General features: G+C 35.6%; 195 protein-coding genes, 5 tRNA genes, 6 rRNA genes, 3 pseudogenes and 1 riboswitch (1 of these 210 running past the window's edge). Of the genes and pseudogenes, 108 read left to right on the forward strand and 101 right to left on the reverse strand.

Annotated elements, in window-relative coordinates:
* From cysI to sat, 4 genes are all read right to left on the reverse strand, one after another.
* A protein-coding gene (gene cysI, locus J4T76_RS05475; RefSeq protein ID WP_267355966.1) for an assimilatory sulfite reductase (NADPH) hemoprotein subunit crosses the window boundary here: on the reverse strand, positions 1-122 show its 5' end (the start). The gene continues 1,645 nt to the left of window position 1, outside the view; only the first 122 of its 1,767 coding nucleotides appear in the window; it begins with the start codon at positions 120-122; the stop codon falls past the left edge of the window.
* 47 nt (positions 123-169) lie between these two features.
* Positions 170-1,963 carry an assimilatory sulfite reductase (NADPH) flavoprotein subunit gene (locus tag J4T76_RS05480; protein WP_267355968.1) on the reverse strand — a complete coding sequence of 598 codons (1,794 nt, stop codon included), beginning with the start codon at positions 1,961-1,963 and terminating at the stop codon, positions 170-172.
* A 139-nt stretch (positions 1,964-2,102) separates the two neighbouring features.
* Positions 2,103-2,738, reverse strand: a complete 636-nt coding sequence (locus tag J4T76_RS05485; RefSeq protein WP_267345858.1) for a phosphoadenosine phosphosulfate reductase domain-containing protein — start codon at positions 2,736-2,738, stop codon at positions 2,103-2,105.
* 45 nt (positions 2,739-2,783) lie between these two features.
* Positions 2,784-3,944, reverse strand: coding sequence for a sulfate adenylyltransferase (gene sat / locus J4T76_RS05490; RefSeq protein WP_267355970.1), 1,161 nt, complete (start codon positions 3,942-3,944; stop codon positions 2,784-2,786).
* 360 nt (positions 3,945-4,304) lie between these two features.
* On the opposite strand from sat, the gene J4T76_RS05495 reads away from it, so the two are divergent.
* The 3 genes from J4T76_RS05495 (at position 4,305) to ggt (ending at position 8,325) form a co-directional block, all read left to right on the forward strand.
* Positions 4,305-5,582 carry an MFS transporter gene (locus tag J4T76_RS05495; protein WP_267341143.1) on the forward strand — a complete coding sequence of 426 codons (1,278 nt, stop codon included), beginning with the start codon at positions 4,305-4,307 and terminating at the stop codon, positions 5,580-5,582.
* Between the two features lie 9 nt (positions 5,583-5,591).
* A complete protein-coding gene (gene pdxY / locus J4T76_RS05500) occupies positions 5,592-6,458 on the forward strand; it encodes a pyridoxal kinase PdxY (RefSeq protein ID WP_267355972.1) in 867 nt (288 codons plus the stop codon).
* 127 nt (positions 6,459-6,585) lie between these two features.
* Entirely contained in the window at positions 6,586-8,325 is a 1,740-nt protein-coding gene (gene ggt, locus J4T76_RS05505) for a gamma-glutamyltransferase (protein WP_267355974.1), read from the forward strand.
* Positions 8,326-8,698: 373 nt separating this feature from the next.
* Here the strand turns inward: ggt and J4T76_RS05510 are convergent, their stop codons facing one another.
* Positions 8,699-8,962 carry a TM2 domain-containing protein gene (locus J4T76_RS05510; RefSeq protein ID WP_267341151.1) on the reverse strand — a complete coding sequence of 88 codons (264 nt, stop codon included), beginning with the start codon at positions 8,960-8,962 and terminating at the stop codon, positions 8,699-8,701.
* Between the two features lie 597 nt (positions 8,963-9,559).
* Here J4T76_RS05510 and J4T76_RS05515 point away from each other — a divergent pair.
* Both J4T76_RS05515 and J4T76_RS05520 read left to right on the forward strand, forming a co-directional pair.
* A complete protein-coding gene (locus tag J4T76_RS05515; protein WP_267355976.1) occupies positions 9,560-10,381 on the forward strand; it encodes a hypothetical protein in 822 nt (273 codons plus the stop codon).
* Positions 10,382-10,531: 150 nt separating this feature from the next.
* Positions 10,532-10,769: pseudogene (locus J4T76_RS05520) on the forward strand (RtcB family protein); the annotation flags it as partial.
* Between the two features lie 343 nt (positions 10,770-11,112).
* Here the strand turns inward: J4T76_RS05520 and J4T76_RS05525 are convergent.
* The 4 genes from J4T76_RS05525 to J4T76_RS05540 all read right to left on the reverse strand — a co-directional run bounded on the left by J4T76_RS05525 (position 11,113) and on the right by J4T76_RS05540 (position 14,837).
* Complete coding sequence (locus J4T76_RS05525; RefSeq protein WP_267355978.1) at positions 11,113-12,882, reverse strand: DUF2326 domain-containing protein; 1,770 nt, start codon at positions 12,880-12,882, stop codon at positions 11,113-11,115.
* Positions 12,873-13,100 (reverse strand): ABC-three component system middle component 6, encoded by a 228-nt coding sequence (locus J4T76_RS05530; protein WP_267355980.1) that lies wholly within the window; start codon positions 13,098-13,100, stop codon positions 12,873-12,875. Before J4T76_RS05530 ends, J4T76_RS05525 begins: the two co-directional genes overlap by 10 nt.
* Positions 13,101-13,117: 17 nt before the next feature.
* Positions 13,118-14,071 (reverse strand): ABC-three component system protein, encoded by a 954-nt coding sequence (locus tag J4T76_RS05535; RefSeq protein WP_267355982.1) that lies wholly within the window; start codon positions 14,069-14,071, stop codon positions 13,118-13,120.
* 70 nt (positions 14,072-14,141) lie between these two features.
* A complete protein-coding gene (locus J4T76_RS05540; RefSeq protein WP_267355984.1) occupies positions 14,142-14,837 on the reverse strand; it encodes a JAB domain-containing protein in 696 nt (231 codons plus the stop codon).
* A gap of 152 nt (positions 14,838-14,989) precedes the next feature.
* Here J4T76_RS05540 and J4T76_RS05545 point away from each other — a divergent pair, with 152 nt between their 5' ends.
* Positions 14,990-15,685, forward strand: coding sequence for a hypothetical protein (locus tag J4T76_RS05545; protein WP_267355986.1), 696 nt, complete (start codon positions 14,990-14,992; stop codon positions 15,683-15,685).
* An 89-nt stretch (positions 15,686-15,774) separates the two neighbouring features.
* Here the strand turns inward: J4T76_RS05545 and J4T76_RS05550 are convergent, their stop codons facing one another.
* From J4T76_RS05550 to J4T76_RS05600, 12 genes are all read right to left on the reverse strand, one after another.
* A complete protein-coding gene (locus J4T76_RS05550) occupies positions 15,775-16,518 on the reverse strand; it encodes an Imm52 family immunity protein (protein WP_267355987.1) in 744 nt (247 codons plus the stop codon).
* Positions 16,506-16,772, reverse strand: a complete 267-nt coding sequence (locus J4T76_RS11860; protein WP_416380718.1) for a Tox-REase-5 domain-containing protein — start codon at positions 16,770-16,772, stop codon at positions 16,506-16,508. The genes J4T76_RS05550 and J4T76_RS11860 overlap by 13 nt, the downstream gene beginning before the upstream one ends.
* 82 nt (positions 16,773-16,854) lie before the next feature.
* Positions 16,855-17,574: an Imm52 family immunity protein gene (locus tag J4T76_RS05555; RefSeq protein ID WP_267355989.1), complete on the reverse strand. Its 720-nt coding sequence runs from the start codon at positions 17,572-17,574 to the stop codon at positions 16,855-16,857.
* A gap of 153 nt (positions 17,575-17,727) precedes the next feature.
* Positions 17,728-18,447, reverse strand: a complete 720-nt coding sequence (locus J4T76_RS05560) for an Imm52 family immunity protein (RefSeq protein ID WP_267355991.1) — start codon at positions 18,445-18,447, stop codon at positions 17,728-17,730.
* 9 nt (positions 18,448-18,456) lie between these two features.
* Positions 18,457-19,290 carry a Tox-REase-5 domain-containing protein gene (locus tag J4T76_RS05565; protein ID WP_267355992.1) on the reverse strand — a complete coding sequence of 278 codons (834 nt, stop codon included), beginning with the start codon at positions 19,288-19,290 and terminating at the stop codon, positions 18,457-18,459.
* A 9-nt stretch (positions 19,291-19,299) separates the two neighbouring features.
* Positions 19,300-19,641 (reverse strand): hypothetical protein, encoded by a 342-nt coding sequence (locus J4T76_RS05570; protein ID WP_267341168.1) that lies wholly within the window; start codon positions 19,639-19,641, stop codon positions 19,300-19,302.
* A complete protein-coding gene (locus tag J4T76_RS05575) occupies positions 19,638-20,147 on the reverse strand; it encodes a DUF4123 domain-containing protein (RefSeq protein WP_267354719.1) in 510 nt (169 codons plus the stop codon). The genes J4T76_RS05570 and J4T76_RS05575 overlap by 4 nt, the downstream gene beginning before the upstream one ends.
* 6 nt (positions 20,148-20,153) lie before the next feature.
* Positions 20,154-22,892, reverse strand: coding sequence for a type VI secretion system Vgr family protein (locus J4T76_RS05580; protein ID WP_274460539.1), 2,739 nt, complete (start codon positions 22,890-22,892; stop codon positions 20,154-20,156).
* Between the two features lie 414 nt (positions 22,893-23,306).
* Positions 23,307-24,989: an alpha,alpha-phosphotrehalase gene (gene treC / locus J4T76_RS05585; protein WP_267356214.1), complete on the reverse strand. Its 1,683-nt coding sequence runs from the start codon at positions 24,987-24,989 to the stop codon at positions 23,307-23,309.
* 91 nt (positions 24,990-25,080) lie between these two features.
* Positions 25,081-26,508: a PTS trehalose transporter subunit IIBC gene (gene treB / locus J4T76_RS05590; RefSeq protein WP_267356216.1), complete on the reverse strand. Its 1,428-nt coding sequence runs from the start codon at positions 26,506-26,508 to the stop codon at positions 25,081-25,083.
* A 180-nt stretch (positions 26,509-26,688) separates the two neighbouring features.
* Positions 26,689-27,651: a trehalose operon repressor TreR gene (gene treR / locus J4T76_RS05595; RefSeq protein ID WP_267341961.1), complete on the reverse strand. Its 963-nt coding sequence runs from the start codon at positions 27,649-27,651 to the stop codon at positions 26,689-26,691.
* Positions 27,652-28,001: 350 nt separating this feature from the next.
* Positions 28,002-28,337 carry a winged helix-turn-helix transcriptional regulator gene (locus tag J4T76_RS05600; RefSeq protein ID WP_267356218.1) on the reverse strand — a complete coding sequence of 112 codons (336 nt, stop codon included), beginning with the start codon at positions 28,335-28,337 and terminating at the stop codon, positions 28,002-28,004.
* Positions 28,338-28,526: 189 nt separating this feature from the next.
* Between J4T76_RS05600 and J4T76_RS05605 the strand changes: the two genes are divergently transcribed.
* The 3 genes from J4T76_RS05605 to J4T76_RS05615 all read left to right on the forward strand — a co-directional run bounded on the left by J4T76_RS05605 (position 28,527) and on the right by J4T76_RS05615 (position 32,283).
* Entirely contained in the window at positions 28,527-29,162 is a 636-nt protein-coding gene (locus tag J4T76_RS05605; RefSeq protein ID WP_267341963.1) for an NAD(P)-dependent oxidoreductase, read from the forward strand.
* Between the two features lie 325 nt (positions 29,163-29,487).
* On the forward strand, positions 29,488-30,855 hold the full coding sequence (gene allB, locus J4T76_RS05610) for an allantoinase AllB (RefSeq protein ID WP_267356220.1): 1,368 nt from the start codon (positions 29,488-29,490) through the stop codon (positions 30,853-30,855).
* Between the two features lie 45 nt (positions 30,856-30,900).
* Positions 30,901-32,283, forward strand: coding sequence for an NCS1 family transporter (locus J4T76_RS05615; RefSeq protein ID WP_267356222.1), 1,383 nt, complete (start codon positions 30,901-30,903; stop codon positions 32,281-32,283).
* A 49-nt stretch (positions 32,284-32,332) separates the two neighbouring features.
* Here J4T76_RS05615 and flhA read toward each other — a convergent pair whose 3' ends face one another.
* The 5 genes from flhA to flgA all read right to left on the reverse strand — a co-directional run bounded on the left by flhA (position 32,333) and on the right by flgA (position 37,205).
* The gene (gene flhA / locus J4T76_RS05620) at positions 32,333-34,423 is read right to left on the reverse strand and encodes a flagellar biosynthesis protein FlhA (protein WP_267341968.1); all 2,091 of its coding nucleotides are present in this window, start codon (positions 34,421-34,423) and stop codon (positions 32,333-32,335) included.
* Between the two features lie 17 nt (positions 34,424-34,440).
* Entirely contained in the window at positions 34,441-35,571 is a 1,131-nt protein-coding gene (gene flhB, locus J4T76_RS05625; protein ID WP_267341969.1) for a flagellar biosynthesis protein FlhB, read from the reverse strand.
* Positions 35,572-35,722: 151 nt separating this feature from the next.
* Positions 35,723-36,157 (reverse strand): flagella synthesis protein FlgN, encoded by a 435-nt coding sequence (locus tag J4T76_RS05630; protein ID WP_267346299.1) that lies wholly within the window; start codon positions 36,155-36,157, stop codon positions 35,723-35,725.
* A gap of 22 nt (positions 36,158-36,179) precedes the next feature.
* Positions 36,180-36,479 (reverse strand): flagellar biosynthesis anti-sigma factor FlgM, encoded by a 300-nt coding sequence (gene flgM, locus J4T76_RS05635; RefSeq protein WP_267341971.1) that lies wholly within the window; start codon positions 36,477-36,479, stop codon positions 36,180-36,182.
* Between the two features lie 78 nt (positions 36,480-36,557).
* Positions 36,558-37,205, reverse strand: coding sequence for a flagellar basal body P-ring formation chaperone FlgA (gene flgA, locus J4T76_RS05640; protein WP_267341972.1), 648 nt, complete (start codon positions 37,203-37,205; stop codon positions 36,558-36,560).
* 166 nt (positions 37,206-37,371) lie between these two features.
* On the opposite strand from flgA, the gene flgB reads away from it, so the two are divergent.
* The 9 genes from flgB to flgJ are packed head-to-tail and all read left to right on the forward strand — an operon-like array spanning position 37,372 to position 44,573.
* The gene (flgB, locus tag J4T76_RS05645; protein WP_267341973.1) at positions 37,372-37,782 is read left to right on the forward strand and encodes a flagellar basal body rod protein FlgB; all 411 of its coding nucleotides are present in this window, start codon (positions 37,372-37,374) and stop codon (positions 37,780-37,782) included.
* A 5-nt stretch (positions 37,783-37,787) separates the two neighbouring features.
* Positions 37,788-38,192 carry a flagellar basal body rod protein FlgC gene (gene flgC / locus J4T76_RS05650; RefSeq protein ID WP_267356224.1) on the forward strand — a complete coding sequence of 135 codons (405 nt, stop codon included), beginning with the start codon at positions 37,788-37,790 and terminating at the stop codon, positions 38,190-38,192.
* A gap of 13 nt (positions 38,193-38,205) precedes the next feature.
* A complete protein-coding gene (gene flgD, locus J4T76_RS05655; protein ID WP_267356226.1) occupies positions 38,206-38,919 on the forward strand; it encodes a flagellar hook assembly protein FlgD in 714 nt (237 codons plus the stop codon).
* A 16-nt stretch (positions 38,920-38,935) separates the two neighbouring features.
* Positions 38,936-40,147 (forward strand): flagellar hook protein FlgE, encoded by a 1,212-nt coding sequence (gene flgE, locus J4T76_RS05660; protein ID WP_267341976.1) that lies wholly within the window; start codon positions 38,936-38,938, stop codon positions 40,145-40,147.
* A 14-nt stretch (positions 40,148-40,161) separates the two neighbouring features.
* Positions 40,162-40,917 (forward strand): flagellar basal body rod protein FlgF, encoded by a 756-nt coding sequence (locus J4T76_RS05665; RefSeq protein ID WP_267356228.1) that lies wholly within the window; start codon positions 40,162-40,164, stop codon positions 40,915-40,917.
* Between the two features lie 11 nt (positions 40,918-40,928).
* Positions 40,929-41,711, forward strand: a complete 783-nt coding sequence (gene flgG, locus J4T76_RS05670) for a flagellar basal-body rod protein FlgG (protein ID WP_039126475.1) — start codon at positions 40,929-40,931, stop codon at positions 41,709-41,711.
* Positions 41,712-41,733: 22 nt separating this feature from the next.
* On the forward strand, positions 41,734-42,411 hold the full coding sequence (locus J4T76_RS05675; RefSeq protein ID WP_267341981.1) for a flagellar basal body L-ring protein FlgH: 678 nt from the start codon (positions 41,734-41,736) through the stop codon (positions 42,409-42,411).
* Between the two features lie 11 nt (positions 42,412-42,422).
* Complete coding sequence (locus J4T76_RS05680; RefSeq protein ID WP_267341983.1) at positions 42,423-43,532, forward strand: flagellar basal body P-ring protein FlgI; 1,110 nt, start codon at positions 42,423-42,425, stop codon at positions 43,530-43,532.
* A gap of 15 nt (positions 43,533-43,547) precedes the next feature.
* Positions 43,548-44,573, forward strand: coding sequence for a flagellar assembly peptidoglycan hydrolase FlgJ (gene flgJ / locus J4T76_RS05685; RefSeq protein ID WP_267341985.1), 1,026 nt, complete (start codon positions 43,548-43,550; stop codon positions 44,571-44,573).
* A gap of 128 nt (positions 44,574-44,701) precedes the next feature.
* On the opposite strand, the gene flgL is transcribed toward flgJ, so the two are convergent.
* The 8 genes from flgL to J4T76_RS05725 form a co-directional block, all read right to left on the reverse strand.
* Positions 44,702-45,640, reverse strand: a complete 939-nt coding sequence (gene flgL / locus J4T76_RS05690; RefSeq protein ID WP_267341986.1) for a flagellar hook-associated protein FlgL — start codon at positions 45,638-45,640, stop codon at positions 44,702-44,704.
* Positions 45,641-45,655: 15 nt separating this feature from the next.
* The gene (gene flgK, locus J4T76_RS05695; RefSeq protein WP_267341987.1) at positions 45,656-47,299 is read right to left on the reverse strand and encodes a flagellar hook-associated protein FlgK; all 1,644 of its coding nucleotides are present in this window, start codon (positions 47,297-47,299) and stop codon (positions 45,656-45,658) included.
* 162 nt (positions 47,300-47,461) lie between these two features.
* On the reverse strand, positions 47,462-48,355 hold the full coding sequence (gene motB, locus J4T76_RS05700; RefSeq protein ID WP_267341988.1) for a flagellar motor protein MotB: 894 nt from the start codon (positions 48,353-48,355) through the stop codon (positions 47,462-47,464).
* Positions 48,355-49,242: a flagellar motor stator protein MotA gene (gene motA, locus J4T76_RS05705; RefSeq protein ID WP_267341989.1), complete on the reverse strand. Its 888-nt coding sequence runs from the start codon at positions 49,240-49,242 to the stop codon at positions 48,355-48,357. The genes motB and motA overlap by 1 nt, the downstream gene beginning before the upstream one ends.
* 43 nt (positions 49,243-49,285) lie before the next feature.
* Positions 49,286-49,891 carry a flagellar transcriptional regulator FlhC gene (gene flhC, locus J4T76_RS05710; RefSeq protein WP_267341990.1) on the reverse strand — a complete coding sequence of 202 codons (606 nt, stop codon included), beginning with the start codon at positions 49,889-49,891 and terminating at the stop codon, positions 49,286-49,288.
* Positions 49,892-49,906: 15 nt separating this feature from the next.
* On the reverse strand, positions 49,907-50,227 hold the full coding sequence (gene flhD, locus J4T76_RS05715; RefSeq protein ID WP_086271528.1) for a flagellar transcriptional regulator FlhD: 321 nt from the start codon (positions 50,225-50,227) through the stop codon (positions 49,907-49,909).
* A 190-nt stretch (positions 50,228-50,417) separates the two neighbouring features.
* Positions 50,418-51,134, reverse strand: coding sequence for an RNA polymerase sigma factor FliA (locus J4T76_RS05720; protein ID WP_267341993.1), 717 nt, complete (start codon positions 51,132-51,134; stop codon positions 50,418-50,420).
* A 175-nt stretch (positions 51,135-51,309) separates the two neighbouring features.
* Positions 51,310-52,122, reverse strand: coding sequence for a flagellin N-terminal helical domain-containing protein (locus J4T76_RS05725; protein ID WP_267341994.1), 813 nt, complete (start codon positions 52,120-52,122; stop codon positions 51,310-51,312).
* A gap of 333 nt (positions 52,123-52,455) precedes the next feature.
* On the opposite strand from J4T76_RS05725, the gene fliD reads away from it, so the two are divergent.
* The 3 genes from fliD to fliT are packed head-to-tail and all read left to right on the forward strand — an operon-like array spanning position 52,456 to position 54,636.
* Positions 52,456-53,889 carry a flagellar filament capping protein FliD gene (fliD, locus tag J4T76_RS05730; protein ID WP_267346305.1) on the forward strand — a complete coding sequence of 478 codons (1,434 nt, stop codon included), beginning with the start codon at positions 52,456-52,458 and terminating at the stop codon, positions 53,887-53,889.
* 9 nt (positions 53,890-53,898) lie between these two features.
* Complete coding sequence (fliS, locus tag J4T76_RS05735) at positions 53,899-54,276, forward strand: flagellar export chaperone FliS (protein WP_267341996.1); 378 nt, start codon at positions 53,899-53,901, stop codon at positions 54,274-54,276.
* Between the two features lie 12 nt (positions 54,277-54,288).
* A complete protein-coding gene (fliT, locus tag J4T76_RS05740) occupies positions 54,289-54,636 on the forward strand; it encodes a flagellar protein FliT (RefSeq protein ID WP_267341997.1) in 348 nt (115 codons plus the stop codon).
* A 240-nt stretch (positions 54,637-54,876) separates the two neighbouring features.
* On the opposite strand, the gene fliE is transcribed toward fliT, so the two are convergent.
* The gene (fliE, locus tag J4T76_RS05745; RefSeq protein WP_267356230.1) at positions 54,877-55,182 is read right to left on the reverse strand and encodes a flagellar hook-basal body complex protein FliE; all 306 of its coding nucleotides are present in this window, start codon (positions 55,180-55,182) and stop codon (positions 54,877-54,879) included.
* Positions 55,183-55,357: 175 nt separating this feature from the next.
* Between fliE and fliF the strand changes: the two genes are divergently transcribed.
* From fliF to fliR, 13 genes are all read left to right on the forward strand, one after another.
* Complete coding sequence (fliF, locus tag J4T76_RS05750; protein ID WP_267341999.1) at positions 55,358-57,070, forward strand: flagellar basal-body MS-ring/collar protein FliF; 1,713 nt, start codon at positions 55,358-55,360, stop codon at positions 57,068-57,070.
* Positions 57,070-58,068: a flagellar motor switch protein FliG gene (gene fliG / locus J4T76_RS05755; protein WP_267342000.1), complete on the forward strand. Its 999-nt coding sequence runs from the start codon at positions 57,070-57,072 to the stop codon at positions 58,066-58,068. Before fliF ends, fliG begins: the two co-directional genes overlap by 1 nt.
* Positions 58,061-58,813, forward strand: a complete 753-nt coding sequence (locus J4T76_RS05760; protein WP_267346309.1) for a flagellar assembly protein FliH — start codon at positions 58,061-58,063, stop codon at positions 58,811-58,813. Before fliG ends, J4T76_RS05760 begins: the two co-directional genes overlap by 8 nt.
* 8 nt (positions 58,814-58,821) lie before the next feature.
* Positions 58,822-60,186, forward strand: coding sequence for a flagellar protein export ATPase FliI (fliI, locus tag J4T76_RS05765; protein WP_267346310.1), 1,365 nt, complete (start codon positions 58,822-58,824; stop codon positions 60,184-60,186).
* An 18-nt stretch (positions 60,187-60,204) separates the two neighbouring features.
* Positions 60,205-60,666 carry a flagellar export protein FliJ gene (gene fliJ, locus J4T76_RS05770; RefSeq protein ID WP_267342003.1) on the forward strand — a complete coding sequence of 154 codons (462 nt, stop codon included), beginning with the start codon at positions 60,205-60,207 and terminating at the stop codon, positions 60,664-60,666.
* Positions 60,656-61,858 (forward strand): flagellar hook-length control protein FliK, encoded by a 1,203-nt coding sequence (locus tag J4T76_RS05775; RefSeq protein WP_267356232.1) that lies wholly within the window; start codon positions 60,656-60,658, stop codon positions 61,856-61,858. Before fliJ ends, J4T76_RS05775 begins: the two co-directional genes overlap by 11 nt.
* A gap of 171 nt (positions 61,859-62,029) precedes the next feature.
* Positions 62,030-62,497 (forward strand): flagellar basal body-associated FliL family protein, encoded by a 468-nt coding sequence (locus J4T76_RS05780; RefSeq protein WP_267342005.1) that lies wholly within the window; start codon positions 62,030-62,032, stop codon positions 62,495-62,497.
* Between the two features lie 5 nt (positions 62,498-62,502).
* Complete coding sequence (fliM, locus tag J4T76_RS05785; protein ID WP_267342007.1) at positions 62,503-63,549, forward strand: flagellar motor switch protein FliM; 1,047 nt, start codon at positions 62,503-62,505, stop codon at positions 63,547-63,549.
* Entirely contained in the window at positions 63,542-63,922 is a 381-nt protein-coding gene (gene fliN / locus J4T76_RS05790) for a flagellar motor switch protein FliN (RefSeq protein ID WP_416380268.1), read from the forward strand. The genes fliM and fliN overlap by 8 nt, the downstream gene beginning before the upstream one ends.
* Positions 63,923-64,017: 95 nt before the next feature.
* Positions 64,018-64,356, forward strand: coding sequence for a flagellar biosynthetic protein FliO (gene fliO, locus J4T76_RS05795; protein WP_274460540.1), 339 nt, complete (start codon positions 64,018-64,020; stop codon positions 64,354-64,356).
* A gap of 69 nt (positions 64,357-64,425) precedes the next feature.
* Entirely contained in the window at positions 64,426-65,103 is a 678-nt protein-coding gene (fliP, locus tag J4T76_RS05800; protein ID WP_324123805.1) for a flagellar type III secretion system pore protein FliP, read from the forward strand.
* Positions 65,104-65,125: 22 nt separating this feature from the next.
* Positions 65,126-65,395, forward strand: coding sequence for a flagellar biosynthesis protein FliQ (fliQ, locus tag J4T76_RS05805; protein WP_267342010.1), 270 nt, complete (start codon positions 65,126-65,128; stop codon positions 65,393-65,395).
* 5 nt (positions 65,396-65,400) lie between these two features.
* Complete coding sequence (fliR, locus tag J4T76_RS05810) at positions 65,401-66,201, forward strand: flagellar biosynthetic protein FliR (protein WP_267346316.1); 801 nt, start codon at positions 65,401-65,403, stop codon at positions 66,199-66,201.
* A 226-nt stretch (positions 66,202-66,427) separates the two neighbouring features.
* Here the strand turns inward: fliR and J4T76_RS05815 are convergent, their stop codons facing one another.
* The 11 genes from J4T76_RS05815 to parE form a co-directional block, all read right to left on the reverse strand.
* Positions 66,428-66,763 carry a zinc ribbon domain-containing protein YjdM gene (locus tag J4T76_RS05815; RefSeq protein WP_267342012.1) on the reverse strand — a complete coding sequence of 112 codons (336 nt, stop codon included), beginning with the start codon at positions 66,761-66,763 and terminating at the stop codon, positions 66,428-66,430.
* Between the two features lie 902 nt (positions 66,764-67,665).
* Positions 67,666-68,850: an elongation factor Tu gene (gene tuf, locus J4T76_RS05820; RefSeq protein ID WP_267342169.1), complete on the reverse strand. Its 1,185-nt coding sequence runs from the start codon at positions 68,848-68,850 to the stop codon at positions 67,666-67,668.
* A gap of 69 nt (positions 68,851-68,919) precedes the next feature.
* Positions 68,920-71,022 carry an elongation factor G gene (gene fusA / locus J4T76_RS05825; RefSeq protein ID WP_267342091.1) on the reverse strand — a complete coding sequence of 701 codons (2,103 nt, stop codon included), beginning with the start codon at positions 71,020-71,022 and terminating at the stop codon, positions 68,920-68,922.
* A 109-nt stretch (positions 71,023-71,131) separates the two neighbouring features.
* Positions 71,132-71,602 carry a 30S ribosomal protein S7 gene (gene rpsG / locus J4T76_RS05830; protein ID WP_065737965.1) on the reverse strand — a complete coding sequence of 157 codons (471 nt, stop codon included), beginning with the start codon at positions 71,600-71,602 and terminating at the stop codon, positions 71,132-71,134.
* Positions 71,603-71,702: 100 nt separating this feature from the next.
* Positions 71,703-72,077 carry a 30S ribosomal protein S12 gene (gene rpsL / locus J4T76_RS05835; protein WP_025316630.1) on the reverse strand — a complete coding sequence of 125 codons (375 nt, stop codon included), beginning with the start codon at positions 72,075-72,077 and terminating at the stop codon, positions 71,703-71,705.
* Positions 72,078-72,959: 882 nt separating this feature from the next.
* On the reverse strand, positions 72,960-74,270 hold the full coding sequence (locus tag J4T76_RS05840; RefSeq protein WP_267342086.1) for an NCS2 family permease: 1,311 nt from the start codon (positions 74,268-74,270) through the stop codon (positions 72,960-72,962).
* A 199-nt stretch (positions 74,271-74,469) separates the two neighbouring features.
* Entirely contained in the window at positions 74,470-76,044 is a 1,575-nt protein-coding gene (locus J4T76_RS05845; protein WP_416380574.1) for a TerC family protein, read from the reverse strand.
* A 143-nt stretch (positions 76,045-76,187) separates the two neighbouring features.
* On the reverse strand, positions 76,188-77,633 hold the full coding sequence (locus J4T76_RS05850) for a TrkH family potassium uptake protein (RefSeq protein WP_267355238.1): 1,446 nt from the start codon (positions 77,631-77,633) through the stop codon (positions 76,188-76,190).
* Between the two features lie 14 nt (positions 77,634-77,647).
* Positions 77,648-78,499, reverse strand: coding sequence for a co-chaperone DjlA (djlA, locus tag J4T76_RS05855; protein WP_267342084.1), 852 nt, complete (start codon positions 78,497-78,499; stop codon positions 77,648-77,650).
* 4 nt (positions 78,500-78,503) lie between these two features.
* A complete protein-coding gene (gene parC / locus J4T76_RS05860) occupies positions 78,504-80,729 on the reverse strand; it encodes a DNA topoisomerase IV subunit A (protein ID WP_267342082.1) in 2,226 nt (741 codons plus the stop codon).
* A 27-nt stretch (positions 80,730-80,756) separates the two neighbouring features.
* On the reverse strand, positions 80,757-82,646 hold the full coding sequence (gene parE / locus J4T76_RS05865) for a DNA topoisomerase IV subunit B (protein WP_267342081.1): 1,890 nt from the start codon (positions 82,644-82,646) through the stop codon (positions 80,757-80,759).
* Positions 82,647-82,884: 238 nt separating this feature from the next.
* On the opposite strand from parE, the gene J4T76_RS05870 reads away from it, so the two are divergent.
* From J4T76_RS05870 to ubiA, 5 genes are all read left to right on the forward strand, one after another.
* Positions 82,885-85,338: a DMSO/selenate family reductase complex A subunit gene (locus J4T76_RS05870; protein WP_267356239.1), complete on the forward strand. Its 2,454-nt coding sequence runs from the start codon at positions 82,885-82,887 to the stop codon at positions 85,336-85,338.
* A 19-nt stretch (positions 85,339-85,357) separates the two neighbouring features.
* On the forward strand, positions 85,358-85,972 hold the full coding sequence (locus tag J4T76_RS05875) for a DMSO/selenate family reductase complex B subunit (protein WP_267355232.1): 615 nt from the start codon (positions 85,358-85,360) through the stop codon (positions 85,970-85,972).
* A gap of 1 nt (position 85,973) precedes the next feature.
* Positions 85,974-86,813, forward strand: coding sequence for a dimethyl sulfoxide reductase anchor subunit family protein (locus J4T76_RS05880; RefSeq protein ID WP_267342076.1), 840 nt, complete (start codon positions 85,974-85,976; stop codon positions 86,811-86,813).
* Between the two features lie 53 nt (positions 86,814-86,866).
* A complete protein-coding gene (locus J4T76_RS05885) occupies positions 86,867-87,436 on the forward strand; it encodes a TorD/DmsD family molecular chaperone (RefSeq protein ID WP_267342075.1) in 570 nt (189 codons plus the stop codon).
* Positions 87,437-87,564: 128 nt separating this feature from the next.
* Positions 87,565-88,395, forward strand: coding sequence for a 4-hydroxybenzoate octaprenyltransferase (ubiA, locus tag J4T76_RS05890; RefSeq protein ID WP_267346340.1), 831 nt, complete (start codon positions 87,565-87,567; stop codon positions 88,393-88,395).
* A gap of 770 nt (positions 88,396-89,165) precedes the next feature.
* Here the strand turns inward: ubiA and folP are convergent.
* From folP to rlmE, 3 genes are all read right to left on the reverse strand, one after another.
* Entirely contained in the window at positions 89,166-90,002 is an 837-nt protein-coding gene (folP, locus tag J4T76_RS05895) for a dihydropteroate synthase (protein WP_267342072.1), read from the reverse strand.
* 104 nt (positions 90,003-90,106) lie between these two features.
* On the reverse strand, positions 90,107-91,990 hold the full coding sequence (gene ftsH, locus J4T76_RS05900; RefSeq protein WP_416380259.1) for an ATP-dependent zinc metalloprotease FtsH: 1,884 nt from the start codon (positions 91,988-91,990) through the stop codon (positions 90,107-90,109).
* Between the two features lie 75 nt (positions 91,991-92,065).
* Positions 92,066-92,692, reverse strand: coding sequence for a 23S rRNA (uridine(2552)-2'-O)-methyltransferase RlmE (rlmE, locus tag J4T76_RS05905; protein ID WP_267342071.1), 627 nt, complete (start codon positions 92,690-92,692; stop codon positions 92,066-92,068).
* A 98-nt stretch (positions 92,693-92,790) separates the two neighbouring features.
* Between rlmE and yhbY the strand changes: the two genes are divergently transcribed.
* Positions 92,791-93,084 (forward strand): ribosome assembly RNA-binding protein YhbY, encoded by a 294-nt coding sequence (yhbY, locus tag J4T76_RS05910; RefSeq protein ID WP_267342069.1) that lies wholly within the window; start codon positions 92,791-92,793, stop codon positions 93,082-93,084.
* A 40-nt stretch (positions 93,085-93,124) separates the two neighbouring features.
* Here the strand turns inward: yhbY and greA are convergent, their stop codons facing one another.
* Positions 93,125-93,601 (reverse strand): transcription elongation factor GreA, encoded by a 477-nt coding sequence (greA, locus tag J4T76_RS05915; protein ID WP_065559646.1) that lies wholly within the window; start codon positions 93,599-93,601, stop codon positions 93,125-93,127.
* A 347-nt stretch (positions 93,602-93,948) separates the two neighbouring features.
* On the opposite strand from greA, the gene J4T76_RS05920 reads away from it, so the two are divergent.
* The 3 genes from J4T76_RS05920 (at position 93,949) to hslO (ending at position 96,809) form a co-directional block, all read left to right on the forward strand.
* Positions 93,949-95,442 (forward strand): hypothetical protein, encoded by a 1,494-nt coding sequence (locus J4T76_RS05920; protein ID WP_267342065.1) that lies wholly within the window; start codon positions 93,949-93,951, stop codon positions 95,440-95,442.
* Between the two features lie 103 nt (positions 95,443-95,545).
* On the forward strand, positions 95,546-95,944 hold the full coding sequence (hslR, locus tag J4T76_RS05925) for a ribosome-associated heat shock protein Hsp15 (RefSeq protein WP_267342064.1): 399 nt from the start codon (positions 95,546-95,548) through the stop codon (positions 95,942-95,944).
* Positions 95,916-96,809, forward strand: a complete 894-nt coding sequence (gene hslO / locus J4T76_RS05930; protein WP_416380575.1) for an Hsp33 family molecular chaperone HslO — start codon at positions 95,916-95,918, stop codon at positions 96,807-96,809. Before hslR ends, hslO begins: the two co-directional genes overlap by 29 nt.
* 314 nt (positions 96,810-97,123) lie before the next feature.
* Here hslO and tsaA read toward each other — a convergent pair whose 3' ends face one another.
* The 4 genes from tsaA to metN form a co-directional block, all read right to left on the reverse strand.
* Complete coding sequence (gene tsaA, locus J4T76_RS05935; protein WP_416380576.1) at positions 97,124-97,840, reverse strand: tRNA (N6-threonylcarbamoyladenosine(37)-N6)-methyltransferase TrmO; 717 nt, start codon at positions 97,838-97,840, stop codon at positions 97,124-97,126.
* Positions 97,841-97,958: 118 nt separating this feature from the next.
* Positions 97,959-98,858, reverse strand: coding sequence for a methionine ABC transporter substrate-binding lipoprotein MetQ (gene metQ / locus J4T76_RS05940; RefSeq protein WP_267342059.1), 900 nt, complete (start codon positions 98,856-98,858; stop codon positions 97,959-97,961).
* 14 nt (positions 98,859-98,872) lie between these two features.
* Positions 98,873-99,514: a methionine ABC transporter permease gene (locus J4T76_RS05945; RefSeq protein WP_416380577.1), complete on the reverse strand. Its 642-nt coding sequence runs from the start codon at positions 99,512-99,514 to the stop codon at positions 98,873-98,875.
* Positions 99,515-99,626: 112 nt separating this feature from the next.
* Positions 99,627-100,658 carry a methionine ABC transporter ATP-binding protein MetN gene (gene metN, locus J4T76_RS05950; RefSeq protein ID WP_267355222.1) on the reverse strand — a complete coding sequence of 344 codons (1,032 nt, stop codon included), beginning with the start codon at positions 100,656-100,658 and terminating at the stop codon, positions 99,627-99,629.
* 116 nt (positions 100,659-100,774) lie between these two features.
* Between metN and gmhB the strand changes: the two genes are divergently transcribed.
* The 6 genes from gmhB to rrf (J4T76_RS05980) all read left to right on the forward strand — a co-directional run bounded on the left by gmhB (position 100,775) and on the right by rrf (J4T76_RS05980) (position 107,036).
* The gene (gene gmhB / locus J4T76_RS05955; protein ID WP_267342056.1) at positions 100,775-101,311 is read left to right on the forward strand and encodes a D-glycero-beta-D-manno-heptose 1,7-bisphosphate 7-phosphatase; all 537 of its coding nucleotides are present in this window, start codon (positions 100,775-100,777) and stop codon (positions 101,309-101,311) included.
* A 552-nt stretch (positions 101,312-101,863) separates the two neighbouring features.
* A 16S ribosomal RNA gene (locus J4T76_RS05960) occupies positions 101,864-103,401 on the forward strand.
* 56 nt (positions 103,402-103,457) lie between these two features.
* Positions 103,458-103,534 (forward strand) — tRNA-Ile (locus J4T76_RS05965).
* A 57-nt stretch (positions 103,535-103,591) separates the two neighbouring features.
* Positions 103,592-103,667: transfer RNA gene (locus tag J4T76_RS05970), tRNA-Ala, on the forward strand.
* Positions 103,668-103,869: 202 nt separating this feature from the next.
* Positions 103,870-106,768: ribosomal RNA gene (locus tag J4T76_RS05975) — 23S ribosomal RNA — on the forward strand.
* Between the two features lie 152 nt (positions 106,769-106,920).
* Positions 106,921-107,036: ribosomal RNA gene (gene rrf / locus J4T76_RS05980) — 5S ribosomal RNA — on the forward strand.
* The 16S, 23S and 5S rRNA genes sit together here with 2 tRNA genes alongside, the layout of an rRNA operon.
* A 986-nt stretch (positions 107,037-108,022) precedes the next feature.
* On the opposite strand, the gene J4T76_RS05985 is transcribed toward rrf (J4T76_RS05980), so the two are convergent.
* The 11 genes from J4T76_RS05985 to J4T76_RS06035 all read right to left on the reverse strand — a co-directional run bounded on the left by J4T76_RS05985 (position 108,023) and on the right by J4T76_RS06035 (position 122,872).
* Positions 108,023-108,817 (reverse strand): ABC transporter ATP-binding protein, encoded by a 795-nt coding sequence (locus J4T76_RS05985; protein ID WP_267341178.1) that lies wholly within the window; start codon positions 108,815-108,817, stop codon positions 108,023-108,025.
* On the reverse strand, positions 108,810-109,763 hold the full coding sequence (locus J4T76_RS05990) for an ABC transporter permease (RefSeq protein ID WP_267341179.1): 954 nt from the start codon (positions 109,761-109,763) through the stop codon (positions 108,810-108,812). Before J4T76_RS05990 ends, J4T76_RS05985 begins: the two co-directional genes overlap by 8 nt.
* A 60-nt stretch (positions 109,764-109,823) precedes the next feature.
* Complete coding sequence (locus J4T76_RS05995; RefSeq protein WP_416380302.1) at positions 109,824-110,774, reverse strand: ABC transporter substrate-binding protein; 951 nt, start codon at positions 110,772-110,774, stop codon at positions 109,824-109,826.
* 251 nt (positions 110,775-111,025) lie between these two features.
* Positions 111,026-111,985: an ABC transporter substrate-binding protein gene (locus J4T76_RS06000; RefSeq protein WP_267341183.1), complete on the reverse strand. Its 960-nt coding sequence runs from the start codon at positions 111,983-111,985 to the stop codon at positions 111,026-111,028.
* Between the two features lie 182 nt (positions 111,986-112,167).
* A complete protein-coding gene (gene fdhE / locus J4T76_RS06005) occupies positions 112,168-113,076 on the reverse strand; it encodes a formate dehydrogenase accessory protein FdhE (protein ID WP_267341184.1) in 909 nt (302 codons plus the stop codon).
* Positions 113,077-113,181: 105 nt separating this feature from the next.
* Positions 113,182-113,877, reverse strand: coding sequence for a formate dehydrogenase subunit gamma (locus J4T76_RS06010; RefSeq protein ID WP_267341185.1), 696 nt, complete (start codon positions 113,875-113,877; stop codon positions 113,182-113,184).
* Positions 113,870-114,844: a formate dehydrogenase subunit beta gene (gene fdxH / locus J4T76_RS06015; protein WP_274460379.1), complete on the reverse strand. Its 975-nt coding sequence runs from the start codon at positions 114,842-114,844 to the stop codon at positions 113,870-113,872. Before fdxH ends, J4T76_RS06010 begins: the two co-directional genes overlap by 8 nt.
* 19 nt (positions 114,845-114,863) lie before the next feature.
* Positions 114,864-117,932: a formate dehydrogenase-N subunit alpha gene (gene fdnG / locus J4T76_RS06020; protein WP_267341187.1), complete on the reverse strand. Its 3,069-nt coding sequence runs from the start codon at positions 117,930-117,932 to the stop codon at positions 114,864-114,866.
* A 323-nt stretch (positions 117,933-118,255) separates the two neighbouring features.
* The gene (gene plsB / locus J4T76_RS06025) at positions 118,256-120,673 is read right to left on the reverse strand and encodes a glycerol-3-phosphate 1-O-acyltransferase PlsB (RefSeq protein ID WP_267345988.1); all 2,418 of its coding nucleotides are present in this window, start codon (positions 120,671-120,673) and stop codon (positions 118,256-118,258) included.
* A gap of 454 nt (positions 120,674-121,127) precedes the next feature.
* Positions 121,128-121,892, reverse strand: a complete 765-nt coding sequence (gene aroD / locus J4T76_RS06030) for a type I 3-dehydroquinate dehydratase (RefSeq protein ID WP_267354984.1) — start codon at positions 121,890-121,892, stop codon at positions 121,128-121,130.
* 104 nt (positions 121,893-121,996) lie between these two features.
* Positions 121,997-122,872, reverse strand: coding sequence for a shikimate dehydrogenase (locus tag J4T76_RS06035; RefSeq protein ID WP_267345989.1), 876 nt, complete (start codon positions 122,870-122,872; stop codon positions 121,997-121,999).
* Between the two features lie 851 nt (positions 122,873-123,723).
* Here J4T76_RS06035 and J4T76_RS06040 point away from each other — a divergent pair.
* Together J4T76_RS06040 and rsmB are read left to right on the forward strand one after the other, a co-directional pair.
* The gene (locus J4T76_RS06040) at positions 123,724-125,067 is read left to right on the forward strand and encodes a Na+/H+ antiporter family protein (RefSeq protein ID WP_267341192.1); all 1,344 of its coding nucleotides are present in this window, start codon (positions 123,724-123,726) and stop codon (positions 125,065-125,067) included.
* Between the two features lie 35 nt (positions 125,068-125,102).
* A complete protein-coding gene (rsmB, locus tag J4T76_RS06045; protein ID WP_267356042.1) occupies positions 125,103-126,395 on the forward strand; it encodes a 16S rRNA (cytosine(967)-C(5))-methyltransferase RsmB in 1,293 nt (430 codons plus the stop codon).
* A 298-nt stretch (positions 126,396-126,693) separates the two neighbouring features.
* Here rsmB and J4T76_RS11865 read toward each other — a convergent pair.
* Positions 126,694-126,968, reverse strand: a pseudogene (locus J4T76_RS11865) (NAD(P)H-dependent oxidoreductase); the annotation flags it as partial.
* A 167-nt stretch (positions 126,969-127,135) separates the two neighbouring features.
* Between J4T76_RS11865 and serB the strand changes: the two are divergent.
* Complete coding sequence (serB, locus tag J4T76_RS06050; RefSeq protein WP_267341195.1) at positions 127,136-128,110, forward strand: phosphoserine phosphatase; 975 nt, start codon at positions 127,136-127,138, stop codon at positions 128,108-128,110.
* 9 nt (positions 128,111-128,119) lie between these two features.
* Positions 128,120-129,496, forward strand: coding sequence for a DNA repair protein RadA (radA, locus tag J4T76_RS06055; protein ID WP_267341196.1), 1,377 nt, complete (start codon positions 128,120-128,122; stop codon positions 129,494-129,496).
* A gap of 76 nt (positions 129,497-129,572) precedes the next feature.
* Here radA and ppnN read toward each other — a convergent pair whose 3' ends face one another.
* Positions 129,573-130,949: a nucleotide 5'-monophosphate nucleosidase PpnN gene (ppnN, locus tag J4T76_RS06060; protein WP_267341197.1), complete on the reverse strand. Its 1,377-nt coding sequence runs from the start codon at positions 130,947-130,949 to the stop codon at positions 129,573-129,575.
* 525 nt (positions 130,950-131,474) lie between these two features.
* A riboswitch (molybdenum cofactor riboswitch) is annotated at positions 131,475-131,600 on the forward strand.
* Here ppnN and moaA point away from each other — a divergent pair.
* Positions 131,597-132,571, forward strand: a complete 975-nt coding sequence (moaA, locus tag J4T76_RS06065; protein ID WP_267341199.1) for a GTP 3',8-cyclase MoaA — start codon at positions 131,597-131,599, stop codon at positions 132,569-132,571. Its footprint overlaps the riboswitch before it by 4 nt.
* Here moaA and gluQRS read toward each other — a convergent pair.
* The 3 genes from gluQRS to folK form a co-directional block, all read right to left on the reverse strand.
* Positions 132,556-133,440 carry a tRNA glutamyl-Q(34) synthetase GluQRS gene (gene gluQRS, locus J4T76_RS06070; RefSeq protein ID WP_267341200.1) on the reverse strand — a complete coding sequence of 295 codons (885 nt, stop codon included), beginning with the start codon at positions 133,438-133,440 and terminating at the stop codon, positions 132,556-132,558. The genes moaA and gluQRS overlap by 16 nt on opposite strands.
* Positions 133,441-133,474: 34 nt before the next feature.
* Positions 133,475-133,930 carry an RNA polymerase-binding protein DksA gene (dksA, locus tag J4T76_RS06075; protein ID WP_267341202.1) on the reverse strand — a complete coding sequence of 152 codons (456 nt, stop codon included), beginning with the start codon at positions 133,928-133,930 and terminating at the stop codon, positions 133,475-133,477.
* A gap of 136 nt (positions 133,931-134,066) precedes the next feature.
* Positions 134,067-134,552 (reverse strand): 2-amino-4-hydroxy-6-hydroxymethyldihydropteridine diphosphokinase, encoded by a 486-nt coding sequence (gene folK, locus J4T76_RS06080; RefSeq protein WP_267341203.1) that lies wholly within the window; start codon positions 134,550-134,552, stop codon positions 134,067-134,069.
* 209 nt (positions 134,553-134,761) lie between these two features.
* Here folK and J4T76_RS06085 point away from each other — a divergent pair, with 209 nt between their 5' ends.
* Positions 134,762-136,120: an MmgE/PrpD family protein gene (locus J4T76_RS06085; protein ID WP_267341204.1), complete on the forward strand. Its 1,359-nt coding sequence runs from the start codon at positions 134,762-134,764 to the stop codon at positions 136,118-136,120.
* A 38-nt stretch (positions 136,121-136,158) separates the two neighbouring features.
* On the opposite strand, the gene J4T76_RS06090 is transcribed toward J4T76_RS06085, so the two are convergent.
* The 7 genes from J4T76_RS06090 to syd form a co-directional block, all read right to left on the reverse strand.
* Positions 136,159-136,911, reverse strand: coding sequence for an amino acid ABC transporter ATP-binding protein (locus tag J4T76_RS06090; RefSeq protein ID WP_267341206.1), 753 nt, complete (start codon positions 136,909-136,911; stop codon positions 136,159-136,161).
* Positions 136,912-136,922: 11 nt separating this feature from the next.
* The gene (locus J4T76_RS06095; RefSeq protein WP_267341208.1) at positions 136,923-137,594 is read right to left on the reverse strand and encodes an amino acid ABC transporter permease; all 672 of its coding nucleotides are present in this window, start codon (positions 137,592-137,594) and stop codon (positions 136,923-136,925) included.
* On the reverse strand, positions 137,591-138,373 hold the full coding sequence (locus J4T76_RS06100; RefSeq protein WP_267341209.1) for an amino acid ABC transporter substrate-binding protein: 783 nt from the start codon (positions 138,371-138,373) through the stop codon (positions 137,591-137,593). Before J4T76_RS06100 ends, J4T76_RS06095 begins: the two co-directional genes overlap by 4 nt.
* Positions 138,370-138,894: a GNAT family N-acetyltransferase gene (locus tag J4T76_RS06105; RefSeq protein WP_267345994.1), complete on the reverse strand. Its 525-nt coding sequence runs from the start codon at positions 138,892-138,894 to the stop codon at positions 138,370-138,372. Before J4T76_RS06105 ends, J4T76_RS06100 begins: the two co-directional genes overlap by 4 nt.
* Complete coding sequence (purB, locus tag J4T76_RS06110; RefSeq protein WP_267341212.1) at positions 138,891-140,252, reverse strand: adenylosuccinate lyase; 1,362 nt, start codon at positions 140,250-140,252, stop codon at positions 138,891-138,893. Before purB ends, J4T76_RS06105 begins: the two co-directional genes overlap by 4 nt.
* 294 nt (positions 140,253-140,546) lie before the next feature.
* Positions 140,547-141,722, reverse strand: a complete 1,176-nt coding sequence (locus tag J4T76_RS06115) for an amino acid aminotransferase (RefSeq protein ID WP_267341214.1) — start codon at positions 141,720-141,722, stop codon at positions 140,547-140,549.
* Positions 141,723-141,860: 138 nt separating this feature from the next.
* Positions 141,861-142,394, reverse strand: coding sequence for a SecY-interacting protein (gene syd / locus J4T76_RS06120; RefSeq protein ID WP_267341216.1), 534 nt, complete (start codon positions 142,392-142,394; stop codon positions 141,861-141,863).
* A gap of 744 nt (positions 142,395-143,138) precedes the next feature.
* Between syd and rne the strand changes: the two genes are divergently transcribed.
* The 7 genes from rne (at position 143,139) to pgi (ending at position 153,391) form a co-directional block, all read left to right on the forward strand.
* On the forward strand, positions 143,139-145,844 hold the full coding sequence (rne, locus tag J4T76_RS06125) for a ribonuclease E (protein ID WP_267356039.1): 2,706 nt from the start codon (positions 143,139-143,141) through the stop codon (positions 145,842-145,844).
* Between the two features lie 78 nt (positions 145,845-145,922).
* Positions 145,923-146,858, forward strand: coding sequence for an ABC transporter permease subunit (locus J4T76_RS06130; RefSeq protein ID WP_267345999.1), 936 nt, complete (start codon positions 145,923-145,925; stop codon positions 146,856-146,858).
* Positions 146,851-147,711, forward strand: a complete 861-nt coding sequence (locus J4T76_RS06135; RefSeq protein WP_267356037.1) for an ABC transporter permease subunit — start codon at positions 146,851-146,853, stop codon at positions 147,709-147,711. Before J4T76_RS06130 ends, J4T76_RS06135 begins: the two co-directional genes overlap by 8 nt.
* 2 nt (positions 147,712-147,713) lie before the next feature.
* Positions 147,714-148,703 (forward strand): putrescine export ABC transporter ATP-binding protein SapD, encoded by a 990-nt coding sequence (sapD, locus tag J4T76_RS06140; protein ID WP_267341220.1) that lies wholly within the window; start codon positions 147,714-147,716, stop codon positions 148,701-148,703.
* A 19-nt stretch (positions 148,704-148,722) separates the two neighbouring features.
* Complete coding sequence (locus J4T76_RS06145; protein ID WP_267341221.1) at positions 148,723-149,538, forward strand: peptide ABC transporter ATP-binding protein; 816 nt, start codon at positions 148,723-148,725, stop codon at positions 149,536-149,538.
* A gap of 207 nt (positions 149,539-149,745) precedes the next feature.
* Positions 149,746-150,678 (forward strand): homoserine O-acetyltransferase MetA, encoded by a 933-nt coding sequence (gene metA, locus J4T76_RS06150; protein WP_267341222.1) that lies wholly within the window; start codon positions 149,746-149,748, stop codon positions 150,676-150,678.
* A gap of 1,063 nt (positions 150,679-151,741) precedes the next feature.
* Positions 151,742-153,391, forward strand: coding sequence for a glucose-6-phosphate isomerase (gene pgi / locus J4T76_RS06155; RefSeq protein ID WP_267341223.1), 1,650 nt, complete (start codon positions 151,742-151,744; stop codon positions 153,389-153,391).
* Positions 153,392-153,471: 80 nt separating this feature from the next.
* On the opposite strand, the gene crr is transcribed toward pgi, so the two are convergent.
* The 4 genes from crr to J4T76_RS06175 all read right to left on the reverse strand — a co-directional run bounded on the left by crr (position 153,472) and on the right by J4T76_RS06175 (position 156,514).
* Positions 153,472-153,975: a PTS glucose transporter subunit IIA gene (gene crr / locus J4T76_RS06160; protein ID WP_267341225.1), complete on the reverse strand. Its 504-nt coding sequence runs from the start codon at positions 153,973-153,975 to the stop codon at positions 153,472-153,474.
* A gap of 9 nt (positions 153,976-153,984) precedes the next feature.
* Entirely contained in the window at positions 153,985-155,712 is a 1,728-nt protein-coding gene (gene ptsI, locus J4T76_RS06165; RefSeq protein WP_267341227.1) for a phosphoenolpyruvate-protein phosphotransferase PtsI, read from the reverse strand.
* Between the two features lie 51 nt (positions 155,713-155,763).
* Complete coding sequence (gene ptsH / locus J4T76_RS06170) at positions 155,764-156,021, reverse strand: phosphocarrier protein Hpr (protein WP_025316545.1); 258 nt, start codon at positions 156,019-156,021, stop codon at positions 155,764-155,766.
* 139 nt (positions 156,022-156,160) lie between these two features.
* Positions 156,161-156,514, reverse strand: a complete 354-nt coding sequence (locus tag J4T76_RS06175) for a hypothetical protein (RefSeq protein ID WP_267341229.1) — start codon at positions 156,512-156,514, stop codon at positions 156,161-156,163.
* 123 nt (positions 156,515-156,637) lie between these two features.
* Here J4T76_RS06175 and J4T76_RS06180 point away from each other — a divergent pair, with 123 nt between their 5' ends.
* Entirely contained in the window at positions 156,638-157,180 is a 543-nt protein-coding gene (locus J4T76_RS06180) for a UPF0149 family protein (RefSeq protein WP_267341230.1), read from the forward strand.
* Positions 157,181-157,220: 40 nt separating this feature from the next.
* Positions 157,221-158,531 carry a Xaa-Pro aminopeptidase gene (pepP, locus tag J4T76_RS06185; protein WP_267346003.1) on the forward strand — a complete coding sequence of 437 codons (1,311 nt, stop codon included), beginning with the start codon at positions 157,221-157,223 and terminating at the stop codon, positions 158,529-158,531.
* Between the two features lie 79 nt (positions 158,532-158,610).
* Here pepP and J4T76_RS06190 read toward each other — a convergent pair whose 3' ends face one another.
* On the reverse strand, positions 158,611-159,423 hold the full coding sequence (locus J4T76_RS06190) for a TonB family protein (RefSeq protein WP_267341233.1): 813 nt from the start codon (positions 159,421-159,423) through the stop codon (positions 158,611-158,613).
* Positions 159,424-159,577: 154 nt separating this feature from the next.
* Between J4T76_RS06190 and ispB the strand changes: the two genes are divergently transcribed.
* Both ispB and J4T76_RS06200 read left to right on the forward strand, forming a co-directional pair.
* The gene (ispB, locus tag J4T76_RS06195; protein WP_267341234.1) at positions 159,578-160,564 is read left to right on the forward strand and encodes an octaprenyl diphosphate synthase; all 987 of its coding nucleotides are present in this window, start codon (positions 159,578-159,580) and stop codon (positions 160,562-160,564) included.
* Between the two features lie 120 nt (positions 160,565-160,684).
* Complete coding sequence (locus J4T76_RS06200) at positions 160,685-161,557, forward strand: EamA family transporter (RefSeq protein WP_267341235.1); 873 nt, start codon at positions 160,685-160,687, stop codon at positions 161,555-161,557.
* A 95-nt stretch (positions 161,558-161,652) separates the two neighbouring features.
* Here J4T76_RS06200 and ffh read toward each other — a convergent pair whose 3' ends face one another.
* Positions 161,653-163,020: a signal recognition particle protein gene (gene ffh, locus J4T76_RS06205; RefSeq protein ID WP_267341236.1), complete on the reverse strand. Its 1,368-nt coding sequence runs from the start codon at positions 163,018-163,020 to the stop codon at positions 161,653-161,655.
* Between the two features lie 188 nt (positions 163,021-163,208).
* On the opposite strand from ffh, the gene J4T76_RS06210 reads away from it, so the two are divergent.
* The 5 genes from J4T76_RS06210 (at position 163,209) to galU (ending at position 167,052) form a co-directional block, all read left to right on the forward strand.
* Positions 163,209-163,592, forward strand: coding sequence for a Rid family detoxifying hydrolase (locus J4T76_RS06210; RefSeq protein ID WP_267341238.1), 384 nt, complete (start codon positions 163,209-163,211; stop codon positions 163,590-163,592).
* Positions 163,593-163,856: 264 nt separating this feature from the next.
* Positions 163,857-165,050 carry an amino acid aminotransferase gene (locus J4T76_RS06215; RefSeq protein WP_267346004.1) on the forward strand — a complete coding sequence of 398 codons (1,194 nt, stop codon included), beginning with the start codon at positions 163,857-163,859 and terminating at the stop codon, positions 165,048-165,050.
* 25 nt (positions 165,051-165,075) lie between these two features.
* Positions 165,076-165,225: an entericidin A/B family lipoprotein gene (locus J4T76_RS06220; RefSeq protein ID WP_267341241.1), complete on the forward strand. Its 150-nt coding sequence runs from the start codon at positions 165,076-165,078 to the stop codon at positions 165,223-165,225.
* Between the two features lie 62 nt (positions 165,226-165,287).
* On the forward strand, positions 165,288-165,695 hold the full coding sequence (locus J4T76_RS06225) for a hypothetical protein (protein WP_267356033.1): 408 nt from the start codon (positions 165,288-165,290) through the stop codon (positions 165,693-165,695).
* A gap of 442 nt (positions 165,696-166,137) precedes the next feature.
* Positions 166,138-167,052, forward strand: a complete 915-nt coding sequence (galU, locus tag J4T76_RS06230; RefSeq protein ID WP_267341243.1) for a UTP--glucose-1-phosphate uridylyltransferase GalU — start codon at positions 166,138-166,140, stop codon at positions 167,050-167,052.
* Between the two features lie 69 nt (positions 167,053-167,121).
* Here the strand turns inward: galU and J4T76_RS06235 are convergent, their stop codons facing one another.
* The 5 genes from J4T76_RS06235 to orn all read right to left on the reverse strand — a co-directional run bounded on the left by J4T76_RS06235 (position 167,122) and on the right by orn (position 172,985).
* Positions 167,122-168,543, reverse strand: a complete 1,422-nt coding sequence (locus J4T76_RS06235; protein ID WP_267341245.1) for a cation:dicarboxylate symporter family transporter — start codon at positions 168,541-168,543, stop codon at positions 167,122-167,124.
* 103 nt (positions 168,544-168,646) lie between these two features.
* Positions 168,647-169,978: a CoA-disulfide reductase gene (locus tag J4T76_RS06240; RefSeq protein WP_267341246.1), complete on the reverse strand. Its 1,332-nt coding sequence runs from the start codon at positions 169,976-169,978 to the stop codon at positions 168,647-168,649.
* Positions 169,979-170,176: 198 nt separating this feature from the next.
* Positions 170,177-171,136 carry a ferrochelatase gene (hemH, locus tag J4T76_RS06245; RefSeq protein ID WP_267341248.1) on the reverse strand — a complete coding sequence of 320 codons (960 nt, stop codon included), beginning with the start codon at positions 171,134-171,136 and terminating at the stop codon, positions 170,177-170,179.
* 8 nt (positions 171,137-171,144) lie between these two features.
* Positions 171,145-172,416 (reverse strand): lipid IV(A) 3-deoxy-D-manno-octulosonic acid transferase, encoded by a 1,272-nt coding sequence (gene waaA, locus J4T76_RS06250; protein WP_267341250.1) that lies wholly within the window; start codon positions 172,414-172,416, stop codon positions 171,145-171,147.
* 5 nt (positions 172,417-172,421) lie between these two features.
* Positions 172,422-172,985 carry an oligoribonuclease gene (orn, locus tag J4T76_RS06255; protein ID WP_267354970.1) on the reverse strand — a complete coding sequence of 188 codons (564 nt, stop codon included), beginning with the start codon at positions 172,983-172,985 and terminating at the stop codon, positions 172,422-172,424.
* 79 nt (positions 172,986-173,064) lie between these two features.
* On the opposite strand from orn, the gene rsgA reads away from it, so the two are divergent.
* A complete protein-coding gene (rsgA, locus tag J4T76_RS06260) occupies positions 173,065-174,093 on the forward strand; it encodes a small ribosomal subunit biogenesis GTPase RsgA (protein ID WP_267346010.1) in 1,029 nt (342 codons plus the stop codon).
* Between the two features lie 124 nt (positions 174,094-174,217).
* Here rsgA and J4T76_RS06265 read toward each other — a convergent pair whose 3' ends face one another.
* Positions 174,218-174,760: an HdeD family acid-resistance protein gene (locus tag J4T76_RS06265; protein ID WP_267341254.1), complete on the reverse strand. Its 543-nt coding sequence runs from the start codon at positions 174,758-174,760 to the stop codon at positions 174,218-174,220.
* Positions 174,761-174,951: 191 nt separating this feature from the next.
* On the reverse strand, positions 174,952-176,625 hold the full coding sequence (dauA, locus tag J4T76_RS06270) for a C4-dicarboxylic acid transporter DauA (RefSeq protein ID WP_267341255.1): 1,674 nt from the start codon (positions 176,623-176,625) through the stop codon (positions 174,952-174,954).
* A 229-nt stretch (positions 176,626-176,854) separates the two neighbouring features.
* Between dauA and J4T76_RS06275 the strand changes: the two genes are divergently transcribed.
* Positions 176,855-178,216: a histidine-type phosphatase gene (locus tag J4T76_RS06275; protein ID WP_267341257.1), complete on the forward strand. Its 1,362-nt coding sequence runs from the start codon at positions 176,855-176,857 to the stop codon at positions 178,214-178,216.
* A gap of 62 nt (positions 178,217-178,278) precedes the next feature.
* Here J4T76_RS06275 and dtd read toward each other — a convergent pair whose 3' ends face one another.
* The 4 genes from dtd to rpsT all read right to left on the reverse strand — a co-directional run bounded on the left by dtd (position 178,279) and on the right by rpsT (position 180,562).
* Positions 178,279-178,713, reverse strand: a complete 435-nt coding sequence (gene dtd, locus J4T76_RS06280; RefSeq protein ID WP_267341259.1) for a D-aminoacyl-tRNA deacylase — start codon at positions 178,711-178,713, stop codon at positions 178,279-178,281.
* Between the two features lie 7 nt (positions 178,714-178,720).
* Positions 178,721-179,560: a virulence factor BrkB family protein gene (locus tag J4T76_RS06285; protein WP_267346012.1), complete on the reverse strand. Its 840-nt coding sequence runs from the start codon at positions 179,558-179,560 to the stop codon at positions 178,721-178,723.
* Positions 179,561-179,570: 10 nt separating this feature from the next.
* Entirely contained in the window at positions 179,571-180,188 is a 618-nt protein-coding gene (locus tag J4T76_RS06290) for an SPOR domain-containing protein (protein ID WP_267346013.1), read from the reverse strand.
* A 110-nt stretch (positions 180,189-180,298) separates the two neighbouring features.
* Positions 180,299-180,562 (reverse strand): 30S ribosomal protein S20, encoded by a 264-nt coding sequence (rpsT, locus tag J4T76_RS06295; RefSeq protein WP_025316521.1) that lies wholly within the window; start codon positions 180,560-180,562, stop codon positions 180,299-180,301.
* Between the two features lie 228 nt (positions 180,563-180,790).
* Here rpsT and pgk point away from each other — a divergent pair, with 228 nt between their 5' ends.
* The 22 genes from pgk to J4T76_RS06405 all read left to right on the forward strand — a co-directional run bounded on the left by pgk (position 180,791) and on the right by J4T76_RS06405 (position 209,557).
* A complete protein-coding gene (gene pgk / locus J4T76_RS06300; RefSeq protein WP_267354968.1) occupies positions 180,791-181,954 on the forward strand; it encodes a phosphoglycerate kinase in 1,164 nt (387 codons plus the stop codon).
* Between the two features lie 78 nt (positions 181,955-182,032).
* On the forward strand, positions 182,033-183,112 hold the full coding sequence (gene fbaA / locus J4T76_RS06305; RefSeq protein WP_267341263.1) for a class II fructose-bisphosphate aldolase: 1,080 nt from the start codon (positions 182,033-182,035) through the stop codon (positions 183,110-183,112).
* 180 nt (positions 183,113-183,292) lie between these two features.
* Positions 183,293-183,721, forward strand: a complete 429-nt coding sequence (gene rplK, locus J4T76_RS06310) for a 50S ribosomal protein L11 (protein WP_034884321.1) — start codon at positions 183,293-183,295, stop codon at positions 183,719-183,721.
* Positions 183,722-183,724: 3 nt separating this feature from the next.
* Entirely contained in the window at positions 183,725-184,426 is a 702-nt protein-coding gene (rplA, locus tag J4T76_RS06315; RefSeq protein ID WP_065603964.1) for a 50S ribosomal protein L1, read from the forward strand.
* 230 nt (positions 184,427-184,656) lie between these two features.
* Positions 184,657-185,154 carry a 50S ribosomal protein L10 gene (gene rplJ, locus J4T76_RS06320; protein ID WP_025316516.1) on the forward strand — a complete coding sequence of 166 codons (498 nt, stop codon included), beginning with the start codon at positions 184,657-184,659 and terminating at the stop codon, positions 185,152-185,154.
* 60 nt (positions 185,155-185,214) lie between these two features.
* Entirely contained in the window at positions 185,215-185,583 is a 369-nt protein-coding gene (gene rplL / locus J4T76_RS06325) for a 50S ribosomal protein L7/L12 (RefSeq protein WP_025316515.1), read from the forward strand.
* 248 nt (positions 185,584-185,831) lie between these two features.
* A complete protein-coding gene (rpoB, locus tag J4T76_RS06330) occupies positions 185,832-189,860 on the forward strand; it encodes a DNA-directed RNA polymerase subunit beta (protein WP_267341264.1) in 4,029 nt (1,342 codons plus the stop codon).
* A 90-nt stretch (positions 189,861-189,950) separates the two neighbouring features.
* Positions 189,951-194,168 (forward strand): DNA-directed RNA polymerase subunit beta', encoded by a 4,218-nt coding sequence (gene rpoC, locus J4T76_RS06335; RefSeq protein ID WP_267341265.1) that lies wholly within the window; start codon positions 189,951-189,953, stop codon positions 194,166-194,168.
* 83 nt (positions 194,169-194,251) lie between these two features.
* Positions 194,252-194,563, forward strand: a complete 312-nt coding sequence (locus tag J4T76_RS06340) for an antibiotic biosynthesis monooxygenase family protein (RefSeq protein WP_267354966.1) — start codon at positions 194,252-194,254, stop codon at positions 194,561-194,563.
* A 403-nt stretch (positions 194,564-194,966) separates the two neighbouring features.
* Positions 194,967-195,566 (forward strand): LemA family protein, encoded by a 600-nt coding sequence (locus tag J4T76_RS06345; RefSeq protein WP_267341267.1) that lies wholly within the window; start codon positions 194,967-194,969, stop codon positions 195,564-195,566.
* Between the two features lie 5 nt (positions 195,567-195,571).
* Positions 195,572-196,474: a TPM domain-containing protein gene (locus tag J4T76_RS06350; protein ID WP_267356031.1), complete on the forward strand. Its 903-nt coding sequence runs from the start codon at positions 195,572-195,574 to the stop codon at positions 196,472-196,474.
* A 340-nt stretch (positions 196,475-196,814) separates the two neighbouring features.
* Positions 196,815-197,324 carry a 23S rRNA accumulation protein YceD gene (gene yceD, locus J4T76_RS06355; RefSeq protein WP_267354962.1) on the forward strand — a complete coding sequence of 170 codons (510 nt, stop codon included), beginning with the start codon at positions 196,815-196,817 and terminating at the stop codon, positions 197,322-197,324.
* 4 nt (positions 197,325-197,328) lie between these two features.
* Positions 197,329-197,496 (forward strand): 50S ribosomal protein L32, encoded by a 168-nt coding sequence (gene rpmF / locus J4T76_RS06360; protein WP_025316508.1) that lies wholly within the window; start codon positions 197,329-197,331, stop codon positions 197,494-197,496.
* Positions 197,497-197,529: 33 nt separating this feature from the next.
* Positions 197,530-198,576: a phosphate acyltransferase PlsX gene (plsX, locus tag J4T76_RS06365; RefSeq protein WP_267341272.1), complete on the forward strand. Its 1,047-nt coding sequence runs from the start codon at positions 197,530-197,532 to the stop codon at positions 198,574-198,576.
* Between the two features lie 4 nt (positions 198,577-198,580).
* The gene (locus tag J4T76_RS06370) at positions 198,581-199,534 is read left to right on the forward strand and encodes a beta-ketoacyl-ACP synthase III (RefSeq protein WP_267341273.1); all 954 of its coding nucleotides are present in this window, start codon (positions 198,581-198,583) and stop codon (positions 199,532-199,534) included.
* Positions 199,535-199,568: 34 nt separating this feature from the next.
* Complete coding sequence (gene fabD, locus J4T76_RS06375; protein WP_267341274.1) at positions 199,569-200,504, forward strand: ACP S-malonyltransferase; 936 nt, start codon at positions 199,569-199,571, stop codon at positions 200,502-200,504.
* A 19-nt stretch (positions 200,505-200,523) separates the two neighbouring features.
* Positions 200,524-201,258 carry a 3-oxoacyl-ACP reductase FabG gene (gene fabG / locus J4T76_RS06380; protein WP_267341275.1) on the forward strand — a complete coding sequence of 245 codons (735 nt, stop codon included), beginning with the start codon at positions 200,524-200,526 and terminating at the stop codon, positions 201,256-201,258.
* A gap of 150 nt (positions 201,259-201,408) precedes the next feature.
* The gene (acpP, locus tag J4T76_RS06385; RefSeq protein ID WP_034948180.1) at positions 201,409-201,642 is read left to right on the forward strand and encodes an acyl carrier protein; all 234 of its coding nucleotides are present in this window, start codon (positions 201,409-201,411) and stop codon (positions 201,640-201,642) included.
* A gap of 147 nt (positions 201,643-201,789) precedes the next feature.
* Positions 201,790-203,034: a beta-ketoacyl-ACP synthase II gene (gene fabF, locus J4T76_RS06390; protein WP_267341276.1), complete on the forward strand. Its 1,245-nt coding sequence runs from the start codon at positions 201,790-201,792 to the stop codon at positions 203,032-203,034.
* A gap of 1,454 nt (positions 203,035-204,488) precedes the next feature.
* Positions 204,489-207,971 (forward strand): DNA polymerase III subunit alpha, encoded by a 3,483-nt coding sequence (dnaE, locus tag J4T76_RS06395; RefSeq protein ID WP_267356029.1) that lies wholly within the window; start codon positions 204,489-204,491, stop codon positions 207,969-207,971.
* Between the two features lie 237 nt (positions 207,972-208,208).
* A complete protein-coding gene (gene accA, locus J4T76_RS06400) occupies positions 208,209-209,168 on the forward strand; it encodes an acetyl-CoA carboxylase carboxyl transferase subunit alpha (protein ID WP_267341278.1) in 960 nt (319 codons plus the stop codon).
* 20 nt (positions 209,169-209,188) lie between these two features.
* Positions 209,189-209,557 carry a diacylglycerol kinase gene (locus tag J4T76_RS06405; protein ID WP_267341279.1) on the forward strand — a complete coding sequence of 123 codons (369 nt, stop codon included), beginning with the start codon at positions 209,189-209,191 and terminating at the stop codon, positions 209,555-209,557.
* Between the two features lie 109 nt (positions 209,558-209,666).
* On the opposite strand, the gene J4T76_RS06410 is transcribed toward J4T76_RS06405, so the two are convergent.
* The 4 genes from J4T76_RS06410 to metK form a co-directional block, all read right to left on the reverse strand.
* Positions 209,667-210,509, reverse strand: a complete 843-nt coding sequence (locus J4T76_RS06410; protein ID WP_267341280.1) for a 23S rRNA (adenine(2030)-N(6))-methyltransferase RlmJ — start codon at positions 210,507-210,509, stop codon at positions 209,667-209,669.
* Positions 210,503-210,877 carry a hypothetical protein gene (locus J4T76_RS06415; protein WP_267341281.1) on the reverse strand — a complete coding sequence of 125 codons (375 nt, stop codon included), beginning with the start codon at positions 210,875-210,877 and terminating at the stop codon, positions 210,503-210,505. Before J4T76_RS06415 ends, J4T76_RS06410 begins: the two co-directional genes overlap by 7 nt.
* A 258-nt stretch (positions 210,878-211,135) precedes the next feature.
* Positions 211,136-211,591 (reverse strand): SprT family zinc-dependent metalloprotease, encoded by a 456-nt coding sequence (locus J4T76_RS06420; protein ID WP_443135240.1) that lies wholly within the window; start codon positions 211,589-211,591, stop codon positions 211,136-211,138.
* Between the two features lie 31 nt (positions 211,592-211,622).
* On the reverse strand, positions 211,623-212,774 hold the full coding sequence (gene metK / locus J4T76_RS06425; protein ID WP_267356027.1) for a methionine adenosyltransferase: 1,152 nt from the start codon (positions 212,772-212,774) through the stop codon (positions 211,623-211,625).
* Positions 212,775-212,988: 214 nt separating this feature from the next.
* Between metK and murI the strand changes: the two genes are divergently transcribed.
* The 8 genes from murI (at position 212,989) to J4T76_RS06465 (ending at position 219,908) form a co-directional block, all read left to right on the forward strand.
* On the forward strand, positions 212,989-213,813 hold the full coding sequence (gene murI, locus J4T76_RS06430; protein ID WP_267341284.1) for a glutamate racemase: 825 nt from the start codon (positions 212,989-212,991) through the stop codon (positions 213,811-213,813).
* Positions 213,814-214,198: 385 nt separating this feature from the next.
* Positions 214,199-215,736 (forward strand): 16S ribosomal RNA (locus J4T76_RS06435).
* 56 nt (positions 215,737-215,792) lie between these two features.
* Positions 215,793-215,868 (forward strand) — tRNA-Glu (locus J4T76_RS06440).
* Positions 215,869-216,077: 209 nt separating this feature from the next.
* Positions 216,078-218,976 (forward strand): 23S ribosomal RNA (locus J4T76_RS06445).
* A gap of 152 nt (positions 218,977-219,128) precedes the next feature.
* Positions 219,129-219,244 (forward strand): 5S ribosomal RNA (gene rrf / locus J4T76_RS06450).
* 32 nt (positions 219,245-219,276) lie between these two features.
* Positions 219,277-219,353 (forward strand) — tRNA-Asp (locus J4T76_RS06455).
* 8 nt (positions 219,354-219,361) lie between these two features.
* Positions 219,362-219,437: transfer RNA gene (locus tag J4T76_RS06460), tRNA-Trp, on the forward strand.
* A gap of 132 nt (positions 219,438-219,569) precedes the next feature.
* Positions 219,570-219,908 (forward strand): DUF413 domain-containing protein, encoded by a 339-nt coding sequence (locus tag J4T76_RS06465; RefSeq protein WP_267345450.1) that lies wholly within the window; start codon positions 219,570-219,572, stop codon positions 219,906-219,908.
* A gap of 5 nt (positions 219,909-219,913) precedes the next feature.
* Here J4T76_RS06465 and J4T76_RS06470 read toward each other — a convergent pair whose 3' ends face one another.
* The 3 genes from J4T76_RS06470 to znuC form a co-directional block, all read right to left on the reverse strand.
* Positions 219,914-221,437, reverse strand: coding sequence for a YifB family Mg chelatase-like AAA ATPase (locus J4T76_RS06470; RefSeq protein WP_267345449.1), 1,524 nt, complete (start codon positions 221,435-221,437; stop codon positions 219,914-219,916).
* A gap of 126 nt (positions 221,438-221,563) precedes the next feature.
* A complete protein-coding gene (znuB, locus tag J4T76_RS06475; RefSeq protein ID WP_267340134.1) occupies positions 221,564-222,364 on the reverse strand; it encodes a zinc ABC transporter permease subunit ZnuB in 801 nt (266 codons plus the stop codon).
* A gap of 40 nt (positions 222,365-222,404) precedes the next feature.
* On the reverse strand, positions 222,405-223,142 hold the full coding sequence (gene znuC / locus J4T76_RS06480; protein WP_267340133.1) for a zinc ABC transporter ATP-binding protein ZnuC: 738 nt from the start codon (positions 223,140-223,142) through the stop codon (positions 222,405-222,407).
* A 93-nt stretch (positions 223,143-223,235) separates the two neighbouring features.
* Here znuC and znuA point away from each other — a divergent pair, with 93 nt between their 5' ends.
* The 5 genes and pseudogenes from znuA to tolB all read left to right on the forward strand — a co-directional run bounded on the left by znuA (position 223,236) and on the right by tolB (position 230,564).
* On the forward strand, positions 223,236-224,198 hold the full coding sequence (gene znuA / locus J4T76_RS06485) for a zinc ABC transporter substrate-binding protein ZnuA (RefSeq protein ID WP_267355521.1): 963 nt from the start codon (positions 223,236-223,238) through the stop codon (positions 224,196-224,198).
* A 28-nt stretch (positions 224,199-224,226) separates the two neighbouring features.
* Complete coding sequence (gene mepM / locus J4T76_RS06490; RefSeq protein WP_267340130.1) at positions 224,227-225,588, forward strand: murein DD-endopeptidase MepM; 1,362 nt, start codon at positions 224,227-224,229, stop codon at positions 225,586-225,588.
* A 159-nt stretch (positions 225,589-225,747) separates the two neighbouring features.
* Positions 225,748-228,048, forward strand: a pseudogene (mrcB, locus tag J4T76_RS06495) (bifunctional glycosyl transferase/transpeptidase); the annotation flags it as partial.
* Positions 228,049-228,058: 10 nt separating this feature from the next.
* Complete coding sequence (gene mutM, locus J4T76_RS06500) at positions 228,059-228,868, forward strand: bifunctional DNA-formamidopyrimidine glycosylase/DNA-(apurinic or apyrimidinic site) lyase (RefSeq protein WP_267345443.1); 810 nt, start codon at positions 228,059-228,061, stop codon at positions 228,866-228,868.
* Positions 228,869-229,268: 400 nt separating this feature from the next.
* Positions 229,269-230,564, forward strand: coding sequence for a Tol-Pal system beta propeller repeat protein TolB (tolB, locus tag J4T76_RS06505; RefSeq protein WP_416380257.1), 1,296 nt, complete (start codon positions 229,269-229,271; stop codon positions 230,562-230,564).
* Positions 230,565-230,686 lie beyond the last annotated feature (122 nt).

Here is a 230,686-nt window from a genome sequence, read left to right on the forward strand (position 1 = left end):
TAATTACTTTCTCGCTTAAATCGTTCAGAATCCGATAAAGGCAGATCAGAGACATCATTTTGTGGCGGTGTTAAATTGACGGTTTGAGTCAGGGTAACGGTTTTAGATTTATTGTTGCTCATATTACATCACTCGATAAATTAAAATTAGTTGTGGTATCTGTTTATCATTAGTAAACATCTCGTTGATAGCGTTTTTGACTTCTTAATTCATCCAAATAACTGATAGCTTGTTCTTGACGATATTGTGCTTGAGTCATTAAAATTTGTTGAAGCGCTAAATCAACCGCTTTTGCCATACGTTTAGCATCCCCACAAACATAGATAAAGGCACCTTCTTGTAGCCATTGCCAAATATTACTGGCTTGAGCCATTAATTTATCTTGTACATAGATTTTCTCGGCTTGATCTCGTGACCAAGCAAGATCGATGTGAGTTAACAGACCTTCTTTAACATAGCTCTGCCATTCCACTTGATAGAGAAAATCGGATATAAAATGTGGATTACCAAAGAATAACCAATTCTTACCGGTAGCACCTTGACTCGCACGCTGTTGTAAGAACGCCCGAAACGGGGCAATGCCCGTACCGGCAGCAATCATAATGATTGGTGCATGAGTATCATCAGGTAATCGAAAATTATCATTATGCTCAATAAAAATTTTGACTTGATCTTGATCAGCAATTTGATTTGCTAAGAATCCAGATGCGCCGCCCATACGGATCTTATCGTCGACCTGATAACGTACTACATTTACGGTAAGATGAACTTCTGAGCCAACTTCATCTTGCGCAGAAGCAATGGAATAGAAACGCGGAGTAAGAGGCCGAAGCAATCCAACGAAGACCTGTGCCGCTATCTTGCCGCGATAGCGGTTAAGCATATCAACCAGTGGTAATGTTTGACTCATTTCCAATAAGGCTTCTCGATCGCCAATTAAGGTAAGAAGTTCGGGATGTTGAACGGCTTGAGCGTATTTTTCAATAATGATCGGCGTATTTTGAGTCAATTCAACATATTCAGTCAGAACCGTTTTTAAAGCGATCTGTTGTCCATGATGTTCAACTGGCGTTTCACCTGCAAGCTGGGTGATACTTAGTATCTCCTCCACAAGTTCATTACTATTTTGATACCAAACACCTACCGCATCACCAGGTTGATAATGAAGATCCGAATCGGACAGGTCAAGCTCAATATGACGAATATCGCGATCTGAATCACATGAGGTGATTTTTTGATTAACGTTAACGGTTGCAATAAATGGATTATCGCGGTGATAAAGGCTACTGTTAACGGCTATACTGGTTGAATTTTCTGTTGGCGATTGTGTGTTTGATGGTTGTAATTGACTAAGTTTATCAATCACTGCCTGTCGCCAAGAGGTACTTACGGTTTGAAAATCTGTATCAGCATCTACACGTACTAGCAGGCGCTGAGCATCTAATTCAGCAAATCGTTGATCAAAGTCTTTAGCGGCTTGACAAAATTTTGGATAAGAAGCGTCGCCTAAGCCAAAAACCGCAAACTGTAAATGAGTTAATTTAGGCGCTTTAGCGGCAAACAGATATTTATAGAGCGACAACGCTTCTTCCGGTGGCTCGCCCTCACCTTGGGTTGAGGTCACCAATATTAATATCTCTTCCTGACTGAGTTTTTTAGCTTTATATTCTCCTGCCGGCAGATGAGTCACCGCAATACCCAAACGTTCAATATCCTGATTTAACTCGTTAGCGACTCGGCGGGCATTACCGGTTTGTGATGCCGATAGGATTGTGACTTTTTTCGGTTGCTCCGCTTGTGTCATATTGGAGGGGAGGGTGGTACTCGGTAAAGCTTGTTCGATGGAACTTTTTTCTGCCACTCCCCATAAATAACCCGATAACCAAGCTAGCTGCTTATCGTTGCAATTTTCAATAATTTTTTTTAACTCATCACAATTAAAAGGAAAATGTTGTGTACTCATACGATGACCTTATCTGATAGCGTTTAGGCTATCGTTAAATTGCTATTGGCTCGCAACCTTAACGAGTTAGGGTAAATCTAACCAATATTGTTTTACTCATCTTCTGTTGGTAAAGTCCAATGTGGATCGATCCTAAAAATCAAAAAGTTATTTTATGTAAACCGCACTCTCTACCTTGTGGTCCTTTGGTTGGATCGACGTAGTCCATTTCGTTAGGCAAATTAAGCTTTTGGATATAATTCTGCATATCTTGACTTGTCCAATCGAGTAGTGGGGCGATCTTAAATAAATTGTCCCCTGCTTTTGTTACAATATTGAGTTCTTGCCTTAGCGCAGATTGTTCACGGCGTAGTGCAGTAAACCACAATGTGGGTTTGAGTGTGGACAAAGCACGGTTAAACGGTTCAATTTTAACAATTTGTGTAAACTCGGTGTGTTCCGGCGTATCAAGTTCAGGTAGCCCACCATATCGCACATTTAAATAAGCGGTCGTCCTTTGTGGGACAAAAATATGCAGATTAAGATTAAGTTGCTTAGTAATTTCATTGGCTACGCGATAAGTTGCATTGGTGGCATAGCCGTTATCGACCCAAACAACCTTAATATTTGGATCGATTTGGGTAACAAGGTGCAAAAGTACTGCCTCATAAGGGCCAAAATGGGTACTGATAATACTTTTAACGGGAATATCTTGTTGTTTTTTCAGTGCCCATTCAATAATGGTTAACGGTGACTGATTTTGCAATTTTTGGTTAACTTTAGTTAAATCTAGCATGGCTTTTCCCTTTATTGATTGATGAATGATTAACTATTTAACAGATTACTGATTTACCCATTGATATAACTCAGCAACGACTTCTGGCCGACTAAATGTTTCTGGTATCGGCTCTTTGGCTTGTAAACGTCGTCTGACCTCTGTGCCTGAAATAAGAACGCGATCAGCACTACCGTGTGGACAAGTTTTCGTTGATGCCATACCGTCACATTTGTGGCAATAAAATGTCCAGTCAATCTTAATTGGCTTAATGAGTAAATCGTCATCCTGCAAATGGCTAAAGATCTCTTGTGCAGCAAACGGTGAGTAAAAATCCCCGACCCCAGCATGATCGCGGCCGACGATAAGATGACTACAACCATAATTTTGTCTAAAAAGGGCATGTAGTAACGCTTCTTTCGGCCCAGCATAGCGCATATCTAAAGGGTAACCGGAATGAATAACGGAATCTGGCACAAAGTAATTGTGAATTAAACTATTAATTGCTTTAAGACGAATGTTGGCCGGTACATCGCCGGGTTTTAAGTTACCAAATAATGAATGGATAAGCACACCATCAAAAAGTTCTAACACGGTTTTAACTAAATATTCGTGTGAACGATGCATTGGATTACGAGTTTGAAAGGCCGCTATTTTTTTCCAACCTAATTGATTAAAGCGTTCCCGTGTCTGTTGTGGCGTTAAAGCATATTGACCAAATTGTGCTTTAAAGCCATTATCGTGCAGAACCCGGACTTTACCACCTAAATTAACCGGTGGTTGAGCCATCAGCATTGCAACACCAGGATGACTTGGATCTGTCGTTGTAAACACCTGATTAGCTTCATATTGTTTATCTGGACGATAAATACTATCCACATTCAAAATACCGATTATCTGCCCATCTGGTGTTTTTAAAGCGATTTCATCACCTAATTTTAGGGTATCAGCTTGAGCATCGGTCACCGATACGGTTATGGGAATTGGCCAAAAAACCCCGTTCGCTAAATGCATATTATCGCACACGCTACGCCAGTCCTCTTCTCGCATAAAGCCATACAGAGGTGTAAAACCCCCGACGCCTAACATCACTAAATCCCCTGTTTCACGACTGGATAAGGTGATGGCTGGTAAATTTTTTGCATATTGTTGCAGGGCTAGCCGTTCATCGTCATTAACCTGTAAAGGTTGTAAACTGTCACTAGCATGAGGCGCGATCAATCCCATAATGATTCCTTACCTATCTCGTTATTTTTATTATGTCTAATTAAAAGCGATTATCGACAAATAAGGAAATATCAATTTTATATACCATTATGCGATTTGTGCATATTCATTGGTTAACGTTGATTGAAGATGCTATCACTACAATAAGATGAAAGTTATCGGGAGCCCAAAGCTAAAGTGTTATAATCAATTTGTCTGCATCAAGTTGACTGTACTCAACAAAATAAAAGTATTGTTAAATTTCAATATATATTTTTTATTCTCTTTTCCGATAACAAATTGTGATGTTGAGAGTTTTGTGCTAGTTTCATTATTCATTACTGGCTATGCCATCGTTATTGCTCAATCCAAGGTTTACTTATGTCAAATTCATCTGCAAAAAAAGTGGCGTTTGCTGCTTTTATTGGTACTACTATTGAATGGTATGATTTTTATATCTATGCGTTAGCATCGGTATTGATTTTTGGTCAGCTATTTTTTCCGTCTGATAACGAGTTTGTACAAATTTTAGGGGCGTTTGCTACCTTTGCAGTAGGTTTTTTATCCCGTCCTTTCGGTGCGATGTTATTTGGGCATATTGGTGATCGCTTAGGGCGCAAAAAGTCGTTAATTATTACGTTAGTGTTAATGGGCGTAGCCACAACCTGTGTCGGGTTATTGCCCTCTTACCAACAAGCTGGAGTGATATCGCCAATTTTATTGGTTGCATTGCGAATTTTACAAGGTGTTGCCGTTGGTGGTGAGTGGGGGGGTGCCGTGTTGATGACGAATGAACATGCGCCGAAAGGATTGAAAAACTTCTTTTCATCCTTTGCTCAGTGGGGAAGCCCAGCAGGCAATATTTTAGCATTACTGGTTTTTTCTTATATTATTCGTTTACCTGTTAATGAACTGATTGATAGTGGTTATTGGCGTATTCCTTTTTTAGCCAGTGCGATTTTGTTAATTATTGGCATTATTGCTAGAGTGACGTTAACCGAATCCCCGGTTTTTGTTGAAGCATCTAAAAAACAGGCAGACTTAAAGCAAGAGTCAGCACCGATTATTGAAGTATTTAAAAAAGCATTGCCATTATTAATATTAGCGATTGGTGCTAATGTGCTGTCATTTAGCGGTATCTTTTCCAATACCTTAATGATTGGTTATACTACTTTGGTACTTGGTGTCGAAAAATCAGTGATAGTTGATGCACTGTTTTGGATCGCTATTGTCCATTTTGTTGCTCAACCGTTTATCTCTTATTGGTCTGAAAAATTCTCGGCAACTCGCTTTTTGATTTGTACAGCAATGTTGGCAATGGCATCGGTATTCTTGTTATTCCCGATTATAAATTCAGGCACAAAAACCAGTTTTATTATTGGGATTTCGTTAAATGTGATTTGTTATAGCGGCTTTTATGGTGTGATAGCTGGGTATTTAAGTCGTATTTTCCCTGCCAGAATGCGCTATACCGGGTTATCAATGAGTTATCAAGGATGTGCGGCTATTTTTGGTAGCTTAATTCCGATGATAGGTGGTTATGTTATTTATACCTTCAAAAGTTTTTGGTTACCCTTAGCCTTGTTTTATTGCGGTTTAGCACTGATATCCATTATCTGCATCTACTTGTTAAGCAAATATCGTTATTATGATGAATAAGGTCAATATATGAAAACCGTTTTATCAATTCAGTCCAATGTTGTTTATGGTTATGCCGGTAATAAAGTGGCGACGCTAGCGATGCAATTGCAAGGTGTCGAAGTGATGCCAATACACACCGTTCAGTTATCGAGTAATACGGTTTATCCACATTATGACGGCATTGTGCTGGGCGCTCAGCAAATCACTCGAATCGTCAATAGTTTGGAAAAAATTGGCGTATTGTCATCCATTGACGCCATTATTTCGGGCTATATTGGACTTGCCGAACAAGGTGAAGAGATCCTTGAAGCCGTAAAAAAGATTAAATTTTATAATCCTAATGCGATTTATGTTTGCGATCCGGTTATGGGGGGCGACATCAATAAAGGCAGCTCTCTGCCACAAAATATTATTGATTTCTTCACTAAGCAAGCAATCAAATACGCTGACTTTATTACACCTAATTTATTGGAGTTACAGATATTATCGAATCTGGAAATCAAAACCTTTAACGATGTGCTTAACGCAATAAAAACACTGCAAAATAAGCCGATTCAAGCCATATTGGTTAAAAATCTGCTACATGCCGGTAAAACGACGGAATTATTTGAAATGATTTTAGCCACACCATCGCAAAGCTATCATCTGGCTCGACCATTATATGATTTTTCACACCGTCCATTGGGCGTGGGCGATTTAATTTGTAGTCTGTTTACTGCCCATTTAGTGAATGGACAATCCCAATTAACCGCCTTTGAACTCGCCGCCAATGCCGCCAATCACGTGCTTGATATCACCAAACAACAAAATGCCCGAGAGCTGGCGATTATTGATGCTCAGCAGTGGATTAAACAGCCGGATTTGAAGTATCGTGCGACACCGCTAGCATTATAAGGCAATTCAGATCGGTATTATCGTTATTGGTGATAATCATTTTAGCTGCAAAATTTAAATAGTTTATTCTTGGCACAGAAAATGCATTCCTCAAAATGTTACGGTTAACAATTGAGGAACATCTAAAATGTGGAAAAGATACCCAATATTAATAAGTTTATTGCTTATTAGTCATTTATCTGGCGCTGTTGATATACCGCTATCAGAGACAGGAAAGTACTGTGATACCCCTTCGCGTTGTCTTAACCCGATAACGACCAATGTTATGGTAACGTCCCCCAATTATTTAGCGACTCAAGCTGGAATTGATGTATTACGCAAAGGAGGCAATGCGGTTGATGCAGCGATTGCCGTAGCCTCAACGCTTGCTGTTGTTTATCCTCAAATGAATACCATTGGTGGCGATAACTTTTGGTTAATTTACAACGCTAAAATCAAAGAACTAAAAGGGCTAAATGCCAGCGGTCGTTCTGGTAGTTTGGCCACGATAGACTATTATAAAAATCAAGGTTTCCATAAAATTCCGTCGCGAGGCTATCTGGCAGCCAATACCGTTCCAGGGGTGGTTTCCGGTTGGGATGAGGCGTACCAATATGCCTCTAAAAATATGAAAAATGCACTACCGTGGCACACGTTATTCGCATCAGCAATTGATTATGCCGAACATGGATTTTCGGTTTCACCTAGCTTAAATTATTGGACAACAATCAATATTGATCCAAAAGACAAAGAGTTTCGGGAGTTACAGCGTTTTTCGGAGTTTAAAAAAGTATTCTTAAAAGACGATGGGCAAGCTTACCAAATTGGCGAAATCCTTAAACAACCCGATTTAGCTAACACATTAAAAACCATAGCAAATGAAGGAGCTAAGGAATTTTATCAGGGTGATATTGCTAAAAATATTGTCAACGATCTGCAAAGCCATGGTGGTGTATTGACTTTAGATGATTTTGCTAAGCATCGTGCTACATGGGTAGCCCCGATCCATGTTAATTATCGACAATATACCGCCTATAATCTACCACCCAATACACAAGGTATGGCATCGTTAGAGATTCTAAATATACTCAATAATTTTGATATAAAATCCTTGGGTGAAGGTAGCGTTGATTATTACCATTTAATAATTGAAGCAACAAAACAAGCATTTGCTGATCGAGATAAATATCTTACTGATCCCGATTTTAATCAGATTCCGCTTGATCTCTTATTATCTACCCAACATGGTCAGCAACAAGCAAAACAGATTGATATGCAAAAGGCACGTGTAGAGACAAAGCCATTAGATCCTAAAGGTGATACCGTTTGGTTTGGTGTTGTTGATGCAGAAGGAAATGCGGTATCTATTATTCAAAGTATTTATCATGATTTTGGTTCTGGCATTGTTGCTAAAGATACAGGAATTTTATTGCAAAATCGTGGTAGTTTTTTCTCCTTAGATCCTAACCATATTAATCGTTTAGAGCCAAATAAACGCACCTTTCATACGTTAAATCCAGCCATGCTTTTAAAAGATAATAAACCTTATCTGGTTTATGGCACCATGGGCGGAGAAGGACAACCACAAACGCAAGCGGCAATTGTGACACGAATTGTTGATTATGGCATGACACCACAAGATGCCATTAATGCACCAAGATGGTTACATGGCCGCACATGGGGTGCATCATCCAATAATCTTAAAGTGGAAGGGCGCATACCTAACGATGTAATTCATTCCCTCAAATTACGTGGGCATGATGTGCAAATTGTTGATGATTACACCGATACCATGGGTCATGCCGGTGCCATTCTTATCGATACAAAAAATCATCTACTAATGGGCGCCACCGACCCGAGAGGGGATGGTTTAGCGGCTGGGTATTGATACTATTTGGCGAGTGAGTTTATCTTTATAATATAATAGGACTGCCGAATACCACAAACAAGGTTGTACTTAAGATGTGATGATAAAAACAATGGCTATATGATTTAACACAGCAAATTGATTAATGAAATAGGGTTTTTGTGTTATTGAATAATAAAGAGCTACATTACTATCATTTAAAGTTGAACGATTAATTTAAATAAAATTTCAATCTGTTAAGAAGGAAGTTATTCCTCAGTTGGATCTGACTTTATTAAGAGGAACTTTCCTTTCTATAATCGTTGTAAATTACTACTAAAGATAAAACTAGAGTTAATAAAACAAACTTCTAGTTTTATCTTTAGTAATTATAGTTTTGTTAAAAATTTTAAATTTAAGGCATTTTATTTATTTTTGGTGATTTTAGTATGCTAACTAAATCAATTATCCACCAAATAAAAAGTCCAATTAATATAAGAATACCGATTATTATAGGGATAGTAATAAAGCCAATTATTGTTAATACAAGCATTAAAATACCTGTTCCGACTTTACCTAAATACATCCTATAAACACCAAATGTACCGAAGAAAAACCACAATAAAAGAGTTACAACGACAGAACGGTTACTCCCTACAAACTCAGATTTAGTTTCCATGAAAATTCCTTTTTTTAATTAGATGATTAAAAAAATACAAATAAAAGAATAAAAATTTATTGATTGTGTAGCGCAAAAAATAATTACGCAACAATTTTATTTTTAATGCTGTAAACAGTTAATACTATGAAAAAATATTCGATTTTATTGTAATTTTAAACTCTACTTCATTATTTTCCTGTAGTAGTATTATACAGGAAAGTGGATGAATTCTATACGCTGATTATTTATTTGTAAAGGATAAATTGATGAAGTTTATTTAAATCTTAAAAGGTGTTATTGATGGTCAACCTTGGCAGATTGATATGCAAAAAACAGCAGATCATTTTGGGTGATGATTTGTATTTTTCAATCCAAATATTGGGAAGGTTTTCCTATGCTTTCGAAATTTGGCTTTGGGCTTAGGCAAGTGTTAACACACTATTTGCTTGCTAAAGATTAGCACGTGACTTTTAATGACGGATCGAAGCTAATTGCAGTAAAAGAAAAACATCACATCACTGCTGAATCTGATCATTTATCGCAATGAGTTAAACTCAATGGCTAGAGGGTTCACTCGTGCTAATTCAAAGTAAAATAGACAAATACGGTGATTAAATGGACAAAAAAGCAAAAAAGATTCTGTTTCAAACCTATTGGAAAAATGGCTGGAAAGACAGAAAGGAGATAAAAACAGAGCCGAACGACTTCGCGTATGCGAAAGAAAAAGGATTAATGTTTGATCCCATTACCATATCACACGATGATTGTGTCAATAAAATCATAAACATCGTCGCCACAATCACACTTGAACACGTTGCCAAAGTATTTTTGAGCAGCTTATCAACGCGGCGACTTGATTGGCGCTCAGGTATTGCGTCATACTTTATCGCCAAATTAATGACAGCGCATCAATATACGCCAGTCGTGTCTGGTCAATCTTATCAAGATGGTCAAATGAGTCATTCATCCTATACGTGTCAGGTCTGCCGAGATCTCAAATATGGCATGATAGGTAATGAAAACTACGTCGAAGCAGATTTAAATATCTTAAACTTTGAACGAATAAAGTGGGGAGGAGTGCGTCATGGTGATTTACTTTATACCTACTTTGATCTCATGCAATTCACTAAACAGGCAATCTCTGAACCGACCAAAGATGATATAGCTATTTTAAAAGGGATATTAGCCATTATTGCATCCTGTCAGCAAGATGATTACCCGGGTTCACTGAGTGATAAACTGACGGATGTACCTAACTTTAAATCCAATCAGGATGAACGTAACACCGTTATTGAAATTTTGGCTTGTGTGGGGATTTTACAACCCGCTTCTTATGAACGCCCAACAAGGGGAAAACACGATTGGGTATATGCCACTTATTGGCGTAGTCAGGATAAATACAATCAACAAATGGTGAAGCAATTATTTGGTCTTTAATGCGTAATCTCTAATTTGCTCTAGGGGCTGTTGAATCTCATCCCAACTCAGCCCACCAAATATTTTTTCAGCCTGTCGGCATCATTACTCTTCTGTTTTTTCGTTCTCGAAACTGCAAAAAGCTCTATTTTACAATAACTGGTCAAAGCAGATAGTTTCTGCTCCTGTTCACATTGTGTTGTGAATGATAAACCCAACAGCGACGAGAAACAGATTTACCATTAAAGATCAAATCAAAGCAACGGCACATGTCGAATGTCGAAAAGATGCTAATGTGATTAATGAAATCCCAATGGCATACAAAGATATTGATGCTGTTATGGCTGCGCAAAATGCATTGGTCGAGATAATGCATCAATTAAGGCAAGTGGTGGGTGTGAAGGGGTAAAAATGATCGAGGAGCGATCCTCAATATTTATTTAATATTTACTTCTATTAATTTCAAGTCACTAAATTCAAAAAGCACCATAATTACAAATATATTTTCTTTAAGAATATATTTGCAGATTCTCCTATAGGTTAGTGCAATATTGTTATTCAAATGTTTAGGCGATGATAGGTTAGCTATCATCTCAAACTCCTTTGTTCCTCTATGTGTAGGATGTAAGGGTAAATATTTGATAGATATACGGGATGTTAATTTATATATTAATGGAATTTCGAAGAATGACAGTTAAGAAAATACTTATTTAGAAAAAATGACTTTAATTAAAACCATTTCAAATTTGAAATTAATCAAGTATTTTTTCTATTCTAAATAATTTTTCTTGTTGGGAAAGTTTTACAACAAAATACTCCTCTTTATTAAGCGCATCCGGTAGCTTATCTTTAAGGATAGAAGCTACAAACTGTACATTGTCTTTTTTTCTTTGAACTAATTCTGCTATCTTTTCTAGCTGATTATTATGCATCAATTCTTTTTTATCGTTCAGAAGAAAATGATAGCATGGTATTTCTTCTTCATCCGCAAATAGAGTATAAGCAATATCAAAACAGGTAATTTCACCTTGTTTTTTACCATCACTAAAATTTCGGTTAAAGGCACTGAATTTATATAATCTTTGACCTTGCTTATTTTCTGCTTTATCAAATTTTAATGCATACTGTTCTGCATAGAGTTCTTGAGAAATGGCAGTAAAATGAATATTAAATTTGTTTATCTGCCCTTGCAATTTTTCTTCAAAATCTTTAGAGAACAGTTCATTATCAATATGTAACAAATCTTTATTCAAACATTTTATTTTTTCATCAACAATATCAATTTGAGAGATGATTGCTTCATATTCACCTTTGAGCTTATATTTATTATTTAAGTCAATATTAATTTTTTCGATTTCTTCAAATGTTGAGCTTTTTGATAATTTTTCTTTTAACAGTTTTTTATGCTCGAGTAGCTCTAAAACTAAACGTTGGTATTCAGATAATTCTTTATTTAGAACGGGTAAATCTTTTGCAATATATCTAGATTTTTCTTCAATCATTTTGTTGTGAAAATTAACAAGATCTTCAAATGTTTTTTGGATGTCAGAAAAATGATTTGTGACTTCTGAATATAAACTATTCAATTCAGCAAAATCAATATTTGCTGAACTTGAGTTAATATTTTCAATCGCTTCTGTAACAAGTTCTTTACGAAGCATTAATTGACTAATTTTAGAATTATAATTTTTTATTTTATATTTGACTTCATTTAATTGTTGTAAATCATTTTCAAAATTAGGATTAATCCATAATAGTGATTTTTTGTTTTGTAAGTTTACAATATCTATTTCTATTAACGATAATTCTGATTTATATGTTGAATAAGTTTGTTTTGCTTCCAAGCGTTTTTTAAATGTTTTTTCTAGTTTGATAGATGATATCAAATTTTGTTTTTCATCACCTTTATCAAAATCACAGCCGAGTAAAAATAAATAGAGTGTTTCGTATTCTTCATCTTTTGTAAAAGGACTTAATATTTTTAAGGTATTTTTAAGACTTAAATCTTTAAATCTCATGTTGTGAGAAATAATCTGTGGAAATGTTGGTTTTTTACCATAATGATCAGGAAAAAGTTGATTGGTAAGTTCACATTCAAACTCTTCACTTGTTTTTTGCTCACCATTGATTTTCCTTATAGCTTTATTTCTTGGTAAAAAATTACGCTCAATGATTAATTCTTCAGGATTTTCTTCATTAAAAGAAGATATTAAATTTAAACAAACACATACATGAGTGTTAATTAAGAATTCTTTTACTAAAAGATATTCATTTTTTTTGTTTTCTGGATCTGTATAAATATCTTTAGCATCACCACCTAAACAAAAATTAATTAACTTTAATACCGTTGTTTTGCCAACATTATTTCCAGTGGTGATTTCAGAATCGTTAGTAGAACAATCTTCCGTTTTTGTTAAAAAATTAATAGGGGTTTCATCCACAATAAGATTTAATCCTGGATGAAAAACAATATTTCTAATTAAACCTTCTTGATTAGATATTTTTAGCGATTTTAAAAACATAATGTAATATTTCCAACAGAATTAAAAGAAACTAATCCGACAAGATATAACCAGTCTAATGTTAATACAAAAACTGGCATCGATATTTGATGAAAACCTTTAACTCTAAAGTAGAGTTCAATCATACTTAAATCGTTTTCTTTTTTTAATGCCTTTAAAATATAAGCACCATTAAAATATAAAGAATTTTGAGGGTGAATATTTTCTGGTAATAACATACTAAAAATTCTCTAATTTATTTTATATTTGGGTTTTGAAAAATCTGACATCGAATAAATGCATCAACGACAATAATATTAACACAAAACTCAAGCTCATCTAACGGAATCGAATTATGATTTGAGCTATTTTGAATACTTTTTACAAGTTCGTTTATAATTCTAAAAAATAAATCATCGTTGGCGTAGTTTTGAGAAAGTCTAATATAATGATTACGAATAAATCTTAATACTGATAAGCTTTTGTTTTTTCCTGCCTGATCAAAAGTATTATAAATACCATCAATTAATGAACTATATGCTTTATAGTCTTCCACTAATAAGGCTGAGCGCTTTAAATCATTAAACGATATTTTATCATCAATATTGAAAGGAACTGTTGGGTTAGATGAATTCGTAATAGATAAATTTTCTGATGCCAATCTATTTATAATTTCGGCAATGTTAGTATAAGTTTTTGCCGGGTCATTATATTTTGCTGCTAACTCGGCTTGGAGAAATTGGGCAATTTTCTCCTGACTATGAACATCAAGATGAAGAATTTTATTTAATAGCCTAGTAACATCATAAATATCTTTTTCAGGATCAAATTTCAATAAATGAGGATTATTATATGACCCTTTTCTCAAATGTTTAGCTTCTTTCGATATGCAAACAAAAATAAAATTGTATCCTTTATAGGATGACAAATCCTTGCTTAACGACGAATTAACTTTATCTCTTGTTGCCGTTGCCGTTACTTGAAGTATTATTTTGTTACTTTCATCAACTAAATCTAGGCCTTCTTCATTTTGTGAAAACTCATTAATATTTATTAAGGAATAACCATAAAGTAGATTTAAAAAGTAAACATAAAAATCTTCAGCATGAATGTTAAATTCCAAACAATTTAATTTATTTCTCGTTTCTATCCTCCGACATAACTGAATTAGCAAATCTTCTGCTATGGTAAAATATATCGATCTATTCATATTAATAAAACTCACACAATATAAAAGTAAATTGAAGTTATATAAAAAATTAAATTATTGTGTATTCAAATTAATTAGTACTTTTAACAACCCTTTCCACCGCCTTCACCGAAATCCCCAAAATCTTAGCAATATCTTCGATTGATACACCTTTATCACGTAAAGCAGTCGCTGTTGCGTGTTCTAATTTTTCTCGTCGTTCCTTTTCCGCTTTCGCTTTCTGTTGAGCTGTTTTTGTCTTATCCTTTTCAACCGCCAACTTCTCTTTAGCAATCAATTTTTCTTCCTTACGGATGCGTTCAACCACTTGATAAGTTGGGATGTATTTTAGGCTTTGTTCTAACTCGTCCATAAGTTTAGTACTGCGGAAGCTGATATAGGTTTTTGGGGTGATGATTAGGTGGTCGATTAGGTCGATATTTAAAATACGGCCAACTTGAATGAGGCGATCGGTGATATCTTTATCGGCATCCGACGGCGTCAGCGATCCTGACGGATGGTTGTGAACTAATATCACGCGTGAGGCGTTTTTCATTACCGCAACACGAAATACATTCATCGGTTCAACGTCGACCGATTTATAACTGCCAAGCGCAATCAGTTCGATGTACAGAATATAACCAGCTTGATTCATACCAATCATCCAAAGATGTTCTTTTTCTTGGTCGATTTGGTTATCACGCAATAACACACGTTGCATAATGCTGTAGACATCGTCTGTGCCTTCAATATAGCGTTTGTCATGCTTAGTCAGTTTAATATCCATCGTATCACCTTGTAAAATCAGTTAAAAAATAATATAGCATATTCTGTTTAGGCTGGGCAGTCGTTAATTAAACAATTCCAAGAGTTTACTTTTTAGGTTATAGTGTTTGTAAAAATTATTGAGGAGTCTATACCGTTATAAGGAGCGTAATAATGTATCATGCAATTTTACCGAGTAAGCAACAGCCTGCTGCTGAGCGATTTTTGCAACAGTTGCCCAATTTCGTTGCAGCAAATCCTTTATACCAGCGCCTTAAACCGACATCATTGCTGATTGATATTGCTCCGTACACCTTAACGGCTCAGCCCCACAGTTTTATTGCAGCTCAGTTCAACCTGTCACCACGAGCAGCTCGTAGACGGGATAATGTTATTCGGCAATTGCTGGAACAGCATGAGCCTGACCTTTATCAAGCGGTATTAGACCTTGAGAAAACCACCCCTAACCAGGTCAGTCAGCAAGCGCAAGCATTTAAATCATGGCTTAAAGATTTGCTCAGTACATCCGTCATGCCTTGCGATTATTGCCAATCACCTCTGACGGTTCGTATTGGTCACCGCCTTAATTTTCGTTGCCGAAGCTGTCGACGTACGTTTAATCCGCTCAAAAAATATCAATTAAATCATTTATCCCATTGCGAACTGTGGTTGCCTTTTGTTGACTTATTGCTACAAGGTGAAACCCTTAAAACCGCCAATCAACAATTAGGGATTAGCCCCAATACCGCTGCTAAATGGCAGTCCTGTTTTCTGTGGATAATGGAAAAGCAAGGGTTTTCCATATTGGCGAATTATTGCCGAGTAAAGCGACGCCAACGTTATCGGGTGGGCAATCACAATTTTGTGTGATCGCTCATGTCTATCGACAAAGGTAATGAACGCTTTTTTAGTTAAGTTGATAATCACATTGAACAGAGTAGCTTGTCACATAATATCCCTTATAAATCACTTCTTATTGGTAATAAATCAGCATCGCGCAATCTTAAATCAATCCGATTGATTGTTTTCACATCTTCGGTGTTTTCAATACTTGGTAAATGATCAAGCGATACAATCACAGTTCCCACCTGTTTATCGTCTTTATCAATCGGGATCACTTGATGGGCTTCGGGATAGTCGCTAGCTTTTAAGGGACTTGGAATATAAGCAATTAATGAGACACCAATCCGTTTTACAAATAGCGCATTCACTTTCGAAAAGGTCTGCATCAAATCGATTTCAATATAGCTATCGGTAAAGACGTTTGCCAGCTCGGTAACAAAAAACGTGATTTGTTTTAAAATTTGAGGCTCGTTGGGTTCAGTGAAAAAAAAGTCAATATTAGATTGAACAAACGAGTTATCTAAGGATTTAGATGCATCATAAGTAATAACTTTTCCGAAGGTATTGTGTTCACCATCAATAAATGAAATGAGCGTATCACCCTCTTTATCGATTTTTTTGTGAGCGAAAGAGAGTTTTTTTAAACCAAACTCAGTAAAACCATCGGGACTATGGACTAGCGCCTCGGGTTTTACTTTCACCGTATTTTTGAGCAAATACCAAGTCATTTTGGGGTCAAAACAGTGTTGATAAACCTTTAAGGCCTTTTCCAAACGGTGACAAAAATCAGCGTAGGTAATGAAGGTGACTTTCGGTAAATAAATGATTATATCAAACTGAACATCTATTATTTCTTGCATAAAATATCCTCTATAACTAGGGTAAGGGAACCCAAGTACGCCCATGGTGTCATAAAAATCCAACAACATTTTGCAGGAGGATTAAAATCGCATACCTTATTTTGTCTTTTAGCTTGACTAACTAAAGAATTGTAATAACCTCGAGCCCAATTATTTAACACCGGCTTTCTTAACCCTTTTTGAAATAAAAAATCATAACGCGCTTTAACCTCTAAAAATAGACAAAACCGCGGAAGCCATCCATCAAAATCCACTGGCGGATCACCCGGCCCCTTAAAATAAACCCACTCAGGAATTAAATTTGATTTTTCTTCCCTCTAATTCAGAATAAATAGTTTACATGTCTGTATACAATGGCAATAGATCTAACTCACGTAGCCGAATATCAACTCGATTTACCGCTTTAATATCATCTGCATTTTCTTCATCAAAAAAATGAGGCATCGTTACCACCAGCGTTCCGGTTACCAGTCCATCCTCATTTTTGACACTTACCACATCCGACGACTCGGGCACCATTTCGTGCGTTAATTGAGCCTTGGGTAGGTATATCATCCAGCCTGCAGATAGTCTGTCGGGAAAAACAGCTTTTTGGGGTAAATAATTTCCATTAACCATAATATAGGCACTATTAAATTTCTGAACTAAGGCTAAAATAAACGCAGTGACTGTTTGAGATTTAGTAATCGTTATATCTATTGTAAAACTTAAATAAATTTTAAGGAAAAATCTTTTCTCAAAAGTTTTCTCATATAAAAAATAACTTAGAGCTGCCTCTTCAGTATCTTTATCCCAAACAGCCAAATCAAAACTATTATGTTCTTTTTTATACCCAAGAGTCAGCTTTTTCAAACCAACTTCGGTTATACCATTTTCATCAAATATCTGATAAATGGATGATTTTTTCTTAGAGGCGCCACATAAGTACCAATTTTCACTTTTATGAAGATAGTTATGCTGGATTTTTAATATCTGTTCAATTTGCGCAATACACACAGAGAGTGGTAAATAGGCTTCAGGTTTAAAATACATCTCAACAGCTAATTCTTTTTTCATAATGGCTTCCTAATAGAAAGATAATGGAACAAAAATAGACAAAACCGCGGAAGCCATCCATCAAAATCCACTGGCGGATCACCCGGTCCCTGAAAATAGACCCACTCAGGAATTAAATTTGATTTTTCTTCCCTCTAACTCAGAATAAATAGTTTACATGTCTGTATACAATGGCAATAGATCTAACTCACGTAGCCGAATATCAACTCGATTTACCGCTTTAATATCATCTGCATTTTCTTCATCAAAAAAATGAGGCATCGTTACCACCAGCGTTCCGGTTACCAGTCCATCCTCATTTTTGACACTTACCACATCCGACGACTCGGGCACCATTTCGTGCGTTAATTGAGCCTTGGGTAGGTATATCATCCAGCCTGCAGATAGTCTGTCGGGAAAAACAGCTTTTTTTGGTAAATAATTTCCATTAACCATAATATAGGCACTATTAAATTTCTGAACTAAGGCTAAAATAAATGCAGTGACTGTTTGAGATTTAGTAATCACAATATCTATTGTAAAATCTAATTCAATTTTAAGGAAAAATCTTTTCTCAAAAGTTTTCTCATATAAAAAATAAATTAGAGCTGCCTCTTCAGTATCTTTATCCCAAATAGATCCACTAAAAGAATTCTTATTTTTCTTATATTTTTGAGTTAATTTTTCCAATCCAACTTTAGTTACGCCATTTTTATTAAATAGCTGATAAATGGATGACTTTTTCTTAGAGGCACCACATAAGTACCAATTTTCACTTTTATGAAGATAGTTATGCTGGATTTTTAATATCTGTTCAATTTGCGCAATACACACAGAGAGTGGTAAATAGGCTTCAGGTTTAAAATACATCTCAACAGCTAATTCTTTTTTCATAATGGTTTCCTAATAAAAAGATAATGGAACAAAAATAGACAACAAATGTGGAAAATTACGCTTTATGTTTTCAAAGTGAAGATACGCTTTTGGTGTCATCCACACCCAACAACATTTTGCAGGAGGATTAAAATCGCATACCCTATTTTGCCGTGCTGCTTGATCTATTAATCTTTCGTAATAATTTGAAGCCCATTTATTTAACACAGGCTTTCCTAACCCTTTTTGAAATAAAAAATCATAACGCGCTTTAACCTCTAAAAATAGACAAAACCGCGGAAGCCATCCATCAAAATCCACTGGCGGATCACCCGGTCCCTGAAAATAGACCCACTCAGGAATTAAATTTGATTTTTTATTACCTTCCTCAATGTACCACTCAACATCACAAATCGCTGATTGATAATCGAGTGACAGTAAGCTCATACCTCGACGTATTGGTTTTAACTTAACCCGCTTATAGGTATCGGGTGGGCAATCACAATTTTGCGAGGTTACTAATGTCGTTATAAGTGCTAAGGTTTCTGCTCGTAGCCGTGCTTTTTCATCATAGCTAATTCGACTGTACTCTTGTTCAAGGCCAATTGATTGCGAATGCAGCTCTCGTTCAATAATTTCGTCTATTGAAGCGTCAGCACTGTAGTTAAATAAATCGCTTTGTGTAGTTTCACCGCTTTTTGAAGAATCCGTTTCAGAACTATTAGGCCAAGTTGGCTTTGAATCAGTCCTAGTACCGGATTCTTTATTCATTGTTTGATCTGCATAAATAATCGCTGCACCAGTAGCTATAATATATAAAGCCAACTCTTCTAACGCAATACCAATCACAATAGGTACTACCATATTTTCTCCTTATTGCCATGATTGAATTTTACTGGCTATTCTTAATAAATCTTCAAATTGATTTTCAGGAATTCCGTTAGGCTTTTCTATCCAAGCTTTGAATTTTGGATTATCTCTAAAACCAGGCGTTGTTGTTTCGGCACATAAAAATGTTTCTATGAGCACCTTTTTATCAAACCCCAACTCCATAAGATAGTTATATGTTTCTTTTAATCGTTTAAACAGATCGTCAATTTGTTCATCAGGTAATTTCAAACGTTTATCATTTTTAAATTTATGTATCAGATCCCAAAGATATTCATCTTTTTCTTGCTCTAAAATTTTGTTAATTTGTTCTGTACTAAATTTCATGATAATCGTCCTGTCATCAATGAATAATAATGATTGTTAAGGTAAAAGATCCACTCATTAATTTGTAACGTAAAGAGTTTAAATTGTTCCGGTGTGAATACGCTAGGGAGTCTATTTAATACTCGTGGATCGTAATAACGAAGTAACGCATAACGATTCTCTTCCAAGGTTAAATGCAATCTTCTTTCTAAATGATTCAATAAATGGTTAAAAGATAACGATGAGATTATCCATGACACCGAGGGATACGTTTGTTCAAGTTTAATGACTTGGCTTTTTAAATCATCACTCAATTGCGAAACATTGAAAATCCAAGGCCCTGCAAAAGCAACATCTTGATTATTAGGTTGAATGAATAACGGAGCCACTCCTTCACTTTCAACGATTTCATCTCGAAATAAACGCTCATATCCAAGGCCATCGATTAAAGCATAAAGGTGTAATTTATATCGTGACTGTTTTTGGCGTTCTAATTTTATTTGATTGACAATATGGATGTTTAACATGACGAATTAATTCCCACTAACTACAAACATTTCACCATTCTCAGCAGCTTGAATTAAACAGCGTAAACAAATACGGTTTGTCGTGGCAGATAATGGGCTAGGCAGAGAAGGGGGCGATACATTGATGGTCGCCGGTCCCATTTTTTGCAGAGCATTGCTTTTTATATACACATTATCCGCTGTGCCCAGCTCAATGCCCTCACGGCTGATTTTGATAAAAGAGCCACCACACATTAACGTCAGCTCTTCGCTTGCTGTGAGGGTGAGTTCACCGTCCACACTGTCGATGCGGATATCTTGTTGAGCCGCCATATTCAAGTTGGCATTTTGCGCTTGCAGGTTGATTTCCCCCTGGTTGGCCAACAGTTTCATGCCCGATTTATGGGCAAATAAGCCTATGGCTTCGCCGGATGTGACTGTGATGTTTTTCAGGGCATGGATGTCGGTTTGGTGTTCACTGGTTAAGGAAATACTGTTACTCGAGGACAGTTGGATATTTTCCGGACTGGTTAACGCAATGCCTGCCTGTGCATAAGCTAAGATGCCACTTTCAGTGAGCGTCGTTAACGCTGCTTTAAGCTGGTCCTGACTGGCGGTGTCAGCACCGTGTGCGTCGCATTGATTGGCAGCCTGTTGCAGCGCTTTGGCTATCGATAAGGCATTTTCCAGCTGGGTAATGGCGCCTTGCATATCCAGTTGCTGACCTTGCGCTTTGGGCTCGGTTTGTGTCGTCAGGTATAAGCCTTTTTCAGCCGCTATCGCCCCCCATTCATCGGTGCGCAGTTCAAACCCTTCGCCCCGTAACGCTTTTTTTTGGTTGACTAAGTGTCCCAGATTGAGTTGCGTTTTGCCGTATTCGGTCGCCAGCTTGATGTGCTCCTGCCCCCGTTTGTCTTCCATGCGCAGTTTGTTATTGGTGGGGGTGCGAATCACATTGCGGTGTTTGTTTATCGTGGTCACCAGGTCAGGGTGCGCACTGTCGTGCAGGGCATGGGCGATATACGGTCGGTCCGGATTGCCGTTGGTGAAGGCGACCGCCACTTGCGTGCCGTCAATGAGCGGAAAGTGAATGCCATAGGTGCTGCCGGCATACGGTCTGGCCAGTCTTAACCATAGGCTCTCTTCCCCGTTTTTCCACGCTTTTAAGTCAAAGTTAAATTTAACCCGATAACGACCCTGTGTATCAATGTAACCGTAAGTGTCATTATCCGGACTGCTTACCCGTGCCGGCAGGGTGCCGTGCACCGTCGGCGCCGGCAGCGGTGCCGGTCGGTAAGGTTTTAAGGCGTGATACGGTATGGCGGTAAAACGCAGTTCGTAAGCTTCGGTGCGGTTGCCTTGCCCTTCCACACTTAATATTATGACGCCCTCATCAATGTCCATCCATGGACTACCGTTAATCTGTATGCGTTGACCCGGTGTCAGATTGGCATGATTGCTTTTCCCGTGGATGACGGTTTGTTGACTGATGGCGTGTTCATGACGCATTCGCGCATACCAGTTACCACTTTCCACCGCATTGTCGTAAGGATTGTCGCTGTTATGATGGCTCTTGTCATTGTCATTGTCATTGCTATTGCTATTGCTATTGCTATTGTGATAATTGTTGTTATTGTCGTTATTGTTGTTGTTATCTTCCTCTTCCCCGTCTTTCTCTGCCTGACCGTGTGTGGTCAGACCTTTGTAATGCTCATCATAACGGTAATCGGTGCCATAAGTGGTGGTGTCTTTCGGCTGGCTGTTGATTTCACCAACGAAACTGGCGTTGGCATCGCGGTAGTTATAATCCTGCACCTTAACCGAGGATTCGACGACCTGACTGCGCAAGGTGATGTCCCAGACACTTTCCCGTCCACCATCCAGGGTGCCACTGGGCGGTTGGTAACGGATATCCGACGCCTGCCCATACCCCTGCTCGTTATCACTGATGACCATCACATCACAATGATGCTCGCCATGCGTTTCAAACCGGAAATACACCCCCACATCCGCCAGCAGTCGTTGAATGAATGCCAGGTCACTTTCCTGCCATTGCGTGATGAATTCTCGCTCCGGATAGTGATGGTTTAATTCCAGACGATAATCCACCCCCGTATAGCCATGACTGCGCAGCACTTCTTCAACCACACTTATCACGCTTTGTTTCTGAAAAATGGCATAATTGTGACTTAACCCCAGTCTTGCCAATGGTGAGGATAAGACCACCTGATAGCGGACCTCGTCGTGACTGACCGATAACTGTCCAAATGTGGTTATCACACCATAGAGCGTACGTGATGCACCTTGTGAGAATAGGGCGTTCAATGAATTGAGTGGCGTGTTTTGCTTTAACCCGTTTAAGGGCGCTGTCGCGCTTTGAGGATTGACCGACGACTCGGAGGGTTTTAATTCGTGCAATGCATCAAATGGGGTGCTGGCGTTCAGTAAGTCTGAGGCACCCAATGCCAAAGAGGTCAAATCGGCATGAACAGGATTGAAACGAAACCAGGCTTTTTGATTGAGAAACGATTCCGCATCCAGATGTGGATGTGGGCTGGTAAAGGTGATGGTGTAATGCCAGGGCTGGTTGAGTTGTTCATTGCCGGCAACCTGTAAAACCGAAATCGGCGCGCTTTGACCATCGACAGTTAAGGTATAGCGATTATGGGCGGTGCCTTTCTTCAGACTGCGCTTTAATCCATGTTTTAAACCATGACTTAAACCATTTTCCAATGGATTGATCAGATGGGTTAATCCTTTATCCATGTTATCCTCTTTTAGTATTTCATGCTTACGAAATATAGATTATTGTTATTATTGTTGTTGCTATTGTTATGAGTAATGATTTAGCTTTGCTGCAATTTGATTATTTTTTAGATATCAACATCATTGAACATCCGGAATTGATTAACGTCAAAAAATCATTGAAGAGTGAATATAAAATACACGGTTTCATGTATTTTGCAACTTTTTTTTGAAAAATCTTAAATTAAAATAGATAGATAATTTACGAGAATGAGTAATACGTTGAAGAAAGAGTACTATAGTTTTAGGACCATATTTTAGTAAAAATGCTTTTTATTTAGTCGATTTTGGTCGTTAGTTTCAAACAACGCTATTAAAGCGTAATCTTGGCTAGATTACGCTTTTTAATCGTTAATGATATTGAAAGATGAACGGCTAATTTAATCCATCCACTTTCAGCAATAAATACATTGCCTGATAAGGTTTTAAGGTTATTTCAGACTCCAACGCATTGCTGTTTGTATAATTACCGAATAATTGTTGCCAATGAATCTGTTGCAGATCTTTTGGCAATGTCCAGTGAGTTGTTTTATTCGTCAAATTGATTATTACCAGAAGTTTTTGATTATTCCAATTGCGAACATAGCACCAATAATCGGCAATATCTGGCGTTAAATCTTGATAATCACCCAAAATAAATATTGGGTACTCCTTCCGCAATCTGATTAAGGTTTGATAGCAATAAAAGATGGAATTGGGATCGTCAAGTGCGGCTTTTACGTTAATCTGTGGATAATTGTTGGCAACAGCTATCCACGGTTCGCCTTTGCTAAAGCCAGCATGAGCGGAGTTATCCCACTGCATCGGTGTTCGGCTATTGTCGCGTGATTTGCTGGCTAAAATAGCTAGCATTTCCGCTTTCGACATGCCTTCGGCGATTTTTTCATGGTAAATATTTAAGCTTTCTACATCCCGATATTGTGATATATCAGTAAAATGAGGATTGGTCATACCAATTTCTTCACCTTGATACAGGTACGGCGTACCTTGTAGACCATAGAGCAACATAGCCAGCATTTTAGCTGATTCGGTATGATATTGGGTCTCATTGCCAAAGCGTGATACGATGCGGGGTTGATCGTGATTACACCAGAAAATGGCATTCCAAGCCTTACCGTGCATGCCAGTTTGCCAATACCCCATGATTTTTTTTAATTCTAATAAGTTGGGCTGTGCCAATGACCATTTGTAACCATCAGGATAATCAACTTTTAGATGATGAAAGTTAAATGTCATGGTCAGTTCTTTACCGTCTAAAGCAGCATAGTGTTGGCAATTTTCAAGGCTAGTTGAGGACATTTCACCCACGGTAATAAGTTGATTAGGTTGGAATACCTCTCGGCTCATCTCTTGTAGAAATTGATGTATTTTGGGACCATCAGTGTAATATTTTCGACCATCGCCGTTGTTATCATCCGCAAAATCTTGTTGTTTTGAAACTAAATTAATGACATCCAATCTTAAGGCATCCACCCCTTTATCCGCCCAAAATTGGCAAACTTTTTTGATTTCTTGTCGGACGTTGGGATTTTCCCAATTCAGATCAGCCTGTTCTTTAGCAAATAAGTGTAAGTAATACTGGTGAGATGGTTCATGCCATTGCCAAGCCTTACCGCCAAATTTTGAACGCCAGTTATTAGGCTCAGCACCATCGGATTTGGCATCTTTCCAAATATAAAAAGATCGATAAGGGCTGGATTTATCTAAAGCAGATTTAAACCATGGGTGCTCAGTTGAAGTATGATTAAATACCATATCCATCATAATACGGATACCGCGAAGATGGGCTTGCTGTACCAGCAATTCAAAATCCTCCATGCTGCCATAGGCGGGATCAATATCATAATAATCAGAGACATCATAACCATTATCAATTTGTGGTGACGGGTAAATAGGCGTTAACCAAATGGCACTAATCCCGAGTCTTTTTAGATAATCTAATCGACTGATAATACCTAATACATCCCCAGTTGGACTTGCGCCGCTGGCTTGAAAGCTTTTGGGATAGATTTGATAAATAGTACCGTTTTGCCACCAAGGAATATCAATTTTATTCATTGCTTGCTCTTCATAGTAATTTTTAAAAAACGTTAATTTAAACAATTGATTAACTGTTCTTATGCCAGAACGGTTAACTTTTATAGACTATTTAGCGAATATCTAACGTACCTTGTTTAAGCTTTATTTTATAAACGGTAGCCGTTAAAACGATCGGTACAACAATCGCCACAATCATTGCTAAGGCATAAATCGACCAATATACCGATTTAATCGATAATATGCCCGGCAAACCACCGACACCGATACCATTAGATAAAACGCCAAATAAACCACAAATTAATCCAGCTAAAGCTGCACCGATCATGGCACATAGCATTGGGAATTTATAGCGTAAATTGATGCCGTACATTGCCGGTTCAGTTACACCTAAATAAGCCGAGATGGCAGCTGGAACCGAGACTTCCCGCTCATTATGTTTTTTACTTACTAATATAATACCCACTACCGCGGATGCTTGGGCAATATTAGATAAAGCAATAATTGGCCAAAGCGGAGTGCCGCCCATACTTTCGGTCATCTGCATGTCGATAGCGAGTGTAGTATGGTGAATACCGGTAATGACCAGCGGTGAATAGAAAAATCCAAAAATAGCTGAACCAATAAAAGCATAATCGCCGGTCATTAAATATTTAACAACCGTAGCAATACCGTTACCTAACATTCGTCCAAATGGTCCCAATAAAAAGTGAGCTAAAAATACTGATGCTAGCAGCGCAACAATCGGCACAATTACTAGCGTTAAGTAGTCAGGCACAATTTTGCGTAATCGTGTTTCGATCCACCCTAGTGCTAAACCTGCAAAAATGGATGGGATCACTTGTGCTTGATAGCCAACTTTTTCGATACTAGACCAACCAAAATCCCAGACTTCCGGTATTTTGCTTCCAAGGTCATAAGCGTTCATTAGTTGTGGTGAAACTAAAGTAATACCCAGTACAAGACCTAATACTGGCGAACCACCCATTTTTTTCACCGTAGACCAGCAAATAGCAACCGGTAAAAAGTGGAAAATCGCTTCACAAGGTAGCCAAAGAATATTATAGATAGGTTCTAACCAATGGTAAGTTTGAATCAGTGGTTTATCATCAATAGTTGGCATTTCACCGATGATATTACGTAAACCAAGTAATAGACCTCCGGCAATTAAAGCCGGTAATAATGGCACAAAAATTTCGGCCAAATTGGCAATAAGTTGTTCAAAGAAAGACATATTTTTCTTAGCAGCGGCTTTGGTCTGTTCTTTGCTTGCTTCGTCCAAATTTAATTGTTGGGTTAAAGTTTTGTAATAGCTATCAACATTCGTCCCAATGATAACTTGAAATTGCCCGGCGTTGTTAAAACAACCTTTGACAAAAGGAAGGGCTTGTATGGCATCAACATTGGCGATGTTGGGATCGATCAACGCAAATCTTAATCTGGTTAAGCAGTGGGTAACACTGGCAATATTTTCTTTCCCACCAATCAAATCGACCAGTTGCGTTATTGATTCGGTTGATATTTTTGAATCTTTAGCCATAAAAGTCTCCTTGTAATTAAAACTTTAGCTGATTTGTTTCATCAATAGTTTGGCTATTATTTAATATGAATCAAGCTTAAATTGATTTTAATAAATAATAAATGGGAACGTTCCCTATTTGTGACTGAACTCACAATTTTTTACTTGGATTGTGAGGCGATTGATTAATCGAGGCTGATTTTAAATCATTAATTTACAAGGTACGGTAGTGGTTTTAAATGAAACGGTATTTTGTAACATGCTGAGTAATGCTTGGGCGGCATAGGTACCGGCTTTATCAAACCCAAGCTCAACTGAAAGCGTATCAGGGAACAAAAAATTAAGTAACTCACTGTTGCCAATGCTCGCGACCACAATATGTTCTAATTGATTCTGCTGTAAATATTTGTTTAATCCTAAAGCGATGGCGTCAGTCGCACAAACGATTGCTGTTGGCGAGTGTGATAAAATTGATTCAGCAAGTTCATAACCTGAACGATAACTCAAATTGCCTAAGTAAGCATTTGTACTGATTTGATGTTTGTGGCAATAATCCATATAGGCTTGATAGCGTAATGCACCTGTTGTTTGGTCTTGTTGATCAATACCAATAAAGCCAATATTTTGATGTTTTCTTGATTGATGTAAATATTTCAGTAAGGTTGTGACTGCACCAATGTCATCGTAGCAAATGCAAGTATATTCCTGAAATGATCTGGCGATTATCACACTTTTATTTTGCCAAAATGATAATAATGAGTGTTCTAACCCAGTGAAAGCAAACACAATCACACCATCTGCTTGCTTTTCTTTCAATATGGTTAAATGTTCGTGGACTTTATTAACACTAAACTGGCTTTCAAGGATGATAGGATCGTAACCATGCTGGTATAAAATTGGCAGTATAGCGCGCACTGCTTGATTTTCAGACATCGAATCAAGACGAGTGACAATAATACCTATCACTTTATTTCCATAACCACGCATTGCTCTTGCTGACTTAGAAGGGATAAATTGATACTGTTCAATGATTGTCATCACTTTATTACGGGTGGTTTCTTTCACCATTGGATCATGATTAATTACCCGTGAAACGGTCGATTTGCTCACACCGCTTAATTTAGCAATGTCTTTAATGGTTAGATGGTTAGACAACGCACTCATAATCACTTCATTATACGAAAATCAATGAAATCATAGTAATATAGATTGACCAAAATTGCGATATTCCGATTGAATAAGATGTTTATGAATAGAGATATCATGTTCAATTGATCTGTTCAATCATTCTTCAATGATTCATGCATTATTGTTCAAATAAATCCTAAAAAACTTTGTTTTTCCGTTGGAAAAAGTAGTGTACTTTCAATAGGTTGTTGAATAAAATGAATAGTGTGCAAAAATGATCCACTTTTTTATTTATTACGGTATTCGATTTTTACACGATTGACTGTTAATGCCATTACCCAATGTATTTATCTCGTTACTATAAGAAATGGTTTTTATGATTTTATTCATTCACTGTTTGATATTAATTTTTGATAAGTTTTTCCCCACGCTAACATCGCATCATGCACTTGTTTTAAACTTTGTCCAACTTCGGTTAAGGTATATTCAACTTTTGGTGGTACTTGTGCATAAACTTTGCGGGTGATTAAGCCATTTTTTTCCATAATGCGTAAATGAGAAGTGAGGACTTTTTGTGAGATGCCATTTAGGGATTTTTTTAATTCGCCAAAACGTTTGGTTCCAGTCAGTAAATCACGCACTATTAATACTTTCCATTTATCACCCATTAACATTAATGTGATTTCAACAGGACAAGGAGGCAAATTTTCATTTAATAACATTGTTAATAATTCCTTTAAATTCAATGATAGTTTCCTAAAAGATACTATATTACATAACGGTACCTACTTTACAATAGATACTTTGAATATTAATCTAAAACTTGCCATTGAGTAAAAGATTTTTTATATAACAGACATTTATTCGAATCAAATTGAATTTTAATTTAAATAATAGGAAAGGAGTAAATAATGAAAATAGCTGTAATTGGTGCAAATGGTAAATCAGGCTCATTAATTGTTAAAGAAGCACTTAACCGTGGTCATGCCGTCACGGCAATTGTCCGTAGAGCTGATGCTAAAGTTGATCCTAAAGCTGACGTATTGGTTAAAGATCTTTTTGAGTTAACTTATGATGATTTAAGACCTTTTGATGTTATTGTTGATGCATTTGCCACCTGGACACTCGAGTCACTGCCTTTACATCAAACAAGTTTAAAACATCTTACGGATATTTTGATGGATAAACCTAATCGATTATTAGTTGTTGGTGGTGCAGGTAGTTTATATGTCAATCCAGAACATTCTATTCGTTTAGTTGATACTCCCCAATTCCCTGAAGAGTTTAAACCATTAGCAAATAATATGGCAAAAGCGTTAGATGCACTCAAAAAATGTAACAATGTGAACTGGACATACTTAAGCCCTGCTATTGAGTTTATTGCTGATGGTCCAAGAACAGGTCATTATACCACTGGTGGTGAGCAGTTTATGATTAATAGTCAAGGCAAAAGCCAAATTAGCTATGCTGATTATGCTATTGCTATGGTTGATGAAGCTGAAAATGCTAAACATATTCAGCAACGTTTCACAGTTGTTGCTCAATAGTTTATTAAGCCTTACATTAAGATGGTCTATAATCAAATTACTAGGTTGTATGTAAGGCAAATGATTTAATCCGCAAGCATCAGAAATTTTTGATAACGTGTATCTATTTTCATTCTAATATCACAAAAATGTGGCAAAATGTTATATAGCTACACATTGTTGGATCCTTTTAGTGCATCACGAATCGAAATTTTCAAATCACAATATCGATCCTTACCAATTGATTCATTGGCATATTTATTGCATTACTGTTCTTATCACTTTTTCATAATTCTTTTAGTTGTACTGTCTTTGATTCGTTGTTACTTTACTTGGAAAAAATGTTATGCAATACGATCTGATCATAAAAAATGGTCTTGTTATTCTCGAATCGGGTGAAGTCTATACCGATATTGCAATAAAAAATGGCAGAATTGCGGCTATTGGCTTGGATTTGGAGCAAGCTATTAAGACTATTGATGCTCAAGGCTTAGTTGTCAGCCCAGGTATGGTTGATGTTCATGTGCATATTAGTGAGCCTGGCGGTGTTCGTCATGAGTGGGAAGGCTATGTGACTGGAACAAAAGCATGTGCAAAAGGGGGCGTAACAACCTTTGTTGAAATGCCTCTTAATCAACTTCCTGCCACTACCAGTGCTGAAACTCTTCATCAAAAATACGCTGCTGGTCAAGGAAAACTTTATGTCGATGTTGCTTCCTATGGGGGATTAGTTCCTTATAACTTAACCAATAATGGTATTGCAGAACAAGTCGAAGAAGGTGTTGCGGCATTTAAATGTTTTATGGCAACTTGTGGGGATCCAAATCTTGAAGGTGATTTTGCTAATGTGAATGATTATGCATTGTGGGAAGGAATGCGCCAAATTGCTAAAACCGGTAAAGTGCTAGCTATCCATGCAGAAAATGCCGCAATTACTGATATTTTAGGGCAACAAGCTAAAGCACGAGGCGAAAGTAAATTATCACAATATGTAGCAACCCGTCCGGCATTTACTGAAGTTGAAGCAATTCGTCGAGCAATCTTTTTCGCTAAACAAACTGGGTGCCCGATTCATATATGCCATGTCGCTTGTCCAGAAGGAGTTGAAGAGGTTATCAAAGCACGCCAAGAAGGCATTAATGTGACGTGCGAAACCTGTATCCATTACCTCTATTTTACTACAGACCAATTGGATGCTATTGGACCAATTGCAAAATGTTCACCACCAATCCGCGATCAGCAAGCTCAAGAAGGATTATGGAAATACCTCTTTGCAGGACACATTATTACCGCCGTATCCGATCATTCACCTTGTACCTATGATTTAAAAAATAAAGACAATGCTTTTGATGCTTGGGGCGGCATTTCTGGTGTTCAAAATAATGTGGATATATTTTTTGATGAAGCGGTACAAAAACGGGGTATGTCATTAAAGCAATTTGCCGATATTATCGCAAAAAATCCTGCCGAAAGATACAACTTACCAACCAAAGGCGCCATTCAAGTTGGTAAAGATGCTGACATTATTTTTATAAAACCTCGTTCATGCTATGTATTAAAAGCTCAAAATCTTGAATATCGCAATCAATTTAGTCCTTATGTGGGTAGGCAAATTGGTGCACAAGTCGTACAAACATTGTTACGAGGAGAAACCATTTATCAGATTGATTCTGGTATTGATTCAACACCAAGAGGAACCTTTATTCGCTGTTAATCATAAAGACATAAGTAAAAACTCAGGTAATTAAGGGATAGGATTATGAAAAATCATACAAAGCAATCATCATCTGAATCACTAACCATTAACAGATCATTACTACCTAAGACCAATAAAGATCGAACCATGAATTGTTTTACCTATGGATTTATGTGGATAGGTGATGGTATGAATTTAGGTAATATGACTTTAGGCGCAAGCTTGGTAGTAGCAGGAGTTGCGACTATGAATACTCTTCAAACTTTCATTGCAATGTTCATCTCAATCTTAATTATTACCACAATTTTTGTTTTAAATGATCGGTTAGGATATCGCACTGGAATTCCTTATGTGATGCAACTGCGCATGTCATTTGGAATAAAAGGAGCTGTTGTTTCATCGTTGCTACGTGGTATTCCTGCTATTGTTTGGTATGGCTTTCAAAGCTGGATTGGCGCAACAGCCCTTAATGAAATCATTAAAATATTATCGAATGGCGGATTTAATCAGGTATTTGTCTGTTTTCTTATTTTGCAATGTTTCCAAATCGCCTTGTCGCTATATGGGTTCCATGCAATAAAATGGGTTGAAACCTTAATTTCGGTTGTTATTCTTTGTGCATTAGTTTATGTTTTTATTATACTACTCAATGATCATCAAGATATTGTTATAGACAAATGGGTGAAGCCTAAAGGAACCTGGGGACTGCCTTTTTATGGCTTTATTATGATGTTTTTGGGCAATTATTCTGCAATTTTTCTGAGTGCAGCTGATTATTCTCGAGAGCTCAAATTAGGCTTTAGCCATCGTCAAAGAGCGTTACTTTATTTTCTACCGATTTTTATTGCTTATGGTTTTATTATAACTATTGGCGTGATGTTGGCTTCTGTCACTGGTAACGCTAATCCAGTGAAAGCCTTTGCAATCGTGGTAGATAATTCCTATATCACTATTATCGTATCAACCTTTATTGTGTTAGGTACCATTGCGGTAAATATTGTCGCTAACATTATTCCGCCAGCTTACGTGATTACCTTGTTAACGAAAGCCAATTATCAATTATCCGTAACAATTACCGGTTTATTAGCTATCGCTTCTTTCCCTTGGATTTTAGTGCAAGATACATCAGCACAAGGATTAGGCTTATTTATTCTCATTTACTCCGCATTTTTAGGACCAATTGTTGCAATACTATTGGTGGAATATTATTTATTACGTCGCCAGCAAATTAATATACATGCTTTATACAATAATAAAGGTCAGTTTGCAGGTTATAATCCTGCGGCTATTTTAGCGATGCTTATTGGTTCTGCTTCGGCATTTTATGAAGTAAGTTTATCATGGATTGTCGGTTTTTTTGTTGGTGGAATAAGTTATATCTTATTAACCAAATACAGGTTTATGCAATCTCCTTTCAAAAAAGGGACAATCTTTGAAAAGAGATAGAGAATTTTATGTGGCTATCGAAACTGACCATTTAAACTTCCTGTTTTTATTAGGTTTCACTGCCAATTTGACATGTGACTTTGATCTCTCGATTATTCGGAATTTCTAAATTTGACAATACCGCTAATTGAGGAAAATTAGGTCTTAAAAATTGAGCAAGCATGGCTCGTAACGAGTGATTAACCAATAAAACCGGTGGAGCACCGATTGCTTCTTGCTGATGAAGAGCTTGTTGTAGTTGTTGAATGATATGTTCAGCTAAACCCGGCTCAAAGTTACTGGTATTTTGCAGTGTTTGCAGTAACAAACGCTCTAAATTGACATTTAAGCAGATCACATTGATTTGCTCACTATCAGAAAACCATTGTTGAGTGATTACGCGCCCTAATGCAATTCTAACCATACTAAGTAATTGATAAGCATCATTCTGAGTTGGTGCATGTTCACAAATGGTTTCTATAATGGTGCGCATATCACGAATTGAAACTTTTTCAGCAATCAAATTTTGCAATATTTTATGAAACGTTGTTAATGTTATGACTCCTGGAATAAAGTCTTCAACAAGTTTTGGTACTTCTTGCTTAATTCGATCGAGCAGTTCTTGAGTTTCTAACCGACCAAGTAAATCACTGGCAAATTGTTGTAACAGGTGATTAAAGTGCGTTGCAATCATGGTGCTAGTATCAACAACGGTATAACCTAATATCTGCGCATTTTCTTTATCGTTTTTATCTATCCAAATAGCCGGCAATCCAAAAGCAGGTTCAGTAGTAGGTGTGCCTTTAATGGTTTCAGTTACATTACCTGGATTAATGGCTAACCATTTATTATTAACAATTTCACCTTTTCCAATTTCACCACCTTTAATAAAGATTTTATATTGATAAGGCGCTAATGAAAGATTATCGCGAATATGCACTTGAGGAGGTAAAAAGCCTAACGTTTGAGCAAATTTTTTACGTAAACTACGAATTTTACCCAATAATTCGCCGTTTTGTGTTTGATCCACCATAGGGATAAGTCCGTATCCGACTTCCATGGCTAAAATATCTTCAATATTTACATCCGACCAAGTGGCTTCTAAACTTGCTGGCGTCGTTGCCGGTGCTTCTGTGGTTTTTGTGGTATTTTGTGGCTCAGCATTTTTATGTTTGTTTAGCCACCATGCCAGCACGGTTAAAAAACCGGTGAACATTAAAAATACAATATTGGGCATGCCTGGAATCAGTCCAAGTAAGCCAATTACAACCGCTGTCAAAATCAATACTTTAGGGCTATTGAATAACTGGTTAAGCATTTGTTCACTGATACTATCTTGCGAGTTCACTCGAGTAACAATAACACCTGCTGCAGTTGAAATAATTAATGATGGTATTTGCGCAACTAAACCATCACCAATTGTCAGTAATACATAAGTGTGGCTTGCATCAGCAAACGTCATACCATGTTGCATAACACCAACTAATAAGCCACCGATAATGGTAATTGCCATAATGAGCAACCCAGCAATAGCATCACCGCGAACAAATTTACTGGCACCGTCCATTGAACCGTAAAAATCGGCTTCTTGGGTCACTTCTGCTCTTCGTGCTTTAGCTTCATCTTCACCAATTAACCCCGCATTAAGATCAGCATCAATTGCCATTTGTTTACCTGGCATGCCATCTAATGCAAAACGAGCCCCCACTTCAGCAATTCGTCCAGCTCCTTTGGTAATCACCATGAAGTTAATGATGACCAGAATAACAAATACAACGATACCAATAGCAAAATTTCCACCAACTAAAAAGTGCCCGAACGCTTCAATAACCCGCCCTGCCGCATCACTGCCGGTATGACCTTTTAATAATACTACCCTTGTAGAGGCAACATTGAGCGATAAGCGCAATAAAGTTGCAAATAATAAAACCGTTGGAAATGCTGCAAAATCAAGCACTCTTTTAGTGAATAAAGCGACAATTAATATAATAATGGATAAGGCAATATTAAAAGTAAAAAATAGATCTAAGATAAAAGCTGGCAAAGGTAATACCATCATCGACAGAATCAATAATATGAGTATTGGTCCCGCTAAAATTTGATATTGACCATTTTTTAAGGTATTCAATGACAATAATGTCTGTAGCTTTGATTTAATCATAAAATTAGTAATTACGGTTATTTATATTCGGATAGCGATTCAGGTACGGGTAAATTATTCGGTGCTATTGGCTTATCACCGCCATATTTATACCAATGTTTTAATTGATATACCCAAGCTAAAATTTGTGCCACAGCGGTATAAAGCTCGGTTGGAATCGTTTCACCAATTTCACCATGGTGATATAAAGCACGAGCTAAAGGTGGTGCCTCTAATAAGGGTATATTATGTTCGCTTGCTATTTCTTTAATACGCAGCGCAATGTTATCCGTACCTTTGGCTAATAATTTTGGAGCAGCCATGGTTTTATCATCATATTGTAAAGCAACAGCGTAATGGGTTGGGTTAGTTACAATAACATTGGCTTTAGTCACATCTTTCATCATTCGACGTCGGGCCATTGCTTGTTGCATTTGGCGAATACGACCTTTTATTTGTGGATCACCTTCTTGTTCTTTAAACTCATCTTTAATTTCTTGTTTGGACATTTTCAATTTTTTCAAATTACTCCAAATTTGATAAAAAATATCAAAACCAACCATTGGTATTAAAGATAACACACTTAAAATTCCACAAATAATGACTAATTCTATTGCATTTGTTAATGCGTTATTTAAATACATATTGGGTAAGGAAAGTATATTGGGAAAATAGTGTAATAAAAATAGAGCTACCGTGGTTGAAATCAGGGTAACTTTAAGTATGCTTTTAAGCAGTTCCGAAAAAATTCTAATGCTAAATAGTCGACCAAACCCAGCTATAGGGTTGAGTTTTGAAAATTTTGGTTTGATTGATTGCAGGCTAAAGAGTAATCCCCCAACACCAAGTGGAGCAAACATGGCAGTAATTACCAATCCTATAACAATTGGCACAATAGACCAAATACCTGCTGTGATCAAATTAACTAAATGTAAAGTAATTAATGTATCATCTTTTGGTGAGTGTGATACTTTGATCGCCATTTTTATAATAGTGATCAGTTGATTAACTGTATAAGGTCCTATTATTAAAAGTAGTGAAATACCTATTAATAGAATAAACAAGGATGTTAATTCTCGAGATCGTGGTATCTGCCCCTTTTCCTTAGCTTTTTTTATTTTGCTATCCGTGGGTTGTTCGCTTTTATCTAGATCACTCTCATTAGCCATGGTGGGAATAAAATTATACTGTTAAATGCATTTTTTAATGATAACAGTATGAACTTATTATTTGAGAATTATTGCTTTGAAAAGGCGATGATTTATGGGGTATTTATCTCGTTTAACGGATTTTAATATCAATAGTTTGTTTGTTTTTATTTTACACTTTCGCCCGTTTGGATGAAATAACTTCAGTTTGCTGATAGCCATTATTTGTATAAACTGCTGGATTATTTAAATTTTTAAGATAATTGATTGACTGTTCTGTCATGTTCATGCGATTTTGAATAATCAAACCATTATCGTGATTAATCTTTGCCAATAATTTGGTAGTATCGGTAATTGATTGCCAGTGAGCCGCCACGGCTGGATTTTCATTATAAGGGGGTTGTATTGCTAGTTGTTGACTCAACTTAACTCGTTTTTCATCCAATAATTTTAATTGAATAAGTAACTGACTTTTTTTATCAATAATATCAGCTAATTGATTGATTAACTTATTATCAATCAGTATTTGTTGCTCTGTTTGCAGAATTTCTGAGAGAGTTTGTAACATTTCTGTGATGTTGTTTAAAATATCCTCTAATTCTAACATGTTTATATTCCTTAAATGTTCATTAGCTTTCAATGTTTTGTAACATTTGCTGAATCAGTTCTTTAGCAATTTTTCGTGAATCAATCACTAATGAACCATCGGCAATGGCTTGTTTTATTTTATCAACTTTTTTTACGTTAATATCATTGTCGATTGTGCGTAATAGTGTTACTGAATTTTGTGATAGGTTTACATTAGCACTTACCTTGGTATCATTTTGGGCTGGTATTACCGCTGTCTGATTTTTCTGTTGCTCAGAAATTACATCACGACTCATAAGTCCTGAAATGGCGGTAATAGATTTTGTTGCATCAATACTCATAAGGTACCTTTGATCATATTTACGATTTGTATAATTTGTTTAGTTCCATTATCGGCAAAAATAGAAAAATCATTAATTTTATTTGTTGAAAATGATTACACCTTGATTTGTTAATACTCCATCAATAACATTACCTGAATTAAGTTTAACACTAATTTTCTCATCTAATGTGGCATTATTGAGTGATTTACCATTTGTGGTTATTTGATAACTTTCGCCATCAATAATGACTTTAACGATTTGACCAGCTTTAACCTGCCAATTTTTTTGTAGCATTGCTTTTTTTATGGTTTCACTCTGATTGATATTACGTGTAGCAATATGATTAAGGGCATCGGATTTATTTAAAATAACTGAGGAGGGGAGCTTATCTAACCATCCAAATTTTAAATCTATCAAATCTTCTGTGATAACTGAGCCAGCCATGATTGGTTGTTTGGCGATAAGGTAATGTCCGCTAACTGCAACATAAATGTGCATAAACCTTTTTTTATTATCACACTGTACACTGATGGTCATATTGCCCCACGGTTTTTTGGTATTAAGTAAAGATAAGGTGGGGTTGTCGCAATTCAATTTAGGCATATCATTGGTATAACTAATCGTTACAGCTTCAGGATTATGGCTAAATTGCTGAGTAATGAGATCGTTAATCTGTTTGCTAAGAGAGTTAGCTAAGACGATATGGCAGCTAAATAAGATAAACATACCAATTATTAATTTCACTATTCTAATCATGCTTATTTTTTCTATATTATTTATGATGTAAATTTTACTTTATGCTCAGAAAGTCTGAATGTTGAAATAAGGACAATTTTAACCGTTATTTGTACGATGATTTTTTTTAGCTTCACTTAAAATCCTTTCTATCAAAAAAAATTAGGGTGATTTTATGTTTGATAAATTGGATAACTGGGTTAATTTTCACAGTCAGGCACTCAATGTGCGTGAAATGCGGCAAAATATTCTAGCCGCCAATATTGCTAATAGTGATACACCTAATTATCAAGCTCGAGATATTGATTTTAAAGCAGAGTTAACTAAAGCCATAAAAAATGAAGGTAATGCAAATAATATTGCACTTCATATTACTTCTAATGGTCATATTCCAATGTCAATGCCAATGATGACAAATCAAAATCTATTGTATCGAATACCTTATCAAGCTTCAGCAGATGGTAACACTGTAGAGATGGATCAAGAGCGTACAGCGTTTATGGATAACACTATTCACTATCAAAGTAATCTTACTTTTTTAGGTGAACAATTTAAAAATGTGATGTCAGTATTACAGCAAGGATAATTGTCATGAGTTTTTCTATTTTTGCCATTTCCGGTTCAGCACTAATGGCACAGACCCAACGTATGAATATCAGTGCCAGTAATTTAGCCAATGCTGAAAGTATTACCAGCACAACAGGTCAAGCTTATCGAGCTAAACAAGTTATTTTCCAATTTGATGATAATGGTTACCAAAATAGCGTAGCAGGCGTAAAGGTGTCACAAGTGATTGAAGATCCAGCGCCAATGAATTTAATCTATGACCCGAATCATCCTTTAGCAGACGAAAAAGGTTACATTCAAAAACCAAATGTTGATGTAGTGGCAGAGATGGTCAATACCATATCAGCATCTCGTAGTTATCAAGCAAATGTAGAAGTCATCAATACAGCAAAAAGTTTAATGCTTAAAACCCTTACCTTAGGGCAATAGAAGGATGTAATTCATGGGTATTTCGAATGTAGCAGTGTCAGAAACATCAAATATGACGAGTCCAGTCAGAAAAGGGACATCTGATGGTAATTCTAGTCAGGAATTACAAGATAATTTTTTAACATTACTTATCGCCCAAATGAAGAATCAAGATCCCACCAATCCCATGGACAACAGTCAGTTGACTTCACAACTTGCTCAGATTAATACGTTAGCAGGTATTGAACGACTTAATACGACATTAGGTATGGTTTCTGGTCAGATTGACGACAGTATGTCAGTGAATGCAAGTAATATGATTGGTAAAGGTGTCATGGTTCCAGGTAATAAAATTTTGGTTGCCACATCGGAAGTCGAAGGCTCAGAAACAGAAAAAGAGACCATTACCACACCATTTGGCTTTGAACTTATGCGTGATGCTGATTCAGTGGTTGTTACCATAAAAGATGAAAACGGCAATGTTGTGCGTGAGGTTGATCTCGGTTCGATTCCTGCTGGGGTCAGTTCTTTTACTTGGGATGGTGAACTTAATGATGGAACACTTGCGCCTGATGGTAGCTATACGTTTTCAGTTAATGCCAGCTACGATGGACAAAAAGTATCTGCAACACCATTATCTTATTCCGTGGTGTACGGAGTAATTAATAGCAAAGTTAACAATAAAGTATTACTAGATTTAGGGATACTGGGTTCAATTAGTATTGACGAAGTGCGTCAAATTCTTTAAAGGGGAATAAGTTCATATGGGGTTTTCTCAAGCAATTAGTGGTATGAATGCCGCTTCAAAACAATTAGATGTTATTGGTAATAATATTGCCAATTCTGCAACAGTTGGCTTCAAAAGTGCTAGTATCTCATTTGCTGATATCTATGCCGGTTCAAAAGTTGGAATGGGGGTTAAAGTTGCATCTGTTATGCAAAATTTTAATGATGGCACGACAACCTCTACCAATAATAGTTTGGATGTTGCTATTTCTGGTAATGGATTTTTTCGGTTAGTGGATAGCAGTGGGCAAATCTATTATACCCGTAATGGTCAGTTCCAATTAGATGCTGAGCGTAATATTATCTCTGCCGATGGATTACAATTAACGGGCTATTTAGCGACAGGTACGCCACCACAAATCCAACAGGGATCTGCGCCTGGCCCATTAAAAATTTCGCAAGAGATGTTAAATGCTTCAGCAACCAGTAAGGCCTCTTTGCAAACAAATTTAAATTCAAACAGTAAAGTTCCTGAAAAACAACCGATCAGTGCAACAGATGCTGACACATTTAATTATTCAACCACCATCACCACTTATGATTCCTTAGGTAATCAACGTAATGTTCAGCTTTTTTATGTTAAAACAGCAGATAACCAATGGGATGTTCATTATCTTGATAGCAGCGATCCTAACGCAACGCTTCAGACCTTAGGGAAAATGGAATTTGATTCATCCGGTAAATTAATTAGTGATCCAGAAATGACGATCAATATTAATGGTCTAAATGGTTCGGCAGATAACAGCTTTACATTATCACTTGCAAGCAGTACCCAACAAAATATGGGTAAAGAAGTCGGTAGCATTAAAACCCCTATTATTGATGGTTATGCCGCTGGTGATCTAGTTGGCTATAGTATTAATGATGACGGTACAATTTTCGGTGTTTATTCTAATCAACAAACCATGTTATTAGGTCAAATTGCCATGGCAGATTTTGCCAATGTTAATGGATTAGAATCAGCGGGCAATAATAATTGGCGATCAACGCTTAATTCTGGATCAGAAGTGTTGGGTACCGCCAACAGTGGGACGTTTGGTTCACTAGCCAGTGGTGCGGTAGAGGCTTCTAATGTTGATATGAGTCAAGAGTTGGTCAATATGATTGTCGCTCAGCGTAATTATCAATCGAATTCACAAACCATTAAAACTCAAGACCAAATACTCAATACATTGGTTAATTTGCGTTAGTTTAAGGATTATTTATGGATCGGGTTATTTATACTGCAATGTCGGGCGCAAGCCAAACGCTTAATCAGCAGGCGGTTACTTCACATAATCTGGCAAATGTATCAACGGTGGGATTTCGAGCTCAATTAACAGCAATGAAAGCTGTGCCAATAGTAGGCAATGATATGCCAACACGAACGATGGTTGTTGCAACAACACCTACTTACGATTCAACAATGGGAGCATTTAATTATACTGGTCGAAATTTAGATGTCGCACTATCTCAAGACGATTGGCTAGCAGTACAGTTAGCAGATGGAAGTGAGGCTTATACCCGTAATGGTGCAATTGAGATTGATGAAAACGGTGGACTTTATATCCAAGGCCATCCATTAATGGGGGATAATGGTGTTTTAACTGTACCACAACAATCTCAAGTAAGTATTAGTCGAGATGGTACCCTTTCTGCTTTAGGCGCAGGAGATAAACCGACCACTATAGCCCAAGTCGGTAAAATAAAAAAAGTCCATCTTTTGCCACAAGAAATGGTACGTGGCGATGATGGTTTTTTTCATTTAACACAGACAACATTAAATGAACGTGGTGCGGTAATGCCTGATAATCCAAAAGCTCAGTTAATGTCAGGGGTATTAGAAGGCAGTAATGTGAATCCTGTTACCGCTATGGTGGATTTAATCTCTCATGCTCGTCAATTTGAAATGCAAATGAAAGAAATCACTACTGCTGATGAAAATGCTCAAAAAGCGAATCAAATTTTATCACTTACTTAGGAGGGAATAGCATGATTAAATCATTATGGATTGCTAAGACAGGATTAACTGCTCAACAAATGAATATGGATATTATCTCTAATAATTTAGCCAATGTTAGTACCAGTGGTTTTAAAAGACAGAGAGCGGTATTTGAAGATCTGCTTTATCAAACGGTTCGCCAACCAGGGGCACAATCATCTGAGCAAACAACATTACCATCCGGGTTGCAAATTGGTACAGGTGTTCGTCCAGTTGCGACCGAACGTATTCATAGCCAGGGAAATTTGGAAGCAACGGATAATAGCAGTGATGTGGCAATTAATGGACAAGGTTTTTTCCAAGTTTTATTACCCGATGGTACACAAGCGTATACGCGTAATGGTGCGTTTCAAGTCAATCAAAATGGACAATTGGTTACAGCTGCTGGTTATGAAATTCAGCCAACCATTAATATTCCATCTAATGCCATCAAAATGACCGTTGCACGTGATGGTGTGGTCAATGTGACCTTAGCCAATCAATCAACACAAGTCCAAGTTGGGCAATTAACCTTACATACGTTTATTAACGATACAGGACTAGAAAGTATGGGTGAAAACTTGTATTTAGAAACCGAAAGCTCAGGTGCACCAACTGAAAATACTCCTGGACTAAATGGAGCAGGATTGCTCTATCAAGGTTATACTGAAACGTCTAACGTTAATGTTGCCGAAGAGTTGGTTAATATGATTCAAGTACAACGTGCTTACGAAATTAACAGTAAAGCCATTTCTGCATCGGATCAAATGCTACAACGTTTAAACCAATTATAAATCTAATAGCATGATAAATATAGTGAAATATCTTTATATTCTCATAGCACTTTTTCTTTTTAGTTGTGCTCAGTTGCCTAAAAAAGCCTTGGTTGAAGGGCAAACAAGTATCGTGCCGAGAATGCCTGATATTGTCAATACCAGTGGTTCAATCTATCAGGCAGCCCAACCGAGCAGTTTTGGCTATCAACCCATGTTTGAAGATCGTAGGCCGCGCAACATTGGTGATGTTTTAACAATTGTCTTACAAGAAAACGTTAGTGCAAGCAAAAGCTCATCAATTAATGCCGGTCGTAATGGGGCTTTAAATGTAGGGGTAAAAACCGTTCCTCACTTTTTAGATGGACTGGTTGGCCGAGGTAAAGCCGATACGGATATCTCAGGTAGTAATGATTTTAAGGGATCAGGCGGTGCGAATGCTAAAAATACCTTTAGTGGCACCATCACCGTCACTGTGCAAAATGTCATGATTAATGGCAATTTGAAAGTTATTGGTGAAAAACAGATTGCCATTAATCAAGGTACAGAATTCATAAGATTTTCGGGTGTAGTAAATCCAAGAACCATTAGTGGTAATAATACTGTTATTTCAACGCAAGTTGCTGATGCCCGTATTGAGTATGTCGGTAACGGCTACATTGATGAAGCACAAACTATGGGCTGGTTACAGCGCCTATTTTTAAATTTTTCACCATTTTAATGAGTATCATTATGCTAAATAATTTACGCATTTTTATCAATTTACTTGTTATGACATTGTTGGTTGTTCCTGTTTGTTATGCAAAACCCATTCGTGATCTTGTTACCATTCAAGGGGTAAGAGAAAATGCTTTAGTGGGTTATGGTATTGTGGTTGGACTTGATGGCACAGGCGATCAAACTTCACAAACACCTTTTACTATCCAAAGTATCACAAATATGTTATCGCAATTAGGGATAACGGTGCCATCAGGCAGTAACATGCAATTGAAAAATGTAGCAGCCGTAATGGTAACCGCCAAATTACCTTCTTATGCACGAGTTGGACAACAAATTGATGTGGTGGTTTCCTCTCTTGGGAATGCGAAAAGTTTGCGTGGCGGAACATTAATTATGACTCCACTAAAAGGCACGGATAATCAAGTATATGCTATTGCACAAGGTAATTTGTTTGTTGGTGGAATGGGGGCAAGCAGCAAGGGTTCAAGTGTCAGTGTTAATCAAACTGCTGGAGCGACCATTCCTAATGGTGCAACAATCGAACGAGAGCTTGCTACTCGTTTAGATGAAGAAGATACGATTCATCTACATCTTAACCAATTTGATTTTACCCGTGCCTTAAAAATATCTGAGGCAATTAATAAGTTACAAAAAAATATAGCTGTTGCGATGGATGGTACAACCATTACTGTAACAATGCCTAAGGATAATCAGGCGCGAGTAAAGTTATTGTCACGCATACAAAATCTTGAAATTGGTCATACACCTATTTCAGCTAAAGTGGTAATAAATACACGTACTGGTGTTGTGGTGATGAATCAAAAAGTTAAATTAGACAATTGTGCCGTTGCTCATGGTAACTTGTCGGTTGTAGTCAATAACAAATTAAAAGTTAATCAACCTAATACACCATTAGCGGGAGGCAACACCGTAGTTGTTCCTGATAATGATGTTAGCATCGAGCAAGATGGTGGCGCATTACATAATTTGACTTCAGGAACTGACTTAAACCGAGTTATTCATTCACTTAATTTATTAGGGGCAAATCCCACAGAGTTAATGTCGATACTTGAAGCATTAAAAACCGCAGGTTGTTTACATGCCTCATTGGAAACGATTTAAAGCAGAATTATTAATATGAAGAATCAAATTAATCAGTCTATTAACCGTTTTGCTTATGATTTTTCAAACATTAGCCAATTAAGACGCAATGCCGTTAGTGGATCAAGGGAAAGCATCAAACAAGTTGCCGATCAGTTTGAAACATTGTTTGTGAATATGATGATGCAATCAATGCGAAAAGCCGTTCCTAATGGTGGGTTATTTAATCAATCTGCCATGCAGTTATTTACCTCAATGTTTGATCAGCAAATTGCACAACAAACAGCAGGAAAAGGGCTTGGACTTGCCGATATTATTGCTAAACAATTAATTAATCAGTCTCGTTCTACGGTTAGCATTAATGCACAATCTCAAGCTAATCATCAACAAGCTAATATGCAATTGGCACAATCTTTATTCAGTAATAATTCTTCTAATTTATCTCCAGCCGCATTAGGTCAAATGCTCTACCAGCAACATAAAACTCATGAAATAACCCAAAAAAATGTTAATAAATTGTCACTATCAACATCACTTAATCGTCTTGATGAAGATCCTATTACACAATTTGTGGTTGAATGGTTTGAACCCGCTAAACAGGCTGCCAAAGTTTCAGGTATTCCTTATGAGGTTATTATTGCTCAAGCCGCATTAGAAACAGGTTGGGGTAAAAAACAGATAAAAACAACTGATAATCAGCCAAGTTATAACTATTTTGGTATAAAAGCATCTTCATCATGGAGAGACAATTCTACTCGGTTAACGACGCAAGAATTTCTCAATAATAATAAAGTTAAAATTCAAGATGATTTTAGAGTGTATAACAGTAAACAACATGCGATCACCGATTACCTTAATTTACTCACTAAAAATCCACGTTATCGTGCTGTAGTCAATGCACCCGATGCAAGAACAGCGGCCAAAGCATTACAAGATGCTAATTATGCAACCGATCCTAATTATAGTGAAAAATTGATTCAAATTATCAATCGTATTGAGACAATAGCTAAAAATACATCACAAAAATCCATGTCTGGTTTCAGTCAAATTGCCTTTAAATAGTATTTAATAAACTGTTTTAAGTTTAAAGAAAGTGATGATTAGGAGGCTTTTGCCTCCTATTTTTTAGGATGTATATTTAAAATATAAGGTATGAAGGTTTTGTATAAGTAAAGTTTAGTGGTGATCAGTTATTTCATTTGAAATAACGACATGCTTTGCATATTCATAAATGTATATTGTGCTGCTTGTAAATTTGCTTGTAACATCACATAATCTGAAATTGCCTCATACCAATCAACGTCTTCAATTTGACTAATTTGCGTTTCAAAATCGATGTCCAATGTCTTACCAAGAGCAGTTAATCTTTCGACTTCTGCGAGTACATTACCGCCCGATGATCTCACTGTGGATATGTTTTCAAACGAGTTATCAACCCCTTGGCTGGCTTTGGATAACCCTTTTCTAAATTGCGCAATCGAATCAGGATCATTGTCGTCTAAACCAATTTGTAATGCATCAATTGCATAATCAAGACTGGCAAACACATCACTTTCAGCAGCGCTATTGGCACCGGTCATAAAAATTTGTTCGCCCGTAAAACTCAATGATACTTCACGCGTTTCATCAATAAATATATTGATGGTTGTTGAGCCACCAACATAATTAACAATTCCATTTTTATCGACAATAAAAGGAGGTGTGTCATTTTTATTACCCGCAAAGAGATAGTTTCCATTTGTATCTTTGGCATTGGCTAACGAAATGAGTTGATCTTTTAATCCCTGTAGTTTGTTGGCTAAATCAAGTCTGTTTTCGTCATTTAGCGTTTCATTACCTGCATAAACTAAAGTTTCTTGAATTGATTGGATAACGGTATTGGCTTCTTTTAGTACGGTATCTTGGCGACTTAACGAGTTATTAGCACTTTCACGCGCAGCTTGAAACTGGTTATTTCTCGATTGGGCCTGTTTTAATATTAACGCTTGTGATGAGCCCATTGGATCATCCGACGGCGATAAGATTTTTTTACCGGTTGCTAAATGTAATCCTGATTTTTGCCATTTATTATTGGTATTTAAAATACTATTTAAATTTTTTTGATACATTGCATTCGTACTAACACGCATATTTTAATCCTTTTATCATTTAGCCAAACCTAAAATGGTATCAAATATTGTAGTTGCCGCATCAATAATCTTTGCATTAGCTTGATAATACTGCATATAAACTTGCATAGAAATGTATTCTTCTTCAATATTCACGCCCGAGATTGATTGATTTTGCTCATAAATTTCTTGGGTAATATTCTTACTGGATTGTGCTGAAATTTTAGCAGTTTGTGTTTCACTTCCCACATAACTTATCAACGCGTTATAAGCACTTTTTAAAGTTTTTGTACCATTAATTAATTTTTCATTTTGAATCTCAAGCATTTTAGCAACATTACGGTTGTCACCATTACCATTTTCATCATCGTTTATACCTGTTGCGAATTTATTCACATCTTTCACTAATAATTGTAATGATGATGCAACATCTGCAACAGGTTTGAGTAAAAAGCTATCACCTGCTACTGGATTGCCATTTATTTCAATAGATAATCCATCAAACAATAATTTACCATCTTCAAATTGTGGGGTAATTTGCTTATTATCAGATAATCTGGTTACTACCCAATCACGACCATTGAACTCAATTTTATAATCAGACGCTTTTATATCTGTCACTGAGTTGTAATTAATTTTAGCCGTAGCATTGCCTTGATTTTTGGTGCTAGCAATACTACTAGGAGACTGATAGTCAAACAATTTTTCACCAGCATCGCCATTAATATCTACACCCGACATATGCACTTCATTAAAGCGCTCAGCTAGGTTTAATGCAATTAAACCTAGCTGATTACGTGCTTCAACGAGTTGTCCATCACGAAAAGCTAATAATCCATTTAATCGACCTGATGCAATATTTTGGCCTGTCAGTTCTTGAGTTGCACCAGAATTATGTGTGTAGATAATGGTATTTAATGCAGGATCATCCTTAGATGGTTGCACAGATAATTGCGTTGCCGATGACCCTTGCACTAAACTTAGCCCATTAGGGAGCGAAATATTATATTCTCCATTTTGTTCTGTAACCGTTATTCCGATCATTTCACTTAACTCATTCACCAATTGATCTCGCTCATCGAGTAGTGCATTGGGTTCATGACCACCGCTCACTGCCTGTAATCTTGCGATTTTTTGATTAAGATCGGCAATTTGTTTAGTGTATGAGTTAATCGTATCAACATTATTAACGATTTCAGTATTGATATTGGCAATCTGATTTTTTAAATTTAATTCTGTTTTATTGAATTGACTAACTAACGAGCTAAGATCATTAATGACTGTCTGTTTGGATGCAGCATTGCCCGCATCAGAGGAGAGCTTATTTAAACTAGTAAATAAATTATTTAATTGTGAAGAAATACTGTTTTCGTTCTCAGCCAATAAATTATCGATTTTTGATAATTCATTGTAGTAAGCTTTTATCGAACCATTTTGTGATTGCGCTTGACGTAACTGTCCTACTACAAAACTATTGTATGCTCGATTAACGGATGAAACCGATACGCCATTACCAACAAATCCATAATTATATTTAGTACCATTTGCCTGACGCAAAATTTGCTGTTGGCGATTATAACCAACGGTATGTGCATTACTAATGTTATTACTTATCACATTAAGCATATTTTGTGCTGCATTTAATCCACTAATACCTGTGTTCATCAATGAATTTGACATAATAGCTCCTAAATATAATTTCCGTTAATAACCAAACTACCACCCCTAGGGTTATCTTTTATATCGGACTAAAATCGTAAAACTTTAGTTTTTTTTAGATAAAATTGGATTTTTTCTAATTTTCATTTTTTAGCGTACTCAATCAAATTATTTTTATTGGCATTACTCTGATTTAATTGGTTGTGCTTGTTTTAAAAAATCGATTCCCGTCATCGTATTTTCATCTTCAATATATTGTTGTGCTGACTTATTCAAAATCAAAATACTAATTCGACGATTGGCATCTTTGCTGTAATTTTGATTATTGAGACTTACCGTATCAGCAAGAGCAATAATGCGAATAATCTTGCCAGAATCTAATCCGCCAGCAATAAGTTCTCTTCTTGATGAATTTGCTCTATCAGCAGATAACTCCCAGTTACTGTACCCTCGATCACCGGTTATATACTGACGCTCATCAGTGTGACCTGATAAAGTCATTTTGTTTGGCAAAGAATTTAAAATTGGCGCAAGCGCATGCAAAATATCTTGCATATCAGAACGAATTACGGCGCTTCCTACTTCAAACATGGGATTATCATCCGTTGCCAGAATTTGTATCCGTAATCCCATTTCGGTCAATTCAATGATCAAATTGGCGGCTAATTTTTTTAATCTAGGATCAATTTGGAAGACTTCATAGATTTTTTGAGCTACTTTTATCAGCTGTAATTTTTCAACTTGTTTGGATTCTGATTCTGTCAGGTTTTGGCTTAAAAATGTATTTTTTTCTTCGCCTAATTTTTTACTAACATCATCACCACCACCTGGAATGGGGCTTTCACTGTCACTTAGGTTTTTACCGCCATTTTGCCCCAAAATAATCGGTGTTCTAAAGTATTCTGCGATACCTTGTAATTCTTGTGGACTCGATTTGGAAATTAACCACATAACCAAAAAAAGTGCCATCATCGCTGTCATGAAGTCAGCATAAGCGATTTTCCACGAACCACCATGGTGACTGCCACCATGCCCTGATTTTTTTTTAGTGATTATTCTTACAGATTTGTCTTTCATTATTCGTTATTTTCATTTGAGTTGGCATTTTTATCTTTTACATCTTGTATGTATTTTTCTAATTCAAAAAAGGATGGTCTTTCATGAGAAAATAACGTTTTTCTCCCAAATTCAATACAAATTTGTGGGGCATAATCGTGCATACTAGCAATGAGTATTACTTTGGTACACTCTAGTGTTTTGATCACACCGGTGTTTCTTTGCTTTAATAATGCGGCTAATGGGGAAACAAATCCGTAAGCCAATAAAATACCTAAAAAAGTTCCTACCATGGCATGCGCAATAAGTTCACCCAACTCACTCGCTGGTCTGTCCGCTTGTGCTAAAGTATTAATGACACCCATAACGGCTGCCACAATACCAAAAGCTGGTAATCCATCCCCAACACTGGAAATTGCATCAGCCGGTTTTTCTAATTCGTGAGTATAAGTCTCGATCTCTTCATTCATCAGCGCTTCAATTTCAAATGCATCCATATTGCCACTGATCATTAATCGCAAATAATCAGTGATAAAATCACAGATTTGAGGATTGGCTAAAATAATTGGATACTTTTTGAATAACTCGCTCTCTTTTGGATTATCAATATCAGATTCAATGGATAATGTACCATTTTGTCGAATTTTAGTAAGAATGGTGTACATTAAATTAATCAGTGTTAGATAAAGTGTTTTATTATATTTGGATGATTTAAATAATTGGCCTAATGCTTTAAGTGTCGCTTTTATTACTTTCTTTTCATTACTGACAATAAAAGCCCCTATTGCTGTTCCACCAATAATCAGAAATTCTAATGGTTGAAAAAGTACTGCTAAATACCCTCCACTTAGCACATAACCAACTAAAGCAGAAGCGATAACAACAATATATCCTATAATTATTAACATTGGTTTTCCTTTTTCTCCATAATTAATGTTTCTAATACTGATTTTAAACTGTCATTTTTTTAGCAATTGCTGAATGAAAATTGTTTGGTACTGATAGTACCTGTAAACACTTTGCATGGTTTTCTTTCGGTGTTTTATTATTTTTTTCTGCCCTTGATGGTGGCTGACATAAACTGCAAATAAAACTGTTGTATGGCTGATAAGCATGCGTAATAAATCGTCCATGACATTCTTTACAACATGATTGTTGCATGATATTACTTTCAACAAATTTTACTAAGATCCAAGCACGGGTTATTCCTAAAATGGGCTCGTGTTCATGTGAGAATGAACATTGCTCTAAATAAAGTTGATAGGCTTTTAAAATCGTTTGTATACCAGGCTTTGTGCCATGTTTCACCAAAAAATGGTAAGCATTGTAAAATATACTAGAATGAATATTGGGTTCCCACGTCATAAACCACGTGGTGGAGAATGGTAATAAGCCTTTGGGTGGAGGGCAACCTTGAATCTCTTTATACAGTTTTATTAGTTTACCTCGACTTAAATTCGTTTCACTTTCTAGCATTTGAATTCTTGCGCCAAGTGAAATTAATCGGGTAGCTAATTGAACTTCCTTATATTTTTGAATGATACTTGAACACTTCATCCTGATTCCTTTTCGCTACTTATTTAATGAATCCAAAAGTAAACTTGATAAAAGTATACCCGTATGCATTTGTTTTATATCACTTATGCGGGAATCTTCTGTGAGTTTTTTCATCATTTCTGCGTTTTCAAATCGCAATTGAAATGTTAATTGATTCGTTTCTGATAAAACCAACATTTGTGAAGTATTTAAACTGCTAAGTATGTCGGCTGTTTCTTCATCAATGCCTAGTCGATACATTGCCATCACTTTATCTTTTTCAAGCATCTTTTGACTTAACAAGAGTGTTGAAAGATTCAAATGATGTATACATTTCAAAATATCGTCATCGAGTATATTTCCCAATTTAATCACCCATTCATATCCATTTATGTTCGTATAAAAAAACGAATAATTAATAAAATAAAACAAAAATAATTTTTTTGTACTTAAAATTACATTTTTAAATGGAAAAGGTCAATAAAAAAATCATTTCAATTTATTTTCAATTTATTTTTTTGTGTTTTACTGTTTTAATTCTGTTTTGTTATAAGGTAATTTTACTTTGTATTCGTTTAATTGCTTGACTATGTAACTGGCTAACTCGAGATTCGCTAATATTCATCACGTTACCAATCTCTTTTAAATTCAATTCTTCTTGGTAATAAAGTGCTAAAACCATTTTTTCTTTTTCTGGTAATTTATCAATTTGTTGAATAATAATATGGCGAATTTCATCACTAATAATTGATGAAAAGGGATTATTGTCCGTACCTGATTCAATTAATGCATCAAAATTATCGCCTGATTTTTTTTGTATTTCATCATAGGACAATATCTGACTGTAATTTGTATCTAATAATACTTTGCGATATTCAGTCAGGGATAATTGCAAATATGCCGCTATTTGGTGATCATTGGGAGTGACGCCTAGTTTTTTTTCTAACTCATTTATTGCATTTGTCACTTCTTTAATTTTTTTCCGCGTTTGTCTCGGCAACCAATCTCGACTACGCAGTTCATCTAGCATAGCACCTTTTATTCGAGGAACAGCAAATGTGGTAAAAGAATAACCTTGGGAAGCATCATACCGTTTTATGGTTTCTAACAAACCGATATAACCGACTTGTAATAAGTCATCAAGTTCGATAGTTGTTGGCAAACGAACCGCTAATTTAAGTGCTTCATTACGAACTAAATAGATATATTGTTGCCAATCAATTTGATTCACTATACCTTGAGAGTTATACAGGCTATCACTCATTTTTTGAACCAATGTAAAAAAATGCTAATAAGTATTATGACGATAATTGATTAAGTTAATGGCTAGAATAAGATAAAAAAAATTGGTAATTAACCTTATTAGCAATAATGGTATTAAAAAATACCATTATTGCTATAGTACAAATTAGAGTGACCATGAATTCTAATTGTATACCTTATTGTAATAAAGAAAGTACTGATTGAGGTACTTGATTTGCTTGTGCTAAAACTGAAGTACCTGCTTGTTGTAAGATTTGACCACGAGTCATATTAGATACTTCTTCTGCATAATCTGCATCTTCAATACGGCTACGCGCTGAACTTAGATTATTTACAGTATTGTTGATATTAGTTACCGTTGACTCAAAACGATTTTGTACCGCACCAAGCTCACCACGTAATTCATCAATTTTTGATAATGCCGCATCAATGGTTTTTAATGGAGTTGCTGTTGGAGTATCTGATACATTGAAAGCATCTAAACCTAATTTTTTGCTATCAATTTGTTTTAAGTTGATAGTAATGACTTCACCATCATTTGCACCTACTTGAATGTTAAGAACTTTATCTTCTGATAATACTTTTGTTCCATTAAAATCAGTTTGTGCTGATACACGGTCGATCTCTTGTAAACGTTGATCGATTTCGTTTTGAATTGATACAAGATCGCTTTCAGAGTTAGTGCCGTTAGCCGCTTGAACAGTTAACTCACGAATACGTTGTACGTTATTGTTGATTTCGTTCAATGCACCTTCAGTAGTTTGTGCAATTGAAATACCATCATTTGCATTACGTGCTGCTTGAGTTAAACCTCGAATACTTGAAGAAAAACGATTGGCAATTGCTTGACCTGCTGCATCATCTTTAGCACTGTTGATACGCATACCTGATGATAAACGTTCAATTGCTGTTCCAAGAACGCTTTGAGAATGATTAAGATTGTTTCTTGCCATTAAAGACATAGTATTAGTATTAATTACTTGTGCCATTTTTATCTCCTTTAATATGATAAGTTTCATCAACACGAAATTGAAAAATAATTCAAAACGTTTGCTGATGATTTAGTTATCGGTTTTAAAAAAAGAAACTTTAGTATTTTTTCCACGAATATTGGTTTTAAAAAAAATTATTTAAAAAATATACAACATTATGTTTATATTTCAATTGGTTATATCAATATTATTTCCACAAAATATATCCTACTGTATTAAATAACCTCAGATTTTCACTTTTAATCTATGAATTGATTATCAATACTAAACTTTTTGTTACATCGGCCGATAAAACAAGATATGAAAGAATTTATATTAGGATAATCAATCATGGCAATGAGTATTTTAGGTATTGGTTCTGGTATTGATTTAAATGAAGTATTAGATCAATTAGAAGCCGTTGAAAAAAATCGTCTTACCCCAATAAAAGCTCAGCAAAAAGCAATAAATAATAAAATAAGTGGTTTTGGTAAGTTAAAAAGTGCCTTATCCACATTTAATAGTGCGACAGCAAAACTGCAAAAAAAAGAACTCTTTCATGCTCGTACAGTATTAGGTCATGATAATTATTTTACGACTAATGTAAGAAGTAATGCTCAACTGGGTAATTATGCCGTTAGTGTGGAACAGCTTGCTAATGCACACAGCCTTGCAACCAACGCGGTAAACGATAAAAAAGCAGTGTTAGGCAACGATAATGAAACTCGAACCGTCACTATTGAACAAGCCAATGGGCAAAAGTTAAATGTTACTTTATCCAAAGATGAGACGTCTTTAGAGTCGATTGCCAATGCGATTAATCAAGCGAAGGTGGTTAATGAAGATGGTTCAACCAGTGAGTCAACCGTCAATGCAACAATTGTGCGTTCAGGAACCGATAATTATCAGCTGGTTATTACATCAAAAGAAACCGGTGAGCAACAAACCATTACTTCAATTTCATCTGATGATGAAAAGCTTAATTCATTTATTGGTTTTGATATTCATCAAGCAGAATCATCGGCAATGAGTGAAGTGGCTAAAGCGCAAGATGCTAAATTTAGTTTCAATGGTATTACAATCAATAGTGAATCAAACACGGTTAAAGATGTTATTCCTGGTGTTGATATTACTTTAAAAGCTGTAACAACCACATCACAAAATTTAACTATCGGTGCCGATAATGAAAAAAGTCAAGAAGCACTTAAAGAGTGGGTGGACGCATTTAATCAATTGCAATCAATGATATCAACTTTAACTCAATTCACCGCTAGTGATGCCAACTCAGATGAATTAAATAGTAATAATGGACCACTGATTGGAGATTCAACACTGCGTAATATTGATCAGAGCATTCGCTCTATCTTTTCGAAAGGTCAAGAAGGCGAATTATCGGTATTGTCACAAATTGGTATCAATATGGACAGCAATGGCAAACTGGTAATTAAAGAAAATGAATTAGAAAAAGCCCTCAAAGAAAACAGTGAAGCAGTCGCCATGCTATTTACTGGTGATGGTGAAACGACAGGCATTGCTAACGAAGTGTTTACCAAAGTCAATAGCTTTATTGATAGTGATGGCATGATTGATACTGCAACTAACGGTTTAAATTCAACGTTAAAATCATTAGATAAACGCTATGACCAAGTCAGTAATTCCATTGACCAAACCATTGAGCGATATCGAACGCAATTTACCAAATTGGATATCTTGATCAATGAATTAAATGGTATGAGCAACTATTTAACCACCCAATTTGAAATGATGGCTAATTTAAAAAAATAAGGGATAACAATGTATAAAATGGGATCTCAAGCGTATAGGCAAGTTAATTTAGAAACCAGTGTCAGTCAGGCATCACCACATCAGCTTATTGTTTTGTTATTTGATGGAGCTCTTAATGCCATTCGACTCGCTGATTTATACATACAAAAAGGTGATATTGCCGGTAAAGGAAAAGCAATCTCAAAAGCGATTAATATCATTGATAATGGACTGAAAAGTTGCCTTGATTTAGAGCAAGGTGGTGAAATTGCAGAAAACTTAGACCAGCTGTATCACTACATTAGCCAGCAATTGGTTTTAGCTAACTTACATAATGATAAGGAAAAACTGCAAACCTGTTTTGATTTGCTTGATAATATTGCACAAGCTTGGCGAGAGATAGCTTAGAGGACGAATGCTGTGAATACTGATTTTTTATTAGAACAATATGAACAACTTAATTATGTTGTTGAACAAATGCTAATTGATACTCAAAAAGAAGATTGGGAATCTTTAATTCGTTGGCAACCAAAATATCACCAATTAACGCAGGAACTTAAACTCTCTGAGGGGTTTACTGTTATTAAAAAAATGCCTTTACAATATCAAGATATTATTAAAATGTATTTCAACAATATAATTAGCTATCATCAGCAATTAACCCAATTAATTCAAGCACGGCGGAGTGAGCTAAGCCAGCTTATTGGTAAACAAGTTGATTATCAAACAAAGATAAACAGCTATCAAAACGTTGCTAATTTGGTATAAGTTGGTAATTTAATGCTTTTAAATTAGATTTGCTGATAAGCAAGTTATAACACAATCAGTTAAATAACGAGTGTTGAAACAGGTTATTTAACTGTTTTAACAAGCTAATAAATTGTTTATTCACTTTTTTATTAGAAAAAGTTGCTGGGAAACTGGGCATAGTTACCTTAGTCTAACAATTTATTATAAAGGATAGACTGTCATTGAGGACAAATTTAGAATTGCATCGTTATCAATTAGTTAAACATTCATATTCATGATTTCTTGATATGCTGAAACGAATTTATTCCGAACTTGAATGCCAAATTGCAATGAAACCGCCGATTTTTGCATATTAACCATTACTTCATTTAGAGAAACATTCGGTTCTCCCATTTCAAAAGCTTTTGCAGAATTACTGGCTTTTATTTGCAATTGGCTAATATTATCTAATGCGGTTTTGAGCTCATCAATAAAATTATTCTCAGTTGTTAATTGAGGCTTTGTTGCATATGATGCATTTAAATGCATAAGTTCGTTTGTATTTAATGTATTGATGGTTGTCATAAAGGTTTGGTTATTGGTTTTATTTTATTACTTTAAGGTGCAATTTATCATACAAAGTAAAAACTAAATGGCGTAAGTAAGGGACAAATGCTGTGTTTTTTTAGCTATTGATTTTTATTAATACAAAGATAATAGACCATAGAATTTATCTAATCAGTTTAGCATTAGGATATTTATGGCTAGCCAAACAGTCGATGGTAAAGGCGAATCAATATTAAATAAGTTACCTTTTATAAATCAAATAAAACAAAATGCCAAAATGGCATGGTCAATTGCAGCTGTTATTGCTATTGCTATTATCAGTATTATCTATTTATGGGCTAAAGATGACTCTTATAGTGTTTTATTTAGTAATTTAAATGATAAAGATGGTGGCGAGATTATCAGCCAACTCGATAAGATGAATATCCCTTATAAATTTTCATCGTCCGGCTCTACTATCTTAATTCCTGAAGATAAAGTTTATGATACGCGTTTGCGTATTGCACAACAAGGACTGCCTAAAGGTGGCGCTGTAGGTTTTGAATTGCTTGATAAAGAAAGTTTTGGTATGAGTCAATTCAACGAGCAAATCAATTACCAACGTGCTTTGGAGGGCGAACTATCCAGAACAATCTCGATTATCAGTAGTATTGATGATGCTAGAGTGCATCTGGCGATGCCTAAACCATCCTTATTTGTCAGAGAAAGAAAATTTCCTTCCGCATCGGTGGCATTAACGTTATTACCTGGCCGCAGTTTGTCACAAGGTCAAATTGATGCCATTATCCATTTAATTTCGAGTAGCGTACCAGAATTACAGTCGGATAAAGTAACGATTATTGATCAACACGGTCACCTATTAACGGGTGAAAATTATCGTGACCGAAACGCCAATGTGGCGCAATTAGAATTTAGTGAGCGCATCGAAAACAGCGTTCGTGAACGAGTTGAAAAAATTATTATTCCTATTTTGGGTAAACATAATGTTCGGGTACAAGTTAATGCTGAGGTTGATTTTAGTCGACAAGAATCAACTTCAGAAATTTATGATCCTAATAGTGATATTGCTAAACAAACTATTCGCAGTAAGCAGTTAACGGAAAATCGGCAATTGATTAAAAGTTATGGAATAGGTGGTGTGCCAGGAGCTTTATCCAATCAACCTGTACCTACATCGAGTGCACCTATTGATGAAAAGAATGAAGACACAAACATTGCTGATAAACAGCAGCCGAGCAACTGGCAATCTAATAATACTTTAAATTATGAAGTTAATCGGCAAGTTGTACACAGCAAGATACCGGAGGGGCGTATTAAACGCTTATCTGTCGCGGTGCTAGTTAACTATAAGTTTGTGACCAATGCATTAGAAAATAATGAAGCAGATGAAAGTGATGGTGAAAATAAGTCGTTACTTCCAACGGAACAATGGGTAAAACTGGATAGTAATGAATTAACTAATATCGAATTATTAGCTCGTCAAGCTATGGGGTTTTCTCAATTACGCGGCGACAGTTTGACTGTTGCCAATTTGAAATTTACCGATCAAGAATTTGATGACAATAGTGGTATCGCGTTTTGGAAAACGCCTGAATTTTACGATTCTATTAAAACAGGCGGTAAATATTTAATCTATATTTTCATCATTTGGATTATTTGGCGAAAAGCATTGCGTTCAGTATGGCTAAAACTACAACGACAGTACTTGAGTGTTAATAATAAAACGGCTGATTCTCAAATCACGCTGGATGAGAAATTAGATTATAAAGCACACAGTAAGCAGCAGCAGAAAATATTTGAAGATAATATGCAGCAACAACAATATATTCGCAAAATTGTCGAGAAAGACCCTCGGGTAATGGCCTTAATTATTCGTGGTTGGATTAATAAGGAGGACACAGAATAATGAATTTAAGTGAATCTCAAAAAGCCGCCACAGTATTGATGATATTGGGTGAAAATCTTGCTGCAAAGGTGATGCAATATCTTAGTTCTAAAGAGGTGCAGCACATCAGTAGTGCGATGATGTCATTACCACAGCTTTCGCAAGAGCAATTAAAAAATGTCCTTAATGAATGTCAATTTACACTTGAAAATTGTGCTGTTTTAACTTCCGATACAGATAGTTATTTACGTTCAGTTCTCGAAAAATCTATTGGTAGCGAAAAAACTGAACGTTTACTTGATGAGTTATTAGAAACGGATCGCGAAGAAGCCACCGATGGTCTTGAAATGCTTAACTTTGTTGATGCTGCAAGGGCAGTTGATCTGGTTAAAAAAGAACACCCACAAATTATTGCTACTATTTTAATTCATTTGAATCGGGATTTGGCTGCTGACATTTTAAATCTTTTTGATGATGAATTACGTAATGATGTTATGTTACGTATTGCAACATTTGGAGGCGTTGAACCATCAGCATTACAAGTTTTATCGACATCATTATCAACATTATTACATGGACAAAATCTTAAACTTAATAATATGGGTGGCATTCGTACTGCTGCTGAAATCATTAACTTAATGAAATCTCAGCAAGAAGAGCTTGTTATTAGTGCGTTGCGTGATTATGACAACGAACTTGCTCAAAAAATTATTGATGAAATGTTCTTATTTGAAAATCTGGTTGAAGTCGATGACAGAAGTATCCAACGTCTACTTAAAGATGTTGATAATGAAACATTAATTATCGCCTTGAAAGGTGCCTCAAGCACATTACGTGATAAGTTGTTAAGTAATATGTCACAACGTGCCGCCTCTATTTTACGTGAAGATCTGGAAAATAGACCGCCAGTGCGCTTATCACAAGTTGAAACTGAACAGAAGAAAATTTTGGTTATTGCGCGTCGCTTAGCCGAAAGTGGTGAGGTGATCTTAAGTAGTGGTGATGATGAGTATGTATAATCAACTCAGTAGATTAAACTGGAAACCACTTAGTTTTCAGGATTTAACTTCGGCAAGATTACCACAATTAAGTACCAACAGCAGTACACAAGAAAGTGATATTTGCCAGCCTGAACAAGAGGTAGAGTTAATTGAATCAAATGAAGAACCGGATATTGATCAAGAAATACTTGATCAGTTAAAGCAAGAGGTTAAAGCACAAGCTTATCAAGAAGGGTTTTCTTTAGGTCAAACTGAAGGTTTTGATGTCGGTAAACAGTCGGGCTATGAGCAGGGATTTGCTTTAGGACAGCAAGAAGGACGTCAAAAGATAGAGCAGCAACTGAGTGATGAGAAGTTAAAAGCTGTTGAGAGCATAGCTGATCTAATCCAAAATTTTCAGCAGTCAATTAGTGAAATAGATGAATTGATAGTACCTAAATTAGTTGATTTAGCATTGCTAGCTGCACAAAAAACCGTTGGCACACTTTCTAAGGTCAAACAAAAGCAGTTGGTTTTTACTGTGCAGAGGCTTATTGAGCAATGTTCAATGTTATCAGAACCGATTTCTGTGCATTTTAACCCTGATGATTTGCTGTGGTTAGAGCCAATAATCAATGAAGAGATTAAGCAATATCATTGGCAGCTTATTGCGGATCCCAATATTGAAAGTGGTGGCTGTAAAATTTTTACAGAAACCAATGAAATTGATACTAATGTTACGGACCAGTGGCAAATTATGTCTGATTTTTTACATGATAGGTGAGCATTAACATGACATACTCATCCCAATGGATCAATAAAATTAGCCAAGCTACACAGCAACTTCAATCCTTGTCCTTAATACGCCAATATGGACGGTTAGTTAAGGCATCGGGATTAGTACTTGAAGCTGTGGGATTGAAATTACCATTGGGTTCAAACTGTTTTGTTGAACGACAATCTCATGGTCAACTTGATGCAGTTGAGTGTGAAGTGGTTGGATTCAATGGTCAGACGTTGTTTTTGATGCCATTTGAGGCAACCGATGGCATTTTATTAGGCGCTCGTGTTTATACCTCACAGTATGATTTAGCTCATTTTAGCCATAAATTATTACCGGTAGGTATGGCGTTATTAGGTCGAGTGGTTGATGCCATGGGTAAACCTTTAGATGGTAAGCCATTACCAGAAAATATTGAAAATGCTGGTTTGGTTAATAAAACACTCAACCCACTCAATCGCACTCCCATTCATCAGGTTCTTGATGTTGGTGTAAGAGCCATCAATGCGTTATTAACGGTCGGACAAGGACAACGAATGGGGTTATTTGCTGGTTCGGGCGTTGGTAAAAGTGTTTTACTCGGTATGATGGCTCGTTATACACAAGCAGATATTATTGTGGTAGGCTTGATTGGTGAACGAGGTCGAGAAGTTAAAGATTTTATCGAAAATATTTTAGGCGAAGACGGTTTAGCACGTGCTGTTGTGGTCGCTGCCCCCGCTGATGTATCACCATTATTACGTTTGCAAGGTGCTGCCTATGCAACAAGAATTGCTGAAAGTTTTCGCGATCAAGGTTTTAATGTGTTATTAATCATGGACTCTTTAACTCGCTATGCTATGGCACAACGAGAAATTGCCTTAGCAATTGGAGAACCTCCAGCAACTAAAGGTTATCCTCCTTCGGTATTTGCAAAATTACCAGCACTTGTAGAAAGGGCGGGCAATGATGAACATGGTAAAGGATCTATTACTGCTTTTTATACGGTTTTAACCGAAGGTGATGATCAACAAGATCCGATAGCTGATTCGGCCAGAGCAATTTTAGATGGGCACATTGTTTTGTCACGTGCACTTGCTGAGTCAGGTCATTATCCTGCTATTGATATTGAAGCATCCATTAGTCGAGTAATGACCGATCTTACCGCACCGGAAGATGAAAAGAAATCACGTTTATTTAAACAGCTATTTTCCAGTTTTCAACGTAATCGCGATTTAATTAATGTTGGCGCCTATGTGTCAGGTACCGATCCTTTGTTAGATAAGGCAATAACTTTATATCCAGCTATGCAGAAATTTTTGCAACAAGGTATTTACGAACACTGTGGATATCAAGAGGCGTGTCAACAATTGGCTGCGATTGTGAGCCAACATTAAACGGTTAGGAAAGTACTAATGAAAAAAAATCCTTCACAATTAGCCTTTTTAACATTAAAAAAGCTAGCGCAAAAATCTGTTGACGATAACTTAGTTAGGTTAAAAAAAGCAAATGAAAATAAGGGTAAAGCACAGTCACAACTTAATGTCTTACATGATTACTATGTTGAGTATCAACAAAAATTGAATGATGCTTTATCTGGTGGCATAAAAGGATATGAATTAAATAATTTTAATGCTTTTATTGCCACTATTGAGCAAGGAATAGAACAGCAAAAAAAACTGTTATTAACCTTGGATATCCAACAAAAGCAGATTACTAACCAGCTTAATCAATCACAAAAAAGTTTGAATACCTATACAACATTATTAAATAAGCAATATAACAAATATTTACAACAGCAAAATCGTTTGCAACAAAAACTGACCGATGAATTTGCCCAACAGCAATTAGCAAGGAGAATATTGAGTGAGTATTAATTTGATTGGTAATGTAAACTTAATGCCAGTGCATCAATCAGAGTTTGTTTCTAATGATACTATCGATAATGATGGTGATTTATTTGGGCAATTGCTGTTACAAAGTGAACAGCATAGCCACATTGCTAATAAGTCAGATTCGACGAAATTGAGTGATAGGGGTAATGGAGAATTAGATGATGATAAATCTGTTGATGATGAGTTAACTGTCGGCTGTTATCCAGGTGCTATTGAATATTTTGAACAGGAAAAGTGGACTATTATCAGTGCGACAGAAATAAACGCTACAGAAAACAGAAATATACCAATTAACCATTATTCACTGCCAACGAATAACATAAATTCTGACATATTCGAAGCCAATTTTTTGCTCAATTTACCCGCAAATCCATTAGACAGTAAGCCAACTCACGAAGTCATTAATAACGAAGGGAAGGTCATTAATTCGATAATGCAACAAAATGATTTTATGTCGTTATTTGAAGAAAAACGTCAAGCAAACACAACACTGATTCATCGAAAAATCTCTGATATTAGTCATAACGTTAGCAATTATTTTTCTAATTCATCCACTCATTTATCCAGTATTGGTGATGTTATGTCAAAAGTGACCCCTTCTCAAACTGATTTTACGATGAATTTAGGAAGTCACCATGTGATGGTGCCTATCCATCAAATCTCATCTTTGCCATCAATAACCCATGACCCCAACTTGATAACGCCAGCTAATTCGACTGTTTCTTCTTACACAATGGATTTATCTACGCCTGTTGATGTTGTGCAATGGCAACAATCGTTAACTCAGCACATCATGATGTTTAATCGTCAAGGTATACAAACAGCCGAAATTAAATTACATCCTCAAGAATTAGGTTCGTTACATATTAAACTTGCTATGACCGATGATAATATCAATCTGCATATGATGGCTGCACACAATATGGTAAAAGGATTGTTAGAATCGGCATTACCATTTTTACGAACTTCGCTGCAAGAACAAGGTTTTAACTTACAACAAACCGATATCAGTGATTTTTCGATGATGAGTGATGGTGATCACTCAGCGATGCATCATCAAAATAATCACCGTCACCAATCGAATGCAGTTGTATCAAAAACAGTAGACAAAATTAATGAGCAGTCAAACAACCAAAAATATTTTGTTCAATCAGGATTGAGTGTATTTGCTTAAAATTTAATTTGTGATTTATTGTCAGCAAGTATCTTAAAAACAAATTGAAAACGTTAAATAGGTAATATTTTTGTTGCCTATTCTTCAAATCAATTCTGCGAGTTTGATTTATTATTCTTCTTATTATTACCATTTAATGGTTATAAATTTTTTATTGAGATAAGAATAAATATGCCAACTACCCCTAAAAAAGTGAATATTTTGAACTTAATACTTATTCTCATCACGCTGTTCGCATCAGGTACAGCTGTTTATTTATGGTTCCAAAATCAATCAAAAACCACGGCTAAAAAGCATGATGAAATAACTATCGTATCGCCAGTTTTTTTAACTTTAAAGCCGTTTACTGTGTCGTTACCTACATCAGAAGATAATGGTGATATTAATAAAATTCTTTATGTTGGTATGGTACTGCGTGTTGCCGATGAAGCCCAAAAAATTGCGTTATTAGAATACTTACCTGAAGTTAGAAGTGATATACTTCTTTTATTATCTAAACAATATGTTAATAAATTAAAACAAGAATCAGGTAAATTTGAATTACAAGAGCAGATAAAAAATACATTATCACGTCAATATGATATTAAACACTCAGTAAAAATTGACGAAGTACTCTTTACTGATTTTATTATACGGTGATTGTTATGTCTGATAAGCGTGAACCGATAACAGACATTAATGCCGACAATGATACTTTGCCAGTATCAGAAAGCTCCATTGCCACTGAGGGTAACGTTTTTGATACTAATGTTATCTCATTACCATCAGGGAAAAAAGCCGATGTTAAACCTTACGATTTATCGGTCAAACATAGCTTTATTCCTGAACGTTTAACGGCATTAGAAATCATAAATGAACGTTTTGCTCGTCAGTTCAGAATAGGATTATTTAATCTATTACGTCGTAATACAGATGTAATTGCTTCCCCAATTGGCACACAAACTTTCAAAGAATTTTCTAATATTTCATCTACATATCATTTGAATTTAGTGCATCTCAATCCTTTAAGAGGCTCTTGCTTATTTTCCTTTTCACCCGAATTAGTATTTATTGTGGTTGATACTTTATTTGGTGGGGATGGGCATACAAACAAAGTTGAAACAGAAGATCGTGAGTTTACTCATACAGAGCAACAAATCATAAAACGAGTACTAGAGTTAGCATTAAACATTTATCAAAGTGCTTGGGCAGATATATATTCAGTTGAAACTGAGTATATCCGCTCTGAAATACAAAGTAAGTTTACTAATATTACTACTTCGCCTGATGATGTAGTTTTAACCACCAAATTTAAGATTGAAATTGGTAGTTTTAAAGCGACGTTTTATATTTGTATTCCTTATGCCATGGTTGAGCCAATCAAAGAATTATTAATAAAACCACCTATCGAGCAGCAAACTTATCAAGATGATAATATCTGGATGAGTTCATTAACCTCTGGCATCAAACAATCAACTGTCGAATTAGTCGCTAACTTTACTCGTATTCATACGACTGTCTCTAAACTATTAGCATTAAAAACGAATGATATTTTAGTCATCGACAAACCGACAAATTTAGATGTTACTGTTGGTGGAGTGCCAGTATTAAAAGGTCATTACGGTAAAGTTAATAAACAATATGCAATTCAAGTTGAACAGGTTATTAATCCTGTAATTGAACAATTAAATGAGGGAATGCAAAATGACTGATATCAAACAAGATAGTGAAGATATCCCAAAAGTCGATGTAAAAAGTGATGAATTATCCACTAAGGACGTTATTTTTGAAACATTATCACCGCAACAAACTGAAGAACAAAAGCAAGATATTAATCTTATTTTAGATATTCCAATTGATTTGAGTGTCGAACTTGGTCGAACTAAGATGGCAATTAAAGATTTATTGAATCTAACTCAAGGATCGGTCATTGCATTGGATGGTCTTGCTGGTGAACCTTTAGATATATTAATTAATGGTTATTTAATTGCCCAAGGCGAAATCGTGGTTGTCGGTGATAATTATGGCGTACGCATTACCGATATTATCACTCCATCAGAGCGTGTACGTAGGTTGAGTCGTTAATGGATATAAAACACGAAAATAAGGCTCAGCCTTCGTCAACAACAGATACAATTTCGCTAACTTCTATATCACCGGAATTCAAAGTAAACACACAAATGGCTACATCAATTGGGATATCGCTTATTGGTGTGATTGTCCTGATCTTATTGTTAGGATGGATAGTAAAACGCTTCAATTGGAAGAGTCCTAATAAACAATTAATTGAAGTCAAAGCAACTTATAATATAAACCCTAAAGAAAGAATCGTTTTGGTTCATGTCGATCATCAATTATTAGTTGTTGGTGTGACTGGACAGCAGATGACCCTACTGCATACCATAAATGAACAACGAACCGATATGTTGCTAGCAGAACCATCAGCAGAAAAAGACCTTTCAAAAAATAAGTTATTTGAGCAAATGTTACAGTCCATTTTGAAATTGAGAAAGGAGTAATTGGTAGTGCGGTTAAAATCTGTTATTTTGCTAGGCTTATTGTCGATTAGCCAATATAGCTTTGCTGAAATTTCACCGTTATCTATCATTACCCGTACTACTTTGGATAATGAACAAAGCTGGTCGTTACCGGTTGAGACTTTGGTCTTTTTAACCTTACTTACGTTTATTCCTGCAATATTACTATTAATGACCAGCTTTACCCGCATTATTATTGTGTTGGGTTTATTGCGTAATGCTCTAGGAACACAATCTGCTCCCCCTAACCAAGTTATTTTAGGTATTGCCCTTTTTATGACATTTTTTATTATGTCACCGGTGACTGATAAAATTTATCAAGATGCTTATATACCTTATTCACAAAATCAAATCACCATGCAAGAAGCCTTATCCACAGCAACTAAACCATTACAGGCGTTCATGCTTACTCAAACCCGAGAAAATGATTTAGCGTTATTTGTGAATATGTCTCATCAAAATGAAATCCAAAGCCGTGAAGATATTCCCTTGAAAGTTTTGGTACCGGCTTTTGTGGTTAGCGAGTTAAAAACCGCTTTTCAAATAGGTTTTACGATTTTTATTCCTTTTTTAATTATTGATTTAGTGGTGGCTAGTACACTTATGGCATTAGGGATGATGATGGTTCCACCGGCAACCGTTTCATTACCATTTAAGTTAATGTTGTTTGTATTGGCCGATGGTTGGCACTTATTACTAGGTTCATTAGCACAAAGCTTTTTTAGTTAAGAAATTTTAGTTTAGGAACAGTATGTCACCTGAGTATATTAGTACTTTGGCAATGCAAGCCATAAAAGTTGCAGCATCCCTTGCAGGTCCTTTATTGTTAGCCGCTTTATTTACTGGTTTGGTCATTAGTTTATTGCAAGCGGCTACGCAAATTAATGAAATGACATTATCATTTATTCCTAAAATTTTAATGGTCATTGTGGTTTTAATTATTTTGGGTCCCTCTATGTTGTCAACGATGATTGACTACATTCAAATTGTGATTACCGATATTCCTAATTTAACTCATTAAATGTAATGGATATTAATATTAACAGTCTATTTAATATTGATTTCTTTGCTTGGGTTAAAGATATCTTTTTCCCGTTTGTGCGCATTTTAGCATTAATTATGGTCGCGCCAATTTTTGGTGAAAAAGAAGTGCCAAATCGCATAAAAATTGGTTTAGCGTTAGTAATTGTTATGCTTCTACCTCTTCCTAATCTTGATGAGAATATAGAACTTTATTCTCTAACGGGGATATGGGTTCTTGCTCAGCAAATAATGATTGGAGTGTTGATCGGTTTTACTATGCAATTGGCGTTTATAACAGTCAGAATTTCGGGTGAATTAATTGGTATGCAAATGGGGCTGGGTATGGCTACATTTTTTGATCCAATTGGAGGACCTTCTACATCAGTTTTGTCACGCTTAATTAATATTATAGCTTTACTGATTTTTCTGAGTTTAGATGGTCATCTATGGTTACTATATGGTATTTCTAATAGCTTTGATATTGTTCCAATTCGACTTATGCCACTGCCTGCAAATGGCTATTTATCTTTAATTGATGTCAGTAACCAACTCTTTATTAATGGTATTATGTTAGCTCTTCCTTTAATGACTTTATTGTTAATCATTAATATATCATTGGGCTTATTAAATAGGATTACACCACAATTATCCATTTTTGTTGTTGGTTATCCTTTAACACTATTGTTAGGATTAATCATGTTAAGCTATTTAATTTCGATGTTGCCAGCATTTACAGAGTTTATTTTTGAACAAATATTCAATCACATTTCAGCTATTTTATGGTTTTTGAGTGATGTTCAGTAGTGTAATTTTGATTATATGACTGGATAATTTATCAATTTTATTCTTATCTGAATTAGTCTGCTTACTAACCTTCCTTCAAATAGGTCTTTTTGTAAAAAAATTTGAGGTTAACGATACGTTTGAATATAAAAATTGGCTGAATTCCACTAAACGTAAATTAAAAAAATATTAGTGGAAACTCAATAAGAAAGGAATGCTGATATAATCAGCATTTTATTTATATCAATTAAGCTTTTTTTACAAAACAGGCTTTAAGCATGATTTTCATGCCATCAATTTTACAATCAATCTCATGATCACCTTCGACTAAACGAATCCCTTTTGCTTTAGCCCCTTTTTTCAAAACAGTAGAAGATCCTTTTAATTTAAGATCTTTAATTAAAATAATATCGTCGCCATCAGCAAGTAAATTACCATTACTGTCTTTCACTTGTAAACCTTCATTTGTTGAAGCAACATCATTCGGATCCCATTCGTGGGCACATTCAGGGCAAACATAAAACGAACCATCATGATAAGTATGTTCAGACTGGCAAACAGGGCAGTTAGGTATAGATTCCATGGGTATGATTAATCCAAATTAAATAAAATGGCGTTTACTATAGCAAAAAAACGGTGTTAAGTCATGGTATTCCTATTTTAGGTAGCGTTAAAGAGGCCGTCAAATTATTCCATAGAAGCACTAGCGATAAAAAATTGGTTAAAGACAAAATGATCCGCCATGAATCACACCTTTATTTTGCTATACCTTTATTTTAACAGAGGGAGGTTCATGTGTATCGCAGTACTCATTTAGGTGATGAAACGATGTTTGGTATTTTAAATCATTATCATTTAGTAGTAATTGCTGCTATCTTTTGCCTCATTATCGTTTTCCAATGTCGATTAAAGCCAAAATAGGTTATTGGGTACGATTGATTGAAAAACCGAGTTTACATCAATTTTATAAAACTCATCCCATTATTATGCGACGGTTTATTAATATGCTTCAGTACTAACTGTATAGGAACAAATAGATAATAATATTAGGTATTTAATATTAAGCGCCTTACAATAGCATTTGGTTATTTGTTTATTGATATTATGTTCGGATAACGCTCATCAATTTATATTGTCTAGCGCTCGTGATCTTTTAGCAACAAAGTTAGGTATTGGTTATGAATCGTTAAGTTGATTGATGTGGCACTATCGAAACCAAAAAATTATTTAAGTTGAAACTCATTGAGTTAATATACTAAAAGTATTTTATTTGAAAGAACGGATTTCTCCTTATCAACGTTTATTCAAAAAAGCTGTTGGTATTTAGGAAAATTGTTCTACAAAGAACAAGTAAAGTACATTCAAATTAAAATGGCAAATTGGTTTTTAAAAGGAATTCTGATAAACCTAAAAAAGGCGCGTATTATACGCGCCTTTTATACTGATCAAGAGCATTAAGGATAATGCTCTAAATAGTTAGTAAGATTATTTAATAACCTTAGCAACAACACCAGCACCAACAGTACGACCACCTTCACGGATAGCAAAGCGTAAGCCTTCTGCCATTGCGATTGGGTGAATTAATGATACAGTCATTTTGATGTTATCACCTGGCATTACCATCTCTACGCCTTCTGGTAACTCGATTGTTCCAGTTACGTCAGTTGTACGGAAGTAGAACTGTGGACGGTAGCCTTTGAAGAATGGAGTATGACGACCACCTTCATCTTTACTTAGAATATATACTTCTGATTCGAAATCAGTATGTGGTGTGATTGAGCCTGGTTTTGCTAATACTTGACCACGTTCGATTTCTTCACGTTTTGTACCACGTAGTAAGACACCAACGTTTTCACCCGCACGACCTTCGTCTAGCAATTTACGGAACATTTCAACGCCAGTACAAGTTGTTTTTGTTGTTGGTTTGATACCAACGATTTCAACTTCTTCACCAACTTTGATTACACCACGTTCTACACGACCTGTTACCACTGTACCACGTCCTGAAATTGAGAACACGTCTTCAATTGGAAGTAGGAATGGTTTATCGATATCACGCTCTGGTTCCGGGATATAGCTGTCTAAAGCTTCAGCTAATTCAACAATTTTTTCTTCCCATGCTGCATCGCCTTCTAACGCTTTTAACGCTGAACCACGAATGACTGGAGTGTCATCACCTGGGAAATCGTATTGAGATAGAAGTTCACGTACTTCCATTTCAACTAATTCTAATAATTCTTCATCATCAACCATATCGCATTTGTTTAAAAATACGATGATGTATGGAACACCTACTTGACGACCTAAAAGAATGTGCTCACGAGTTTGTGGCATAGGACCATCTGTTGCTGCTACTACTAAGATAGCACCGTCCATTTGTGCCGCACCAGTGATCATGTTTTTAACATAGTCAGCATGGCCCGGGCAGTCTACGTGTGCGTAGTGACGAGTCGGGGTATCGTATTCAACGTGTGAAGTGTTGATGGTGATACCACGTGCTTTTTCTTCTGGTGCATTATCGATTTGATCGAATGCACGTGCTTGACCGCCGTATTTTTTAGAAAGTACAGAAGTAATTGCTGCTGTTAAAGTTGTTTTACCATGGTCAACGTGGCCGATTGTACCAACGTTAACGTGGGGTTTTGTACGTTCAAATTTTTCTTTAGACATCTTAATGTTCCTTTATTAAATCACTTCCCTTCTCAATAAAAGGGAAGTGTTACTTTATTTATATAAAAATTATTTCGCTTTACGAGCTTCTATAATTGCTGTAGCAATATTTGTTGGTGCTTCATTGTACTTTAAGAATTCCATAGAGTAAGAAGCACGGCCTTGTGTTTGAGAACGAAGATCTGTTGCATAACCAAACATTTCTGAAAGTGGAACTTGTGCTTTAACTGTTTTACCAGTAGCTGTATCGTCCATTCCTTCGATCATACCACGACGACGGTTTAAATCACCAATTACGTCACCCATATAATCTTCTGGAGTTTCAACTTCTACTTTCATAATTGGTTCTAAAAGCACTGGTTTTGCTTTCATGAAGCCTTCTTTAAATGCCATTGAACCAGCAATTTTAAATGCCATTTCTGATGAGTCAACATCATGGTAAGAACCATCAAAGATAGTGACTTCAACATCAACAATTGGGTAACCAGCAAGAACACCATTTTTCATTTGTTCTTGACAGCCTTTATCAACTGCAGGAATGTATTCTTTAGGAACTACACCACCAACAATTTCATTATTGAATTTGTAGCCTTCGCCACCAGCTTCCAATGGTTTGATTTTTAACCATACATGACCATATTGACCACGACCACCAGATTGACGAACAAATTTACCTTCTTGTTCAACTTCATTACGAATGGTTTCACGGTAAGCAACTTGTGGTTTACCAACATTTGCTTCCACTTTGAATTCACGTTTCATACGGTCAACGATGATTTCTAAGTGAAGCTCACCCATACCAGAAATAATGGTTTGACCTGATTCTTCATCTGTATGAACACGGAATGAAGGGTCTTCTTGTGCTAGTCGACCTAAAGCAAGTCCCATTTTTTCTTGGTCAGCTTTGGTTTTTGGTTCTACTGCAACTGAGATTACCGGTTCAGGGAATTCCATTCTTTCAAGAATGATTGGTGCGCTTTCAGCACAAAGAGTATCACCAGTAGTCACATCTTTAAGACCGATTGCGGCAGCAATGTCACCCGCGCGAACTTCTTTAATTTCTTCACGTTTGTTAGCATGCATCTGAACGATACGACCAAAACGTTCTTTTTTGTCTTTAACAGAGTTAAGAACAGTATCACCTGAGTTTACAACACCTGAGTAAACACGGAAGAATGTTAAGTTACCAACAAATGGGTCAGTTGCAATTTTGAATGCTAATGATGAGAATGGTTCATCATCACTTGAATGACGTTCAGCTGCTTCACCATTTGCTAATTCACCTTTAATTGCAGGTACATCAGTTGGTGCAGGTAGATATTCAATAACTGCATCGAGCATGAATTGAACACCTTTATTTTTAAATGCACTACCACAAGTAACTAAGATGATTTCATTAGCAAGTACGCGTTCACGTAATGCAGCTTTAACTTCTTCTTCAGTTAACTCTTCACCGCCAAGGTATTTTTCCATTAACTCTTCACTTGCTTCTGCTGCAGCTTCAATTAAGTAAGCACGCCATTCTTCGACTTGCTCAACCATGTCAGCAGGCACATCTTCATAAGTGAATGTTACGCCTTGATCAGCATCATTCCAGTTAATTGCTTTACGTTTAAGTAAATCAACTACACCAGTAAAGCCTTCTTCAGCACCGATAGGTAAAACTAAAGGAACAGGTACCGCGGCTAAACGAGTTTTGATTTGATCAACAACACGTAAGAAGTTAGCACCCATACGGTCCATTTTGTTTACGAAAGCAATACGTGGAACTTTATATTTGTTTGCTTGACGCCATACTGTTTCTGATTGAGGTTGAACACCACCAACCGCACAGTAAACCATTACTGCACCATCAAGAACACGCATAGAACGTTCTACTTCGATGGTGAAATCAACGTGTCCAGGGGTGTCGATAATGTTGATACGGTGTGGTTCAAATTGTTGACCCATACCAGACCAGAATGCAGTTGTTGCAGCAGAAGTGATAGTAATACCACGTTCTTGTTCTTGTTCCATCCAGTCCATGGTAGCTGCGCCATCATGAACTTCACCAATTTTGTGACTTACACCAGTATAAAACAAAATACGTTCAGTTGTTGTTGTTTTACCTGCGTCAATATGTGCACTAATACCAATATTGCGGTAGCGTACTATAGGGGTTGTACGAGCCATATTAATCCTCTACTTAGAATCGTTTGCTTAATAAAATATCATTTAGGTTGACTGACAGTCGGTAGAGACTGTCAGCCTAATTCTCAACCATGTAATTGAATGGTGAAAATTACCAACGATAATGTGCAAACGCTTTATTAGCTTCAGCCATACGATGAACATCTTCGCGTTTTTTCACAGCGGTACCTTTGTTTTCAAAAGCATCCATAAGTTCATTCGCTAGGCGCAAAGCCATTGATTTATCGCCACGTTTACGTGCCGCATCTACAATCCAACGCATTGCAAGTGCATTACGACGAACAGGGCGCACTTCAACAGGAACTTGGTATGTAGAACCACCAACGCGACGAGACTTAACTTCTAGAGTTGGTCTTACGTTATCTAATGCAACTTCGAAAGCTGCTAAGTGGTCTTTTCCACTACGCTCAGCTAATTTATCAAGAGCTGAATATACGATTGATTCTGCGATAGATTTTTTACCATCTATCATTAAAATATTTACAAATTTCGCCAGCAAATCTGAACCGAATTTCGGATCAGGTAAAATTTTTCTTTGACCAGCAACATGACGACGTGGCATTGGAATACTCCGTTTATATGTTATAAATTTTTCAGGTTTACCCAAAACTCAACTGAGTTAAATGGAATTATTTAGTTTGGCCTTACTTAACGGAGTCCCATTAAGCTTTAGGTCGTTTCACACCGTATTTAGAACGGCTTTGTTTACGATCTTTAACACCTGCGCAGTCTAATGCACCGCGAACAGTATGATAACGAACACCAGGTAAATCTTTAACACGACCACCGCGGATTAAAATCACACTGTGTTCTTGTAAGTTGTGACCTTCACCACCGATATATGAAGTTACTTCAAAACCGTTGGTTAAACGTACACGGCATACTTTACGTAATGCTGAGTTTGGTTTTTTCGGTGTAGTAGTGTAAACACGTGTACAAACACCGCGTTTTTGCGGGCATGCTTCAAGAGCAGGAACGTTACTTTTTACTTCCTTAAGTGCTCTAGGTTTGCGTACCAGCTGATTAATTGTTGCCATTAATAAGCTCCTGATTAATTAAAATAAATTTAAAATTGCTTTTTAGATACGTAATTAATAACTGTAGACCAAAAACTATGTATATAAGTTTTGGGTCGCAAGATTCTAGACCTCAACAGCCATAATGTCAAGTATTACCACAAGTTCTTTGCCTGTTTCAATTAAATTTTATTAGTATTAAGTAGAAATAATAAAAAAGTTTTAATTTTATTTTGTTACCCTTTTTGTGGATGAAATGCATCTGTTACAATTTATACTTATTTTGATGTTACTATGTTTGTTTAATGGTTATAAAGGTAGTGAAAAGTTAATTCGAGCTAATCGTATTTTTTGCAAAAGTGATCTGTTTTATTCAATGTCGGTTAACATTATATGATTGTACTCAAATTACGTTAAAAAACAGTAATAGTATACTGGTTATGAACATATTATTTAATGCCTAATAATGATGAATAGTGAAGAATGAATTACATAAAGTTGTTTTATTATTTAATGTAAATAATATCTACGATCGATACATTTTTAGGAGTATTGCTAAAATTAATTAATATTTACTGGAATATTTATATCTCTGAAACTGAATCTTAGGTATTTAATTATGAATCGGTCCAATTGCGTTTTTGCATTTAATAATATTGTGGTCTCTGAATCAGCTATGTTGGATGCAAATTACCTGATGATTTTTGATCGAAAATAATTTTGTGTAATGATACATTGGCAAAATGTTAAATATTGATAATTCAGATTTTTTAACCTAATTTGAATTTTAAATTTAGAATAACTGGTTAAAATCCCACTAATAAGTTCAATGAACAGCAAGCTAGGTGAGGATAACCGATTGGATTATTTCTACCGTTACAAAACGGTAGAAATAAAATTGAATTAATGATGATCAATGAAGATAAATTTTAAAGCAAATAATAGGGCAAAAATAATAACACATAAGTTGAGTTCTTTAAATTTACCTGTACAGGTTTTTAATACGACATAAGAGATAAAACCAAGGGCAACTCCTTCTGTAATAGCAAAGGCAAATGGCATCATTAAGGCAGTAATAAATGCTGGTGTTGCATCGGTTAAATCTGACCAATTGACTTTAACTAAGCTTGAAACCATTAAGATTCCAACAAAAATAAGCGCACCTGAAGTAGCATAACTTGGCACAAGATGAGCTAATGGTGATAAAAAGGTCATCATTAAAAATAAGAGTCCAACAATCACAGCGGTTAAGCCTGTACGACCACCAACAGAGATACCTGAAGAGCTTTCAATATAGGTCAATACAGATGACGTACCAAATAAGCCACCTAATGATGAGCTAAAACTATCAATTAATAACGCTTGACGCATTTTTGGAAAGCGGCCTTTTTCATCACAAATACCAGCTTTATCGGTTAATGCCAAAATGGTTCCAGACGAATCAAATAAGCTGACAATCATAATCGAGAAGATAACACCCATAATACCGATGTTAAAAGAACCAGCAAGGTCAACATGACCGACAACAGATGTTACACTTGGTGGGATGGATGCTATACCTTGATAACTAATATTTGGATCTAACCAAAGTGCCAATATCGTGACAACAAAAATTGAAATAAGTACTGCAGCATGAAAGTTACGAGCAGCTAAAATTATAATAATAAAAAAACCCAATGAACCGAGTAATACTTTTAGCGATAAAATATTCCCCATGGTCAATAGTGTTGTTGGCGAAGAAACGACAATGCCCATATTTTGAAAGCCCATAAAAGCAATAAATAATCCGATACCTGCACTAATACCTATGCGTAAGCATGGTGGAATGTGTTCAATTAACCAATGGCGAACTTTAAATAATGATAATGCAAAAAATACAAGTGATCCCCAAAATATCGCTCCCATACCTATTTGCCATGAGTAACCCATTGCGCCACATATTCCATAAGCAAAAAAGACGTTAAGTCCCATGGCTGGAGCTAAAGCGATGGGTAAATTGGCAAATAAACCCATTAAAATAGTGGCACAGGCTGTAACGACGCAAGTTAATACAAACACAGCAGACGTATCCATACCGGATGCAGATAAAATGGAAGGATTGACGAAGATGATATAGACCATGGTAAGAAAAGTGGTGCAACCAGCGATAATTTCAGTACCGACAGTTGTTTTTTTTTCTTTCAATTGAAATATTTTTTCGAATATTGAATTCATAAGTTAAAGCCCAATTTTGGTTGTCAAGAATGAACGTATTTCACGTTGTACTATTTATTTTTTACCAAAAGGAAAAAATAAAAAAGATGAGGCGTTATTACTCCACATCTTTTAAAAAGAAATTTTACCGCATAATTATTGCTTGTTATTTATTTAGGTCAAGCGTTATTCTACTCCGCGCAATGCGCTAGGCAGTGTTCTACTCAGATACAGCATCAAGTTTATTCAAAGTAATTTTGACTTTAAGAATACGGTGACTTTCTATCTCGGCAATTTCGAATAGATAATCGCCAATTTGAATTGTCTCACCAACATTAAGTAAATGTTGAGCTTTTTCCATGAGCAGTCCTGCCAGAGTATGATATTCGCGTTTATCGTCAATAGGAATTGGCACAAAACGAACTAATTCTTCAACAGGGATGTAGCCATTAGCAATCCAGCTATGATCATCTACACATTGAATATCATGTTTAGCATCAATTTCCTCCTCCTCTGTTGGAAAATCACCTGCAATGGTTTCAATAATGTCTGTCACAGAGACAATACCTTGCATTGAACCAAATTCATCCACTACAAATGCAAAGTGAGTTTTAGCCTTTTTAAATTGATCTAGCGCAACTAATAAAGATACCGTCTCAGGGAAGATAAGTGGCTGTTTTATCAGTGAATGAATATCAATGGGTTTTTTGCTTTGGATCATATCTTTTAATAGATCGTTTACTTGAATAATACCTAATGGTTCATCAATTGAGGCATTATCAGTGACAACTAAACGTGAATGTGGATTATCAAAAATCTCTTTTAATATGATTTCACGGTCATCATTAATATTTACCATATCAACATCTAATCGTGATGTCATAACGCTACTGACCGAGCGTTGAGCTAGACCCAGTACCCGTTCGACCATGTTCAATTCTTGGTGATTAAATACGGAGGCTTTTTTGTTATTATCTGATATCACATCAATAGTGTGAGTTTCAGGATCTTCTTCTGCATCACCTTTAAGTAAATGCAAAACAGCTTCGGCGGTACGTTCACGTAATGGTTTTTTATTTAATATTTTACGACGATTAAAAATAGCTAATTGATTGAAAAACTCAATCATAATTGAGAAGCCAATCGCTGCATACAAATAACCTTTAGGAATAACAAATCCTAGCCCTTCTGCAACTAAACTAAAACCAATCATCAGTAAAAAGCTTAAGCAAAGAATGACAATAGTTGGATGTGAGTTGACAAAATGAGCTAAAGGTCTACTGGCAACCATCATAATGCCAATAGCAATACAAACCGCAATAATCATTACTGGAATATGTTCAACCATACCTACAGCGGTTATTACTGAGTCTAAAGAAAATACGGCATCAAGTACCACGATTTGGGCAACAACTGTCCAAAAATGTGAAGTTTTTTTTGGTTTTCCTTCTTCATGGACAGAGCCTTCAAGGCGTTCATTGAGTTCCATCGTTGCTTTGAAAAGCAAAAATATCCCTCCAATAAACATAATTAATTGACGAGCATTGAAAGTAATACCAAATTTTGAAAATAATGGCGTGTTAAGAGTAACTAACCAACCCGTTATCATTAATAATAAAATTCGGGTAATTAATGCAAATGCAAGACCAGTTATACGGGCCTTATCTCGTTGATGTGGCGGAAGTTTCTCGGCAAGAATGGCTATAAAAACAATATTATCAATACCAAGGACGATTTCAAGTACAACCAGAGTGGATAAACCAATCCAGATTGTAGGATCCATGATCCATTCCATATGTCAGGTGATTACCTCTAGTGATCACAGCACATGCTGCCGTGTAATTCTGGCTGTAATTGACTAAATAATCAATAAAATATTTATAAAAATTGTTTATTTTGTCAAAAAGTTTGAGGTTAACTATACGTTTCAGTATAAAATTAGCTTCGCCAGAAAGTAGGTGTAAATAAAACAAGTAAAGTAAATATTTCTAATCGACCAAATAACATATCAACTATCATGACCCATTTAACCATATCGCTAACACTAGCAAAATTATCACTTACACTGCCAAGACCAATACCTAAATTATTGAGTGAAGATGCTACAATATAGAAAGAATCAGATGCCGCAATACCTGTTGCCATAATGATAAATAAGCTGACTAGAAAGACTAAAGCATATGCCGAGAAAAATCCCCAAACAGCTTCAATAATTCGTTCTGGTACAACACGATTGTTGAGTTTCAATGTATAGATAGCATTGGGATGAATAAGGCGTTTTAGCTCTCGCGAACCTTGCATAAATAGTAATAATGTCCGAACTACTTTCAAACCTCCACCAGTAGAACCTGCACATCCACCAATAAATGATGCGCATAGTAAAAAAAGAGGAAGTAATGACGGCCAGGTATTGATATCATCAATAGTAAATCCTGCTGTGGCTGCGACAGAGACAACTTGTAATATAATTTTGTCTATACTTAATTTGTGTTTTATTTGATAAAAATAAACTCCACATGCACAAATCACAATTAAAATAAGTAAAATAAAGATAAAAGTTCTAAATTCTTGGTCTCGCCAGTATACTTTAATCGATAATCCATTTAATGCAGCAAAATGTAATGCGAAATTACAGCCCGATAAAATTAAAAAAATAGTAATAATATAGTTGATGGTAGCGCTGTTAAAATAAGCAAGATTATCATCGTGAGTAGAAAATCCACCCATTGATATGGTTGAGAAACTGTGTGAAACCGCATCAAAAATATTCATTCCAGCAGCCCATAAGCAAATTGCACAGAGCGTTGTGAGTAAAATATAAATTGACCAAAGTGTTTTTGCCGTTTCGGCAATACGTGGACGCATTTTACTGTCTTTTTGTGGACCAGGGATTTCGGCCCGATAAAGTTGCATGCCCCCAACACCCAATAATGGTAAGATTGCAACCGCTAAAACAATAATACCCATACCCCCCAACCATTGTAATAATTGTCGATAGAAAAGTAGGGCTTTAGGTAGATGATCAAGATGTACAATTGTTGTTGCACCTGTCGTCGTTAGGCTGGAAAACGATTCGAAAAATGCTGTGGTTAAATTTAAATTAATATGGGTATCAAAAATAAAGGGAAATGCTCCTATTGTACCGAGTACAACCCAAAATAAAACGACGATAAAGAAACCTTCTCGAGTATTGAGCTCATGACGTTGGTGACGATTGGGTAACCATAGTAAACAGCCTAATATTAATGCTGCGAAAAAGGAACGAACAAATATGGCACCTGCGCCATCACGATAGATTAAGGCAATCAACGCTGGTAGTAACATGAATATTGACAATAGTGCAATTAATAAACCTATGATTCTAAGAATTGAGCGCCAGTGCATCATATGGATCGTCTCTATTTAAAACCACGAGAGGCTTTGATTAAATCATAAGCTGCTTGAATTTCTTGTGCGCGTTTTTTAGCCGCTTCAAGCATCTCTTTTGGTAAACCTTTAGATACTAACTTGTCAGGATGATGTTCATTCATCAATTTACGATAAGCTCTTTTTATTGTAGCAATATCGGCAGATGGTTCAACGCCTAGAATTTTATAAGCATTCTGTAAATTTAGTTGTGAAGAGTTGTTTTGATAACCACTATAGCGATGATTACTATTTTCTCGATATTGATTATTCTGTTCGTGTTGGTAGTTATAATTCTGTTGATGAAAATGATAACTCCCCATCATCATTTGTATGTAAACTGCCATTTGATGATGAGGAATATTGAATTCCTCGGCTACGATAAAGAGTATTTGTGACTCTTTGTCATCTAAATGACCATCGATTAGTGCTGCCTGGATAAGCTGCTCACAGAAAATATTTAACACATTACGTCTATAACGATATTGATTATATAACTCTCTTAAACGTTCCCTAAGTGGATAATCACTTGCTTTACCACGATTAAAGGAGTCTTGAGCAAGTTGACGACTATTGCTATCTAGCTGCAATTGGGTCATAAATCTACGTGCCAAATTAATATCATCTTGCGTAACAACGCCTTTAGCTTTACTTAAATGACCAAGTACTTCAAAAACTACGGTTAAGTAAAGTCTTGGGTTTCCTTTTGGTCCTTGTTCGGTTAACTTATTACAAAACGCATGGTAAAGTTTTGGGCCAATAAATAACCCAAGTAAAAACCCCCAATTTGATTTTAATATAATGCTTAAAACAAAGCCTGTAATTATCGCCCAAATAAAAGACATATTATTAAATTACCTCAATTCGATCTATTTTTTGTAATCCACGTGGTAAAGCTGTTCCTTTACGTGCACGTTCCGATTTATATTTTTCTAAATCAGCTGGATTAAGCGTAAGTTTGCGTTTACCAACATATAAGGTTAAGGATGTATCTGGTGTGATTAATTGTATGTAAGCAAGGCGGTCATCTGCACCTGATAATGATATGATTTTGTTGCCTTTACCTTTTGCAAGCTCAGGTAAATCTTTTACAGGGAAGATGAGCATTCGTCCTGCTTGAGTAATGGATAATAATAAGCTATCTTCAGATAGAATTTCAATTGGCGCTAGCACTTTAGCTTCATTTGATAAATTGATGATCGCTTTACCATTACGATTTCGAGTAACTAAATCACTGAATTTACAAATAAAACCATAACCAGCGCTAGAGGCTAATAAGAATTTTTTATTTTCATTAGTGGACATTAATATATGTTCAATTATTGCTCCAGCAGGAAGTGCTAGTTTACCCGTTATTGGTTCACCTTGTCCGCGTGCTGATGGTAGTGTATTTGGTTCAATAGCATAACTTCGACCAGTCGAATCAATGAATACTACTGGTTGATTGCTTTTACCTTTGGCCGCAACTTTAAAACTATCGCCAGCTTTATAACTTAAACCAACAGGATCGATATCATGTCCTTTTGCTGATCTAACCCAGCCCATTTCAGATAACACAATGGTGATAGGTTCTGATGGTATGAGTTCTTGTTCTGTAATGGCTTTTGCTTCACTTCGCTCAACGATAGGTGAACGGCGCTCGTCACCATATTTTTCGGCATCTTGTTGAAGCTCTTTTTTAATTAAATGATTTAATTTTCGTGGTGAAGCTAATAATGCTTGTAATTGATCTCGTTCTTTAGCAAGTTCATTTTGTTCGCCTTTAATGCGCACTTCTTCCAATTTGGCTAAATGACGAAGTTTTAGTTCTAAAATAGCTTCAGCTTGAATCTCGGACAGGGCAAAGCGATGCATCAACTCAGCTTTTGGATCTTCCTCATTACGAATAATTTCAATCACTTCGTCAATATTCAAGAAAGCAATTAATAGACCATCTAAAATATAGAGTCGTTTTAATACTTTATCTAAACGATAATTTAATCGACGTATGACTGTTGTTCGGCGGTATTCCAGCCATTCAGTGAGAATTTCAAGCAAACCTTTTACTGATGGGCGATTATCTAGCCCAATCATGTTCATGTTGACTCGATAGCTTTTTTCAAGATCGGTAGTGGCAAAAAGGTGATTCATTACTTGTTCTAAATCAACACGATTAGAACGAGGAACGAGGACCAGTCGAGTTGGATTTTCGTGATCAGACTCATCGCGTAAATCTTCTATTAACGGCAATTTTTTAGCGCGCATTTGCGAAGCAATTTGCTCTAAAATTTTTGCCCCGGAAACTTGATGTGGTAGATCGGTAATAACAATATCACTGTCTTCTTTTTTCCATACTGCACGCATGCGAATTGAACCACGACCCGTTTTATATATTTTAGCAATATCGTCAGGCGAAGTTATAATTTCGGCTTCGGTCGGGAAGTCTGGTCCTTGAATGTGAGCCATTACTTCACTTAAAGTTGCATTTGGGTTATCGGCTAACATAATAGCGGCGTTTGCCACTTCACGAATATTATGTGGTGGAATGTCCGTTGCCATACCAACAGCGATCCCCGTGGTACCATTTAATAAAATATTGGGTAATCGAGCCGGTAACATTTTAGGTTCTTGCAAAGTACCATCAAAATTAGGCGTGTAATCGACAGTACCTTGTCCTAATTCACCTAATAATAATTCAGCATATTTTGATAAACGTGATTCGGTGTAACGCATAGCTGCAAAGGATTTGGGATCATCTGGTGCCCCCCAGTTCCCTTGTCCATCAACCAATGGATAACGGTAAGAAAATGGCTGCGCCATTAACACCATCGCTTCATAACATGCACTATCACCATGCGGGTGATATTTACCGAGCACATCACCCACAGTACGTGCTGATTTTTTAAATTTTGCTTGAGCATTTAACCCTAATTCTGACATGGCATAAACAATACGTCGCTGCACGGGTTTTAGACCGTCACCAATAAAAGGTAATGCGCGATCCATAATGACATACATTGAGTAGTTTAAATAAGCACTTTCTGTAAATGTACGTAGTGACTGGATTTCTACTCCGTCATGAGTCATTTCACTCATTATTGTTCCTCTAAATCATTCTTTATGTTAGACATCAAGTTCGACTTGATCACCTTTTTCTTGTAACCATTCACGGCGATCTTCTGAACGTTTTTTGGCAAGTAGCATATCCATTAATGCCATGGTCTCTTCTGTATTATCAAGTGACAACTGAACTAATCGGCGGGTATTCGGATCCATCGTTGTTTCACGGAGTTGCAGTGGATTCATTTCACCCAACCCTTTGAAACGTTGTACATTTGGTTTGCCTTTTTTGCGTTTTAGTTGATCTAAAATACCTTCTTTTTCTTCTTCATCTAAAGCGTAATGGACTTCTTTGCCAAGATCAATACGATAAAGCGGTGGCATTGCTACAAAGACATGACCACGTTCAACCATAACACGAAAATGACGAACGAATAGCGCACAAAGTAAAGTGGCAATATGTAATCCATCAGAGTCAGCATCGGCTAAAATACAAATTTTACCATAACGTAATTGGCTTAAATCATCACTATCTGGGTCGATACCAATAGCCACTGAAATGTCATGGATTTCCTGCGAACCTAAGACTTCGTCAGATGAAACTTCCCAAGTATTTAATATTTTACCTTTTAACGGCATGATAGCTTGATACTCACGATCTCGCGCCTGTTTAGCTGATCCTCCCGCAGAATCCCCTTCGACTAGAAATAGTTCCGTACGGCTTAAGTCTTGTGAGGAACAATCTGCTAATTTACCTGGAAGAGCAGGACCGCTAGTAAGCTTTTTACGAATAACTTTTTTTGATGCTCTTAAACGTTTTTGGGCACTGGTAATGACCAGTTCTGCCAATGATTCAGCGATCTGTACATTTTGATTTAACCATAAACTGAAGGCATCTTTAACAACAGCAGATACAAATGCTGCGCTTTGTCTTGATGATAGGCGCTCTTTAGTTTGCCCGGCAAACTGTGGTTCTTGCATTTTTACCGATAATACATATGCACAACGTTCCCAAATATCATCAGCAGTAAGTTTTAAACCCCGCGGTAATAGGTTTCGAAATTCGCAAAAATCTCGCATAGCATCAAGTAATCCTTGGCGTAAACCATTAACATGCGTACCGCCTTGTACGGTCGGAATTAAGTTAACGTAACTTTCTGTTAAAAGTTCGCCGCCTTCTGGCAACCAAAGTAAAGCCCATTCGACCGCTTCTGTTTCACCCGTATGATTACCAGTAAATGGCTCCTCTGGTAATAGTGTGTAACCACTAACAGACTCCATTAAATAATCTTTTAAGCCGTCTTGATAGCACCAGCGTTGTTCGGTATTGTTAATTTTATCTTTAAAGATAATTTCCAAACCTGGACAAAGTACAGCTTTAGCTTTTAGTAGATGAGACAATCGTGGTACTGAAAATCTTGGTGAGTCAAAATATTTTTCATCAGGCCAAAAACGAACCTTGGTTCCAGTATTACGGCGTCCACACATACCAGTAACATGCAGATCTTCTACTTTATCACCATTTTCGAAAGCGATTTGATACACTTGCCCATCTCGATTAACGGTAACTTCTACTCGTTTGGATAAAGCATTAACCACTGAAATACCTACACCATGCAAACCACCAGAGAACTGATAGTTTTTGTTTGAGAATTTTCCTCCAGCATGTAAACGGCAAAGTAGTAGCTCAATGGCTGGCACACCTTCTTCAGGGTGAATATCAACGGGCATTCCACGTCCATCATCAATGACCTCAAGTGAATTATCTTCATAAAGAGTGACTTTCACTTGACGAGCATGCCCCGCAATAGCTTCATCGACACTATTATCAATGACTTCTTGCCCTAAATGATTTGGGCGAGCAGTGTCAGTATACATTCCTGGGCGATGTCGGACAGGATCGAGGCCCTTTAAGACTTCAATATCGACGGCATTATAAGTAGATTGTGACATAGCGTTTCTAGTTCATTCAAATAAATGGAGAGTATTATACCAATCTTTCTTTAAGATGCATGATATTAAATTTATAATGAAATACAAATAGCGTTTTATTATGTTGAATGAGTTGATAATAATTCTTATTCAATTAATTTATTTGAAATTAATCATGATTTATACTGTTTATACCATTTTAATATTCCATCAATAGTATTATGATAAATAAATTCCACATAAAAATTAAGGGAATTCAATGAGCAAGTCAGAAAACAATAAAATGAGTCGACGTGATTTTTTACAAAAATCGATGGCAATTGGAAGCATTGCAGCTTTGGCAAGTAATATGCAAATGCCTTTTGTTTACGCCAAGTCGGATAAAAATACCAGTGACAATGAAATTCCTAACCCTACTAACCAAGAAAAAATTTTTTATAGTGCCTGTTTAGTTAATTGTGGAAGCCGTTGTCCACTAAAAGTCCATGTTAAAAACGATATTATCACTAAAATTTCTGCTGAGGATGGTGTTAATGATCCTATCTTTGGTCAGCATCAAATTCGCCCTTGTTTACGTGGGAGAGCCGTTCGTTGGCGTACTTATGATCCTGATCGTTTAAAATATCCAATGCTACGCGTTGGTAAACGTGGTGAGGGTAAATTTAAGCGAATTTCATGGGAAGAGGCCATCAGTTTATTAGCGGATAAATTAAAATATACGATTGATAAGTATGGTAATGAGGCTATTTATTATCAATATGGTACAGGTACAACAGGCGCAAATATCCCTGGACGTAATGCCTGTAAGCGGTTTTTAAATACTATTGGCGGTTTTTTGAATTACCATGGTGATTATTCAAGTGGACAAATAACAGCAATTAAACCTTATCTTTATGGTAATGCTAACGAATCTTTGTTAGACCAAATAAAACATTCTGATTTGGTTGTGATGTTTGGTCAAAATATTGCTGAAACTCGAATGTCCGGTGGTGGGCAGGTTACGGAGTTATTCAATGCTTTATCACAAAGTAAGGCAAGAGTTATTATTATCGATCCACGGCATAGTGAAAGCGTAGTTGGTTATGATGCTGAATGGATCCCAATTATCCCAGGTACCGATGCCGCATTAGTTGCTGCAATTGGTTATACTTTACTTGAAGAAGATCGTATTGATGATGAAATGCTCAATCGATACTGTGTTGGTTGGAACGCCGATTCATTACCTGATACGGCACCTCCTTTTAGCGATTTTAAATCTTATATTCTTGGGTTAGGCGATGATAGGACACCGAAGACACCTGAATGGGCTGCTCAAAAAACAGGAATTCCAGCAAATCAGATTCGAAAATTAGCAATCGATATTGTCAGTGCTAAGGCTGCATGGATTTCTCAAGGTTGGGGTCCTCAACGTTGGCAGAATGGTGAGCACACTACAAGAGCAATTATGATATTACCTATTATTACTGGTCAATTTGGTAAGCTAGGAACAAATATAGGAACTTGGGGTGGTAGTGTAACTTATCCAGTTCCAGGTTTAAGTCTTGTGAACCCAGTTAAAACCAGTATTCCATTTTTTTTATGGACTAAAGCCATTGATGATCCATTTAGTATGACGGCCACAAATGCTTATATAAAAGGTAAAGATAAATTAGATGTAGGCATTAAATTTATCTGGAGTTATGCAAGTAATGTTATTGGTAACCAGCATGCTGATCTCAATCGGACTCACCAAATTTTACAAGATGAATCAAAATGTGAGTTTATTTTAGTCTGGGACACACATATGACCGCATCGGCTAAGTATGCCGATTTACTATTACCAGATGTGTCTTCGGTCGAAAGTAATGATTTGATTAATAATTCTTATGCATCAGGTGCTTATCATTACGTTATTCGTATGCAACGAGCAATTAAGCCGCTTTGGGAAAATCGTTCATCATATGATGTGTTAACAGATTTATCGGAAAAGATGGGAGTAAAAGATAAATTCACGCAAGGTCGTAGTCAGGATGAGTGGATAGAGTATTGTTATGAGAAACTTCGAAAACAATATCCTAATTTACCTAGCTTTGATGAAACTGATGGTATAGGAGTGATTGATCGTAAGTTAGCTAATAGCGATACACAAGTTGCTTTACAAACATTCAGAGATGATCCTCTTAAAAATCCATTAAATACGCCATCAGGAAAAATTGAAATTTATTCTGAAGCATTGGCCAAAATTGCCAGTGAATGGGATTTTGATGAAGATGATAAACTTTATCCAATCCCAGCTTATTTACCCGCTATTGAAGGAAGTGAAGATAGACAGCAGAAACAAAAATATCCATTACAATTAATTGGTTTTCATATTAAAGGTCATTGTCATTCAAGTTATAGTAATTTACCGCAGTTACGAGAAGCTGTGGCGAGCAGTATTTGGATTAATCCATTTGATGCAGAGCAAAGACAGATTAAGCATGGACAATTAGTTGAGGTTTATAATGATCGTGGTCGATTGTATATTTCTGCTAAAGTCACACCACGTATATTGCCAGGTGTGATTGCGATTCCCCAAGGTTTGTGGGCAAAAACTAATGCAGAAGGTATAGATATTGGTGGTTGTGTTAATCGTTTAACTTCAATGCGTCCATCAGTTCTAGCTAAATCCAATCCACAACATACTAACTTGGTTGACATTAAACCATTGTCAGTTATGTCAACAGCATCGTAATTAAAGGGAGATGCATGAAATGCAATATGGATTCTATATTAACTCTTCTAAATGTACGGGCTGTAAAACCTGTCAATTGAGCTGTAAAGATGAGAAGGATAACTCTTTAGGCATCCATTTTCGTCGTGTGTATGAATATGGTGGTGGTGAATGGCAACAAGTTGATGGTCTTTGGCAAAATAATACTTTTACTTATTATTTGTCGATTTCTTGTAATCACTGTGATCAACCGACTTGTGTACATGGGTGTCCAACGGGTGCAATGCATAAACGTGAGGAAGATGGTTTAGTTGTGGTGAATCAAGATGTTTGTATTGGTTGTCGATACTGCGAAATGCGTTGTCCTTATGGTGCACCACAATTCGATCACCAAAAAAAAGTAATGTCTAAATGTGATGGGTGTTATGAGCGTGTATCTGAAGGATTAAAGCCTGTATGTGTTGAATCATGTCCACAACGAGCTTTAGACTTTGATGAAATTGGTAAGTTGCGTGAGCAATATGGTGATGAACGTAATATTGCACCATTACCAAATTCACAACTGACTAATCCTAATATTGTCATAAAACCACATGCACAATCTAAAGCATCTGGTGATACACAAGGTAAAGTACTCAATCCGGAGGAGGTCTAAAATGCATGAATTACCACTGGTATTTTTTACCATATTTGGGCAACTATCTGCTGGAATGGTGCTTTTAAGCGGTTTAAATTATTTATTGAATCGATCATCCCATAATGTGTTAATTATCGAAAAAATTAATTTAGTAGCCCTAATTTTTATGGCATTAGGTATGTTACTGGCGTCATTCCACTTAGGTAAGCCTTTACGTGCTTTGAATGTGATTTTCGGTATTGGTCGTTCACCAATGAGTAATGAGATTTTTACCTTTGGATTATTATTTGGTGTGACATTGGGTTGGGTAATACTTGCTTACTTTTCTCATCATAATAATTCAAATCGGTGGGAATTGATTAACGCTCTATGCCAGCGCATTAATCAAATTCCACATATTGGCAAAATTCTTGCTGTATTGTTAGTGATCTTAAGTTTAATTTTTGTGTGGACAATTGTGTTAACTTACATGTTGCCGACGGTTAAAACTTGGGGTTCTTACTATACGGTAATTCAAATGTATACCGCAATGTTAGTATTGGGTGGGAGTATGGTTGTCATGTTCGGATTCTATCGAACAGGGAGTATTGCCTTTTTTATTGGTGTTTTGTTAATACTGTTATTAAAGATTCCTTATATTAACTTAATGGTCGAAATCGCGCCTCAATTAGCTTATGATCAGTATCATTGGTTTGCACTACAGTGTGGATTATTGTTGGTAGCTCTAATTTTGGTGGGCTTAAATAGTTGGCGAAACAAAAAAATAACTATGATTTATCTAGTTGGTTTTTTATGCACTTTAGTTGCTGAACTTTGTGAACGCATGGCCTTTTATAATTTATGGACAATACCATTATAATTATCAAAAATATTATCAATTAGCGATAATATCTGAATATGAGAATAAGTAATTTGGATAATCTAACTTTAGTCACATTAGCAAAACTATTGGGTGCATTTTTCTATTATTCCCCCAATAGCGAGACAGTTAGGCCATTGATTGATGGGCTACTGCATATAGATAATTTGGCAAACTGGTCAGATTATAAATTAATTAATGAACAGTGCCAAATATTAGCTAATCAAATACAAACCCCTGATCTTGATTTTCAGTTTTCAGTGTTATTTGAAGGGCAGGGTAATATGCCTGTCCCTCCTTGGGGTTCAGTTTATCTTGATCAAGAAAAATTATTAATGGGAGAATCTCAAGAGCGTTACCGTCAATTTTTACAACAAAATGGTCTAACGCTTAATAGTGGTATGAATGAACCAGAAGATCAATTTGGGTTAATGTTAATGGCTTTCGCTATATTAGTTGAAAAAAAACAATTCGTGGTGGCAAAGCAATTAATGACTGATCATTTATTGCTATGGAGTTCAACTTATTTAAATCATTTAAAACAAAACGAAATTAGTTTATTTTATCAAGCCTTGGCTGTGATTACTGAACAGTATTTACAGATGTTATTAACGAGTATTTAATTAAATCTGTTCTAACCAACTGAAAATTCAATTTTGTGCAAACAGTAATTTTATACATTATACCTAGCGTTGCAGCTTTTAGGATTAACGTTATAATTCTCCAATAATTTATTCGGATAACTTTATTTATGCTAGCTTATTTACAACTGATGCGATTAGATCGTCCAATTGGTACATTGCTGTTATTATGGCCAACTTTTTGGGCTATTTGGCTTGCTACCAATTATCCTCCTATTTATATCATCGTTGTCTTTACTTTAGGTGTGCTGGTCATGCGTTCAGCTGGATGTGTGGTTAATGATTATGCTGATAGGCATTTTGATGGTCATGTTGATCGTACTAAGAATCGTCCATTGGCGCGTGGGGTATTAACTGAAAAAAACGCATTGTGGACGTTATTACTATTATTAGTTGTGGCATTAGGTCTTTTGTTAACTTTAAACAAACTTTCATGGTTGATTGCTTGTTTAGCATTGTTAACGGCGATGGTTTATCCTTTTATGAAACGTTATACCCATTTTCCTCAAGTTATCTTAGGTATTGCCTTTAGTTGGAGTATTCCGATGGTATATGCAGCAACAATTGAAGAATTTCCATTAACGTGTTGGTTACTTTGTATTGCAAATATTTGTTGGACAGTTGCTTATGATACTGAGTATGCCATGGTTGATCGTAATGATGATATAAAAATTGGTATTAAGTCGACGGCAATTTTATTCGGTCGTTATGACAAGTTCATCATTGGAATGCTACAGACAATAATGATTATTAATTTATTGGCTATTGGTAAAATCAACCGGTTATCTGCTTTTTATTATTTTGGTCTATTTCTGACAATATTACTGTTTATCAATCAACAATGGTTGATTAAAGATCGTGACAGAACAAATTGTTTTAAAGCTTTTATGAATAATAACTATGTTGGTTTGGTCGTGTTTATCGGGATATTTTGCGCGTAAAAATGTATTGGTCATAATGTTGTTATTAATTTTATAATAAAATGAGGAACAAAATAAATAATTTTAATATTATAATAAGTTAAAAGCATTGAGGGTTTCTATCCAACGATTTTTTATATTGTTTGTTCATTTTTTATATTAAATAAGCCATAACGAATTTCAATTCTGTTGCTTTTTGACAAGATTGATTAATGGTATCCATTCATTCAAAAAATATTTACTAATATTCTCATAAAAAAACGTTTACCGGCACTAAATCAAAATCCAATAACACTCATTTTCTTGTTCAATAGATTTTTACTGTATTCTTTTTTTATATCCTATTGTTTTTTTATAATTAGAAAATTAATAAGATTATTTAAAATAAAGCACTTTTCAATCGAACCTAAAAATTTTAACTCATTTATTTTATTTGATATTCTTTATAAACTCTTTTCTACACTTCTTCATATTCTACATTACGTTAAAGATGAATTATCAATGAATTTCTTTGTAAAAAGGAAGGATTTGAAGTGAATGTAGCATTAGTGAGAACAAAATTAGTATGGGCAGTTACCAGTATTGATAGATAGGAAAAAGTAACACGAACTAATCTTACAATATGAGTAAATATCTTATACTAAATAATATTAGCTATTCTAAATTTATTGCTTACTTGATCATCAAAATTATTTTGAAGTAAAAACAATAACTCTAATATATCTAATTTAGAAAAATTTAAAAAAAGATATCAATAGATAATATTATTTATTGTGTATTTGGTTTCAAATTTATCCTTGTTCTACTAATGTTGCTTGCACAATCCTCAGTGCATCAAAGGTCTCTTTAACGTCATGAACACGAATAATTTGTGCTCCTTGCATAGCTGCTATTACAGCACAAGATATACTGCCTATCATGCGTTCTTGAGGGGCAACATTTAATACTTGTCCTATCATTGATTTACGTGACATTCCGACTAATAACGGTAAACCAAAATGGTGAAAACTGTTTAATTTAGCTAATAATCGATAGTTGTGTTGTAGCGTTTTACCAAAACCAAAACCTGGATCGAGAATGATTTTTTGACGTTCTATTCCAGCTTTCATACAACGATTAATGTGTTGGGTAAAAAATTGGTCCACTTCTTGGTAAATGTCTTGCTGATAATGTGGAGCATTTTGCATAGTTTTAGGATCGCCTTGCATATGCATGATACAAATTGGTAATTGTGTTTTTGCTGCCGCTTCGATAGCACCTGGCTCGGTAAGTGCTCGAATATCATTAATTAAATGAGCTCCAGCTTTTGCCGACTCAGTCATTACTTGTGGTTTAGAAGTATCGACTGATATCCAAATGTCAAAATAATGTGCAATTTTTTCAACCAAAGGTATAACACGATCTAACTCTTCTTCAACCGATACTTCAGCCGCTCCTGGGCGTGTTGATTCGCCACCTACATCAATAAAAGTCGCGCCAGCTTGAATCATATTGTCAACTCGGCGCATAGCATCATCAAGATTATTGTAATTACCCCCATCAGAAAATGAATCAGGCGTCATATTAACAATACCCATTACTTGTGGAAATGAAAGGTCCATTATCTGATTTTTAAATCGAATTTCCATAATTGTGCCTTATTTGATTGAATCTTAATAATCACGTTTTTAATTTATATTTTTTACTATGAAAAACGCACCGTAGCGCGTTATATTTATACCTTTTGAACAAATTAACTTTCTGATTGAGGCGGTAGTGTGCTACTGCCTTCATTTGGAATTTTGTTAGCTGCTTTTTCATCACTTTCTGTCCAATCATCCGGCGTAGTAATTGGACGGCGGGCAATTAAATCTGCAACCTGTTTTGAGCCAATAGTTTCATATTTCATTAATGCATCTTTCATTGCATGAAGTACATCAATATTATCAGTTAATATTTGACGAGCTCGTTGGTAATTGCGATCGATTATGGCTTTGACCTCTTCATCAATGATTCGAGCTGTTTCATCTGAAATATCTTTAGGACGTCCATAAGCTGAATTTTCATCCATTTCATAAAATAATGGTCCTAAACGCTCAGAAAACCCCCACTGTGTTACCATTGCTCTCGCATATTGAGTTGCAACTTTAATATCATTTGATGCACCTGTTGATACTTTATCTGTACCATAAATTAACTCTTCTGCAAGTCGACCACCATACAGTGTTGCAATATCGCCTTCTAATTTTTCTCGACTCTCACTTACTCGGTCACCTTCAGGTAAAAAGAAAGTCACACCCAAAGCTCGTCCACGAGGAATAATGGTCACTTTATGGATAGGGTCATGATCAGGCATTAAATAGCCAATAATCGCATGCCCAGCTTCGTGATAAGCTGTTGAAACAAGTTGTTCTTGGGTCATGGTTAACGAACGTCTTTCTGTGCCCATATTGATTTTGTCTTTGGCTTCTTCAAATTCATCCATGGTGACAAGACGTTTATTACGTCGGGCAGCAAATAAAGCAGCTTCATTAACTAAATTAGCTAATTCTGCACCTGAATAACCTGGAGTGCCTCGCGCTAATACCGATAAATCCACATCAGGACCTAGTGGAATTTTACGCACATGGACAGCTAAAATTTGTTCGCGACCTTTCATATCAGGTAAACCAATTTGTACTTGTCGATCAAAACGACCAGGACGAAGTAAAGCTGGATCAAGTATATCTACTCGGTTAGTTGCAGCTATAATGATAATTCCACTGTTGGTTTCAAATCCATCCATTTCAACTAACATTTGATTTAATGTTTGTTCTCGTTCATCGTGACCACCCATAGAGCCAGCACCACGTTTACGTCCAACGGCATCAATTTCGTCGATAAAAATAATACAAGGGGCATGTTTACGTGCTTGATCAAATAGATCCCGTACACGGGAAGCGCCAACACCCACAAACATCTCAACAAAGTCAGAACCTGAAATACTAAAGAATGGTACATTGGCTTCGCCAGCTATAGCTTTTGCCAATAAAGTTTTACCCGTACCTGGAGGCCCAACCATTAAAATTCCTTTTGGAATTCGACCACCTAATTTTTGATATTTACCAGGGTCACGTAAGAAATCAACGACCTCAGTGACCTCCTGCTTAGCTTCTTCACTACCAGCAACATCGGCAAATTTGGTTTTGACCTGATCGGGGGTTAACATGCGAGCTTTACTTTTGCCGATCGACATTGGTCCACCTTTACCGCCTCCATTCATTTGGCGCATAACAAAGAACCAAAGACCAATAAATACCACCATTGGAAACCAAGAAATTAATATATTGGCTAATAAACTTGGTCTTTCATCTGGCTGGCCATATACTGCGACTTTATTGAGCACCAAATCATCCATTAATTTATCGTCATAATAAGGAATATAGGTAACATAATTTTCGTTACCGTTGGTTGTAGCAGTAATTTCACGTCCATTGATATGCACTTCTTTGAGCTTTTTGTTGGCAATATCAGAATTAAATTGGGTATAATTAACTTGAGGGAGGCTATTAGATATAGCGCTAAATTGGTTAAATACAGCAATTAGCACTATAGCGATTACTCCCCAAATCAGTAAATTCTTTACCATGTCGTTCAAAAGAAAAACCTCTCATAAAAATAATAGTTACGACCAAAATTAACGAAGTATGGTACTACAAAATTATTCAACTGGCTACTTCATACCCATTGCAACAATATAAACTTCTCGAGATCTTGCCCGAGAGGCTTCAGGTTTACGAATTTTGACTGTTTTAAACATCGATCGGACTTGTTTTAAGTACTCTTCAAATCCTTCACCTTGAAACACTTTTACAATGAAATTACCATTAGGTGCAAGCACATCTCTACACATATCAAGTGCAAGTTCGACTAAGTACATTGCTCTAGGTATATCAACTGCCGGTTGCCCACTCATATTTGGTGCCATATCAGACATAACAACTTGAACTTTTTCTTCGCCAACTCGTTCTAATAGCGCTTTCAATACAAGTTCATCTCTAAAATCACCCTGTAAAAAATCCACGCCAACGATTGGATCCATAGGTAGCAGATCACATGCAATAATGCGACCTTTATTACCAATCAGTGAGGCAACATATTGTGACCAACCACCAGGTGCTGCACCTAAATCAACTACGGTAATACCTGGTTTGAATAATTTATCACTTTTTTGAATTTCTTCTAGTTTGAACCATGCTCTTGAGCGCAGTCCTTTTTTTTGTGCTTGTTGCACAAATCGGTCATTAAAATGTTCATTGAGCCAACGCGTTGAACTTGCTGAGCGTTTTTTGTTACTCACAGATAATAAATCCTTAGTATAAGATGATTACTTCAATTGATTACTCATATATATAAGGGTAAAATAATAAAATTACAACTTAATGTGATAAAAAATTAATGAATTTATCGAATAAACAAAAACAGTATTTAAAAAGTGAAGCTCATCACCTTAAACCTATTGTGATGATTGGTGCTAATGGATTTACCGAGGGCGTTTTAGCAGAAATTGAAAATGCCCTGAATTTTCATGAATTAATCAAAATTAAAATATCCGCGGAAGATCGTGAAACTAAAAAGCTAATTTGTGATGCAATTATTCGCGAAACTAATGCGTTACCAGTGCAACAAGTAGGTTCTATCTTTACCATTTTTAGACCAAGTGATGAGAAGAAAATCTCATTACCTAAATAGATATTATAACAGGGCGTATAAGCCCTGTTCATTTTTTTATTTAAATATATTCAACTTTCACAATATCAAATTCAACATCACCACCTGGTGTTTTTATTTGTACTGTATCACCATCTTCTTTACCTATTAAGCCTCTTGCTATTGGAGAGTTAACTGAAATAAGATTTTGTCTATAGTCCGCTTCATCATCACCAACGATACGATAGGTAGTTTCTTCATCAGTATCTACGTTGATTACTGTAACTGTTGCGCCGAAAATTATTCGTCCAGTATTTTTCACTTTAGTAATATCGATAATTTGGGCTTGTGATAATTTACCTTCGATTTCTTGAATACGCCCTTCGCAAAAACCCTGTTGTTCTCTTGCTGCGTGATATTCGGCATTTTCTTTTAAATCCCCGTGCGCTCTGGCTTCGGCAATGGCTGCTGTAATTTGCGGCCGTTTAACATTTTTCAGCTCTTCCAATTCCGCACGTAATAATTCTGCTCCCTTTACCGTCATTGGGATTTGTTTCATCTCTGTTTCTCCCGTTTTACTTATTAATAAATATAAATAACGATCCTATCATTGTATTAAAGCAGGAAAGTTATTTATTTTATTTGTTATTTTAAATACACCTATTTTTATATATTAACTTTAAAACTGATACAATCACAAATCATTTGTATCGAAATCAGATGCTATTTTGGTTAAAATGGGGTATCGTAATGTAATTATTAAATAATTTATTTTAGTGATTTAGTCTATTTATGCGGCGATTAAAACTTTTTATAATTATTTTTTTGACTATTGTTTGTTTTTTGGTTTTTTTGCCTTATTTTTTGCTACAGACATCATTTGGCGCAAAAATAGTTAGCCAACAATTGTCAAAATTAAGCTCTTATACTATATCAATTGATAATATGCATCACTCATTTGCAAATTTATATGAATTATCATTTGATAATGTCATTATTAAAGATGAAAAACAGGAACTAGTTAGAATTCCTAAATTAGTTATTGGGTTGGATAAAAATCACCTTTGGCAATTTAATCATTTTAAGTATATTACTGTTATAAATGGTGAAATTAATCATAATCAAGATATTAAATATGATAATTTTACAGCAGATACGTTAAAATTAGTTGATTCTATTGTTAATACTTCCTTTAATAATGGGCAAATAAATTTATCTTTACAGCAGTTAAATGGTGGTATCAAACCATTTAGTTCATCCGGTGATATAAAATATCAGTTTGATTTAACCTCACAACACGTTTTACTTAATCAACTACCAATGAATAAAGTCCTTATTCAAGGATTTCATCGCGATAATATTACCTCTATTACTAACTTAGGTGGGAATTTTGATAAAGGTTTTTTTGTGAGTAAATTAAAAATATTATCAGATAATAGTTTGGATATTGAACAATTGAAAGTAAGCAATATTCATTTCCAAACAACGGATGATAATTATTTTGATAAATATCTTTCTGTCTTACCAAAATTAACGATTCGTCAGTTGTCAATTTTTGAAAGCAGTATCCAGTTGCCTTTTTTAATTATTGATAAAGGTAATTTTGAAACAGCTAACCTACGGTATGATGATCGATGGCACATTGAGGGCGGTTCTATTATTTTTAATGCTGATAGTGTTGTCTGGAATAATAATACGTTTTCCTCGGTATTACTTCAATTGGCTTTAAATGATCAGCAAGTTGATATCCCAAAAGCAATGGCAACTTGGAATAATGGTAATGTCAATTTTTCTGGTGTATGGAAGAATAACTCATTACATTTGAGTAAATTATTATTTTCGGGTGTTGATTATCAAATAACCGAAAAGTTAGAACATTTTTCATTGCCAGACGTCTTTAGTCAAGTTGTAATCGATGATTTAACCGTGTTACCAAGCATGTTAATTAATACTAATCCAACTTATCCATTTACATTAATAAATTTCGAGGCTTCTGGCTCTGATGTCATTTTAGTAAAAGATAAAAAATTAGGTTTATATTTTGGAACATTATTTTTAAAAGCTGAAAAAGGTACGATTAATCAGATCGATGTTAACTACCCTGATCTAGTGGTAAAATTTGATTCACAGTATAATACTTTATGGAATTTTAGTTCATTAGTGAGTGGTGGAATGGTTGAGGCTGTTGCCAAAGTTAATCCATCGCAAACCGAATTCTTATCATTACACCTCTCAGCATATGGTGTAAGCAGTTTACTTCTTGATGAGTGGAAATTAGTTCAGGAACCTCCTAGCGCGTTCAATTATCGTGCTGATTTACATGGTGATATTTCACCATTTGGTTTATCCGGTACATTTTTAACAAATGGCAATGAGTTTATTGTTAGTCCACAACATTGATTTTAAAAAAAGCAATCTTATATAATTTATAACAAGCCAATTTGATTGGTTGTATATGTTTATTATCAAACTGGCTTTGATAGTAAAACTAGATGAGGTGGTGATGGAGCGAGTAAGACTCGATAAATGGTTATGGGCTGCAAGGTTTTATAAGACCCGTTCTCTAGCCAGAGAAATGATTGATGGTGGTAAAGTTCACTATAATGGTCAACGCGCTAAACCAAGTAAAATTGTTGAAGTTGGGGCGATGTTAACACTTCGTCAGGGCTCCGAACAAAAAACAATTCAAATTTTGGCTATCAGTAGTCAAAGAAGAACTGCCACTGAAGCTCAATTTCTTTATCGAGAAACGATCGATAGTATTGCTAAACGCGATCAACTGGCACAAGCTCGTAAACTAAATGCATTAACTATGCCGCATCCTAATAGAAAGCCGGATAAAAAAGAGCGGCGAAATTTGCTTAAATTTAAATATGATAGACAAAAAGGTGACAACAACTAATATGGATACTTTAAATCGATTTTTATTTGATAATCATCCTATTCGCGGTGAAATTACCCGTCTTGAACAGACATACCAAGCTATTTTAGATGATCATAATTATCCAATAGCTGTACAAAAGTTACTAGGGGAATTATTAGTTGCAACCAGTTTATTAACTGCCACTTTAAAATTTGAAGGTGATATTGCTGTACAGTTACAGGGTGATGGGCCATTAAGTTTAGCTGTAGTTAATGGTAATAATCAGCAAGAGTTACGTGGTGTTGCTAGAATCAATAGTAGCATTGGTGATGATGCTTCGCTTAAAGATATGGTAGGTAATGGCTATATAGTTATCACAATTACACCAAAACATGGTGAGCGTTATCAAGGTATAGTTGGTTTAGAGAATGATTCATTATTAGGCTGTATCGAAAACTATTTTATGCAGTCAGAACAGTTACCAACTAGACTGTTTATTAAAACGGGTCTATTTAAAGGTAAGCGAATAGCAGCAGGAATTTTATTGCAAGTTTTACCTAGCAATGAAAATACAACGGATTCATTTGAGCATCTTAGTGCTTTAACTGAAACGATTACTAGCGATGAATTATTCGAGTTATCAACTGAAGAAATTTTATATCGTCTTTACAACCAAGAAGAAGTCAGACTTTTTGAAACTCACAATATTACTTTTAAATGTGGGTGCTCTCGTCAACGTTGTGAAGATAGTTTAATGACGTTACCTGCTAATGAAATTGATGAAATTCTAAATGAAGAGGACGGAAAGATCGATATTCATTGTGATTATTGCGGAAAGCACTATCTCTTTGATGCGATTGATGTTGCTCAAATGAGAAATAAACAACATTCTCAATACCATTAATCTTTTATTAAAAGAACCACTAAAATTTAAGGATTTTAGTGGTTAAGGGAAATATAGGGAAATTAAACCCGTATTTAATGTATCAAAGTTATTTAAATATACCAGTCTTTTTTAGTCGTTTCCGATGATATTTTTGTAAACAATCTTTACAAAACAATTTTTAGTTAAATCTATTAAAACGTATCACTAGCCTAAAAATTTTTTACAAACGTTAATGTATTATTAGGATGATTTATTGGATCTGTCGTCAATCATCGATAAATGATAAAAGTTAAGAATTGGTTCTTTATCATTAACGAGTAACACATTTTTCCCTATTTCTTATTATCCATAATAATATCTTCAACAATTGCATGTTGATTACTGATTTTACATTTTATATTGAATTGGTAAAGTCTCAGCCCATATTCTTGTTGCTCAATATTATTTTGTTTGTAAGCAGGTCTTGGATCTTGAGAGATAACCTGCGTGATTAATTCTTTAAGGTGTGGATAAGTTGATAGGTATGAAGTTAGAATCAATTGTGCTTGTGGTGAAAATTCCACTGTAATTTTTTTCTCAGGTTCTGATTGAGCATAACCTGCAACAGCCCAAGGATAACTATCACAATAGGGTAAATAAGGTTTAATATCGATAATTGGTGTTCCATCAACTAAATCAATACTGCCTAATTTCAAAATAATCTGCTTATTTTTGAAAACAATATCTGTTAATTCGACAGCTGAAAGTCCAATATGATTAGGGCGAAAAGGTGATCGGGTAGCAAACACTCCTAATGTTTTATTACCGCCTAAACGCGGCGGACGTACAGATAAACGCCATTTTTCTGGTTCAATATGATGAAATTGAAATAATAGCCATAAATGTGAAAATTGTTCTAATCCTTTAACACTAACAGGATTATTATAAGGTGATAATAGATGAAGTTCACCTTGACCTGCGGTAACTAAATTTGGCTGTCGAGGAACAGCAAATTTTTCGCTGTAGGGAGAATGAATAATACCGATCGGTTTGATTTGATATGTCATTATTTAAGATTTTATTTATTGATAGCCAATTTTAAATAGTCTTATCGGTTCTTTCAGTAGTATTATTCCGCTGATTTATGGGTCAGCGGAATAATGTTTATAGTTAATAATTCATCGATCATTACCAACCACGAATTGCACCACCATTGAAAATTTGCTCAGCTTTTTGTGCTACAATATCAGTTTGATAGGCTTTAACAAAGTTTTTGATGTTTTCATTATCTTTGTCAGCTTCTCGAGCTACAATAATATTAACATATGGTGATTCTTTATCCTCTACAAATATGCCATCTTTGCTTGGTGTTAAATTTGCTTGTCCTGCAAAAGCATTATTGATAATAGCAAGATCAACTTGAGCATCATCTAATGAACGCGGTAGCATTGGTGCTTCAAGTTCAACAATCTTGTAGTTATAAGGATTACTTGTAATATCAAGAACAGTAGGTAGTAAACCTTTCGTTTTATCAACGGTAATCATACCTTCATGCTGTAATAAGAGTAATGCTCGACCTAAATTAGTTGGATCATTTGGAATGGTAATCGTTGAATTAGCGGCAATAAAGAAAGTTTCACCGCGAGGTGATGTTATTTTTACACCTTCTCCTGTTTCTGTTGTATTATCAATTGGTTTTAATTTATGAGAATAGCTAGCAATAGGGTAAACAAATGAGTTACCGACAACGGCTAGTTTATAGCCGCGTTCTTTTATTTGTTCATCTAAATAAGGCTTATGTTGAAAAGCATTAATATCAATTAAGCCATCATTTAATGCTTGATTTGGTGTGACATAATCATTAAAAATTACCAGTTCAACATCTAGATTATAAAGATCTTTGGCTTGTTGCTTAACCACTTCTGCGACTTCTTGTTCAGGACCAGAAATAACGCCTACTTTAATCATGCTAACTTTAGCCGGTTCTTCTGATTTATTATCTGAAACTGTTGATTGCTTATTATCACAACCAGTTAAAAAAAATGAACTTATCAATACGGTAATGAATGCTAGTTTTTTAATAGACATGAATTCCTCCAAAATTAGTGATGCGTAACGCGTCTGACAATCCTATTGCCAATAAATTGTATAATAAAAACAATAACAATTAATATAATTAAAACCGTATTCATTATAGCAGGCTTATAGCCGTTGTAACCATATTGAATTGCAAGTTGACCTAAACCACCAGCACCAACAGCTCCAGCCATAGCAATATATCCGGTAAGAGTAATTAATGTAATTGTCATGCTATTGACTATTACCGGTAATGATTCAGGTAATAGAACTTTATATATAATTTGTAATGGTGTTGCACCCATTGAACGAGCAGCCTCAATTAGTCCTTTAGGTACATCCAATAATGCATTTTCAATCATACGTGCAATTAATGGAGAAACCCCAATACTTAATGGAACAACTGCTGCTTGCTTACCTATAAAAGTTCCCATTAAAAATGTGGTAAATGGAATAATCCAAACGATTAATATAATAAAAGGTATGGAACGGAACACGTTAGTAATGAATGAAAGCGTACTATTAGCTGTATAACAATCTAAAATTTGTCCTTTACGGGTGGTGTAAAGTAATATACCAATAGGTAAACCTATCACTGTTCCCCATAAACCTGACAGAATAACCATATATAATGTTTCATCAGTTGCTTGTGCCATTTTGAATAACATAGCTTCATTAAATCCATTAAATGAAGAACAAAATGCCACAAAATTTGCCCAAAAGTCGTGTCCTGCAAAATATCGAAATAATGACTCAAAAGGTTTAAATGAAGGAATAAAATCAAACATAACCAAGCACCTCTACTTTAGTGTTATTTTTTTCTAAAAACTGAATTGCTGATGCTGTGCTTTTGGGTTTTCCTCTTAGTTCAGCCAACATTAAACCAAATTTAACACCTCCTGCATAATCCATTTGTGCACTAATAATGTTGCTATCAATATCAAACTCTTTAGCAATTTGAGATAATAAAGGTAAGTCTACTGAAACTCCAGTAAACTCAAAACTCACTAAAGGATTAAGTCCTTCTTTATATTCAGGCGATAGCCTTGCTAAATAATCTTCAGGAATATTAAGATGTAAAGTTGATTGAATAAATTGACGTGCAATATCCGTTTTTGCATGTGAAAACATTTCTCCAACCGATGATTGCTCAATCAATTCCCCACTACTAATAACGGCAACTTGATCACAAATTTGTTTAACAACATCCATCTCATGGGTAATTAATAAAATGGTTAAACCTAGTTTTTGATTGATATCTTTTAATAATGCCAAAATAGAGCGCGTTGTTTCAGGGTCAAGCGCACTGGTTGCTTCGTCACACAATAATACTTTGGGATCACTAGCTAAAGCTCTTGCTATCGCAACACGTTGCTTTTGACCACCCGATAAATTTGCAGGATAGGCATGAGATTTTTCGGTTAATCCAACTAAATCAATAAGTTCAGTGACTTTTTGTTTAATAACGGCTTTAGGTGTTTTATCTAGCTCAAGTGGAAATGCAATATTATCAAACACTGTGCGTGAAGACAGTAAATTAAAATGCTGAAAAATCATGCTGATTTTTCGACGTACTTCAATAAGCTTACGATTTGATAAATGAGTGATCTCTTGATTATCAAAAAATATTTTACCACTAGTGGGTTTTTCTAAAAGATTAACGCAGCGAATAAGTGTACTCTTTCCTGCACCAGACTTACCAATAACACCATAAATTTTGCCTTTGGGTACATGAATTGTAATGTCCTTTAATGCATGAATTGGCGTCTTATTATGTTCAAATGTTTTCGAAATATGTTGTAGTTGTATCATAATATATAAAGACAATGTGTAAATAGGTGAATATTAAGACGTCTAGACATCTAAGTCAATCAATAATATGCGATATAAATTCGCTGAATATCTAAGCAAAAGGGAAAAAAGTAAATATGAAACCAGCTATTTTTTTAGATCGGGATGGTACCATTAATATCGATTACAATTATGTACATACAATTGATAAATTTCATTTTATTGATGGTGTCATTGAAGCAATGCAAGAACTCAAAAAAATGGGCTTTTTATTGATTATTACAACTAATCAATCAGGGATTGCAAGAAATAAATTCACAGAAGAACAATTCAATGTTTTGACTGAATGGATGGATTGGTCATTACAAGATCGAGGTGTTGATTTAGATGGTATCTATTACTGCCCACATGATCCTTTAATCGATACATGTGAATGTCGAAAGCCGAGTCCTGGTATGATTCAAACCGCAGCTAAAGAGCTAAATATAGATATTGCTAATTCATATATGGTTGGTGATAAAATTTCTGACTTATTATCAGGTAAACGTGCAGGTGTTAAAAAAGCAGTGTTAGTAAAAACTGGCGACATAATCACAGATGAAGCATTATCCCAAGCTGACTGGGTCATTGACAGCTTAGCGGATTTACCAAGTAAGATAAAAATCGAGACTTAATTGGTGATTATTAAATGCAGTATTTAATATAAATACTGCATACTTTATACTTAAATTTAATTATTCGTGATTCTTTTCTTGTTAGGCAATATAGTTTAATCAAGTAAATTAAAACAGCATCCGATATAAAATGACTGGTTTTAGTATGCTTCGAGTACGTTTAGAGCAAAAAAAGCACAAACAGAAAAAAAATAGCAATAAACACTTGCAGTAAAATTTAAAGTGCCTATAATGCGCATCCACTGACACGGCGTCATCGACAAACAGAGACAGCGGGTGTAAGTGAGCAAGGTCAAAAATTTTGAAAAAAGATCTTGACGAATAAAAAGGTGTAGCGTAGTATACGCAGCCCTTGAGACAGCAAACTGAATAACAAAATGTTTAGTGAAAGATAAATAGCTGTCAGCTCTTTAAAAAGAAGAAACAGACAATCTGTGTGGGCACTTGCGAGACGAAAGATTAAAAGTCTACGGACTGAAAAATTAAGTCTTGATAAGTGACACTGAAGATTCATTTGAATATGTCAGAGACAGTTATTGAGCATCAAACTTTAAATTGAAGAGTTTGATCATGGCTCAGATTGAACGCTGGCGGCAGGCTTAACACATGCAAGTCGAACGGTAACATGAGTGCTTGCACTTGATGACGAGTGGCGGACGGGTGAGTAAAGTATGGGTATCTGCCGAATGGAGGGGGACAACAGTTGGAAACGACTGCTAATACCGCATAATGTTGAGAGACCAAAGCATGGGACCTTCGGGCCATGCGCCATTTGATGAGCCCATATGGGATTAGCTAGTTGGTAGGGTAAAGGCTTACCAAGGCGACGATCTCTAGCTGGTCTGAGAGGATGACCAGCCACACTGGAACTGAGACACGGTCCAGACTCCTACGGGAGGCAGCAGTGGGGAATATTGCACAATGGGGGGAACCCTGATGCAGCCATGCCGCGTGTATGAAGAAGGCCTTCGGGTTGTAAAGTACTTTCGGTAATGAGGAAGGTGATGAATCGAATAGGTTCATCAATTGACGTTAATTACAGAAGAAGCACCGGCTAACTCCGTGCCAGCAGCCGCGGTAATACGGAGGGTGCGAGCGTTAATCGGAATGACTGGGCGTAAAGGGCATGTAGGCGGATAATTAAGTTAGGTGTGAAAGCCCTGGGCTCAACCTAGGAATTGCACTTAAAACTGGTTAACTAGAGTATTGTAGAGGAAGGTAGAATTCCACGTGTAGCGGTGAAATGCGTAGAGATGTGGAGGAATACCGGTGGCGAAGGCGGCCTTCTGGACAGATACTGACGCTGAGATGCGAAAGCGTGGGGAGCAAACAGGATTAGATACCCTGGTAGTCCACGCTGTAAACGATGTCGATTTGGAGTTTGTTGCCTAGAGTGATGGGCTCCGAAGCTAACGCGATAAATCGACCGCCTGGGGAGTACGGCCGCAAGGTTAAAACTCAAATGAATTGACGGGGGCCCGCACAAGCGGTGGAGCATGTGGTTTAATTCGATGCAACGCGAAGAACCTTACCTGGTCTTGACATCCACAGAATCTTGCAGAGATGCGAGAGTGCCTTCGGGAACTGTGAGACAGGTGCTGCATGGCTGTCGTCAGCTCGTGTTGTGAAATGTTGGGTTAAGTCCCGCAACGAGCGCAACCCTTATCCTTTGTTGCCAGCGATTCGGTCGGGAACTCAAAGGAGACTGCCGTTGATAAAGCGGAGGAAGGTGGGGACGACGTCAAGTCATCATGGCCCTTACGACCAGGGCTACACACGTGCTACAATGGCGTATACAAAGGGAGGCGACCTCGCGAGAGCAAGCGGACCTCATAAAGTACGTCTAAGTCCGGATTGGAGTCTGCAACTCGACTCCATGAAGTCGGAATCGCTAGTAATCGTGAATCAGAATGTCACGGTGAATACGTTCCCGGGCCTTGTACACACCGCCCGTCACACCATGGGAGTGGGTTGCACCAGAAGTAGATAGCTTAACCTTCGGGAGGGCGTTTACCACGGTGTGGTCCATGACTGGGGTGAAGTCGTAACAAGGTAACCGTAGGGGAACCTGCGGTTGGATCACCTCCTTACGAAGTGCTCGTAAGTGTTCACACAGATTGTTTGTTAAGAAAAGAGTCACTTTATTGGGTCTGTAGCTCAGGTGGTTAGAGCGCACCCCTGATAAGGGTGAGGTCGGTGGTTCAAGTCCACTCAGACCCACCAATTCAACTTATTTTTTGCTGATTTTGGCTTTAACGGGTTGAAGAAGTGAAAGAAAATGGGGCTATAGCTCAGCTGGGAGAGCGCCTGCCTTGCACGCAGGAGGCCAGCGGTTCGATCCCGCTTAGCTCCACCATTAAAGAAGTCTCTTTTTAACTAAATTATGTTTGTATTTACTTATAAGAGTAAATAGAAAGATAAAGCTCTTTAACAATTAGGAACAAGCTGAAAGAAACGAGTTCTCGTTTTTACGGAAAGCATTTGTATGAAAATATGAATGTGAAGAAGTAGAAAAGAGAAAAAAGCGTAATTAAAACCAAGACAACTGTGAGTTGTAAGGTTAAGAAATTAAGCGTACACGGTGGATGCCTAGGCAATCAGAGGCGATGAAGGACGTGTTAATCTGCGAAAAGCGACGGTGAGCCGATAAAAGGCGCGATAGCCGTTGATGTCCGAATGGGGAAACCCAGTGCAGGTGACTGCACTATCATCTGATGAATCCATAGTCAGATGAGGCGAACCGGGAGAACTGAAACATCTAAGTACCCCGAGGAAAAGAAATCAACCGAGATTCCCAAAGTAGCGGCGAGCGAAATGGGAGCAGCCCAAGCGGGTAGCATAATGTATTAGTGGAAGCGTCTGGAAAGTCGCACGACAGAGGGTGAAAGTCCCGTACATGAAAATGCATTATGTGGAAGCTTATAGAGTAGGGCGGGACACGTGATATCCTGTCTGAAGATGGGGGGACCATCCTCCAAGGCTAAATACTCCTGATTGACCGATAGTGAACCAGTACCGTGAGGGAAAGGCGAAAAGAACCCCGGGAGGGGAGTGAAATAGACCCTGAAACCGTGTACGTACAATCAGTGGGAGCTGTTACCGTTGGGTAATAGTGACTGCGTACCTTTTGTATAATGGGTCAGCGACTTATATTCTGTAGCAAGGTTAACCGAATAGGGGAGCCGAAGGGAAACCGAGTATTAACTGTGCGTTAAGTTGCAGGGTATAGACCCGAAACCCGGTGATCTAGCCATGGGCAGGTTGAAGGTTGGTTAACACTAACTGGAGGACCGAACCGACTAATGTTGAAAAATTAGCGGATGACCTGTGGCTGGGGGTGAAAGGCCAATCAAACCGGGAGATAGCTGGTTCTCCCCGAAAGCTATTTAGGTAGCGCCTCATGTATAACTGTTGGGGGTAGAGCACTGTTTCGGCTAGGGGGCCATCCCGGCTTACCAACCCGATGCAAACTCCGAATACTGACAAGTTTAATCATGGGAGACACACGGCGGGTGCTAACGTTCGTCGTGAAGAGGGAAACAACCCAGACCGCCAGCTAAGGTCCCCAAGTCATAGTTAAGTGGGAAACGAAGTGGGAAGGCTTAGACAGCTAGGATGTTGGCTTAGAAGCAGCCATCATTTAAAGAAAGCGTAATAGCTCACTAGTCGAGTCGGCCTGCGCGGAAGATGTAACGGGGCTAAAACTATGCACCGAAGCTGCGGCAGTGCACGTAAGTGTATTGGGTAGGGGAGCGTTCTGTAAGCCGTAGAAGGTGTGTTGTGAGGCATGCTGGAGGTATCAGAAGTGCGAATGCTGACATAAGTAACGATAAAGCGGGTGAAAAGCCCGCTCGCCGGAAGACCAAGGGTTCCTGTCCAACGTTAATCGGGGCAGGGTGAGTCGACCCCTAAGGAGAGGCCGAAGGGCGTATCTGATGGGAAACGGGTTAATATTCCCGTACTGGCTATAACTGCGATGGGGGGACGAAGAAGGCTAGGTTTACCACCTATTGGATGGTGGGTTAAGCGTGTAGGGGTGTGATTAGGCAAATCCGGTCACTGAAACCCTGAGGCGTGATGACGAGCTACTAAGGTAGTGAAGTAATTGATGCCCTGCTTCCAGGAAAATCCTCTAAGCTTCAGGTTATAGTTAATCGTACCCGAAACCGACACAGGTGGTCAGGTAGAGAATACTCAGGCGCTTGAGAGAACTCGGGTGAAGGAACTAGGCAAAATGGTGCCGTAACTTCGGGAGAAGGCACGCTGATGGTAATTGAAGTCCCACGCGGATGGAGGTGAAGTCAGTCGAAGATACCAGCTGGCTGCAACTGTTTAATAAAAACACAGCACTGTGCAAACACGAAAGTGGACGTATACGGTGTGACGCCTGCCCGGTGCTGGAAGGTTAATTGATGGGGTTATGCGTAAGCAGAAGCTCTTGATCGAAGCCCCAGTAAACGGCGGCCGTAACTATAACGGTCCTAAGGTAGCGAAATTCCTTGTCGGGTAAGTTCCGACCTGCACGAATGGCGTAATGATGGCCAGGCTGTCTCCACCCGAGACTCAGTGAAATTGAAATTGCCGTGAAGATGCGGTGTACCCGTGGCAAGACGGAAAGACCCCGTGAACCTTTACTATAGCTTGACAGTGAACATTGAGCCTTAATGTGTAGGATAGGTGGGAGACTAAGAAGCATGCACGCCAGTGTGTGTGGAGTCGACCTTGAAATACCACCCTTTAATGTTTGATGTTCTAACCTATACTTCTGAATCGAGGTAAGGGACACTGTCTGGTGGGTAGTTTGACTGGGGCGGTCTCCTCCCAAAGAGTAACGGAGGAGCACGAAGGTTAGCTAATCCTGGTCGGACATCAGGAGGTTAGTGCAATGGCAAAAGCTAGCTTGACTGCGAGAGTGACGGCTCGAGCAGGTACGAAAGTAGGTCATAGTGATCCGGTGGTTCTGAATGGAAGGGCCATCGCTCAACGGATAAAAGGTACTCCGGGGATAACAGGCTGATACCGCCCAAGAGTTCATATCGACGGCGGTGTTTGGCACCTCGATGTCGGCTCATCACATCCTGGGGCTGAAGTAGGTCCCAAGGGTACGGCTGTTCGCCGTTTAAAGTGGTACGCGAGCTGGGTTTAGAACGTCGTGAGACAGTTCGGTCCCTATCTGCCATGGGCGTAGGAAAATTGAGAGGGTTTGCTTCTAGTACGAGAGGACCGAAGTGAACGCACCGCTGGTGTTCGGGTTGTGATGCCAATTGCATTGCCCGGTAGCTACGTGCGGAATAGATAAGTGCTGAAAGCATCTAAGTACGAAACTAGCCTCGAGATGAGTTTTCCCTGAAGAGATTCAGTAAGGTCCGTTTGAGACTAAGACGTAGATAGGTCAGGTGTGTAAGTGTAGTGATACATTGAGCTAACTGATACTAATGAACCGAGAGTCTTAACCTTACAACTCGGAGTTGTTTTGGATACGCGAAGTTGAGAGATTAAGAAATCATCGAAAGATGATGAAAGATTGATGAAACAGTTTGTTCCGGATTGAGCGATTGATGAAGATATGTGATAATCATCATCAATAGAAAAAGAGAAGACAGAATATGTCTGGCGGTAATAGCGCGGTGGTCCCACCTGACCCCATGCCGAACTCAGAAGTGAAACGCCGAAGTGCCGATGGTAGTGTGGGTATTACCCATGTGAGAGTAGGGAGCCGCCAGACTTTTAAATATATCGAGAGCCCAGCAGGAATGCTGGGCTTTTTTGCATACAGAAATTACAAACTTCTGATAAGGTTATTTGAAAGCAGATTATTAGCTCATTTACCTATACCAAATATCTACCTAGTAAATTGTTATAATTAACATTTAACAAAATTTGCTATCTTTTTGATGACAATTTATCTTATTTACAACTTTGATTAGTTGAGTTATTTTCCTGATTGTGACCACAATCTTATAAGTTTTATAACAATAATTCTGTTTTTATTGAAGATATTATTAATAAAAACAGAATTGATTTTAGCTAATAGATCTTAATTAAGAGTTATTTATAATAAGTATCTTAATAGTGAATTTAATCATTAAAATTATCATTAGTTAAAAATTTCTATAAAATTTTGCAATAAATATAAAATAATCAATACGATATTGCTATCTTTTCATTGTATAAATAAAACTGCCCATCTCTATTATTTCAATAATCTTTGCAAATAATATTAATTTTATTTTTTATTATTGATAATGCCTAATAAGTAATTGTTGAATATTATATGCTGTAAGGAATCAAAGGTTCTTTAATGAAAAGAAGATATATTCATAACGATCTTTAATTCCTATAGATTTAAATTAAAAAATTATTAATTTATTGAAATAAGTTTTATAGCTGATAATTTTGATACAAATAATGCATCAATATAAGTATAACTATTACTTTACGAAATATTCATAAAATCTAAAATTAATGGATTTGTTATCATTAATTAAATCGAGATTATGTTGTAGGTAAATTCTATTGATAAAATATTTAGATTTGAATTATCTGAAAAAGCTTTTAATATTGTTATACACTAGTGTGAGAGGTAAAAGTGATAAGAAGTACTTTAATGAATATTTAATCGCAAATAAGAAAACAGTTATGAATTTTTCAAAATGAATTTTGGAAAACAAAGCAATATTTAAAAAGAATATTGCTTTGTTATTTGGTTTATTATCCTAAAAGTAATGCATCATCAGTAACTTTTTCGCCACGCGTTTTTTCAAACATAGCTAGTAAATCATTTACTGTTAGCTTGGCACGTTGTTCTCCAGCAACATCAAGTACGACCTGACCCTGATGGAGCATTACTGTCCTATTGCCATATTCTAATGCTTGTTTCATAGAGTGAGTAACCATCATGGCTGTCAAATGATTTTTTGAAACAATTTCATCGGTTAGCTCTAAAACAAATTGTGCCGTTTTAGGATCAAGTGCAGCGGTATGTTCATCAAGCAATAATATTTTAGATGGTTGCAGCGTTGACATTAGTAAACTAATTGCTTGTCTTTGCCCTCCAGAAAGTAATCCCATCATGTCGGACAATCGATTCTCTAGACCTAAATTTAATGTCGCAAGTTTTTCTTTAAATATTGCACGTAACTTTCTATTTAGGGCTGGAGACAATGTAAAGCTATGTCCTCGGTTATAAGCAATAGCAAGATTTTCTTCAATAGTTAGGTTTTCACAAGTACCAACCATTGGATCTTGAAAAACTCGAGCAACTAATCCCGCCCTTTTCCATGCAGGCCAGCGAGTTACATTTTTTCCATTAATAATTACACTGCCTGAGTCGGCAAGTAAATCACCACTAATTACATTGAGTAATGAGCTTTTCCCTGCCCCATTACTACCTATGATTGTGACAAATTCACCTTCGCTTATATTAAGATTTAATCCTCGTAATACATGATTTTCGATAGGTGTTCCTTGATTAAAAGTTAATTGTAATTCTCCAACTTTAATCATGCTTACTTCCTCTTTTTTTTGAGCGTTTTTTTAACTGTTTAGGTAAAACTAAAGCAAGTACTACCAAGATAGCTGTAATAAGATTTAAATCCTCGGTTCCTACACCAATTTCTTGTAAAAACTCATTACTGAGTGCAAACGCAATGAATAAGCGATATAAAATTGAACCAAAAATAACCGCTAGCATTACAGCCCAAATACGCTTAGTTGGAAAAATACTTTCGCCAATAATAATTGATGCCAGTCCTATAACGATAGTGCCAACACCAATTGTAACATCTGCTCCACCTTGGGTTTGTACAAATAAAGAACCGCCAAGAGCTATTAAGCCATTTGATATTGCCATACCAAGAATAGTAATACTACCTGTCGGAATACCTTGAGATTTGGCCATTCGTTGGTTGGTTCCTGTTGCTCTTAATGCTAAGCCGATTTTGGTATTTAAAAAGAGATTGAGTAATAACCAAAATAGAATGACAAAACCTAATATCATAAGTGGTTGTACAATATATTGATTACTATAATCTTCAGTAATAAATGGTGAAAATATTGTTTTAGCATCAAGTAAAGAGAGATTAGGTGAACCAGCCATTCTTGGTGTTTCGTCCATAATATAAGGTCCAATACCTAATATTCTCAAATTGATAGAATAAAGCCCTATCATGACAATGATACTTGAAAGTAGTTGTAGTATATTGAGTTTAACATACAATATTCCAGTCATTGCTCCAGCAATACAACCAGCAAACATGCCTAACAATGTTGCTATCCAAGGATCAATACCTACGTAAATACATAGGCCGCAAACCGCCCCGCCAAGAGGAAAACTGGCATCAGCGGTAAGATCCGGAAAATCAAGTAAACGGAATGAGATAAAAACACCTAAACTAACCAGTGCATAAATAAGTCCAATTCCAATAGATCCTAAAAAAAATTCAAAAGACATGAAAAACATCCATTAAAAAGTAACCGCTGAAATAGCGGTTTAGTTATCAAAAAGTTACAATTATTTTTCGACAATTTTTGCTGCTGATTTTAATACATCTTCAGATAAAGTAATACCTTGGCGTTCAGCAGCTTTTTTATTAATTGTTAATTGAGTAATATTACCAACTTGTGGTGGTATATCCCCTGGTTTCTCGCCATTAAGTATCCGGATAACAATTTTACCAGCTTGACGACCAAGATCATAATAGCTCATTCCTAATGCTGCAATAGCACCACGTTCAGCTGATTCAGGATTTGATGCTACAAGAGGAATTTTACTTTCATTAGCAATTTTAGCTAAAGCTTCATAAGATGAAACAACATTATTATCGGTAGTCGTATAAATCATATCAACCTTACCTTTTAAACTCCTTGCCGCTGTTGATATATCAGAAGTTCGTTGAGCAGGAGCTGCAATAATTTTCATTCCTCTTTTTTCAAGTTCTACTTGCAATTGTTTCAAGATAATAATTGAATTAACTTCACTAGGACTATAAACATAACCAATATTTTTAGCATCAGGTTTAATTTTTAACATCATTTCAATTTGAGAATCCAGTGATAAGGCATCGGAAACGCCTGTCACATTTGTTTTTGATGCATCCCAACTTGGCGTTAATTTTGCTACCACAGGATCAGTCACAGCGGTAAAAACAATAGGAATAAGTTTTGTTGTTGCAACTAAAGCTTGTGAACTTGGTGTTGCAATACCAACAATAGCATCAGGTTTATTCGCTACAAATTGCTTCGCTATCTGAGCAGCAGTTGCACTGCTACCTTGTGCACTGGCAAATTGAAGCTTTAAATTTTCCCCTGCAATATAGCCATTATCTTTTAATTCATCTTCAACACCTTTTCGTACACTATCTAGTGCTGGGTGTTCAACAATTGCAGTAATGGCTACAAATTTTTGTTCGGCTTTTGTATCTGCGTAAGAATAAAATGCAGCGAACGGTAAACTGAAAATCATAAAAAGTTTAATAATATAATTACGCATAAGGTACTCCTGTACTATTTTTTTTACAACCAAGCGAAATTTTGAGTTACTATAAAGCAAAATTGAATATTTTTCCAGAATAAAAAAAGAACTAGCAAATGTAAATAATTCATTACATAGCAGGTGACGAATGGCTATAAACAGGAATATTGTTTGTTATATTACACTTTGCCCATACCTTTGAGCAAAGTTAATTTTGATATTTTTAATAAAATAATACTTAATTATTGTCCAATTATTTTATAAGCTGATTGGATAATTTCGGGAGATAAATTTACTCCTTGTTTTTTTGCTGCATTAGAATTAATAACAAGGTGTAATGCTTGTCCAAGTTCCGGGGCAATACTTCCAGGTTTTTCACCTTTCAATATCCGAACAACTTGCTTACCAGATTGACGTCCAATATCATAATAGCTCATACCATAAGCAGCAGTAGCTCCTCGTTCAATTGCATCAGGAAACGAAGCTAAAAGTGGTATTTTATTTTCATTAGCAAATTTTACAAGTGATTCATAAGCTGAAACAACGTTATTATCTGTTGTTGTATAAATTAAATCTACTTTACCTTTTAATGTATTGGCTGCTGTTGAAATATCAGCAGTTCTCTGTGCGGGTACAGCAACAAGAGAAATATTTTGTTTGGCTAGATGAGTTTGCAGATTTTTTAGGACAACGGTAGAGTTAATTTCACTTGGACTATAAATATATCCTACTGACCTAACATTAGGTACAATTTTCTTCATAAAATTAATTTGAGGAACAATCTCTTGATAATCTGAAACACCAGTAATATTTGTGCCAGTTGGTTGCCAGGTTTTAATTAACTTTGCTGCGATAGGATCAGTAATTCCGGCAAATATAACGGGAATTTTTTTAGTCGCAGCCGCTGTTGCTTGTGCACTAGGTGTTGCAATGGCCACAATGACATCAGGCTTTGCTGCAATAAATTGTCTAGCAATTTGAGCGGCAGTAGCGCTACTTCCTTGCGCACTTTTATATTGTACTGTTATGTTTTCGTTTAACTTATAACCACTATCTGTTAATTCATCTTTCACACCCTCACGGATTTGATCTAATGATGGATGTTCAATAATTGCTGTAATTGCAACATATTTAAATGTATCAGCGGAACTAAACAGCGGTATAAGTAATATCATCATTGTTAAAAAAATAAAACGCTTCATAAAATAAACTCATAAACTAGTACATTAGTTCAATTCTAACCTTATTAATATAAAATGTTAAGTTGTATTTTATTCAAATAATAAATATCGTTAATCAACTCTCTCGCTAGTAAGCAATATTGATTGTGATAATAATTGATTTTGATGAAACTGAATTTTAACTATAACGTATATTTACTGTTTTATTGAGCAAATATAAAAGGGTTTATGCCACTTTTAGCAAATCCTTCCTCTTCTGTTTTTATATCCAAGATCAACGAAGCGATATCATCAGCAATAACCTCAATACGTGGATCTTTGTCTTGATCTAGAATTTTTAGATAACTGTGGCAAATATCACAGCATTCTGTTTTTGTTGCTGATAGTTCTTTATCCAGTGAAAAATATTGAATGTCCTGCATATTATCACAACAGGTACATTTTATTCGAGGTACGTACCATTCACTTTCGCATAAGCTACAGTGTAAATAACGTAATCCATTGTTACTTCCTAGCTGAATAATACTGGCGACAGGCATACTATTACATACAGGACATAACCAGTTTTTATCGCTATTTTCTGCGACTGCTTTGCCTTTGATTTGACTTGCTAGCTGGCTATAGTAAACCGATAATGCGGACCAGATAAACATAGCTTCATTACCTTCTACACAGTTAAATTCACCATTAATTAAATGGTTGGCTTTATCTTGTAATTGATCAGAACTATTTTTTCTTAGCTGTTCTGTCACTAATCTAATTTGTTCTGTTGTATCTGTCATCGAACCTAATAGTTCACTTAAATATTCTTGCCAAAAAGTGGATAAGGGAAAATTATATAAACTTAAAGGGGGGTATTGACCATCAAGGCTATTTGGCAAATCGATATTTACTGGTTTTTGCTTGACAATATTGGCTTGTAGTTCAACAATTATAGTACAAAATTCCAAATATTCACTAAATGGACTACTTGTTGCTAGCTCTTTTAAACGTTCCGCACGATGAATATACAGCGTCTTTGGCGATGGATAAAAGAGTAGTGGGATTTGTCGAATAACTGTGTTTGTTGTTTGTTGTTCAAGTTGCTCTTGTGGGATGATTTTTATACTCATTATTAATTACCATTTTACTATCGTTTTATCCATAATTTTTCATAATTAAATGTTATCGGTTAATTAAAATTAGGGATAACATTTATTTAATGTAATGAGTTGTTTTTATGCCGGTTTACGCTCTACTTTTGTTGTTTGTTTTGTTTCTGATTTGGTATTAGCATTAAGTTCTTTTTGATGTATTTTTTGCATTTCTTCTTCATACCATGCAGAATGGTTTTTACGAGCCCAGGCTCGAGATACATAACCTGTTATCATACCTTTAATTGATCCTTTAACCCAAAGAGCCATATAGGCATGACCTATGGCGAGTAAAATTAATCCTATTGCAGCAAGCGAGTGGAAAAATATAGCGATACGGACAATTTGAACAGGAAAATAGTCAGAAACATACCTACGCCACATAATCATTCCTGTGATAAATAGTACAGATATTAGGCTCATAATGCACCAAAATAAAAACTTCTGACCGACATTGTATTTACCAATTGGAATGCCTTCTTCTTTGCCCATAATTACATGCTTAAAGTTCTTTAACCATACAATATCTGCTTTATTTGGAATATTATGGTGAACAAGCTTCAAGAACATAAACATTAATAGTAAGAACACAATACAACCTATCATTGGGTGCAATGCTCTGACCAATTGTGGTGTACCAAGTACTAAACCAAACAATTTCATTGATGGAAAAAATAAAAATAAACCGGATAGTGCGGTTAGAATAAAAAGACACACCATACACCAATGACAAAAACGAACAATAAGTGGTGTTCTTAATATCATGTCTTTTTTACTCATGATGATTCTCCTGTTGTACTGAATTAGTGCTATTTTGACGTTCAAAAATTGGTAATCCTAGACGTTTTCTAGCTTGTCTATCAGCTTTTTTTTCTTGCTCTATATCTTCTTCATCAACTTCTATTGCACCAACACTCATATAATGGAATAGTAGCCCCCCAAATGTTGCAATGAATGCGGCTGCGGATAACGGTTTCCATGCACCTTTCCAGAATTTAACAATTTCACTAATGTGAGGATCTTTCGGTAAACCATGATACAGTTCGGGTTGATCTGCATGATGTAATACATACATTACATGAGTACCGCCGACACCTTGAGGATCGTAAAGACCAGCCTGTTCAAAACCTCGTTTTTTAAGATCCTCAATGCGATGTTCCGCATGACGAATCATATCTTGTTTTGTGCCAAAATGAATTGCTCCTGTTGGGCAAGTTTTGACACAAGCAGGCTCTTGTCCTACAGAAACGCGATCAACACACAATGTACATTTGTACGAATGATTATCTTCTTTACTTACTCGTGGAATATTAAATGGACAGCCAGCAATACAATAACCGCAACCAATGCAGTGTTCTGATTGAAAATCTACAATACCATTTGCGTATTGAATGATTGCACCTTCCGATGGGCAGGCTTTGAGGCAACCTGGATCAGAACAATGCATACAACCATCTTTGCGAATCAGCCATTCAAATTTACCATTTACTTCGACTTCAGAATAACGCATCACCGTCCAAGCTTTAGGTTCTAAGTCTGCTGGATTGTCATAAACACCAACAGTATTACCAATTTCAGCACGTAGATCATTCCATTCACTACATGCAATCTGGCAGGCTTTACAGCCGATACAGGTTGTAACATCAATCAGTTTTGCCACTTCTTGCTGATAATCTCGAACTCGTGGAGCTGGAGTTAAAGCACTCGTTGCTGAGCGGCGGATGATATCTTGAGTTTGTAATGACATATCTTTTATTCTCCCTCACTTATGCCGCTGTAGTCACTTTTTCGATATTCACTAAGAAAGACTTGTATTCTGGTGTTTGCGAATTAGCATCACCTAAATGAGGGGTTAATTCGTTAACTAAAAATCCTTTCTTTGTCTGCCCAGTAAAACCCCATACGATTGGAATTCCAATGGTTTCAACTTCTTTACCATCAACGGTTAATGTAGGAAGACGTTTAGTTACAACCGCTTTAGCTTTAATATAACCACGGTATGACGTTACTTTAACTGTATCACCAAGTTTTATTCCTTTTTTATTTGCTAAATTTTCACTTAACTCAATAAATTGTTCAGGTTGTGAAATAGCAGCCAGTCTTGCATGTTGAGTCCAAAAATGGAAATGTTCAGTTATGCTGTAAGTTGTTCCAACATACGGAAATTGACTGGCACTTCCTAAGCGTGCTAAGTCCTCTTTAAATGCACGAGCCACAGGATTGTTGATCTGGTTAGGATGTAATGGATTGTTAGTAATCGGTGTTTCAAAGGGTTCATAATGTTCAGGGAATGGTCCATCGACTAATCGATTTAAACAAAATAATCCTCCTAAGCCATCATTATTCATAATGAAAGCTCCTGCACCAGAAGTTGGCGATAAAGTTGCAGTGAAATCAGCAACATCATTACCGTCCCAACTTGAACCATTCCATTTTATTAATACACGTTTTGAATCCCATGGTTTGCCATTTTCATCAGCAGAGGCTCGATTATAAAGGACGCGTCGATTCATTGGCCATGTCCAAGCCCAGCCTGCATGAATGCCTTTACCAGATGGATCGCTTGGATCGCGCCGAGCCATTAGGTTGCCTTGCTCTGTCCAAGAACCGCAGAATATCCAAATGCCTGATGATGTTGTACCGTCTGCTTTTAGTTGAGAGAAACCACTCAATAATTGTCCTTTTTTAAGAATAATATTGCCATTATTATCGGTTATATCTACCAGTGTTCGTCCATTACACTCTTTTGCAAGTTCTTCAGCTGCTGGTCCTTCAGGATCTTGGTAATCCCATGTTAAATTATTAATTGGTTCGTGATAAGCACCACCTTCTTCTTCATAAAGTTCCTTAATTCTTAAATAAATGCGCGCTATAATTTCTGGATCATAAAGTGATTCATAGGGTGGTCTTGCTGCTGCCCAGTGCCATTGTAATAAACGTGATGAGTTAACGATTGTACCGTTTTCCTCAGCAAAACAGTTAGCTGGAAGTCTAAATACTTCAGTTTGAATTTGGCTTGGATCAACATCATTTGATTCGCCATGATTTTTCCAAAACTCGGCCGTCTCTGTTGGCATTGGATCAATATTTACCAGAAATTTCAGTTTAGATAATCCTTCACGAATACTATTTTTATCAGGTAGTGCAGCAAGCGGGTTAAAACCTTGACAAATAAAGCCATTGGCTTGGCCATCACGCATCATTTTACTGAATCTTAAAACATCATAGGTTTTATCCCATTTCGGTAACCAATCGAATCCCCAATTATTGTCAATAGTGGATTTATCCCCATACATTGCCTTCATAAAGCTAACAAAAAATTTAGGATAATTCCCCCAGAAATTAACTTCATTTGGACCAAGTGGTTTTGGTGTTTTTTCTTCTAAATATTGTTGAAGTGAAACATGAGAGTCTTTGGGTAATTCAAGATAAGCAGGTAAACGATTAGATAATAAACCAACATCGGTTAAGCCTTGAATATTCGAATGCCCACGTAGTGCATTAATGCCGCCACCCATGACCCCAATATTACCTAAAATTAGCTGGATCATTGCTGCTGTACGAATAATTTGTGTGCCATAGCTATGTTGTGTCCAACCTAATGCATATAAAAAGGTCGCTGCTCTGTCATTCGTTTTGGTGCTTGCTAGGGACCGACAAACATGTAAAAAGCCTTCAATAGGGCTGCCGGTTACTTTATTAACCATTTCAGGTGTATAGCGACTTACATGTTGTTTGAGCAGATTCCATACACAACGAGGATGATTTAATGTTTTATCTCGAAGCGCAAAGCCGTTTTCATCTTTTTGATAGGCCCAACTGGTCTGATTATATTGTTTGGTTGTTGCATCGTAGCCACTAAAAAGTCCATTATTTGCATCAAAATTAAAATCATCATGAATAATTAAACTTGCATTACTATGAGTGATTAAATAATCATAATTCACTTCATCGTGCGTAATAAGATAATTAATGATACCAAGCAAAAACGCAATGTCCGATCCAGCTCGAATCGGTACATAATGATCAGCAACAGAAGCTGTTCGATGAAAACGTGGATCAATAGCAATCAATTCTGCACCGTTAGTAATTTTAGCTTCAATAGCCCATTTAAAGCCAACTGGGTGTGCCTCTGCGGCATTTCCACCCATAACAATAACGACGTTTGCATTTTTAATGTCGTTCCAATTGTTGGTCATAGCCCCTCGACCATAAGTTGCTGCTAAGCTGGATACTGATGGTCCATGACAAACCCTTGCTTGAGTTTCAAGACTTAACATACCTAATGAACGTGCAACTTTAAATGCTAACCAACCGGTTTCATTACTGGCAGCAGAAGTCACAAGCCATCCTGTTGTTGTCCAACGATTTACAGTTATACCTTTTTCATTTTTTTCAACAAAATTTTTGTCACGATCTTCTTTCATTAAGCGGGCGATGCGTTCAATCGCCTCATCCCAACTAATGCGTTGCCATTTATCCGAGCCTGGTGCTCGATATTCCGGATATTTAACGCGTTGTTCACTTTTGATATAGTCAAGTACGCCAGCACCCTTTGGACAAAGCGAACCGCGACTCACTGGATGGTCGGGATCACCCTCTATATGGAATATTGATGATTCAGCATTTTTTGCACCATCACCTCGACTATAAAGCAACATTCCACATCCTACAGAGCAATAAGTGCAGTTATTACGGGTTTCTTTTGATTTTAGTAATTTAAATTGGCGAGTTTGTGCAAGCGCTATATTCGGCATCAATCCTAGTGTAGCGACAGTTGTTCCTGCCATGCCACCAGCACAGATCTTAAAGAACTGCCTACGGTTAAATAGCATATAGACTCCTTAGAAAGCAGACATTACATTATTAAATTTATTGTATTGGAGGCGATAAATATCCTTATTAATATTAATGATAATCGTTTATTGAACAGAAATAAAGAGAAAACAAATAGTAATTGGTAAAATTTGATGTTTGTCAAAAAATAAATTTATGCGTATATGCAATACGGTGAATATAAGGAAAAGAAAAGTTGTATTCCTGTTAGAAAGTTTCAGGAATACATAATGGTTAAGTATATTTATCGCTATTTATTGAATAATGTATCAAATAAAAATAATTACATATTCCTAAAAACAATGCTTTTTTATTCTTTTATTCAAGGATTAATTTCATCAATAGTTTGCATGACCTGCGCCGTAATTAACGGTTTAAGTATTTTGTTCATAGCTTCAATTTTTGGTAGATTTGCGCCATCTTTATCATCTAAATAGCCTTGTTCACGTAGCGATGCGACTAATATTGAAAATACACCTTTGTCAAAAAATTCAGGAGCATTAATACCGTGTAAAACAGATAATCTTTCAGCAATTAATCGACCTTCTTTTTCCAAAATAGTACGACTGATAGAAGGATCTTTTTGTAACAAAGAAAATGCAATCACATAACGTTGTAATGTATCTTTCGATGATGAAGCGAGTAATTGTAATTCTGATATTTTTAAATAGCTTAACGTTAATTTGTCCGAAGAAGAATTGATTAAATTTAATTCAGAATAAGTTGCAATTATATTATTCACATACTCTGTGAGCTGTTCATCGTTGTGATAAAGAAATAATTCAGATTTTATCAATGGGAAAAGTAATTTTACTTGTTCAATGATTTCTTGTAATGAAATTCGATTATGCTTTAACAATATTCTGGCTACTATTGCGGGAATAATTAATAAATGTTGGATATTATTACGATAATAAGTCATTAATACTGCTTGTTCGGCTGTAAGACCAACCATTTCACCCACTTCATCGGTTGTGATAATAAATTTTCCCATTTGTTTTGCATGCTCAAACAGTTCTTCAGGCGTCTGATCAGGGATAGTAATTAAATCAGAATAGGGTACTTTGTGTAATAATTTTATCAGATAATCAATATGTTCAATCAATCTCACTTTTGTTAATGTGCACTGATCTGCTGCTAGTAATATTGAACTACATAAATTCATGGCATTGATTGCTGCCGATGAATTAATACGTTCCATTATCTGCTTGGCAAGTAAGTTTGTTGTTGGTGTTAACCAGCTAGGGCGTTGAGAACCCGTTGGTTCAATCGCATTGCGCCAATCTGGGATATGTTGATTTAAAAATTGATTTAATGGGATTGGTTGCCCAAAATTAACATAACCAAAACCTAACTTTTTCAGTTTAAAGAAGGCTTTAATAGTGATCCATAAACTCTCTTTTTCTTTTTTGGCTCCACGCAATTCATTTGCGTAGGTTGCAACTTCTAAAACATGTTCATAACCAATATAAACCGGCACAATCGTAATAGGTCTGGCATCGCCACGTAACAAGGTCTGTACAGTTATTGTTAACATGCCTGTTTTAGGATCAAGCAATCGCCCTGTGCGAGAACGACCGCCTTCAATAAAATATTCAACAGAATAACCACGAATAAATAATTCAGCTAAATATTCACGAAAAACAGAGGTATAGAGTTTATTTCCTCGAAATGAACGGCGAATAAAAAAAGCACCTAAACGTCGAAAAATGGGGCCAGCTGGCCAGAAATTCAGATTAATACCTGCGGCAATATGTGGGGGAACTAATCCTTGACGATAAAGAACATAGGATAATAATAAATAATCCATATGACTACGATGACAAGGCGCATAAACAATCTCGTATCCGTTTTGTGCTAATTCACGAATTGGATCTGCATTGGTGACTTTTAATCCTTGATAAAGTCTATTCCATGCCCAAGTCAGAATAAAATCGGTCACTCTAAGCATTCGATAAGAAAAATTTGCCGCAATTTCATTTAAAATGGATAAGGCATTTTTTTTAGCTTTATCAAGATTAATGTTTTTACTTTTTGCTTCTTCTTGTATTGCTTCTGAAATACCAGGATTATTCAATAATTTATTAAGCATTTGTTGTCGAACAGGCAGTTTTGGTCCAACCGATGCCGTTCTTTGTTTGGCAAAATGAATTCGAGCAACACGTGATAATTTGTGTGCTAATGTTAAAATATCTTGGTTATTATCAAGTCTAAGTGTATTAAATGAAACGGTACGAGAAAAGCGTGTGTAACAATCACGTCCGGAAACAATTATTTTATATAACTTATACGTTGCACCCACTACTTGTAATGATGGTATTTTTTTGCCTTCTTTATCTGGTCTTCGCCCAAACATTACCGAGACAGGTAACATTTGAACATCCAGATTATGATTTTGTTGATGTGCAGAAATATAGTCTCTTAAAATTTCAATTGCTTTAGTTTGTTGTCGATAAGATGAAAAAATACCTGGTCCTTTATCAATATAGAGATATGACGGTACGATTTTACCATTGATTTCAATACCTGTTAGGGGATCTGGTAAATGATATTGTAAACAGAGAGATCTGACGACCATCAGATCAATTTGAGAGTTATAAGGGAGTACATATAAAATAGGTTTACTTAAATCCAAATTTAGTTCTGTTATTGGATCAGTAGGAATCGGTTTACTTTTAACAAAAAGTTTGACTAAGATTTGGATAAGAGAGAAATAGACTTTAGTCCACCATGAAAACATAAAAAAATAAACCTCAGGCTTTTACATTATTGATATATTTTAATAACTTTAATTATGAGCTTGTTAAGCAAACAGAAGAACCTGTTAAAATTATAAAGCTAAACGTTTTTTTAAAATAAAGAGATTGTTTAAGTATATACTTGTTACTAATTAATTGTTAGCAAATTTGCATGATCTTTAGGCTATGCAATTTACTTAACATAGTTAAGTTTTAATGAAATATAAACTTATTATAAAGGTTGATTAATTTTAACTCTACAAATCTCTTTGGCCCTATTTTCAGAAATAAATTGAATAATATTACGTCCAACTGCATTTTTTATTACTCAGACATCATTATCTGATCTAAATCAATTTTGCCTTATCAATACGACGATTTATTCTATTTTTGATAATGTTTACTTAAAGACAAATTAAATATAACTTTTTAATTAATAATAAACTTAATGTTTTCTTAGATTTTGCTTCGATATAAAACTTCTGAAATATAACGTAACTCTTGCACATCTAATTGACCTGGTGCTGATGCATTTTTTGCTGCACCAAATGTCATTGAAGATCCAAAGATTGTTCCAGCTACGCGGCTCACAACACCAAGACCTGACATAGACATAGTAATAATGGGTTTTTCAGCGTATTTTTCATTCATCTCGGTTGTTGCAGCAAGTAACGTTAAAACATCATCAGTTGTTTGTGGCATGACTGCAATTTTGGAAATATCAGCGCCTAAATCTTGCATTTTTCGTAATCGATAGATGATATCGCTTTTAGGGGGGGTTTTGTCAAAATCGTGGTTGGATGCTACCACAAAAACATTGTGCTGATGGGCAATATGAATAATCTCTTTTACATAGTTATCACCAATAAACACCTCAACATCAATAAGATCGATTAAACCACTATGCGCTATTTGTTTATTTAATTCCATATATGAAGTTAATGGCCAAGGTTTTACACCACCTTCGTTTTCTGTTCTAAAAGTAAACAAAATAGGTTTATTGGGTAAAAGTTCTCGAATTTGTTTCGCTATCTGTTTTACAGCATTGATATTGTCAACTTGAGTAAAGTGATCAACACGCCATTCTAACACATCAAAATCGATTGATTGTAAAAATAGTATTTCTTCGAGTAATTCTGCTTCGGTTTTACCGACAACAGGGACGATAATTTTAGGTGCGCCAGAACCTATCTCAATTCCTTTAATAGTAACGGTTTTCATTTAATATCCTGCTAGTAAAAAATCATGTTAATTGAATCTAATTCAATCAATTTCACCACCAATTATAATGGTGGTATTTAAATCTAAAAAATAGGTTTGATTATCTATTGATCTTTAAATCCCATTTTTTCTTTTATATATTCAATAGGTGCCTCTTCACCAGTCCAAATTTTAATTTGTGCTGCGCCTTGCCATAACATCATGCCAATACCATTGAGTATTTTACAACCTTGTTGCTCTGCTATTTCAAGTAATTTCGTTTTTCGTGGGCTATAAATACAATCAGTTACCACAAGATCTGCTCTTAGCATAGTTGGATCGGTTATTAAACTTTGATTTTCTAATGGCTTCATACCTACGCCAGTAGCATTACAAATTACGACGCTTTCTGCAATTTCTTTGCGTAATTGTTTTTTATCATCAAGATCAGTTATATGAACCTTACATTGAGTATCTTTATTTAATTTTTTTGCTATCGCTTTGATTTTTCTGTAACACTCGTCTTTTTGGTTAAATATGGCAATCTCTTTTACACCATCTAGTGCTGCTTGTACAACAATTGCTGTTGCCGCACCTCCCGCTCCCATAATTGTTATTTTTTTACCAATAACATCAACATTCGCCTCTTTAAGCATACGCATATAGCCTATACCATCAGTGTTGTAACCTGTTAGTACGCCGTTATCATTTGAAATGGTGTTACAAGCGCCACTTATTTCAACCGCTGGTGTTAATTTATCTAAATATTGGCATACTAATTGTTTGTTTGGCATCGATACGGCACTTCCACGTAACCCTAATGCCCTTAAACCTTTTATTGCATCCGGTAACTTTTCTTGATCCACTTCGAATGCTAAATATACATAAGGTATATTCAATTTAGAATAGCTTATATTTTGCATTTGTGGCGATAAACTGTGGCGGATTGGGTAGGCCATTAATCCTATTAATAAGTGATGACCGTCGATATTATCTCTCATAGACATTCTCCAAAATAACCTTATCAAAACACAAGGTTTTATAACATAAAGATTTTTCTTCAACTAGTTAAGTTACGCGCGAATATCTATAATATACATCATAGCGCGTTAAATGAGTGATTTTGACAGGGATGGCTCATCATTACAACATTCAATTTAAATCAATATTTAAAGTAATGCTTTTCATAATGTCACAAGATCAATTTCTAAGCTTCTTTTGATACCCGACAATTATGTGTTTGGTAAAGTCATTCCTTTATATTTTTTAGTTTAGTTTAGATTTCTATCATAGAAAAATTGCATATACCACCAATCCTCATTTAGCACTTTTTAGATTTTCAGGCGTGTTTGATTTATGAATAAAATGGATTGAATTGGCTATCATACCTGAATTATTGTGATAGCATTCATTATCGTACTAATATTTAGCCTATCTTTCTTATTAATTAAAATTTAATTCATAGGAAATATAAATTCTCTGTAATTTTTGAATTAGCTTAATCATGATTTGTTATATTATTTCTATAAATATAGGTATTTCTATTAAAAATATTTATTATTTAAAGTAAAAGATATTGTTCACTTGCTAAGTTAAAAAAGGATTTTTTATTAAAATGGGAGTTACATCAAAAAAATAAAAATCAGTAGATTAAAAGCAATAACGATTAAATATCAGACAACTCTTTCAATAATCTTTAATTAAAATTTGTTTAGAAATGTTGCAAATTTATACAAAAATCAATATGTTTTGCGTTAACGTTATTTACAATCTATGTTCTACTCTATCAATTGCACTTTCTATATCTATAGCCTAAAATGTTAAACTTTGCTTCTTAACCCAGAATCTTTTTATGAATACAGTGCTTGATTTGTTCTCGTCTATAAATGCAGTTGTGGTTGCGGTAATTTGTATGTTAATTTTGTCTCTTTGCCGTGTTCATGTGGTAATCAGCTTAATTATTGGTGCGTTTGTAGGCGGATTATTTAGCCATTTATCGTTAAAAGAAACGATCGATGCTTTTAATACTGGTATTAGTAATGGTGCTAATATTGCGCTTTCTTATGCTATGCTTGGCGCTTTTGCTGTAGCGATTTCAAAATCAGGCTTGCCTGAATTATTAGCAGATAAGGCAATAAAACAGCTTACAACCAGTAGTGCTAAAAAGCGTATTAAATGGTTATTAATTATCATTATTGCACTGGTTAGTATTTCATCACAAAACATTATTCCTATACATATCGCTTTTATCCCTCTATTGATTCCACCACTTTTATATGTGATGTCGCGTTTGCAATTAGATAGAAGAATGATTGCTTGTATCATGACTTTTGGTCTTATTACACCTTATATGTTCTTACCTGTTGGTTTCGGTAATATCTTTTTAAATCAAATTTTGTTAAAAAATATTATTTCATCAGGAATGGATGTCAGTCATGTTAATGTCATGCATGCGATGGCCATTCCTGCATTGGGTATGTTTATTGGTTTATTGTGGGCTATTTTTGTAAGTTACCGAAAACCAAGAGAATATAAAATTATTCGTGAAGAAATTAATTTAGATGCACTAAACAATGTGAATAAGCGTTCACTTATTGTTTCATTATTAGCTGTCATTTTATCGTTCGCAATTCAACTTTACACCGGATCAATGATTTTAGGTGCTTTAGTTGGTTTTATTTGCTTTATTGTATCAGGCTCAATTAAGTGGGGTGAAGCAGACGGCGTATTTACTGATGGTATCAAAATGATGGCGATGATTGGTTTTGTAATGATTTCAGCTCAAGGTTTTGCCGAAGTTTTGAAACAGACTCACGAAATTGAACCTTTAGTTATCAATAGTGCTGAGTTATTCGCTGGCAATAAAGTTATTGCTTCATTTATGATGATGCTTGTTGGACTGGTTATCACCTTAGGTATTGGTTCCTCATTTTCAACTGTACCAATTATTGCTGCTATTTATGTACCACTTTGTGTACAACTTGGTTTTTCTCCTATTGCTACTGTTTGTTTAATTGGTGCATCTGGAGCGATTGGTGATGCAGGATCTCCGCCTTCTGATACTATTTTATCAACATCAGCAGGCTTAAATAGTGATGGTCAGCATGATCATATCCGCGATAGTGTTATTCCAACATTTACTCATTTTAATATTCCATTATTTATTGCTGGCTGGGTTGGATCATTAATTTTATAAACATTTAGATAGATGAGTTAAGGTCATTATTGGTTATGAATAAAAAGTCACATTCAAATATTCGAGCTATTTGTGCGCAAGCGATTTTCAATGTGCTTGAAGAGGGGCAATCGCTTAGTACGGCCTTAACGTTATTTACCCATAAAATAGCGGAAAAAGATCGCGCTCTAGTACAAGAAATCTGTTTTGGTGTGATGCGTGTTTTGCCTGAACTTAATTTTTATATTCATACTTTGATGAATAAAATTCTTACTGGAAAAAATCGAGTTTTACACTATTTATTGTTAGTGGGCATTTACCAAATTTTATATACCCGAATCCCTGAACATGCCGCAGTAGGCGAAACAGTGAATGCCGTAAATGATTTAAACAAATCATCGCTCAAAGGATTAGTAAATGGCGTATTGCGTGAATTTTTACGCCAACAGCAATCATTACAACAAAAATTTGTACAGGATGATAAACAGCAGACAACTCAAACCTTGCATCCAAGTTGGTTACTTAATCGTCTAAAACAAGCTTATCCACAGCAATGGACAAATATTGTCAATGCGAATAACCAAAAACCGCCAATGTGGTTACGAGTTAATCTTAATCACTATTCTGTTAGTGAGTATCAACAATTGTTAGCTGAACAGCAAATTGAATCAGAGACTTTTGCCGATTTACCTTGTGCTATTAGGTTATTGTCTCCTGTAAATGTAGCGAAGTTACCTTATTTTGCAGAAGGAGCAGTTACAGTACAGGATTTATCTGCTCAATATGCTGCATATTTGTTAGCACCCAAAAATGGTGAGCAAATTTTGGATATGTGTGCCGCACCAGGTGGTAAAACAACCCATATTTTAGAAATTGCACCAAAAGCAAATTTATTAGCAGTAGATGTTGATGCGTGTCGTGCTAAACGTATTGAAGAAAATCTGGCACGCTTAAAACAAGTAGCAGAAGTGAAAGTGGGGGATGGGTTGACACCTGAGAAATGGTGCAAAGGCAGACAATTTGACCGTATTTTGCTTGATTCACCATGCTCGGCAACAGGAGTGATTCGTCGCCATCCTGATATCAAGTGGTTACGTCGCGATAGCGATATTACACAATTAACTGAATTACAACACGAAATTATAACTCAAATTTGGCCATATCTTAAAGTAAATGGCATTTTAGTTTATGCTACCTGTTCAATCCTACTTGATGAAAATAAATTACAAATTGAGCGTTTTTTGCAAGAAAACAGCAATGCCCAACTTGTGGGTGACATGAAACAATTTTTACCGACTGCACAAGGTGGTGATGGTTTTTTCTATTCTGTTTTAAAAAAAAAGAGTTAGTGCATTTTAAAAATGTCATGCTCTATTAAAAAATAATTAATGCATTACCGTTGTGCTACTTGCTGTAATTTTAATTAATTTAGCTAGTTGCTTACTATGTTATAATACTTTTGCTTTTATCGTCGTTTTACTCTTCAATAACAGGTGTCATATCTTATAAAAGTACAGGATAGATATTACATTGGTATGTATCATGCTGAAATCTTAATGGATTCGAATAAGTTATTCATTAATTCAGGGTGATATTTATAAAATTTTGCTCTATTTGTCCTAAAGTTAACCTTTGTAATCATTTTTAATCTTTTAATTTATGCCTTTGTAAGCCATAAGCAAATTGATAGGTTAATACCTCATCAAACCATATTTCAAGTATTGCTGGCATGTGAAACCAATACACAAGGTATTTTAGCACGATTAGATCATGCTAAGTAAAGCGACTTGTTCTTCTTATACATTGATTTTGTAATCTGGATAAAATTGGTGAATATTACGAATTTTCAAATTAATAATCATCTTTTGCAGTAATATTTTGATGGTTTTGTTCGCTATAAAATGGATGTTTGAATATAAAATTACATATTTTGTAAAAAATATTTAGGAGTCTATACCGTTTTAAATATTTTGTGTTCAAATATTTGAATTTAAAAGTTGAATATTAGATAAGCTAAATTCCAATTTGGACAATCTTTTGTAGATATGCTAAATTCTGATTTCGTTTTACGTTATAATGATTTTCTGATATGGCTTACACACTCACCTATAATGATTTACCTGAAAATATTCAAGATTGGCAAGGATTACCGCTTTCTTTAAATGGTTGTGAGGTTGTTCCGCTTGATTACAATGCAGGTAAAACCGGTTGGATTATTTATGGAAAGAAATTGAATAAAACAATATTATCAACATTCCAAAATAAACTGGCTATGCCAATGGTGATTGTGTCATCGTGGACAATCAAAACCTATCAAATTGTTCGTATCGCTGGGGTAATGCCTAAAAAAGCTAAATCCATCTCACTGACTTTAGGTATTGATGTTGCACCAATTGATAATCTACCAACGTTGCATTCTCCTGGTCTACTTATCATGGATATGGATTCAACTGCAATTGGCATTGAATGTATTGATGAATTGGCTAAATTGCATGGGGTTGGCGAGCAAGTTGCTGCCGTTACTGAACAAGCTATGCGCGGAGAACTAGATTTTTCAACTAGTTTACGTAAAAGAGTTGCGACATTAAAAGGTGCATCTCAAAACATCTTACAAGAAGTGAAAGACAGGCTACCACTTACGCCAGGACTAACTTATTTAGTTCGTGAGTTGTACAAAAAAAATTGGCATGTTGCTATTGCCTCTGGGGGATTTACCTATTTTGCTGATCATCTTAAACAAAAATTAAAGTTAGTTGATGCTTATGCTAATCAATTAGAAATTAAAAATGACAAACTAACTGGTAAAGTGATTGGTGATATTGTGGATGCTAAGTACAAGGCAAGAACATTGCAGCAATTAGCAGCTTCGCTTGATATTCCAATTGAACAAACTGTTGCAATTGGTGATGGAGCAAATGATTTAATGATGATTCGGATTGCTGGACTTGGCGTAGCTTATCATGGTAAACCCAAAGTTGTTGAAAAGGCGAGAATTAGTATTAATTATGCAGATTTAACTGGTTTATGGTGTATTTTATCAACCAGTTTATTAAGTGAAGGTTAGGAGAATAACTTGGCAAAAACCGTTAAACGTGCTTATGTGTGTAATGATTGTGGTGCAGATTATCCGCGCTGGCAAGGTCAGTGTAGTGCTTGCCATGCTTGGAATACGATTACTGAAGTTAGGTTAGCAAGCACCTCATCACGTAATGACAGATTAACGGGTTACGCTGGTGGAACAGGTCAAGCCAAGATTCAAAAATTATCGGAAATTAGTTTAGAAGCCTTACCAAGATTTTCAACTGGATTTTTTGAATTCGATCGTGTGTTAGGTGGCGGAGTTGTGCCTGGCAGTGCCATATTAATTGGCGGTAATCCAGGGGCTGGAAAAAGTACTTTATTGTTACAAACGATGAGTAAATTATCTGTACAAATGAATACATTGTATGTAACAGGTGAAGAATCACTGCAACAAGTTGCTATGCGGGCTCATAGATTAGGTTTACCAACCGATAATATTAATATGTTATCTGAAACCAGCATTGAACAAATTTGTCTACAGGCTGAACAATCACAACCTAAACTTATGGTAATTGACTCAATTCAAGTGATGCACCTTGCCGATATTCAATCTTCACCTGGAAGCGTGGCACAAGTGCGGGAAACTGCAGCTTATTTAACACGCTTTGCCAAAACAAAAGGGATTGCCATTATTATGGTTGGACATGTCACTAAAGATGGTTCGCTGGCAGGTCCAAAAGTCCTTGAGCACTGTATTGACTGTTCCATTTTATTAGATGGGGATGCCGATTCTCGTTTTAGAACGCTACGCAGTCATAAAAACCGTTTTGGTGCAGTAAATGAACTTGGTGTATTTGCCATGACAGAACAAGGTTTAAAAGAGGTCAGTAATCCATCTGCGATATTCTTAAGTCGCGGTGATGAGATGTTGCCCGGCAGTTCGGTCATGGTACTTTGGGAAGGAACGCGTCCACTATTGGTTGAGATTCAGGCTTTAGTTGATCACTCTATATATGGTAACCCTAGACGCGTTACCGTAGGTCTTGATCAAAATAGATTGGCGTTATTGTTAGCTGTTTTGCACCGTCATGGTGGATTACAAATGGCCGATCAAGATATTTTTGTTAATGTTGTTGGTGGCGTAAAAGTTACTGAAACTAGTGCTGATTTGGCATTGATAGCTGCATTAGTATCAAGTTTTCGTAATCGTCCTTTACCGCAAGACGTTGTGATATTGGGCGAAATTGGTCTAGGTGGTGAAATTCGTCCGGTACCAAGTGGGCAAGAGAGAATTTTTGAAGCAGCTAAACATGGTTTTAAAAAAGCGATTGTACCGTTTGCAAATATGCCTAAAAAGAAACCCGACAATATGCAGATTTTTGCAGTGAAGAAAGTATCAGAAGCTTTAGATATTTTGAGTGATTTTTAACAATATGTTTAATAAAGATTATTCCGTCGATATTGTTTTCGGCGGAATATTATAATAGTTGGGTTTTGGCTTTCTGTTAATAACAAATCTCATAACAGGGTTGGTAAGCGGTTCCTCCTGGTAGTTTCATGCGGTCTTGTTTTATAAAACTTCTTAATAAATTATCAAGCTGTTTCATAATTTCAGGATCACCTTGTAATTTATATCGCCCATGTTCGGCAATTTGTTTCATACCAAATTCTTTGACATTGCCGGCAACAATACCCGAGAACGCTCTACGTAAATCTGCCGCCAGTAATTCAACAGGTTGGTTTTTATGCAGATTTAATGCAGCCATATTTTTGTGCAGTGGTTCAAAAGGATGTTGTAGGGATTCATCAATTTTTAATAGCCAGTTAAACCCATAAGCATCACCCGTTTTTAAGCGCGAAGATTTTACGTGTTTTACTCCATCTTTCATAATACGAGCAACTTGTTCAGGTGAGTCAATCACAATTTGATAAAGCTTGGTTGCTTCTTCGCCTAATGTATTACGTACAAAATCATCAATGGCTGCAAAATAACCTTCACACTCTTTAGGACCAGTTAAAATTAGTGGTAGAGTCTGGTTTTTATTAGCAGGATTCAACATGATACCCAGAATATAAAGTAATTCTTCGGCTGTTCCAGGTCCGCCTGGGAATATAATAATACCGTGTGCCATTCTTACAAACGCTTCAAGACGTTTTTCAATATCCGGCATAATAATCAGTTCATTTACTAATGCATTTGGGGGTTCGGCAGCAATAATTGATGGTTCGGTCATGCCAATAAACCGGCTATCTTTATAACGTTGTTGTGCATGACCTACCGCGGCGCCTTTCATTGGTGCTTCCATTATGCCAGGGCCACAACCAGTACAAATGTTAAGCTCACGCAATCCTAGTTGTAAACCAACTTGACGAGCATAATAATATTCGCTTTCATTAATTGAGTGTCCACCCCAACAAACAATGAGATTGGGTTCTTCACCAACATGCAGTGCGTTAGCATTACGTAAAATTGAAAAAACAAGGTTGGTGATGTAGTAAGAGCGTTCTTTTTCAAGTTTATCATTAGGAACTAAATGTTTTATTGCAATTATTTGGCTATTTAAAAAAAGAATATCACGTAAAACGGCAAATAGATTAGCTTGAATTGAACGAATAATTCTTTTATCAACAAATGCACTTTCAGGTGCATTAATAAGCTCTAGTTTAACTCCCCTTTCTTTACTAATAACATTAATTTCGAAAGATTGGAATCTATCTAACAGATCTTTAGTATTATCGGTTTTACTGCCGGCATTGAGTGTTGCTAAAGAACAATTTCTAAATAACTGATAAAGATCACTATTAGCTGATTTTTTTAAAATATCAACTTCAGCTTGAGCAAGTAAGTCCATTGATCCTAATGGGCTAATATGGGTAATCATTACAACCTCCATTTGACGGTTTTATCGGCAAAAAATTATTATATATTCAAATAGAATAAAAAATAAGTAAAGCTGATAATAACGTAATTTATAAATAAGTTAATTTATGGAATATGAAAAATTTAACTGATCTTTTCTAATCAACTATTTTTCAATAGGATATTCAACAAGGATTTGAATGTAATTGTAGTATAAAATTAGATCAATTTTAATCATTGATAACAGTGATTGATTAACTCACTATGAAGATATAGAAAATGAATTTAGTTTATTAATGACTATGTAAACGAATAATCCAATACTGATATAGAAGAAGATATTTAATTAAAAAAAATTTAATTCATAAACAAAAAGATATTCTGTAGGTTCATTTCTTTCGAACTGCACCTATTATTCCTTGCTACATTAACGCTATCTATGCAGGGAACAGTAATAATAACGTCAAGTCTAAAATAAAAAATAAATCAATTTTTGTTATGTTGATATGAAATAGTTGCTTATAGTCAATAAATTAAGACTGTGCTAGACTTAACTAAACTCTGAAGCTATTTTTCCTAAGTGATAATGTTATTCATATGGTCAATTAGCCGCGGTATAGTGCAGAAATGGCTATGCTTCCCGATTTGGATAAGGTGTTTAAATTCTATATGCAATTAGTTGATAACTATCAACGGCGATTTCAATATTTGCGTTTATCGATTACTGAGCTGTGTAATTTTCAGTGCCAGTATTGTTTACCAAATGGTTATCGACCTAATAAAAATCATACGTTTCTTTCACTGAATGAAATTGATAATATTGTATCTGCCTTCAATGAACTTGGCGTAAATAAAATTCGTTTAACCGGCGGAGAACCAACATTACGACGCGATTTTGTTGATATTTTGGCAATGATTTCTTCTTATTCTAGTATTAAGGAACTGGCAATCACTACCAATGGATCGCGTTTATTAAAAAATATTTCACATTGGCAACAAGCTGGGCTAAATGCAATTAACATCAGTATTGATAGCCTATCTCCACACTTATTCAAATTAATCACGGGCCAAGATAAATTGAAAGAACTAGTGCAATGTGTTGAAAAATCATTGGAAGTTGGTATAAAAAAGGTCAAAATTAATACTGTTTTGATGAAAAATATGAATGACAATCTCGATGATTATCTATTATGGATTAAACATCGTCCAATAGAATTACGTTTTATTGAGTTGATGGAAATCGGTGATAGTAATGAGGTGTTTGAACGATATCATACCGCTGGTACAATGATTGAATCACAGCTCATTGTTCAAGGATGGCAGTTACAACCAAAGATTCCATTGTCAGGACCAGCCAAAGTATATGTACATAACGATTATCAAGGTAAAATTGGGCTAATTATGCCATATTCCAAAGATTTTTGTAAAAGCTGTAATCGATTGCGTGTGTCATCCGTTGGTAAATTACATTATTGCTTGTTTGGTAATGCAGCCGTTGATTTACGTGATTTGTTGGTAAGCCCAGATCAAAAAACACAATTACAAACCAAAATCCTTACTTCATTAATGATTAAACCAGAAAAACATTTGCTACATGATCATAATGTTGGTATCACACCGAATTTATCCTATATTGGTGGATAACTGGCATTATGTTTTGGGATATTTGTGAGCTGCCAGTGTTGAATCGCCCAATCTAAAAGTTGCTGTTGAGATGCATCTTGCCAATCTTTTGGCACTTTTTGTCCTAAAAATTGTAAAGCTTGAACAGTTAATGCCTTAAGGTTGTTTAAATCAATAGGGCTGGCATGATTTTGTTTAGAAAGCTTGTTACCATTTTTATCTAAGGCCAAAGGTAAATGACAATATGTCGGAACATTGAAACCTAATAGTTGATACAGTGAAATGTGTTTTGTTGTAACAGGTAGAAGATCGGCACCGCGTACTATCTCTGTAATGCCTTGCTCATGATCATCAAGTACGACCACTAGATTATAAGCAAATAACCCCTTTTTGCGATGAATAATAAAATCTTCTAAGGCATCTGCTTGTTGGACAGTTTGTTTCCCTCGTATTTTATCAGTAAAGGCTAAAACTGGATGATTTTGTTTAATACGAATCGCCATATGTTCGCTATTAATAACAGACAACGGTCGATCACGGCAAAATCCATCATAAATTTTATTTGCTAAACTGTGAATTCGTTGTCTTGTGCAATCACAGTAATATGCTTGTTGTTTATTAAGTAGCGATTGCAGAACAGTTTTATAACGTTTACAACAGTTTGATTGATATAAAATTTCATCATCCCAATATAAATTGAGCGCTTCGAGAGTTTTTAAAATGAGAGTTGATGCCCCTTTAACCTCCCTAGGTGGGTCGATATCTTCAATACGAACAAGCCATTTACCACGACAGTATTTGGCTTGTAAGTAGCTGCCTAAAGCGGTCACCAACGAACCAAAGTGTAATGGTCCTGAAGGTGAGGGTGCAAAACGACCAATATATTGCATGGGCGTATTAAGTAAACTCGTTGATTAAATGGAATTATATACCCATTTGTTTTTCTCGAAGTTCAGCTAAGGTTTTACAATCAATGCATAAATCAGCCGTTGGTCGCGCTTCTAAACGACGAATACCAATTTCAACGCCACAAGATTCACAATAACCAAAATCATCTATTTCGATTTTCTTCAATGTTTTTTCAATTTTCTTAATGAGTCGACGTTCTCTATCACGGGCGCGTAACTCAAGACTGAATTCCTCTTCTTGAGTTGCTCTATCAGCCGGATCTGGAAAATTTGCAGCTTCATCTTGCATGTGAGAAACAGTTTTACCCATTTCACCTTGTAATTGTGAAAGCCATGCTTCTAAGATAAGTTTAAAATGTTTCAATTGGTTAGGATTCATATACTCCTCACCTTTTGCCTCTTTATAAGGCTCAAGTCCTGCAATTGAAAGCAGGCTAAGAGAAGAGGTATTTACTTTTTGTTCCTTTTTCAAAACAATCCCCTTATGTACAGATTATTTGCAGGCGGTAAACTATAGCAATAATTTAGCCTTTGGCAAATTTTTTTTAATTTTTTTTTGCGTTAAGTAAGAGAAAAATAAAACAACTCCATGTTATTAAACAAAATAATTAATTATTCCACTTTATTAAGCCATTGAGTGGACATTTAACCACTAACTCATGCAGTTTATCGTTGTCAGGTAAAATTAAATCCGGCGCGATATCAAACAGTGGATAAAGAACAAATTCTCTACTTTTCATATGATAATGAGGAATCGTTAATCGCTCACTATCAATAATTAAATTATCATACAGTAGAATATCCAAATCCAAGGTTCTTGCTCCCCAGCGATTGTCTTTGCGAATACGCCCTTGGGATTTCTCAATTGCTTGCAGTTCATCGAGCAAAGCTATTGGTGACAAATCTGTGGACATTTTAATCACAGCATTTAGATAATCATTTTGGTCTTTAGGGCCTAACGGTTTACTACGGTAAAATGGTGAAATAGCTAAAATATGAGTAGCAGATAACTGTTTTAATGCGGTAATAGCTCGATTGGCTTGTGCAAATGGATCGTCCAAATTGCTACCTAATGCGATATAACAAATTGACATAATGGATTTAATTTTTTGTCGTGTTAAAAGTAAATGTTGCTCACATTATTTTAGCATATAAATTAAAAGTAAAAAAATGGATATTCAAAGTCTAAGGGTTATGACTAAAAGTTATTAAATTATAACCAGACAATCTTTAACTTATAATTTTTTATACGTTATGGTAACCAGGTTCAGTTTGTTATGTAACGATTTTTTTGAGATGAAAAATGAATTTAGGCCAACAATTAAGTTTTTTAATAGCAAATACTCCCATAATTAACGATCCTAGGACAATTGAATGCGCAATCAATGGTGTGGTTGATTATTTTGCTAGTAGTTTACAAGCTCGTCATGAAGTCGATATCCATCGATTGCTTAATTGGATTGATGATGAAGGGGGTAAAGCCAAAGCTTGGTTGCTAGGACAAAAAAAATTAGCGACAGCCCGTCAAGCGGCATTATTTAATGGTTTTCAAGCGCATTGTTTAGATTATGATGATGTCCATTCTGATATCCGTGGACATCCTTCCGCCGTTATTTTATCAGCACTATTTGCTAGTATACAATTAGATGAGATTCAATCTCCTATTGATGGTAAGCGTTTTTTGACCGCTTATGTTATTGGTATTGAAGTTATGGCGAGACTAGGTAAAAGCGTTAATCCAAAGCATTATGAAAAAGGATGGCATGCAACTCTCACCTTAGGTGGTATCGCTGCCACAGCTGCTATTTGTTACCTTTATAATGAACCTTTTTTGCGGCAAGCTTTGACATTGTCGGCGACTCAAGCATCAGGTATCCGTCTAGTGATGGGTACCCCCATTAAGTTTTTGCATGCAGGGTTAGCCGCTCAGCATGCGATACAATCTGTTCAATGGTTACGCAGTGGAATCACTGCAGAGAAGGACTTTTTAGACGAAAAACTAGGATTTTTAGCTGTTTATGGGCAGGGTAATGATAATTTTGATTTAAGTCAGTGGGGAATCGTTTGGAGAATAGAACACCCTGGGCTATGGTTTAAAACCTATTGTTTTTGTTCTGCCGCAGCTTATATTGCTGATGCTGGTCAGTTACTTTATCAACACCTACAATTTAATGTTCACCATATTAGCCATATTACCCTATTTTTTTCACCAGTAAACAGTGATGCCGCATTAATCTATAATAATCCTGTAATAGCTGAGCAGGGGCGGTTTTCAGCTGAATATATTTTAGCGTTAACTCTATTAGGTATCCCGCTTAATTTTGAGCAATTTAGATCCAATCCTATTCCAGGACAGATTCGAATACTGATGCAAAAAATGCAGCGTAGTTATCAAATCAACCTTGCCCCCCATGCTGACGCCTATAACGGTCGATATGTTGTAATTGAAATTGAGCTAGATACAGGAGAAAAAATTAGTCAACGTATTGATGTTCCTAAAGGATCACCTAGAAATCCTTATAGCCAAATGGAGATGTTATTAAAACTAACAGATGCAATCAAAGACCAACAAAAAGCAAAAAGTTTATTAGCTGATATCAAAAATTTAGCCTCAGGTTTAACGATTAACCAATTTATAGCACAGTATGTTTTAACATTGTAAAATGAAAATGCTAAATAAGTTTTATTGACTTATCTTGATTAAATTTCAAAATCAATTTTATCAGTAATTTGGCATAAAAAGCGTTGAGTCAGTTCATTTTGTGGATTATCGATAATTGATTTTGCTGGACCTTCTTCAACAATTACACCATTTGCCATAAAGATAATGCGATCGGCAACATATTTAGCAAACTCCATTTCGTGCGTGACAATGATCATCGTAATATGTTCTTTAGCTAACTGTAACATCACTTGCAGAACCTCGTGGACTCGTTCAGGGTCGAGTGCCGATGTAGGTTCATCAAATAATAGTACTTTGGGTCTTACTGCCAATGCTCTAGCAATAGCGACTCGTTGTTGTTGACCGCCCGATAAGGTGATTGGATATTGATTCGCATAAGGCAACATACCCACTCGCTTAAGTAAAGATAGCCCATGTTGTTTGGCGTTATCTTTATCGATTTTTTGCCCAATGATTAATGGATAAGTAATATTTTCTAATGCGGTTTTATTTTTAAATAAATTATAGTGTTGAAAAACCATGGACGATTGTTTGCGCAAGCTTATCTCTTCTTTATTGCGATAATGTTTACTATTTAGCGCAACCTCACCTATTTTGATTGTCCCCGTATTCGGTTTTTCCAGTAAATTCAAACAACGCAACAAGGTCGATTTACCTGAACCCGAAGGACCAATAATGGCTACTACTTCACCTTGTTTAATATTTAAATTAATATCTTTTAAAACCTCATTATCGGCAAAGCGTTTAGATAAATGTGAAACAGAAATCATTACCTTTCTCCTTAACGATGATAGGGTTTACTGAGCTTGCTCTCAATCTTTTTTTGTATCCAAGAATAGACAACAACAGTAAACCAATAAACAATACCGACAGCTAAGTAAGTTTCAAAATAAAGGAAAGAATTAGCCGTTAACATTTTTCCTGCTGCTAATAATTCTTGTACGCCAACAAAAAAAGCCACCGATGAGTCTTTAAGTAATGAAATAAACATATTGCCTGTATTGGGTAGGGCATTAACCAGTGCTTGTGGCAGTATAATGCCACGGTAAACTTGAAAGTTACTAAGACCTGAGGTTAAACCAGCTTCTTTTTGTCCTTGATCAACTGATGCCAAGCCCGCACGAAATATTTCGGCTAAATAAGCTGAATATTTTAAACTAAAGCAAATAATTGCTGCTGTCGTTGCACCAATCTGCTTTAATATCGGAAAAATTTGTGGTAAACCATAGTAAATAATAAACAATAATACAACAGAAGGAATACCACGAAATAATGAAATAAATAGCGCAAAGATAGCATCAATCATGATCATTTTATGATTACGTAATAATGCAATTGCTAACCCAAAAACAATGGCAAATATGATCGATACGATAGCAATAAAGAGTGTGACTGGCAGATAAGGTAAAATCTGTGGGAACACACTAAAAAAATAAGTTACATTAAAATTCATGAGGTAATATCTTCACCAAAATATTTAATTGCAATGTTTTGCAATGTGCCATTAGCACGCAGTTTTTCTATAGCCTGATTAAATTTTTCACGTAGTGCTTGGCCTTTTTCATTTTTACTAAATGGAAACGCTACCTGTTCAATAGTGATGGGCTTACCGACTAATTTAAACGGTAAGTTTTTGCGTTTGATTTCGGCAAGTAATATAGGTTTTGAATTGATATATCCATCAACACGCTGATATTCAGTATCATACATAGCACCATCTCGTGTTTCATAGGTTTTTATTATAATGTCATTTTTAGGGAAAGCGTGTTTTAGATTATTGATATGATTAGAGCCAAGCACCCCGGCAATAATTTTACCTTTAAAATCATATAGTTGATTTATATTTTTATTGTTTTTATGAGTAACGATTTGACTGCCATAAAAGCTGTAAATAGAGGAAAAATCATATTTAGCTTCACGCTCTGGGGTAATTGCAACGGCATTGGCAATGGTATCTAAACGCCCTGAATCAAATTGTCCCATTAAACCGCCAAATTCTGCAATAATCCACTCAATTTTATAACCGAGCTCTTTTGCGATAGCTTCAGTGACCTCAACATCAAATCCTACTAATTTATCATTTTGTTTATAACCATTGGGATAACTTTGCCCAGTGGAACCTACTTTTAGAACATTTTGTTCAGTTGTTGGCTTGCTCGATTGATTATCGCAACTGACTAACGCTAAACAAGTGAATATTGCAGTAGATAATAATGTTATCATTTTATTCATTTTTTATAATTCCTATTTTTCCATTCGGTATAGCTATGTTGATTAAAGATTTTTTCGAAATAAATAGTCGTATGATCCATCGTTAAATCAGCTTGACCAATTGGACGAAAGCCTTTTTTAATATACATTTGTACCAACCAAGGGTGATTTTGTGCTGTACCTAAAGTGACCGCGGGTAGTTTTAATTGATTAATTAGGATTTGTTGTTCTACCCAATCCCATAATTGGTTGCCATAACCTTTCCCTTTATATTTGGGATCGGTAGCAAACCAACCTAGATGCGGTAATCCATAAGGTCCTGGGTTATTTCCCCATGGGAAGCGGATACTTAAGGTTGAAACTAGTTCACCTCCTTTTTCAGACAGATAAACTGCATTGCATTCCATATGATGGGTAATTTGCTCATAATTCACTGAGGCCGCGGCAAAATGAATCCCTAAATTGGTTGCCATTTGATACGCATTGTGTAATAAAGTCTGATATGCGGAAATATCAGACTGATTAATCAAGCGGAAGTTCATACTAGTACTCCACTTTGCTCAGCATAATTGATAACTTGCTGCACTTTTTCTGGTGCCGTGCCCAGATAATTAATTGGTTCAAGCCAGCTATCAAGTTCTGCTAAAGTAAACTCTTTATTCAGTAATGGATCATCTAACAACACCTCTTTGAACGCTCTATTTTGTTCAAAGGCTTGCATAGCACAGTTATACACCAGATGATGGGCAGTTTGTTTTCCTAAACGCTTACCAATTTCAAACATGACTTTTTCGGATAACAAAAGCCCATTTTGCATTAACAAATTTGCTAACATGCGATCGCTATTCACTTTCAAACCTTTAAAAATAGTGAATGCGCTTTGCAATTGAGCAGAGATATATAAATTGATTTCGGGTAAGGCAATCCATTCTGCCCGCCAACTCATGGCATCACGCTCATGTTCAACTTTCATCGATTCGTGGATTAACGCCACACTTTTTAATAGAGGGGCGGTTAAGCTCGCTAAACCTTCTAAGGCTGCTGGATTACGTTTATGAGGCATAGTTGTTGAACCAATTTTACCTTCTGAAAACGGTTCTTCGACTTCGTTTATTTCAGTACGCATTAAGTTATAAAACTCATTGCCAATTTTGCCTAGTGTACCACTAATTAAGGCAATGACTGAGGCATATTCCGAAAAACGGTCGCGGGCTGATTGCCAACCGATATTTGGGGTATTAAGACCAAGACTCGATAATGCACGAGCTTCAATTAGAGGACCTAATTTCCCTATTGATGCATAAGTGCAAACAGCGCCGCTGATGTTTCCAACTAACACTCGTTGTTTTATTTCAGTTAAACGTTGTAAATGACGTACAAACTCATCCAACCAAACCGCTAATTTAAAGCCAAAAGTGGTCGGTAGCGCTTGCATACCGTGAGTGCGCCCAACCATAGGAAGATATTGATATTGCTTAGCTAATCGTTTAAGTTCAATGGCAATAAGTTTCGTGTCACGTTCAACAATGGCAAAAGATTGCTTTAATTGTAAGACAGTTGCCGTATCAACGATATCTTGAGTGGTTGCTCCATAATGAATAAATTGGCCCGCTTCGCCCACCTGTTTTTGTAGTGCGTTAATGGTTGACATTAATGAGTGTTTAGCTTTTGCTGCTTCGTTTGCAATTTGCTGTAAAGATAATTTTGATGCATCTGCTTTTTTTATAATCTCACTAGCTACATCAGCGGGGATCACGCCTAATTGACCTTCGGCTTTTGCTAAGGCGACTTCTACATCGACTTGCTTTTCTAAACGATTTTGCTCTGACCAAATCGCCCGCATTTCACTGGTGCTAAAATTATTTCCCAAAATTAAAAAATCTAAAACGTGTGATGCCACCAAATTGCCCCCAATTATTTTCTATATTCTACTGTTCAATTATTAATAATTAATGGATTAGCGTCTAATAATCAGTTTGTATATTGATATAACTAAAAGGAATAAAAATAGAGAATGAAAGATACAGTGGTTTATTCAAAATCACTTAGAGATAAAATTGTTTTTATTTTGATGGATTACTGCAATTTTAGTGGATTAGAATTTTTATTATTTCTCGCAATGACTAAGGAAATTGTATCATTTCCTTAGTTTGCCTATGATATTTTAAATTTTTATTCAAGGAATTAATAGGTTTTAGAGTACTTCAACAATTGATTCACAAAGTCTGGACATATTATCAATAGTCATTCCTGCAATATTGATCCTTCCTGAATTAACAATATAAATGCCATAATCATTACGTAACTTTATAACTTGCTCTTCACTTAAGCCACTAAATGAGAACATTCCATTTTGCTTAGCTATAAAGCTAAAGTCTTGATTTGCACCTTTATCTTGTAACGTTTTAACAAATAATTGTCGCATACGATGAATACGTTGACGCATGTTGGTTAATTCATCAATCCACTCTTCTTTTAACTCGTCATTGTTTAAAATATAAGAGACAATTTTAGCTCCATGAGCTGGAGGATTTGAATAATTCGCACGGATAATAGTTTTAACTTGACTAAAAGCACGCTCAGCAATTTCGGCATTCGCAGCGATTAATGTAAATGCTCCCACGCGCTCATTATATAGTCCAAAGTTTTTTGAATAAGAACTCGCAATAAGCAATTCTGGTTGATGATTAGCAAATAATCTCAATCCATACACATCTTCTTCAACACCTTCTCCAAAACCTTGGTAAGCTAAATCAAATAGAGGTAACCAGCCATTTTTTAGTGCTAGATCTGAAATTGCTTGCCATTGTTCTGGTGTAGGATCGATACCCGTAGGGTTATGACAACAACCATGGAATAGTACTGCTTCACTGGTAGTGACTTGACTTAAACTACTCATCATGGCATCAAAATCAAGACTATGTGTCTGAGGATTGTAATAGTCGTATTCCCTTACTTCAAGACCAGCTGTTTGAAATACACTCCGGTGATTAGGCCAAGATGGATTACTTATCCAAATGCGTTTTACTTTAGTACGGCGAGATAGAAAATCAGCCATTATACGTAGGGCACCAGTTCCTCCTGGCGCTTGGGCTGTTCTTGCACGTTCATTTTTATGACCAAAAAGTAACGTTTGTGTCGCTTCGTTAAATGGACTCGCGCCAACAATTGGTAAATAACTTTTAGTAGTTTCGTCAGTTAATAATGAATGCTCCGCTTTCTTTACACTTTCTAAAATAGGTGTTCTGGTGGTTTCGTCCTTGTAAACACCAACACTTAAATTAATCTTATTGGTGCGTTCATCTTTATTATAAAGATCTGCTAGCCCTAAAATGGGATCGGCTGACGCTGCTGTTAAATATTCAAACATAATTCACCTATCTAATCTAATGACTTTTAAAGCATTATATACACATTCGTTTATAAGTTACAATTTCGAAAATATTTACTTTTACGGATCAATATCATTACTGACTTATTGCTCGAGTTATCGATTAATAATTGTTATTTAATTAATAACAATGAGTTTATTTAAAAAAGTAGTTAAATTTTGGCTTAGTGTAATTAACTCTCCAGTAATCAAATCTTCTTTTACAACCTCTCCGGTTAAATTGTTTAAGGAAATTATTTCAGTATCTTCATCTGTCGCAGCTATAAAAATGGTTGGAACGCGTTTTAATTTTTTTTGTTGAGATAAATGGGCTATTAAATTTCTTTCTAAGTTTGAAAAATCATCATCATTCCAAGTTTGAATTAAAGTTAAGTTTGTGTCAGCTAATTTAGCTGCCATATTGCCAGCATATTGTGTGCCATAAAAAATGTGTGAACAGGGATGTAAGGTGATACCTACAACTTCTTCAACAATGGAGAGATCTCTTGGTGGTTGTAAGATAAATGGTCGCCAAAATACAGTGAGTTGTTGAGTTTTTAAAATACAAGGTGAGGGTATGGAATGCAATTCTTCACTTTGTGGTGCGTAATCAAACTGATTCAACCAACGAGTAGTAAATTCAATGAGTGTTTTTTTATCCGATAAGTCCATAAATCGTTCTTGTCTCTTGTTAATTGTTTTTATTCGTAATTATTATACTGATTAAGAACAACGTTGCACGATGTAATTTGTTGCTTATTTTTAATTAAGTGAAATGAGCTTTAAGACGAAAAATTGTAAAAAAAGTTTCAGGTTTACATGATGTTTCCGTATAAAGTACTCATACTAAAAAGTAAGATTTTCTTTTTTGGTTGAACAAGATTTATAAGAAATACAAAATATTGATAACTATTTATAAAATAGCAATTTTAATTTACTTGCTATCCTTTGCTGAAACGTTAAAATAAGAAAGGATTTTTTTATCCTTGTAATGCAGCAATGGCGTTAGACATTACAACTTTTTTAAAAGTAAAATAGCGTAAGTAGGATTATTATAATTAAATAATATGTTTATTTTGAACAATCAGATAACGATTTAATTTGGTAGCCAAAGTCAAAAAAAACTTTAGTTTATAAGTTAACCATAGAAATAATATCGAAGAGTTATATATTTAGGGATGGTTCACAAAGTGTATGAAACTTTTGAACATTAATAATACCTAAATTTTAAAAAGATATTGTATGAATAATATCGGTTTCACATAAAATAATAACAAAAATAGCACAAATAAAATAATGAATACCATATTTGAATATTTAGTTAACAACCATTATTTATCATTGTTAAATAAACGCTTATTATTAATAATAATATTCTACCTATAATTAATTAAGATTAATAAAGAGTGTAGAATAATGAAAAGAATGCTAATCAACGCAACCCAGCAAGAGGAGTTGCGCGTTGCGCTCGTTGATGGACAACGCTTGTATGATTTAGATATTGAAAGTCTTGGGCATGAGCAAAAAAAGGCTAATATTTATAAAGGCAAAATCACTAAAATAAATCCAAGTTTAGAAGCTGCTTTTGTTTCTTATGGTGGTGAACGTGATGGATTTTTACCATTAAAAGAGATTGCTGAAAGTTATTTCCCTACCAATATTTCGGGTCGTCGTAGTATTAAGCACTTACAAGAAGGACAAGAAGTTCTAATCCAAATTGAAAAAGAGATTCGTGGTAAAAAAGGTGCAGCATTAACGACTTATATTAGCCTTGCAGGTAGCTATTTAGTATTGATGCCTAATGATCCCCGAGCTGGTGGTGTTTCGCGCCGTATTGAAGGTGAAGATCGAGCTGATTTAAGACGCATTATTGATGCGATTGAAAAGCCAAGAGGAATGGGGGTTATTGCTCGTACTGCTGGTGTGGGTAAGAGTCAAGAAGAGTTACAACAAGATTTAAATGCTTTAGTGAATTATTGGACAGCAATTCAAAATGAAGCCAAAAACTATCCAGCCCCAAGTTTAATTCATAAAGAAAGTGATATTATTACCCGTGCATTTCGTGATTATTTACGTGATGATGTAGGGGACATTTTAATTGATAATCCTAAAGTAATGGAAGTGGCTAAAAAACGATTGGTTGATTTAGGTCGTGTTGAATATGTTAACCGCTTAAAACTTTATGAAGGTGATGTTCCATTATTCAATCATTTCCAGATTGAAGGACAAATCGAGTCAGCATTCCAACGCGAAGTTCGCTTACCATCTGGTGGTTCAATCGTTATTGATACGACTGAGGCATTAACCGCTATTGATATTAACTCTGCTAAGTCAATTCGCGGTAGTGATATTGAAGAAACTGCATTTAATACAAATCTTGAAGCAGCTGAAGAAATCGCTCGTCAATTACGTTTACGCGATTTAGGTGGTTTGATTGTTATTGATTTTATCGATATGACACCGATTCGCAACCAGCGTGAAGTTGAAAACCGGTTAAAAGAAGCGATGAAAACTGACCGTGCTCGTATTCAAACTACGCGAATATCTCGTTTTGGTTTGCTTGAGATGTCACGTCAACGCTTAAGTCCTTCATTACGTGAAGCAACACATCATATTTGTCCTCGTTGTCAAGGTACAGGTACCGTCCGTGATAACAATTCATTGTCTCTTTCTATTCTCCGTTTAATTCAAGAAGAAGCAATGAAAGATAACACAGTTCAAATTGATGTGATTGTTCCTGTGCCAATTGCGAGTTATTTACTCAATGAAAAACGTCGAGCGATTACAAATATTGAAAAAATGCATCCTGATGTCAAAATTGTCATTGCCGGGGATGAAGAGATGGAAACGCCTCTTTATAAAGTTATTCGTAAACGTACTGGTGAAGAGACAGATGTACTAAGTTATAATCTACCTAAACTGATTCGTGAGCTTGAAGAAGAGGAAGATGATCAGACAGCAGACATTATTGTAGAACAAGCTATATTATCAGGACCTAAAGTTGAAGCTTGTGCAACACCAAAAGTCAAAGCTGAGCCAAAAATTGAGAAATTGGTCAATTTGTTCAATAATATGCTAGGTAAAGTATGTAAATTATTTGCTGCTGAAAAACCTAAACCAGAACCAGAAGTTAAACAACCATCACCAAAACGACGTGATAATCAACGTTCTAATAATCGACGCCAGCGTAATAATCGTAGTAATAATGCTGTTAATAACATTATTGCTATGGTAACACCGGCAACAGAAAGTCGAGCAAAAGAAACACCAAATAGAAATAGTGGACGTCGCACAAGACAAAGTAATAATGCAAATGCATCAAATACAATAAATACAACTGCTAAAGTAGATAAAACGGTTAATGAAGTTACAACTATTAAGCCAAAAGAACCTAAACCACGACGTCAACAGCGCACTTTAAACAAAAGTGTTCGAGTCAAAAATAGTGAGATGATCGATCAGGCTGTCGGTGAAAAAGTTATTATTCCAACTTTACTGTTACCAATTCTTGTCGCAGAATCAGTGGAGAATAAAGTTACTGAAACTCAACCAAAGCGCCAACGTCGAACATCCAGACATTTGCGTATGAATGGTCAGCGTAATAAGCGACGTTTAAAAAATACTGAACAAAAACAGTCACCAATGCCATTGGCATTTGCAGCTTCATCATTAGAACTGGCATTAGGTCGAGTATTTATCGATTATAGTCAATTGAAGCAGGAGGAACCAAAAGTGACAATACCGTTAATTCCGTCACTTTTGATCCCTATTGTTGTTAAGGATAATGAAGTTGTAGTGACAAATAATATGAAAGATAATACAGATATAACGTTAGATATTGCTCCTGTTAATCAAATAGATATTAATATACAACTTGATTCTAATGAAGTTGAACAAAGTAATGACAGTGATAAATCAGTGAATGAAAATGAACAAACAACAGGGCATTCTTCGGCTGTAATGACTAAAGCATCAGCACCAGAGTATGAAGTATCGAATAAAACTATAAGGTCACGTGAAGAGTCAGACTATCATTTTGATGGTAAAGGTAATGCGGGTGGTTTGAGCGCACAAGATCATGCTTATGCAGCTGCTAGCAAACCATTAATATCAGAAGATTAATCCTTTAAATAGTTTAAAACACGGTAATAAATAGTTGTTACCGTGTTTTATTTACTTATAACAGCGATAAAGATAAACATGATTATCTATATTTTCAAAAAAATAGTAACGTTTTTATTTATTATCTGCGTATTAACTCAGATTAGTTTCTGTTTAGTCTATTTTGCTCCACATTCAATACTTAACTCTAATAATTTGAGTTTTGTTGATGCATATAGTGCTTTTTTTAAGCAATTACTACAAGGTCAATTTAGATTATTATCAGGTGAAACCGTACCATTTTTTCACACTTTATTAGCGACTTTCGAACTTTGTATACTAGCTTTAGTGGTTGCTCTAGTCATTGGACTGCCATTGGGAATTTTTCTTGGTTTGAGTAATATTAATTGGCTTAATAATACTATTCGCTTAGGATCTTTATTTCTGTATTCTTGTCCTAAAGTTATGTTTGTTGTTATTGTGATGCATTGGTTATCGCCTACTTGGTCGATATCAATGAATTTTGATGTGTCGCCGTCAGTAACGGGCACATCGTTACTCGAAATTCTTGTTGCATCAAAAACAATGAAATTACAAGCACTTCTTGTACATCTGCATCATTTGCTTTTGCCTATTATTATTTTAGCCATTCAACCAAGTATTATGACAATACAATTAGTGAGTCAATCGGTAAAAAGTACCTCACGTCAAAACTATATTAAAATAGCGATTATTCGTGAACGATCCCCATTTAAAATTTTACGCCGTCATTTGTTACCTAATTCTATTCCTGCAACGATTCCACAGTTAACATACAATACGACAACACTGCTGTTTTCGACAATGGTAATAGAAATTTTATTTAATCGTGTTGGTCTAGGGCAATGGGTGATGATTGCTTATCACCATCATAATTATTCCATTATAGCTATTGCAATTTTGGCATGTGGTACGGTCATTAGTCTATTAACATTATTAGGTGAAATTTCTTCTGTTGCTATTTATCCATTACGTCATAAGGTAAATTATGTCTAGGGTAACTAAACTAGTAAATGCTATTGTATCTTGCTTTAATAAGCTACACAGTAATGTTTATTTAATTATTAGCTTTTATGGTATTTTAGCAATTGCATTTGTAGCATTATCGACTAAATGGTTTTTTCATGCTCATTTAAATTCTATTTATCCGGCTTCATTACCACCAGCTTGGTGGGCGAATGGTGATTTAAATCATATTTTAGGTACTAATGCCAAAGGACAAGATATTTTTGATTATTTACTGATCGGATATCGCTCGACCATATCCATGACATTAAAAGCCGTATTTTATGTCATTATTTTTGGTGGGATAATTAATTATTTGATGTTCTTTATATCTTTTTTGCGTCCGCTAATTCTATTTATTTTTAAGTTTTGTATGGTTGTGCCACCGCTACTAGGCGTCATTGCAATTAGTATGATATTAGAAGATGATATTACCAACATATTATTAGTGATTGGATTATCTTATACACCACGCTTTATCTATAATATTCATCAACAAGCGATTAATGAATGGCATAAAACTTACATTACAGCTTACCGATTGGATGGGTTATCACCGTTATCAATTTTTAATCACTACATTTTACCTAATATTTTACCCATGTATTTGACCGAAATTGCCTCATTATTTGGTTCGATCATTTTGGCCATTACTACCATAACTTTTCTAGGTTTTGCAAATGACGTTTCACGTCCCGATTTAGGTATGATGATGTTCAAAATGAAAGATATTATCGGTACTAATTATTTAGCTTTTCTATCGCCAGGATTGGCTGTAGTTGTTACTATAACTTTGGTCTATTTATTCAATTTTGGATTATATGGCCAACGAGCAGGGCATTAATTATGGCTTTGTTAGATATTCGAAATTTAACCATAGAATTTATTACGCCTGATGGTTTGTTACGAGCAATCGATCGTGTAAACTTAAAGCTATCTGAAGGTGAAATTCGTGGTTTAGTTGGAGAGTCAGGTTCAGGAAAAAGTCTTATTGCTAAAGCCATTTTAGGGGTGACTAATCATAATTGGAAGATTTCGGCTGATCGCTTTCATTTTGATGATATTGATCTATTAAAACTTTCTCCTAAACAGCGTCGAAAAGTGATTAGTGATAATGTATCTATGATATTTCAAGAACCGCAATCATGTTTAGATCCTTCAATGAAAATAGGTCAACAGTTAATAAATGCTATTCCAAGAAGAACATTTAAAGGGCATTGGTGGCAAAGATTATTTTGGCGCAAACATCGTGCCATTGAATTGTTGCATCGGGTGGGAATTAAAGACCATAAAGAAATATTAAAATCTTATCCATTTGAATTGACTGAAGGAGAGTGCCAGAAAGTAATGATTGCTATTGCACTGGCTAATCGACCCAAATTATTAATTGCAGATGAACCCACTAATTCAATGGAGGCAACAACCGAATCACAAATATTTAGGCTTCTTGCGAGTATGAATCAAAATATTGGAACCACAATTCTTCTTATCAGTCATGATTTACAAATGGTGACACGATGGACTGATCGTATTAGTGTATTGTATTGTGGCCAAACGGTGGAAGTTGCTGATAGTGAAGATTTAATTAAATCCCCTTATCATCCTTATACTCAAGCTTTGATTTATGCTATTCCTGATTTTGGAAAAGCGATGCCCCATAAAAGCCCACTCAATACTTTACCCGGAGTTATTCCATCTCTTGAGCATTTACCGATAGGTTGCCGGTTAGGACCCCGTTGTCCTTATGCTCAAAAGAAGTGTATCGAAGCACCTGAGTTAAGACCGATAAAAGATCACTCAGTAGCTTGCCATTTTCCGTTAAATACTGATGAGTAGTGGTCAATAACAGGTATATATGATGAATCCAATATTAAAAGTGCGTAATTTATCTAAACAATTCAAAATTCCTAAAGGTTTTCTGGGGCATTTGCGTATTGATGCAGTTAAACCATTGTCGTTTTCACTTAGTGAAGGTAAGACGTTGGCCATTATTGGACAAAATGGCTCAGGAAAGTCAACTGTAGCAAAAATGTTAGTCGGTATGTTGAAACCTGATAGCGGTGATATCTGGATTGATGGTAATAAAGTTGAATATGGTGATTATAGTTACCGTTGCCAACTTATCCGTATGATATTTCAACATGTAGAGAGCTCATTTGATCCAAGATTACGTATTGGACAATTGTTAGAAATCCCGTTGAAACACAATACTAAATATAATGCCCAAGAACGTGAAAAGTTAATTAATGACGTCTTAAAACAAGTTGGATTATTACCTGAACATGCTTCTTATTATCCTTCGGTAATGGCAGCAGGGCAAAAACAACGAGTCGCACTAGCTCGAGCATTAATTTTAAAGCCTAAAGTGATAATTTTAGATGAAGCTTTAGCTGCGCTAGATATTTCAATGCGATCACAAATAGTCAATTTAATGTTGTCACTGCAAGCTGAGCAAAATATTTCTTATGTTTACGTTACTCAAGATATAGGAATGATGAAACATATCAGCGATGAAATTTTAGTAATGCATAAGGGAGAACTGGTTGAATATGGTAATACGGCTGAAGTATTAGCTTCACCATTAAGTGACATTACCCAAAAATTAATTAATAGCTATTTTGGCGAAGCATTAACCGCCGATACTTGGCGTACTGATACTCGTACTTTCTAAGTTTTAATATTCCCATCAACGTTTTCACTTTGAAGACCATTTAAGCATTATTTACTATTAAAATTTCTAGTATACTGATTTTTTTGAATCTTATTGCTTAATAAAAATCTCGACAAATTTTATAAAACCCACTATATTTAGCTATGTAGATATCTAGACGTCTATTTTAATTATAAAAAATAAATCATTGCTTTAGGAGCTGTTGTTATGCCTATTTGTATCCCAGACTCATTGCCTGCTGTAGATGTGTTACGCAATGAAAATGTCTTTATTATGACTTCATCGCGTGCTAAAAATCAAGAAATTCGAGCACTTAAGCTTCTCTTCCTTAATTTAATGCCTAAAAAAATAGAGACTGAAAATCAATTTTTTCGGTTATTATCAAATTCCCCTTTACAAGTGAATATTCAATTATTGCGTATTGATCAACGTGAATCAAAAAATACACCAATGGAACATTTGAGAAGCTTTTATTGTGATTTTGATGATATTCGACATCAAAATTTTGATGGGCTTATTATAACTGGAGCACCACTAGGTAAAGTGCCTTTTTCTGATGTAGTTTATTGGTCTAAATTAGCTGAAATTATTACTTGGGCAAAAGAACATGTAACTTCAACAATGTTTGTTTGTTGGGCTGTACAGGCTGCTTTGAAAGTCTTATATGATTTACCAAAATTTACTCGCAGCCAGAAATTATCAGGTGTTTATCAACATCAAATTATTCAGCCGAATGCGATTTTATCACGAGGATTTGATGATACTTTTTTAGCACCTCATTCACGTAATGCTGATTTTCCCAAAGATAAAATTATAAATTACACCGATTTAACAATTTTAGCTGAGTCCGATATAACAGGGCCTTATCTAATGACAACAACAGATAAACGTATGGCATTTGTAACAGGACACCCAGAATACGACTCTTACACCTTAGCCAATGAATATTTTCGCGATATTAACGCTGGGATTAATCCGAATATTCCAGAAAATTATTTTCCAGATAATAATCCAAATCTGCCCCCGAAAGCTACATGGCGTAGCCATGCCTATTTACTATTTAGTAATTGGCTTAACTATTATGTCTATCAATTAACACCATTTGATTTAAAAACACGTAATATGACGGTTGATGATTAAAAAAAGCAAATATATAAACCCTATTGGTATATAGAAGTAAATAATATTAATTATGGAAAATAAGCAAAAAATTTGTTCTTAAAAAAGTATAACGCATGCTTTTCACATGGTTTAATGAAAAAACAAATCATACAATAGATAAATGTAATCCAAAAACATTAATATTTTTTAAATCCATTACTGATATTAGTAATATAAGAAATAAGAAAAGATCAATGAAATGTTATAAATTAATTAAATAAAAGAATGGTAACAAATGCAACAATCGGTTTTAAAAGTCAGTTAGCTAACTATAATTTTATTGATTTACCTAAAATGTAATTACAAGAATCTGATTCTAAAAAAGCTCATTTTGATTATAGTACAGCTCAAGATGAAGCAATTGAGTGTTGCATTACTTAACCAATTCAACGTTAATTGATCTATGAAACACGTGAGAAGTTATGTGTATATTATCGCTATAATCTATGATATAACTATCATTCCCCAAGCTCTAAAAAAGCGCTCCTTATAGATTGAGCGCTATTACTAAAAAATCACTTACCTTTTATTTAAAGTGGTTATCTCACGAAATAAACTTAACAATACAACCAGAAAATAAAATCCCACACTAATTAATAATATGTGAAATACGTGAATAAGAACTGTTTTTTATTGATAAATAAAACTGGATAGAATTTAGTGTAGAAATGTACAGATAAATCCTTTACATATTTCATAGTGAAGTCGTTTATCAAGGTCTATAAGTAGAAGCATCATAAGCATAAAAGAGCACGCTTACTCGGAACGAATTAGATAAATAGATCCCTTAGAGTTAGTAACGTGACAATTTTGGCTTAAGAAAAAGGAATTGTGTCTTAAATATACTTAGCTAAATATGTGCCTTATCTTGGTCCTATTATCTTTGATGATTTTGAGAATCTGACAAAATATATTGAAGATAGTAAAAAAAGGGATTGAAATGATATCAATTTAAAAAACAAAAGATAAAATCCTTATCTTGCATCATGTTAGGCATAGTTATATTATGGGCAGCAGTGCTATATTAATTAAGGAATTAGATATGTTAAAGTCAATTGATCCAACTACCACTTCTTCTTGGCAATCTCTTCAGGCTAGTTATGAAAAGCATCATGAAAAAACCATTGCCCAAATTTTAAAAGATGAACCTAAGCGTGTTGAAAAACTGAGCATTCCTTTTGAAGATGAGTTTTTGGTTGATTTGTCAAAAAATAGAGTGACGCAAGAAACTTTAGAATTGCTTTACAAACTTGCTGATGAATGTGATTTAAATGGCGCCATTAACGCCATGTATAGCGGTGAAAAAATTAATCGTACAGAAAATCGTGCTGTATTGCATGTTGCGTTGCGTAATACTTCAAATACCCCGATTTATGTCGATGGTAAGAATGTAATGGATGAGGTTAACACCGTACTTGCTAAAATGGATTCGTTTAGTAAAAAGATCATTAGTGGAGAATGGAAAGGTTATACGGGTAAAGCAATTACGGACGTAGTTAATATTGGTATTGGTGGTTCAGATCTTGGTCCTCATATGATCACCGAAGCATTACGCCCTTATAAAAATCATCTAACAATGCATTTTGTTTCGAATGTCGATGGTACTCATATTGTAGAAGCGCTTAAAGATCTAAACCCTGAAACCACTTTATTTTTAGTGGCATCTAAAACGTTTACCACCCAAGAAACCATGACAAATGCGCAGACTGCTCGTAAGTGGTTACTGGATGCAGCCAAAGAGGATAAAGCCATTGCTTTACATTTTGTTGCGCTTTCAACCAATGTTAAAGAGGTCGAAAAATTTGGTATTGATACCACCAATATGTTTGAATTTTGGGACTGGGTTGGTGGTCGCTATTCATCTTGGTCTGCAATTGGCTTATCAATTGTTCTATCAATTGGTTTTGAAAATTTTAAAAAGTTTTTAGCTGGAGGTCATGCTATGGATAAACATTTCCAGAGCGCGTCAATCGAGAAAAATATTCCAGCATTACTTGCGTTAATTGGTCTTTGGTACAACAATTTTTGTGGAGCAGAAACTGAAGCGATTTTACCGTATGATCAATATATGCACCGTTTTGCCGCTTATTTCCAACAAGGAAATATGGAATCAAATGGTAAGCGTGTTGATCGCAATGGTCAAAAAACGACTTATACAACTGGTCCAATTATTTGGGGGGAACCTGGTACTAATGGTCAACACGCATTTTATCAATTAATTCATCAGGGTACTAAATTAATTCCATGTGACTTTATTGCACCAGCAATTAGCCATAACCCAGTAAGTGATCACCACCCGAAATTGTTATCAAACTTTTTTGCACAGACAGAAGCTTTAGCATTTGGTAAAACTGCACAGCAAGTTGAGCAAGAATTTATTGCAGCAGGTAAAACACTTGATGAAGTTAAGTCTATAGTACCATTTAAAGTTTTTGAGGGTAATAAACCAACTAATTCAATCTTAGTGAAGAAAATAACACCTTATACACTTGGTGCATTAGTCGCTATGTATGAACATAAGATCTTTACTCAAGGTATTATTCTTAATATTTTTAGTTTTGATCAATGGGGTGTAGAACTTGGTAAACAGTTAGCAGGACGTATTTTACCCGAATTATCGGATGATAAGCCAGTTAATTCTCATGATGAGTCTACCAATAACTTAATTAACCAATATAAAAAGTGGCGTTAAGAAGTTTAAGAAATTAAACATGTTTATAAAAAACCTTCAGTTTAAACTGAAGGTTTTTTTAAGTAAATTAAATAAAAAGATTATTTTTTTACTCGCATTATTGGCGTTTTACCTGCTTCAACCGATCCAGAAAGTTTTGTTAATTCTAATACTGTTTCCATATTAGAAATAACTACTGGTGTTAACACTGATTTAGCTTTACTCTCAAGTAATGGCAGATCGATTTCAATAATAGTATCGCCTACTTTTACTTGTTGACCTTCTTCAGCAATTCGCTTAAAGCCTTCACCTTTTAATTCTACTGTGTCAATACCAAAGTGAACAAAAAGCTCAATACCTTCATCTGATTCAATTGCAAAAGCATGATTGGTTTCGAAAATTTTACCAATTTTACCATTTAAAGGTGCAACAATTTTATTACCAGAGGGCTTAATTGCAACACCGTCACCAACGATTTTTTCAGCAAAAACCACATCTGGTACATCTTCGATTTTGACAATTTCGCCACTTAAAGGTGCAATAATTTCGATGCTATTTTTATTATCATCGGATACTAATTGCTTAATTTTATCGAATAGACCCATCATTGTCTCCTAACAAATTTGCTTTTCAGCGGTATAATTTTCAATTAAGTCAATAATTTCTTTAGCTGTTGCTTTTTGTAGAGCTGTATCAGCAAACTTTTTCGCCTCTTCATAATTAGTATTGCGAATCAATTTCTTAATTTTTGGAATTGATACAGCACTCATACTAAATTCATCAAGGCCCATACCTAATAATAAAATTGTTGCCCGTTCGTCACCAGCAAGTTCACCACACATTCCAGTCCATTTACCTTCTTTGTGCGAAGCATCAATAACATTTTTAATCAATGTTAATACAGAAGGTGATAATGGATTGTAAAGATGAGAAATCAATTCATTACCACGGTCAACAGCAAGTGTATATTGTGTTAAGTCATTAGTACCGATACTAAAGAAATCTACTTCTTTGGCTAAATGATGTGCAATCACTGCTGCTGCTGGGGTTTCAATCATTACACCAATTTCGATATTTTTATCGAATGCTTTTCCTTCGGTCGTTAATTGTTCTTTAAGAATATTAATTTCAGATTTTAATATACGAATTTCTTCCACTGAAATAATCATTGGGAACATAATACGTAATTTTCCGAATGCAGATGCACGCAAGATTGCACGTAATTGAGCGTGCAGTACTTCTTTACGATCTAAACAAATACGAATTGCACGCCAGCCTAAAAATGGATTCTCTTCTTTTGGTAAATGCATATAAGGTACATCTTTATCACCACCAATATCCATCGTGCGTACAATCACTGATAAACCATTCGTCGATTCAGCCACTTCTTTATATGCTTTGAATTGTTCTTCCTCATTAGGATAAGCTTCTCGATCCATGAATAAAAATTCTGTACGATATAAACCAACACCCTCATAACCATTGCGTTCTGCGCCAGCAATATCACGCACTGTACCAATATTGCCGCAAATTTCGACTTGGTGTCCATCAAGTGTTACAGCTGGTAAGTCTTTTAATTTTGCAAGTTCTTCTTTATCGGTAATAAATTTTGCTTGGACCTGCTTTAATTTTTCTTGAGTAGTGTGATCTGGATTGATATAGATAGCATTATTAATTGCATCCAAAATAACAAAATCACCTTGTTTGATTTCTTGGGTTGCATTAGACGTACCCACAATAGCAGGAATTTCTAATGAACGAGCCATAATTGACGTATGTGATGTTCGCCCACCTGCGTCAGTAATAAAACCTAATACCATGTCTAAATTCAACTGAGCGGTTTCAGATGGTGTTAAATCTGTTGCTACTAAAATACATGGTTGGTTAATAGCACTCAAATCAACAATTTCAATACCTAAAATATTTTTAAGTAAGCGTTTGCCGATATCGCGAATATCTGCTGCACGCTCTTTTAAATATTCATCATCTAAATTTTCGAGTTCTTTAGCTTGAGTTTCAAAAACAGATTGAACTGCGGCATCAGCGGTAGAATGTTTAGTTTGAATACGTGAAATAACTTCTTGTTCAAGATCTTCATCTTCAAGAAGCATAATATGACCTTCAAAAATTGCTGCTTTATCTTCACCTAATGTAGATTTTGCTCGTTCCATGATTACATGTAATTGCTCACTTGATTTTTCTCGAGCTTCTTTGAAACGTTCAATTTCAGCGTCAATTTTGTTATCAAGAATTTGTCTATTACTAATAACAATAGGCTCTTCTTTTAATAATAGCGCTTTTGCAAAAGCGATACCGGGGGAAACAAGTATACCTGATACCATAAATTTAGTCCTTATTCAATTTTAAAACTGTTCATAGCTAATTTGGAGTTATTATTCTAATTCTGGAATTAGTTTTACAAGATGTTGTACTGCTTCTTTTTCATCTTCGCCTTCAGCTGAAATAGTAATCGTTGTTCCTTGTGTTAAACCTAAAGTTTGTAATTTAAATAAGCTTTTTGCACTTGCACTTTTACCATTTGAAGTAACGGTAATTTCTGCATTGAAATTTTTGGCTTCCTTGACAAATTGCGCCGCAGGACGAGTATGAAGACCATTTGATGCAGTAATTGTTACATCTTGTTTATACATATTATTTTTGCTCCTAAAAATATTTTCTTTTCAGCGACCAATATAAATAAAAACTGCATGAAAGGCTAGTAAGATTTCATAGATCTTTGACATTCATTAAATATTATTAGCCATAATTTATAAAGATAGCTAGATTTTATCAGTATCGGTAAATTCGAGTGATTTTATCACTACAATTTTTAAATTCCACCTGCCCATGGATACCATGTTTGATATTCTCAAAAACGACTTCTTCACTACCGTCAAGTTGTGAAGCTCTAATTTCTTCATGACAGAATGTTTCGAATCGTTGCAGTTCTTGCTCACCATCACCTAATTTATACGCTACAGGTAAATTTTGGCTGGTTACATAAGTGTGTAACTTATCTTGCATATTAAGGATGATCACACCATTATTTGAAATTAATGTACCACAAGAGGTTAATGATATAGCTAAAATTGCATAAAAAGATAGTAGCAGAGGCAATTTCACGATTAATCTTAATAAGTTCAAAATAATTCCTTTATAAAGCTCAGTAACCTGTTTATTATTTATAGCGAGTTTAGAATTATATACTAAAATTGGGGAAAGTGCAGAGATGCATTTTTTGTGATATGACAACATCAAGGTGGAGTAATGACGGAAACTATTAATTATGACGAATTTAATCGTCAATTAGTCCAATGTAAATTAGGGATCACTGCTGCTGAGTTACATGGTTTTATCGTAGGTATTTTAGCTGGAGGAAACCATGATGAGAGCTGGCGTCCTTTAGTTGAAGATATGTTAAATAATGGTCAAACTATTGTTGCACCTTTGAATGAACAAATTACCAAACTTTATCAGTTAACTAAGCAACAACTTTTGGATGAAGATTTTGAATTTCAATTATTTATCAGTGAAAAAGATTTGTACGCACAAATTGATGATTTAGTTGGTTGGGTAAATCATTTTTTGCTTGGTATAGGGTTAGTACAACCCAAAATTAATCGAATCAAAGGAGATGTAGGAGAAGCGATATATGATCTACGTCAAATTGTTAAATTGGGCTATGATGAACAAGAAGATCAACAAGAGCTTGAGTTTGCGTTTGAAGAAATCAAAGAATATGTGCGTATAACATCAATGTTATGTTTTGATGAATTCAATGAAACTGAAATAACACCAACAATTCATTAAGATTAACTCATAGTAAGTAATCTTAATTAAGGTCGTCATGATGAAAAAAGATATTAAAACAGAAATGATTTTGCGTCGTGAAAAATTGCTTGCGAAAATGATGCCTAATAGTGTAGCTCTTTTTTTTGCTGCTCCTGAAGTAACACGCAGCAATGATACTCATTATCCATATCGACAAAATAGTGATTTTTGGTATTTTACCTTCTTTGCTGAGCCAGAGGCAGTGTTGGCAGTGATTAAACAACAAGATAATACTGCTCGGTATGTGTTATTCAATCGAAAAAAAGATCCTTTGGCAGAGACATGGACAGGATATCGTTTAGGTCAGCAAGCTGCATTGAAAACGGTTTTAGTTGATGAATCTTATCTTTTTGATGAAATTGATGCCATATTACCCAATTTATTAAATGGTAAAATCGCAATTTATCATGCTGATCAACTTTATCAGTATGCTGATCAAATTGTCAACCAAGCACAGGTTACTTTAAGACAAGGGATGAGATTAAATTTAGTTGCACCAAGCTCAATCATTGATTGGCGACCAATAGTTCATGAGATGCGGATGTTTAAGTCGGATTTTGAGATGCAACTATTACGTAAGGCATGTAAAATTAGTGCTAAAGCGCACGTTAAAGCGATGCAAATATGTAAGCCTTCTATGTTTGAATATCAATTGGAAGCAGAAATTCACCATGAATTTGCTTGGCATGGTGCGCGCTTCCCATCTTACAACACCATTATAGGTAGTGGTAATAATGGTTGTATTTTGCATTATGATAATAACAATAAGCAATTAAAAGACGGTGATATGGTCTTGATTGATGCGGGTTGTGAATATCAATACTACGCAGGAGATATTACTCGAACATTTCCAATTAATGGCAAATTTAGCCAAGCACAGCGTGAAATTTATGATATTGTTTTGGCTTCTCAATATCAAGCAATTCATCTTCTTAAACCTGGTACATCCATTAAAAATGTTAATGACAAAGTCATACGAACAATGGTAATAGGTTTAGTCAAATTAGGTATTATGCAAGGTGATATAGACAATTTAATTGCCAACAAAGCTTATATGGAATTTTATATGCATGGTTTAGGGCACTGGCTTGGAATTGATGTTCATGATGTTGGTAGTGGAAGGGATCAAATTCTTGAACCTGGAATGGTATTAACTGTCGAACCTGGACTGTATATTAATAAAGATGCCAATGTACCAGATCATTATAAAGGTATTGGCATTCGTATTGAAGATAATATTTTAATTACCGAATCTGGTAATGAAGTTTTAACCGCGGATGTTCCCAAAGAACCTAAACAAATTGAAAAATTGATGTTAAATCATTTATAAAGTATCGCTCACTATTGCCATAACTTTTAAGATAGAGGTTATGGCTTTGTTATTCTTACTTAAGCGACATGCCGTATAACTAGTCTAAACTGATGGATTTATCCCGATTAAAAATAATTTTTATTTTTTGATCTTTCGCTGCAATAGGTTGGTATTTCCACATTTTCATTGCACTAATCACTGATCGATTAAAAATATTATTGGGTTTTGTTTCTATAATCCGAATATTTTCAATACGCCCATTACTGTTTATATCAAACAGTACTATCACATAACCTTCCAATCGCATATCAAGTGCTCGGCGTGGATATTCAGGTTGGTTGCGACTAATTGGTGAAGGATTACCCGAGTATTGACGACTATCAGATATTTGGGGAGCAACAGAAGTATTTGAGATATTTTCAGTAATGACTTCTTGCCTAACTTGTTGACGTGATGCTTTTTGCATCGGACGATGTTTTTTCTTAACCTTATCTTTCTGTTTTACAATAATATCTTTTTCAGTTATTACGGTGGGTTTGTCAGGTCTTTTTTCTGAGATAGGTTCAGGTTTTTCTACTTCTATTTCGTGTTCAATAATTGGTGTCTCTTCAATTGGTTTGTTATCAATAATATCACTATCTTGAATGCCTTGAATATCAGGCGTATTTTCAATTAATGATTGTTTTGGCGCAGCCAGAGAAAGATCAACCATGATAGCTTTAATTGAATTATCACCCTCATCTACAATAATATTTTCTGCAAAAAGCGTAGGACAAAATAATAAAGCAAGTAAACAAAAATGTGACAACATAGAAAAAGATGCATATAAACAATCACCTCTTCGCTTTTTTTTAGCAATGGATTGAGGGATCTTTTCATCACTGATATCTATATCAAAATTAATTTTCATACTAATAAACATTCCTAATCTAAGGTAAGTATTTTAAATGAAAATGCTTATCATTTGTAGTTTTTTTTAAAATATCATATACAACTCTTGTTGCATAAAAATATTTATCAGATAATAGTAAGATTAATATCTATTATTTCTAGCGGTTAGGCTGATGAATAATCCATCAATGAATCAAATACTTGATCTGGTAAAAGATGATTTAGTTAAAGTAAATCAAGCCATACAAGCTGAACTCAGTTCAGATGTGGCTTTGATTAACCAGTTGGGCAATTATATTATTAGCAGTGGGGGAAAGCGTATTCGTCCGGTTATTGCTTTATTAATTGCTAAAGCGCTTAATTATCAAGGTGACAAGCATATTATTACTGCTGCTTTTATTGAATTTATTCATACCGCTACCTTATTGCATGATGATGTGGTAGACGAATCTGATTTAAGACGTGGTAAATCGACTGCAAATGCTTTGTTTGGCAATGCTGCTAGCGTATTAGTGGGTGATTATATTTATACTCGTTCTTTTCAAATGATGGTTCGTACAGAATCGTTTAAGGTTTTGACGATCATGTCGGCAGCAACCAATGTTATTGCTGAAGGAGAAGTACAGCAATTAATTAATTGTAATGATCCTGATATTACTGAAGAACAATATTTAGAAGTTATTTATCGTAAAACAGCACGCCTATTTGAAGCAACTTCGCATTCTGCTGCGGTGTTAGCTGGTGCAAATGAACAACAGGAGTTTGCCCTACAAGAATATGGTAAATATTTAGGTACAGCCTTTCAAATTATTGATGACCTATTGGATTATAATGCTGATAATAATCAAAAATTAGGAAAAAATTTAGGAGATGACCTTAATGAAGGCAAGCCAACATTACCGCTCCTGCACGCTATGCATAACACTAAAAAATCTGAGGATGCCGCATTGATTCGTCGAGCTATAGAACAAGGTAATGGTCGGCATTTATTGGATCGCATTTTACACATTATGGATGAATGTGGTTCGTTTGATTTTACTTTTCAAACTGCTCAAACAGAAGCTCGTAAAGCATACGATGCTATTGCTATTTTGCCTGATTCACCTTATAAACAAGCTTTACAAGATTTAGCCTTATTATCAGTAAAAAGGGAAAATTAATTAATCGTTAATTTAGTAATTTCGGCGTCTATTTTATACTTAAACGTATCGTTTACCTTAAACTTTTGGCTTTAATTAAGTAGACAGTAAGTTCAGTATCTTAAAATAAGGTATTTATTTATGTTTAAAAGATCTTGGCCTGTTTTTTTGATTTTTGTTTCGATGATCTCCATTCAAGGTAGTGCATCAATTGCCAAATATCTTTTCCCCGTATTAGGACCTGAAGGTATGACCGCTTGGCGATTGTGTTTTTCGGCTATAATTTTAATCATTATTTTTAAACCATGGCGAAAATCAATACCTAAACAGGCATTAAAATTCATATTTTTATACGGTATTTCAATTGGTTGTATGAATTTGGCTTTTTATAGTGCTATCGCTAGGGTTCCTTTAGGTATTGCTGTTGCCATTGAATTGACCGGTCCAATAATGGTGGCGATGTGTTCATCGCGCCAACTGTTTGATTTTATTTGGCTAGGTATTGCTGTCATTGGTTTGGCTATGTTATTGCCTATTCATCAAGTATCAGGGAGTTTAGATCCGTTGGGTATTGTATTTGCTTTGTTGGCAGGCAGTTTTTGGGCATGCTATATTTTATTTGGTCGTAAAGCAGGCGCTATTTATGGATCTTCAAGTGTCGCTATTGGGTCGGTAATTGCTTCGTTCTTCTTATTTCCTATTGGTGTATGGCAAAGTGGTAGTGCTATGTTTTCGTTAGATTTACTACCTCTGGTATTTATCGTTTCGTTATTAGCATCGGCTATTCCTTATGGATTAGATATGGTTGCTCTTCCAAAATTGCCAGCTAAAACGTTTAGTACTTTAATGAGTTTATCGCCTGTATTTGCTGCACTTTCAGGTTTAATTGTGTTGAATGAACAATTATCAGGGTATCAGTGGTTAGCCATCGCGTTTATTATTGTTTCATCGATAGGAACTGTATTAACGATGAATCGTCCGATAAAGATTAAATCGATTAAGTCCGGTCACTAAAAAAATTATCGCGCAGTTTTAAGCGCGATAATTTTGAGAGTCGTTATCTAACGTTCAGCTATGATAATTCAAAAAATAAGAAATCAAGCACAGATTTAACGAGGAGGGAATCCCATTCCGCCACCCATTAAACCTTTCATTTGGCGCATCATCTTCATCATGCCACCACCTTTCATTTTTTTCATCATTCTTTGCATATCGTCAAACTGTTTTAAGAGTTTATTCACATCTTGCACTTGGGTTCCTGATCCCATCGCAATTCGACGCTTGCGTGAACCTTTAATGATTTCTGGATTTGCGCGCTCTTTGAGTGTCATTGAGCCGATAATTGCTTCCATTTTGATAGTTATTTTATCATCCATTTGTGCTTTGATATGATCAGGCAGTTGACCAATACCAGGTAATTTTGCCAGCATTGCGCCCATACCACCCATATTGCGCATCTGTTTAAGCTGATCTTGAAAATCATTAAAATCGAATTTATCTCCTTTTTTTAATTTTTTGGCGATTTTTTCTGCTTTCTCACGATCGACATTACTCTGTAATTCCTCAATTAACGAAATCACATCACCCATACCTAAAATACGAGAAGCAATACGATCAGGATAGAATGGTTCTAAAGCATCAGTCTTCTCACCCATTCCTAAAAATTTAATTGATTTGCCAGTAATCTTGCGAATAGAAAGTGCAGCACCACCACGAGCATCACCATCAATTTTAGTTAAAATTATACCAGTAAGCGGTAATGCATCATTAAATGCTTTCGCAGTATTGGCCGCATCTTGACCCGTCATAGCATCTACAACAAATAGGGTTTCAATTGGGTTTATAGCTTGATGAAGAGCCTTGATTTCGTCCATCATGTCATTATCGATATGTAAACGACCTGCGGTATCGACAATAAGTACATCAAAAAATTGCAATTTAGCATGTGAAATGGCTTTATTTACAATATTAATTGGTTTTTCATTAATATCGGATGGAAAAAATTCTACATTAATGGCTTTAGCAAGTGTTTCTAACTGTTTAATTGCCGCTGGTCGATAAACATCGGCTGATACAACCAGTACTTTTTTCTTCTGTTTTTCCTTTAAGAATTTGGCCAGTTTGGCAACACTGGTGGTTTTACCTGCACCTTGTAAACCAGCCATTAAAATTACTGCTGGTGGCTGTGTTGCAAGGTTAAGTGAACTGTTGACTTCTCCCATTGCTGTGGTCAATTCAGCTTGAACAATTTTAATAAACTCTTGGCCTGGTGTTAGGCTTTTATTGACATCTAAACCTACAGCCTTTTCTTTAACTTGATTAATAAATTCACGAACAACAGGTAACGCAACATCGGCTTCAAGTAGAGCCATTCGTACATCACGCAGTGCTTCTTTAATATTATCTTCAGACAGTCGTCCTCGACCACTGATATTGCGAAATGTCTGCGATAAACGGTCGGTTAAATTCTCAAACATATTAACTCTCAATAAATAAAAAAATTTTGATTATCATATCAGAAAATTTTAAGAAGTCCCATGATCATCATTGTGTATTGACTTGACACTAAATTATCTTCCTGTTGAAATGAAAAAAATTAACAAAGGTAAATTACTTATTAAAAGTAATGAAAAAATAGAAGAAATACAAAAGGAGAAAATTGAAAATGGCGAAAGTGATTCAAACCGAAAACGCCCCAGCAGCAATCGGCCCTTATGTTCAGGCAGTCGATTTAGGCAATATGCTATTTGTGTCAGGACAAATTCCCATAATCCCTGAAAGTGGCGAAATGTCAACTTGCGTTAAAGAGCAAGCAAAGCAAAGTTTAGCTAATGTTAAAGCAATCATCACATCGGCCGGTTATCAAGTAAGTAATATAGTAAAAACAACCATTTTTTTAGCTGATATGAATGATTTCGCCGCTGTTAATGCGGTATATGAAGCATTTTTTATAGAAAATAATGCTGGATTCACCGCACGTTCTTGTGTACAAGTTGCTCGTATTCCTAAAGATGCAAAAGTTGAAATAGAAGTCGTTGCTGCTAAATAGTTTTGCTAGTTTGATTAGCACTAAAAAGTGCTAATCTTATCCAAAAAGTTTCAGGTAAAGTATACGTTTTAGTATAAAATTCAATGTAAATTAAATAATTTTATTCTCTATTATATCGTGGTTATTAAGATTAAAACTGATTAAAATTCATCGAAAAAATTGAATTGAATTATTTATAGTTAAACTTAGATTTAGTGATTGATTGCCAATTGAGTTGATGCAATAATCTACAGCTATTAGTTATTGTGTCAATTAGGTTGTAATATGTTTGAAAAAGTAGAGTCCTATGCTGGGGATCCAATTTTATCATTAGTCGCTGAATTTAATAATGATCATCGTGAAAGTAAAACTAATTTAAGTATTGGTTATTATTATGATGAAAATAGTGTAGTACCTCAATTAGAGTGTATCAAAAATGCTCGTGATTATATTTATCACAATCAAAAAGGTGCGCAACTCTATTTACCGATGAGCGGTTTATCCTCTTATTGCCAAGCAATTCAGTCATTACTATTTGGTGAAGAACATTCAGCCTATAAAGATAAACGTATTGCAACGATACAAACATTGGGTGGGTCAGGCGCACTAAAAATAGGCGCTGATTTTTTATATCGTTACTTCCCTAATTCACAAGTTTGGGTTAGCGATCCAACATGGGAAAATCATATCGCTATTTTTAGTGGTGCTGGTTTTAAAGTAAATACCTATCCCTATTTTGATTCACAAACATGTGGAGTCAAATTCGATGCAATGCTTGAGACATTAGAACAATTGCCAGCTAGAAGCATTGTATTACTTCATCCTTGTTGTCATAATCCTACTGGGGCTGATTTAACACAGAGACAGTGGGATAAAATAATTGCAGTATTGAAAAATCGTGATCTCATTCCATTTATGGATATTGCTTATCAAGGATTTGGCGAAAGTATTGAAAGTGACAGTTACGCAATTAAAAAAGCTGCGGAAGTTGGTCTTTGTGGTTTTATAAGTAACTCGTTTTCGAAAACTTTTTCACTTTATGGTGAACGTGTTGGGGGGTTATCTGTGTTATGTGAAAATCATGAAGTAGCGAGTCATGTATTAGGGCAACTTCAGGCAACTGTCCGTCGAAACTATTCTAGCCCATCGGCTTACGGTGCCCAATTAGTCAGTTACGTGTTAAATGATCCCGATTTGAAAGCAAATTGGTTCAAGGAAGTCGAATCAATGCGAAATCGTATTGTGGCGATGCGTTCTACATTAGTTAACTTGTTAAAAAAACAAGTTCCAGATAGAAATTTCGATTATTTAGTAAAACAGCGTGGGATGTTTAGTTATACTGGTTTTAGTAAACAACAAGTCACACAATTAAAAGATAATTTTGCTGTTTATTTGGTGGGCAGTGGAAGAATGTGTGTGGCGGGTCTAAATCACCATAATATTCATCGTGTGGCGGAAGCATTTGCTACATTAAAATAATCAAGTCACAAAAAGGAGAATATTTATGTTACGTAATATGTTAATGCTAGTCTTCGGTATTGCAATGACAACTCTCATTGTTGGATGTAATACAGTTAATGGTGTAGGTAAAGATGTCCAATCTGGTGGTAAGACTATATCAAAAACAGCAGAAAAAGTTAGTGATAAATTATAATAAAGACAATAAATAAAGTTATAAATTGTCAAAAGTAAAATGAGATATATTTTAGTAGTTATATGTTTTTACTTACTGGGTGCGGTTCGTTAAATTTTCGAACTGCACCTTTAACAATGAAAAACTGTCATTATTCAAGTATGATTAATACAGAATTTGTATTAAATCCTTTACCATCAAACATATCAAATTATCAGCATATTTATATTGCCCAAAGTCGACAAAGTAAACACTTACCAGCAAGTTATGCTGGCATGAAAGGTAAATTCACGGGAAATATTGAGATTCGTGATTATCCAAAACAAACATTTTGGCGAGCACAGTCCTTACTAGATAGAGTGATATTATATGATGATGGCTATGAAGATCTTTATATGAGTCCCACGCAAAAAGAAGCACGTGATCGCAAAGCGAAATTTGTAGTAAGGCAAGCGATTTTGAGATTATTTATATTGCTATTGATTCTTTAGTTAAAGACAGGGATAATCTTACATTAATTGAATCTAACGATGTATCAATATGTAAATAGATGAAATATTTTATAAAAAAAACACTAATAGCAATATAGATTGAATTGATAATTATAGTATCAAGCATATTAACAAAATTTATTTCACTTTCTTATTTAATTTTTGATAATTTAGCCCTAGAATTTCAATTATACAGTAAAGATTATTAATACTGCCTTTACGATGCTAGATTTCAATTTTTTCATCGTTTATTACAATTTGATATTGAATCAACGTAATATATGAAATTTTACAAAGGCAATTATTCATGCATGTTCTTTGATTCCCTATATGTTGAAGTCATAAAATCATTAAGGGTTGAAAATACATGTTGTTAATATGGCATAGAGATAACACACTGTTGCAATAGTGTATTATCTGCTAATTTTTTTAAGGAAATAACATGTCATTAAGTTTTGAATCAACTTTGAATGGAAACGTCAAGAAAGCCGTTATCCCCGTTGCCGGTCTTGGTACGCGAATGTTACCTGCTACTAAAGCCATTCCTAAGGAAATGTTACCAGTGGTTGATAAACCACTTATTCAGTATGTAGTAAAAGAGTGTATTGCAGCAGGCATTACTGAGATCATTTTTGTTACCCACTCATCAAAAAATTCCATTGAAAACCACTTTGATACCAGTTTTGAATTAGAAGCAATGTTAGAAGCGCGCGTTAAACGTCAGCTGTTACAAGAAGTACAAAGTATTTTACCTAAACATGTTACAATAACCAGCGTCCGTCAAGGTTTAGCCAAAGGGCTTGGTCATGCCGTATTATGTGCTTATCCTTTGGTTGGCGATGAACCTTTTGCGGTCGTGCTACCAGATGTAATTATTGATGAGTATGAAAGCGATCTAACAAAAGATAATTTAGCAGCAATGATTAATAACTATCATGAGACTAAGCATAGCCAAATTATGGTAGAGCCGGTACCGAAAGAATTAGTTTCTTCTTATGGTATTGTCGATTGTCATGGTCAAGAATTGTCTGCTGGGGATGTAAGACAAATGTATAGTGTCGTTGAAAAACCATCAGTGGAAGAAGCACCATCCAATCAATCAGTAGTTGGACGCTATGTTTTATCAGAAAAAATATGGCCTTTACTTGCGAAAACACCATTAGGTACGGGTGGTGAAATTCAGCTCACTGATGCGATTGCAATGTTACTTGAAGAAGATCCTGTAGATGCATATTGTATTAAAGGTCGAAGTCATGACTGTGGTAATAAATTGGGTTATGTACAAACCTTTGTACAATACGCAATGCGTCATAAAAGCTTAGGTAATGATGTTACTGCATGGTTAAAGACAATTTAAACATTAATTTTTGATCACAAAAAAGGACGCTTTAAGCGTCCTTTTCATTCTGTATATTCTTTACTTGTATTAAACATCCGACTGTTCATTTTCAAGAGTAATATTTGGATTATAGAACGTATTCATATCCATAAGTCCCACTTCGCGATCGGTAGCGACAGCGGCAGTCATTGACCCAGATACGTTGACTAGGGTTCGTGCCATATCAATGATTGGATCGACAGCCAAAACCATACCAATTAATGGGAAGTATTCAGCCATGCCCATACCAGATAAAACTACTGTTGCAGCAACTGTTGCTGTACCAGGTATCCCAGCAATGCCAATAGATCCAATCACAACTACAATTACTAGCATAATATAAAATTGAAAATTAGTATCTATACCTACCATATGCGCAACCATAACGGCAAGCAACGCTGGAAAGAAACCAGCACAGCCATTCATACCCATAGTGCTACCAAGTGATGAGACTAAATTTGCTGTACCGGTATTTACTCCCATACGTACTGTTAAAGTTGAGATAGTCATAGGTAATGTACCGACTGACGAGCGGCTGGTAAAGGCTAATAACCACGTTCCCATCGCTTTTTTAATATACATAAATGGTGATATGCCGTGAATCATAACAATTAAAACATGTACAATTAACATGATTAAAGTGGCCGTGTAGATAGCAGCAACAAAACCTGATACTTCAACAATTGCAGGTATACCATTGGAAATAATAGTTCTGGCAAGAAGAGCGATCACTGCATATGGCATATATTTAATGATAGTCATCGCAATTGACATCACAATTTTATAAAGTGCTTCAATAAAAGTTTTAAAAAGGATAATAGGTTGAGGACTTTTCTTTTCCATTCGATTGGCAGCAAGTCCCATAAGAGCAGAAAAGATAACTAATCCAACAATATTTTCTTTAACCATTGATGCAATGATATTACTTGGAATAAGGTTTACAAATGTATCAATAATATTAGTGTACTGTTTAGCTTGAGCTTGGTGAATAGTTGTAGAGCTGATCTTTCCTAATTCAAACAAATTAGCCAAAACAATACCGACTATACAAGCAATCGCAGTGGTAAATAGTAACCAGAATATCCCTCTAAATGCGATTTGTGGGAGATTTTTTTTACCCGAAAAATCGATAATAACTTTTACAATTGAGACAAATATCAAGGGAATGACTAACATACGAATAAAGGCAATAAAAGCACGCCCAAAAAGACCATACCATGTGGCCGTCTCTTGCATCCAAAGAGTTGATCTATCTGGGAATCCTGCTGCACTTTGTATACCTAAACCTAGCACGGCACCCAGTATTAATCCAACTAACATTCGAATAGAAAAATTAACTTTTTTGTCCTGTAGTGGTTTCATCACCCCTAGAAAACAAACTAGTAGTAGTCCAATACCAATTAAAGTTTGATAGTGTGTAATTGATAGGAACTTTTCAAAAAAAGTTCCTTGAAAAATGGGATCTGACATAATTGCCTCTTTATTGTGATAATTTAATCATCGAATAAAATCATATTAATAATCTTAGTTAATTTTGATGAACTGATTTTTGTATCAAGTAAGATAATTTGTATTATTTAGCTATTGAACCTGCAATATTTAAAATGTCCCAGGGTCTTGAAAATGGAGGCGCATACAGAAAGTCCATCATTGCTAATTCATCAATTTTCATCTCTGCCCATATGGCAGTAGCTAACGTATTCACTCGTAAAACAGCACCACTACCACCCACGATTTGACCGCCTAAAATGATACGGCTATCAGCGTGATAAATGATTTTGGCCGTTATCTCAGTTTGTCCGGCAACATAATTACTGTGATTTTTATCCCTAACTACAACGGTTTTATATGCAATACCCGCTTTTTGGACTTCTTTTTCAGTTAAGCCAGTTCGTCCAGCTTCAATATCAAACGCCTTAAATGCTGATGTACCGATGGTTCCAGGAAATTCACTCTGTCCTCCTCCTAAATTCTCGCCCACTACTTTCCCCAGTTTATTTGCACCTGTAGCAAGAGGAATGTAAACTAAAGCTTTGCTGACTTTATGATGTAATGCTGCACAGTCACCCGCTGCATAAATATCAGAAAGGTTGGTTTGTCCATAGCTATCAGTAATGATAGCGCCATTTGCTAACGTATTAAGACCAATATTTTGATAAATTTCACTGTTTGGTTTCACACCAGTTGCAATAATAACAATATCAGCAAGATACGTATTTTTATTGGTAATTACGTGTGTGACGTGCTCTTCTCCAATAAAGCCCTGTACTTGTTCTTGTAGATGCAAATCACAATGTTGTTTGATGTTCTTTGCAATAATGTCGGTAATTTGTTCATCGAATGCATCGATCAGGACTCTATCATCTAACTGAATTAGTTTAACTTGCTTATTCAAAGCTACACATGATTCGGCAATTTCAAGCCCTATAAAGCCTGCACCTACTACAATAACATGTTTTACTTTAGGATCGGATAATGTTTGTTTAATTGCTAAACCATCATCAAGATCTCGTAAAGTAAAAATATTTTTCAATTGATGATTTGTAAAATTTGGAATAATAGGACTTGCACCAACAGCAATTAATAATTTGTCATAATTATCATCAAAGCACTCATTTGTATTGATATTTTTAATTGTTAATTTTTTTTGTATGTTATCAATAGCGACGACTTGGTGAAATGTTTTTATTTCAATGCCATCTTGTTGGAATTGTTGTGGTGTACGGGATATCATTTCATTAGCATCAGTGAAATGCTCACCAATAAAATAGGGTAAACCACAAGCCCCAAACGATACGATGTCAGTTTTTTCATAAATACGAATGGTAGCATTGGGGTTCATTCTTTTGGCTTTAGCTGCAGCACTCGCTCCAGCAGCTTGAGCGCCAATGATGATTATTTTCATCTAATTTTCTCCTTAGGGCTCAGATTCTCAATATTGACAATCCTATCATAGGTTATAAAATGTATACGCTGTAGATAGTGACTCAATATTAATCAGTTGCACAATTGAAAACAAAGTATTAAAGGTTTAAAGCAATAATTAATTTCTTTTTAGCCCCATTTTTTATTTTTGTCAAAAAGTTTTAGATTAACTATACGTTTAAGTATAGTTTATAAGATCTTTAATTAATTTAATTTGTAAATTAGAATCATTTAATGCTGGAATATAATGAAATTTTTCACCACCAGCATGTAAAAATAGTTCTCGATTTTCTTCATTAATTTCGTAAATAGTTTCAATACAATCTACAGAAAATCCAGGACAAATAACATGTACATATTTAACGCCGTTATGCGCTAGTTTTTCCAGCGAATCGCTGGTATTTGGTGTAACCCATTTTCCTTTGCCAAATTTAGATTGATAAGCCATTTCAATGGGAAGATTAATGCCATGAGCTTTACATTTTTCAATTAACAATAATGTGGTTATTTGGCAACGCTCTATGTAATCATCTTTGCGTTTGTGGATATAACGTTCGGGAATTCCATGATAAGACAGTACTAATACATCAGGCTTCCCTTGCTCTTCAAACGCTTGTTTAATCTGTAAATATAGAGCATTAATATAACTGGGATGATCAGCATAATCACGGATGTAATGAATATTATTGGGTATTGATTGAGAGGATTCAATTGTTTTTATTTTATCCAGTACAGATAATGTTGTCGTAGTCGAATATTGAGGAAATAATGGTAATACTGTTATTTTGTTACATGATTGTAATTTATTTAATGCAAATTGAAGATTCGGCTCGCCATAGGTCATGGCTAATTGGCAATGAATATTAGATAAAGCCTGTTGTAACTTCTCGCACAGTTGTTGACTGTAATGCATCAATGGTGATAAATCATTTATCCAAATTTTTTTATAATGATTAATAATATAAGGCACCCGTTTAGGTAATACTCGATATTTTAAAATTGGATACCAAAAGAAAGCAGGCAAATCCACTACGTGCCTATCAAGTAAAAATTCAATTAAGTATTGTTTTATTGCATCAGGCGTGGCTGTGTTAGGTGTCCCAATATTAACCAGTAATAACCCTTGTGTTTTATTCATAAGTAACCTTATTTTGAACAAAGATAACCGTTTATAATACTAACAAGCCTATCTAGTGCACCTTGATTTTTCTTTAATACTTGATAGGCATTTTCACCAATTTGTTGGCTTTCTGTTTTATTATTCAATAGATTGTTTACAACTAAGTATAAAGATTCAGCTGTGCTGTCACAAATAATCATTCCTTTTGCAGCAATTAATTGCTCGCAAATAAGTTTAAAATTGAAAAAATATTTACCACTAATAACTGGAATATGATGCAAGGCTGGTTCTAAAGGGTTATGTCCTCCATGATCGACCAAGCTACCGCCAACAAAAGCAATATCTGCCATGCTATAAAGTTCTAATAGTTCACCCATGGTGTCACCCAAAACCACTTGAGTTTGAACTGTTGGTATTTGGTTTAAACTACGAGTTATATAGTTAAATTGACTATTTTTAATTAGTTTTTCAATTATTTTAAAACGTTCAGGATGGCGGGGTACTAAGATTAATAATAAATCTGGATTATACAGCAATAATTGTTTAAATGCCTTTAGGATGATCTCATCTTCGCCATCATGAGTACTAGCTGCAATAAAAACGGGACGATTTAATTGCCATTTTTGTTTTAATTCAGCAATTTTTTGTTGTTGCTCAGTCGTTAAATTAATGTCAAACTTGATACTGCCAGTTACGGTTAGATGATCACTGGGTAGGCCTAGTGATAGAAAGCGTTCACCATCTTGCTTATTTTGTACCGCAACCATGCTAATTTTAGCTAATAAATGTTTAATGCTTGTGCCTAGTTTACTGTAACGGTTAGCTGAGCGTTCGGATAAGCGAGCATTAGCAATAATTAAAGGGATAGCGTACTTATGGCATTGGCTAATAAAATTAGGCCAAATTTCGGTTTCCATAATAATAACTAACTTAGGTTGGATTCTTTGCAAAAAACGCCTAATAGCGCACGGCAAATCATATGGTAAATACACATGGCTTACACTGTCTTTTAGTAATGATTTAACTCGCTCAGATCCCGTTGGTGTCATTGTTGTGACGGTAATGGGTAAATCAGGATATTGTTGTTGTAAAGCTTTAATAAGCGGAACGGCTGCAATGGTTTCACCGACAGATACTGCATGAACTAAAATGCCATTTTCCTTCACTTTATTTTTGCAAAAACCATACCTCTCAAGCAAACGTTTACGATATGCTGGTGTTTTGTAACTACGCCAAAGTAATCTTATCCATACCAATGGCTGAATAAGATAGAGTAAAATGGTATAAATCCGTTGCATATCCATCAGTCCTTAAGGTTAAAAAAATGTTGGCGATAATAAATAAGCTCTGCAATAGAATCACGAATATCATCAAGTGCTTGATGAGTACTTCGTTTTGTGAATCCTTTTAAAATTTCAGGTTTCCATCGTTTCGCTAATTCTTTTATGGTACTAACATCTAAATAGCGATAATGAAAATAACTCTCTAAATTAGGCATATAATTAAATAGAAAACGGCGGTCTTGCCCAATAGTGTTTCCGCAAATTGGTGAGCTATTTATAGGTACCCACTGTTTTAAAAATTGGATGGTTAGTTGTTCGGCTTGTTGTTCATTAACGTTACTTTGGCGTACTCGTTCAATTAAACCTGACTTGCCGTGGGTATTTTTGTTCCAATCATCCATTAAGGCTAATCGTTCGTCGGATTGATGAACGGCAATAACGGGACCTTCAGCTAAAATGTTTAAATTAGAATCAGTTACGATAGTTGCAATTTCAATAATACGATCGGTTTCTGGGTTTAGACCAGTCATTTCAAGATCGATCCAAATGAGATTGCTACTGTTAATTTGTAATTGTGTGGTCATAATTTGTTATAGAAATTTTCTTTTTGATGCCGAGTAGTGTAGCATAACTGTCAAACTGTTTTAGCAAAAATTAGTGACTGTGGCAAAAAATCAACTATCCAAAAATCAAAAAAGACGTGTTGAGGCTAAACACCGACAACGATTAGAAACCAAACAAGATGAAAGTCTGTTAAATTTTTCATCACCACGTGATGGTGTGGTGATAAGTCGTTTTGGGAAGACAGCTGATGTTGAAGATAACTCACGACACATTTATCGCTGTAGTATTCGGCGTACTTTACCATCATTAGTGACAGGTGATAAAGTCGTGTGGCGTGAAAGTTTGGAGCCTAATACCAATGGTATTATTGAGGCGGTTCATGTAAGGCATTCTGAGTTAGTTCGCCCTGATTTTTATGATGGAGTTAAACCTGTTGCTGCTAACGTCGATCAAATAATAATTATTTCAGCTGTTTTACCTGAATTATCACTTAATATTATTGATCGTTATTTGGTGGCTTGCGAAGCAACCGATATTGAGCCAATCATTGTTTTAAATAAAACCGATTTACTGAGTGATCAACAACGAGCAAAAGTTGAAGAACAATTAACTATTTACAAAAATATTGGTTATCAAGTTTTATATGTTTCTTGTCACAATCACCATGGTATTGCTGCGTTACAAGCTCTTTTACAGAATAAAATATCCATTTTAGTTGGGCAATCAGGTGTGGGAAAATCAAGTATTATTAATTTATTATTACCGCATCAATCACAATCAGCTATTACTGGAGATATTTCCGAATTATCCGGATTGGGGCAGCACACTACTACTTCAACTCGACTTTATCATCTACCAAACGGAGGTGATATTATTGATTCGCCAGGTATTCGTGAGTTTGGTTTATGGCATCTGGAGCCAGAACAGGTAATTAGTGGCTTTAGAGAGTTCGATGACTATTTAGGGGGATGTCAGTTTCGAGATTGTAATCATCTCGATACACCAGGTTGCTTATTACAACAAGCTGTGAAAGATAGCAAAATTGCACCATCAAGGTTAGATAATTATCATCGAATTTTACAAACCATGAAAGAAGTAAAAGCTAGAACAAATAAAAGTTATAAATAAAAGTTTTTAAATTTTAATATTGTTAATTTTAATTATTTAATTGATGCGATTTCGTTATTACAATAGATAAGGGTAGCTTAAATTGGATCAATAGCAATTTAAGCAACCCGTTAGTATTAAACTATCAGTTTTTTATTGCAAAACCAATAGCTACATATGCAAAACCTTGGAATATAAGGTCTATACCTAAAAACATTCCTAATACCCAAAGACTATCATATGGCCAGCCAGTAATAATCATCAAACCTAAAATTAGGGTAATAATACCAGAAGTGAGTACCCATCCCCAACGTGGTAAATTTCGATTACTAAAAGAAGCAAAAATTTGCGTAAAGCCACTCATAATCAGCAAGATGGAGATCACTAAAGTTAAAGCTGATGAAACCGCAATCGGTCGAAAAAAAGATATTAAGCCAACAATAATGTATAAAATACCTATTATTGTCCATAATGCCGTTTGACCAAAACCTTTGAGGTTAAATGAATTTATTGTTTGTGCAATTCCTGCTATTAAAATTAATGCACCAATAAAATAGACAGAAAAAACAGTTGCAATTAATTGATAACCTAAGGCTAAACACCCTAATACAATTAAAATAATGCCTACTACAATTAACCAATTGGATTTTTGTTTTATATATTGAACGTTATTTTCATCACATATCATATTATTTTCCTACTTTTATATTTAAGTTTACATTTAAATAAAACATCTTTCTGATCGTAGAATTGCTAATCATAGTTAGCAATAGAAAAGAAAGATCGCGGAGGTAATGATTACTGCTGATCTGTAGTATTTTTAGATGTACCACAGATCTTACTACTTACTTATTAAATAACATAAAAACTACGATGAAACTACTCTTTATCCTTCAATGCTTCATCTAATGTTGAGAAGAACATTAGTTTATTGGGGATAGGTACAATTTTTGCGCGAGCTAATGTTTTTAATGGCTGAAATTGCAACTCACATATTGATAAATCAACGTGTTCTGGCAATTCATCAATAAAATGTATTAAGGCATTAAGTCCGCCAGCGTCAAGAATTGGTACGGCATCCCATTGTAATATAATATGCTCATAACCGTTAATTTTTTTATAAAGCTCAGCAAAAGTTTTTTCTGCAGCAGCAAAAAACAGTGGTCCATTAACACGTAAAATTAAAGTTTTATTATCACTCCGATTTAGTTCAACTAAACGAGTCATTCTAGCAATACGACGCATAAATAATATGGAAGCCAGTACTATTCCAAGTGTAATTGCAATAACCATATCAAACAATACGGTCAGTGTCATACAGATAAACATAATTAAAATATCATCTTTAGGTGCACATTTGATGATATATATTACCCGCTGCACAGCACTCATATTCCATGCTACTATTAATAACAGAGCAGCCATTGCTGATAGTGGAATATAAGATAAAAGTGGTGCAAAGCAAATAAGAGCAAGTAATACTACCAATGAATGTAAGACTGCTGCGATAGGTGATGTAGCACCAGCCTTAACATTCGCAGCTGAACGTGCGATAGCAGCAGTAGCCGAAATACCACCAAAAAATGGAGCAATAATATTGCCTAAACCTTGACCTATCAGTTCGCTGTTTGAGTGATGTTTAGTGTGGGTCATTTCATCTAATACTACAGCGCAAAGCAGTGATTCAATGGCACATAACATTGCCATAGTAAGTGAAATCGGAAGTAAAGCTGAAAGTGTCGTCCAATCCCAATTAAATTCAGCATTTTCCCATGGTAAAACAAATTCAGGTAGTACTGAAGGAATACCACGACCGGTAGTATTATCAGCAAGTGTGTAGGTGAATCTTGAGCCTATGGTTTCAATTTGAAAGCCGAATTGATTTAAAATAAACATGATAATAATACCTGCAACCAAAGCTGGTAGATGACCGGATATTTTTACTCGAAATTTTGGCCATACAATTAAAATAATCAGTGTTACCATTCCGACAATTGTATCTGCAATATTAATGGATGGTAAAGTCTTAGCTAATTCAATAACTTTACTTATATAACTTTCAGGCATATGTTCAAGAGTTAAACCAAAGAAATCTTTAATTTGCATGGTGGCGATGGTAATAGCAATGCCTGAGGTAAAACCTAATACGACAGGTAATGGAATATATTCAATTAATCGTCCTAATCGAATCATGCCCATTAATATTAGAAAAACACCTGATAATAATGTTGCAATTAACAATCCGGATATACCATATTGTAATGATACTGGATATAAAATAACTACAAATGCGGCTGTAGGTCCGGATACACTAAAACGTGATCCTCCCGTTAGAGCAATAACAAGACCAGCTATAATTGCGGTATAAAGCCCATGTTGTGGCGGAACTCCACTGGCAATTGCAAGAGCCATTGCTAGTGGTATAGCAATAATACCAACGGTTATCCCTGCAATTAAGTCTTTAAAAAAACGAGTTGTATTATAAGGGGTACTTATACATGCTGAAATAAATGCACAGCTAATTTTGGTGCCAGAAAGGCCATATAATTTCATTATTTTTAATTAATAAAATGGAAGTTATTTTGAGTGCCTAATAAGATAATCTTTTTTACAAAAAATAAAAGAGTGTTATAAAAATAATCATCTTTTATCGTAAAATTTTACTATTAATCAAGTTTAGTGGGTCTGCTGTGTTAATATATGAAACGGATATTGTTATTTAAGGCATTTATTGACCGTTTTTTATCTTAATCTTGATTAGTATCTAAATGGAGATACAAATATGATTATACTGGGTTCTCGTAAGCTATTAACAGTTTTTTTATTTACCTTTACTTCATTAAGTTTTGCTCAACCCTATGTGATCGCTGGTTCCAAAACAGCTTATCCATACGATCCTAAACAAATTCTTACTTCTGCTCCCACAGGCTATCAAGCTTTTTATATTGATCATATTGGACGCCATGGTTCTCGCTATATCAGTAAGTCAAAGCATGAGGATCTTGCTTATCACATTTTATCATTGGCTGATAGTCAGCACCAATTGACCAATTCAGGAAAAGATCTACTAAGTCAACTCATTATCATTAAGCAATTAAATCAGAACCACTATGGTCAGCTCACTAATCTGGGTCGCACAGACATTAGTTTGATCAGTAGACGGATGTTGGAAAATAATCCATCGGTATTTAAAGGACAAAAAATTGAAGTTATTTCAACTAGCTCTCCTAGAGCAAAAGAGACAGCAGAAATTTTTATTAAATCTTTTAAAGTTAAATATCCCAATATTCATGTTGTTCAACAACCAGATAATGAACAAACATTATTACGCTTTTTTGAGTATTCTCCCGCTTATAGTGAATATAAAAAAAGTCAGACCGTTAAAAATGCTGTGAAATCGATTGAGTATGCTTCTCGAACCGAACAGATGAGTAAACAAGTTGCCAAAGGCATTTTTAAGAAATCTTTTTTAAATAAATTAAAAAAAGGGTTAGAGGTATCTGAGGATGCATCAGTAAAAACATCAGATTTTGTTATTGCAATATACCAATTGTATCAAGAATTACAGGCTTTTTCGCCACAAGTTTTAACGGATAATCATCTTGAATTAGACCGTTATTTTTCATCAGAACAAAAGGAATGGTATAACACGGTTGTTACTGCAAAAAATTATTTGCAGATAGGCCCTGCCTTTAATAATACAGGTATTCAAATTAAAATTGCTGCACCATTATTATGGGATATGATTCATTCTGCCGATAAGGCAATAAAAGATAATAATGTGGATGCTAATTTGCGCTTTGCACATGCTGAAACGATTTCGCCATTAGCCACTTTACTTGAAATTGAAGGTTCTGCTAATGTTACTAAAACACTATTTGATTATCCTACTGTATGGAAAGCAGATAAAATTATTCCTATGGGAGCAAACATTCAATGGCTTTTTTATAAAAGCAAGCAAACCCATCAACCTATTTTGATTAAAGTATTGCTAAATGAACGAGAAGTACATTTACCTGTAAAATCAGATATCTATCCTTATTACCTATGGAGTGATGTAAAACAATTTTATGTTAACAAACTGAATAAATTAGGTTTGGTTGAAAATCATTCAGAAATAGAAATGTTAAAAAACCTTCAATAAATAAACAACTATAAATATTATGTTTCTACATGGGGACATAATATTTAATATTACGATTCTGGTTAGACCTCTAACCAGAATGTCACTGGTCCATCGTTTATCAAAGAAACTTGCATATCAGCTGCAAATTGTCCTGTTTGTGTATTAATTTGCTTTTTACACTGTTCAATAAAAAATTGGTATAGTTTATTGGCTTCCTCGGGTTTTGCACCTTTAGTAAAACTAGGGCGCATTCCCTTATGCGTATCGGCTGCAAGTGTAAATTGAGAAACAACTAAAAGATCACCATTAGTTTGAGTAACATTTAAATTCATTTTACCTTCACTATCACTAAAGATTCGATACCCTAGTACTTTTTCACATAAACGTATTGCTTTTTGCTCGTTATCTTCTTTTTCTATACCTAATAATACTAGTAATCCATGATTAATCTGTCCAATAATTTGATTATTAACAGTAACACTAGCTTGTTTAACGCGTTGAATTAAGGCGATCATAAAATAATTACTCTGGTAATGATTGATTTTCAACTATGTGCTTTTTGCGATTAAAGTCAGTTAAAGTTGCTGCAAATTCGGCACCAAACAAAACAATGCACCAAGAAAAATAGATCCAAACCAACATAATGGGAATTGATGATACAACCCCATAAATAAGTTGATAAGTTGGGAATGAAGTTATATATAGAGCAAATGCTCGTTTTCCTAGTTCAAATAAAATCGCTGCAACAATGGCTCCGACCATGGACTCTTTGAAAGGCACAGATTCAGTTGGAATAATACTATAAAGCAGCCAAAAACCAGCCACAGATATAAAAAAAGGTAGGGTACTGAGTAGAAAGTTACCCGGTGCAGCAGTAGAAAGCCATTTTAATGAAAATATATATGAACTTATTGCAACACTTGAACCTGCTAAAATAGGACCTAAAGTTAATATCGTCCAATACATCGTTAGATTGTACATGAATGATCGCTTTTTTTTGGTTTTCCATATGTGATTTAGCGCGGTATTAATTGAATTGATTAATAAAAGCGATGTAACTATTAGACCAATTATACCCATAAAGGTCATTTTTTTGGTATTGCCAATAAATTGTTCTAAGTAATTTTCGATAGTGTCACTAGCGGTAGGAACCAGATTGTTATAAATTATTTTTTTTAATGAAAAACTGACCTCATCAAACATAGGGAAAGCAGAGAGTAGAGAAAATATAACAGTAATAAGTGGCACTAAAGCAAGGATTGTTGTATAAGCTAATCCAGCAGAAGACGTGGTTAAACGGTCTTGATTGATACGCAACCATAACATTTTAGTGAATAACTGTATATTTTTGAATGATTTCATATTTTTCTTTTTAGTTAGAAATAATACAATCATTAATCCCATTATTTTTTAATGAGTTTAATGCCTTATTTGCCTCATTTTTATTTGTATATTGCCCCGCTGTGACTCGATATAATTGACCTGAAGATACATTACCACTGATGCCAATCATCGCGATTCTCGCTTTAAGGGTTTCAGCATTAGCTTTATCTTTGAATGCTCCACATTTCAATATCCATTTATTTGAAGTACTAAAATCTTGCGTAGTTGTAGATGTGGGAATTTCTTGTTTGGTTACATTATTATTTTTAGTCGGCGCCACTGGACGTGAGTTATTAACAAAACTATCTAAAATTTGTTGTCGTTCACTCGCGATTGATCTTGAACCATAACTAGCATTGGGAGTTTCTAACTCTTTAAGATAAGTCCAACGTTCTTGTGGCCGTTCAGGTAATGTTATTGCCGGAGGTTGTGTTTTTACTTTTGGGGGTTTGACAGATTGAGTTGGTTTGTTATTCACAATATAATAGAGAATAGTAGAAAATAGAATAATGATAATAATGGCCAAAAATATCATTAAATTAGGCTTATTTCGTGAGTTATTTTTTTTTGATCGGCTCTTTTTTCTTACATAATCACGCTGAACCACAATATACTCTCTTATTAATATCGAATAACGGATTAGTATACAAATAAAAAAAGTGGCTTACACCACTTTTTATTATTCTTTCTAACTGCAATAGTTAACAGATAATGGCATTAAGCCAATGCTTTAATCTGCTTAATTAAATTCGCTTTATGGCGTGCAGCTTTATTTTTGTGGATTAAGCCACGAGCCGCTTGACGATCAACAACTGCTTGCATGTCTTTGAATGCCACTTCAGCTGTTTGTTTATCACCAGCTGCAACAGCTGCGTAAACTTTTTTAATATAAGTACGCATCATTGAACGGTTACTAGCATTATGTTTACGGCGTTTTTCGGATTGAACCGCACGTTTCTTAGCTGATTTGATATTAGCCAAAGTCAACTCCCAAGTTTAGATAAAAATTACATATTAATAAGGCGGCAAAATATGCCTGATTTTCTGCCTATTGTCAATGCTGTTGTATAAAAATTTTTACTAAGATAACAAATTTTTTATTTCCGACAGATGTTCAGTATATGAGCAATAATGGTTGTAACCTAAAAGAAAATTTTATGTTAGAATAGTCACAATTTTATTATATTGATATTTATAAGAGGAAGTCACATGTCTATTATTAGAATGCAAGATCTTGATCTAAATGGAAAACGTTTATTTATTCGTTCAGATCTTAATGTGCCAGTTAAAAATGGTAAAGTAACCTCTGATGCGCGAATTAAGGCATCACTACCGACTATTGAAGAAGCGATCAAGAAAGGTGCTAAAGTAATGGTTACTTCTCATATTGGTCGTCCAACGGAAGGCGAGTATAACCCAGAATTTTCATTACAACCAGTTGTTGATTATTTAAAAGAACATGTATCTTTTCCTGTTCGTTTAGTAAAAGATTACCTTGATGGCGTGGATGTTAAAGAGGGCGAATTAGTTGTTCTTGAAAATGTTCGTTTTAATGTCGGTGAAGGTAAAGATGATGAAACTTTATCTAAAAAATACGCTGCACTTTGCGACATTTATGTAATGGATGCGTTTGGCACAGCTCATCGTGCGCAAGCTTCGACTCATGGTGCTGGTAAATTTGCACCTATTGCTTGTGCAGGTCCATTATTAGCTGCTGAGTTAGATGCCTTAGGTAAAGCGCTTGATAACCCTGCAAGACCAATGGTTGCCATTGTTGCCGGTTCAAAAGTATCAACTAAATTAACTGTTCTTGATTCACTTTCAAAAATTGCCGACCAAATTATTGTTGGCGGTGGTATTGCTAATACTTTCATTGCAGCGGAAGGTTATAATGTTGGTAAATCACTTTACGAAGCCGATTTAATTCCTGAAGCTAAAAAATTAATGGCTAACTGTGAAATTCCTGTGCCTACTGATGTACGAGTTGCCACTGAATTTAGTGAAACAGCTACCGCAACTGAAAAATCAGTGAAAGACGTTAAAGAAAATGAACAAATTCTTGATTTGGGAGATAAATCAGCAGAAGTATTAGCAAATATTATCAAGAATGCAAAAACAATCCTATGGAATGGCCCGGTAGGCGTATTTGAATTCCCTAATTTCCGTCGTGGTACTGAAATTGTTGCCAAGGCAATTGCTGATAGCCAAGGTTTTTCAATTGCCGGTGGAGGTGATACATTAGCGGCAATTGATTTATTCGGTATTGAAGATAAAATCTCTTATATTTCAACCGGCGGTGGTGCTTTCCTAGAATTCGTTGAAGGTAAAAAACTTCCAGCCGTTGCAATGTTAGAAGAAAGAGCAAAAGCATAATATTATAGTTTAAAAGTAAGGATGAGCTAATTACTCATCCTTACTACTTTTTATATTAATAAATTTATAGGTAATAAAATGGTTACAAAAATTTCTGATGTCGTTAAACCTGGCGTAGTAACTGGTGATGATGTTCAAAAAGTGTTCCAAATTGCACGTGAAAATAATTTTGCGCTACCAGCGGTGAACTGTGTTGATACAAATACAATCAATGCAGTTATTGAAACCGCAGCTAAAGTGGGGTCTCCTGTTATTGTTCAGTTTTCCAATGGTGGTGCACAATTTATCGCAGGTAAAGGTTTAAAACTTGAAGGTCAAGAGTGTGCAGTGTTAGGTGCTGTATCTGGTGCTAAACATGTTCATCTAATAGCAGAAAAATATGGCGTACCTGTTATTGTACATACTGACCATTGTGCGAAAAAATTACTGCCTTGGGTTGACGGATTACTTGATGCTGGCGAAACTCATTTTGCTAAAACAGGTAAACCATTGTTTTCTTCTCATATGATCGATCTTTCAGAAGAAACATTAAAAGATAACATTGATATTTGTTGTCAATACCTTGCTCGTATGTCGGCAATGAAAATGACATTAGAATTAGAATTAGGTTGTACTGGTGGTGAAGAAGATGGTGTTGATAATAGCCATATGGATAGTTCAGCACTTTATACTCAACCAGAAGATGTTGCTTATGCTTATGAACGTTTGAGTGCAATTAGTCCTCGTTTCACTATTGCTGCTTCATTTGGTAACGTACATGGTGTTTATAAACCAGGTAACGTTAAATTAACGCCAAAAATTCTCGATAATTCACAAAAATATGTATCAGAAAAGTTTAATCTACCTGAAAAATCATTGAACTTTGTGTTCCATGGTGGTTCTGGTTCTACTCCAGAAGAAATTGCAGAAGCGGTAAACTATGGTGTTATCAAAATGAATATTGATACTGATACACAATGGGCTAACTGGGCTGGTATTTTAGATTACTACAAAGCAAATGAAGCTTACTTACAAGGACAATTAGGTAATCCTGAAGGTCCTGATGCTCCAAATAAAAAATATTACGATCCTCGTGTATGGTTACGTAAAGGTCAAGATTCTTTAGTTGCACGTTTAGAGCTTGCATTTAAAGAACTTAATGCAATTAACGTACTATAATTTGATGGCAAGAAAGCAGAACTAGTGGTTCTGCTTTTCATTTATCCGGTTTTAAATAAATCTTGATTTTTGTTTTAAGTTATAGGATAATTTCGCCCTCATTTAACTTAGGGGAGCTGTCTATTTATTAATAGCTATTATTAATAGAGGCGTTTGCACCCGAGAAAAGGAAAATTAAAAATGGCAAAAAAAGTACAAGCTTACATCAAGTTGCAAGTTGCAGCTGGTGCAGCGAATCCTAGTCCGCCAGTTGGTCCTGCACTTGGTCAACATGGTGTTAATATTATGGAATTCTGTAAAGCATTTAATGCAAAAACTGAAAGCATGGAAAAAGGTTTACCTATTCCTGTTGTTATTACAGTATATTCTGACCGTTCATTTACATTTGTAACTAAAACTCCTCCTGCTGCGGTTTTATTAAAAAAAGCTGCTAAAATTAAGTCTGGTTCTGGTGAACCAAACAAGAAAAAAGTAGGTAAAGTAACGAGTGCTCAGATTCGCGAAATTGCTGAATTAAAAGCTGCAGATATGAATGGTGCTACCATTGAAACAATGATGCGTTCTATTGAAGGAACTGCTCGTTCAATGGGCTTGGAAGTGGAGGGTTAATTAATGGCTAAATTATCTAAGAAAGCTAAACTTATCCGCGAAAAAGTGAATGCGACTAAACAATATGAGATTAATGAAGCTATTGCTTTATTGAAAGAACTTGCAACAGCTAAATTTACAGAAAGTGTTGATGTTGCTGTTAATTTAGGTATTGATTCACGTAAATCAGATCAAAATGTACGTGGTGCAATTGTACTTCCACACGGTACTGGTCGTAGTGTCCGCGTTGCTGTATTTACTCAAGGTGCAAATGCAGAAGCAGCTAAAGAAGCTGGCGCAGAACTAGTTGGAATGGATGATCTAGCTGATCAAATCAAGAAGGGCGAAATGGATTTTGATGTAGTTATTGCATCACCAGACGCTATGCGTGTTGTTGGTCAATTAGGTCAAATTTTAGGACCACGTGGTTTAATGCCAAATCCTAAAGTTGGTACTGTAACGCCTAATGTTGCAGAAGCTGTTAAAAATGCTAAAGCTGGTCAGATTCGTTACCGTAATGATAAAAATGGTATTATCCATACAACTATCGGTAAAGCTGACTTTGATGCAGCGAAGCTTAAAGAAAATTTAGAAGCATTACTTGTTGCTTTAAAACGAGCAAAACCAGCCTCTTCTAAAGGTGTATTTGTGAAGAAAGTTAGCCTTTCTACTACAATGGGTGCTGGAGTTGCTATTGATCAAGCAACTTTAAATGCAACGGTTTAATTACCTTTGTTAATTAAACAATAAGAATCGGTTGGTGTCTGGCCTTAACCAGACCCCGTCCAAGACCGTAGGTGTAGTTGAATTTTAACTACTTAATTTTCCTACGTAGACGGTGACAGAGCCTGATAGATATAATAGAGGGATTCTGCTCATCGTGGTTATGCTAGCTACATGTGTAGCTAGTTAAAATCAGTCTAGGCTTTGCCTAGTTTAATCCAGGAGCAATACCAATGGCACTAAATCTTCAAAATAAACAAGAAATTGTTGCTGAAGTTAACGAAATCGCCAAAGGTGCGCTTTCTGCAGTTGTTGCTGATTCTCGTGGCGTAACTGTAGAAAAAATGACTGCATTACGTAAGTCTGCTCGTGAAGCTGGTGTTTATATGCGTGTTGTTCGTAATACGCTTTTACGCCGAGTTGTTGAGGGAACTCAATACGAGTGTTTAAAAGATACGTTTGTTGGTCCAACTCTAATTGCATTTTCAAATGAGCACCCAGGTGCTGCAGCGCGTATTTTTAAAGCGTTTGCTAAAGAAAATGATAAATTTGAGATTAAAGCCGCAGCCTTTGAAGGTGAGTTGATTACTGCAGCGAATATTGATCGCTTAGCAACATTACCTACTTATGAAGAAGCATTAGCACGCTTGATGTCAACCATGAAAGAAGCCGCAGCTGGCAAATTGGTTCGTACTCTTGCAGCAGTTCGCGATCAAAAAGAAGCTGCTTAATCGCAGTATGATTGTGAACTTTATTAATTAATAAAAATTGTAAATTTGGGAAACTATATTATGTCTATCACTAAAGAACAAATTTTAGATGCAGTTGCCGAAATGTCTGTAATGGACGTTGTTGAACTTGTATCAATGATGGAAGAAAAATTTGGCGTTTCTGCAGCAGCAGCTGTGGCAGTTGCAGCAGCTGGTCCAGCTGAAGCAGCAGAAGAGAAAACTGAATTTGATGTAATCTTAAAAGAAGTTGGTGCTAACAAAGTAGCTGTTATCAAAGCAGTTCGTGGTGCAACAGGTTTAGGCTTGAAAGAAGCTAAAGATCTTGTTGAATCAGCTCCAGCAACTGTTAAAGAAGGCGTTAGCAAAGCTGATGCAGATGAACTTAAAAAGGCACTTGAAGAATCTGGTGCGGTTGTCGAACTTAAATAAGTTTATCGATAGCAACCTAAATGGCTGGGGGTTTTTTACCTCCAGCCTTTTTGCGCTGTAAAAAGTCAAAGAATTTTATTTGAAGATTATCAATAAAAAGTAATAAAGAAATTGTATATTTTCTAAGCCTAATCAATTGATATTTAAAGATATTTTCGATGAGGTGTCAGGCGTTATTATTTGAAGGTAGTACCCCCTGATGAATATTTAATCATGCTAAAATAGCAGATAAGCAAGTTGAGGAACTAATGGTTTACTCTTATACCGAGAAAAAACGAATTCGTAAGAATTTTGGTAAGCGTCCACAAGTCTTGGATATACCGTATCTTCTTTCTATTCAACTTGATTCGTTCCAGAAATTTATTGAGCAAGATCCAGAAGGTCAATATGGCTTAGAAGCCGCATTCCGTTCAATATTTCCGATAAAAAGTTATAGTGGTAACGCTGAGTTACAATACGTGAGCTTTAAAATGGGCGAACCTGTGTTTGATGTTAAAGAATGTCAAATTAGGGGAATCACTTACTCAGCACCGTTGCGCGTAAAATTACGTTTAGTTATTTATGATAAAGATGCGCCAGAAGGAACAGTAAAAGATATTAAAGAGCAAGACGTCTACATGGGCGAAATTCCTTTAATGACGGATAATGGTACGTTTGTGATCAACGGTACAGAACGTGTAATCGTATCACAATTACATCGTAGTCCTGGTGTGTTCTTTGATAGTGATAAAGGTAAAACACACTCTTCTGGTAAAGTTTTATATAATGCTCGGATTATTCCTTATCGTGGCTCTTGGCTTGATTTTGAATTTGATCCAAAAGATAATCTTTTTGCCCGTATTGACCGTCGTCGTAAACTTCCAGCAACAATTATTTTACGTGCCTTAGGTTATGAAACAGAAGAGATTCTAGATATTTTCTTCGAAAAAACTATTTTTGAAGTGGGCAAATCCAAACTGAAAATGGATCTTGTTCCTGAACGTTTACGTGGTGAAACAGCTCTTTTTGATATCGAATCAAAAGGTAAAGTTTATGCTGAAAAAGGTCGTCGTATTACGGCTCGTCATATACGTGAATTGGACAAAGATAACGTTACTAAAATTGACGTACCTGTTGAATATATAGTTAATAAAGTTCTAGCTAAAAATTATGTCAATGAAGCGACAGGTGAAGTTATTGCTTTTGCTAATACACCAATTTCATTAGAGTTATTGCTTGAATTAACTAATGCTGGTCATAGAAAGATCGAAACATTATTTACAAATGATCTTGATCATGGACCATTTATTTCTGAAACTTTAAATGTTGATTCAACTCGTGATCGATTAGGTGCATTAGTTGAAATTTATCGTATGATGCGCCCTGGTGAACCACCAACAAAAGAAGCGGCTGAAGCATTATTTGATAATTTATTCTTCTCTGATGAGCGTTATGATTTGTCAGCTGTGGGTAGAATGAAATTTAATCGTTCTTTAGGTCGTGAAGATATCGAAGGCGAAAGCGTCTTGACAAAAGATGATATCGTTGACGTAATGAAGAAATTAATCGGCATTCGTAACGGTCATGGTGAAGTTGATGATATTGATCATTTAGGTAATCGTCGTATTCGTAGCGTTGGTGAAATGGCAGAAAACCAATTCCGTATTGGTTTAGTACGTGTAGAGCGTGCTGTTAAAGAACGTTTATCTTTAGGCGATCTAGATTCACTTATGCCACAAGATATGATCAATGCTAAACCGATCTCAGCTGCAATCCGTGAGTTCTTTGGTTCTAGTCAATTATCTCAGTTTATGGATCAAAACAATCCATTATCTGAAATTACTCACAAACGTCGTATTTCAGCATTAGGTCCAGGTGGTTTAACTCGTGAACGTGCAGGATTTGAAGTTCGTGACGTACATCCTACCCATTACGGTCGTGTGTGCCCGATTGAAACACCTGAAGGTCCGAACATTGGTTTGATTAACTCATTAGCAGTTTATTCTCGCACTAATGAGTATGGCTTTTTAGAAACTCCATATCGCCGTGTGATTGATGGTATTGTAACTGATGAAATTAATTATTTATCAGCGATTGATGAGAGCGAATTTGTTATTGCTCAGGCTAACTCGAATCTTGATGAAGACGGACGTTTCAAAGAAGATTTAGTGACTTGCCGTTTAAATGGTGAGTCTGGTTTATATAGTCCTGAACAAGTTCATTATATGGACGTATCAACTCAGCAAATCGTATCGGTTGGTGCTTCATTAATTCCATTCTTAGAGCATGATGATGCGAACCGTGCCTTAATGGGTGCGAACATGCAACGTCAAGCGGTACCGACATTAAAAGCGGAAAAACCATTTGTTGGTACTGGTATGGAAAGGGCTGTAGCGGTTGACTCTGGTGTAACGGCAGTAGCTCGTCGTGGAGGTACCGTTCAGTATGTTGATGCATCACGCATTGTAATTAATGTTAACGATGATGAAATGTACGCTGGCGAAACCGGTATTGATATTTATAACTTAACTAAATATACCCGTTCTAACCAAAATACTTGTATCAATCAAATTCCATGTGTGGAATTAGGAGAAAAAGTTGAGCGAGGTGATGTTCTTGCTGATGGTCCATCAACTGATCTAGGTGAATTAGCATTAGGTCAAAACATGCGCGTGGCATTCATGCCATGGAATGGTTATAACTTTGAGGATTCCATTTTAGTCTCTGAAAAAGTGGTACAAGATGACCGTTTTACTTCGATTCATATTCAAGAACTTTCTTGCGTATCTCGTGATACTAAACTTGGTGCAGAAGAAATTACTGCTGATATTCCAAATGTAGGTGAAGCAGCCCTTTCTAAACTGGATGAATCAGGTATTGTTTATATCGGTGCTGAAGTTAAAGGCGGTGATATTCTGGTTGGTAAGGTGACACCAAAAGGTGAAACTCAATTAACTCCGGAAGAAAAACTACTACGTGCGATTTTTGGTGAAAAAGCGTCTGATGTTAAAGATACTTCTTTACGTGTACCAAATGGTGTTTCTGGTACAGTAATTGATGTTCAAGTCTTTACGCGTGATGGGGTGCAAAAAGATAAACGTGCACTTGAAATTGAAGATATGCAATTAAAACAAGCACGTAAAGATTTAACTGAAGAACTTAACATTTTAGAAGCTGCTTTGTTTGCTCGTATCCGTGATGTATTAATTGCTGGTGGTATTAAAGCTGATAAATTAGATGTGTTACCACGTGAAAAGTGGTTAACAATTGGTATTGCAAATGAAGAGAAACAAGCTCAATTAGAGCAGCTTGCAGAACAGCACGAAGAAATCAAAGCAGAATTTAACAAAAAACTTGAAGCTAAACGCATGAAGATCACTCAAGGTGATGATTTACAACCTGGGGTGTTAAAAATTGTTAAAGTTTACTTAGCTGTTAAACGTCAAATCCAGCCTGGTGATAAGATGGCAGGTCGTCATGGTAACAAAGGGGTTATTTCTAAAATTAATCCAATTGAGGATATGCCATATGATGACAAAGGTCGTCCTGTTGATATCGTACTAAATCCATTGGGTGTTCCGTCTCGTATGAATATCGGACAGATCCTTGAAACTCACTTAGGTATGGCGGCTAAAGGTATTGGTCAGAAGATCGATGCAATGCTAAAAGAACAGCAAGAATTAGCTAAATTACGCGAATTTATCCAAAAAGCGTATGATCTTGGCTTAGGTGCTGCACAAAAAGTTAATGTTGCAGAATTTACTGATCAAGAAGTCATGACACTGGCACAAAACTTACGTAATGGCATGCCACTTGCTACACCAGTATTTGATGGTGCTAAAGAGCAAGAAATTAAGGCGTTACTTGAACTTGGTGACTTACCAACGTCAGGGCAAATTACGCTGTATGATGGCCGTACAGGTGAGCAATTTGAACGTCCTGTAACCGTTGGTTACATGTATATGCTCAAATTAAATCACTTAGTTGATGACAAAATGCATGCTCGTTCTACTGGTTCATACAGTCTGGTTACTCAACAACCATTGGGTGGTAAAGCTCAATTCGGCGGTCAACGTTTCGGTGAGATGGAAGTATGGGCACTTGAGGCATATGGTGCTGCTTATACTTTACAAGAAATGTTAACAGTCAAGTCAGATGACGTGAACGGCCGTACTAAAATGTACAAAAATATTGTAGATGGTGATCATCGTATGGAACCTGCGATACCAGAATCATTCAATGTATTGTTAAAAGAGATTCGTTCGTTAGGTATTAATATCGAGTTAGACGAAGAGTAACCTTCTCTAGTTCAAATGATTTCTATTTATAGGGATAACTTATTAGCAATAATAAGTTATCTAATTGATTTAACTCCATAGGAGTCAATTGTGAAAGACTTACTAAAGTTTCTAAAAGCACAAACTAAAACTGAAGATTTTGACGCTATCAAGATAGGTCTTGCCTCTCCTGATATGATTCGTTCATGGTCTTTTGGTGAAGTCAAAAAACCTGAAACAATCAATTATCGTACGTTTAAACCTGAACGTGATGGATTGTTTTGTGCTCGTATTTTTGGGCCAGTGAAAGATTATGAATGTTTATGTGGAAAATATAAACGTTTAAAACACCGTGGTGTAATTTGTGAAAAATGTGGTGTAGAAGTCACTCAAGCTAAAGTACGTCGTGAACGTATGGGTCACATTGAGCTTGCTTCTCCAACTGCACATATTTGGTTTTTAAAATCATTACCATCTCGTATTGGTTTACTACTTGATATGCCTCTACGTGATATTGAACGTGTGCTTTATTTTGAATCATTTATGGTTCTTGATGGTGGTATGACCAATTTAGAACGTGGTCAGATTTTAACTGAAGAACAGTATTTAGATGCGTTAGAAGAATTTGGTGATGAGTTCGATGCACGTATGGGTGCAGAAGCTATCCAAGAATTATTACGTAACATAGATGTTCAAGCAGAATGCGAAGCACTACGTGACGAATTAGCAACAACGAATTCTGAAACTAAACGTAAAAAATTAACTAAACGTATTAAGATCATTGAAGCATTTATTCAATCAGAAAATAAACCTGAATGGATGATTTTAAATGTATTACCAGTATTACCACCTGATTTGCGCCCATTAGTACCACTTGATGGTGGACGTTTTGCAACATCAGATTTAAATGATCTTTATCGTCGTGTAATCAACCGTAATAACCGTTTAAAACGTTTATTAGATTTGGCTGCGCCAGATATTATCGTACGTAACGAAAAACGTATGCTACAAGAATCGGTTGATGCATTATTAGATAATGGTCGTCGTGGTCGTGCAATTACAGGATCAAACAAACGCCCTTTAAAATCACTTGCTGACATGATTAAAGGTAAGCAAGGTCGTTTCCGTCAAAACCTATTAGGTAAACGTGTTGACTATTCAGGACGTTCAGTAATTACTGTAGGTCCATATTTACGTTTACACCAATGTGGTTTACCGAAAAAAATGGCACTTGAATTATTCAAACCATTTATTTACGGAAAATTAGAACGCCGTGGTTATGCAACTACCATTAAAGCAGCCAAGAAAATGGTTGAACGTGAAGATGCAATTGTTTGGGATATCTTAGATGAAGTTATCCGTGAACATCCGGTATTACTAAACCGTGCACCAACACTTCACCGATTAGGTATTCAGGCATTTGAACCTATCCTAATTGAAGGTAAAGCGATCCAATTACATCCATTAGTTTGTGCGGCATTCAATGCTGACTTCGATGGTGACCAAATGGCGGTTCACGTACCATTAACGTTAGAAGCTCAATTAGAAGCGCGTGCGTTAATGATGTCAACCAACAACATTCTTTCGCCTGCGAGTGGTGAGCCTATCATTGTTCCTTCTCAGGACGTGGTATTAGGTCTTTACTACATGACTCGTGATAAAATTAATGCGAAAGGGGAAGGCATGATTTTAACCGGACCTAAAGAAGCAGAAAAACTGTATCGCTTAGGTCTTGTTGAGCTACATGCTAAAGTTAAAGTACGTATTACTGAAAGCCACCGTAATAGTATTGGTGAGTGGGAAGATACAACTTCTGTGGTTGATACTACAGTTGGTCGTGCTATTTTATGGTTAATTATGCCTAAAGGTATGAGCTTCTCAGTTATTAATCAACCACTAGGTAAAAAAGCGATTTCACGAATTTTAAATATTTGTTATCGCCAATTAGGTATGAAAGAAACTGTAATTTTAGCTGACCAAGTAATGTATACAGGTTTTGCTTATGCAGCTCGTTCAGGTGTTTCAGTTGGTATTGATGATATGGAAATTCCTGCGAAGAAATTACAAATCATCAACGAAGCAGAAATTGAAGTTGCTGAAATTCAAGAACAGTTCCAATCAGGTTTAGTTACTGCTGGTGAACGTTATAACAAAGTTATCGATATTTGGGCCGCAGCTAATGAGCGTGTCGCTAAAGCGATGATGGATAACTTATCCACAGAAAAAGTCATTAATCGTGATGGTGAAGAAGAGGTTCAATCTTCTTTCAACAGTATCTATATGATGGCTGACTCTGGTGCTCGTGGTTCTGCAGCTCAGATTCGTCAGTTAGCTGGTATGCGTGGTTTGATGGCGAAACCAGATGGTTCAATTATCGAAACACCAATTACGGCAAACTTCCGTGAAGGATTAAACGTACTTCAGTACTTTATTTCTACCCATGGTGCACGTAAAGGTCTTGCTGATACCGCCTTAAAAACTGCGAACTCAGGTTACTTAACACGCCGTTTAGTTGACGTAGCTCAAGATTTAGTAGTTATTGAAGATGATTGCGGTACGTTAGAAGGTGTAGTAATGACACCAGTAATTGAAGGTGGTGATGTTAAAGAGCCACTACGTGAACGCGTATTAGGTCGTGTAACAGCTGAAGATGTATTAAAACCAGGTGGCGCGGATATCTTAATTCCTCGCAATACACTGCTAGATGAAAGCTATTGTGATTTACTAGAAGCTGAATCTGTTGATAGTGTGAAAGTACGTTCAGTAGTTTCATGCGATACTGATTTTGGTGTTTGTGCAAAATGCTATGGTCGTGATCTAGCTCGTGGTCATTTGGTTAACAAAGGTGAAGCAATCGGTGTTATCGCGGCTCAGTCAATCGGTGAACCGGGTACACAGTTAACCATGCGTACATTCCATATCGGTGGTGCAGCATCTCGAGCAGCAGCAGAATCAAGTGTTCAAGTTAAAAACAAAGGTAGCATTAAATTAACTAATGCGAAGTTTGTGACTAATCCAGATAAGAAATTAGTAATTACTTCACGTAATGCTGAATTAACGATTATCGATGAATTAGGTCGAATGAAAGAAACCTACAAAGTTCCTTACGGTTCGATTTTAAGTAAAGGTAATGGTTCAGCAGTTGAAGCTGGTGAAACAATTGCGAACTGGGATCCACATACTATGCCAGTTATCTCTGAAGCAAAAGGTTTCGTACGTTTTGTTGATATGGTTGATGGTCAAACTATTACGCGTCAAACAGATGAGTTAACAGGTTTATCATCTATAGCGATATTAGATGTGGCTGAGCGGACTGGTGTAGGTAAAGATCTACGTCCAGCAATCAAAATTGTGGATGCCAAAGGTGATGATATTTATGTCGCTGGCACTGAAATGCTTGCACAATACTTCTTACCAGGTAAAGCGTTAGTTCAATTAGAAGATGGAGCTGAAATCAATATTGGTGATACACTTGCTCGTATTCCACAGGCATCTGTTGGTACCAAAGATATTACAGGTGGTTTACCACGTGTTGCTGACTTGTTTGAAGCTCGTAAACCGAAAGAACCTGCTATACTTGCTGAAATTGATGGTATTATCTCATTTGGTAAAGAAACCAAAGGTAAACGTCGATTAATTATTACACCATTAGATGGTAGTGAGCCATATGAAGAGATGATTCCTAAATGGCGTCAACTTAACGTATTTGAAGGTGAACAAGTTGGTCGTGGCGATGTGATTTCGGATGGTCCTGAATCAGCTCACGATATTCTACGTTTACGTGGTGTAAATGCGGTTACACGTTACATTGTTAACGAAGTGCAGGAAGTTTATCGTCTACAAGGTGTAAAGATCAACGATAAACATATTGAAGTTATCGTTCGTCAGATGTTACGTAAAGCAACGGTTATTCATCCAGGCAGTTCTCGTTTACTTGATGGGGAACAGCTTGAGGTTTCACGCTTGAAGATTATTAACCGTGAACTTGAAGCGCAAGGAAAAGAACCTATTGTTTACTTACACGATCTGCTTGGTATTACTAAAGCATCACTAACGACTGAATCGTTTATATCTGCGGCGTCGTTCCAAGAAACTACGCGCGTATTAACCGAAGCAGCAGTTGCTGGTAAAAATGATGAATTACGTGGCTTAAAAGAAAATGTAATTGTTGGTCGATTAATTCCAGCTGGTACTGGTTATGCTTATCATAAAGAACGTATGCGTAAACGAGCAATGCCATCGACTGATGATATTCAAACAACAATTTCTGCAGAAGAAGCAACAGCTAACTTAGCTGAATTACTTAACTCAGCAGAAGAACAGCAATAGCTTTGTGAAAGGCTAGAATATAAATAGCACGCATAGGCGTGCTATTTTTTTGTCAAATATTTAAAATGCAAAAGGAGATTTGTATGTTTATTGTAATGAATCGTTTTAAGATTAAACGTGGGAGTGAAAATACATTTATTGAAATATGGCGTAATCGTGATAGTCATTTAAAAGAAATGAACGGATTTAATCGTTTTTACTTATTACAAGGAAAAAGTGAAGAAAATTATACGTTATTCTCTTCATATACTGAGTGGGAATCTAAAGAAGATTTTGATGCTTGGGTTAATTCTGAACATTTTCAACATACCCATCGCAACACAAATAATCGATCAAATAATAAAGATATTTATTTTGAGCCAGCACAATTAGAATGCTTTGAAACAATTTTATAATCAAAAAATTATAAAAATAAGATAATTTAATAAATTTATCTGAATTAATTTTAATAAATAATATTGCGATGTATATTTCATCAATAATTAGGATTATACTTCGCAAATTTGATAAATAAAGATATAATATTTAATAAATAGTGAGCAATGTAAGTTTAGTTGATAAATATCATTACCCGATATAATTAAATACTTAATAGTTCACCTGAAATTATTTTTTAACGTCTTATCTTTATAATTTTCTGATATCTGTATTATTTTCCATCAAATTTGTATCTATTTGTTGTTAATAGCAAGTTATTTTACTAAGTAAAATAGCAAAATATATAGTTCTTAAATAACATATTTACTATACATAATTTATTAATTTATCAATGAATTAAATTATTTATAAGGACTTACAATGAAATCAAAATCTTTATTAATTATTATTGTACTAGTTATTATTGGGGCTTTTATTTTTTTTAAGGACTATAACAATATTCAAAACCAAGATGAAGCTGTAGCCGCTTCATGGTCTGAAGTTGTTAATCAATATAAAAGGCGTGCCGATTTGGTCCCTAATTTAGTGAACACTGTAAAAGGTTACGCTTCTCATGAAAAAGACGTATTAATTCAAGTGACCGATGCTAGAGCTAAAGTTGGTTCAATTCAAATTAATTCTGATCAACTTAGTGATTCAGCTTTATTTTCAAAATTCCAACAAGCACAATCTGAATTAAGCTCTGCATTAAGTCGATTAATTGCAGTAAGTGAAAATTATCCTGATCTTAAAGCTAATACACTTTATCAAGATTTAATGAGTCAACTTGAAGGTACGGAAAATCGTATTACTGTTGCAAGAGGAAGATACATTCAAACAGTTCAAAGTTTTAACAGTTATATTCGCAAATTACCAACGAAATGGATTGCAGACATAATAGGACAACAACCAAAACAACAATTTACTGTTGAAAATGAACAACAAATATCTAATGCGCCATCTGTCAATTTTGGGCAATAGGTATAATGAAAAATTATTTCTTACTTAGTTTTTTATTAATGTTTAGTTGGCTTAGTTATGGGCTAACTGACATCCCCTCTTTTAATCAACGTGTTATTGATACAACTAATACATTGACATCTTCACAAGTAAATACTTTAGAATCAAGTTTACTTGAATTTGAAAAGCCAAGAACAGATGGAGCACAAATTGCCGTATTAATGATAGCTAAACTTGATAATGAAACGATTGAACAATATGCAGATCGAGTATTTATACAATGGAAAATTGGCAAGAAAGGGCTTGATAATGGTATTTTATTATTGATCGTTAAAGATGATAAACTGATGCGTATTGAAGTTGGTTATGGCTTCGAAGGAACAATAACCGATTTAGTTGCAAACCATATTATTCGTGAACAATTAGTGCCACAATTTAAGCAAAATAACTATTATCAAGGCATTGATAATGCATTATCAGTATTAAAAGAAAAAATAGATACTTCAGCTTCAGATTTCGGTGATGAAAAAGAGCAGAATCTTAATACTTTGCTTGCTAGCGAGTTTGGCTCACAGCTTATTAATTATGGATTAGTTTCTTTCTTTATGTGTTTTTTTATTGCAAATTTATTATTTAATAAAGTTAGCGCTAAACGAAGTTTAGGAACCGGATTGCTCAATGGTCTCTCTGTTGGGGGATTCACATTATGGCATGGATATCCCATAAATATGGTATTACCAGTATTATTTTTAGCTTTTGTAACAAGTACCATTTTAAGTGGTATTTTGTCAGCCGGAGGTCGTAATGGTGGTAGTAATAACCGTCGAGGTGGGGGCGGCTTTGGTGGATTTGGAGGCGGATCAGGAGGTGGATTTGGTGGTGGTGGCGGTGGACGCAGTGGTGGCGGTGGGGCATCTGGGAGTTGGTAATAATAAATGAGTTTTTTAAGGAGCCTTATTCTCTAATGAATACTTTTTCTTTGTTATTAAAAGTCATCGTTTTTCCCTTATTACATTCTGTTTTCATATAAATAATGACCAACTTAAATTTGGTATTTAACAAAAAAATTCAGTTAAGCGATAATATTTTTGACATGAACGAAATTATATAAATAAGAATAAATATTGAAGTAATAATCAATAATTAAAACAAATTATCTTATTTACGCCCATTGACGAAATCATGATTTACAGGTAATATGCGCGCCTTACGGCATTGTGTAGTTTTTAGCTATACTGAATAAAATTTTAAGGTAGATACATATATCTTATGCTAAATAAATTGCCATTAATAATTGATCCTATTAAAGCAGCGCAAAAACGGCTTGATTACGTTGGATATTATCCTGTTCAAGCTATAACTAGGGTTGATTATCCGAAAAGTGATATTACATGTAGCTTATCTTTTTATTTTGATGAGCAAAAACTTTGTGTTATCACAATTGATGCAAAAATGACGTTAGAGTTGATTTGTCAACGTTGTTTTAAACCTTTTATCACTGAAGTTCATGTGATGAATAAATTTAGTCCTGTTAAGAGCGATGCTCAAGCAGAGACTCTACCGGAACATTATGAGCCTGTTCTGATGAACGAGTTCGGCGAAGTAGATATATTAGCGTTACTTGAAGACGAAATTATTCTTTCGTTGCCAATTGCGCCGGTACATTATAGTAAACACTGCGAAGTGTCAGAGGCAGATATGGTATTTGGTGACATTCCTACTGAGAATGAAAAACCAAATCCATTTGCAATTTTAGTTAGTTTAAAGAATAAGGGGTAAATCCATGGCTGTTCAACAGAATCGTAAAACTCGTGCAAAACGTGGTATGCGTCGTTCTCATGATGCATTAACTGTTGCTAATATCTCAGTTGATGAATCAGGTAAAACTCATTTACGTCATCACGTAACCGCTGATGGTTATTATCGTGGTCGTAAAGTGATTTCTAAATAATTACTATTTAATTAGAAATTCTCAGGTGACATTTTGGATAATCTAACCATTGCGTTAGATGCTATGAGCGGGGACTTCGGTCCTCGTATTGTTGTTCCTGCAGCAATACAAGCACTAAATTGTTATCCAAACCTTTCTTTATTTCTGGTCGGCGATCCCACAGAAGTTAATTTCTTTTTGTCTAAAGAAAATTCTCAACTTATCACTCAATATCAATCAAATGGTAGACTAACTTTGGTTGAATCAAGTTCAGTAATTGCTAATGACATGAAACCCTCATATGCAATTCGTCATAGTCAAGGCTCATCTATGCGAATAGCATTGGAACTTGTTAAAGATAACAAAGTTCAAGCATGTGTAAGTGCAGGTAATACAGGGGCCTTAATGGGACTATCAAAGCTGTTATTACATTCATTAACAGGAATTGATCGACCTGCTTTAGTAGCCACAATTCCGGCTTTAAATAATCAAAATACTGTAGTATTAGATCTCGGAGCTAATGCGCAATGTGATAGTGATATGTTGGTACAATTTGCAATAATGGGTGAAATCCTGGCAAAAACAGTGCTTAAGATAGATCATCCTCGAGTTGCATTACTAAATATTGGTGAAGAAGATATTAAAGGTTTAGATAAAATCCGAGCAGCGGCAGAGATTTTAAAAGCTAATGATCAAATTAATTATATTGGTTATTTAGAAGGTAATGAGCTATTAACTGGTAAAACAGATGTATTAGTTTGTGATGGTTTTGTCGGTAATGTGACACTGAAAACTGTAGAAGGATTAATTAAAATTTTTATGTCCTCATTTAAATTATCTTTAGGTCGCCATTCATTTTTTATAAAACTATTAAGTAAATGGCTTCAAAAGACGATTACAAAAAATTTTGGTTATTTAGATCCTGGACGCTATAATGGCGCTTGTTTGCTTGGACTCCGAAGTATTGTAATTAAAAGTCACGGTAGTGCCAATCAAAAATCATTTTTTGCAGCAATTGAACAAGCTATTTTGGCGATACAAACAAATATACCAGAGAAGATTGCAATGAGCCTTTCTTCCGCATTACCCAAGAGCGAATAATTAGATGTATACAAAGATTTTAGGAACAGGAAGTTATCTTCCAAAACAGATAAGAACTAATGCTGATCTTGAAAAAATGGTCGATACTAGCGACGAGTGGATAACCACGCGCACTGGTATTAAAGAAAGACGCATTGCTGATCCAAACGAAACCGTTACAAGTATGGCTTATGAAGCAGCTATAAATGCAATAGATATGGCAAATATCAATAAAAATGATATTGGCATGATTATTGTTGCAACAGCAACTTCAGTTAACGCTTTTCCAAGTTCTGCAACAGAATTACAAGCTAAACTAGATATTGATGATGTCGTTGCATTTGATGTGTCAGCTGCATGCTCAGGATTTGTTTATGCACTTGATATAGTGGATAAATACATTAAAAGTGGTGCAGTTAAATATGCATTAGTCGTTGGTTCAGATATGTTAACACGGGGCGTTGATCCAAATGACCGAGGAACCATTATTATTTTTGGTGATGGTGCCGGAGCGGTTGTTGTTGGAGCATCAGATGAACCGGGTATTATTGCTTCACATCTTCATGCTGATGGGCGTTATGGCGACTTGTTAAAGTATCCATATGTTGATCGTCGTAATATGAATGATCCCGTTTATATGACTATGCATGGTAATGAAGTGTTTAAAGTTGCTGTTAAAGAGCTTTCAAATTTAGTTGATGAGCTTTTAATGGAAAATTCATTTAATAAGGCAGATCTTGATTGGTTGGTTCCACATCAAGCTAATTTAAGAATTATTTCAGCAACAGCAAAACGTTTAGATATGGATATGAGTAAAGTCATTGTTACATTAGATAAACAGGGTAATACTTCCGCGGCTTCTGTTCCTTGTGCTTTAGACGCAGGTGTACGAGATGGGCGAATTCAACGAGGCCAACTAATTTTATTAGAAGCTTTTGGTGGTGGCTTTGTTTGGGGTTCTGCACTAATTAGATTTTAATTTATGATTTATTTCAATAATCAAGGATTTAATAATGACTAAATTTGCAATGGTATTTCCAGGACAAGGTTCACAGACTGTAGGCATGTTAAAAGATCTTGCTGACAATTTTCCAATTGTGAAATCAACTTTTGCTGAAGCTTCAGAGGTACTCGGTTATGATTTATGGGCTCTAATACAAGCTGGTCCAGCGGAAGAATTAAATAAAACCTGGCATACACAACCAGCATTACTTGCCTCATCTGTAGCTATATACAAAGTATGGCAAGGAGAAAATGGCCCTGAACCTGATTTTATGGCTGGACATAGTTTAGGTGAATATTCAGCTTTAGTTTGTTCGGGTGTGATTGATTTTAAAGATGCAATTAAACTTGTTGAATTGCGCGGAAAATTAATGCAAGAAGCGGTGCCAAGCGGTACCGGCGCTATGTATGCAATTATTGGGTTAGATAATGACTTGATTCGCCATGCATGCGAACAAGCGGCACAGGGGCAAGTTGTTGCGCCGGTAAATTTTAATTCTCCTGGTCAAGTCGTTATTGCAGGTAATAAAGAAGCGGTTGAGCGAGCAGGTGTTTTATGTAAAGAGGCTGGAGCTAAACGAGCACTACCTCTTGCAGTGAGTGTACCTTCACATTGTGATTTAATGAAGCCAGCGGCGGATAAATTAGCATCAACCTTAAATAGCATTACATTTAATACACCGAAATTTGCAGTGATTAACAATGTTGATGTCAAAGTTGAATCAGTCGCTGATAATATTAAAGCAGCTTTAACAGCCCAGCTTTATAGTCCAGTACGTTGGACTGAAACAGTTGAAAAAATGGCTAATCAAGGCGTAACATTGTTAGTTGAAATAGGGCCGGGTAAAGTATTAACAGGTCTAACTAAACGTATTGTTGACACGTTGTCTGGCTGTGCTGTTAATGATAAAGCTTCATTAGATGCCGCATTAGAAATTACTAAATAAAAGATAAAAAGAGGTGAGTATGAACCTATCAGGAAAAATTGCTTTAGTCACTGGCGCGAGTCGCGGCATTGGTAAAGCTATTGCAGAAAAACTTGTTGCTTGTGGCGCAACCGTTATTGGAACTGCAACAACCGAAAAAGGTGCTCAAGCCATAAGTGACTATTTAGGCACTAAAGGTAAAGGTTTAGCACTAAATGTGACCGATGAAGGATCTATTGAATCAGTAATTAATACAATTAAAACGGAATTTGGTGATATTGATATATTAGTTAATAACGCTGGCATTACTCGTGATAATTTATTAATGCGCATGAAAGAAGAGGAATGGCAAGACATTTTAGATACAAATTTAACTTCTGTTTTCCGTTTATCTAAAGCTTTAATGCGTACAATGATGAAAAAGCGTTATGGCAGAATTATAACAATTGGCTCAGTAGTTGGCACTATGGGTAATGCTGGACAGGCTAATTATGCTGCGGCTAAAGCAGGACTAATTGGCTTTAGTAAATCACTCGCACGTGAGGTGGCCTCAAGAGGCATTACCGTTAATGTTGTTGCTCCAGGTTTTATTGCAACTGATATGACAGCAACTCTAACAGATGAACAAAAAGCGTTAACATTGGCACAAGTTCCTGCTGGACGTTTAGGTGAACCAACTGAAATTGCAAATGCAGTTGCATTTTTAGCATCAGATGAAGCATCTTATATTACTGGTGAAACTTTACATGTCAATGGAGGCATGTATATGGTGTAATTGATTAAAATAGTGTAAAATAAGCCAATATTTTAACATTTGGCTTAAAAAATAAGCAATTGGGTTGAAAAATGATTTGCATCTTTTTCAACATTTTATAAACTTACATTCACCGCCACTTTCGGCGATTTTTATAGGAAAAAAAAGAGTATGAGTACTATTGAAGAGCGAGTTAAGAAAATTATTGTTGAGCAACTTGGTGTGAAAGAGGAAGAAGTTAAAAATGAATCTTCTTTCGTTGAAGACCTTGGTGCTGACTCTCTTGATACAGTTGAACTAGTTATGGCTTTGGAAGAAGAATTTGATACTGAAATTCCTGATGAAGAAGCTGAAAAAATTACAACTGTTCAATCAGCAATTGATTATATTACTGCAAATCAATAAGATTGCAGAGTTTTCACAATAGGCGGTCAAATGATCGCCTAGTTTGTATTCTTATCTTTATTTTTTAATTTAAGAATATTCAACGAAAACTTAAAATAAAATTTTCAATGATTCAAATTTCATTTCAATCCTTTTCTGGAGGACAATGTGTCTAAACGCAGAGTTGTTGTTACAGGAATGGGCGTGATATCTCCAGTCGGTAATACAGTTGAATCCACTTGGCAAGCACTTTTAGCTGGTCAAAGTGGTGTTGAACTCATAGAACACTTTGATACAGCCCCTTTCGCAACGCGCTTCGCCGCTATGGTAAAGAACTTTGATGGCGAAGATTATAATATTTCACGTAAAGATGCGCGTAAAATGGATTATTTTATCCAATATGGTATTGCTGCAGGTATACAAGCAATGCAAGATGCGGGTATTGAAATAACGGAAGAAAATGCAGAACGTATTGGTTGTGCTATTGGTTCAGGTATTGGTGGACTTGGATTAATTGAAGAAAATCACAGTGCATTAGTCAATGGTGGACCAAGAAAAATTAGCCCGTTTTTTGTTCCATCTACAATTGTTAATATGATTGCTGGTCACTTATCTATTATTTACGGATTAAAAGGTCCAAGTATTACTATTGCTACAGCTTGCTCCTCTGGTGTTCATAATATAGGGCATGCTGCTCGTATGATTGCCTATGGTGATGCTGATGCAATGTTAGCCGGCGGTGGGGAAAAAGCAAGTACTCCACTTGGTATTGGTGGATTTGGTGCGGCTCGTGCATTATCTACAAACAATGATAATCCTAAAGGTGCAAGTCGACCATGGGATAAAGATCGAGATGGTTTTGTGCTTGGTGATGGTGCGGGCATTATGTTCTTAGAAGAATATGAACATGCCAAAAAACGCGGTGCTAAAATCTACGCGGAATTAGTTGGATTTGGTATGAGTGGTGATGCATATCACATGACCTCACCACCAGCGGATGGTAGCGGTGCAGCGTTAGCTATGAAATGTGCACTTCGTGATGCAGGTATAACTCCTGATCAAGTAGGATATATTAATGCTCATGGTACATCAACACCAGCTGGTGATAAAGCTGAAACGCAAGCGGTTAAAAGTATTTTTAAAGAAAATGCTAATAAAGTGATGGTTAGTTCAACTAAGTCTATGATTGGTCATTTACTTGGTGCAGCGGGTGCTGTTGAGTCAATTTTTACTGTGCTGGCATTACGTGATCAAGCTATACCACCAACTATTAATCTGGATAATCCAGATGAAGGTTGTGATCTTGATTATGTACCTCATACCGCTCGTCAAGTTAAGAATTTGGATTATGCACTTTGCAACTCATTTGGTTTCGGTGGAACCAATGGTTCAGTGTTATTTAAAAAAATCTAATTCTATTTTGCTTTCCCATCACGATAAATCGTGATGGGAGTAAGAAACTCTTTTCTATATTGCTGCCTAATAATGGTTAAAATTATTTAATCAAAAATATGCGGTGTATCCCATTTTTCCAAATTATTTAACGCATCAATCGCTAATGAAAGTCAAAGTGTATGTTGCAAGGTAATAAGATGCAATCTATACGTTTCACCTTTTTAATTAAAAATGACATTGTTATGTGTGGGGAATTTTATTTTATCCTTTATAACTGCTGCTATTATGATTGCTGCTGCACTATTACCAAAACTGCTATATACAAGGCTTTAATGCATTAGAGAAGGGCTTAAAGCAGAAATAAGCAAGGATTGGAAAAAGTATTATTAGTTGAAAACCCTTCTGAATATAAAAATTTAGCTGATGTGATGGATAATTCATTATAAGGTAAAATTAAAATGTACTAGTGATACTGGAGGGAAAAAGCCAGTAATACAGCTAAAGCTTTAGCTGAAAAACTCAGTTATTCTTGTGTCGTTGCACGAACTTTGGTTACAACAGATGCACCATATACTGCTTTGTTGATTATTTTTAAATTAATTATTATTTTAAACAATATTTTGTATTATCTGGAAATCCAGATTTAATTTTAGTTGATTCAAATGTTATAGCTAAGGTACCAACGCGACGTTTAGTGGTTAGAATAGGCGATGCAATAGCAACAGGGTTTGAAGCAGAAGATTTTCAAAAAATATATCCGCAAATATGAGAGAACGACCTGGAACTTTTACTGTTTTTCCATTAGAACAATTTTGTTTGATATATTATTAAAAGATGGTGCACAAGTAAAAGATGCTTGTGAATAAAATTTAATGACTCTTGTATTAAAACATATCATTGAAACAAATATGCTTTCCAGGTCTTGGGTTTGAAAGTGGCGGATTATCTGTAGTCATGCAATTTATAATGGTTTTACTGCATTAGAAGCAATACATGATTATTGGCATAATACAAAAGCAAATGTAGCAATAGGTATTTCGCTATTTTAATGACGATTGACAGCGATTTAGAAATGATTGAAATCTTTTATAACTTTATGAGTTGATTGGATTATCAACAATCCTTGCAGAAATAGGTCAAATTGATATTTGTGATGAATACTTGATGAAAATGGATGCATTATGTTGTGTTTAAGAGGAGTCGATCTATAACTTACTTGTTGAAGCTAACTTAAATACATTATCTGCCGAAATAAAAGCAATAAATGCAGAAGGGTTATGTCTTAAAATACATTAAATAATCTATTTTCGATTATCCTATCTACAATTAAGAGTGCTGTCGTTGATTTTGTGTACAAGAGTTTTTATTATTGCAAACTTGTTTGAAGTTGAGCATGTAAACAGGATAAGAATATTCATCTTGCTTGTGTTATAATGCCAATCAATTTTATATCATTTTTATTTCCGGTAATTATGGCAGACCCCAAGTTTATTCATCTGCATTTACATAGCGATTTTTCCATGATTGATGGAATTGCTAAAGTGGATACTTTAGTTAGTGAAGTGAGCAAATTGCAGATGCCAGCTTTTGCGATCACTGATTTTACAAATCTTTGCGGATTGGTTAAATTTTATGGTTCAGCAATGTCCAAAGGAATTAAACCTATTATTGGTGCGGATTTAGTTATTAAAAACCCGCAATTAACAGATGACATTTATCAGTTAACATTATTAGCTGCAACTAATGAAGGATATCAAAATCTTACTTTATTAATTTCTAAAGCTTATCAGCGAGGTTATATTGGCGATATGCCAGTAGTAGATCAACAATGGTTGGTTGAGCATAGAGCAGGATTAATTGTTTTAGCAGGAAGAGAAAGTGATATTGGCATTGGTATCACTCGTAATAATCAAACAATCATTGATAATGGAATCAATTTCTATTTTCAAAATTTTTCTAATCATTTTTATTTTGAACTGGTACGTACAGGGCGTCTTAATGAAGAATTATTCATTCATACTGCCGTAAAACTTGCCGAACAACATCAATTACCTGTTGTTGCTACCAATGATGTCAGATTTTTAAAATCATCAGATTTTGAAGCTCATGAAATTCGTGTAGCCATTCATGATGGTAATACTCTTGAAGATCCTAATCGACCTAAAAACTACTCATCTCAACAGTATCTTCGTAGTGAACAAGAGATGTGTGAACTATTTTCGGATATCCCTGAAGCTTTGGAAAATAGCGTTGAAATAGCAAAACGATGCAATGTTACAATTCGACTTGGCGAATACTTCTTACCCAAATTTCCGACAGGAGATATGTCAACTGAAGAGTTTTTAGTCCATAAATCACTCATAGGTTTAGAAGAAAGACTTGAATTTCTTTTTCCCGATCCTGAAACAAGAAATCAAAGAAGATCGGAATATGATAAACGACTAGAGACAGAATTAAATGTCATCAATCAGATGGGATTTCCAGGATACTTTCTGATAGTTATGGAATTTATTCAATGGTCAAAAGATAATGATATTCCTGTTGGACCGGGTCGAGGATCGGGCGCAGGCTCTCTCGTTGCTTATGCTTTAAAAATTACTGATTTAGATCCATTAGCTTTTGATTTGCTATTTGAACGTTTCTTAAATCCTGAACGGATTTCAATGCCTGACTTTGATGTCGATTTTTGTATGGAAAAACGTGATCTGGTTATTGATCATGTTGCTGATATGTATGGTCGAGATGCTGTTTCACAAATCATTACTTTTGGTACGATGGCAGCTAAAGCGGTAATACGTGATGTCGGTCGAGTACTTGGACACCCTTATGGATTTGTTGATCGTATTTCTAAGTTAATTCCACTTGATCCAGGGATGACACTGGCAAAAGCTTTTGAAATTGAACCTCAGCTTCAAGATTTATATGATAATAATGAAGATGTTAAATCATTAATCGACATTGCCCGCCAATTAGAAGGTGTAACACGAAATGCGGGTAAACATGCTGGTGGAGTAGTGATTTCACCGACTAAGATTACTGATTTTGCACCAATTTATTGTGATCCAGAAGGAAATCATCCAGTAACGCAGTTTGATAAAAATGATGTTGAATATGCTGGACTGGTAAAATTTGACTTTTTAGGACTGCGTACATTAACCATTATCAATTGGGCAATTAAAATGATTAATGAACGTCAGTTAAAAAATGGTCAACCACCAGTTGATATCAATCGCATAGAACTTGATGATCAAAAATCCTTTGAGTTGTTGCTAAAAGCCGAAACCACAGCGGTATTTCAGCTGGAATCTAGAGGAATGAAAGATTTAATTCGGCGTTTAAAACCAGACTGTTTTGAGGATATGATAGCGTTAGTAGCACTATTTCGTCCTGGACCACTACAGTCTGGCATGGTAGATAATTTTATCGATCGTAAGCATGGTCGGGAAGACGTTTCTTATCCTGATATAAAATATCAACATGAATCATTAAAGCCAATACTAGAACCAACCTATGGTATTATTTTATATCAAGAACAAGTTATGCAGATAGCTCAAACCTTATCCGGTTATACTTTAGGTGGTGCAGATTTATTGCGTCGAGCTATGGGTAAGAAAAAACCTGAAGAAATGGCTAAACAGCGATCTGTCTTTAAAGAAGGAGCCGAAAAACAAGGTGTTGACGGTGAACTAGCAATGCGGATATTCGATTTAGTTGAAAAGTTTGCTGGTTATGGTTTTAATAAATCACATTCTGCTGCTTATGCATTGGTTTCCTATCAAACATTATGGTTAAAAACGCACTATCCAGCTGAATTTATGGCAGCAGTGATGACTGCGGATATGGATAATACTGATAAAATTGTTGGTTTAGTTGATGAATGTTTAAGAATGGGATTAAAAGTTAATCCTCCTGATATTAATAGTGGTCTTTACCATTTTCATGTGAATGATAAAGGTGAGATTGTTTATGGTATAGGTGCTATAAAAGGGGTTGGTGAAGGACCAATTGAAGCCATTGTTGAGGCTCGTAACAGCGGTGGATATTTTAAAAATATCTTTGAACTTTGTGCCAGAACAGACATGAAGAAAATCAATCGCCGTGTACTTGAAAAGTTAACTATGGCTGGAGCTTTTGACAAATTAGGACCACATCGAGCGGCGATTTTACATAGTATTAATGATGCCATGCAAGCTGCAGATCAATATGCGAAAGCACAAGATATAGGTCAAGAAGATATGTTCGGTGTTTTAGCCGAAGAGCCTGAGCAAGTTGAACATGCTTATGCCTCCGTTCCCGAATTGCCTGCTCAAGTTTTATTAGATGGTGAGCGAGAAGCATTAGGACTATATTTAACAGGCCATCCAGTAACTCAGTATTTAAAAGAATTAAATCGTTATTCTGGTGGGTTAAGGATAAGTGAAGCTTCTCCAACTGGTTGGGGAAAACTCGCAACCTTTGCAGGTATAGTTGCAGATGCTAGAGTTAGGATAACTAAAAAGGGTAATAAAATTGGTTTGTTTACCTTAGATGATCGTTCTGGTCGTATTGATGGCATGCTGTTTACCGATTCTTTAGAAAAATTTGGGCATCTACTTGTAAAAGATAAAATTCTCATAGTGTCAGGACAAGTTAGTCATGATGATTTCAATGGTGGACTAAAAATGTCAGTCCGAGATATTGTAGATTTAAAAGATGCTAGAGCAAAATATGTAAAAGGCCTTGCTATTACATTAACTGAAATTGAAACTAATCGTTCAATACTACAACGATTACAACAAGTTTTTGAGCCTTATCGCCATGGAAGTGTACCTGTAAATTTATATTATCATCGTGAAGATTCTGTAGTACGTATTCAATTTGGTACTACATGGCGAATAATACCAGAAGATGCTCTAATTGTTGAATTAAAAACATTGCTTGGTAACGATCGTATTGAATTTGAATTTGATACATAATTACCTATCAATTGAGCATTATTGATTTAAAATATTGGATCAATAAAGTCACTATTATTAAAAACTAGTGACTTTATTTTTGAATAATTGAAGTAAATTGATATAAATATTGGTGACTTCAATAACTATTACATAGTAGAATTGACTTAATTTTATCTTAAGAAATAGTCAGTATACTGTAGTTAATGATGTATTTTTTAGGAAATACAAATAAAACAAGAGGCAATCATAAGCGTTATGAACAATTTTTTGGAATTTGAAAAGCCGATAGCGGAATTAGAAGCAAAAATTAATTCCTTAAAGAACATTGATTCGCAACAAGTAGAATTAGATTTAAATTTAGATAAGGAGATTAAACAATTAAATCGAAAAAGCCGCGAGTTAACTAAAAAAATATTTGCAAATCTATCACCTTGGGATGTAGCACAATTAGCTAGACATCCCAATAGACCTTATACATTAGATTATATAAAAGAAATTTTCACTGATTTTGATGAGTTGGCAGGCGATCGCGCATATGCTGATGATAAAGCAATAGTTGGAGGTATCGCTCGTATTGATGAACGTGCGGTTATGGTTATCGGTCATCAAAAAGGACGAGAAACCAAACAAAAGATATATCGTAACTTTGGTATGCCTGCTCCAGAAGGATATCGTAAAGCATTAAGGCTAATGCAATTAGCTGAGCGTTTTAAATTACCTATTATTACTTTTATTGATACTCCTGGTGCATATCCTGGGATTGGTGCTGAAGAAAGAGGTCAAGCTGAGGCTATTGCCAGAAATTTAAGAGAAATGTCACGTTTAAAAGTACCTACAATTTGTACTGTTATTGGTGAAGGAGGGTCTGGAGGTGCACTTGCAATTGGCGTAGCAGATAAAGTTAACATGATGCAATATAGTACTTATTCGGTTATCTCGCCCGAAGGTTGCGCATCTATTTTATGGAAAAGTGCTGATAAAGCATCCGTTGCAGCTGAAGCCATGAACATGACCGCTGATAAATTACTTAAACTAAATCTTATTGATGCGATTGTACCTGAACCACTAGGTGGAGCTCATCGTGATTACTCTAAAGTAGCTGCATCATTGAAAAAACAATTGATTAGCGATTTAGATGAACTTGAAAATATGGATTTATCGACTTTACTTGAAAGAAGATTTCAACGATTAATGAACTATGGTTATGTGAGATAAATTTAAATCTGGAATTTATAATGGAAAAATCGACAGGATTACAGCGCATTGTTAATGCTACAAAGTATTCTTTAAAAGGCTTTAAATCTGCAATTAAATATGAAACGGCATTTCGACAAGAGCTAATTTTGTTGTTGGTAGCTTATGTGACAGTAATGATAATTGATTTCACAATCTATGAACGAATTTTATTACTTGGTTCAATAGGTTTTGTTATGATTGTAGAATTACTTAATAGTGCTATTGAATGCGTTGTTGATCGGATCGGTAGTGAGAGACATGAATTATCTGGACGAGCGAAAGACTATGGTTCTGCTGCCGTATTTATGTCTCTGTTATTAACAGTTATTTTATGGATTTATCTATTTTCTTGTCATTTTTTTTCTTAATTTTATCTAAACGTGATGTTTTATGAAACATCGTGACAGAAAGGAAATCTACTATAGCCAACCATATTAAAAATGCGAGATCGTCACTCGCATTTCAACAAAGTTAATACTATTCTGAAACCAGCTCTTTAGCAATAATACTACCTGTTCTCTCAACATCTAAGATATTTTTCAACCATGGTAATATTGTTTGCATTTGTTCATGTAATTTCCAAGGTGGATTAATCACCAACATCCCAGATGCAGTCATACCTTTCTGATTATTATCTGGTTTGATTGCTAATTCAAATTGTGAAATTCGTCTAATTCCCAACTTAATAATACTATCGATCATTTTTTGCGTTTGTGTTCGTGATACAACTGGATACCAAATTAGATAAACACCCGTTGCAAAACGTTTATAAGCTTCAAATAATGCTTTAGGTAATATTTGATAATCTTCTTTGATTTCATAAGATGGATCAATTAAAATAATTCCACGTCGAAACTCATGTGGTAGCTTGGATTTTAATTGTAAAAAACCATCTTCACGTAATACCTTTGCTCTTTTATCTTTATTGAATTCCTGGCGTAATAATGGATAATCTGTAGGATGTAATTCAGTTAAATTAAGCTTGTCTTGTTGTCTTAATAATTGTTTAGCAATTAAAGGCGAACCTGGATAATATTTTAATTCACTAAAAGGATTATATCGTTTTATTATAGATAGATAGGTATCAAGAGGCTCAGGTATATTAGATTGTTGCCATAGCATATTAATACCTGATAAATATTCACCTGTTTTTTCTGAGTGCTCACTTTTTAACAAGTATCTTCCCGCACCAGAATGTGTATCTAAATATAAAAAAGGTTTTTCTTTTTCTTTTAGTGAATTGATACATAATGTTAATACAATATGTTTTAATACATCTGCATGATTTCCTGCGTGATAGCTATGCCGATAGCTTAACATGACTTATTTGACCTCTTTTGTTCATTTTTCTGCATATAGAAAGTTGTTAATGCTAGACTTAAAAGACATGGAATTTCCATCAATTCTTCAATGAGATCTTTTCGATCAGGCTCTAGAACCAAAAATTCATATCCCAAACGTCTATGTTCAGCAATATCAGCAATACCTAAGAAAAGAAATGCAAAAAATAAGTGCCAAACGGGAATTATCTCAAATTTATATCGACGAATTATCTCTTGACGAATAGAGGGTAAAAAGATACTTAACAATGGTATTGCAATAATAATACTAGCAATAATTTTGTAATAAATACGAGGAATATCAGGGAAAAAATCGCGTCCCCAACTAATGCCTCGTCCAAAAAGCATAAACCACCAAAATATTGTCCAAATCCAAAATTTATAAAGGTTTAAATTATACTTGACGCTTTTAGCATAATGATATGTATAACAACACATAAATAACAAGAATAATGATTGTATATGTTCAATTAAGCTAACGGTTAATTTATTGTCTAATGGAAGCCAAAAGTTACCAGTGATATATAGAAGAACGCTCAAAATCACAATAAACATAGAGCTTTTGTAAAAGTGCGTATCAAATTTAGGCATAATTTATTTCAAGAATTAAACAAAATTTTTAAGTTTAAGTATAGTACCGCATTTACGACATTGATAACTAGTTTTATTCTTTCTAATTTTATTATGTCGTATTGGTGATAAATAATGTTCTTGGCAATCACAAATATATACATACTCGAAACGTTTAAAAATAAAATTATGGGTGACTTTAGGTTGTTTCTTCATTATTTCAGACATGACATATTGCCATTCTTTACCATGAGGTTTTACCTTTCCATAGCTTTGAAAGGTAATAAGATGAGCTAATTCATGGGGAACGACTTCATCAATAAAATTTTTCCCATTTTCATAAAGCATTGTAATATTAAGTTGAATTTCCCAATGATTTAATACTGCACTACCTGCTATACTACCTTTTGATTTATAGATAACTTTTGGTTCTTTATATTCAGTCCCTAGCAGTTGATTGGCTTGATTTAAGTACTCTCTCAAACAAGCCATCACCTGATTATGTAAATAAATTGGTATATGTTTATAATCCTGCCGCATCGCGAAGTAGTGCTGCTTTATCGGTTTTTTCCCAAGGAAAGATATCTCGACCAAAATGACCGTAAGTTGCAGTTTTTTGATAAATTGGTTGAATCAGATCAAGCATTTGAATTAACCCATAAGGTCTTAGATCAAAAAATTCTTTGATTAACGAAATAATTTTATCGTGTCCAATTTTCTCAGAGCCAAAAGTATTAACATAAACAGATGTTGGGTTAGCAACACCAATTGCATAAGAAATTTGTAACTCACATTTATCAGCAAGTCCTGCTGCAACAATATTTTTAGCAACATATCTTGCTGCGTAGGCAGCGGAACGGTCTACTTTTGAAGGATCTTTTCCAGAAAACGCACCACCACCATGACGAGCTGCACCGCCATAGGTATCAACAATAATTTTTCGGCCAGTTAAACCACAATCTCCCATAGGACCACCAATTACAAAACGCCCAGTTGGATTAATAAAGTATTTAGTTTTAGAGGTTAACCATTCGACAGGTAATGTCGGTTTAATGATTTCTTCCATTACAGCCTCTTGTATAACTTTTTGTTCGATACCTTCTGAATGTTGGGTCGATAAAACAATTGTATCGACACCTTTTATCTGACCATTTTGATAAATTAATGTAACTTGACTTTTTGCATCAGGCCTTAACCAAGGAAGTGTACCATTTTTTCTTACTTCAGCTTGGCGGCGCATCAAATCATGAGCATAGCTGATTGCGGCGGGCATCAAGTTAGGCATTTCATTAGTTGCATAACCAAACATAATACCTTGATCACCAGCGCCTTGTTCTAATGGATCTTCTTTATCCACGCCTTGATTGATATCGGGGGACTGTTTACCAATTGCATTTAACACGGCACAAGAATTTGCATCGAATCCCATTTCTGAACTAGTATAACCAATATCATTAATTGTTTTTCTGGTTAATTCTTCTATATCTACCCAAGCAGAAGTTGTAATTTCACCTCCAACTAACGCCATACCTGTTTTTACATATGTCTCGCAAGCAACACGAGCTTTTGGATCTTGTTTTAAAATTGCATCAAGTACGGCATCAGATATTTGATCTGCAATTTTATCTGGATGACCTTCTGAAACAGATTCTGATGTGAATAGAAATTCTGACATAAAATACCTTTTTAACTTAATAGTGTCTAACGCTGAAAATATAATATTCAGCTTTTAAGTGCCTATTTTAGCAGTTTTACCATCTAGACGTCTATCTTAATAGTTTATAAAATAAAAGCAAATTTATTAGAAATAAAATTACTTGCATTAATTTCTATTCAATTTACGATATCGCTCGTTTTTTATTTTATTATCTAATAAAGTTTAATTTACTATGAATAGTATAAAACAATCTCCTAGTGTGTTGGTATTTGATTCTGGCATTGGTGGATTATCCGTCTATAAAGAAATTTACAATAAAATACCTAATGCGCATTATATTTATGCATTTGATAATGAAATGTTTCCTTATGGTGATAAATCGTCAGAAGTTTTGGTTAATCGAGTTAATGCTGTTATTAAAACTATTAATAAATTTCAACAAATCGATTTAGCGGTTATTGCATGCAATACGGCTAGCACTATTTGTTTACCAAGTTTACGCTCTAACTTTTCTTTTCCTATAGTGGGCGTAGTACCTGCAATTAAACCTGCAAGTTTACTAACTAAAAATAGATGTATAGGATTATTGGCAACAAAAGCCACGATTGAAAGGGCTTATACAACAAATCTTATTAACCAATTTGCTAATCATTGTTCAGTTAAATTATTAGGTTTGTCTGAATTAGCACTCATAGCAGAAAATAAATTACAAGGTATTGCTGTAGATATGCAATATTTGAAAAAATTGATGCAACCATGGCTTAATATGCAAACTATTCCTGATACAATAGTTCTTGGCTGTACTCATTACCCGTTTATTAAAGAAGAGTTGCAGATGATTTTTCCTCAAGTTAATTTTATTGATTCAGGTTATGCAATTGCAACTAGGGTATATAATCTATTAAAAGACAAGTATGACGTAAACAAAATACCATTATTTAAAAAAGAAAATATTATATTAAGTACAATCTGCAATCAGTCCGTTGAAAAATTGATTAAAAAATTAACTAAATATAATCTTGATAAATATCAGTGTATTAATGTCTTTTCTGTTTAAAGGTTATTCGAACGAATAAATATTTAATCTTTTTTACTTGCCAAAAAAAATGAAGTGCCTATAATGCGCATCCACTGACACGGCGTCATCGACAAACAGAGACAGCAGGTGTAAGTGAGCAAGGTCAAAAATTTTGAAAAAAGATCTTGACGAATAAAAAGGTGTAGCGTAGTATACGCAGCCCTTGAGACAGCAAACTGAATAACAAAATGTTTAGTGAAAGATAAATAGCTGTCAGCTCTTTAAAAAGAAGAAACAGACAATCTGTGTGGGCACTTGCGAGACGAAAGATTAAAAGTCTACGGACTGAAAAAATTAAGTCTTGATAAGTGACACTGAAGATTCATTTGAATATGTCAGAGACAGTTATTGAGCATCAAACTTTAAATTGAAGAGTTTGATCATGGCTCAGATTGAACGCTGGCGGCAGGCTTAACACATGCAAGTCGAACGGTAACATGAGTGCTTGCACTTGATGACGAGTGGCGGACGGGTGAGTAAAGTATGGGTATCTGCCGAATGGAGGGGGACAACAGTTGGAAACGACTGCTAATACCGCATAATGTTGAGAGACCAAAGCATGGGACCTTCGGGCCATGCGCCATTTGATGAGCCCATATGGGATTAGCTAGTTGGTAGGGTAAAGGCTTACCAAGGCGACGATCTCTAGCTGGTCTGAGAGGATGACCAGCCACACTGGAACTGAGACACGGTCCAGACTCCTACGGGAGGCAGCAGTGGGGAATATTGCACAATGGGGGGAACCCTGATGCAGCCATGCCGCGTGTATGAAGAAGGCCTTCGGGTTGTAAAGTACTTTCGGTAATGAGGAAGGTGATGAATCGAATAGGTTCATCAATTGACGTTAATTACAGAAGAAGCACCGGCTAACTCCGTGCCAGCAGCCGCGGTAATACGGAGGGTGCGAGCGTTAATCGGAATGACTGGGCGTAAAGGGCATGTAGGCGGATAATTAAGTTAGGTGTGAAAGCCCTGGGCTCAACCTAGGAATTGCACTTAAAACTGGTTAACTAGAGTATTGTAGAGGAAGGTAGAATTCCACGTGTAGCGGTGAAATGCGTAGAGATGTGGAGGAATACCGGTGGCGAAGGCGGCCTTCTGGACAGATACTGACGCTGAGATGCGAAAGCGTGGGGAGCAAACAGGATTAGATACCCTGGTAGTCCACGCTGTAAACGATGTCGATTTGGAGTTTGTTGCCTAGAGTGATGGGCTCCGAAGCTAACGCGATAAATCGACCGCCTGGGGAGTACGGCCGCAAGGTTAAAACTCAAATGAATTGACGGGGGCCCGCACAAGCGGTGGAGCATGTGGTTTAATTCGATGCAACGCGAAGAACCTTACCTGGTCTTGACATCCACAGAATCTTGCAGAGATGCGAGAGTGCCTTCGGGAACTGTGAGACAGGTGCTGCATGGCTGTCGTCAGCTCGTGTTGTGAAATGTTGGGTTAAGTCCCGCAACGAGCGCAACCCTTATCCTTTGTTGCCAGCGATTCGGTCGGGAACTCAAAGGAGACTGCCGTTGATAAAGCGGAGGAAGGTGGGGACGACGTCAAGTCATCATGGCCCTTACGACCAGGGCTACACACGTGCTACAATGGCGTATACAAAGGGAGGCGACCTCGCGAGAGCAAGCGGACCTCATAAAGTACGTCTAAGTCCGGATTGGAGTCTGCAACTCGACTCCATGAAGTCGGAATCGCTAGTAATCGTGAATCAGAATGTCACGGTGAATACGTTCCCGGGCCTTGTACACACCGCCCGTCACACCATGGGAGTGGGTTGCACCAGAAGTAGATAGCTTAACCTTCGGGAGGGCGTTTACCACGGTGTGGTCCATGACTGGGGTGAAGTCGTAACAAGGTAACCGTAGGGGAACCTGCGGTTGGATCACCTCCTTACGAAGTGCTCGTAAGTGTTCACACAGATTGTTTGTTTATAAAGAAGAAGTAATTAAGTCCCCTTCGTCTAGAGGCCTAGGACATCGCCCTTTCACGGCGGTAACAGGGGTTCGAATCCCCTAGGGGACGCCATAATATGTGATGAAGTTACTTCTTAATGAAATTATGTTTGTATTTACTTATAAGAGTAAATAGAAAGATAAAGCTCTTTAACAATTAGGAACAAGCTGAAAGAAACGAGTTCTCGTTTTTACGGAAAGCATTTGTATGAAAATATGAATGCGCTGAAGTAAAAAAGAGAAAAAAAGCGTAATTAAAACCAAGACAACTGTGAGTTGTAAGGTTAAGAAATTAAGCGTACACGGTGGATGCCTAGGCAATCAGAGGCGATGAAGGACGTGTTAATCTGCGAAAAGCGACGGTGAGCCGATAAAAGGCGCGATAGCCGTTGATGTCCGAATGGGGAAACCCAGTGCAGGTGACTGCACTATCATCTGATGAATCCATAGTCAGATGAGGCGAACCGGGAGAACTGAAACATCTAAGTACCCCGAGGAAAAGAAATCAACCGAGATTCCCAAAGTAGCGGCGAGCGAAATGGGAGCAGCCCAAGCGGGTAGCATAATGTATTAGTGGAAGCGTCTGGAAAGTCGCACGACAGAGGGTGAAAGTCCCGTACATGAAAATGCATTATGTGGAAGCTTATAGAGTAGGGCGGGACACGTGATATCCTGTCTGAAGATGGGGGGACCATCCTCCAAGGCTAAATACTCCTGATTGACCGATAGTGAACCAGTACCGTGAGGGAAAGGCGAAAAGAACCCCGGGAGGGGAGTGAAATAGACCCTGAAACCGTGTACGTACAATCAGTGGGAGCTGTTACCGTTGGGTAATAGTGACTGCGTACCTTTTGTATAATGGGTCAGCGACTTATATTCTGTAGCAAGGTTAACCGAATAGGGGAGCCGAAGGGAAACCGAGTATTAACTGTGCGTTAAGTTGCAGGGTATAGACCCGAAACCCGGTGATCTAGCCATGGGCAGGTTGAAGGTTGGTTAACACTAACTGGAGGACCGAACCGACTAATGTTGAAAAATTAGCGGATGACCTGTGGCTGGGGGTGAAAGGCCAATCAAACCGGGAGATAGCTGGTTCTCCCCGAAAGCTATTTAGGTAGCGCCTCATGTATAACTGTTGGGGGTAGAGCACTGTTTCGGCTAGGGGGCCATCCCGGCTTACCAACCCGATGCAAACTCCGAATACTGACAAGTTTAATCATGGGAGACACACGGCGGGTGCTAACGTTCGTCGTGAAGAGGGAAACAACCCAGACCGCCAGCTAAGGTCCCCAAGTCATAGTTAAGTGGGAAACGAAGTGGGAAGGCTTAGACAGCTAGGATGTTGGCTTAGAAGCAGCCATCATTTAAAGAAAGCGTAATAGCTCACTAGTCGAGTCGGCCTGCGCGGAAGATGTAACGGGGCTAAAACTATGCACCGAAGCTGCGGCAGTGCACGTAAGTGTATTGGGTAGGGGAGCGTTCTGTAAGCCGTAGAAGGTGTGTTGTGAGGCATGCTGGAGGTATCAGAAGTGCGAATGCTGACATAAGTAACGATAAAGCGGGTGAAAAGCCCGCTCGCCGGAAGACCAAGGGTTCCTGTCCAACGTTAATCGGGGCAGGGTGAGTCGACCCCTAAGGAGAGGCCGAAGGGCGTATCTGATGGGAAACGGGTTAATATTCCCGTACTGGCTATAACTGCGATGGGGGGACGAAGAAGGCTAGGTTTACCACCTATTGGATGGTGGGTTAAGCGTGTAGGGGTGTGATTAGGCAAATCCGGTCACTGAAACCCTGAGGCGTGATGACGAGCTACTAAGGTAGTGAAGTAATTGATGCCCTGCTTCCAGGAAAATCCTCTAAGCTTCAGGTTATAGTTAATCGTACCCGAAACCGACACAGGTGGTCAGGTAGAGAATACTCAGGCGCTTGAGAGAACTCGGGTGAAGGAACTAGGCAAAATGGTGCCGTAACTTCGGGAGAAGGCACGCTGATGGTAATTGAAGTCCCACGCGGATGGAGGTGAAGTCAGTCGAAGATACCAGCTGGCTGCAACTGTTTAATAAAAACACAGCACTGTGCAAACACGAAAGTGGACGTATACGGTGTGACGCCTGCCCGGTGCTGGAAGGTTAATTGATGGGGTTATGCGTAAGCAGAAGCTCTTGATCGAAGCCCCAGTAAACGGCGGCCGTAACTATAACGGTCCTAAGGTAGCGAAATTCCTTGTCGGGTAAGTTCCGACCTGCACGAATGGCGTAATGATGGCCAGGCTGTCTCCACCCGAGACTCAGTGAAATTGAAATTGCCGTGAAGATGCGGTGTACCCGTGGCAAGACGGAAAGACCCCGTGAACCTTTACTATAGCTTGACAGTGAACATTGAGCCTTAATGTGTAGGATAGGTGGGAGACTAAGAAGCATGCACGCCAGTGTGTGTGGAGTCGACCTTGAAATACCACCCTTTAATGTTTGATGTTCTAACCTATACTTCTGAATCGAGGTAAGGGACACTGTCTGGTGGGTAGTTTGACTGGGGCGGTCTCCTCCCAAAGAGTAACGGAGGAGCACGAAGGTTAGCTAATCCTGGTCGGACATCAGGAGGTTAGTGCAATGGCAAAAGCTAGCTTGACTGCGAGAGTGACGGCTCGAGCAGGTACGAAAGTAGGTCATAGTGATCCGGTGGTTCTGAATGGAAGGGCCATCGCTCAACGGATAAAAGGTACTCCGGGGATAACAGGCTGATACCGCCCAAGAGTTCATATCGACGGCGGTGTTTGGCACCTCGATGTCGGCTCATCACATCCTGGGGCTGAAGTAGGTCCCAAGGGTACGGCTGTTCGCCGTTTAAAGTGGTACGCGAGCTGGGTTTAGAACGTCGTGAGACAGTTCGGTCCCTATCTGCCATGGGCGTAGGAAAATTGAGAGGGTTTGCTTCTAGTACGAGAGGACCGAAGTGAACGCACCGCTGGTGTTCGGGTTGTGATGCCAATTGCATTGCCCGGTAGCTACGTGCGGAATAGATAAGTGCTGAAAGCATCTAAGTACGAAACTAGCCTCGAGATGAGTTTTCCCTGAAGAGATTCAGTAAGGTCCGTTTGAGACTAAGACGTAGATAGGTCAGGTGTGTAAGTGTAGTGATACATTGAGCTAACTGATACTAATGAACCGAGAGTCTTAACCTTACAACTCGGAGTTGTTTTGGATACGCGAAGTTGAGAGATTAAGAAATCATCGAAAGATGATGAAAGATTGATGAAACAGTTTGTTCCGGATTGAGCAATTGGTGAAGATATGTGATAATCATCATCAATAGAAAAAGAGAAGACAGAATATGTCTGGCGGTAATAGCGCGGTGGTCCCACCTGACCCCATGCCGAACTCAGAAGTGAAACGCCGAAGTGCCGATGGTAGTGTGGGTATTACCCATGTGAGAGTAGGGAGCCGCCAGACTTTTAAATTTATATATACACATCAAATTCGGTGGAGCGGTAGTTCAGTTGGTTAGAATACCTGCCTGTCACGCAGGGGGTCGCGGGTTCGAGCCCCGTCCGTTCCGCCACCTTATTTAGGGGCGTAGTTCAATTGGTAGAGCACCGGTCTCCAAAACCGGGTGTTGGGAGTTCGAGACTCTCCGCCCCTGCCAAAAGTAATGATTTTGTTTTAATTTTAGCCGTTCAGCAATTTTTACTAACATAAATAAAAAATTTTTGTTTACAGATTAAGTTAGTGAATTATAATTCCCGCCCAAATACTTTTACAATCTAGAGGATATAAAATGGCTGAAAGTTTTGTAAGTCAACAACGTTTTTTTGATAATAAGAATTACCCAAGGGGATTTTCTCGTCATGGTGATTTTACAATTAAAGAAGCACAAATTTTAGAAAAATATGGTTGTGCTTTTAGGGATCTTGATATGGAAACAAGAAAGCCTGTTACAGCAGACGAGAAATCATTTGTAGCAGTGTGTAAAGGAAAAAAGGAACCTTCAACCGATTTAGAAAAAGCATGGTTAAAGTATCTTTCTCGAATTAATAAGCCTAAACGTTTTCATACATTATCTGGTGGTAAACCACAAGTTGATGTTAATGATGATTTCGTAGATAGTGATGATTAATTCTGTTAACCAATATTTTTGTGTAATTGAATTAACAATCGATCCATAGAACGATAACTTAAAGCTTCTGAAATATGTTTTCGTTCTATGTTTTTTGATAGTTCTAAATCTGCAATAGTACGAGATACTTTCAATATTCGATGCCATGCTCTAGCTGAAAGTCCTAATTTTATCAAAGCTTGTTCCAAATACTCATTATTTTCATCAGATAGCTGACAATAAAATTGAATATCATTAGAGGTAAATTGACTATTTAGTTTTTTATTTCTTTCCATTTGAATGTTTCTGGCTAATAAAACTCTTTCTTTTACTTTTTCTGTGGATTCACTCTTTATTGCTTTCTGACTTAATGCTCCTTTTGGTAAAAGTGGAACTTCAATGGATATATCAAATCTATCTAAAAATGGTCCTGAAAGTCGATTTAGATAACGAATAACTTGTTGGGGAGTTGTTCTATTGTGTGTTCCTTGATAATGTCCTGTAGGGCTAGGATTCATTGCTGCAATAAGTTGAAACCTTGCTGGAAATTTTATTTTAGCATTTGCCCTTGAAATAATGATTTCTCCTGATTCAATAGGTTCTCTTAACGCATCTAGTACTTTACGATTAAATTCAGGAAGTTCATCTAAAAATAACACTCCGTTGTGAGCCAGAGATATTTCTCCAGGTTTAGGTATCGATCCTCCTCCTACTAATGCTGCGATTGAAGCACTATGATGAGGAGATCTAAAGGGACGTTTTCGCCAATTTTTGATTGATCCATTTGAACTGACCAAACTGGTAATTGCCGCACTTTCTAGTGCTTCTGTATCAGATAATGGAGGCAATAATGATGTTAACCGAGTTGCTAACATTGTTTTACCTGTTCCAGGTGGACCTATTAATAATAAATTATGACCTCCGGCGGCAGCTATTTCTAATGCTCTTTTAGCATGTTCTTGCCCAATAATATCCTGCAAATTTGCTGAGATATCATCACTATTATGATATTCTCTGTAAGCTACTAAAGGTAAACTTAAGTTTTCAGTCAAATGCTGACAGACTTCAACTAAATTATTTGTGATTAACGTATTTCCTTGGTGTATTAAAGATATTTCCGATTGATTCTCTGCCGATATTATTAGTGAGCGTTGTTTTTTTTGGGATGAAATTGCAGCAGGTATAGCACCTTTAACCGCTCTAATTTCTCCTGATAAAGCGAGTTCTCCTAAAAATTCATAATTAGACAAATTATCAGAGGGAATCTGTTGTGTTGCAGCAAGAATTGCAATAGCAATAGGTAAATCAAAACGACTACCTTCCTTAGGAAGGTCAGCAGGTGATAAATTGACTGTTATTTTCTTTGCAGGAAAAGTAAATCCACTATTAATAATAGCACTTCTAACACGATCTTTTGATTCTTTGACGGTTGCTTCAGGAAGCCCAACTAGGACAAAACCAGGTAATCCATTACTAATATGAACTTCTACATTTATTTGTGGAGCTTGTATTCCGATGGATGCGCGAGTAAAAACAGTAGCAAGTGACATAATTTTAATCTTTAATCTTTAATATTTAAATTTATTATCACTTTATTTATATATAAGTGATGCATAAATCTCATTATGAAATTTATGCGTGTTTGTTCGCAATAAAGATCGTATTTTTGCTGTTATTTATTCTTTTTTACTTATTAAAAATTTCGAAAAAAATAATGATAGAAAAAATAGGCAAGTGTTAGCCAATACAACAGAAGGGCCTGTCGGAGTATCATAGATGAAAGAAAATATCAATCCTCCAATGATAGATAACATACCAATAATTATTGCTATTATTGCCATAGATTCAGGCGTTTTCGAATAGTATTTGGCTGTCGCTGCAGGAATAATAAGGAGCGAAGTAATAATCAATGCTCCTACAAATTTCATTGCAATTCCTATTGTTAACGCTAATAAAAGGGTCAAAAGTAATTTCGTGAATTGTATATTAATACCGTTACTGAATGCTAATTCTTCACTGACAGTAGTAAATAAAAAATTATTCCATTGCCAAAGTAGTAAAGTGCCAATCAGCATCACACAAATTATAATTTGAATGAGATCTGAATAGGATACAGATAAAAGATCCCCAAATAAGTATCCCATTAAATCGATACGTATATTCTTCATTAAGCTAATAACTACCAAACCTAGTGATAATGCACTGTGAGCCAAAATGCCAAGTAAAGTATCAATAGGTAATTGCTTTTGAGATTCCAGCCAAAGTAATCCGATAGCAAGCAAAAGCGTTATAAAAATGACAGCATAAAATAAATTAATATTAAGTAAAAAACCAAATGCGATACCAAGTAAAGCTGCATGCGATAAAGTATCACCAAAATATGACATTCTTCTCCATACAACAAATGTACCTAAAGGACCTGTTACTGTGGTTAAACATAGACCTGCTAATAAAGACGGTAATAACAACTCAATCATTATCTTTTGTTCCTATTTTAGGTATGAATGTTCAATTATTTTAGTGTTCATTAGCATGTTTACAAAGATCATGTTGATGGTTGTGATGATGTTTATAAACAGCGATTTGAGATGCACCTTGTTGACCAAAAAGAGAAATAAATTCTGGATCATTTGAAACAATAGCGGGTGTGCCTGAACAACAAATATGATGATTTAAACAGATGACTTCATCCGTTTTAGCCATTACCAAATGCAGATCATGTGAAACCATTAAAACACCACAATTAAACTGTGTTTTGGCACTACTAATCAAATCATATAATAGAACTTGTCCATTAACATCAACTCCTTGTGTTGGCTCATCTAGGATTAATAGCTGGGGACGTTTAGCTAATGCCTGAGCAAGTAGTACTCTTTGTAGTTCGCCTCCAGACAATTGGTGCATTGATTTATCAATTAAATATTCTGCTTTTACCATAGAAAGAATGTTTAAAATATTTTTTTTATTTAATCGTTTATTCAAACACATAAAACGCTTTACAGTAATGGGTAAGGTCGGATTTAATTTGATTGATTGCGGAACATAACCAATTGTTAAGTTAGCAGAACGAGTGATCGTTCCTGAGGTATAAGGCATTAATCCCAAAATGACTTTAACTAAAGTTGATTTACCAGCACCATTTGGTCCTAGTAATGTCACAATTTGATTTGTCCTAATTGATAACGAAACATTATGTAGAATTTTTTGGTTTTTTATTTCAACTGAAATACCATCTAGCGAAATTAGCTGAGTCATTTTAGCGTGAATCCTTGCTCACCTATATGTTATGTTATATTATAACAATAATGTGATATATTCTACCATATTTTATAAACATAGGATAATGATGTGAAAAAAAATGCTCGAATTAAATTTAATCAATTATTGCGGTTTTTAACAATCATAAGTCCATTGCTCATTATTAATGGATTTACTTTAGAGGCTAATGCAAACATTATTTCTTCTGTTAAGCCTATTGGGTTTATTACTCAAGCGATTTGTGATGGCGTAATAAAGACTGATATTTTATTACCTGATGGAACTTCTCCGCATACATATTCTTTAAAACCATCGGATTTAGCTAAAATAAAAACAGCTGAATTGATTATTTGGGTTGGTGATGATTTAGAAACTTTCATGCCTACAGTTTTGAAAAATTTTGATAAAAATAAACAGATTGAATTAATGGATATACCAACCATTAAAAGTTTACTACGAACCAGTACAAATAATCATGATCAACAAGAAATACATACTCATAACGACGATTCTAATCATGATCATCATCATGGTGAATACGATGAGCATATTTGGCTTTCCCCAAAAATTGCCAAAGAAATTGCGCAAGCAATACATGATAAACTTATAAGTATATATCCAGATAAAAAAGACATTATCGATGAAAATTTAAACGAATTCGCCATTAAACTAGCTGAAACAGAACAAAACATTGCAAAAAAACTCATTAACGTACAAAATAGCGGATATTTTGTTTTTCATGATGCCTATGGGTATTTTGAATCGCAGTTCGGATTAAAAAATCTAGGTAGTTTTACTATAAATCCAGCAGTACAGCCAGGTGTTCAAACCGTTTATTCTATTAAACGAGAATTAAAAGAACATCAAGCTGTATGTGTATTTAGAGAGCCACAGTTTAGCCCTGCAGTTATTGAAAAAATAGTGAATGGAACAGATGTTCGTATTGGGGAATTGAATCCTTTGGGTACAGATATCACTTTATCGAAAAATGCCTATTCACAATTTTTATTAAGATTGACACAGCAACTGTTGGATTGTTTAGATAAAAAGTAATATAGATAATAAATAGTTAAGGTTAATTTTGGCAAGTAAGATTGAATCCCCTGATATTGAAAAGAATAAATTTAATTTCCCCTATTTTTCACTATTAGGTGTGTTTTTTGTGGTTATCTTATTTACCGTATTATGGCGGCCACTTAATTTGGATCGCACGGTATATGTTCCTTTGACTCCTCAAGTTGAAACGACAGTAAAAGATAGTATTAATTCTCCAGTTGTTGTTGGCGATGGTCGAATTGAAGTTGTTGGCAGTAAGTCAAAAATAGAACAAATTACTGAATCTTCAGATGTGCCTGAGGATGAAATAGTTAAAGATGAGTTAGATGACATTATTGAAGATAAGGGTAATACTGTGCAATATACTATTGCGCGGGGTGATACTTTACATGATATTTTACTGAGGTATAACGTTAATAAAAGGGATGTTTACCAATTAACAACTAATTTTAAACAGCTAGCCAATTTAAGAATTGGACAGCAAGTTAGTTGGACTACAGATGACTCCCATAATTTGCAAAGTTTTAGTTGGATAATATCCAGTAACAATATCAGAATTTACGAAAAATCAGGCAATAAATTTATTGAAAGCTCTGAAACTGTAGAAGTAGTACCACAGGATGTAATTATAAAAGGGGATATAAAAACCAGTTTCGTTGCTGATGCTCGTAAAAGTGGGTTAACGAGTAGTGAAATTGGTGTCATTACTCGTGCTTTACAATGGCGTTTAGATTTTCGTCGTTTAAAAGTTGGCGATAAATTCTCGATAATTTTATCACGTGAAGTCCATGGTAAACGTTTGTCAAATAGCCAATTAATCGGTGTTCGCATTAAAAATGGTAGTAAAGATTATTATGCTATTTTAGCTGATGATGGTAAATATTATGATATTAATGGTGGTAGCTTATCTCAAAGCTTTTTCCGATATCCTTTAGAAAAGCAGGCTCGCGTATCATCAGGATTTAATCCCCGTCGCTTAAATCCAGTTACTGGTATCGTTACACCTCATAATGGTGTTGACTTTGCCGTCTCTCGAGGGACACCTGTTTTATCGGTAGGTAATGGTGAAGTGGTTATTGCCAAGTACAGTGGTTCGGCAGGAAACTATATTGCTATTCGTCATGGACGGCAGTATATGACAACTTATATGCATTTGGATAAAATCTTGGTAAAACCTGGTCAGCAGGTTAAGCAGGGTGATAAGATTGGTCTTTCTGGCAACACTGGACGATCGACAGGTCCTCATTTACACTTTGAGTTACATATTAATAATAAACCAGTTAATCCATTAACAGCAAGCTTACCTATCTCAGAAGGATTAACCGGTAAGTCCAAAAAAGCATTTTTGTCAAAAGTTAAAGAGATTAGTTCCCAATTAAATTTTTAAAATTTATAGATTAATTTTATATTAAAACGTACCCATTTCCTGAAACTTCTTAACAAAAAAGAAGGTCAGGGTATCTTTAAAAAATTATGCTATTATAAGAGTAATTTTTATTGAATAATAAATGTTAGGTGCAGCTTGAATAAATCAACAAAAACAACCAAAAAACGATCTTCTAAAAAGGTTAAGAAAAAGACTGTATGGCGACGACTTTGGTCGCTTTTGTTTAAACTATTTCTTGTTTTTGCCGCTGTAGCTATAATTTATGGTATCTATCTTGACCAGCAAATCAAAGAACGTATTGATGGTAATGTTTGGGAGCTACCTGCTGCAGTTTATGGTCAAATTATCGATCTTGAGCCAGATAGTGAATACAGTTTAAGTGATGTAGTAACTATGTTAGTAGGGGCTCAATATCGCCAGCAAGACACTAAAGCTACTCGTCCTGGGGAGTTCATTGTTAGTAACGATACAGTAGAAATTTATCGTCGACCTTTTACTTTTCCTGATGGTGAAGAACAAGCATTTCGTGTCAAAATATCATTTTATGAAAATCGTATTGATCGTATTACTAATTTAGATACTGGCCGTGATTTTGGGTTACTTCGAATTGATCCTAAATTAATTACTATGCTGCATTCTCCTAATGGTGAGCAGCGATTGTTTGTACCATTAAAAGAATTCCCCGATTCACTCATACAAACATTAATAGCCACTGAAGATAAGCGTTTTTACAATCATTATGGAGTGAGTTTATATTCTATTGGACGGGCAATTTTTGTTAATTTAACGACAGGTCGTACAGAAGGTGGCAGCACCTTAACACAACAGACAGTAAAAAATCTCTTTTTGACTAATGAACGTAGCTTAAGTAGGAAGATCCGTGAAGCTTATATGGCTTTGATTTTAGATGCTAGATATAGCAAGGAAAGAATATTAGAATTATATCTCAATGAAGTCTATTTTGGACAAGCTGGTAGTGAAGAGATTCATGGTTTTCCATTAGCTAGTTTGTATTATTTTGGACGCCCAGTAAATGAACTTACTTTGGATCAGCAAGCAGTTTTAGTTGGTATGGTAAAAGGCGCATCACTTTATAATCCTTGGACACAACCAAAGCAAGTTCTTGAACGTCGCAATATTGTTTTAAAACTTATTCAACAACAAGGTATCATTGATGATGAGTTGTATAGCTTATTAAGTCAACGCCCACTTTCTGTATTACCTAAAGGAGGGGTTATTTCCCCTCAACCTGCATTTATGCAAGTTGTACGTAGTGAACTGAGAAAGCAGTTAGGGGATAAAGCTGATCATCTTTCAGGAATGAAGATCTTTACTACTTTTGATCCTGTTGCTCAGGCTGCTGCTGAACAAGCAGTAACTAACCAAATAGAGGCATTACGTAAATCCACTAACAAAGATTTGCAAACCGCAATGGTTATTGTTAGTCGAGAAACAGGTGAAATTCGGGTAATAATCGGTAGTGCTGAACCACGTTATCCTGGTTATAATCGAGCATGGTTAACAAGACGATCTATAGGTTCCTTAGCTAAACCTTCAACTTATTTGACTGCTTTAGGTCAACCAGACAATTATCAACTTAATAGTTGGCTTAATGATAATCCGTTATCAATTAAAGTCGATAATGGAAGTTATTGGCAACCGAAAAATTTTGATCGAAAATTTCGTGATCGTGTTATGTTAGTGGATGCTTTAGCGCTTTCACTTAACGTTCCAACTGTTAATTTAGGTATGGAATTAGGGCTTGATGCAAGTAAAAATACTTTAGAAGCATTAGGTGTACCAGCAGATCGCATACCTAATTTACCATCAAGATTACTTGGAGCTTTAGAATTAACGCCATTAGAAACTGCACAAATGTTTCAAACTATTACTAATAATGGTCAACGTTCGCCATTGACTATTCTTCGATATGTTTTAACAGATAAAGGAAAATTGGTTTATCAAAGTTATCCTCAACAATTACAAGCCGTATCAGCTCAGTCCGCTTATTTAACAACTTATGCAATGCAGCAAGTTGTAGAATCAGGTACATCGCGCTCATTAAAAGTCAAATATGGACCATTTAAGCTTGCAGCTAAGACTGGAACAAGTAACGATTCAAGAGATAGTTGGTTTACTGGAGTTGATGGTAAAAATGTTGCCGTTATCTGGATTGGTCTTGATGATCATTCTCCTATGAAATTAACGGGAGCAACGGGTGCACTTAAAATTTATAGTGAATATTTACAAAATAATCCACCTAAGACATTAGTACTTCCTATACCACAAAATATTTTTATGGTCCCAATTGATAGTAATGGTCAGTGGCAATGTGTTGGAAGTGGGGTTCGTACTTTACCAGTATGGACTGCTAATCCACAAAGTTTGTGTTACGGTAGTAATCAGTCGGTGTCTGATAAATCAGCACCATCTTGGATTTCTGAAATGTTAAATAATTAAGTAAGATTATATGCCTGAATTACCAGAAGTTGAAACAAGTCGTCGTGGTATTTTACCTCATTTAAAAGGTCAGACGATTAAACAAATAATTGTTCGACAACCTAAGTTGCGTTGGCCTGTTGATAATGCGATTACACATGCACAAGGACAAGTTATATTAGATATACAAAGACGCGCTAAATATTTATTGTTACAGTTGTCTTGTAACTGGATTGTTGTTCATTTAGGCATGTCAGGTAGTTTACGTATTTTAAAAAATTATCAAAACGCTGAAAAGCATGACCATATTGATCTGGTTTTAGAAAATGGTGTGATATTACGTTACACGGACCCAAGGCGTTTTGGATCTTGGCTCTGGGCTAATTCACTCGATGAAGTATTTCAATTGCAACATTTGGGACCAGAGCCTTTAAGTGATAAATTTTCAGCAAATTATTTGTTTGAAAAAGCAAAAAATCGACATACTCCCATTAAAAGTTGGATTATGGATAATCACATTGTGGTTGGTGTTGGTAATATTTATGCTTCAGAATCATTATTTATGGCAAAAATTAATCCTATTCGAAAAGTCCATACTATAACATTTGAGGAATTTGAGAGATTAGTTAAAGCCATTAAGCAAGTGCTAACTAAATCAATTGCACAAGGCGGTACTACGCTTAAAGATTTTCTGCAATCGGATGGAAAACCGGGCTATTTTACACAAAAACTTCAAGTTTATGGTAGAGATGGTGAAAAATGCCATATTTGTAATGCGGAAATAAAATCACAAAAAATTGGACAACGTAATACTTTCTTTTGTGAACAATGCCAAAAATAATGAACAATTTATTTTTATGTTATTAACTATTTAAAATAATAGATGTAAGTTAAACTTTGTAAAAAAACATCTATATTCATTTTTAAAACTTCATTAATTCTGATAAGTATACATACCAATTTTTCAATTAATTAGTGTTTACTAACTGAGAAGCTAATTATTGAAATGTAGCAAAGAAGTAAATATTTGAAACGTTTTTGCTTTGAAGTGGCTAGACTTGTTACGTGATATCGGATATCTTTTGATAGCATTAAAGTATTTATCTTTTATAAAGTTTAATATGTAGCGCTAATTAATTAGTGGTAGACTATTAAAGTTCAAAGATATTTCAATCGCGTTATTTCTAATTTGCATTTATTTTAATGCAATTTATTTCGCTTTTATTAAGGAATTTAAGATGATCAAATTTGCTTGTCGCTTTTTGATAACTTTATTTGTGTTATTTTACACAATGATTTCTAATGCAGATGTTCGCATTATTATCACTGATGGCGTCAGTTCTGCCAAACCAATAGCTGTTGTACCTTTTAAGTGGACAGGATCTGGTGTGCCCCCACAAAATATTGAAGATATTATTGCTTCCGATTTACGCAACAGTGGTAAATTTAACCCTATTGATGTTAATAATATGCCACAAAAGCCAACAGCTCCTTCAGAAGTTACTCCTGCTGTTTGGGATCAAATTGGTGTTTCTGCTGTAGTTGTAGGCACGATTCAACCTGATGCTTCGGGAAAATACTTAATTAATTATCAATTAATTGATACAGTAACGCGACCTGGTGCAGTTTTAGTACAAAATCAGTATTCTATTGATAAACGTTGGATTCGTTATGCAGCTCATACAGCTAGTGATGAAATTTTTGAATCACTAACAGGTATAAAAGGTGCTTTTAGAACACGTATTGCTTATGTAGTTAAAACGAATAGAGGGCTTTTTTCACACGAATTAAGAGTGTCTGATTATGATGGATATGACCAAATGACTGTCCACCGTTCTAAAGAACCATTAATGTCACCTACATGGTCACCAGATGGCAAAAAACTTGCTTATGTAACTTTTGAAGGCGGTCGTTCATCATTAGTTGTAAAATCATTAGAAACTGGTGCTGTTCAAACAATTGCTGCTTTTCCAAAACATAATGGTGCCCCTGCTTTTTCTCCAGATGGAAGTAAATTAGCTTTTGCATTATCCAAAGATGGAAGTCTAAATTTGTATACTATGGATTTGAGTTCAAAAAAATTAACTCAAATTACGTCAGGGCGTAGTAATGATACTGAACCATCATGGATGCCAGATAGCCAAACAATTGTTTATACGTCGGATCAAGCTGGTCGTCCTCAACTATACACCATTAATATCAATGGCGGAACTCCACAACGTTTAACATGGGATAATACACAAAATCAGAATGCTCGTGTTGCTCCTGATGGTTCTTTTATTGCAATGATTTCGACAAATAACGGTGAACAGCATATTACACGATATGACATAGAAACAAATACTTATCAACGATTGACGGATTCATTTTTGGATGAAACACCCAGTATTGCACCTAATGGAACTATGATTATTTATAGCTCAACTCAAGGATTAGGTACAATTTTGAATCTTGTTTCAACCGATGGTAATTTCAAGGCTAAGTTACCTGCAACTGATGGACAAGTAAAATTCCCTGCCTGGTCGCCCTATTTATAAATAAGGGATTGAAATTTATGCTATATTCTGAATATTAAAATTGTACAAAATGTAATGGCGTTATAATATATAGCGCTATTATTTCTAATTGATAAATTGTGTTATTTTTATAATTAGTAAAA

The sequence above is a fragment of the Gilliamella sp. B3022 genome, assembly GCF_028751545.1.
Taxonomy (GTDB): Bacteria; Pseudomonadota; Gammaproteobacteria; order Enterobacterales; family Orbaceae; genus Gilliamella.

Excerpts from the sequence above, each read along its gene's own strand:
- J4T76_RS05480 (WP_267355968.1), bottom strand. The coding sequence starts at position 1,963 with ATGAGTACACAACATTTTCCTTTTAATTGTGATGAGTTAAAAAAAATT.
- J4T76_RS05485 (WP_267345858.1), bottom strand. The coding sequence starts at position 2,738 with ATGCTAGATTTAACTAAAGTTAACCAAAAATTGCAAAATCAGTCACCG.
- sat (WP_267355970.1), bottom strand. The coding sequence starts at position 3,944 with ATGGGATTGATCGCGCCTCATGCTAGTGACAGTTTACAACCTTTACAG.
- J4T76_RS05495 (WP_267341143.1), top strand. The coding sequence starts at position 4,305 with ATGTCAAATTCATCTGCAAAAAAAGTGGCGTTTGCTGCTTTTATTGGT.
- pdxY (WP_267355972.1), top strand. The coding sequence starts at position 5,592 with ATGAAAACCGTTTTATCAATTCAGTCCAATGTTGTTTATGGTTATGCC.
- ggt (WP_267355974.1), top strand. The coding sequence starts at position 6,586 with ATGTGGAAAAGATACCCAATATTAATAAGTTTATTGCTTATTAGTCAT.
- J4T76_RS05510 (WP_267341151.1), bottom strand. The coding sequence starts at position 8,962 with ATGGAAACTAAATCTGAGTTTGTAGGGAGTAACCGTTCTGTCGTTGTA.
- J4T76_RS05515 (WP_267355976.1), top strand. The coding sequence starts at position 9,560 with ATGGACAAAAAAGCAAAAAAGATTCTGTTTCAAACCTATTGGAAAAAT.
- J4T76_RS05525 (WP_267355978.1), bottom strand. The coding sequence starts at position 12,882 with ATGTTTTTAAAATCGCTAAAAATATCTAATCAAGAAGGTTTAATTAGA.
- J4T76_RS05530 (WP_267355980.1), bottom strand. The coding sequence starts at position 13,100 with ATGTTATTACCAGAAAATATTCACCCTCAAAATTCTTTATATTTTAAT.
- J4T76_RS05535 (WP_267355982.1), bottom strand. The coding sequence starts at position 14,071 with ATGAATAGATCGATATATTTTACCATAGCAGAAGATTTGCTAATTCAG.
- J4T76_RS05540 (WP_267355984.1), bottom strand. The coding sequence starts at position 14,837 with ATGGATATTAAACTGACTAAGCATGACAAACGCTATATTGAAGGCACA.
- J4T76_RS05545 (WP_267355986.1), top strand. The coding sequence starts at position 14,990 with ATGTATCATGCAATTTTACCGAGTAAGCAACAGCCTGCTGCTGAGCGA.
- J4T76_RS05550 (WP_267355987.1), bottom strand. The coding sequence starts at position 16,518 with ATGCAAGAAATAATAGATGTTCAGTTTGATATAATCATTTATTTACCG.
- J4T76_RS05555 (WP_267355989.1), bottom strand. The coding sequence starts at position 17,574 with ATGAAAAAAGAATTAGCTGTTGAGATGTATTTTAAACCTGAAGCCTAT.
- J4T76_RS05560 (WP_267355991.1), bottom strand. The coding sequence starts at position 18,447 with ATGAAAAAAGAATTAGCTGTTGAGATGTATTTTAAACCTGAAGCCTAT.
- J4T76_RS05565 (WP_267355992.1), bottom strand. The coding sequence starts at position 19,290 with ATGGTAGTACCTATTGTGATTGGTATTGCGTTAGAAGAGTTGGCTTTA.
- J4T76_RS05570 (WP_267341168.1), bottom strand. The coding sequence starts at position 19,641 with ATGAAATTTAGTACAGAACAAATTAACAAAATTTTAGAGCAAGAAAAA.
- J4T76_RS05575 (WP_267354719.1), bottom strand. The coding sequence starts at position 20,147 with ATGTTAAACATCCATATTGTCAATCAAATAAAATTAGAACGCCAAAAA.
- J4T76_RS05580 (WP_274460539.1), bottom strand. The coding sequence starts at position 22,892 with ATGGATAAAGGATTAACCCATCTGATCAATCCATTGGAAAATGGTTTA.
- treC (WP_267356214.1), bottom strand. The coding sequence starts at position 24,989 with ATGAATAAAATTGATATTCCTTGGTGGCAAAACGGTACTATTTATCAA.
- treB (WP_267356216.1), bottom strand. The coding sequence starts at position 26,508 with ATGGCTAAAGATTCAAAAATATCAACCGAATCAATAACGCAACTGGTC.
- treR (WP_267341961.1), bottom strand. The coding sequence starts at position 27,651 with ATGAGTGCGTTGTCTAACCATCTAACCATTAAAGACATTGCTAAATTA.
- J4T76_RS05600 (WP_267356218.1), bottom strand. The coding sequence starts at position 28,337 with ATGTTATTAAATGAAAATTTGCCTCCTTGTCCTGTTGAAATCACATTA.
- J4T76_RS05605 (WP_267341963.1), top strand. The coding sequence starts at position 28,527 with ATGAAAATAGCTGTAATTGGTGCAAATGGTAAATCAGGCTCATTAATT.
- allB (WP_267356220.1), top strand. The coding sequence starts at position 29,488 with ATGCAATACGATCTGATCATAAAAAATGGTCTTGTTATTCTCGAATCG.
- J4T76_RS05615 (WP_267356222.1), top strand. The coding sequence starts at position 30,901 with ATGAAAAATCATACAAAGCAATCATCATCTGAATCACTAACCATTAAC.
- flhA (WP_267341968.1), bottom strand. The coding sequence starts at position 34,423 with ATGATTAAATCAAAGCTACAGACATTATTGTCATTGAATACCTTAAAA.
- flhB (WP_267341969.1), bottom strand. The coding sequence starts at position 35,571 with ATGGCTAATGAGAGTGATCTAGATAAAAGCGAACAACCCACGGATAGC.
- J4T76_RS05630 (WP_267346299.1), bottom strand. The coding sequence starts at position 36,157 with ATGTTAGAATTAGAGGATATTTTAAACAACATCACAGAAATGTTACAA.
- flgM (WP_267341971.1), bottom strand. The coding sequence starts at position 36,479 with ATGAGTATTGATGCAACAAAATCTATTACCGCCATTTCAGGACTTATG.
- flgB (WP_267341973.1), top strand. The coding sequence starts at position 37,372 with ATGTTTGATAAATTGGATAACTGGGTTAATTTTCACAGTCAGGCACTC.
- flgC (WP_267356224.1), top strand. The coding sequence starts at position 37,788 with ATGAGTTTTTCTATTTTTGCCATTTCCGGTTCAGCACTAATGGCACAG.
- flgD (WP_267356226.1), top strand. The coding sequence starts at position 38,206 with ATGGGTATTTCGAATGTAGCAGTGTCAGAAACATCAAATATGACGAGT.
- flgE (WP_267341976.1), top strand. The coding sequence starts at position 38,936 with ATGGGGTTTTCTCAAGCAATTAGTGGTATGAATGCCGCTTCAAAACAA.
- J4T76_RS05665 (WP_267356228.1), top strand. The coding sequence starts at position 40,162 with ATGGATCGGGTTATTTATACTGCAATGTCGGGCGCAAGCCAAACGCTT.
- flgG (WP_039126475.1), top strand. The coding sequence starts at position 40,929 with ATGATTAAATCATTATGGATTGCTAAGACAGGATTAACTGCTCAACAA.
- J4T76_RS05680 (WP_267341983.1), top strand. The coding sequence starts at position 42,423 with ATGCTAAATAATTTACGCATTTTTATCAATTTACTTGTTATGACATTG.
- flgJ (WP_267341985.1), top strand. The coding sequence starts at position 43,548 with ATGAAGAATCAAATTAATCAGTCTATTAACCGTTTTGCTTATGATTTT.
- flgL (WP_267341986.1), bottom strand. The coding sequence starts at position 45,640 with ATGCGTGTTAGTACGAATGCAATGTATCAAAAAAATTTAAATAGTATT.
- flgK (WP_267341987.1), bottom strand. The coding sequence starts at position 47,299 with ATGTCAAATTCATTGATGAACACAGGTATTAGTGGATTAAATGCAGCA.
- motB (WP_267341988.1), bottom strand. The coding sequence starts at position 48,355 with ATGAAAGACAAATCTGTAAGAATAATCACTAAAAAAAAATCAGGGCAT.
- motA (WP_267341989.1), bottom strand. The coding sequence starts at position 49,242 with ATGTTAATAATTATAGGATATATTGTTGTTATCGCTTCTGCTTTAGTT.
- flhC (WP_267341990.1), bottom strand. The coding sequence starts at position 49,891 with ATGAAGTGTTCAAGTATCATTCAAAAATATAAGGAAGTTCAATTAGCT.
- J4T76_RS05720 (WP_267341993.1), bottom strand. The coding sequence starts at position 51,134 with ATGAGTGATAGCCTGTATAACTCTCAAGGTATAGTGAATCAAATTGAT.
- J4T76_RS05725 (WP_267341994.1), bottom strand. The coding sequence starts at position 52,122 with ATGGCACAAGTAATTAATACTAATACTATGTCTTTAATGGCAAGAAAC.
- fliD (WP_267346305.1), top strand. The coding sequence starts at position 52,456 with ATGGCAATGAGTATTTTAGGTATTGGTTCTGGTATTGATTTAAATGAA.
- fliS (WP_267341996.1), top strand. The coding sequence starts at position 53,899 with ATGTATAAAATGGGATCTCAAGCGTATAGGCAAGTTAATTTAGAAACC.
- fliE (WP_267356230.1), bottom strand. The coding sequence starts at position 55,182 with ATGACAACCATCAATACATTAAATACAAACGAACTTATGCATTTAAAT.
- fliF (WP_267341999.1), top strand. The coding sequence starts at position 55,358 with ATGGCTAGCCAAACAGTCGATGGTAAAGGCGAATCAATATTAAATAAG.
- fliG (WP_267342000.1), top strand. The coding sequence starts at position 57,070 with ATGAATTTAAGTGAATCTCAAAAAGCCGCCACAGTATTGATGATATTG.
- J4T76_RS05760 (WP_267346309.1), top strand. The coding sequence starts at position 58,061 with ATGTATAATCAACTCAGTAGATTAAACTGGAAACCACTTAGTTTTCAG.
- fliI (WP_267346310.1), top strand. The coding sequence starts at position 58,822 with ATGACATACTCATCCCAATGGATCAATAAAATTAGCCAAGCTACACAG.
- fliJ (WP_267342003.1), top strand. The coding sequence starts at position 60,205 with ATGAAAAAAAATCCTTCACAATTAGCCTTTTTAACATTAAAAAAGCTA.
- J4T76_RS05780 (WP_267342005.1), top strand. The coding sequence starts at position 62,030 with ATGCCAACTACCCCTAAAAAAGTGAATATTTTGAACTTAATACTTATT.
- fliM (WP_267342007.1), top strand. The coding sequence starts at position 62,503 with ATGTCTGATAAGCGTGAACCGATAACAGACATTAATGCCGACAATGAT.
- fliN (WP_416380268.1), top strand. The coding sequence starts at position 63,542 with ATGACTGATATCAAACAAGATAGTGAAGATATCCCAAAAGTCGATGTA.
- fliO (WP_274460540.1), top strand. The coding sequence starts at position 64,018 with ATGGCTACATCAATTGGGATATCGCTTATTGGTGTGATTGTCCTGATC.
- fliQ (WP_267342010.1), top strand. The coding sequence starts at position 65,126 with ATGTCACCTGAGTATATTAGTACTTTGGCAATGCAAGCCATAAAAGTT.
- fliR (WP_267346316.1), top strand. The coding sequence starts at position 65,401 with ATGGATATTAATATTAACAGTCTATTTAATATTGATTTCTTTGCTTGG.
- J4T76_RS05815 (WP_267342012.1), bottom strand. The coding sequence starts at position 66,763 with ATGGAATCTATACCTAACTGCCCTGTTTGCCAGTCTGAACATACTTAT.
- tuf (WP_267342169.1), bottom strand. The coding sequence starts at position 68,850 with ATGTCTAAAGAAAAATTTGAACGTACAAAACCCCACGTTAACGTTGGT.
- fusA (WP_267342091.1), bottom strand. The coding sequence starts at position 71,022 with ATGGCTCGTACAACCCCTATAGTACGCTACCGCAATATTGGTATTAGT.
- rpsG (WP_065737965.1), bottom strand. The coding sequence starts at position 71,602 with ATGCCACGTCGTCATGTTGCTGGTCAAAGAAAAATTTTACCTGATCCG.
- rpsL (WP_025316630.1), bottom strand. The coding sequence starts at position 72,077 with ATGGCAACAATTAATCAGCTGGTACGCAAACCTAGAGCACTTAAGGAA.
- J4T76_RS05840 (WP_267342086.1), bottom strand. The coding sequence starts at position 74,270 with ATGAATTCAATATTCGAAAAAATATTTCAATTGAAAGAAAAAAAAACA.
- J4T76_RS05845 (WP_416380574.1), bottom strand. The coding sequence starts at position 76,044 with ATGGAATGGATCATGGATCCTACAATCTGGATTGGTTTATCCACTCTG.
- J4T76_RS05850 (WP_267355238.1), bottom strand. The coding sequence starts at position 77,633 with ATGCACTGGCGCTCAATTCTTAGAATCATAGGTTTATTAATTGCACTA.
- djlA (WP_267342084.1), bottom strand. The coding sequence starts at position 78,499 with ATGTCTTTTATTTGGGCGATAATTACAGGCTTTGTTTTAAGCATTATA.
- parC (WP_267342082.1), bottom strand. The coding sequence starts at position 80,729 with ATGAGTGAAATGACTCATGACGGAGTAGAAATCCAGTCACTACGTACA.
- parE (WP_267342081.1), bottom strand. The coding sequence starts at position 82,646 with ATGTCACAATCTACTTATAATGCCGTCGATATTGAAGTCTTAAAGGGC.
- J4T76_RS05870 (WP_267356239.1), top strand. The coding sequence starts at position 82,885 with ATGAGCAAGTCAGAAAACAATAAAATGAGTCGACGTGATTTTTTACAA.
- J4T76_RS05875 (WP_267355232.1), top strand. The coding sequence starts at position 85,358 with ATGCAATATGGATTCTATATTAACTCTTCTAAATGTACGGGCTGTAAA.
- J4T76_RS05880 (WP_267342076.1), top strand. The coding sequence starts at position 85,974 with ATGCATGAATTACCACTGGTATTTTTTACCATATTTGGGCAACTATCT.
- ubiA (WP_267346340.1), top strand. The coding sequence starts at position 87,565 with ATGCTAGCTTATTTACAACTGATGCGATTAGATCGTCCAATTGGTACA.
- folP (WP_267342072.1), bottom strand. The coding sequence starts at position 90,002 with ATGGAAATTCGATTTAAAAATCAGATAATGGACCTTTCATTTCCACAA.
- yhbY (WP_267342069.1), top strand. The coding sequence starts at position 92,791 with ATGAATTTATCGAATAAACAAAAACAGTATTTAAAAAGTGAAGCTCAT.
- greA (WP_065559646.1), bottom strand. The coding sequence starts at position 93,601 with ATGAAACAAATCCCAATGACGGTAAAGGGAGCAGAATTATTACGTGCG.
- hslR (WP_267342064.1), top strand. The coding sequence starts at position 95,546 with ATGGAGCGAGTAAGACTCGATAAATGGTTATGGGCTGCAAGGTTTTAT.
- hslO (WP_416380575.1), top strand. The coding sequence starts at position 95,916 with ATGATAGACAAAAAGGTGACAACAACTAATATGGATACTTTAAATCGA.
- metQ (WP_267342059.1), bottom strand. The coding sequence starts at position 98,858 with ATGTCTATTAAAAAACTAGCATTCATTACCGTATTGATAAGTTCATTT.
- J4T76_RS05945 (WP_416380577.1), bottom strand. The coding sequence starts at position 99,514 with ATGTTATTCAAAATGGCACAAGCAACTGATGAAACATTATATATGGTT.
- metN (WP_267355222.1), bottom strand. The coding sequence starts at position 100,658 with ATGATACAACTACAACATATTTCGAAAACATTTGAACATAATAAGACG.
- gmhB (WP_267342056.1), top strand. The coding sequence starts at position 100,775 with ATGAAACCAGCTATTTTTTTAGATCGGGATGGTACCATTAATATCGAT.
- J4T76_RS05985 (WP_267341178.1), bottom strand. The coding sequence starts at position 108,817 with ATGATTAAAGTTGGAGAATTACAATTAACTTTTAATCAAGGAACACCT.
- J4T76_RS05990 (WP_267341179.1), bottom strand. The coding sequence starts at position 109,763 with ATGTCTTTTGAATTTTTTTTAGGATCTATTGGAATTGGACTTATTTAT.
- J4T76_RS05995 (WP_416380302.1), bottom strand. The coding sequence starts at position 110,774 with ATGATTTTCAGTTTACCGTTCGCTGCATTTTATTCTTACGCAGATACA.
- J4T76_RS06000 (WP_267341183.1), bottom strand. The coding sequence starts at position 111,985 with ATGAAGCGTTTTATTTTTTTAACAATGATGATATTACTTATACCGCTG.
- fdhE (WP_267341184.1), bottom strand. The coding sequence starts at position 113,076 with ATGAGTATAAAAATCATCCCACAAGAGCAACTTGAACAACAAACAACA.
- J4T76_RS06010 (WP_267341185.1), bottom strand. The coding sequence starts at position 113,877 with ATGAGTAAAAAAGACATGATATTAAGAACACCACTTATTGTTCGTTTT.
- fdxH (WP_274460379.1), bottom strand. The coding sequence starts at position 114,844 with ATGTCATTACAAACTCAAGATATCATCCGCCGCTCAGCAACGAGTGCT.
- fdnG (WP_267341187.1), bottom strand. The coding sequence starts at position 117,932 with ATGCTATTTAACCGTAGGCAGTTCTTTAAGATCTGTGCTGGTGGCATG.
- plsB (WP_267345988.1), bottom strand. The coding sequence starts at position 120,673 with ATGTTTTCATGGTGGACTAAAGTCTATTTCTCTCTTATCCAAATCTTA.
- aroD (WP_267354984.1), bottom strand. The coding sequence starts at position 121,892 with ATGAAAACCGTTACTATTAAAGGAATTGAGATAGGTTCTGGCGCACCT.
- J4T76_RS06035 (WP_267345989.1), bottom strand. The coding sequence starts at position 122,872 with ATGAGAGATAATATCGACGGTCATCACTTATTAATAGGATTAATGGCC.
- J4T76_RS06040 (WP_267341192.1), top strand. The coding sequence starts at position 123,724 with ATGAATACAGTGCTTGATTTGTTCTCGTCTATAAATGCAGTTGTGGTT.
- rsmB (WP_267356042.1), top strand. The coding sequence starts at position 125,103 with ATGAATAAAAAGTCACATTCAAATATTCGAGCTATTTGTGCGCAAGCG.
- serB (WP_267341195.1), top strand. The coding sequence starts at position 127,136 with ATGGCTTACACACTCACCTATAATGATTTACCTGAAAATATTCAAGAT.
- ppnN (WP_267341197.1), bottom strand. The coding sequence starts at position 130,949 with ATGATTACCCATATTAGCCCATTAGGATCAATGGACTTACTTGCTCAA.
- moaA (WP_267341199.1), top strand. The coding sequence starts at position 131,597 with ATGCAATTAGTTGATAACTATCAACGGCGATTTCAATATTTGCGTTTA.
- gluQRS (WP_267341200.1), bottom strand. The coding sequence starts at position 133,440 with ATGCAATATATTGGTCGTTTTGCACCCTCACCTTCAGGACCATTACAC.
- folK (WP_267341203.1), bottom strand. The coding sequence starts at position 134,552 with ATGTCAATTTGTTATATCGCATTAGGTAGCAATTTGGACGATCCATTT.
- J4T76_RS06085 (WP_267341204.1), top strand. The coding sequence starts at position 134,762 with ATGAATTTAGGCCAACAATTAAGTTTTTTAATAGCAAATACTCCCATA.
- J4T76_RS06090 (WP_267341206.1), bottom strand. The coding sequence starts at position 136,911 with ATGATTTCTGTTTCACATTTATCTAAACGCTTTGCCGATAATGAGGTT.
- J4T76_RS06095 (WP_267341208.1), bottom strand. The coding sequence starts at position 137,594 with ATGAATTTTAATGTAACTTATTTTTTTAGTGTGTTCCCACAGATTTTA.
- J4T76_RS06100 (WP_267341209.1), bottom strand. The coding sequence starts at position 138,373 with ATGAATAAAATGATAACATTATTATCTACTGCAATATTCACTTGTTTA.
- J4T76_RS06105 (WP_267345994.1), bottom strand. The coding sequence starts at position 138,894 with ATGAACTTCCGCTTGATTAATCAGTCTGATATTTCCGCATATCAGACT.
- J4T76_RS06115 (WP_267341214.1), bottom strand. The coding sequence starts at position 141,722 with ATGTTTGAATATTTAACAGCAGCGTCAGCCGATCCCATTTTAGGGCTA.
- syd (WP_267341216.1), bottom strand. The coding sequence starts at position 142,394 with ATGGACTTATCGGATAAAAAAACACTCATTGAATTTACTACTCGTTGG.
- rne (WP_267356039.1), top strand. The coding sequence starts at position 143,139 with ATGAAAAGAATGCTAATCAACGCAACCCAGCAAGAGGAGTTGCGCGTT.
- J4T76_RS06130 (WP_267345999.1), top strand. The coding sequence starts at position 145,923 with ATGATTATCTATATTTTCAAAAAAATAGTAACGTTTTTATTTATTATC.
- J4T76_RS06135 (WP_267356037.1), top strand. The coding sequence starts at position 146,851 with ATGTCTAGGGTAACTAAACTAGTAAATGCTATTGTATCTTGCTTTAAT.
- sapD (WP_267341220.1), top strand. The coding sequence starts at position 147,714 with ATGGCTTTGTTAGATATTCGAAATTTAACCATAGAATTTATTACGCCT.
- J4T76_RS06145 (WP_267341221.1), top strand. The coding sequence starts at position 148,723 with ATGATGAATCCAATATTAAAAGTGCGTAATTTATCTAAACAATTCAAA.
- metA (WP_267341222.1), top strand. The coding sequence starts at position 149,746 with ATGCCTATTTGTATCCCAGACTCATTGCCTGCTGTAGATGTGTTACGC.
- pgi (WP_267341223.1), top strand. The coding sequence starts at position 151,742 with ATGTTAAAGTCAATTGATCCAACTACCACTTCTTCTTGGCAATCTCTT.
- crr (WP_267341225.1), bottom strand. The coding sequence starts at position 153,975 with ATGGGTCTATTCGATAAAATTAAGCAATTAGTATCCGATGATAATAAA.
- ptsI (WP_267341227.1), bottom strand. The coding sequence starts at position 155,712 with ATGGTATCAGGTATACTTGTTTCCCCCGGTATCGCTTTTGCAAAAGCG.
- ptsH (WP_025316545.1), bottom strand. The coding sequence starts at position 156,021 with ATGTATAAACAAGATGTAACAATTACTGCATCAAATGGTCTTCATACT.
- J4T76_RS06180 (WP_267341230.1), top strand. The coding sequence starts at position 156,638 with ATGACGGAAACTATTAATTATGACGAATTTAATCGTCAATTAGTCCAA.
- pepP (WP_267346003.1), top strand. The coding sequence starts at position 157,221 with ATGAAAAAAGATATTAAAACAGAAATGATTTTGCGTCGTGAAAAATTG.
- J4T76_RS06190 (WP_267341233.1), bottom strand. The coding sequence starts at position 159,423 with ATGAAAATTAATTTTGATATAGATATCAGTGATGAAAAGATCCCTCAA.
- ispB (WP_267341234.1), top strand. The coding sequence starts at position 159,578 with ATGAATAATCCATCAATGAATCAAATACTTGATCTGGTAAAAGATGAT.
- J4T76_RS06200 (WP_267341235.1), top strand. The coding sequence starts at position 160,685 with ATGTTTAAAAGATCTTGGCCTGTTTTTTTGATTTTTGTTTCGATGATC.
- ffh (WP_267341236.1), bottom strand. The coding sequence starts at position 163,020 with ATGTTTGAGAATTTAACCGACCGTTTATCGCAGACATTTCGCAATATC.
- J4T76_RS06210 (WP_267341238.1), top strand. The coding sequence starts at position 163,209 with ATGGCGAAAGTGATTCAAACCGAAAACGCCCCAGCAGCAATCGGCCCT.
- J4T76_RS06215 (WP_267346004.1), top strand. The coding sequence starts at position 163,857 with ATGTTTGAAAAAGTAGAGTCCTATGCTGGGGATCCAATTTTATCATTA.
- J4T76_RS06220 (WP_267341241.1), top strand. The coding sequence starts at position 165,076 with ATGTTACGTAATATGTTAATGCTAGTCTTCGGTATTGCAATGACAACT.
- J4T76_RS06225 (WP_267356033.1), top strand. The coding sequence starts at position 165,288 with ATGTTTTTACTTACTGGGTGCGGTTCGTTAAATTTTCGAACTGCACCT.
- galU (WP_267341243.1), top strand. The coding sequence starts at position 166,138 with ATGTCATTAAGTTTTGAATCAACTTTGAATGGAAACGTCAAGAAAGCC.
- J4T76_RS06235 (WP_267341245.1), bottom strand. The coding sequence starts at position 168,543 with ATGTCAGATCCCATTTTTCAAGGAACTTTTTTTGAAAAGTTCCTATCA.
- J4T76_RS06240 (WP_267341246.1), bottom strand. The coding sequence starts at position 169,978 with ATGAAAATAATCATCATTGGCGCTCAAGCTGCTGGAGCGAGTGCTGCA.
- hemH (WP_267341248.1), bottom strand. The coding sequence starts at position 171,136 with ATGAATAAAACACAAGGGTTATTACTGGTTAATATTGGGACACCTAAC.
- waaA (WP_267341250.1), bottom strand. The coding sequence starts at position 172,416 with ATGCAACGGATTTATACCATTTTACTCTATCTTATTCAGCCATTGGTA.
- orn (WP_267354970.1), bottom strand. The coding sequence starts at position 172,985 with ATGACCACACAATTACAAATTAACAGTAGCAATCTCATTTGGATCGAT.
- J4T76_RS06265 (WP_267341254.1), bottom strand. The coding sequence starts at position 174,760 with ATGATATGTGATGAAAATAACGTTCAATATATAAAACAAAAATCCAAT.
- dauA (WP_267341255.1), bottom strand. The coding sequence starts at position 176,625 with ATGAAATTATATGGCCTTTCTGGCACCAAAATTAGCTGTGCATTTATT.
- J4T76_RS06275 (WP_267341257.1), top strand. The coding sequence starts at position 176,855 with ATGATTATACTGGGTTCTCGTAAGCTATTAACAGTTTTTTTATTTACC.
- dtd (WP_267341259.1), bottom strand. The coding sequence starts at position 178,713 with ATGATCGCCTTAATTCAACGCGTTAAACAAGCTAGTGTTACTGTTAAT.
- J4T76_RS06285 (WP_267346012.1), bottom strand. The coding sequence starts at position 179,560 with ATGAAATCATTCAAAAATATACAGTTATTCACTAAAATGTTATGGTTG.
- pgk (WP_267354968.1), top strand. The coding sequence starts at position 180,791 with ATGTCTATTATTAGAATGCAAGATCTTGATCTAAATGGAAAACGTTTA.
- fbaA (WP_267341263.1), top strand. The coding sequence starts at position 182,033 with ATGGTTACAAAAATTTCTGATGTCGTTAAACCTGGCGTAGTAACTGGT.
- rplK (WP_034884321.1), top strand. The coding sequence starts at position 183,293 with ATGGCAAAAAAAGTACAAGCTTACATCAAGTTGCAAGTTGCAGCTGGT.
- rplA (WP_065603964.1), top strand. The coding sequence starts at position 183,725 with ATGGCTAAATTATCTAAGAAAGCTAAACTTATCCGCGAAAAAGTGAAT.
- rplJ (WP_025316516.1), top strand. The coding sequence starts at position 184,657 with ATGGCACTAAATCTTCAAAATAAACAAGAAATTGTTGCTGAAGTTAAC.
- rplL (WP_025316515.1), top strand. The coding sequence starts at position 185,215 with ATGTCTATCACTAAAGAACAAATTTTAGATGCAGTTGCCGAAATGTCT.
- rpoB (WP_267341264.1), top strand. The coding sequence starts at position 185,832 with ATGGTTTACTCTTATACCGAGAAAAAACGAATTCGTAAGAATTTTGGT.
- J4T76_RS06340 (WP_267354966.1), top strand. The coding sequence starts at position 194,252 with ATGTTTATTGTAATGAATCGTTTTAAGATTAAACGTGGGAGTGAAAAT.
- J4T76_RS06345 (WP_267341267.1), top strand. The coding sequence starts at position 194,967 with ATGAAATCAAAATCTTTATTAATTATTATTGTACTAGTTATTATTGGG.
- J4T76_RS06350 (WP_267356031.1), top strand. The coding sequence starts at position 195,572 with ATGAAAAATTATTTCTTACTTAGTTTTTTATTAATGTTTAGTTGGCTT.
- yceD (WP_267354962.1), top strand. The coding sequence starts at position 196,815 with ATGCTAAATAAATTGCCATTAATAATTGATCCTATTAAAGCAGCGCAA.
- rpmF (WP_025316508.1), top strand. The coding sequence starts at position 197,329 with ATGGCTGTTCAACAGAATCGTAAAACTCGTGCAAAACGTGGTATGCGT.
- J4T76_RS06370 (WP_267341273.1), top strand. The coding sequence starts at position 198,581 with ATGTATACAAAGATTTTAGGAACAGGAAGTTATCTTCCAAAACAGATA.
- fabD (WP_267341274.1), top strand. The coding sequence starts at position 199,569 with ATGACTAAATTTGCAATGGTATTTCCAGGACAAGGTTCACAGACTGTA.
- fabG (WP_267341275.1), top strand. The coding sequence starts at position 200,524 with ATGAACCTATCAGGAAAAATTGCTTTAGTCACTGGCGCGAGTCGCGGC.
- acpP (WP_034948180.1), top strand. The coding sequence starts at position 201,409 with ATGAGTACTATTGAAGAGCGAGTTAAGAAAATTATTGTTGAGCAACTT.
- dnaE (WP_267356029.1), top strand. The coding sequence starts at position 204,489 with ATGGCAGACCCCAAGTTTATTCATCTGCATTTACATAGCGATTTTTCC.
- accA (WP_267341278.1), top strand. The coding sequence starts at position 208,209 with ATGAACAATTTTTTGGAATTTGAAAAGCCGATAGCGGAATTAGAAGCA.
- J4T76_RS06405 (WP_267341279.1), top strand. The coding sequence starts at position 209,189 with ATGGAAAAATCGACAGGATTACAGCGCATTGTTAATGCTACAAAGTAT.
- J4T76_RS06410 (WP_267341280.1), bottom strand. The coding sequence starts at position 210,509 with ATGTTAAGCTATCGGCATAGCTATCACGCAGGAAATCATGCAGATGTA.
- J4T76_RS06415 (WP_267341281.1), bottom strand. The coding sequence starts at position 210,877 with ATGCTTTTTGGACGAGGCATTAGTTGGGGACGCGATTTTTTCCCTGAT.
- J4T76_RS06420 (WP_443135240.1), bottom strand. The coding sequence starts at position 211,591 with ATGGCTTGTTTGAGAGAGTACTTAAATCAAGCCAATCAACTGCTAGGG.
- metK (WP_267356027.1), bottom strand. The coding sequence starts at position 212,774 with ATGTCAGAATTTCTATTCACATCAGAATCTGTTTCAGAAGGTCATCCA.
- murI (WP_267341284.1), top strand. The coding sequence starts at position 212,989 with ATGAATAGTATAAAACAATCTCCTAGTGTGTTGGTATTTGATTCTGGC.
- J4T76_RS06465 (WP_267345450.1), top strand. The coding sequence starts at position 219,570 with ATGGCTGAAAGTTTTGTAAGTCAACAACGTTTTTTTGATAATAAGAAT.
- J4T76_RS06470 (WP_267345449.1), bottom strand. The coding sequence starts at position 221,437 with ATGTCACTTGCTACTGTTTTTACTCGCGCATCCATCGGAATACAAGCT.
- znuB (WP_267340134.1), bottom strand. The coding sequence starts at position 222,364 with ATGATTGAGTTGTTATTACCGTCTTTATTAGCAGGTCTATGTTTAACC.
- znuC (WP_267340133.1), bottom strand. The coding sequence starts at position 223,142 with ATGACTCAGCTAATTTCGCTAGATGGTATTTCAGTTGAAATAAAAAAC.
- mutM (WP_267345443.1), top strand. The coding sequence starts at position 228,059 with ATGCCTGAATTACCAGAAGTTGAAACAAGTCGTCGTGGTATTTTACCT.